Raw genomic sequence first — 224,032 nt, 5'->3', positions numbered from 1 at the left:
CTCACTCACAGGTTGCCGCATCCTGTGCACAGGATCCGATGACTTCTCCACACCGTTGTCCACTGTTCGGCAAACAGGACCCCCGCGTCACCGTCCCGAGTGAAAGCGGTCACATGGATGTAGATGTTTGGTCTGTGGAGTACTGGGGAAAAGCTGGGGACACACCTGTGGAGTAGTGGGGGTCGCCTGGGGACGGCCTGTGCAGAAGTTTTCGTTCTCCACAGAGACACCGTGTTGTCCACCGGCGTCACCCACAGGGTGTGGGGATAAAAAACGGGGTCTGACCTGCGAGGACGGGCTTATCCACCGTTTCCACAGGCCCTACTACTACCCCCATAGAGATTTAGGCCGGATTCGGTTTTCAAGCAGGTCCTGTGCACAACTCGTCGTCCGGCCGCCCCGACGCCGCCCTCCCGGCTTGACCGCCGACAGCACCGACTGTCGGCGCCGTACGTCAGACTGGTCCCCGGCACCGAGGCCTCGGTCCGTCGAGACCCTGGGCCAGGAGCCGACGACGAAGGCCGGCAGACGAGCGAGAAACAGCAGGAGGCGGTTCCGGTGAAGATCCGGGTGGAGCGCGACGTACTCGCGGAGGCGGTGGCCTGGGCTGCCCGTAGCCTCCCGGCCCGGCCGCCGGTGCCCGTTCTCGCGGGCCTGCTGCTCAAGGCGGAGGACGGCACGCTGTCCCTCTCCGGCTTCGACTACGAGGTCTCGGCCCGCGTCTCCGTCGAGGCCGACGTCGAGGAGGACGGCACCGTCCTGGTCTCCGGCCGGCTCCTCGCCGACATCTGCCGTGCCCTGCCCAACCGGCCGGTGGAGATTTCCACAGACGGTGTACGGGCGACCGTGGTCTGCGGCTCCTCCCGGTTCACCCTCCACACCCTGCCTGTGGAGGAGTACCCGGCGCTGCCGCAGATGCCGACCGCGACCGGCACCGTTCCCGGTGAGGTCTTCGCCTCCGCCGCCGCCCAGGTCGCCATCGCCGCCGGCCGCGACGACACGCTGCCCGTGCTGACCGGTGTCCGCATCGAGATCGAGGGCGACCGGGTCACCCTCGCCTCCACCGACCGCTACCGCTTCGCGGTCCGCGAGTTCCTGTGGAAGCCGGAGAACCCCGACGCCTCCGCGGTGGCCCTGGTGCCCGCGAAGACGCTCCTGGACACCGCCAAGTCCCTGACCAGCGGTGACACCGTCACCCTCGCCCTCTCGGGCTCCGGTGCGGGCGAGGGCCTGATCGGTTTCGAGGGCGCGGGCCGCCGCACCACCACGCGCCTGCTCGAAGGCGACCTGCCGAAGTACCGCACGCTCTTCCCGACGGAGTTCAACTCCATCGCGGTGATCGAGACCGCCCCGTTCGTCGAGGCCGTCAAGCGCGTGGCTCTCGTCGCCGAGCGCAACACCCCGGTCCGGCTGAGCTTCGAGCAGGGCGTGCTGATCCTGGAGGCGGGCTCCAGCGACGATGCACAGGCTGTGGAACGCGTCGACGCGAACCTGGAGGGCGACGACATCTCGATCGCCTTCAACCCGACGTTCCTGCTGGACGGCCTGAGCGCGATCGACTCGCCCGCCGCCCAGCTGAGCTTCACCACCTCCACCAAGCCCGCGCTGCTCAGCGGCCGCCCCGCGGTCGACGCCGAGGCGGACGAGGCGTACAAGTACCTGATCATGCCGGTGCGCCTGTCCGGCTGAGTCCGCCCCGTCGGGCCCGGTCTCGCGACTGCGCGGACCGGGCCCGACGGCGTACCCGGCACGTTGGGTGGGGTACCGCCCGACGGCCCGGCGTAGGCTCGGATCCGGGGACGGCCCCGGATCCCGGGGAGCCCGGCACAGACGGCCACAACGCTTAAGGAAGCACCTGATGGAGCTTGGTCTCATCGGTCTCGGCAAGATGGGCGGCAACATGCGCGAGCGCATCCGCCGCGCAGGCCACACCGTCATCGGATACGACCGCAACCCGGACCTCGCGGATGTCCACAGCCTGCGGGAACTTGTGGACGGCCTCCAGGCCCCCCGCGTGGTGTGGGTGATGGTTCCGGCCGGTGCGGCGACGCAGTCCACCGTCGACGAGCTGGGAGAGCTGCTCTCGCCCGGCGACATCGTCGTCGACGGCGGCAACTCGCGCTGGACCGATGACGAGAAGCACGCCGAGGAACTGGCCGCCAAGGGCATCGGCTTCGTCGACTGCGGTGTCTCGGGCGGCGTGTGGGGCCTGGAGAACGGCTACGCGCTGATGTACGGCGGCGAGAAGGAGCACGTCGCGGCCGTGCAGCCGGTCTTCGACGCCCTCAAGCCCGAGGGTGAGTTCGGCGCCGTGCACGCGGGCAAGGTCGGCGCCGGCCACTTCGCGAAGATGGTCCACAACGGCATCGAGTACGCCATGATGCAGGCCTACGCCGAGGGCTGGGAACTGCTGGAGAAGGTGGACTCGGTCACCGACGTGCGCGAGGTGTTCCGGTCCTGGCAGGAGGGCACGGTCATCCGTTCCTGGCTGCTGGACCTCGCCGTGAACGCGCTGGACGAGGACGAGCACCTGGAGAAGCTGCGCGGCTTCGCGCAGGACTCGGGCGAGGGCCGCTGGACGGTCGAGGCGGCGATCGACAACGCCGTTCCGCTGCCGGCCATCACCGCCTCGCTGTTCGCCCGGTTCGCGTCCCGCCAGGACGACTCCCCGCAGATGAAGATGATCGCCGCGCTGCGCAACCAGTTCGGCGGTCACGCGGTGGAGAAGAAGTAGTCCGCGCGGCGCACCACCCGTACCACTCGTAAGACAGCACCACAGCAAGCAGCAGGAAGCCGGGGGAGGTCGGCGCCGAATGCACGTCTCGCATCTCTCACTGGCCGACTTCCGCTCGTACGCCCGGGCCGAGGTCCCCCTCGGTCCGGGCGTCACCGCGTTCGTGGGCCCCAACGGCCAGGGCAAGACCAACCTCGTCGAGGCGATCGGCTACCTGGCGACCCTGGGCAGCCACCGGGTGTCCTCGGACGCCCCCCTGGTCCGGATGGGCGCGGACCGGGCGATCATCCGCGCGGCCCTGGCGCAGGGCGAGCGCCGCCAGCTGGTCGAGCTGGAGCTCAATCCGGGGCGGGCGAACCGGGCCCGTATCAACCGGTCCTCGCAGGTCAGGCCGCGGGACGTGCTGGGGATCGTCCGTACGGTGCTGTTCGCGCCGGAGGACCTGGCCCTGGTGAAGGGCGACCCCGGAGAGCGGCGCCGCTTCCTGGACGAACTCGTCACGGCCCGCTCCCCGCGGATGGCCGCGGTCCGATCGGACTACGAGCGGGTGCTCAAGCAGCGCAACACCCTGCTGAAATCGGCGGCGATGGCCCGTCGGCACGGCGGCCGTGCCATGGACCTGTCGACCCTCGACGTCTGGGACCAGCACCTCGCCCGGGCGGGCGCGGAGCTGCTGGCGCAGCGGCTGGACCTGATCGCGACCCTGCTGCCGCTGGCGGACAAGGCGTACGAGCAGCTCGCGCCCGGCGGCGGCCCGCTGGGGCTGGCGTACCGGTCCTCGGCCGGCGAGGCCGTGGACAGCGGGGCGGCGCGCACCCGGGAGGCGCTGTACGAGGTGCTGCTGACGGCCCTGGCGGAGGTGCGCAAGCAGGAGATCGAGCGGGGCGTGACGCTGGTGGGCCCGCACCGCGACGACGTGCTGCTGCGGCTCGGGGAGCTGCCGGCGAAGGGGTATGCCAGCCACGGCGAGTCCTGGTCGTACGCGCTGGCGCTGCGGCTGGCCTCGTACGAGCTGCTGCGTTCGGAGGGCGACGAGCCGGTGCTGATCCTGGACGACGTGTTCGCCGAGCTGGACGCGCGGCGCCGGGAGCGGCTGGCGGAGCTGGTGGCCCCGGGCGAGCAGGTGCTGGTGACGGCGGCTGTGGACGATGACGTTCCGGACGTGTTGGCGGGGGTGCGCTTCGGGGTGTCCGGCGGTGAGGTGACCCTGCTGTGAGCGACCGCGAGGAGCACCCGGAGCGCAAGGCCCCGCCGTTGTCGGGGGTGGACCTGGCGCGGCAGGCGCTGGCGGCGGCCCGCGAGCAGGCGCGGGCGCGCGGCAACGCGGCTCCGGGGAAGAAGCGGCAGCAGCCGGGGCTGCGGTCGGGTGCGCGCGCGGACGGCCGGGATCCGATGCCGTTGATGGCGGCGCTGGCCCGGCTGCGGACGGAGCACGGCTGGGAGATGCCGATGGCGGTGGCCGGTGTGATGGAGCGGTGGCCGGAGATCGTCGGTCCGGACATCGCCACGCACTGCGTGCCGGAGCGGTACGAGGACCGCGAGCTGGTGGTCCGGTGCGACTCCTCGGCGTGGGCGGCGCAGCTGAAACTGCTGGCGCCGCAGCTGGTGGCGCGGCTGAACGCGGAGCTGGGGCAGGGCACCGTACGGATGATCAAGGTGCACGGCCCGGGCGGCCGGCCGAAGCAGTACGGGCCGTGGCGGGTGCCGGGCGGCACCGGCCCGGGCGATACGTACGGCTGAGCCCCCGCACTCCCCTCTTCCTGACTTCGCGGTGCCCTCGGGCGCCCGCTGAGCGGTGCTCCGCGCCCGCCCTGCGGCATGTTGATCACGGGCCGGCGACGGCACGGTTTCGGCCAGGTCGCGGCCCTGCTCCGGTGCCCTCCCGCGGGTGGTGTCCCTCACGGTAGTGAGAGGTTGACAGGCCGAAGCGCTCAATGCCCGTGTGAGCCTCTTTGAGCCCCTCCCCGGATATGGGGAGTCGGAGAGAGGAGGTTCAGGGCGGCACATGCGGACTCAGGTACCGGCAAACCCCCATTCATGTCCGTGGTACCGGTAGACTGAAGCGAATCCCGCCCGCTTGCGGGATCCGCTGACAAACGCTGACAACGCAGATCGACGCAGCCGCTCCTGCTTGCATGCCTGCTGGCCCGGAGTACGGCCTGTGCTGTGCCAGAAAGGGCGCTTCGTGGCCGATTCCGGCAACCCCAACGAGAAGAACGAGTCCACCGCCGGCGGCGAGGCCGGTGAGTCCTCTTACACCGGCAGCAACATCCAGGTCCTCGAGGGTCTGGACGCGGTCCGCAAGCGGCCCGGCATGTACATCGGCTCGACCGGTGAGCGCGGCCTGCACCACCTCGTCTACGAGGTCGTCGACAACTCCGTCGACGAGGCCCTGGCCGGGCACGCGGACACCATCGACGTCACGATCCTCGCCGACGGCGGCGTGCGCGTGATCGACAACGGCCGCGGCATCCCCGTCGACATCGTGCCCTCCGAGGGCAAGCCGGCGCTGGAGGTCGTGCTGACGGTGCTGCACGCGGGCGGCAAGTTCGGCGGCGGCGGCTACGCCGTCTCCGGCGGTCTGCACGGCGTGGGCGTCTCCGTCGTGAACGCGCTGTCGACCAAGGTCGCGGTCGAGGTCAAGCGGGACGGCTTCCGCTGGAGCCAGGACTACAAGCTCGGCGCCCCGACGGCTCCCCTCGCCAAGAACGAGGAGACCGACGAGCACGGCACGTCGGTCACCTTCTGGGCCGACCCGGACATCTTCGAGACCACCGAGTACTCCTTCGAGACGCTGTCGCGGCGCTTCCAGGAGATGGCCTTCCTCAACAAGGGCCTGACCCTGACGCTGACCGACGAGCGCGACTCCGCCAAGGCGACGGTGGGCGCGGACAACCCGGACGCGGACGCGGCCGAGCCGGCGGCGCGCACGGTGAAGTACTACTACGAGGGCGGCATCGTCGACTTCGTGAAGTACCTCAACTCGCGCAAGGGCGAGCTGATCCACCCGACCGTCATCGACGTCGAGGCCGAGGACAAGGAGCGCATGCTCTCGGTCGAGATCGCGATGCAGTGGAACTCGCAGTACACCGAGGGTGTCTACTCCTTCGCGAACACGATCCACACGCACGAGGGCGGTACGCACGAAGAGGGCTTCCGCGCCGCGCTGACGGGCCTGGTCAACCGCTACGCCCGCGACAAGAAGCTGCTGCGCGAGAAGGACGACAACCTCGCCGGCGAGGACATCCGCGAGGGTCTGACGGCGATCATCTCGGTCAAGCTGGGCGAGCCCCAGTTCGAGGGCCAGACGAAGACCAAGCTGGGCAACACCGAGGCGAAGACCTTCGTGCAGAAGGTCGTGCACGAGCACCTCAACGACTGGTTCGACCGCAATCCGGTCGAGGCCGCGGACATCGTCCGCAAGGCGATCCAGGCCGCCACGGCGCGCGTCGCGGCCCGCAAGGCCCGTGACCTGACCCGCCGCAAGGGCCTGCTGGAGAGCGCCTCGCTGCCGGGCAAGCTGTCCGACTGCCAGTCGAACGACCCGACGAAGTGCGAGATCTTCATCGTCGAGGGCGACTCGGCCGGCGGCTCCGCGAAGTCCGGCCGCAACCCGATGTACCAGGCCATCCTGCCGATCCGCGGCAAGATCCTGAACGTCGAGAAGGCCCGGATCGACAAGATCCTCCAGAACACCGAGGTCCAGGCGCTGATCAGTGCCTTCGGCACCGGTGTGCACGAGGACTTCGACATCGACAAGCTCCGCTATCACAAGATCATCTTGATGGCGGACGCCGACGTCGACGGCCAGCACATCAACACCCTGCTGCTGACCTTCCTCTTCCGCTTCATGCGTCCGCTGGTCGAGGCCGGGCACGTCTACCTCTCCCGCCCCCCGCTGTACAAGATCAAGTGGGGTCGGGACGACTTCGAGTACGCGTACTCGGACCGCGAGCGCGACGCCCTGGTCGAGCACGGCAAGGCCCAGGGCAAGCGGATCAAGGAAGACTCCATCCAGCGCTTCAAGGGTCTGGGCGAGATGAACGCCGAGGAACTGCGCGTCACCACCATGGACGTGGACCACCGCGTGCTCGGCCAGGTCACCCTGGACGACGCCGCACAGGCCGACGACCTGTTCTCGGTGCTGATGGGTGAGGACGTCGAAGCCCGGCGCTCCTTCATCCAGCGCAACGCCAAGGACGTCCGCTTCCTCGACATCTGAGTCGGCTCAGCTGACTGCCTGAAAGGACTTCTGACCAGCAATGGCCGACGAAACCACCCCGACCGCCGAGAACACCGAAGAGGAAGGCCAGCAGCTGCGCATCGAGCCCGTCGGGCTCGAGACGGAGATGCAGCGCTCCTACCTCGACTACGCGATGTCCGTCATCGTCTCCCGCGCGCTGCCCGACGTACGGGACGGCCTCAAGCCCGTCCACCGGCGTGTGCTGTACGCGATGTACGACGGCGGCTACCGGCCCGAGAAGGGCTTCTACAAGTGCGCCCGCGTCGTCGGTGACGTCATGGGCACCTACCACCCGCACGGCGACTCCTCGATCTACGACGCCCTGGTCCGCCTGGCCCAGCCGTGGTCGATGCGGATGCCGCTGGTGGACAGCAACGGCAACTTCGGCTCGCCGGGCAACGACCCGGCGGCGGCCATGCGCTACACCGAGTGCAAGCTGATGCCGCAGGCCATGGAGATGCTCCGGGACATCGACGAGGAGACCGTCGACTTCACGGACAACTACGACGGCCGTAACCAGGAGCCGACGGTCCTGCCGGCGCGCTTCCCGAACCTGCTGGTCAACGGCAGCGCCGGAATCGCGGTCGGCATGGCCACCAACATCCCGCCGCACAACCTGCGCGAGGTCGCGGCCGGTGCGCAGTGGGCGCTGGAGCACCCGGAGGCCTCCCACGAGGAACTCCAGGACGCGCTCATCGAGCGGATCAAGGGCCCCGACTTCCCGTCCGGCGCCCTCGTCGTCGGCCGCAAGGGCATCGAGGAGGCGTACCGGACCGGTCGCGGCTCCATCACGATGCGCGCGGTGGTGGAGGTCGAGGAGATCCAGAACCGCCAGTGCCTGGTGGTCACCGAACTCCCGTACCAGACCAACCCCGACAACCTCGCGCAGAAGATCGCCGACCTGGTCAAGGACGGCAAGATCGGCGGCATCGCCGACGTCCGCGACGAGACCTCCTCGCGGACCGGCCAGCGTCTGGTCATCGTCCTCAAGCGGGACGCCGTCGCCAAGGTCGTGCTGAACAACCTGTACAAGCACACCGACCTGCAGACGAACTTCGGCGCGAACATGCTGGCGCTGGTGGACGGGGTGCCGCGCACCCTGTCGATCGACGCGTTCATCCGCCACTGGGTGCAGCACCAGATCGAGGTCATCGTCCGGCGCACCCGCTTCCGCCTGCGCAAGGCGGAGGAACGCGCGCACATCCTGCGCGGTCTGCTCAAGGCGCTGGACGCGATCGACGAGGTCATCGCGCTGATCCGGCGCAGCAACACCGTCGAGATCGCGCGCGAGGGCCTGATGGGCCTGCTGGAGATCGACGAGATCCAGGCGAACGCGATCCTGGAGATGCAGCTGCGCCGCCTCGCCGCGCTGGAGCGGCAGAAGATCGTCGCCGAGCACGACGAGCTCCAGGCGAAGATCAACGAGTACAACGCGATCCTCGCCTCCGAGGCGCGTCAGCGCACCATCGTCAGCGAGGAGCTGGCGGCCATCGTCGAGAAGTTCGGCGACGACCGGCGCTCCAAGCTGGTGCCCTTCGACGGTGACATGTCCATCGAGGACCTGATCGCCGAAGAGGACATCGTCGTCACGATCACCCACGGCGGTTACGTCAAGCGCACCAAGACCGAGGACTACCGCTCGCAGAAGCGCGGCGGCAAGGGCGTCCGCGGCACGAAGCTCAAGCAGGACGACCTCGTCGACCACTTCTTCGTGTCCACCACGCACCACTGGCTGCTGTTCTTCACCAACAAGGGCCGCGTCTACCGGTCCAAGGCGTACGAGCTCCCGGACGCCGGGCGCGATGCGCGCGGTCAGCACGTCGCGAACCTGCTGGCCTTCCAGCCGGACGAGAAGATCGCCCAGATCCTCGCGATCCGCGACTACGACGCCGCGCCGTACCTGATCCTGGCCACCAAGGGCGGTCTGGTGAAGAAGACGGCGCTCAAGGACTACGACTCCCCCCGTTCGGGTGGTGTCATCGCGATCAACCTCCGGGAGACGGAGGACGGCAGCGATGACGAGCTGATCGGTGCCGAGCTGGTGTCGGCCGAGGACGACCTGCTGCTCATCAGCAAGAAGGCGCAGTCGATCCGCTTCACGGCGACCGACGAGGCGCTGCGCCCGATGGGCCGCGCCACCTCCGGCGTGAAGGGCATGAGTTTCCGCGGCGGGGACGAACTGCTCTCCATGAGCGTGGTCCGGCCCGGTACCTTCGTCTTCACCGCGACCGACGGCGGCTACGCCAAGCGGACGCCGGTGGACGAGTACCGCGTCCAGGGCCGCGGTGGTCTGGGCATCAAGGCAGCGAAGATCGTGGAGGACCGCGGTTCGCTCGTCGGCGCGCTGGTGGTCGACGAAACGGACGAGATTCTCGCGATCACCCTCAGCGGTGGTGTGATTCGTACGCGCGTCAATGAAGTCAGGGAGACCGGCCGTGACACCATGGGCGTTCAGCTGATCAACCTGGGCAAGCGGGACGCCGTGGTGGGCATCGCGCGGAACGCCGAGGCCGGTCAGGATGCCGACGAGGTCGATGACGAGAACGCGTCGGAGACCGAGGAAGCCGATGGACAGGCCGTTGAGGCCGCCGAGGGCACGCAGCCTTCGGCTGGGGAGCACGAGGAGTAAGTCGTGAGTGGATCCACGGGCGCCGGACCGGCCAAGACTGGAGCGAACGGTGCCCGTGGCCCCGCCGCGGATTCTCAAGGCGGGGGCACCCCCGCAAAGGGCAGGGGGAGCACCGTGACGGACACCCGAGGGCCGAAGCCGAAGGCGGGCGCGGCCCAGGAGCCGGGCGCGCAGCCGTACAAGCCGCCGCAGGCCTACGCCGCGCCCACGGGCCCTGCCGCGCCGCGGCAGGCGCGTCCGGGGGTGCGTACGGCGCCGCGGACGCGCAAGGCGCGGCTGCGGGTGGCGAAGGCCGACCCTTGGTCGGTGATGAAGGTCAGCTTCCTGCTGTCGATCGCGCTCGGCATCTGCACGGTCGTGGCGGCCGTGGTGCTGTGGATGGTCATGGACGCGATGGGCGTCTTCTCGACCGTCGGCGGCACCATCAGCGAGGCGACCGGCTCCAACGAGAGCAACGGCTTCGACCTCCAGTCGTTCCTGTCGCTGCCGCGGGTACTGATCTTCACCTCGGTGATCGCGGTGATCGACGTCGTACTGGCGACGGCGCTGGCGACGCTGGGCGCGTTCATCTACAACGTCTCGGCCGGCTTCGTGGGCGGTGTGGAGCTCACGCTCGCCGAGGACGAGTGACCTGACTGACCTGCGGGGACGCCCCCGCGGAACGGATTTGGGACCTGCCGGGTCTGTGCGCTAACCTTCAGGAGTCAGCGCGCAGCGCGGATGGGGCTATAGCTCAGTTGGTTAGAGCGCATCCCTGATAAGGATGAGGCCACAGGTTCAAATCCTGTTAGCCCCACAGTGCCGAAGACCCCCAGCCGATCGTGGTTGGGGGTCTTCGCGTTGGGTGACCCCGGGGCTGTGGGCGTGCCCGTTTAGGGTGCTGTGCATGGACAATGAACCGCAGCCGCAGGCCTTGCACTTCCACCAGGACTATCTCGACGCCGTCCGCACGGGACGGAAGACGACGACCGTGCGCTTTCGGGACCCGGTCGCCGAGGGTCCGGTCGACATGGTCTTCGAGCTGGACGAGGAACTGGTGCTCCCGGGTGTCGTCACGGGGCTCGCTCCGAAGACGGTCGGCGAGCTGACCGAGGAGGACGCCGTCGCCGACGGGTTCCGGGACCTCGCGGAGTTGCACGACCGGCTGCGGTACCACTATCCCGACCTCGCTCCTACGGATGAGGTCACCGTCGTCCATTTCCGCGTGGCGGCGGACGACCGGTGAGGTCCGGGGCCTCCGCGTTGGGCCGGTCGAGTGGCGCCGGAGGGGGGCCCGCAGATAACCGATCGGTATCGGTCGGTGTGTATTGTGGGCCGTCAGAAGTCCCCAACGTCAACGAAAGACGAGGTCGCGCGGTGAAGAAGCTGCTCCTGGTCGCACTGGCCGCCATCGGCGGGCTCCTCGTGTACCGCCAGATCCAGGCGGACCGCGCCGAGCAGGACCTGTGGACGGAGGCAACCGACTCCGTGCCTTCTGGTTCCGGCGTGTGAGACCCACCGTTTCCCATAGGGCCCCGGCTGCCGCTGCTGCCGGGGCTTTGTGCTGTTCCGGTACGGAATCTTGCGGTACGCAAAGTTCGGGCTTGCGGGAGTGAATCCGGGGTGTGGGTGCGCGTGATGGGGCGGGTACGCAGGACGGTGCTGGCCGGGACGGTCGCCGTGGGGCTCGCCGTGGGGCTGGCCGTCGGGGCGCCGGGGGCCGCGGTCGCGGCCGGACCCGCGCCCGGGCCGCCGCCGGAGTACCGCGCGGCCGACGGGGCCCGCACGGTCCGGGGCAAGCCCTCCAGCGCCGACGCCCCGCTGCTGGAACCCGGGGCGGTCTACGAGGACACCCTCTTGCCCGGTGAGCGCTTCTACCGGCTCGCCCTCGACGACACCTCCGACGTCTACGTCTCCGCCGTGGTGCGGCCCGCCCGGGGCGCCAAGGTGGGCTTCAGCGACGGCATCGAGGTCGAGGTCATGACCAAGGAGGGGCGGCGCTGCCCCGACCCGGGGCGGGCGGGCTTCGCTTACGACCCCGTGCCGATCGGCGCGGCGGCGGTCCGGCGGGTCCGGGAGGACGCCGAATGCCAAGCGGCCGGCATCTACTACGCCAAGGTGACGCGGACAGCGGCCAAGGACTCCGCCCAGGGGCCGTGGCCGGTGGAACTGCTGGTCCGGCGCGAGCCCGGGCTGGGCGGTGCCGTGCCGACGGAGGCGCCCCGGGCGCGGCCCTCGGCCTCGCCGACGCTGCCGGGTACGGAACCGGTGGCCCGGAGCGGCGGGACCGGCTTCAACGACGCGCGGGCCCTGGGCAGCGGGGTGTGGCGCGACGAGCTGCGGCCCGGGCAGACCCGGTTCTACCGCGTCCCGCTGGACTGGGGGCAGCAGTTGGGGATCGGCGCGGAGATCGCGGCCGCCGAGATGACCAAGCCGTACGGCTCCGCCGCCGGCGGGCTCACCGTCGCGCTGTACAGCCCCTACCGGGGCCCGGTCGACTCCGAGGACACCTCGTACGACGGCAAGCAGGCGGCCGTCACCCTCCCGAAGACGGCGCCGGTGGCGTACGGGAACCGCTTCTCGGCCGACGCCGGGGTGCGCGGGACGGCGGTGGCCGGCTGGTACTACCTCGCGGTCACGCTGGGCGGGAAGGTCGCGGAGTTCACCCGGGACGCGACGCCGGTGCCGCTGACGCTGCGGATGGACGTCGGCGGCAGCCCCGGCACGGCGCCCGCGTACCGGGAGAGCCTGAGCGCGGCCGGGTTCGGGGTGGGCACCGCCGACCGGACGGCCGCGAAGGAGGGACTCACCGGACCGGAGGCCGCCGCGGCCGAGGACGACCGCGCGGTGCTTCGGGTGGTGGCCGGCGCGGGCTTCGGCACCGGGGCGGTGCTGCTGCTCGGGCTCGGGGGCTGGTTCCTGCTGGCGCGGCGGAGCGGCGCCCGCAGCGGCGGCTAGAGCCGTGTCCGGCTCGCGCCGCCCCGCCCCGCCCCACTAGATCCGGGTCAGCGCCCAGGCGCCGACCGCGAAGCAGAGCAGGGCGGCGGCGAGGACGGCGGCCGTGACCCGGTGCGGGGGCGGGGAGATGCCGGAGCGCACCGGGGGCGGCGGGGGCGGCGGGGGCACGGCCGGCGGGGCGAGGCGGAAGCTACCGGTATCCGAGGGGCCGTAGCCCACCGGGGGCGGACCGTACGAAGGGGGCGGTGGGGCCCCGGCGGCCTCGGGGGTGGCAGCGACGGCGGGCGCGGGGGGCGGGGCGGCGTCGGGGGTGACGGCGTCCGCGGGCGGCGGCGCCAGAGGTCCCTGGGGGCCGAAACCGGCGGGAAGCGGGCCGAGTTGGTCGAACACTTCCACGGGTTCTTCGTCCGGCGGGACCGGCGCCAGCAGCTCGACGGCCTCGGCAAGGGCCTTGCGCGCCCCTGTGGCGGTCCGGAACCGGTGCTCGGGGTTCGGGTGCAAGAGCCCCGCGATGACGCTCCACAGGGCCGCGGGGACGCCCTCGGGTGCGTCGGGTGCGCCCCGGCTCAGGAAGTGCTCCACCAGCTTCTGGGAGTCGGGCTTGCTCCCTTGCAGCAGGTACAGCGCTACCAGCCCGACGGCGAAGAGATCGGCCGGGAAATCCGGCTCCGCGCCCAGCATTTGCTCGGGGGCGAAGTACCCCGGCGTGCCGACCACGACGTGGGTGTCGGTGAGCCGGGGCTCACCCTTGCGCATCGAGATCCCGAAGTCGGACAGCCGCAGGTGCGGGCGGCCCGTTCCGGTCGCCTCCAGCAGGATGTTGGCCGGTTTGATGTCGCGGTGGACCACGCCCTCCGCGTGCACGGCCGCCAGCCCCGAGAGGAGCTGGTCGAGCAACGTGCACACGAAGCGGGGTGGCAGCGGTCCGTAGTCCCCGATCACGTGGGCGAGGGAACCGCCGCCGACGAGGTCCATGGTGAACAGGACCTTGTCGTCGTCCGCCGCCCAGCTGGCCGGGGCCAGCACGTGCGGGTGATCGATCCGCAGGGCCTGCTCGCGCACGAAGCGCAGCAGGGTGTGGGCGTCGCCTTGGAGGAGGACCTTCGCGGCGACGTACCGGCGACGGCGGTGATCCCAGGCCCGCCACACGGCGCCCGAACCACCGCGTCCGATCGGGTCGACCAGCTCGTACCGGCCGGCGAAGACCTCACCCATCGCCCTGTCCGCCCCCCGTCTTCGCGCGTCGGTCAGTTCTGGTGGGCCTCGTAGTGGGCGACCGCGTCGGAGGTGCGGCCGGCCCCGTAGACCCGGAGGAACTCGGCGAGTTCCGGATGGCTGGCGGCGAGCGTGTCCGCCGCGTCGATGATGTCGCCTGCGGCGGAGACCGAGCGCAGCAGGGACTGGATCTCGCGGACGACCCGCTTGACCGTGGGTGCGCCCGAACCGGTGGTCGTCTGACCGCTGTTGCTGAGCACGGAGCCGCCCTGGGTCCGCTTGATCTCGTCCATGCGGTCGGTGGCCTCCGCCGCGCTGACGCTGCCGTCGGCGACCTGGCCGGCGAGGTCCTGGAGTGCCTGGACCCGCTGGACGACGGCCGGGTTACCGATCTTGGCGCGCTGGCCGCTCATCAGCTGGGACAGCATCGGGGCCGACAGTCCGAGGACGGCAGCGAGCCGGGCCTGGTTCAGCCCCAGGTCGTCTATGAGCCGGCGGAAGAGCGCTCCCAACGGCTCGCCGTACCAACTGCGCTGGAGCTCTCTGGCTCTGGCCGTGGCCTCTTGCTGTACTGCGTCCACGCTGACAACTCCCCTTCGCTGGTGCGAACCTCGCGAGCATCTTACGGAGAGTGGTCGCGGGGCGGGAGTCCCTATCATTTTGCGGGATGAGGGGGTACACCCGGTACTCTGTTCTGCGGAACGACCACTCCTTCACCGGGGACGGGCGTATCCGTTTTCGGGGCCTTAGCTCAGTTGGTAGAGCGCTGCCTTTGCAAGGCAGATGTCAGGAGTTCGAATCTCCTAGGCTCCACACTCCGAAAGACCCTCCTGACCTGCACGAACGCAGGCCGGGAGGGTCTTTTCGCGTCCGGTGCGGCGGCCGTCGCGCAGCGGCGGCGCGGTGTTTCACGTGAAACCTCGGCCTCGACGTCGCCCCGGAGGAGTGCCGCGGCCGGCGGGACGGCTGCCTCGGCAGGGGGATCGCCCGGACGGGTCAGCCACGGGGCCGGGGCGGGGATGGTGGCCGAGAGTGGGGTGAGGCACTGTGGCCAGGGGGGCGACATCACGCCGGAGGCGCACACACCATGGGAATCTTCGACTTCCTGAAGTCCGACAAGAAGAGGCAGGAAGAGGCCGCCGAGAAGGCGAAGGAGCAGGTCGAGCAGCAGGCCCCGGCCAGGCCTGCGGGGCCCAACGACATGGGCGGGAAGTACACCGACCCCGCTTCGGCCGCCAGGGCGGCCGCCGCCCCGGCGCCGCCCAAACCGGCGGCCGGGCACGTGCAGCACAAGACGCCGACCCCCGCCTCGGCCGCCCACAAGGCGGTGCCCGCCGCGCCGAAGCCGCCGTCCGAGGCGCAGCGTACGTACATCGTCAAGGCAGGTGACTCGCTCTCCGCGATCGCCCGCCGCGAGCTGGGCAACGAGGGGCGCTGGCGCGAGCTCTACGCCATGAACAAGTCGGTCGTCGGCCCGAACCCCGACCTGATCCGGCCGGGCATGGTGCTCATGCTCCCGAGCTGACGCCGCAGGCATGGTGGAGGGGCCCGGATCCACCGGATCCGGGCCCCTCCACCATGCCTTGCGTGCGGTCCGTTACGGCTGCGCGTCGCCGTTCGGGTCCGCCTCGTTCTCCTTCGCCGCCAGCTCGTCTTCGAAGCTCGCGGATCCGGCGTCGCGGCCCGGCACTTCGGTGGCGGCCGGCGGTTCCACCAGCCAGTCCGGGTTGGACTGCTGGTCCCACCACTTCCACACCACGAAGGCGGCGGCCGCCACCGCACCGATCACCGCGACGCCCTTGAGCAGCCGGCCCGCGCGGGCCCGCCGCTCGTGCCTGCGCACCAGCCGCTGCACTTCCTTGGCCGACACCTGGCCGCGCAGCGCCGCGAAGGCCGCCGTGGACCGTGACGCGGCCTCCTCCGCCATGGGCTGGGCCGCGGCGAGGGCGCTTTCGATCCGGGGCTGCGTGTAGTCGGCTGCCTGGCGCGCCGCCCGGCGCGTCTGGTGCACGGCGGTCGTGGCGGCGCGGTCCACGGGCGGCGGCACGTGCGCCCGCGCGGCCTTCAGCCGTGGGTGCAGGTGGCTGTCGTAGGTCGTGCGGGCCTGGCGGGCGGCCTCCGAGGCCGCGTACGAGACCTTCGGCGCCAGCCGCTCGTTCGCCTCGTGCGCGTAGTGCACAGCCGCGTCCTTGGCGGTTTCTGCGTACGGCGCCACCACTTCCGCTGCGTGCCGCATGCTTTCCCTGGCACTCTCGGCTGCCAGGCGCACGCTGTCCTTGCGGGTCACGGGATCCTCCTCCTCGGTGGCGGACACAGTTCACCTTTCCACCCTTTGACGGATCATGCCTGTCCCCACGCCAACGGGCATGCGCGACAAGGCATACGGGTGGAGGATTTCCCCGGGCCGGGCCGCACCGTGGGAGGATCGGACACCACAGTGAGCACGAGGAAGGCAGATCCCGTTGGCCGAGAAGCTCTACGCCACCTTGAAGACGAACCACGGCGACATCGAGATGGAGCTGCTGGCGAACTTCGCTCCGAAGACCGTACGGAACTTCGTGGAGCTGGCCACCGGCGAACGCGAGTGGACGAGGCCGACGGACGGTCAGAAGACCACGGACCCGCTGTACGACGGCACGGTCTTCCACCGCATCATCAGCGGTTTCATGATCCAGGGCGGCGACCCGCTCGGCAACGGCACCGGCGGCCCGGGGTACCAGTTCGCCGACGAGTTCCACCCGGACCTGGCCTTCACCAAGCCGTACCTCGTCGCCATGGCCAACGCCGGCCCCGGCACCAACGGCTCCCAGTTCTTCATCACCGTCGCGCCCACCGCCTGGCTGACCCGCAAGCACACCATCTTCGGCGAGGTCACCGACAAGGTCAGCCAGAAGATCGTGGACGACATCGCGGCCCTGCCGACCAATCCGCGCACCGAGCGGCCGTTGGACGACGTGATCATCCAGAGCGTGGTCGTAGAGAAGCGCTGAGCCCCCGCGGCGCCGTACGGGAACCTTTCCGCCCCGCCCGTCCGTCCTCGGTACGTACCGTGACCGGACCGGTGGGGCGGCGTCCCGCGCCGGCCCCGCCGTAGACCGAGGGGACCGATGGACACCGACCGTCTGCCGGGCTGTTACCGCCACCCGGACCGCGACACGGGGATTCGCTGCGTCCGCTGCGAGCGCCCGATCTGCCCCGAGTGCATGATCAGCGCCTCGGTCGGCTTCCAGTGCCCCGAGTGCGTCCGTGAGGGCTCCGGCACTGGCCACGGCCCCGCCGCGAACGCGCCGCGGACCCTGGCCGGCGGTGTGGTCGCCGCCGACCCGCACCTGGTCACCAAGATCCTCATCGGCCTCAACGTCGCGCTCTTCCTCGTCGCGCAGCTGGTGCCCGGCCTGCCCGTACGGCTGGAGCTGCTCGGCCGCTACGTGGAGTACTACGGAGGCCCTCTGGAGGGGGTGTCCACCGGCGAGTACCACCGCCTGCTGACCTCGGTGTTCCTGCACACCGAGTGGTGGCACCTGATCGGCAACATGATCGGCCTGTGGGTGCTCGGTGGCCCGCTGGAGGCCGCGCTGGGCCGGGTCCGCTACCTCGCGGTGTACCTGTTGTCGGGCCTGGGCGGCAGCGTCCTCGTCTATCTGCTGACCGCGCCGAACACGGCGACCCTCGGTGCGTCGGGCGCCATCTTCGGCCTGCTCGGCTCCACGGCCGTCCTCGCGCGCCGGATGCGGTACGAGATGCGCCCGGTGATCATCATGCTCGCCCTGATGCTGGGGCTGACCTTCGTCCAGGTCGGCGGCATCAGCGTGTCATGGCAGGCGCACGTCGGCGGCCTGGTCACCGGGGCGCTGGTCACGCTGGGGCTGCTGCTGCCCGCCTCCGGCAGGAAGCGGGCCCTGGTCCAGTGGGGGAGCTGCGCGGCGGTGTTCCTGCTGGCAGTCGTGCTGATCATGGTCAGAACGGCCGGGCTGTCCGCACTCACCTGATCACACCGGCGTCAACTCTCCACAGAGTTATCCACAGATCTTCTGCCTTTTCCTCAGGTGTGGATGACGCTGTGGATAACTCATGGGGAGAGCTTCCGTCGACGGTGGGATTGCGCTATGCCGGCCGGGCTACTTCCACTGCGTGGAGACGCCGAACCCCGCCGCGATGAAGCCGAAACCGACCACGATGTTCCAATTGCCCAGTGATTCGATGGGCAGCTGGGTGTCGGTCACATAGAAGACGACGATCCAGGCCAGGCCGATCAGGAAGAACGCCAGCATGACCGGGGCGACCCAGCTGCGGTTCGTCAACCTGATCGCCTGCGGCTGCCGCGTCGGCGGCGGCGTGTAGTCGTCCTTCTTGCGGATACGTGACTTCGGCACGAGGGGCTCTCCTGTCGATGCGCTGGGGACCTTGCCTGCCCCGGGCGTCCGTTAGCGTAGTGGACCTGTGGCGTTGAAGGAGAAGGGTACGTTGAGCGATTCCGACGACTCCTCCGCGGGTCCCCGCCGCCGGCTCCGCCCGGTCCGGCTGCTGACCGCCGCCGTTTTCGCCCTCGCGGGCCTCATCTTCGTCACCAGTTTCAACACGTCCAAGGGTACGAACATCCGCACGGACGCCTCGCTCCTCAAGCTCTCCGACCTGATCCACGAACGCAGCCAGAACAACGCGGAGCTGGAACAGACCACCGCTGCCGTACGCGGCCAGGTGGACGCCCTCGCCGAGCGCGACGACGGCAGCAGCAAGGCCGAGGACGCCAGGCTGGCGGCCCTGCGCGCGGCCTCGGGCACCGAGGAGATCTCCGGCAAGGGGCTCACGGTCACCCTCAACGACGCTCCGCCGAACGCCACGCCCCGCATCCCCAACGTGCCCGACCCCCAGCCCAACGACCTGGTCATCCACCAGCAGGACCTCCAGGCCGTGGTGAACGCGCTGTGGCAGGGCGGCGCCACCGGCATCCAGATCATGGACCAGCGCCTGATCTCCACCAGCGCCGTGCGCTGCGTCGGCAACACCCTGATCCTCCAGGGCCGGGTCTACTCGCCCCCCTACAAGGTCTCCGCGGTCGGCGACCCGGGCGCGTTGCGCAAGGCGCTGGCGGCCTCCCCGGCCCTGCAGAACTACCAGCTGTACGTCACCGCGTACGGCCTCGGCTGGAAAGTGGACGAGCACAAGGCGCTGACACTGCCCGGCTACTCCGGCACAGTGGACCTCCACTATGCGAAGCCGGTGGAACCCGCCACGCCCACGCCCACGCCCTGACGTCGTACTGCGCCTGCTGGTACGGACGTTCAGCGAACTGTGCCTGACGGCCGGGACGCTGATCGTGCTGTTCGTGGCGTACCTGCTGCTGTGGACGGGGGTCCGGGCCGACCGGGCCATGGACGGCGAGGTGGCCCGGCTGCGCGAGAGCTGGGCGGCGGCCCCCGAGCGGCCCGCGGGGCACGCCGCCCCCGCGCCTACCGCCCCCGCCCCCGCGCCCGCCGCCCGGCCGCCGCTGGCCGACGGGCAGGCCTTCGCCGAGATGTACGTCCCACGCTTCGGCGCCGACTGGAACAAGCCGCTGCTGGAGGGCACCGGCCCCGAGCCGCTCAAGCGCGGCCTCGGCCACTACCCGGGCTCGGCCCGCCCCGGGGAGAGCGGGAACGTCGCCGTGGCCGGGCACCGGCGGACGTACGGGGACCCCTTCAAGGACGTGCCGGAGCTGCGTCCCGGGGACGCCGTGATCATCAAGGACGCCGCGGCCTGGTACACGTACACCGTCCGGTCGGAGCCCCTGCGCATCCTGCCCACCGAGACCGGGGTGGTCGATCCGGTGCCGCGGCGCTCGCCCTTCGCCACCCCGGGCCGGTACCTGACGCTGACCACCTGCGAGCCCGAATGGGGCCACAGCCACCGCCTGGTGGTGTGGGCGGAGCTCACCGGAACCCGCCCGGCCGCCCAGGGACCGCCGGAGGGATTGCCGAGGTGACCCCCCTCTTACGGCCGCTGGCTTTAGTCTGTTGCGGTACCGCTCCCGCGGTGCGTGGGAGGAACGTGGAACGAGAGGGGAGCAGGCGCGATGTACGGCTGGATCTGGCGGCACCTGCCCGGCACCGCATGGGTACGCGCACTGATCTCGCTCGCACTGGTCCTGGCGGTGGTGTTCGTGCTGTTCCAGTACGTCTTCCCGTGGGCCGAGCCGCTCCTTCCGTTCAACGACGTGACGGTGGACGAGGGATCGGGAGCTGCTCCGTGAGCGCGCGCATTCTGGTTGTCGACAACTACGACAGCTTTGTCTTCAATCTGGTCCAGTACCTCTACCAGCTCGGCGCCGAGTGCGAGGTGCTGCGCAACGACGAGGTGGAGCTCGCCCACGCCCAGGACGGTTTCGACGGCGTACTGCTCTCCCCCGGCCCGGGCACCCCGGAGGAGGCCGGCGTCTGCGTCGACATGGTCCGGCACTGCGCCGGGACGGGCGTCCCGGTCTTCGGCGTCTGCCTCGGCATGCAGTCGATGGCCGTCGCCTACGGGGGCGTCGTCGGTCGGGCGCCGGAGCTGCTGCACGGCAAGACCTCGCCGGTGGTGCACGAGGGGCTCGGCGTGTTCGCCGGACTGCCGTCGCCGTTCACCGCGACCCGCTACCACTCGCTCGCGGCGGAGCCGGGGACCCTGCCCGACGCGCTGGAGGTCACCGCGCGCACCGAGGACGGGATCATCATGGGGCTCCGGCACCGGGAGCACGACGTCGAGGGCGTGCAGTTCCACCCCGAGTCCGTGCTGACGCAGTGGGGCCACCGGATGCTCGCGAACTGGCTCGTGCGCTGCGGTGACGCCGGGGCCGTCGAGCGGTCGGTGGGCCTGGCCCCGGTGGTGGGCAAGGCCGTCGCGTGACAGCCGTCGCGCCGTCCGCCCCCACGGGGGGCCGGGCCGCGCGGCGCAGGGCGGCACAGGAGGCCGCGAAGCGTACGCACGCGCGGGCGCGCAAGGGGGGCGGCGGACGCCGCCGCAGGCGTCCGCGCCCGGGCGGCCCGCTGGTGGTGCTGAGCCGGGCCCTCGGGGAGCTGTTCATCACCGTCGGCGTGGTGCTGCTGCTGTTCGTCACCTACCAGCTCTGGTACACCAACGTGCTGGCGGAGCGGACGGCGGACGGGGCCGCGGGCTCGCTCCGGCAGAACTGGGAACGGGCCCCCGGCGGGCCGGCCGCGCCGCCCGTGGCGGCGTTCGAGCCCGGCCAGGGTTTCGCGATCCTGTACATCCCGAAACTGGACGTGAAGGTGCCGGTGGCGGAGGGCGTCAGCAAGACGCAGGTGCTCGACAAGGGGATGGTCGGGCACTACGGCGAGGGGCCGCTGAAGACGGCGATGCCGTCCGACGCGCAGGGGAACTTCGCGCTGGCCGGCCACCGGAACACCCATGGGGAACCGTTCCGCTTCATCAACCGGCTGGTCCCGGGCGACCCGATCGTGGTGGAGACCCGGGACGCGTACTACACCTACGAGATGACCTCCGCGCTGCCGCAGACCTCACCGGCCAACGTGTCGGTGATCAAGCCGGTTCCCCAGGGCTCCGGATTCACCGGCCCCGGCCGGTACATCACGCTGACCACCTGCACACCTGAGTTCACCAGCACCTACCGGATGATCGTATGGGGCAGGATGACCGGGGAACGCCCCCGCAGTCAGGGTGCCCCGCCCGCGTTGAACAGCCCGTAAGCCGACCGTACGTACGCCACAGAGGACGAATCCGCAGTGTCTCGTGCCCGCCGCCGCCGTTCCGCACCGCCGCCCCGGAGCCGCAGTGTGCTCGCCGGGTTCCTGAGCCTGCTGGGCGAGCTCCTGATCACCGTGGGCCTGGTCCTCGGCCTGTTCGTCGCGTACTCCCTGTGGTGGACGAACGTGCTCGCGGACCGGCAGGCGTCGGCGCGCGGCGACGAGGTCCGCCGGCAGTGGCAGACCGCCCCGGGGACGAACGCGCCCCAGCCGCCGGGGGCGCTGGACACTCAGGGCGGCATCGGGTTCCTGCACGTACCGGCGATGGACAACGGCGAGGTGCTGGTCAAGCCGGGCACGTCGCCGGAGGTGCTCAACGACGGGGTCGCCGGGTACTACACGGAGCCGGTCAAGGCGGCGCTGCCGTGGGAGGAGAAGGGCAACTTCACGCTCGCGGCGCACCGCGACGGGCACGGGGCGAAGTTCCACGACATCGACAAGGTGAAGACCGGCGACGCGGTCGTCTTCGAGACGCGCGACACCTGGTACGTGTACAAGGTCTTCGCCGAGCTGCGCCAGACCTCGAAGTACGACGTGGACGTGATCAACCCGGTCCCCAAGGAGTCGGGCAGGACGGCCCCGGGCCGCTACATCACGCTGACGACCTGCACGCCCGTGTACACCTCGAAGTACCGGTACGTGGTGTGGGGCGAGCTGGTGCGCACGGAGAAGGTGGACGCCGAGCGCACCCCGCCCGCGGAACTGCGCTGACGGGAACGGCCCGGCCCCGTCCCGGAGCGGGGAGGGGCCGGGCCGTTGCCGTGGCGCCGGGTTCAGCGGCGCGTGCCGCCGGTGAGGCCGCCGAAGAAGCCGCCGCCGTCCTGGCCCTTGACGGTGCGGACGTTGATCACCGTGCCGGCGGGCTGCGGAGTGCCGACCGCCGGGTTCGAGTCGAGGACCACTGCGTTGTCGTCCGTCGGACCGGCGAGGACCGAGCCGAAGACCAGGCCGCTCGCCTGGAGGGTCAGCTTGGCCTGGGCCACGGTCTGACCGGTCAGCGGCGGCACCGCCGTCGGCGTCGCGGCTGCGGCCTTGGCGATGCTGACGTTGACCGCCGTGCCCTTGGCGAGTTCCTGGCCCGGCGCGTACTGCTGCGCCACGATCGTCTTCGGCGCCGGCGTGGTGCCGGCCGGCGGGTCGACCTCGGTGACGCTGCCGAGCTTGAGCTTGGCGTCGGAGAGCAGCTTGGCCGCCGCGTCCTGGGTCTTGCCGGTGAGGTCCGGGACGGTGCCCTTCGCGATCTCCTTGGAGACGGTCAGGGTGATGACCGAGCCCTTCTCCGCCTCGACGCCGGACTTCGGGTCCTGGTCCAGGACGATGCCGGGCGACTGGTCGGACTCCACGAGCTTCTTCTCGACCTGGAAGTTCTTCGCCGTCAGCGCGGATTCGGCCGCCTCGTACTTCATCCTGATCACGTCGATGACCGCGACCTTGGGCGCGCCCGAGGAGATCTTCACCTTGACCGGGGAGTTCTTGTCGGCCTTGATGTCGGGTGCCGGGGTCTGCTGGCAGACGCGGCCCTTGGGCTGGTCGTCGCAGGGCATCTCGCCGTCCTGGACCACCGAGAGGCCGACGTTCTTGCCCCGCTCCTGGGCCGAGGCCAGGGTCTCGCCGATCAGCTTCGGGACGGAGGGCCGGTTGTCGGCGCCGCCGGTGAAGATGGTGCGGCCGATGAGGATGGCGCCGACCAGGACGAGGACGGCGGCGACGGCCAGCAGGACCGTCGAGGCGCGGCTCTTCTTCTGCGGCCGGCGGCCGTGGCCGCCCTGGTCGTAGCCGCCGTGGCCCTGGTCGCCGTACCCGTAGCCGCCGTCGCCCGGGGCGGCCGGGGGCATCATCGAGGTCTGGCCGGGGTCGGGGCTGCGCAGGGCGGTGGTGGGCGCGTCGTAGCCCTGGTGGCCGTAGCCGTGGCCCTGGTCGCCGTAGCCGTATCCGGCGGCGCCCATGGCGGCGGTCGCGGCGACGGGCTGGCCGTCGAGGCAGGCCTCGATGTCGGCGCGCATCTCGTCGGCGGACTGGTAGCGGTAGTCGGGGTCCTTGACCAGCGCCTTGAGGACGATGGCGTCCATCACCGGCGTGATCTCGGGGTCGAAGTTCGACGGCGGCTGCGGTTCCTCGCGTACGTGCTGGTAGGCGACGGCCACCGGGGAGTCGCCGACGAACGGCGGCCGGACGCAGAGGAGCTCGTAGAGCAGGCAGCCGGCGGAGTAGAGGTCGGAGCGCGCGTCGACCTGTTCGCCCTTGGCCTGCTCCGGGGAGAGGTACTGGGCGGTGCCGATCACGGCGGCGGTCTGCGTCATGGTCATGCCGGAGTCGCCCATGGCGCGGGCGATGCCGAAGTCCATGACCTTGACCTGGCCGGTGCGGGTCAGCATCACGTTGGCGGGCTTGATGTCGCGGTGCACGATGCCGGCGCGGTGCGAGTATTCGAGCGCCTGGAGGATGCCGATGGTCATTTCCAGGGTGCGCTCGGGCAGCAGCTTGCGGCCGGAGTGCAGCAGCTCGCGCAGGGTGGACCCGTCGACGTACTCCATCACGATGTACGGGATGGAGATGTTGTCTACGTAGTCCTCGCCGGTGTCGTAGACGGCGACGATCGCCGGGTGGTTGAGCGATGCGGCCGACTGGGCCTCGCGGCGGAACCGGGCCTGGAAGGACGGGTCGCGGGCGAGGTCGGCGCGCAGGGTCTTGACGGCGACGGTACGGCCGAGCCGGGTGTCGTGACCGAGGTAGACCTCGGCCATGCCACCACGGCCGAGCACGTGGCTCAGCTCGTACCGGCCGCCGAGGCGACGCGGCTCTTCCATACTTGCAGCCCTCTCCGTCAGTCCCGACCGCACCGGTGTGTGGTCCGGCGGTGTGCTGTTCGCGCAAAGGCTACCGGCCGATCGGAGGTGATCGTCTCGTGACCACAGGCTGATACGAGACCGGTACCGAGCGCTCGGATCCTGTCTCCGCTTCTCACCCCTTGCTCTTCACGACGGCTTCCATGACCGCCTTGGCGACCGGCGCCGCCAGGCCGCCGCCGGTGATGTCCTCGCGGTCGGCGGCGCTGTCCTCGATGACGACGGCGACGGCGACGGGGGAGGAACCGTCCGGGAGCTTGGCGTAGGAGATGAACCAGGCGTAGGGGCGCTTGGCGTTCTTCTCGCCGTGCTGGGCGGTACCGGTCTTGCCGCCGACCGTCACGCCCTTGATCTTGGCCGGGGTGCCGGTGCCGTTCTCGACGACGTTGACCATCATCTGCTGGACCTTCTGCGCGTTGGCGGCGGAGAGGGGCCGGCTCATCTCCTGCGGCTCGTGCTTCTCGATCACGTCGAGGTTGGGCGCGGTCAGCTGGTCGACCATGAAGGGCTTCATCAGCTTGCCGTCGTTGGCGATGGCCGCGGTGACCATGGCCATCTGGAGCGGGGTGGCGGCCGTGTTGAACTGGCCGATGGAGCTCTGCGCGTTGCCGTCCCGGCCCATGGTCTTGTCGTAGACGCTGGCGAAGGCGCGGACGGGGGTGTCGATGGTGCTGTTGAAGCCGAACTTCTGGGCCATGTCGACCATCTTGTCGCGGCCGACCTTGTCGCCCATGTTCGCGAAGACCGAGTTGCAGGAGACCCGCAGCGCGTTGTTCAGGCTCGACTTCTCGCAGCCGCTGGCGTGGTTGACCATCGGGGTCTTGGTGCCCGGCAGGATGTACGGCTCGGGGGTGTCCGTGGCCGCGTCGATGTCCGTGACGACGCCGTTCTCCAGCGCCGCGGCGGCCGTGACGACCTTGAAGGTGGAGCCCGGCGGGTAGGTCTCGCGCAGAGCGCGGTTGACGAGGTTCTTGTCCTCGCTGTCGTTGAGCTCGCGCCAGGCCTTGCCGTCGTCCTTGGAGAACCCGGCGAACTTGGACGGGTCGTAGGACGGCGTGCTGACCAGGGCCAGGATGGCGCCGGTCCGCGGGTCGATCGCCGCGACGGCGCCCTTCTTGGTGCCGAGCTGCTGGTAGGCGGCCTTCTGGGCGGCGGCGTTCAGCGTGGTGACCACGTTGCCGCCCTGCTTCTTCTCGCCCGTGAACATGCCGATGGTGCGGTCGAAGAAGAGCCGGTCGTCGTTGCCGGTGAGGATGCCGTCGTCGATGTTCTCCAGCTGAGTGGAGCCGAAGGCCTGCGAGGCGTAGCCGGTGACGGGCGCCCACAGCGGGCCGTCGAGGTACGTCCGCTTGAACTTGAAGTCGCTGCCGTCGGTGACCGCGGAGCCCGTGATGGGCTGGCCCTCGACGATGATGTTGCCGCGCTCGGTGGCGTACTGGGCGATCTGGACCCGGCGGTTCTCCTTGCGGGTGCTGAGTTCCTCGGCCTGGACGTACTGCAGCCAGTTCGTACGGATCAGCAGCGCGAGGACGAGCAGCCCGCAGAACAGCGAGATGCGGCGCAGGGGCTTGTTCATGACGGGCGGACCACCTGGGTCATCTCGGAGTCGGGGGACGGGGCGGGGGCCGGGGCCGGGCGGCGGGCGGTGTCGCTGATCCGGATGAGGATGGCGATGAGCACCCAGTTCGCGAGGACGGAGGAACCGCCCGAGGCGAGGAAGGGCATGGTCATGCCGGTGAGGGGGATGAGGCCCATGACTCCGCCGGCGACGACGAAGATCTGCAGCGAGAACGCGCCGGAGAGGCCGATGGCGAAGAGCTTGCCGAACGGGTCGCGGGCGGCGAGGGCGGTGCGGACGCCGCGCTCGATGATCAGGCCGTAGAGCAGGAGGAAGGCCATGACGCCGGAGAGGCCGAGTTCCTCGCCGACGGTGGAGAAGATGAAGTCGGAGTTGGCCGCGAAGCCGATCAGGTCGGAGTTGCCCTGTCCCCAGCCGGTGCCGAGGACCCCGCCGGAACCGAAGCTCATGATCGACTGGCCGACCTGCTCGCACGCGCCGGACTTGCTGTAGCAGGCGAAGGGGTCGAGCCAGGCGGTGACGCGGACCTTGACGTGGCTGGCGGTGGTGCCGACGACGACGGCGCCGCCGACCGACATGAGCAGGCCGATCACGATCCAGCTGGTGCGCTCGGTGGCCACGTACAGCATGATCACGAACATGCCGAAGAAGAGCAGCGAGGTGCCGAGGTCGTTCTCGAAGACGAGGACGAGCAGGCTCATCGCCCAGATCATCAGGATCGGGCCGAGGTCACGGCCGCGCGGCAGGTAGAGCCCCATGAACCGGCGGCTGGCCAGGGCCAGGGCGTCGCGCTTCACCATCAGGTAGCCGGCGAAGAAGATCGCGATCACGATCTTCGCGAACTCGCCGGGCTGGATGGAGAAGCCGCCGACGCTGATCCAGATCTTGGCGCCGAAGACGTCGGCGCCCAGGCCCGGGACGACGGGCAGGATCAGCAGGACCAGGGAGGCGGCCATGGAGATGTACGTGAACCGCTGGAGCACGCGGTGGTCCTTGAGGACCAGCAGCACCACCGCGAACAGGGCGAGGGCGAGCGCGGTGTACATCATCTGGCGCGGGGCGGACTCGGTGAACGTGCCGAACTGGCGCTTGGCGAGGTTCTGGAGCCGCTCGGACTGGTCGAGCCGGTAGATGATCACGAGCCCGAGCCCGTTGAGCAGCGTGGCGATCGGCAGCAGCAACGGGTCGGCGTACTTGGCGTAGCGGCGTACGACGAGGTGCGCGAGGCCGGCGAGCACGCCGAGGCCGAGCCCGTAGGTGAGCATGCCCGGGGGCAGCTTCCCGTGGACCGACAGGCCTACGTTGGCGTAGGCGAAGATCGGGATGACCACGGCGAACGCGAGCAGCAGGAGCTCGGTGTTCCGCCGGCTCGGCAGCTCGATCGCGCCGATGGTGGTCGTGTTGGTGACAACGCTCATGGTGTGGCAGGCCCCCTGTGCCCGCGTGTGGCTACGGCTTTTCGCACTGGGCGGCCAGCTGCTGCTCCGCGGGAGTCAGGCTGGGGCCGGGTGTCGGGCTGTTCTGCGCCTCGGCGGCGCGGCGGGCTTCGTCCTTCTTGCAGGCGGACACCTGGGCGCCGAGCTCGTCGATCTTCTTGCGGGCTCCGTCGAGGCTGCCTTCGCCGATATTGCCCTCGACCTGCTTGCGCTTGAAGGACGGCAGGTACTTCAGTTCGATGTCGGGGTGGTCCGTCTCCACCTGAGAGAGGTGGATCCAGGCGAGGTTCTGGCTGATGCCGCGGTACAGCGCGACGTGCTCGTCCTTGACGCCCACGTAGAACTGGGTCTGGGTCCAGCGGTGCCCGGCGTACACGCCGCCGCCGACCACACCCGCGACGAGCAGCAGCATCAGGGTCCGGGTGGTCCACTTGCGCCCTTTGCCGCGGCGCCTGCGGGGCTTGTCGTACGTGTCCTCGTAGCCGGAATCTGAGTCGTACGCGCTGCTGTCGGCGTCGCCGAAGCTGCCGTACCCACCGCCGCCCTGGCCCTGGTCGGGGTATCCGTAGCCGGGGTGGTCGCCGCTGCCGGGCGGGCCGAAGGCCCCCGCCGGCGGGGCGGCCGGGCGGCCGAGCCCGGAGGCGCGGCCGGCCGGGGTCTGCATGGCGTTGCCGTCGAAGAGCTGGTGCTGGTTCTCGGCGACCGCGCCGACGACCACGGGGGTGTCGTTCAGCTGGGCGGCGAGGGTGTCGCCGCTGTCGGTGTCGAGGACGTCGGCCACGATGCAGGTGATGTTGTCGGGGCCGCCGCCGCGCAGGGCGAGCTGGATCAGGGACTGCACGGTCTCGTGCGGGCCGTGGTAGTCGGCGAGGGTCTCCTCCAGGGTCTGGTGGGAGACGACGCCGGAGAGACCGTCGGAGCAGATGAGGTAGCGGTCACCGGGCCGGACCTCGCGGATGGACAGGTCCGGTTCGACGATGTCGCCGCTGCCGAGGGCCCGCATCAGCAGCGAGCGCTGCGGGTGGGTGGTGGCTTCCTCTTCGGTGATGCGGCCCTCGTCGACGAGGCGCTGCACCCAGGTGTGGTCCTGGGTGATCTGCGTGAGGACGCCGTCGCGCAGGAGGTAGGCGCGGGAGTCGCCGACGTGGACGAGGCCGAGGCGCTGGCCGGTCCACAGGAGGGCGGTCAGGGTGGTGCCCATGCCCTCCAGCTGCGGGTCCTCCTCGACCATGACGCGCAACTGGTCGTTGGCGCGCTGCACGGCGACGCTGAGGGCGGTGAGGATGTCGGAGCCCGGGACGTCGTCGTCGAGCTGCACGAGGGTGGAGATCACCTCGGAGCTGGCGACTTCGCCGGCGGCCTGGCCGCCCATGCCGTCGGCGATCGCGAGGAGGCGGGGGCCGGCGTAACCGGAGTCCTCGTTGCCCTCGCGGATCATGCCCTTGTGCGATCCGGCGGCGAACCGCAGGGACAGACTCATGCGCACCTGCCCTGTCGACGCTGCCTCCGGGTACAACCGGTCTCGAGCCACACTGCCCACCCTCCGGTCGGGAGCGCGCTCGGGTCCGTGTCCCCGCTGGGACGGACCGCCGCGGCTCGCTCGCTCCGCTCGCTCATTCTCGTACTACTTCCGCAGCTCGATGACGGTCTTGCCGATGCGGATCGGGGCGCCCGGCGGGATGGGCGTCGGGGTGGTCAGCCGGGTCCGGTCGAGATAGGTGCCGTTGGTGGACCCGAGATCCTCGACGATCCACTGGCCGTCGGTATCGGGGTAGATCCTGGCATGGCGGCTGGACGCGTAGTCGTCGTCCAGCACGATCGTGGAGTCGTGGGCGCGGCCCAAGGTGATCGTCTGCCCGGACAGGGCGACCGTGGTGCCCGTGAGGGTGCCCTCGGACACGACGAGTTTGGTGGGCGCCCCACGGCGCTGCCGCTGCTGCGGGGGCGCGCTGGCGCGCCCCGTCTGCTGCGGGGCACCGCCTGCGCCGCCGCCGCGGCGGGAGCCGCGTTGCGTGACTCTCGTTCCGAAGAGGTCGCTGCGGATGACCTGAACGGCCACGATGACGAACAGCCACAGAACGGCCAGGAAACCCAACCGCATGACCGTCAGGGTCAGCTCTGACATTGCCCCCGCTTCACCCTTCGGCTTGCCGGTAAATGATGGTGGTGCTGCCCACGACGATCCGCGAGCCGTCGCGGAGCGTAGCGCGGGTGGTGTGCTGCCCGTCCACCACGATGCCGTTGGTGGACCCGAGATCCTGGATCGTCGGGGGCGTTCCGGTCCGGATCTCACAGTGCCGGCGCGATACGCCGGGGTCGTCGATCCGCACATCGGCCTCGGTGCTTCGGCCGAGTACGAGCGTGGGGCGCGAGATCTGGTGGCGGGTGCCGTTGATCTCGATCCAGCGGCGCGTGCTGCCCGGGGCGCCCGGTCCCGGGCCGGGGGCGGCACCGGGGCTGCCCCTGCGCGCTGCGGGGCCGCCGGGCGGCGGCGCGCTCGGCATGGGCGGGGCGTCGACCGGGGGGTACCCGTAGCCGCCCTGCTGCGGAGCCTGGCCCTGCCCCTGGGGGGCGCCCTGCTGGGAGGTGCTGGAGGCGAGGGTGCGACTGCGCACGCGGTAGAGACCGGTGTCCAGGTCGTCGGCCTTCTCCAGGTGCACCTTGATCGGGCCCATGAAGCTGTAGCGCTGCTGCTTGGCGTAGTCGCGGACGAGGCCCGCGAGCTCGTCGCCGAGCTGGCCGGAGTACGGGCTCAGGCGGTCGTAGTCGCCGGTGCTGAGCTCCACGATGAAGTCGTTGGGTACGACGGTCCGCTCGCGGTTCCAGATGGTGGCGTTGTTGTCGCACTCGCGCTGGAGGGCGCCGGCGATCTCCACCGGCTGGACTTCGGACTTGAAGACCTTGGCGAAGGTGCCGTTCACCAGACCTTCGAGTCGCTGCTCGAACCGCTTCAGAACTCCCATGGGGCACCTCCTCCGTCGTTGTCGCCCTGTACTGCTTACTGATCGTATCCACGCGTGGCGGATTCGGGTGGTTCCCCTCCGGTCCCGTGCGCAGGAGTGTTGGTCCTCACAGGGATCGTAGGGGCGCTCCAGGGACAGTGTCCCGCACCGGGAGCGGAGTGCGGGAGGGGACCGTCGTGGCGGTGGTGGCGGGTGGACGGAAAGCGATGTGATTCCACCCCGTCCGACGTGCTAATGTTTCGACGTCGCCAGGGGAACGGCCCGAAAGGGAAGAACCGCTGGGGAGCTGCTCGGGCGAGTGGCGGAACGGCAGACGCGCTGGCTTCAGGTGCCAGTGTCCTTCGGGACGTGGGGGTTCAAATCCCCCCTCGCCCACTGAGGACGCCGATGAAACGGTGTTCTTGGCAACGACGAAACGGTCGTCATCGCGAAAGCGGTGGCGGCCGTTTTGCTTTGTCCCGCGGAGGGTTCGTGGGCGGGGCGTGGGTGGGGTGGTCGGGCGGCCGCCTTCGTGATCGCGGCGCTGAGGCTGCGTCAGGCGCGTGGGCGCCGGTGACGTACGTCATGACCGGACCGTGGGTTGTGCACGGAAGCCGGTGACATCCGTCCCGCTGGACCGCCGGCCGCCGCGAGCAGAGTGGGGGCATGGGGACGGTCCACGGGGAAACGACGGGAAGGCCGGCCGTGGTGTGGCTGGTGACCCTGCTGAGGGACTTGGCCGGTTGGCTGCGGCGCGAGCCGGTGGCGGTGCCCGAGGGGGTTCGGGCGATCTCGCATTCCGCGGACGCGCGGCTGGTGCTCTGGGCGGTGGCCGGGGCGGACCTGGTCGTCGAGGTCGTCGTCGACGCGATGGTCCCGCCCGCGCTGCGGGTGTGGCACCTGCTGTGGGTCGGGGGCACGCTCGTGCTCTGCGCCGGGGTCTGCGCGATGACCGTCCGGACGCCGCATCTGCTGGACGGTGGGGTGCTGTGGCTGCGGACCGGGCCCTTGCGCGGGCTGTGCCTGCCGCTGTCGCAGGTGGTGGGCGTGCGGGCCGAGCACGGGCTGACGGTCGGGCACGGGCTGCGGAGGGCACCGGACGACGGGGAGGCGGTGGCGTGCTCCGTCACCAGTGCCACCACCGTCGTCCTCGTCCTGTCGGAGCCGGTGGCGGTGCGGTTCCGGCGGGGCGGCCCCGTCATGGCCCGCCGGGTCCGGTTCGCTGCGGACCGGCCGGCCGAGGCCGCACGGCTGATCAGGGAGGCGACGTTGCGGGCCGGCGGGGGGTCAGAGGAGGGCGCTGCAGGGCCACTTCGGCCAGCTCGGGAACGCACCGACCGCGCCGACGCCTTGCGCGAGGCCGGGGACACCTGAGGGCCGCTCGCCGTCCTCGTCGTCCCGCCCGGCGACTTTCGTCGCGCAACGCGCGACGAAGGAGGACGGCCGACGGCGTGTCCCGGTGTCTAGGGTCGGGCTCGTGGATGCGACGGCGAGGATGCGAGCGGGCTGGGACTGGTTGAAGGGTCCCGAGCCGTGGACCCGGCGCACCCTGGCGGTGGACCTGGCGCTCGTCGGAGTGCTGGTGGTGCTCGGGCTCGGTGTGGAGGAGCTCGACCACGGCTCCGAGCAGCGGATGCTGGCCAGTGCGGTCGCCGTGGCCCTGCTGGTGCTGCTGCGGCGACGGCTGCCGGTGGCGACGCTGGTCGTGGCGGCGGCCGTGTCCCCGTTCCTGCCCGGAACCCTGCTGGTCACGAGTCTGCTGGGCTGGTCGGCGGGGCGCCGGATCGTCGGGGTGGGGCGGGCGCTGGGCGCCTTCACGGTGGCCTTCGTCGCCGAGGTCGGCCTGAGCGTGGTGGAGCAGGGGTCGTACATGCGGCCGCTACTGGTGATCGTCTTCTCGGCGCTGATGTTCCTGGCGACCACGGTGATGCCGGGGCTGGCCAGCCGCTACTGGTCCCAGCGCCGCACCCTGCTGCGTGCCCTCCAGGAGCGCAACGGGCAGCTGATGCGCGAGCGGGCCATGGTCGCCGGCCAGGCCCGGCTGCGGGAACGGCAGCGGATCGCCCAGGACATGCACGACAGCCTGGGCCACCAGCTGGCGCTCATCTCCGTGCACACGGGTGCGCTGGAGGTGGATCCGAAGCTCACCGACCACCAGCGCGAGGCGGTGGGCGTGCTGCGGCAGGCCTCGGTCGCGGCCATGCACGAGCTGCGCGAGGTCGTCGGGATCCTCCGCGACGGGGTCGAGGCCCCGGTCCCGGCCGAAGAGGCGGCGCAGCCCGCGGCGCGCGGCGTGGCGGGCATCGCCGCGATCGTGGAGGCGGCCCGGAGCGTCGGGACCGACGTAGGGCTGACCACCTCGGGGCAGCCGAGGCCGTTGGCCGCGGCCTGTGACCACGCGGCCTACCGGATCGTGCAGGAGGCGCTGACGAATGCCTACAAGCACGCCCCCGGCGCGCGGATCACTGTGGAGCTGCGGTACGAGGACGACTCGCTGGTGGTGGAGATCGCCAACGGTCCCGCGGCCGGAGCGGGCGACGCCGACGTGGTGTCGGGCGGACAGGGGCTGACCGGGCTGCGGGAGCGGGCCCGGCTGGTGGGCGGGATGGTGTACGCGGGCGCGGCCGAGGGCGGCGGGTTCCGGGTGGCCGGTGTGCTGCCGTACGGAGCGGAGCCGGCGGGGGCGGAGGAGGTGGCCGACGACTTCGGCCAGCAGGCACGGCCGCCGGTGCTGAAGGACGCGCCGCCGATGGACTGGGCGGCGGTCGACCGTGAGCTGGAGGTGCCCGGGCGCACCCGGACCGGGGGCGTCGCTCTGGGGTGCGGTATCGCCTTCGCGGCGGTGGTGCTGCTGGTGATCGTGGTCGGGGCGGGACTGGCGCTGGTGGTGAGTTCGGCGACGGACGCGATGATCAGCCGTGCCGACTTCGACGCCGTGCGCGTGGGTGAGCCGGAGAAGGCGGTCCGCGACCGGTTGCCGGACGGGGGAAGCATCCTGACCTCGGGTATGGAGCGGAAGGGGCCGCCGCGGCCGGAGGGCGCCGACTGTCTGGTGCTCCTGTCCGAGGAGGACTCCCGAATGGCCACCGACACGGTTTTCCGGTTCTGCTTCAAGGACGGCAAGCTCGTCGACAAGCAGGCGTACGAGGTCCAACAGTAGGAGCGCGGGTGACAGCCGGAGTGATCCGAGTGGTGATCGCTGATGACGAGCCGCTGATCCGGGCCGGGATCAGGATGATCCTGACCTCGGCGCCGGCCATCGAGGTCGTGGCCGAGGCGGCGAACGGCCGGGAGGCGGTGGAGCTGGCCCGCGCCCACGTCCCCGACGTGCTGCTGCTGGACATCCAGATGCCCGTCATGGACGGGCTGACGGCCCTCGGTGAGCTGGGCCGCGCGGTTCCCGACGTGCGGGCGCTGGTCCTGACCACCTTCGGCGAGAAGGAGAACGTCCTGCGGGCACTGAGCCAGGGCGGTGCGGGATTCCTGCTCAAGGACTCGGCACCGGGCGAGTTGATCGGAGCGGTAAGGGCGGCCGCGGCCGGGGACGCGTACCTCTCGCCCGGGGCGGCCCGGCACGTGGTCGACCAACTGGCTTCGGGGCGGGCCGCCGGGCGCGGCGAGGCGGCCCGGCGGTTGGTCGCGGAGCTGAGCGAGCGCGAACGCGGGGTTCTGGCCCTCCTGGGCGAGGGACTGTCCAATGCGGACGCCGGGCGGCGGCTGCACATGAGCGAGGCGACGGTGAAGACGTACGTGAGCCGGATCCTGGCCAAGCTGGAGTGCGAGAACCGGGTCCAGGCCGCCCTGCTGGCCAGGGACGCCGGGCTGTAGATACGGTCAGGCCGAATCATTGATGTTGGCCGATAAGTACGGCAGTTACGGGTGGGGGGCGGCACGCATGGTGGCGGTACCGGCGGAGCAGGCAGTGGCGGCGGAACCGGCGACGGGGGCCGGGCGGATACCGCGGGTGGCCGGGTTCGCGCCACGGGTCGTGGCGGGCTCGGCCAAGGAGACCGGCAGGGCGCTGCGGGCCCGCGTACCGCGCTCGGCGCACGCACGGTTCGAGGCTCCGGCCGGACGGCCGGACGCCGTCCGCGCGGTCGAGGAGTCCAACGTCGGGCGGGTAGCGGAACTCACCCCGATCCGAGTCGGCCGGATGGCCGCGAACCCCTTCGCGTTCCTGCGCGGCGCGGCCGGCCTGATGGCGCACGACCTGTCCGGCGGCCCGGTGACCGGCGTCGGCGCGCAGATCTGCGGGGACGCGCACGCGGCGAACTTCGGCCTCTACGGGGACGCGCGCGGCCGGCTCGTCATCGACCTGAACGACTTCGACGAGACCGTGTTCGGTCCCTGGGAGTGGGACGTGAAGCGGCTGGCGACCTCGCTGGTGCTGGCCGGCCGGGTGGCGGGGGCGGACGAGGACACCTGCCGGGCGGCCGCGCTCGATGCGGTCGGCGCCTACCGGCGGACCATGCGGCTGCTGGCCAAGCTGCCCGCGCTCGACGCGTGGAACGCCATCGCGGACGAGGAACTGGTCTCGCACACCGATGCCCGGGACCTGCTGGGCACCCTCGAACGGGTCTCGGAGAAGGCCCGCAACAACACCTCGGCCCGGTTCGCCGCCAAGTCGACGGAGGCCTGCCCCGACGGGTTCCGCCGCTTCGTGGACGCCCTCCCGGTCCTGCGGCGGGTCGGGGACGACGAGGCGGCCGCCGTGGCGGCCTCGCTGGGCCCGTACCTCAACACCCTCCAGGGCGACCGGCTGCCGCTGCTGGCCCGGTACGCCATCCATGACGTGGCGTTCCGCGTGGTGGGCACCGGCAGCGTCGGCACCCGCTCGTACGTGGTGCTGCTGCTGGACCACCGCGGGGAGCCGCTCGTGCTCCAGGTGAAGGAGGCGCGGCCGTCGGTGCTGCTGCCGCACCTGCCCGCGCTGGGCTTCCACGCGCCGGAGGAGGAGCACGAGGGCCGCCGGGTGGTGGCCGGGCAGCAGCGGATGCAGGTGGTCTCGGACATCCTGCTGGGCTGGACCACCGTGGAGGGGCGGCCCTACCAGGTCCGCCAGTTCCGCAACCGCAAGGGCAGTGTGGACCCGGCGGCGCTCGCCCCCGAGCAGATCGACGACTACGGCCGGATGACCGGCGCCCTGCTGGCCCGGGCCCACGCGCACAGCGCCGATCCGCGGGTGCTCGCCGGCTACTGCGGCAAGAACGAGGAGCTGGACGAGGCGATGGCCGACTTCGCCGTGGCCTATGCGGACCGCAGCGAGGCCGACCACGCCTATCTGGTGGCGGCGGTCCGGTCGGGCCGGATCGCGGCCGAGTTCGGCGTCTGAGCCGTCCGGCCCTCCGGAGACGGCCGGCGGGTCCGGATACTGGTGGGTGTTTCACGTGAAACGCCGATCCGACACCGGTGGGTGTTTCACGTGAAACACGAAACATCCACCGGGGCGGGCGGGCCTTAGGCTGGCCGGGTGAGCGAGCACACGGAGCAGACAGTCCCCCAAGAGCCCGCCGACTCCGGCGACGAGCGGCCCGAGGCCCGGCTCGACCGGGCGGTGCGCGCCGCCGAGCAGGCGCTGATCGAGTTCGAGATCGCGGTGGAGACCTTCCGGGTCGAGGTGGAGAACTTCTCCAGGCTGCACCACCAGAAGCTCGGCCCGATGTACTCGCGGCTGGACGAGCTGGACGCGCTGATCGCGGAGGCGAAAGCGGCGCGCACCGGCGACCCCGAGGACCTGCGGCGGGCCCGCGACGCGCGGTCGCTGGTGATGCCGATGCCCGGGGTCGACGAGCTGTTCCACGACTGGATGGACTCCGACGGGATCTCCGACGACGCGTCCGCGATGCTCACCGACCGGACGGTGCGGCCGCCGGAGCGGGTGCGTCCGACGGAGGAGGTACGCAGGCTGTACCGGGAGCTGGTGCGCAAGGCGCATCCGGACCTCGCCCAGGACGAGGCCGAGCGGACGCGGCGCGACGCGTTCATCGCCCGGGTCAATGCGGCCTACGGGCGGGGTGAGGAAGCCCTGCTCCGTGAGCTGGCCGAGGAGTGGGCGGCGGGCCCGGCGCCGGAGGCGGCACGCCCGAGCGAGAGCGAGGAGCTGTACGCCCGGCTGGAGTGGCTGGCGCGGCGCAAGGAGCTCTTGGCGGCGGTCGCCCGGGAGCTGGAGGAGAGCGCGATCGGGTCGATGCTGCGGATGGCCCCGGACGACCCGGACCGGCTGCTGGAGGAGATCGCGGAGCAGCTGCTGGCCCAGGTCTCCGAGCGGGAGTCGGAGCTGGCGGGTCTGACCGCGGAGCAGTGACGGCGCGGAGCAGTGACGGCGCGGAGCAGTGACGGCGCGGAGCAGTGACGGCGGTGAGCCGCGCGGCGCACGGCCGGGTGGGCGGCCGCCCGCGTCGGACTCGACGGGATCCGGGCCGGTATAGGTTGGGGTCCGGATCTGTGACGAGAGAAGGCGACGTATGAACTTCGGACCGCTTCCCTCGGTGGGTGCCGCCGAGGTGCCCTCCGAAGGCTTTGTCCTGGACGTCCGCGAGGACGACGAATGGGCGGCCGGGCATGTCGAGGGCGCACTGCACATCCCGATGAGCGACTTCGTGGCCCGCTTCGGCGAGCTCACCGAGGCCGTCGAGGACGGCGGCCGGGTACACGTGATGTGCCGGGTGGGCGGACGTTCCGCGCAGGTCACCCAGTACCTCGTGCGTCAGGGCATGGACGCCGTGAACATCGACGGCGGCATGCAGGCCTGGGAGGGCGCAGGCCGCCCGATGGTCAGCGAGAGCAGCAACCCGCCCTTCGTGCTGTAAGGCGCGGCCGGCCGCCGCGGACCCACCGGTGAGGACCGGCCGGGGCGGGTCAGCCGAGCGGATGGGCCGCCAGCAGGTCTCCCAGCGCCTCCTCGTGCGCGGCGGCCGGTCCGAGCTGGAGTTCCAGCTGCTTGGCCCAGGCGTGGTAGCGGTGCAGTGCGTAGTCGGTGTCGGCGCCGAAGCCGCCGTGCAGGTGCTGGGCGGTCTGCACGACCCGGCGTACGCCCTCTGAGGCCCAGATCTTGGCCACCGCGACATCACCGGCGACCGGCAGCGGGCCCCCCGCGCCCGCTGCCGCGCTCTCCAGCCGCCAGGCCGCCTGCCAGAGGGTGACCTCCATCGCGCGCAGGTCGATGTACCGGTCCGCTGCCTGCACGGCGACGGCCTGGAAGGTGGCGACGGGGAAACCGAACTGCTCCCGTTTGCCGGTGTACTGGCTGGTCATGCCCAGGACGGCTTCGCCGAGGCCGAGCGCGAGGGCGCAGGTGCCGGTCGTCAGCAACCGGTGGAGCAGCTGCCATGCCTCCGGGTCGTCGATGACGTGCGTGGAGGGCACCCGGGCGCCGTCCAGGGTGAGGTGGGCGAGCCGCTCCCCGCTGGTGGAGTACTGGTCCGCGAAGGTCAGCCCCTCGGTGCCCGGGGGAACCAGTGCGAGGACCGCCGCCCCTTCCCCGGTGTGGGCGGGTACGGCGATCCAGTCGGCGCTCTGCGCCCAGGGGACGGAGGTCTGTACCCCGGTCAGGACCCAGCGTGCTCCGTCGGGGCGGGCGGTGACGGCGAGTTCGGCCGGATCGTGGCCGGTGCGGCCGTGGGCGGCGGCGGTGAGGACGAGGGCCCCGCGCCCGGCTCCGGGAAGCAGGGCGGAGGCCAGTGCCGGGCTGCCGTGGGCCTGGACCGCCATGGCGGTGGCGCAGTGCTCCAGCAGCGGTACCCGGGCCAGCACCTTCGCCGCCTCGCGCAGCACCAGGCAGAGGGTGATGGCGTCGAGCCCGGCCCCGCCGTGTTCCTCGGCGAGGACCAGGCTCAGCAGGTCGGACCCGGCCAGCCGAGCCCACAACGGCCGGTCGAAGTCGTCGGCCACCGCTCCCGGGGTGAGCGCGGGACTCGGAACGCTGTCGGGCGAGACACCCGCGAACACGGCCCTGGCCGCTTCGACGGCGGCCTGCTGCTCCTCGGTGAAGGTGAAGTCCACTGCCTGTCCTCCCGGGTGTCCACCGGACCCTGTCGGTTCGAAGCGGTGCTCTGATCTGACGGAGCGTCAAGATAGAGCAGCCGCTGCGAAAAGCACAGCCTTCGAGGCCTCCACCCGTGCGGGACGGCCGGCCTGTGCACACCTACCGGGAGGACCCCCGGTCAGCGGTCGAAGTCGATCTCCACTTCCTCCGTCACCGCGTGGGACTGGCAGGCGAGCACGAAACCGGCCTCCGTCTCCTCCTCCTCCAGCGCGAAGTTCCGCTCCATCCGCACCTCGCCCGACACGAGGAACGCCCGGCAGGTCCCGCAGACCCCGCCCTTGCAGGCGTACGGAGCGTCCGCGCGGTTGCGCAGGACGGCGTCCAGCAGCGACTCCCCGTCCTGGACCGGCCAGGTGCCCGAGCGGCCGTCGAGGCGGGCGGTGACCCGGCCTCTGGAGGCGGCGGCCGAGCCGGCCCGCCCGATGGCAGGCGGGGCGGTGTCCTCGACGTGGAAGATCTCCTCGTGCACCCGCGTCCGTACCACCCCCAGGGCGTGCAGCGCCCGCTCCGCGCCCTGCACCAGCCCGTACGGGCCGCACAGGAACCAGCCCGTCACCTCCGCGACCGGCAGCAGCGCCGGCAGCAGGGCGGTCAGCCGCTGCTCGTCCAGCCGCCCGGAGGGCAGCCCGGCCTCCTGCTCCTCCCGGGACAGCACGGTGACGAGCTGGAACCGGTCGGGATAGCGGTCCTTGAGGTCGGCGACCTCCTCCAGGAACATCGTCGAAGCCGCCGTACGGTCACTGCGCACCAGGCAGAAACGGGCATCGGGACGGGCCGCCAGCAGGGAGGCGGCGATCGACAGCACCGGGGTGATCCCGCTGCCGCCGACGATCGCCGCGTAGTGCGCGGCGGCGGGCGCCGCGGCCGGGTCCAGCACGAACCGTCCGGCCGGGACCATCACGTCCAGGACGTCCCCGGCGGCGATCTCCTTGTGCGCGAACGTGGAGAACTCGCCGCCCTCCACGAGCCGTACGCCGACCCGCAGCAGTGCGGGGCCCGTCTCGCCCGGGGCGGGGGAGCAGATCGAGTAGGTGCGGCGGACCTCGGATCCCTCCGGGGTGCTGCGGCGCAGCGTCAGGTGCTGGCCCGGCGCATGCCGGTACTCGGCCCGCAGTTCCTGCGGGACCCGCAGGGTCAGGGCCACGGAGTCGTCGGTGAGCCGGTCGACCGCCGCCACCGTGAGGGAGTGGAAGGCGCCGTGGCGCGCGGGACGCGGCGACCCCGGCGTGGGCGACGGCGGCGGCACGGCCATTTACAGCTCCTTGAAGTGGTCGAACGGTTCACGGCAGGCGACGCAGCGGCGCAGCGCCTTGCACGCGGTGGAGGAGAACCGGCTGAGCAGTTCGGTGTCGGTCGATCCGCAGTGCGGGCAGCGGACCGACAGCGTGAGCGGGACCGGGCCGTCCGCGGCGTGCGGGCGGGGCGGAGCTATGCCGAACTCGGCGAGCTTGCGCCGCCCCTCGGCGCTGATGTCGTCGGTCGACCAGGCGGGGGCCAGCACCGTGGTCACCCGCACCTCGGGGATGCCGTGCCCGGTCAGGATCCGCTGGATGTCGGCGGACATGGCCTCGATCGCCGGGCAGCCGGTGTAGGTGGGGGTGAGCATGACCTCGGCATGGCCGTCCTCGTGCATCCGCACCCCGCGCATGACACCGAGCTCGGCGAGGGTGAGGACGGGCAGCTCCGGGTCGGGGACGGAGCCGGCGAGTTCGGCCAGCTCCGCCTCCAGGCGGGTCGTCCCCCCGGCGCCCGTACCCGCGCCGGGGGCGGCGTCGGTCACCATGACGCCCCCGGATGGCTGCGGTGCAGGTGCTGCATCTCCGCGAGCATCCGGCCGAACGGCTCGGTGTGCAGCCCCTGCCGGCCGGCCCCGGCGGCCCAGGCCCCCGTACGCGGTCCTTCGGGCAGGGTGAGCCCGGCGCGCTCCAGGACCGCGCCGAGCGCGGCCAGCCAGCGCTCCTCCAGGGCGGCCCATTCGACGCCTTCGAGCCCGTCCACCGGCTGGAACATCTCGCCGGTGTACTTCCACAGCGCGTCCAGCGCGGCCCGGATCCGGGCGTTGCTCTCCTGCGTGCCGTCGCCGAGCCGCAGCGTCCACTGCTCGGCGTGGTCGCGGTGGTACGCGGTCTCCTTGACGGCCTTGGCCGCCAGGGGCGAGAACGGACCGTCGCCGACGGCCAGTTCCGCGTACAGCTCGTGCTGGTAGAGCGAGAAGTAGAGCTGCCGGGCGATGGTGTGGGCGAAGTCGCCGTTCGGCTGTTCGACCAGCTGCAGGTTGCGGAAGGAGCGCTCCTCGCGGAGGAACGCCAGCTCGTCCTCGTCGCCGGCCATGGACAGCAGGAGGCGGGCCTGGCCGAGCAGGTCGAGGGCGATGTTGGCGAGGGCCACCTCTTCCTCCAGGACGGGCGCGTGGCCCGCCCATTGACCGAGGCGGTGTGAGAGGACCAGCGCGTCGTCCCCGAGGGCGAGGGCGGCGGACCGGACCCGATCGGTACCGGTCACCTCGCCCGTCACAGCGCCGGTCGCCCGGGTGTTCTCAGGGCTGTTCACAGGTGGCGCACCCCCTCGGGGATCTCGTAGAAGGTGGGGTGGCGGTACGGCTTGTCGGCGGCCGGGGCGAAGAACGGGTCCCGCTCGTCCGGCGAGGAGGCGGTGATCTCGGTGGAGGGCACCACCCAGATCGAGACGCCTTCGCTCCGCCGCGTGTAGAGGTCGCGGGCGTTGCGCAGGGCCATCTCCGCGTCCGGGGCGTGCAGGCTTCCCGCGTGCGTGTGCGAAAGGCCGCGCCGCGAGCGGACGAACACCTCCCACAGCGGCCAGTTCTGCGTCATGCCTGGATCTCCTCGTGGTTCGTCGCCGGGGCCCCGGCGTGTGCTGCGGTGGTGTCGTCCGCCGGGCGGCCGGCCTGCCGCGCCGCCTGCTTCGCCGCGTACGCCGCGGCCGCGTCCCGGACCCAGGCGCCTTCCTCGTGGGCCGTGCGCCGCTGGCTGAGGCGCTGCTCGTTGCACGGGCCGTTGCCCTTGAGCACGTTCCAGAACTCGGCCCAGTCGATCGCGCCGAAGTCGTAGTGCCCGCGCTCCTCGTTCCACTTGAGGTCCGGGTCGGGCAGGGTCAGCCCGAGTGACTCGGCCTGGGGCACGGCGATGTCGACGAAACGCTGGCGCAGCTCGTCGTTCGAGTGGCGCTTGATCCGCCAGGCCATCGACTGGGCCGAATGCGCCGACTCGCCGTCCGGCGGGCCGAACATCATCAGTGACGGCCACCACCACCGGTCGACGGCGTCCTGGGCCATGGCGTGCTGGGCCTCGGTGCCCTTCGACAGGGCCAGGAGCAGCTCGTACCCCTGGCGCTGGTGGAAGGACTCCTCCTTGCAGATGCGGACCATGGCGCGCGCGTACGGACCGTACGAACAGCGGCAGATGGGCACCTGGTTGGTGATCGCCGCCCCGTCCACGAGCCAGCCGATCGCACCGACATCGGCCCAGGTCAGGGTGGGGTAGTTGAAGATCGAGGAGTACTTCTGCTTCCCCGAGTGGAGCTTGTCGAGCAGTTCGTCACGACTGGTGCCGAGGGTCTCCGCGGCGCTGTACAGGTAGAGGCCGTGGCCCGCCTCGTCCTGGACCTTGGCCATCAGGATCGCCTTGCGGCGCAGCGAGGGCGCGCGGGTGATCCAGTTGGCCTCGGGCTGCATGCCGATGATCTCGGAGTGGGCGTGCTGGGCCATCTGGCGGACCAGGGAGGCGCGGTATTCGTCGGGCATCCAGTCGCGGGGCTCGACCCGCTCGTCCGCCGCCACGGCGGCGTCGAACGCGGCGGCGAGCTGCGCGCCGAGATCGCCGATCCCACCCTCGGCACCGGGCCCCGACTGCGCGGGGCCTGCGCCCAGGCCTGCTTCCTGCCCAGATTCCGGGGTCACTGTGACCATCCCGGCCCCCTGTCAGAGTCTGCTTTCCGCCCGACCGACCGATCGTTCGGTTCATCCTCTTCAATGGTGGGACGACGGCCCGTAGGGTGTCAACCTCTGTGGGCAACCCTGTGGACGCCGGACGATCGGGACGCGATGGATTCGAACGGGCGAAAGCTCGCTGGACAGGCCGCTCCGGCGCCCGTCACGGCGCCGCGCTCCCCCGGCATCGCCGGCCTGTCCACCCCGTACCGAGTGCTCGCGGCGGTGGCCCTGGGCGCGATCGCCGTGGCGGCCTGCGCGCACCTGGCGCTCGTCTTCCTGCACGTCGCACCGTCCAACACGGTGAGCAAGCGGCACGCGGCGACCGTGGACGGCTGGATCTACCCCGAGTTCGAACAGAACTGGAAGCTCTTCGCCCCCAACCCGCTCCAGCAGAACATCGCGGTCCAGGTACGGGCGCAGCTGCGGACGGCCGGCGGCGGGCTGACCACCAGCGAATGGCGCGACCTGTCCGCCGAGGACGGCGCGGCCATCCGGCACGGCCTGCTGCCGAGCCACACCCGGCAGAACGAGCTCCGGCGGGCCTGGGACTTCTTCACCGGCTCCCACGACGACGACAACAAGCCGAACGGCGAGCGCGGCGAACTGTCGGAGGCGTACCTGCGGCGGATCGCCCTGGACCGGCTGGCGGGGTGGCAGCGCGGCGGCGACCGCATCGTACGGATCCAGCTGCGCTCGGCGACGGCGGCGGTCGCGGCCCCGAAGTGGAGCCAGGAACACACCGACACCCAGACGTACTACCGGGAGCTGCCGTGGTGGACGGTCTGAGCCGGGCGCGGGCCGCCGCCGGCCGGGGGCTGGCGAGGGTCACCGGGGAGGCGTTGGGTCCGTACCAGAGCGCGGTCGTCCGCATCGGCTTCGCCGGGACGTGGCTCTTCTTCCTGCTGCGCGAGTTCCCGAACCGGCACGAGCTGTACGGGCCGGACGGGCCCTGGAGCTGGGCGCTGGCGAAACGGCTGATCGCCTCGAACCACGCGTTCACGATCCTGATGTGGACGGACGCGACGTGGTGGTTCGAGACCGTCTACGTGGTTTCCGTGCTCGCGAGCGCGCTGCTGCTACTGGGCTGGCGGACGCGGGCGACGTCCGTGGTGTTCATGGTGGGGGTGCTCTCGCTCCAGAACCGCAGTGTGTTCATGGGGGACGGCGGGGACAACGTCATCCACCTGATGGCGATCTACCTGGTGCTGACGCGGTGCGCGCGGGTGTGGTCGCTGGACGCCCGGCGGGCGCGGCGGGGCGGGGGCGGCCCGTGGGGGCCGGTGCTGTGGGGCGTGCTGGGGGCGGTGTTCGCGTACGGGGCGCTGGCCGGGCGGTTCGGCGTGCTGTGGGCGGCGGTGTTCGGGGCGCTGTGGGTGACGGCGGGGGTGTGGTGGCTGGCCGAGCGGTACGCCCCGGAGGGGGAGGGGCGGGCGCTCCTGGACGTCCTGGCGAATCTGCTGCACAACGCGGGGATGCTGGTGATCATGGCGGAGGTGTGCCTGATCTACGCGACGGCGGGCTGGTACAAGATCCAGGGGTCGCGGTGGCAGGACGGGACGGCGCTGTACTACCCGCTGCGGCTGGACTACTTCACGCCGTGGCCGGGGCTGTCGGCGCTGCTGGCGGGGAGCGGGACGGTGGTGATGCTGCTGACCTACGGGACGGTGGCGGTGCAGGTGGCGTTTCCGTTCACGCTGTTCAACCGGCGGATCAAGAACGTGCTGCTGGGGTTGATGATGCTGGAACACGTCGGGATCGCGGTGGTGCTGGGGTTGCCGTTCTTCTCGTTGGCGATGATCGCGGCGGATGCGGTGTTCTTGCCGACGGGGTTCTTGGTGTGGGTGGGGGCCGTGGGGGTAGCCCGGGTGCGGGGGCGGCGAGGGCCGGTACGGGAGACCGGAGCGGTGGCGGTGGCCGAGGCCGGCGCCGGCGCGGTGGGTCGCTGACGGCGCGGTGCCCCTGGGGGACCGGCTGCCGGGGCTCCGCCCCGGACCCCGCGCCTCACCCCCCCCACGGGGCTGAACCCGTCCGCGGGTGGGCCGTAGGGTCGGCGGTATGGATGAGCAGCGTGGTGGGGGCGATGAGGTTGTGCGGGCATGGCGGGAGGCCGTCGGGCGGGATGACCTCGTACTCCTCGACGGGTTCCACGCGCTGAAGCACGCCCTGCGCTTCGGCGCCGATGTCCGGGCCGTCGTCGCGGACGACCCCGACGCGGTGCGGGCGCTCGCCGCCGAGCTTGCTCCGGACGTGGAGGCGCAGGTGGCGCGGCTGACCGGCCGGGCGGAGCTGCGCACGCTGCTGGACCGCGTACACCCCACCCGGGTCGCCGCCCTGGCGGTCAGGCCCGACGCCGGCGAAGGGCGGGCCCGGCTCGAGCGGATGCCCCGGCCCGCGCCCGTCGTCGTACTGGACAACCCGCGCAACCTCGGCAACGTCGGAGCCGTCGTCCGTCTCGCCGCCGGCTTCGGCGCCACCGGCGTCGTCACCCGCGGCGACCTCGACCCCTGGCACCCCAACGTGGTCCGCGCCGGGGCCGGACTGCACTACGCCACCACCGTCGCGAGGGTGGAGCTCGACACCCTGCCCCCCGGGCCGGTGTACGCGCTCGACCCGGAGGGCGAGGACATCCGCGCCCTCACCCTCCCCGACGACGCCCTGCTCGCCTTCGGCTCCGAACGCCACGGCATCTCGCCCGAACTGCGCGCCCGCGCCGACCACCTGGTGTCCCTGCCGATGCGGCCGCAGGTGTCCAGCTACAACCTGGCCACCAGCGTGGCCATGACCCTCTTCCACTGGGGAGGGCCACGGCCCGCCTAGGGCGGTCAGCCCGCGGTCAGCCCTGGCGGCGGACCTCCACCACGCGGAAGCGGTTCGCGACGAACGCGCCGTCGCACAGGGCCGCGTTGGCCGCCGGGTTGCCGCCCGAGCCGTGGAAGTCGGAGAACGCCGCGGTCTGGTTCACGAAGACGCCGCCGGTCAGGTTGAGCGACAGCTGCGCCGACTCCTCCAGACAGACCTCCTCGACGGCCCGCTCGGTGTCCGGGGACGTCGTGTACGCGCCGACGGTCATCGCGCCCTTCTCCCGGACCGTGCGCCGCAGCAGCTCCAGCGCATCCGCCGTGGAGTCGACCGCCACCGCGAACGACACCGGGCCGAAGCACTCCGACAGGTACGGCGCGGAGTCGTCCGGCTTGGCGCCGTCCAGCTTCACCAGCACCGGGGTGCGGACCACCGCGCCCGGGAACTCCGGGTTCGCCACCTCCCGGGAGGCCAGCGCGACCTCGCCCAGGCCGGCCGCCGCCTCCAGCCGGGCCTTGACGTCCGGGTTGACCAGCGCGCCGAGCAGGGCGTTGGCCCGGGCGTCGTCGCCGAGCAGGCCGCCGACGGCAGCCGCGAGGTCGGCGACGACCTCGTCGTACGACTTGGGGCCGGCGTCCGTCTCGATGCCGTTCCGGGGGATCAGCAGGTTCTGCGGGGTGGTGCACATCTGGCCGCTGTACAGGGACAGCGAGAACGCGAGGTTCGACAGCATGCCCTTGTAGTTGTCGGTGGAGTCCACGACGACGGTGTTGACGCCCGCCTTCTCCGTGTACACCTGCGCCTGGCGGGCGTTGGTCTCCAGCCACTCGCCGAAGGACGTCGACCCGGTGTAGTCGATCAGCTTGATCTCGGGGCGCAGCGCGAGCGTCTTGGCGATGCCCTCGCCCGGACGCTCGACCGCCAGCGCGACCAGGTTCGGGTCGAAGCCGGCCTCGGCGAGGACCTCGCGCGCCACCCGCACCGTCAGCGCCAGCGGGAGCACGGCGCGCGGGTGCGGCTTGACCAGCACCGGGTTGCCCGTGGCCAGGGAGGCGAAGAGCCCTGGGTAGCCGTTCCAGGTCGGGAAGGTGTTGCAGCCGATCATCAGCGAGATGCCGCGGGGTACGGCGGTGAAGGTCTTGCCGAGCTCCAGCGGGTCCTTCTTGCCCTGCGGCTTCGACCAGGCCGCCTGCGCAGGAACGCGGGTCTGCTCCTCGTAGGCGTACGCGATCGCCTCCAGGCCGCGGTCCTGGGCGTGCGGGCCGCCCGCCTGGAACGCCATCATGAAGGCCTGGCCGCTGGTGTGCATGACCGCGTGCGCGAACTCGTGGGTCCGGGCGGAGATCCGGGACAGGATCTCGATGCAGACCAGCGCGCGGGTCTCGGGGCCCGCGTCACGCCAGGCGCCCATGCCGGCCCGCATCGCGGGCAGCAGCACGTCCGGGTCGGCGTGCGGGTACTCGACGCCGAGGTCCAGCCCGTACGGGGACACCTCCCCGCCGGTCCAGCCGTCGGTGCCGGGCTGCCCGAGGTCGAACCGGGTGCCGCGGACGGCTTCGAACGCCGCGAGGCCGTCGGCCGGGGCGGTCTCCCCGTAGGCCTTGGGGTGCTCGGGATGCGGGGACCAGTACGCGCGGCTGCGGATGGCCGCGAGCGCCTGGTCCAGGGTGGACCGGTGCTTGTCGGACAGCTGGGGGACGGTGAGCGCGGCGGCCATCAGGGACCAACTCCTCGTTGAGCCGGGCGGGATCAGGCTGGTTCACCCGATCACCGGAGTGCGGATCGGGGGAACCGGATCGGGCAAGGGCGGGTGAAGAAGAGCAGACTGGAGTTAGAGTAACCGAACGATCGGTCGGGACAAGAGGGCCCGGCAAGCCTGTGGATAAGTCGGTGCGGGAGGATCGGGTCATGACAGCAATCGAGCGGTCCCGCACAGTGGCGGTCATCGGCGCCGGCACGATGGGGCAGGGCATCGCCCAGGTCGCCCTTCTCGCAGGTCACCGCGTGCTGATCCACGACATCGACGCCGACGCGGCCCGCGCCGGCGTGGCCCAGGTCCGCGACCGCGTCGAGCGGCTGGCCGCCAAGGGCCGGCTGGACCGGGCCGCCGCGGACGGGGCGAACGGCCGGATCAATGCGGCCCAGGCCCTCTCCGAGCTGGCGGACGCCGCTCTCGTCATCGAGGCGGTGGTCGAGGACGCCACCGTCAAGCGGGGTCTCTTCGCCGCCCTCGAAGGGGTGGTTTCGCCGGACACCCTGCTGGCGACCAACACCTCGTCCCTCTCCGTCACCGAGCTCGCCGCCGGCCTCGCCCACCCCGGCCGCTTCCTCGGCCTGCACTTCTTCAACCCGGCACCGTTGCTCCCGCTCGTCGAGGTGGTCAGCGGCTTCGCGACCGGCCCGGCCGCCGCCGAGCGCGCGTACGAGACCGTCCTGGGCTGGGGCAAGACGCCGGTCCGCTGCGCCGATACGCCCGGCTTCATCGTCAACCGGATCGCCCGCCCCTTCTACGCCGAGGCCTTCGCGGTGTACGAGGAGCAGGGCGCGGACCCGGCCACCATCGACGCCGTGCTCCGCGAGAGCGGCGGCTTCAAGATGGGCCCGTTCGAGCTGACCGACCTGATCGGCCAGGACGTCAACGAGGCCGTCACCCGCTCCGTCTGGGACTCCTTCTTCCGCAGCCCCAAGTTCACCCCCTCGCTCGCGCAGCGCCGGCTCGTCCAGTCCGGCCGCCTCGGCCGCAAGTCGGGACACGGCTGGTTCCCGTACGGTCCGGACGCCCCGCTCCCGCAGCCGCACACCGCCGGTCCCGAGGAGGCCCCGGCCAAGGTCACCGTCGTCGGCGAGCTGGGCCCGGCGGCCGGTCTGGTGGACCTCTTGGAGGAGGCGGGGATCGCGGTCACCGCCACCGCGCACGGAGGTCCGTACATCCAGCTGCCCGGCGAGGGCCAGCTCGTGCTCGCGGACGGCAAGACCTCGGTCGAGTTCGCGGACGTCGTCTACTTCGACCTCGCGCTCGACTACCGCGACGCCACCCGCATCGCGCTCTCCGCCGGCCCCGACACCAGCGAGCGCACCCTCGCGGAGGCCGTCGGCCTCTTCCAGAAGCTCGGCAAGGACGTCTCCGTCATCGGCGACGTCCCCGGCATGATCGTCGCCCGGACCGTCGCGATGCTGATCGACCTGACCGCCGACGCCGTCGCCCGCGGCGTGGCCACCGCCGAGGACATCGACACGGCGATGCGGCTCGGCGTCAACTACCCGCTGGGCCCGTCCGCGTGGCACGAGCGCCTCGGCCGCGACTGGGCGTACGACCTGCTGCACCATCTCGACGAGCGCTGCCCGGGCGGCCGGTACGCGCCCTCCCTCGCGCTGTTCAAGCTCGGCTACGCGGAGGACGAAGCAGGCTTCCACGCGGAGGGCGAGGAAGACTTCGAGGACGGGCGCGAGGACGACGGCCAGGACGCCCGGGGGGCCGCCCAGTGACCACCGCCAGGCGTGACACGTACACCCCCGAGACGCTGCTCTCGGTGGCGGTCCAGGTCTTCAACGAGCGCGGCTACGACGGCACCTCGATGGAACACCTCTCCAAGGCCGCGGGCATCTCCAAGTCCTCGATCTACCACCACGTCGCGGGCAAGGAGGAGCTGCTCAGGCGGGCGGTGAGCCGCGCCCTGGACGGCCTCTTCGCGGTCCTGGAGGAGCCCGGCGCGCTGCGCGGCCGCGCCGTGGAGCGGGTCGAGTACGTCACCCGGCGCACGGTGGAGGTGCTGCTGGCCGAACTGCCGTACGTGACGCTGCTGCTGCGCGTGCGGGGCAACACGCGCACCGAGCGCTGGGCGCTGGAGCGCCGCCGCGAGTTCGACCACGCGGTGGCCGACCTCCTGAAGGCCGCCGCGGCCGAGGGCGACCTGCGCACGGACGTCGACAGCCGGCTCGCCACCCGCCTGCTGTTCGGCATGGTGAACTCCCTCGTCGAGTGGTACCGCCCGTACCCGGGCGCCGACCACGCGCAGCTCGCGGACGCCGTCGTCCACATGGCCTTCGACGGACTGCGCACGAGCACCGCCTGAACGGCCGCCGTCCGGGCCCGGCCACCTGAACGGCTCCGCCCGTGCGGCGGCCGCCGCACGCCGCGGTGACGATGGCGGCATGGCCCTGGACCCGGACATCGCCGCCCTCATGCACCGTCTCGGCGCCGACGGGCCGCCGCCCGTCCCGCTGCCGGACGTGGCGGAGAGGCGGGCCGGCAACCGACAGCTCTCACTGGCCGTCGCCCCCGAGCCGCCGATCGCCGTGGGCTCCGTCGCGGACGACACCCTCGTCGGGGTCCCCGTGCGGATCTACCGGCCGCGGCCCGCGGGCCCCGCGCCGGCCGTGGTCTTCTGCCACGGCGGCGGCTTCGTCGCCGGCGACCTGGGCACCCACGACGCGGTCTGCCGCCGCCTGTGCCGGGACGTGGCGGCGGTCGTGGTCGCCGTCGGCTACCGGCTCGCGCCCGAGCACCCCTTCCCGGCCGCCTACGAGGACTGCCTCGCGGTCGCCCGGGACGTCGCCGGCCATCCCGAGCGCTTCGGCGGCGGCAGCGGCGTGTTCGCGCTCGCCGGGGACAGCGCGGGCGCCAATCTCGCGGCCGCCGTGGCCCTGGCCCTGCGCGACGGGGGCACCCCGGTCGCCGCGCAGCTGCTGGCGTACCCGGTGACCGACCTGACCGGCCGCGGCGGCTACCCGTCGATGGCGGAGAACGCCACCGGTTACGGGCTGACCGCCGCCGAGATCGAGGACGACATCCTGCTCTACCTCGGGAACGACCCGGCGACCGCCGCCGACGGCCGGGCCTCGCCGCTGCTCGCCGAGGACCACCGGGGGCTGGCGCCGGCGGTGATCGGCGTCGGCGAGTTCGACCCGCTGCGCGACCAGGGACTGGCCTACGCCCGGGCGCTGGCGGACGCCGGGGTTGCGGTGTCGTCGTACCGGTACCCCGGACTCGTCCACGGCTTCCTGGGCTACGACGCCCAGGTGCCCGCGGCGGACGCCGCCGTCGCGGAACTCCTCGGGGCGCTGCGCGCACTCGTACGGCCTACGGCTGCTCCTCGGTGAGCGGGGTGAGGGAGGTACCGCCGAGCGGACCCGGGTCCAGTAGATCCGTTTCCTCGAACACCAGCAGCGTCCGGGTGGAGAGCACCTCCGGGATCGACTGGAGGCGGGTGAGGACCAGCTCGCGCAGGGTCCGGTTGTCCGGGGTGTGCACCAGGAGCAGCACGTCGAAGTCACCGCTCACGAGGGCGATGTGAGCCGCGCCCGGCAGCTCGCGCAGCTTCTCGCGCACCGTCCGCCACGAGTTCTGGACGATCTTCAACGTGATGTATGCCGATGCGCCCTGACCTGCGCGTTCGTGGTTCACCCGGGCGGTGAAGCCCTGGATCACGCCGTCGTCGATCAGCCGGTTGATCCGTGCGTAGGCGTTGGCCCGGGACACGTGGACCTGTTCCGCGACGGACCGTATCGACGCCCGGCCGTCCGCCTGGAGCAGTCGCAGGATCGAGCGGTCGATCGGGTCCAGCGGCCGGGGCGGGACGGGCGCCGCGGCGGCGGAGCCGGGCGGTGGTCCGGAAGGAGCGGGCGGTGCGGGCGGTGCCGCCCTGGTGCCTCCGGGCGGGACCGGTGCGGATCCCCCGGCGGAGCCCGCCGCGGCCATTTGTTCATCCGGCATTGCCCACTGCCTCCCTCTCCTGGACGTCCTGCACCCATCCCAGGGCCCCGGCGCCACTTTGTCCACAGCCTGGAGGCGCCTGTAGCCAAATTGCGCAGACAACCGAACAATCGGTAGGTGAGGCGCCTCACACCCGGGGCTCTCCTGCCCGCTTCCTACGAGGAGGTGTACGCCGCCATGACGGTCCAAGAGCTGCCCGGTGCCGGGGCGTCCCACCGTTCGACCCCGCCGCCCGCCTGGAGGCCGCGTACGGACGCCGCCCCGCTGCTCCCGGACCCCGAGCCCTACCGGGTGCTGGGCACCCCGGCGGCGGACAAGCTCGATGCCGAGCTGATGCGCCGCTACTACGCCGAGCTGGTGCGCGGCCGCCGCTACAACGCCCAGGCCACCGCGCTCACCCGGCAGGGGCGGCTCGCCGTCTACCCGTCGACCGTCGGCCAGGAGGCCTGCGAGATAGCCGCCGCGCTGGTCCTCGAAGACCGCGACTGGCTCTTCCCCAGCTACCGGGACACCCTGGCGGCCGTGGCGCGCGGTCTGGACCCCGTACAGGCGCTGACCCTGCTGCGCGGCGACTGGCACACCGGCTACGACCCGCGCGAGCTCCGGATCGCCCCGCTGAGCACCCCGCTCGCCACCCAGCTGCCGCACGCGGTGGGGCTGGCGCACGCGGCCCGGCTGCGCGGGGACGACGTGGTCGCGCTCGCCATGGTGGGCGACGGCGGCACCAGCGAGGGCGACTTCCACGAGGCGCTGAACTTCGCCGCCGTGTGGCAGGCCCCGGTGGTCTTCCTGGTCCAGAACAACGGCTTCGCGATATCCGTCCCGCTCGCCAAGCAGAGCGCCGCCCCGACCCTGGCCCACAAGGCCGTCGGGTACGGGATGCCCGGCCGGCTGGTCGACGGCAACGACATCGCCGCGATGCACGAGGTGCTGACCGAGGCCGTCGATCGGGCGCGCTCGGGCGGCGGTCCGACGCTGATCGAGGCGGTCACGTACCGGATCGAGGCGCACACCAACGCCGATGACGCGACCCGCTACCGCACGGACTCCGAGGTGGAGGCCTGGAAGGCGCACGACCCGGTGGAACTGCTGGAGCGCGAGCTGACCTCGCGCGGGCTGCTGGACGCGGAGGGCATACGGGCGGCCAAGGACGCGGCCGAGTCGATGGCGGCGGCCCTGCGGGACGCGATGAACGCCGAGCCGGTGCTCGACCCGATGGACCTCTTCGCGCACGTCTACGCGGAGCAGACCGGGCGGCTGCGCGAGCAGGCGGAGCTGCTGCGCGCCGAGCTGGAAGCGGAGAACGAGTGATGGCGACGGTGGCGGTGCAGCCGGAGACGAAGCCGGCGACCATGGCGCAGGCCCTCGGCAGGGCGATGCGCGACGCGATGGCGGAGGACCCGACGGTCCACGTGATGGGTGAGGACGTCGGCACGCTGGGCGGGGTCTTCCGGATCACCGACGGCCTGGCGAAGGAGTTCGGCGAGGACCGCTGTACGGACACCCCGCTCGCGGAGGCCGGGATCCTGGGCGCCGCGGTGGGCATGGCCATGTACGGGCTGAGGCCGGTCGTGGAGATGCAGTTCGACGCGTTCGCCTACCCGGCCTTCGAGCAGCTCATCTCGCACGTGGCGAAGATGCGCAACCGGACGCGCGGCGCGATGCCGCTGCCGATCACCATCCGTGTGCCGTACGGCGGCGGGATCGGCGGGGTGGAGCACCACAGCGACTCCTCCGAGGCGTACTACGTGGCGACGCCCGGGCTGACCGTGGTCACCCCGGCGACCGTCGAGGACGCGTACGGGCTGCTGCGCGCGTCGATCGCGAGCGACGACCCGGTGGTCTTCCTGGAACCGAAGCGGCTGTACTGGTCGAAGGCGCCGTGGTCGCCGGAGGCCCCGGCGGAGGTGCCGGGCATCGGCAAGGCGCTGGTGCGGCGGGCGGGCACGAGCGCGACGCTGATCACCTACGGGCCGTCGCTGCCGGTGTGCCTGGAGGCGGCCGAGGCGGCGCGCGAGGAGGGCTGGGACCTGGAGGTCGTGGACCTGCGCTCGCTGGTCCCGTTCGACGAGGAGACGGTCGTCGCCTCGGTACGCCGGACAGGGCGCGCGGTGGTGGTCCACGAAGCCGGGGGCTTCGGCGGGCCGGGTGCGGAGATCGCCGCTCGGGTGACGGAGCGGTGCTTCCACCACCTGGAGGCGCCGGTGCTGCGGGTGACGGGGTTCGACATCCCGTACCCGCCGCCGATGCTGGAGAAGCACCACCTGCCGGGCGTGGACCGGATCCTGGACACCGTGGGACGCCTGCAGTGGGAGAACTGATGCCGCAGGTGATGGAGTTCAAGCTGCCCGACCTCGGGGAGGGGCTGACCGAGGCGGAGATCGTGCGCTGGCTGGTGGCGGTCGGCGACGTCGTCGAGATCGACCAGCCGGTGGTCGAGGTCGAGACGGCGAAGGCGATGGTGGAGGTGCCGTGTCCCTACGGGGGCGTGGTCACCGCCCGGTTCGGCGAGGAGGGAACCGAACTGCCGGTCGGCGCACCGCTGATCACGGTGGCGGTGGGTCCGGCGGAACCGTCGGGGCCGGCGGAGTCCGGGGAGTCCGGGGAGTCGGCGGGTTCGGGGAACGTGCTGGTCGGGTACGGCACGGACCACTCGCGGCCGGCGCGCAGGCGGCGGATCCGGCCGGGGGCGCCGGGTGCAGCTCCGGTTGCGGCTGTGGCTCCGGTCGTGGCTCCCGTTGTGGCGGGGCCGGTTCCGGTGATTTCGCCGCTCGTACGGAAGCTGGCCCGGGACAACGGGGTCGACTTGCGGGCGCTGCGGGGGTCGGGTCCCGAGGGGCTGATCCTGCGGGCGGACGTGGAGGCGGTGCTGCGGGCGGAGGTCGCGCAGGCGCCGGTGGCCGAGCCGGTGGCTGCGCCGGCGGTTGCGCCGGCGGGCGAGCGGATTCCGCTCAAGGGGCTGCGGGGGGCGGTGGCGGAGAAGCTGTCGCGGAGCCGTCGCGAAATCCCTGAGGCCACCTGCTGGGTGGACGCGGACGCCACCGAACTGATGGCGGCCCGGGCGGCGATGAACGCCGTGGGCGGCCCGAAGATCTCGGTACTGGCGCTGCTGGCCCGGATCTGCACGGCCGCGCTCGCGAAGTACCCGGAGCTCAACTCCACGGTGGACCTGGCGGCGAAGGAGATCGTCCGGCTCCCGGCCGTGCACCTCGGTTTCGCCGCGCAGACCGAGCGGGGGCTGATGGTCCCGGTGGTCCGGGACGCCCAGACGCGCAGCCCGGAGTCCCTGTCGGCGGAGTTCGCCCGGCTCACGGAGCTGGCGCGGGCCGGGAAGCTGGCGCCGTCGGACCTGACGGGCGGGACGTTCACCCTGAACAACTACGGGGTGTTCGGGGTCGACGGCTCCACGCCGATCATCAACCACCCGGAGGCGGCCATGCTGGGGGTGGGCCGGATCATCCCGAAGCCGTGGGTCCACCGGGGCGAGCTGGCGGTGCGGCAGGTGGTCCAGCTGTCGCTGACGTTCGACCACCGGGTCTGCGACGGTGGCACGGCGGGGGGCTTCCTGCGGTACGTGGCGGACTGCGTGGAATCCCCGGCGGTGCTGCTGCGCTCGCTGTAGCGCCCACCGGCCCGGATCCCACCCCAGCGGGGCCGCCGGGCGGCTGCGCGGGTGGGGGCCCGGTTTCGGGCCTGCCGGGTCGGCCCCGCTGCGCGGGCGGGCTCGGCTCCCCACGGAGCCGGGCCGCCGCGCAGCTGGGGCGCGCTCCCGGCGGCTGGGCCGTGGCCTGCTGTCCGAGCCACGGCGGCCCTGCGGCCGCCGTGAGGGTCTTGCCTCCGCCCCGCCCTCTCCCCGTCTCTGGGGCTCCGCCCCAGACCCGGCGGGGCCCACTGCCGCTGCGCGGTGGCCGCCAGCCCTGCTGACCGCCCTCGTGCGCCGTCTCGTGGTCCGCGACCAGGCCGAACTCCAGGCCGTCGGCGAACGCGCCGCGCACCCCCGCCCGCCCAACTCGCCGACGGGCTCGCCGCCCTGACGGCGGCCCGGCTCGCGCCGGGCGAAGGCCGCCGGCGCTCTCTGGCCCGCTCTGCCTGCGCCCTGGAGAGCGGCCGGGACCTGAGTTGCGCGAGATTCTGCTGCCGCGCGAGAACGCCGGGCGATTCGCCGTAAGGGCCTTCCTCGCTGCCCACGGCGTCCCCGACCCGGGAGCCCGCACCCTGGCCCTGCTGGCCTCGGTGGACGGGCTCGTGCTCGACCAGTTGCCGAAGGGCGGGGAGGTGTCCCGCGACGCCCTGGAGGGACTCGTCGCGGCCGCCCTCAGACAACCCCCGTCACACGGTCAGCAGCAGCTTGCCGACATGCGCGCTGGACTCCATCACCCGGTGCGCCTCGGCCGCCTCCCTCATCGGGTACGTGGCGTGCACCACCGGCCGTACCCGGCCCGTGGACACGAGCGGCCAGACGTGCTCCCGCACCGCCGCCACGATCGCCGCCTTCTCCTCCAGCGGCCGGGACCGCAGCGAGGTCGCGGTGACCGCCGCCCGCTTGGCCATCAGCGCGCCCAGGTTCAGCTCCGCCTTCACCCCGCCCTGTAGCCCGATCACCGCGAGCCGGCCGTTCACGGCCAGCGCGTCCAGGTTCCGCGCCAGGTACTTCGCCCCCACGATGTCCAGGATCACGTCCGCCCCGGCCCCGTCCGTCGCGGCCCGCAGCTCTTCCACGAAGTCCTGCTCGCGGTAGTCGATCAGGATGTCGGCGCCCAGTTCCGCACAGCGCGCCAGCTTCTCCTTGCCGCCCGCCGTCACCGCCACCCGGGCGCCCACCGCCTTGCCCAGCTGGATCGCCATCGTGCCGATGCCGCTGGACCCGCCGTGCACCAGCAGGGTCTCTCCGGGACGCAGCCCGGCCACCATGAACACGTTCGACCAGACCGTGGTCACGACCTCCGGCAGTGCGGCCGCCGTCACCAGGTCCACCCCCGCCGGCACCGGCAGCAGCTGCCCCGCGGGAACCGCGACGAGCTCCGCGTAGCCGCCGCCGGCCAGCAGCGCGCACACCTCGTCGCCCACCGACCAGCCGGACACGCCCTGCCCCACCGCGACGATCCGTCCGGAACACTCCAGACCGGGATAACGGGAGGCGCCGGGCGGCGGGTCGTAGAAGCCCTGCCGCTGGAGGACGTCGGCGCGGTTCACGGCGCTCGCCGCGACCTCGACGAGTACCTCGCCCTGGCCTGCCACCGGATCGGGTGCTTCGGCCCACACCAGGGCCTCGGGTCCGCCGGGCTGCTCGATGGTGATCGCATGCATGGCCCGGAGGCTACGCGAACCGAGCCCCGACCGCACCGGTGACGGCCCTCTCCCGGACGCGCGGCAACCCGCCCCGTCGCTAACCGACGGGCCCCGGCACCGCCGCCGGACCGGCGCGGACGATGGTGATCAGACGGTCCGTCGACTGGAGCGGACTCGCGTGCGGATCGTCGTAGCCGAGCAGCCGGTGCCCCCGCAGCACGCTCACCACCAGGTCCTCCGTCTCCCGAACCCCCTTGCCGACCTCGGGCTTGGTGACGGGCCGTTCGATCAGGTCCAGACCGCTGCCCTGCTGGATCAGGTCCTCCATCACCGTGCCCGCACTCGGGCTGAGCACCGACAGGCCCAGCAGTCGCCCGGCCGCGCTGGCGCTCGTGATCACCGCGTCCGCGCCCGACTGCCGCAGCAGGGGCGCGTTCTCCTCTTCCCGCACCGCGGCGACGATCTTCGCGCCACGGTTGAGCTGGCGCGCCGTCAGCGTCACCAGCACCGCCGTATCGTCGCGCTGCGTGGCGATGACGATCTGCCGGGCCCGGGGCAGTTCGGCCCGCAGCAGCACCTCCGAGCGGGTGGCGTCGCCGACGACACCCGTGAAACCCTCGGCCGCCGCCACGTCGATCACCTTGGCGCTCGGGTCGACGATCACGATCTGGTCCTTGCGCAGGCCGGTGGCCAGCAGCGTGTGGAGGGCTGAGCGGCCCTTCGTGCCGAACCCGACGACGACCGTGTGGTCACGCACGTTCTTCCTCCAGCGGTTCAGCCGCCACTCTTCCCGGGTCCGCTCCGTCAGGACCTCCAGGGTGGTCCCGACCAGGATGATCAGGAACAGCACGCGCAACGGCGTGATCAGCAGGACGTTGGTCAGCCGTGCGCTGGCGCTGTACGGGACGATATCGCCGTAGCCGGTCGTCGAGAGGGTCACGGTCGCGTAGTAGACGCAGTCGAGGAAGTCGACCGTCTCGTTGGCGTTGTCGTGATAGCCGTCGCGGTCGAGCCACACGATCAGCACCGTCAGGCACATCACGAAGAAGGCCACCAGGAGCCGCCGGGCCACCTGCCGCAACGGCTTCTGCACGACGCGTTTGGGCAGGGTGACCTGGCGCGCCACGAGCGCCTCGTCCGCGCGCCGGGCCATCGCGTCCTGGCCGGGCTGTTTCACGTGAAACATCCTCCCGAGGCCCAGGGCAGGTCGAGCATTTCCAGCTCCTGCCCCGACCGCGCGCCGTGCGGCGGTACGACGGCCAGCGCGTCGGCGGCCGCCACACCACGGAGCATCGCCGGGCCGTGGTAGCGCAACGGCACCGCGTGTTCCTCGGTCAGGAGTACCGGCACGAGCCGGGTGTCGTACGGGTGACCGGGTACGTCCCCCTGGACCGGAACCGCGTACCTCGGGCGCCGACGTCGGCCCGCGAGCGCGCGCAGCAGCGGTTCGGCCAGCGTCAGCAGCCCCGATACCGCGGCCAGCGGATTGCCGGGCAACCCCACCACGTGGCGGCCGTCGACGCGGTCGCCGATCCGGGCCAGCAGCATGGGATGCCCGGGGCGTACGGCGACCCCGTCAATGAGAAGCTCCGCCCCGGCCCGGCTCAGGACGGGGTGGACGTGGTCGACGGGGCCCGAGGCGGTTCCGCCGGTGGTGACGATCAGATCGGCGGTGGACGTGGTGACGGCCTCGAACAGGGCCTCGGCGCCGGCCGGGTCGTCGCCGAGCCGTCGCGTGCCGGTGACTTCGGCGCCGAGCCGGCCGAGCCAGGGTCCGAGCATGGGGCTGAGGGCGTCGCGGACGAGGCCGTCGTGGGGGCGGCCCTCGGTGAGCAACTCGTCCCCCAGCACCAGGATTTCCACCGTGGGGCGGGGCCGGGTCTCCAGTTCGTCGTACCCGGCGGCGGCGGCCAGGCCGAGCAGGGCCGGGGTGACCAGCGAGCCGGCCGGCAGCAGCAACTCGCCCGAGCGGCACTCCTGACCGCGCGGCCGGATGTCCTGGCCGGTGACGACGGACCGCTGCGCGTACAACTGGCCGCCGTCCTCGCGGGCGTGCTCGTTGCGGATCACGGCGGTGGTGTCCGCGGGGATCCGGGCGCCGGTGGCGATCGGCACGGCCTCGCCGTCGGCGAGGGGCTCGGACCGGTCGGAGCCGGCCAGTATCCCGTCGCCGGGCCGGACGGACCAGGGGCCGGGGCCGGCAACGGCCCAGCCGTCCATCGCGGAGGTGTCGAAGGAGGGCAGGTCCGTGAGCGCTTCGAGGGGAGCGGCCAGCACCTCGCCGAGGGTGTCGGCGAGCGGGACGCGATGGCTGCGGGCGCGCACGCCCGAGCCGGCCCGAACGGCGGTTTCCCTGGCCCGGAGCCAGGGCGTGGCACGGTGGCCGCCGGCGGCACGGACCGGGTCGGACGCGTCGAGGGGGCCGGAAGCGCCCGGAGCGCCCGAGGCGGGTGGCGAGGGATCGCGGCTGACCAGGGCGAGGGCCTCGTCCAGGGCGCGGTCGGCGTCGGTGCGGGTCATCCGGTGCCGTCTCCCGTACCGGCCGCGGGGGCCTCCTCGGCCCAGCGCAGGGCCAGGGAGGCTGCCTTGCGGGACGCTTCGGCGACGGCCTGGGCGGGATCCTCCCCGGTCGTCTCGGCTCGGGCTGCGGCGTAGCCCACGAGGAAGGTGGTCAGCGGGGCCGCGGGCCGGTCGACGCCGTGGGCGGCGTCACGGGCGAGGTCGAGGAGGGCCTTGGTGTCGACGGGGACGTCGATGCCCAGCTCGTTCTTCACGGCGGTGATCCATTGCTCCAGCACGGTCCCATGCTCTCTGATCCGGGCGCGGGCCGTCGCGAGATCGTCCCAGGTGTCGCAGTCGAAGGAGGCGAGTGGCGCAGCGCCGGTGACGGTGGTGAGGTCCAGTTCGGTGGTGACGGCGCGCAGCGGGAGCCCGGTGAGGGTGCCGTGTTCGGTGGCCAGCAGGGCGATTTCCCGGCGCAGGGGTTCGGTGCGGTAGGCGGCGACGAGGGGCTGGTCGCGGCCGTCGGGGTCGCGGAGCATGACCCCGTCGGGGCCGGGCGCGTCGAGCAGGGTGCGGACGGTGGCCCGGTCCAGGAAGGGCAGGTCGGCGGAGAGTACGAGGACCCGCGCGGCCGAGGTGTGGCGCAGCCCGGCGTCGAGCGCGGCCACGGGGCCGCCGCCGGGCGGGTCCTCGCGGGCCCAGTGGACGGGGCGGGTGGTGGGGCGGCGGTCGCCGACGACGACGGTGGTGCCGGCGTCGGGGCAGGCGTCGAGGACGCGGTCGAGGAGGGTGCGGCCGCCGACGTGCAGGCCGGGTTTGTCGGCCCCGCCGAGTCGCTGCGCGGCGCCGCCGGCGAGGACGATCGCGTCGTAGCTCATACCGATGAGTATGCGGGGGGTGTGTTGCGGGCGGGGTTCCGCCCTGTGCCGGGGCCCTGCCGGGCGGGTGCGGGTCACTGACCGGGGCTCCGCCCCGGACCCCACGCCTCAATCTCCCCCAGCTACCGCTGGGGGTACCCCCACGGGGCTGGAAGTGGCCCCGCGCCTCACTACCCCCAGCTACCGCTGGGGGTACCCCCCCCACGGGGCTGGTCTTCCTGGGTGTGGGGCGCCCCGGACCGGCTGTCGGGAGGGGCGGCCCCCACACCGGGGGGTTACAGGTACGGGCCCGAGCGGATGGCGCCGTGGGGGCCTTCTTCGTCGTCCTCGTGGGACGCGCCCGCGGGGAGGGCGCGGCGCATCTGTTCGAGCTGGGCCCGCGCCGCCATCTGCTGCGCGAACAGGGCGGTCTGGATCCCGTGGAAGAGGCCCTCCAGCCAGCCCACCAACTGCGCCTGCGCGATCCGCAGTTCCGCCTCCGACGGAATCGCCTCCTCCGTGAACGGCAGGGACAGGCGCTCCAGTTCCTCGACCAGCTCCGGGGCGAGGCCGTCTTCCAGTTCCTTCACCGACGCGGCATGGATGTCCTTGAGCCGGACCCGGCTCGCCTCGTCGAGGGGTGCGGCGCGCACCTCTTCCAGGAGTTGCTTGATCATGCTGCCGATCCGCATGACCTTGGCGGGCTGTTCGACCATCTCCGTCACCGGGACCTCGCGCGACTCGTCATCGGCGTCGCCGACCGCCGACCCGTCTTGTCCCACGATCAGAACGTTCGGGGGGCTGTCCTGCGACCGTTCACTCCTCGGCATCTCCATGCCGATATTCTCTCGCACACCTCCGTACGCACACGATGTGCCCCCGCACAGGCGTGATCCACCCTGTGCGAGGGCTCGTAATCAAACGGTGAGCATCGTGTGGTCAGCCCGTCGCGCGCCGCGCCAGCGCGCCGCTCGACTTCGTCACCAGCGCCGCGAGTACCGCCGCACCGAGCGGGACCAGGATCAGCAGCCCCCCGAGCGTCTCCCACGGCACGGCGAACGGCACGAAGACGGCTTCGTCCGCCCCGGAGCGGGAGATCAGCGCCTCCGCCGCCCGCCGCTCGGTCAGCCGCAGTCCCGCCGCCGGCAGCAGCCCGGCGGCGGTGCCGAGGGCGACGCCCATCAGGGCCACCACCCCGCACTGGAACCCGCTCAGTGTCCGCCGCACCCGTGGCGGGGCCCCGACGGCGGCCAGCGTCTTGAGGTCGGCCTCGGCATCCGCCTGCGCCAGTCCGGTGGCGATGCCCGCAGCCCCGATGGTGACCAGGCCCGCGAAGATCGTCAGGGCGAGGATCTCCAGGCTGTCCCGGCCCTGGTAGCCCTCTTCGATCTTGACGGGGGCGTCGATGCCGATTTGGTCGATCTGGCCTGCCAGCGCCTGGCGTTGCGTGCTCGTGGGCTTCTCGGCGAGGGTGAAGAAGGTGCCGTACGGGGCCGTACCCAGGCCCGCCGCCTTCACCGCGGCGGGGGGCAGGACCACCTCCAGCCCGTAGCCGGTGACCGTGTCGGGCGCCTGGTAGACCGGGAAGACCTTGTCGACGCCCTTCGGCTCGGCGCCGGCCCGCGGCGTGCCCTGACCCTGGGCGTCGTCGGTGACGATCCGTAGGGTGATCTTGCCGGCCTTGAAGTTGCGCCGGTCGAAGGAGACGGCCTGCCCGGACTTCAGCGCGGCGACCGCGCCCGGGTCGCTGACGCCCAGCACCGTCAGCAGCTTCTCGTCGGCCACGACCGTCTCGCGCGGCTGCACGGACTGCCGGTCCTTGCAGCGCCAGTCCCGGCGCAGGGCGCGCACCTGGTCCCGGCTGAAGTCGGACGACCCGTTCTTCGACTCGTAGAGCGGACAGCGGTTCTCCTGCGGCGTGATGATCTCCAGCCGTCCGCAGCCCGGTTCGGTGGAGTACGAGTCACAAGACGGCTTGCCGACCACCACCCGGTCCACGTCGGCCCGCACCGCCAGGGAGAACTCCTTCGCGAGGGCTTGGCGTGCGGCGGGCACGTCCTTGTACCGGTCGTCCTCCTGGTTCGTCAGCATTCCCGCGCCGGCGGGCAAGGAGGCCACGTACTCGTGCCGCGCCTGGAGCTCCGTGCTGTGCTGGTACGTCGCCACGGCCACCGTGCCGGCCACGGCGGCCAGTACCGCCGCCACCGCCGGAGCGGTACGCCCCCGGTTGCGCACGGCGTCCCGCAGCGCGAGCCGCGGCGACAGCGGGAGCCACCGCCCCGCCCGCCCGAACAGCCCGACCAGCGTCGGGGTCAGGGCGACGACGCCCAGCTCGGCCAGGGCGCTGCCGCCGGCCACCACCAGCGTCCCCGTCTGCGACACTGCCCCGTACAGCGCGAGCGCCGCGCCCGACGCGACGCCGACGAGCCCGATGACGGGCAGGATCCGGTTGGCGCGCCGGACTCCGCGACGGCCCGTCAGCGAGGCCAGCACGGTCTGCCGGGACGCGGTGACGGCGGGGACGACCGCGGCGAGCAGCCCCGTCAATACGGCGACCAGGGCGACGGCGAGGAGTTCCAGGGGGCGGACCTCGAACCCGCCCCAGCGCAGCCCCAGGTACTGCTCCAGCACCGGCCGCAGGCCCAGGGTGAGCGCCACGCCGAGGGCGGTGCCGACGACGGCCGAGGCCGCGCCGATGACGAGACCGCCGGACAGGACGATGGCCCGGATGTGCCGGCGGTCGCCGCCGTTGGCGCCGACCAGGCCGAGCTGGCGCGCCGAGCGCCGGGCGCCGACGGCGAAGGCCGGACCGGCCAGCAGGCAGATCTCCAGCATGGCGAGGCCCACGACGGTGGCCAGAACGGTCAGTTCGACCGCTCTGATCGACGTTCCCTGGTATTCGTCGGACCTTCCCTGCTCGCGCAGTTGCGCGTACAACGGGACTTCGGCGTCGGCCGGCGGGTGCAGGGTGACGGCGCGCGAGAGGGCGAGGAGCCCCTTGGCGTTGGCCGCCCGCACCATGTTCCACGTGAAACCATCACCGCCGACCTCGACGAGGAAGTTGTCGTCGACGCTCAGCCCCTGGCCGCCGGCCCGGGTCAGGGCCTGGTCCAGCGGGGCGAGCAGGGTGCGGGGCGGCGCGGTGATCTGCACCGCCTTCAGCGAGGACGGAAGCTCGTACGCGCCCACGATCCGGTAGGACCGGGCCGCACCACGGGGGGTCAGCTCGGAGCCGACGAAGAAGCCGGATTCCTTGAGGAAGGAGTCGGTGGCGATGACCTCGCCCGCCGCCGCGGGCAGCCGGCCCCGCTTGAGGGTGATCATCCCCGCCACCAGCGGGCTGGCCGTGTCCACCTCGCGCAGCTCGGTGTCGAGCAGTCCGTGCGTGGTGCGGACCTTCGCACTGGCGTGGCTGTCCTGCACGATCCGGGCGCCCGGCGGCAGCGCGGACGGGACCGGCACGTCCTCCTGCTTCGCCTTCGAGGAGTCGAAGTCCCGGTAGCCGCCGACGGGCTCGTACCGGTCGCCCGACGGGTCCTGGTAGACGGCCGAGCCGAAGGAGAGGCGGCTCAGCCTCGCGTCGGCCGCGCCGATCTGCCGGGACAGCGTCTGTTCGGGGGAGAGCTCGGAGCTGCGCCAGGTGAGGTCCACGGCGCTCACGCCGACGATCGGCAGGGCGATCATCGCGAGGACGAGTGCGCTGCGCCCCTTGGCGCGCCAGGCGTCACGGCGGGCGATACGGACCGCCGCGACCCACGAGTGGTACCAGGACGAGGGAAAGGACGGAGATCCGTGCGACGAGCGGGACGACGAGCTCACAGGCCGGCCGCCCGCCCGGAGAGCAGCGAGTCGGCCCCGCTGCGCAGCGTCTCGTCCACGACGGTGCCATCGCGCAGGAACACGACCCGGTCGGCCCAGGCGGCGAACCGCGGCTCGTGCGTGACCAGGATCCCGGCCGCCCCCGCGTCGCAGCGCGAGCGCAGCAGGGCGAGTACGGACTCACCGGTCTCGGAGTCGAGTGCGCCGGTGGGTTCGTCGGCCAGGACCAGGCGGCGGTCCCCGACCAGGGCGCGGGCGATGGCGACGCGCTGCTGCTGGCCGCCGGACATCTCGTCGGGGAAGCGGTCGGCCAGCTGCCCGAGGTTCATCTCCTCCAGCGCGGCCAGGGCGGACGCGCGCGCCTTGCGGGCCGAGACCCCGTCGAGTTCCCGGGGCAGCGCCACGTTCTCGGCGGCGGTGAGGGCGGGGATCAGGTTGTAGTCCTGGAAGACGTAGCCGATGCTGCGCCGGCGCAGCGCGGCCAACTGCTTGCGGCTCGCGGTGGTGAGGTCGGTGCCCTCGACGATGACGCGTCCGGAGCTGGGGGTGTCGAGTCCCCCGGCGAGGGTGAGCAGCGTGGACTTGCCGGAGCCGGAGGGGCCCATGACGGCGACGAGTTCGCCGGGATGGACGGCGAGGTCGATTCCGCGCAGGGCGTGTACCTCGGTGGCGCCGCTGCCGTGTGTGCGGACGAGTTTCTCCAACTGGAGTACGGGGCGCTGCGTGTGCTGGTCGGGCATGTGGGTCCCCCCTGGGACGGTGGTTCAGTGCCGCCGCGTGCGTGCGGTGCGGGGCGCTTCGGTGGTCGCGGCGACGGCGAGGCCGCTCGCGGGAGTGGCGGCCGGCGGTGGTCCCGGTTCTCCGGCCGCGCTGTCGGCCGAGTGGGAGAGCCGTACGAGCCGTGCTTCGCAGTGGTCGAGCCAGCGGGCTTCGGCCTCGGTCTGGAAGATCAGCTGTTCGAGGACCAGCAGCCAGGCCAGGTCGTCGCGTTCGCGGGTCTTGCCGCTCTCGATCGCCATGAGGGCCTGGGCCTTGAGCCGGGTGTAGTCCTGCATCGCCTGGACGGTGGCGTGCCGCTGGGACTGGATGACCGCGCGGATGTCGACGCCGGGTGCGCCGACGGCCATGGCGAGCTTGATGGACAGCTCGTCGCGCGGTGGGTTGGTGCGGTCGACGGGGCGCTCGTACCACTCGCGCAGTTCGCCGCGCCCGGTGTCGGTGATGGCGTAGAGCGTGTGGCCGGCCGGGTCCTCGCCGTCGGGGGCGACGAGGCCGTCGCGCTCCAGGCGGGCGAGTGTCGTGTAGACCTGGCCGACATTGAGCGGCCAGGTGGAGCCGGTGCGGGATTCGAACTCGGTACGCAGCTGAGAGCCGTACCGAGGGCCCCTTTCGAGCAGGGCGAGGAGGCCGTGGCGGATGGACATACTCAGTATGTATACCGAGTATGTCCTGGGCGGCAACCCTCCCGTGGCGTACACCGCAAGGAGGACGGAGCGCCACCGGACGCCGCGCCGGCCGCTACGGACCGCGCCGCAGCCGCACGCCGATGAACCCCAGGCCCAGCCCCATCAGGGCGAGTCCGGTCCCCAGGGGCAGCATGTGCGCGGCCAGGTCGGCGGCCCGGTCGTTCGCCCCGGTGCCCAGCGCGTTGACCCCGGCAGTGGGACTCGGCGCCCCGCTCGGCGCCCCGCTCGGGGCCGGGCTCGCCGCGGACGGCGCCGGGGTCGGTCCACCGGTCGGTCCACCGGTCGGCCCGACGGACGGCCCCCCGGTCGGCGCCGTGCCGGGGGGGACCGCGGGTGGCCGCGCGGGCCGTTGCCGGGGCCGGGAGGCCACCATCGCCTCGGGGTCGGCGGGCTCGCCCACGGGCCGCCCGGGCCGCTCCCGCCCGACCCCCGCGGCACTGCCGGCCAGCTCCTCGTAAGCCTCCTGGGGTACGTCGGCCACCGCATCGGCGCTCGCGGAGGCGACCGGGACCCGGCCGGACGCGGGGCCCCCGCCCTGCGCGGGCGCGGCGCCCAGCAGCGCGGCGGCGGCCAGCGCGGCCCAGGCCACCCACACCGGCGCGCGGAGGCGTTGAGTCACCGGGAAGCCCCTCCCGTCCGAGCGGCGCGGGCGGCGCGAGCGCGCCGGACGGCGGTCGCTCGGGCCTGTACAGGGCTCACCCTCGCACGGTGGGACAAAAGCGGCATCCCGGGCCGCCCGTCAGGGTGGCCCGGGATGCCGGAGCGCCGTAGCGGTGGCCAGCGTCAGCGCGGCCGCCGCACCCGCCTACTGGGGGTCGCCGGTGGAGACGGTCAGCGTGTACTCCTGGTCCTTCGTCACCCCGGTCCCGGCGGGCGGGAATTGCGCCAGCACGGTGTCCTGCCCGAAGACCGCCTCGTCCTTGTTTTCGATCTTGTACTTGCCGCCCGCGGCCTGGATGCAGCTCTTGACCGAGAGCAGGTTCTTGTACGTGAAGTCGGGGGCCGACACCTTGGAGGCGTCGTTCCAGTCCTTTGACGGGTTCTTGCACTTCTCCGCGTCGATCGTGCGCGAGGTGTCCGGGCCCTTGTGGCCCGGCTTCGCGGAGCCCGACGCCGATGCCGATGCCGACGCCGAGGCGGCCCCGCCGCCCTTCGCGTCGTTCTTGTCGTCGCCGCCGTTGAGCACCGCGATCAGGCCGCCGATGGTCAGCAGCGCCACCACGATGGCGCCGACGATCACCGGGGTGTTCGACTTCGGCGCCGCCACCTGCGAGCCGCCGCCACCCGGGTTCGGCGAGATGGTGAAGGGCGGCGGGGTCTGCGGGGCGTACTGGTGCTGGGCGTGCTGCGGAACCGGCTGCTGCCCGTGCTGCTGGGGCGGGTACGCGTACCCGCCCTGCGCCGGGGTGTGCGGCGCGTACGGGGACGGCGTCTGCGGAGCCTGGTACGGCTGCTGCACCGACTGCGGCGGCGCCTGGAAGGCGGCGGAGTCCACCGGCGGGAACACGGCCGAACTCACCCCGGCCCCGCTGCCGCCCGCCGCCGCGCCCGGCACGATGACCGGCGCACCCGGGTGACCCGCCGACAGGATCCGCGCGATCTCGTCCCCCATGGCCGCGGCCGTCGGGAAACGCTCGTTCGGGTTCTTCTTCAGGGCCCGCGCCACCAGCGCGTCCATCGCCGGGGTCAGGGCACGGTTGACGGAGGACGGGGCGACCGGCTCCTCCTGCACGTGCGCGTACGCGATGGCCAGCGGCGAGTCCGCATCGAACGGCAGTCGGCCGGTCAGCAGCTGGAACAGCATGATGCCGACCGAGTACAGGTCGGAGCGGGCGTCCACCTGCCGCCCCAGCGCCTGCTCGGGCGACAGGTACTGCGGGGTGCCCACGACCATGCCGGTCTGCGTCATCGAGGTGACCCCGGACTGCATGGCCCGCGCGATGCCGAAGTCCATGACCTTGACCACGCCGCGCTTGGTCATCATCACGTTGCCGGGCTTGATGTCGCGGTGGACCAGACCCATCTCGTGGCTGGTCTCCAGTGCGGCCAGTACGTCGGCCGTCACCTTCAGCGCCCGGTCGGCGGGCATCGCGCCGTACTGCGCGACGTCGGCCTGGAGCGCGGAGCCGAGCGGCTGCCCCTCCACGTACTCCATCACGATGTACGGCATCGGGGCGCCGTCGTCCGCGACGGAGCCGCCGAACGTCACCGTGCCCTCGCCCGTATCGAATACCGAGACGATGTTGGTGTGCGACAGTTTGGCAACAGCCTGCGCCTCGCGGCGGAACCGCTCGCGGAAGGACGCCTCCCGGCCCAGTTCGCTGTGCAGGGTCTTGATGGCGACCTGTCGGTCGAGCGCCGAGTCGTACGCGAGATAGACGGACGCCATGCCGCCCTCGCCCAGCAAGTCCCTTAGCTGGTAACGGCCAGCGGCCAGGGAACCGCCTGCGTACCGGCCCCGTGTGCCGTCCTGGCTCATGACTGTTGCTTCCCCTCGGGCTGTGTCCGAACGCGTCTGGCAGAGCGCATGTCGCGCCCAGTCTGCCGGAGGGCAAGCACCAGTCAAGCCAGGTGCCCGTTCCGTGACCGGGGGGCCACAGGGTGCCATTGCCCGAACGGTGACCGGTTCCGAGGCTGTAGCGTTCATCGGAGCACCCGAAGAGCACCCGCAGAAGTTACGGACGAGAGAGACGACGGCGAGGACTGATGGCACCCGAACCCGACGGAACCGGCGCCGGGATGGCCGAGGATCCTGAGCATTGGGGCGCAGGCGGCCTGGTGGGCGACGGCCGCTACCGCCTCACCCACCGCCTGGGACGAGGCGGCATGGCGGAGGTGTTCGCCGCCGAGGACGTCCGGCTGGGCCGCACCGTCGCCGTGAAGCTGCTGCGCGCGGACCTCGCCGAGGACCCGGTCTCCAAGGCCCGCTTCACCCGCGAGGCACAGTCGGTCGCCGGGCTCAACCACCACGCCGTCGTCGCGGTATACGACTCGGGCGAGGACCGGGTCGGCCCGAACGTCGTCCCGTACATCGTCATGGAGCTGGTCGAGGGCCGCACCATCCGCGAGCTCCTGATCAGCGCCGAGGCGCCGGGTCCGGAGCAGGCGCTGATCATCGTCTCGGGCGTGCTGGAAGCGCTCGCGTACTCCCACCAGCACGGCATCGTGCACCGCGACATCAAGCCCGCGAACGTCATCATCACCAACACCGGTGCGGTGAAGGTGATGGACTTCGGCATCGCCCGCGCCCTGCACGGCGCCCAGTCGACGATGACCCAGACCGGCATGGTCATGGGCACGCCGCAGTACCTGTCGCCCGAACAGGCCCTCGGCAAGGCCGTGGACCACCGCTCCGACCTGTACGCGACCGGCTGCCTGCTGTACGAACTCCTCGCGCTGCGGCCCCCCTTCACCGGTGAGACGCCGCTTTCGGTCGTCTACCAGCACGTCCAGGACATGCCGGTGCCGCCCTCGCAGCTGCCCGACGGCCACCACATCCCGCAGGAGCTCGACGGCCTGGTCATGCGCTCCCTGGCGAAGGACCCGGACGACCGGTTCCAGAGCGCCGAGGAGATGCGCGGGCTGGTCCAGTACGCGCTCCAGATGCTCCAGGAGCAGGGGCCCAACTCCGGTACCTGGAACACCGGTCCGGTCACCATGGCGCTGCCGCACGGACAGCCCGGCGCGGGCGCCCCGACGGCGCAGATGCACGGGCCCGGCGGACCGCGCCCGCCGTACGGCCAGAACGCCACGACCTCGCAGTTCCAGCGGCCGATGGTGCCTGCGCTGAACCCGGACGACGGCTCGGCCTTCCCGGGCGGCGGCGGCAACGGCGGCAACGGCAACGGGGGTTACAACAACGGCGGCTACGACGGTTATGACGACCGCCGGGGCGGCGGCCGTTGGAAGATGTGGGTGTTCGCCGTGCTCGCGGTCCTGGCGATCGCCGGCGGCATCGCGTACGCGGTCAAGACGGTGGGCGGCGCCGGCGGGGGCAACAAGCCGAGCACCACCACCAGCAGTTCCCCGAACGCCTCGCAGAGCTCCTCCTCCTCGGAGACCACCCCCTCCGCGCAGCCGTCGGATTCCTCGGATTCGAACGAGGAGCAGACCTACAAGCCGTCCCCGGGCCGCACCAAGTACACGCCGAGCACCACCCCGACGCCGTCGACGGAGCCGACGGTCTCGGAGAAGCCGACGCTCTCGGAGAAGCCGACGGTCTCGGAGAAGCCCTCGACGCCGGAGAAGTCGCCGACGAAGTCGACCGGCGGTGGCGGCCCCACCGGCGCGGCGGACAACGCAGGAGCCGAATAGGACCGCTTACGCGAACGGGCCCGGCGGAATCCCTTCCGCCGGGCCCGTCCGTCTCCAGCCGCCCCGCCTAGTGCGCCGCTCGTGCGCCGCTCGCGCGCCGGCGGTGCGTCGACGGCTCCGCGCTCAGACGCGCTTCTCCGCCTGGAGACGCGCCACGTACGCGGCCGCCTGTGAGCGCCGCTCCATGCCCAGCTTCGACAGCAGGCTGGAGACGTAGTTCTTGATGGTCTTCTCGGCCAGGTGCAGCCGCTCGCCGATGACCCGGTTCGTCAGGCCCTCGCCGATCAGGTCGAGGATCTTGCGCTCCTGCTCGGTGAGGTGCGACAGCCGGTCGTCGCCCTTGCCCTTCTTGCCGTCGCGCAGCCGCTCCAGTACCCGGGCGGTGGCCACCGGGTCCAGCAGCGACTTGCCCGCAGCGACGTCCCGCACCGCGCTGAGCAGCTCGTTTCCGCGGATGGCCTTCAGTACGTACCCGGAGGCGCCGGCCATGATCGCGTCGAACAGAGCCTCGTCGTCCGCGAACGAGGTCAGCATCAGGCACTTGATGCCCTCGTCCTGCGAACGCACCTCCCGGCACACCTCGACCCCGCTGCCGTCCGGAAGCCGTACGTCCAGGACCGCGACATCGGGGCGGGTCGCGGGGATCCGCACCAGCGCGTCGGCCGCCGAACCGGCCTCGCCCACGATTTCGATGTCGTCTTCCACGGACAACAGCTCATGCACTCCCCGGCGTACCACTTCGTGGTCGTCCAGGAGGAATACCTTGATTTTTCCGTTTTCGGGCACGGAGTCAGTTTCACACACTCACCCCTTCCCTGGCGCTGTTACCCGGGATAACGTGCCGTTGTTCCGGCCCCCTGCAAGGCTGTGACCAGTGGTTGTTCCCGCAACCGCCGATTTACTTGGATATCCAAGCAAAATCGCAGGTCAAACGGGGTTTCGCAGTTATGCGAGGCACTGGGTAACGTGCATTGCGCAGGGCACTCGCCGGGGCACCTGTCACGCCTGAATCCCGTACCTTCCTCGCACCCACCCCGTGCGCGGGTACGCATACAGGTGAGCCGCACTGGACCCCGGAGAACCCGGGTGCCGGACCGACGGAGGAGCACACGTGACCGTGGAGAGCACTGCCGCGCGCAAGCCGCGACGCAGCAGCGGCACCAAGCGGACGGCCGGCGCCGATAGCGCCCGCAAGACCGCCGCTGCCACCGCACAGCCGCACGACGCCGAGCCTCAGCTCGTACAACTGCTGACGCCCGAGGGAGAACGGGTCGAGAGCGCCGACAGCGCGCGGTTCGCCCCTTACGTCGCCGACATCACCACCGAGGACCTGCGCGGGCTCTACCGCGACATGGTCCTGACCCGCCGGTTCGACGGCGAGGCGACCGCCCTGCAGCGTCAGGGCGAGCTGGGCCTGTGGGCCTCGCTCCTCGGTCAGGAAGCGGCCCAGATCGGCTCCGGCCGGGCGCTGCGCGACGACGACTACGTCTTCCCCACCTACCGTGAGCACGGTGTGGCCTGGTGCCGCGGGGTCGACCCGACCAATCTGCTCGGCATGTTCCGCGGCGTGAACCACGGCGGCTGGGACCCGAACACGAACAATTTCCACCTCTACACGATCGTCATCGGCTCCCAGACGCTGCACGCGACCGGGTACGCGATGGGCGTGGCGAAGGACGGTGCGGACTCCGCGGTCATCGCCTATTTCGGTGATGGTGCGTCCAGCCAGGGTGACGTGGCCGAGGCATTCACCTTCTCGGCGGTGTACAACTCCCCCGTCGTGTTCTTCTGCCAGAACAACCAGTGGGCGATCTCCGAGCCCACCGAGCGCCAAATGCGCGTGCCGCTTTACCAGCGGGCCCAGGGCTTCGGTTTCCCGGGCGTCCGCGTCGACGGCAACGACGTGCTGGCCTGCCTGGCGGTCACCCGCTGGGCGCTGGAGCGGGCGCGCAACGGCGAGGGTCCGACGCTGGTCGAGGCGTTCACGTACCGCATGGGCGCGCACACCACCTCCGACGACCCGACGAAGTACCGGCGCGACGAGGAGACGGCGGCCTGGGAGGCCAAGGACCCGATCCTGCGCCTGAAGGCCCACCTGCTGGCGACGGGCGGCGCCGACGAGGCGTTCTTCGCGCAGCTGGAGGAGGAGAGCGAGACGCTGGGCAAGCGGGTGCGCGAGGTCGTGCGCGCCATGCCCGACCCGGACACCATGGCGATCTTCGAGAACGTCTACGCGGACGGGCACGCGCTCGTCGACGAGGAGCGCGCCCAGTTCGCCGCGTACCTCGCGTCCTTCGAAGGCGGGGAGTGACCACCATGGCCGTACAGAAGCTGACCATCGCGAAGGCGCTCAACGACTCGCTGCGCAAGGCCCTGGAGACCGACCCCAAGGTCCTGATCATGGGCGAGGACGTCGGCAAGCTCGGCGGCGTCTTCCGCATCACCGACGGCCTGCAGAAGGACTTCGGCGAGGAACGGGTCATCGACACCCCGCTGGCCGAATCCGGCATCGTCGGCACGGCGATCGGCCTGGCCCTGCGCGGGTACCGGCCGGTCGTGGAGATCCAGTTCGACGGGTTCGTCTTCCCCGCCTACGACCAGATCGTCACGCAGCTCGCGAAGATGCACGCGCGCTCGCTCGGCAAGATCAAGATGCCGGTCGTCATCCGCATCCCGTACGCGGGCGGCATCGGCGCGGTCGAGCACCACAGCGAGTCCCCGGAGACGCTGTTCGCGCACGTCCCGGGCCTGAAGGTGGTCTCGCCGTCGAACGCGAGCGACGCCTACTGGATGCTCCAGCAGGCGATCCTCAGCGACGACCCGGTGATCTTCTTCGAGCCGAAGCGGCGCTACTGGGACAAGGGCGAGGTCGATGTCGACGCGATCCCGGACGCCCTGCACGCCGCCCGCGTGGCGCGTTCCGGTACCGACCTCACCCTGGCCGCGTACGGCCCGATGGTGAAGGTGTGCCTGGAGGCGGCGGCCGCGGCGGCCGAGGAGGGCAAGTCGGTGGAGGTCGTCGACCTGCGGTCGATGTCCCCGATCGACTTCGACGGGCTGCAGGCCTCGGTGGAGCGCACCCGTCGGCTGGTGATCGTCCACGAGGCGCCGGTGTTCCTGGGCATGGGTTCGGAGATCGCCGCCCGCATCACGGAGCGGTGCTTCTACCACCTGGAGGCGCCGGTGCTGCGGGTGGGCGGGTTCCACGCGCCGTACCCGCCGGCCCGCCTGGAGGACGAGTATCTGCCGGGCCTGGACAGGGTGCTCGACGCCGTCGACCGCTCGCTGGCGTACTGAGGAGAGCCCTGTGACGATCCGCGAATTCAAGATGCCCGACGTGGGCGAGGGCCTCACCGAGGCCGAGATCCTCAAGTGGTACGTCCAGCCGGGTGACACGGTCACCGACGGGCAGGTCGTCTGCGAGGTGGAGACGGCGAAGGCGGCCGTGGAGCTGCCGATCCCGTTCGACGGCACCGTGCACGCGCTCCTCTTCGAGGAGGGCACCACGGTCGACGTCGGCCAGGTGATCATCTCGGTACGGACCGAGGGTGCGGCCGCCGAGGCCCCGGCGCAGGAGGCGGCCGCCCCGGCCGAGGCCCCGGCCGCCGCCGCGGAGCCGGCCGCCGAGGCGCGCCAGCCCGTCCTGGTCGGCTACGGCGTGTCCACGGCCTCCACCAAGCGCCGGCCGCGCAAGGCCGTGGCGGAGGCGGGAGCCGTCCCGGCCGTCCCGGCCGCGCCCGTTCCCGCCGCTGCCGCGGTTCCCACGCAGAACGGGACCGCGACCGCCGCGCTGAACGGCAACGGCACCGGCAGCAACGGCAACGGCACCGCGCTCGGCACCACCGAGCGGCCCCTGGCCAAGCCGCCGGTCCGCAAGCTCGCCAAGGACCTCGGCATCGACCTGGCCGCGGTGGTCCCCACCGGCGAGGGCGGCGTCGTGACCCGCGAGGACGTGCACGCCGCCGCGGCGGCCGCCGTCGCCCCGCAGGCCGCTCCGGCCGCCACCCCGGTCCAGGCCCCGGCCGCCGTGGAGGCGCCCGCCACGGCACCCGTAACCGCCCCGGCCGAGGCGACGGCGCGCGAGACCCGTATTCCGGTCAAGGGCGTCCGCAAGGTCACCGCCCAGGCGATGGTCAACTCCGCCTTCACCGCCCCGCACGTCACCGAGTTCATCACCCTCGACGTGACGCGCACGATGAAGCTGGTCCAGCAGCTCAAGGAGGACCCGGACCTCGCCGGTCTGCGGATCAACCCGCTGCTCCTCATCGCCAAGGCCGTCCTGGTGGCCATCCGCCGCAACCCGGACGTCAACGCGTCCTGGGACGAGGCGGCCCAGGAGATCGTGCTCAAGCACTACGTCAACCTCGGCATCGCGGCGGCCACCCCGCGCGGCCTGATCGTCCCGAACATCAAGGACGCCCACGCCAAGACGCTGCCGGAGCTTTCCGAGGCCCTGTCCTCGCTGGTCGCCACGGCCCGCGACGGCAAGACCTCCCCCGCCGACATGCAGAACGGCACCATCACCATCACCAACGTCGGCGTCTTCGGCGTCGACACCGGTACGCCCATCCTGAACCCCGGCGAGTCCGCGATCCTCGCGGTCGGCGCGATCAAGCTCCAGCCGTGGGTCCACAAGGGCAAGGTCAAGCCGCGCCAGGTCACCACCCTGGCGCTGTCCTTCGACCACCGGCTGATCGACGGCGAACTCGGGTCCCGCTTCCTGGCCGACATCGCGGCGGTCCTGGAACACCCCCGCCGCCTCATCACCTGGTCGTAACAGGACGAACGCGGCGCCGGCGGCCGGGTCTCCCCCACGGGAGCCCGGCCGCCGGCCGCTGCGGGCCGCAAAACCCGATGGCCCGGCGGCGCGGGCCGGGTGATCATCGGCGGATGCCCTTCCGCGCCACGACCGCAGCCCCGGCCGACATCGACCGCGCCCTCGGCTACCCCGCCGACGGCCCCGTCGCAGCCCTGCCCGCCGACCGCATCCGCGAGGAACTGGCCGTCGGCCGGTGCCGCCCCGAGTGGATCTGGTTCGCCGAGGACGAGGACGGCGGGATCCTCGCCCGCGCCGTCTGGTGGGGCCGCGCGGACAGCGAGCGGCCCGTCGCGCTCGACTGCCTCCAGGTCCGGGCCGGCGTCGCCGATCCGGCCGCCCTCGCCGCCGGGCTGCTCACCGCCGGACACGCGGCGTTCGGAAACCTCCCCGGCTACCACGCCTGCCTGCCCCGCGACTGGCGCTCCCGGCCCGAGTTCGCCGAGGCCGTCGCCTGGCGCCGGGAGGCGGCGCACCGGGCCGGGCTGACCAGCGGGATCGAGCGGCTGCGCTACGAGTGGACGCCGACCGCCGGGACCGCGGAGCCCACCGGACGGCTGGTGTTCCGCGAGGGGACCGACGAGGAGTTCCTCGAAGCGTTCGCCCGCGTCTCGGCGGGCAGCCTGGACCTGCACACCCGGGCGGAGCTGCGCACCATGGACGCCGCGCAACTGGCGCACGCGGACATCGCGTTCTACCGGGACTGCCCCGGCGAACGCTCCTGGTGGCGCCTCGCGGAGCTGCCGGACGGCACCCTCGCCGGCCTGGCCGTTCCCTCCGCGACCCCCTACCACCGCAACGTCGGCTACCTCGGGGTCGTCCCCGAACAGCGCGGCAAGGGCCTGATCGACGAGATCCTGGCGGAGATCACCCGCTTCCACGCGGGCCAGGGCGCCGCGCGCATCACCGCGACGACCGACACCGGCAACGCCCCGATGGCCGCCGCGTTCGACCGCGCCGGTTACCAGGTGACGGAGATCCGGCTGGTCCTGGAAGGGCCGTCGCGGGCCTGACCGGCGGGCGGTAGCCTCCGGCCCGTAGGAAGGCCCGGAAGAAGGGGGGACGGGTGCCGATCGCCGAGTTGCAGGTGTACTCCGTCGAGCAGGCCGACGTCACGGGCGGGGTGTGCGTCGTCCGCGTCATCGGCGGGATCGCGCGGGCCGGCCAGGTGTACACCGCCGGGGGCCTCAGGCTCGGCCTCGCCCGCATCGAGGCGTGCGGCGGGCCCCGGCAGTTCGCCGGCCCCCCGCACGCGGCGCGGGTCCACCTCACCGGGCCCATGGTCGCGCTCCTGTCCCGGGGGCAGGTGCTGACCTGCGTACCGCCCGCCGGGCACCCGCTGGCCGACCTGGAGGCCTGGCTGGCCACCGATCCGCCGCTGCGCGAGGAGCCGCACCCGGCGCCCCTGCGCGCTCTGGCCGTGGCGCGGATGCACGACGAAACGCTGCCCGACGCGGAACGGCTGCGCTGGGGCCGGGTGGCGCTCGTCGCCGTGGCCCGGGGAGAGTACCCGGACGACGCGGCCCGCGGGGTCGAGCGGGCGGCCGTACGGGGCTACCTCATCGAGCGGTTCGGGCCAGGCCGCGGCGGCGACCCCGCCGAGCTGTGCCGGGAGGTGCTGGCGCTGATCGACCTGACCCCGGCCCGGGCGGCGGCCGAGGCCGAGGTCTGGCGGGACCTCCCCCGGGACCGCATCCTCGGCCTGCGCCGGATCAAGAACCTGCTGCCCTGGATGACCCTGGTCCGGGCCCACCTGGCGGCCGACGACCCCCTCCGGGCGGCCGTCGACGCCTGGACGGCCCTCGCGCCGCGGCTGCCCTGAGCCCCGCCGGCCCGCGTTTCCCTAACCGGCCTTGGCGGCGTTGCCGAGCACGTTCGTCGGGGTGATGCGCACGACCACCCGTACGTTCTCGGCGGGAGCCTGCGCGTACTCCTGGCCGGCGCCCGGCCCCATGTACTCCTCGGCGATCCGCACGGCCACCGCCCGCCCGGTGTCCTCGGTGACCGAGGCGGTGCCGCGGATCTCCGCGTAGAGGAAGGGGTTGGTCAGGTCGAAGACGGTCAGGCCGACCCGCGCGTCCCGGGCGATGTTCCGCTCCTTGCGGCGCCCCTGCTCGGTGGAGACCAGCAGTTCGTCGCCGTCCCGGGTCACCCAGACCACCGAACTCTGCGGCCCGCCGTCGGGGTTGATCGTCGTCAGCACGGCCGGGTGCGGTGCGTCCAGCAACTTGCGTACGGTGTCGTTCAGCTCAACAGTCATGCGGCAGAGGCTAGTCGGGGCCGTGCGGCGGCGCGCCGGGTTTGCGCCGCCTGCGCCGCGACTACCCGAGGTCCGCGGCTCAGCTCCAGGCGAGGTTGCGCCACGGGCTTCCCGCGTCGCCCGTCAGCTCCCAGTGCGCCGTCGCCATCTCCTCGTACCAGGGCCCGAATTCCTCCTCGTCGAACTGCATGCAGCGGCCCAGCACGAACCCGGACGACAGCTCCTCCCAGGACCGGTACGCGAGCCGGCACGCCTTTCCGGCCCGCACCACGGCGTCCTCGGCCTCGGCCAGCGTCCCGAAGCGGGCGCCGACGCCCCAGCGGGCCATCTGGGAGGCCCGGCCGTAGTCCCACGCCTCCACCGACCGCACGTACTTGCCCTCGCCGAGCAACCCGTCCGCCCGGAACCGCTGCTCGTAGCGGGTGATCCGGCCGATGACCCGCTGTACGCCCGCGATCTCGCCCTCCACCTCGGCGGTCGGGCGCGGCTGCGCGACCGTGACCCCGTCGGGGGTCAGCCGGGGCTCGGCGGCCCGCTCGGCGTTGGCGCGCAAGGTCGCCTCGGTGGCGTGCCGCCAGTGCTCGATGTCCACCGGCCCGGCGAACTCCTGCGCCAGCGCCTGGCGTACGCGCAGGGCGAACTCCCAGACCGGGCTGACCATGTCGGCCCGCAGCAGCCGCTCGGTCGTGACGAGCCACTCCTCGCGGGTGGTGACGCCCCAGCTCTCGCGCAGCTTCTCGCGCTCCTTGGTGTAGCCCTGGCCGTGGTAGGCGAGGGCGTTCCAGAACATGCCGTTGCGTACGGACAGGTGTGCCCCGCAGGCCAGTCCGAAGGCGACCGGGCCGTGCAGCGGCCCGCCGACGTGGAGGGCGTGCACCTTGCCCTGCTCCAGGCCCACGTACCGCGGGCGGCGGCCGTCGTGCAGGGCCCAGGTGGCGCGGTGCGCGGGGGACGCGGGAAGGAGGGTCTCGAAGGGCGTTCCCGGGTTGACCGCCAGGTACGCGGGCCCGTCGGCCGGGAAACTCGCGCAGAACCAGCCGAGGTCGACGCTCTCGAAGACCAGATCGGCCGTGGGCGCGGGGAGCATGCCCTCCGTGAAGACGACGTACGCATCGGCGCGCGCCCGGGGCAGGTGGACCCGCTCACGTCGTACCCGGGTGGGATGGGCGTCCTGGAAAGACCGTTCCTGCGGGACGAAGAGGTCGGCGAGCGCGAGGGCGTCGAAGAACGCCGGCCAGTTCCCGGCGGCCTTGGCCTCTTCCAGCTCTCGTTCCACGGCGCTCGGTGCGGTCCAGGTCCCCATGGGGGAACCCTATCCGGGCGTATCGGACGGCAGTTCACCCCGTGCCGCCCAGTCGAACGCCCGGTCTACCGTGGGCCGTGCCGCGGGGTACGCGGCAGACACCGAAAGGCGGCTCACTTCGTGAAACGGTCCTCCTCCGGGCATCCGGCGACTTCCGCGATCACCGTCTACTGGCGGCCCGGCTGCGTCTTCTGCATGAAGCTGTGGCTCAAGCTCCGGCTGACCCGCACGCCGTACCGGCCGGTCAACATATGGCGCGATCCCGAGGCGGCGGCATTCGTCCGGAGCGTCGCGGACGGCAACGAGACCGTCCCCACCGTCGTGGTCGGGGACCGGCCGGCCATGGTGAACCCGACCCTCCGGCAGATCCGTAACGCGGTGTGACGGGGGCGCGTCCGTCTGGGTCGTGCCCGAGGGTGATGGGGTTTGGGCAGGTCAGGCCCCGGTTTTCGGCCGTTGCGCGGCGTGTCGGCGGTGTTGGAGGGGTGGCTCCGGTTGCGGGCGGTGACCGGCTGTCGGTGAGTGGTATGGGGCAGCTCCACCGCCCCGCGACATCCAGAGCCACCATCACTGACATCTCTGAACAGGAGAGAGCCGTTGCACCGCATCACCCGCTACTCCGTTCCCGCCGCCCTCTGCGTGACCCTGCTGACCGCCTCCCCGGGCATCGCGGCAGCCGTCTCCGCTCCCGAGGGAAAGCCCGTCGCCGCCGCCGGGCAGGCCGTTCCCGGCAGTGACGCACTGCTCGCGCAGGTACAGTCGCTCGGCGCCGCCGCCGACGTGCTCGAACCCGTCACCGACCTGGTGTCGGCGGTGCTGAAGTCGCCGAACGGGAAGGTGTCGGAGGCCGACCTGGCCGCCGTCAAGCAGCAGCTGGAGCCCGCCTTCGCGGAGCTGCGGCAGACGCTGCCCGCTTCGGCGGCGCCGCTGCCGGCGCCCGTACCGGCGAACCCGGCGGTCGCGAACCAGGCGGCGGCGAAGCCGGCCGACCCGCCCGCCGACCCGGTGGCGAAGCCGCCGGTCGCCCAGCCGGCGAAGCCGCCGGTTGCGGAGCCGGTCAAGCCGCCGGTCGCCCAGCCCGCGCAGCCCCCGGTTGCCCAGCCGGCGAAGCCGCCGGTCGCCGAGCCGGTCAAGCCGCCGGTCGCGGAGCCGGTCAAGCCGCCGGTCGCCCAGCCGCCGGTCGCCCAGCCCGCGAAGCCGCCGGTCGCCGAGCCGGTCAAGCCCCCGGTTGCCGAGCCGGTCAAGCCGCCGGCCGCCCAGCCCGCCATGCCGCCGGCCGCCGAGCCGGTGAAGCCGGCCCAGCCGGCCGCGCCCGCTGCGCCCGCCGCGCAGCTGCCCGCGAAGCCCGCCGCGGTTCCGGCCGTCGCGCCCAAGTCCGCTCCGGTGGACAAGGCCGCCGCCGCCGTCGACAAGCTCAAGGCCTCCGTCGACGGCCTCCTCAAGGTCGCCGCGACCGGCAGCACCTCGGCCGATGCCAAGGCCAAGGCCGACATGGTCGTGACCGACCTCGGCGCCGTCCTGGTCGCCCTGGTCAACGGTGCGGGTCAGCAGAAGGCGCCCGCCGCCTAAGGGCTGAGCACTTCCCCAGTACCCTGCGTCCCCGGCGACCTCTGCGCGCCGGGGACGCAGCGGCTCCCGCTCCCGCCCAGCCCGCCCCGTTCCCGCACGCCGGACCGTACGACCCCCGTGCCACCGCGCGACCGCGGCACCCCTCTTGACGCCCCCTCGCGCCGGGGAGAAGCTCCCGGGTCTCGCCCGTATCGGAACGGGCGACCGCACACTGGGGGGCCGGTATGCCGCAGGAGTCCGTGCGGACGGCGGGGGAGCTACGGGCACGGCTCGCGGAGCTGGGGGCACGCTGGTCCGTCAGCGAGCACCTCGCCGACGGGGAGCCGCTCCCGCGCCCCTCCCTCGGCCTCGACCCGGCGGCGCACCCGACGACCGCGGCCGAGGCGGGAACCGTCGATCTGCGGGCGCCGGCCGGCTACCCGAGCGGCAATCCGCACCTCACCCGGCGCAGGGCGGCGCACGGCCTGCTGCCCGGCACCCGGGAGTCGGCCACGGCGCTGCCCGCCGCCGTGGACTGGCGCGAGCGGTGGGGATGGCGCTGGCTCGGCCGGGTGAAGGACCAGAACCCGTGCGAGTCCGGCTGGGCCTTCGCGGCGGCCGGCCTGGTGGAGTCGATGGCCCGGATCGAGCACCACGTATGGGCGGCGCGGTCCGAGGGTGACGTACGCGACGGGCTGCGGCTGACCTGCGGACAGGGCTCGGACCCGGAGAGCGCGCTCGACTGGATCCGGGACAACGGCGGCCTCGCCGACCCCGGTTGCCGGCCCTACACCACCCCGCCGCCCGGCCTGCCCGCCGAGCGCCGCGCCGCCTGGGGCTCGGAGTACACGCCGAGCTGGGACCGGTCGGGCCGGACCGTACGGATCACCGACTACGTGCGGCTCGGCGACGTCGGACAGCAGAAGGTCTGGCTGGACACGGTCGGCCCGCTGACCGCCTGCCTCGACGTGTACGACGACTTCTTCGGGCTCGGATCCGGCGTGTACCACCGTACGAGCGACCGACTGGCGGGCGGCCACTGCGTGCTCATCGTCGGCTACGACGACGCGGCCGGCTGCTGGCTCTTCCGGAACTCCTGGGGCACCGGCCACCACGTCGGCGGCTACGGGCGGATCGCGTACGGCGAGGCCCGCATCGACCACTGGGCCAAGTGCGGACTGACCGGCACCAACATCGACCCCTGGAGCAAGCGCCGGCTGCACGCGGGCAACGTGTACGAGAGCGGGAACGGCCGCGCCCACCGCAACTTCGAGCTGGCGGCGGCCACGGGAGACGGCAGCCTGCGGCACTGGTGGCGCGAAGGCGAGGCGCCCTACGCGTGGACCCCGGCCAAGACCTTCGCGCACGACGCCTCGGGCCAGCCGGCCTTCACCGGCACCACCTACAACCGGAACATGGAGTCCTTGCACGTCACCACCGGCGGCCGACTGCGCCACTGGTACTACGAGCAGTCCGGCGGCGCCTGGCGCGACGGCGGCGCCTTCGGTCCGGGCGACGCGGCGATCGGCTCGACCCCGGCCTTCATCCAGAGCGACTACGGCCAGCCCGGCAACTTCGAGGTGGTGGTCCGCACCGCCGACGGACGGCTGAACCACTGGTGGCGCATCAACGGCGCGCCCTGGACCTGGAACGACGGCGGCCGTTTCGCCTCCGGCATCGCCCATTTCGGGCCCGCCCTGGTGCAGACCCGCTCCCGCCACCTCGACCTCGTCGCGACGCGCACGGACGGCCGGATGCAGCTGTGGTGGCGCGACGACCGCGACCGCTTCGCCTGGCACCCGGGCGAGGTCTTCGGCAGCGCGATCACCTCCGCGCCGTGCCTGATCGAGGCCCAGTACGGGGCCGCCGACGAGGAGACCGCCGGGAACTACGAGCTGTGCGTGGTCGGGGCGGGCGGCCGGGTCGAGCACTGGTGGCGCGGCCACGCGGGCGACGGTGCCTGGACCCGGGGCGCGGTCTTCGGGCGGGACGCGCTCGCCGTCACGGGGATGCTCCAGGGCAGTTTCGGGTTCGGCCTGGAGGTGATCGTCCTGCGGACCGACCAGCTGCTCCAGCACTACCGGCGGGACGGCGCGGGCTGGCACGCCGGACCGGTGATCGGCCCGGCGTGAGCCGGCCGCGCCGGGGGGCCCGGCGGCCCGGCGGTCCGCATCCTGGACGGGCGAAACCCTTGTACCGTCCATGTATCTATCCTGTGCGCATGACTTCCGCGCCCCCCGTCGTGACCGCTGCCGACCGCGTCTACCAGCACGTCAAACAGGGGGTACTGGGCCGCCGCTACGAGGGCGGCGCCCTCCTCACCGAGGGCGAGGTCGCCGAAGCCGTCGGGGTGTCCCGGACCCCGGTGCGCGAAGCGCTGCTGCGCCTGGAGACCGAGGGACTGCTGAAGCTGTACCCGAAGAAGGGCGCGCTGGTGCTGCCGGTCTCCGCGCAGGAGATCGCCGACGTCATCGAAACCCGGCTGCTGGTCGAGGAGTTCACCGTCCGCAAGGCGGTGCCCGCCCCGCCCGCCCTGCTGGAGCGGCTCGCCGCACTCATCGACGAGCAGCGCCGGCACGCCGCCGAGGAGGACCTGGTCGCGCTGATGGCCGCCGACCGGGCCTTCCACGCCGAGATCGTGCGCCACGCCGGCAACCAGATCCTCAGCCGGCTCTACGACCAGCTCCGCGACCGGCAGCTGCGGATGGGCGTGGCCCTCCTGCACGCCCACCCCGACCGGGTGGAGCGGACCCTGGCCGAGCACACCGAGATCCTGGACGCCCTGCGCGCCGGGGAGCCGGAGCCGGCCGCCACCGCCGTACGGGCGCACGTGGGCCGGGTCGCGGCGCTGGTGCGCGGGGCCGGCCGATGAGCCGGCCGACGCCGTCGCCGCGGCTCCCCCTGGACCCGCCCGGCGGGCGCCGGGCCCTCGCCGTCTGGGGGATCGGCGTCGCCGTGTACTTCGTCGCGGTGATCTTCCGTACCAGCCTGGGCGTGGCCGGACTGGACGCCGCCGACCGCTTCCACGTCAACGCGTCGGCGCTCGCCACCTTCTCCCTCCTCCAGCTGCTGGTCTACGCGGGCATGCAGATACCCGTCGGGCTGATGGTGGACCGGCTCGGCACCAAGCGGGTGCTGATGCTGGGGGCGCTGCTGTTCACCGTCGGCCAGCTCGGTTTCGCGCTGGCGCCCTCGTACGGGACGGCGCTGGCCGCGCGCGCCCTGCTGGGCTGCGGCGACGCGATGACCTTCATCTCCGTGCTGCGGCTCGGCACGCGCTGGTTCCCGGCGCGGCGCGGGCCGCTGATGGCCCAGCTGGCCGGGCTGGTGGGCATGGCGGGCAACCTCGTCTCCACGCTGGTGCTGGCGCCGGTGCTGCACGGGGTCGGCTGGGTACCGGCCTTCGCGGGGAGTTCGGCGGCGGGTCTGCTCGTCCTCGTGCCGCTGGTGCTGTTCCTGCGCGACCACCCGGAGGGGCACGCGCCGCCGCCCGTGGCGCGCGCCGCCGGGGGCGGGTTCGTACGCCGGCAGATCGCCGAGTCCTGGCGGGAGCCCGGCACCCGGCTCGGACTGTGGGTGCACTTCACCACGCAGTTCCCGGCGATGGTGTTCCTGCTGCTGTGGGGGATGCCGTTCCTGGTCGAGGCGCAGGGGCTGTCGCGGACCACTGCGGGCGGGCTGATGACGCTGATCGTCGTGGCGAACATGGGCTTCGGGCTGCTGTACGGACAGCTCGTCGGCCGCCGCCAGGGCGCGCGGATCCCGCTCGCGCTGGGCACGGTCGCCGCCACCGCCGCGCTGTGGGGCGCGGTGCTGGCCTACCCGGGTGGGCGGGCGCCGATGTGGCTGCTGACCGCGCTGTGCGTGGTGCTGGGGACCTGCGGGCCGGCCTCGATGATCGGCTTCGACTTCGCCCGTCCGGCCAATCCGGCGGAGCGTCAGGGGACCGCCTCGGGAATCACCAACATGGGCGGTTTCCTCGCGTCGATGACGACGCTGCTGGCCGTGGGCGTCCTGCTCGACGCCACCAGCGACGACTACCGGATCGCCTTCTCGTCGGTCTTCTTCCTGGAAGCGCTCGGCCTCACCCAGATCCTGCGCCTGCGCCCGGCCGCCCTGGCCCGCGAACGCCTCCCGCTCGCGGCGGCGCCGGACCCCGGCCCCGTCACCCCGGCCCGCGCCCGTACGTAGCGGCGGGCGCGGGCCGGGGAGCCGGGCGGCCGGCTACGGGGTCACGGCGAAGTGCGCCAGGATCGCGTCCGCCAGGGCGGCGTCGCCCTCGGCCTTCACCCGGTCCGCGACCACGTGCGGCCGGACCCGCCCCGCCGCGAGCCGCACGTACGTCTCCCAGTCCATGGCCAGCGTCACGGCCGGGCCCAGCGAGGGAGCCTTGTCCAGCGTCCCGCGGCCCTGCGCGTCCACCCGCACGGTCCGCATGAACTCCAGCTCCCCGTGCACATCGAGCACCACGGCCGAGTTCGGGGGCGCGCCCGCCTCCTTCGCGACCACCTTCGGCAGTCCGGCCAGCAGGATGTCCCGGGCCACGTACGCGCCCGGCGAGTCCAGGTTCCCGGGTACGCCCAGCGCCGCCCGCAGGTCCTGCTCGTGGATCCACACGTCGAACGCCCGCAGCCGCAGCGCGAACTCCAGCGTCACCTGGTCGCCCAGCGGACCGCGCACCATCGTGGCCGGATCCCGCTTCTCGTTGCGCAGCTGCCGCTGCCGCCGGATGACCGTGTACTCCAGCTCGGAGGTCATCTCCGGGGCGGTGTGGTGACGCCGGACGTCAACCTGCACCTCCATGTACCGGGTGAACTCGTCCACCACGTGGCGCAGGTCGCGCGGCAGCGTGTGGATCGGCCGCGGATCGCCGAGCTGCTCGCACTCGATGCCGATGATGTGTGACACCACGTCACGTACCGACCAGCCGGGGCAGGGGGTCGCCCGGTTCCACTCGCCCTCGGTCAGGGGGAGGACCAGCTCGGATATCGCCTCGATGGAATGTGTCCACGCATCGGCATAGGGCTGAAGGCTGGGATGGACGGTCAACGGGACCCCTCGCGTGCTGTTCAGTGGCGCGTTGTGGACTGTGCCCAAAACTACGCTGCCGGTGAGTGCCCCGGCAGTGCTTTCGTGTGACGATCGTAGGCCCGAGCTGACGGACACAATGCAAGGACGGTGGTAGTGTGCGCGCCTCTCTGATCCAAGTCGCGGTCAACGAGGGTGAATCGGTCGCCTCCCGGCGGGCCCGGGTGGCCGATCTCGTACGCGAGCAGTCCGCCGCCGACCTCGTCGTGCTGCCGGAGCTGTGGACGGTCGGGGCGTTCGCCTACGAGCAGTTCGAGACCGAGGCGGAACCACTGGACGGCCCGACGTTCGGGGCGATGTCCAAGGCCGCGGCCGACGCCGGGGTCTGGCTGCACGCCGGTTCGGTCGTGGAGCGGGCCGGCGACGGCTCGCTCTACAACACCGCGCTGGTCATCTCCCCGGCCGGTGAGCTCGCCGCCAGCTACCGCAAGATCCACCGCTTCGGCTTCGACCAGGGCGAGGCGGTGCTGATGGCGGCCGGGGACACGCTGACCACGGTCACCCTGCCGGAACAGACGCTCGGCATCGCCACCTGCTACGACCTGCGGTTCCCCGAGATGTTCCGCGGCCTGGTCGACGCCGGGGCGACGACGATGGTCGTGGCCGCGGGCTGGCCGGCCCGGCGGCGGGCCCACTGGACGCTGCTGAACCGGGCCCGCGCCGTGGAGGACCAGGCGTACGTGCTGGCCTGCGGGCTGGCCGGCACCCACGCGGGCGTCGAGCAGGCCGGCCACAGCCTGGTGGTGGACCCGTGGGGCGAGGTGCTGGCGGAGGCCGGCCCGGGCGAGGACGTGCTCACGGTCGAGCTGGACCCGGCGAAGGTCACGGACACCCGCGAGCAGTTCCCGGCGCTCAAGGACCGCCGCCTCGGCCGCTGAACCGACGGCCGGGGCGGCGGTTGGCCGCCCGGCCGCCGGGTACACGGGTCGCGACGGAAGCAGCGGAACAGGGGGGAGGGCGCCATGTCCGAGGAGACCGAGGCGGCGATCGAGGCGGCTCTGGAGCCGCACGAACCGTCCCCGGGCGAGGTCGCGGCCCGCGACCGGGTACGGGCCGAGGCCACCGGCATGACCCACCACCAGGCGGCGGCCGCCCTGGAGCGCGCCCTGGACGCCGCCGGCGACGCGGCCGGCGCCGACGCACCTGCCCGGGCCGCCCTGGCCGAGTGGCAGCGGATCACCGACCTGCTCGTGGACCACGGCGGCCCGTACGCACCGGAAGCCGACCCCTACGCCCAGGGCCAGTTGACGGCGCGCCGCCGCTGACCGCGCCGCCCCGGGCCGCGCCACCGACCCGGCTACCGCTCCTCCCGTTCCTTCTCGGCCATCCGGATCACGCACACGGCGACGGCGATGAGCAGCGCCGCGTCCGCGTCCTCCCGCACCACGTCCACCGCGTACGTCTCGCGGATCCGGTACCACTGGCGGGAGACCAGCGCGAGCAGCTCGCCGTCGTACTCGACCTTGAACTCGCGGTCCAGGATCCGCCCGCTCACGTCCAGTTCGGTGCCCTCGGCCAGGGTGACGAGGTAGTGGTTGCGCAGCAGGGACAGCCGCTTGCGGCGGATCACCGCGAGCCGGCGGTCGTCCCGCTCCAGGGTCATCGCGTCGCGGAAGGCGAGCCACTTCTCCCGCAGGGTGATCAGGATCCGGCCGTCGCGGTCCTTGAGCTCCAAGGTGTCGCGCAGCCGCAGGGCCTTGCCGTCGACGAGGAAGGCGGGGCGGCCGTCCTCGTCCTCGATCCAGTAGTCGTCCCCGATGGCCAGCACTTTGTCCCGTACGAGGTATTTCATGGCCTGATCCGTGCCCGCGATAGGTTGCCGCCATGCCTCTGCTCTATGTCACCGACCTGACGTACCCCGCGCGCGGCCGCCGCTACTGCGACGAGGACATATTCCTCACCGGGCGGCTGCGCGGGCACTTCCCGCTGGCCCTGTGCCACCCGCGCGACGCCGAAGCCCTGATGGGCGGCTTCGACGCGGTCGTGGTCCGCAACAGCGGCCCGGTGCTGCACCACCAGGAGGCCCACGACGCCTTCCGCGCCGCCGCCCTCGCCGCGGGCACCCGGGTCTACAACCCGCTGACGGGGCGCGGCGACATGGCGGGGAAGCAGTACCTCGTGGACCTGACGGCGGCCGGCTACCCGGTGATCCCGACGGTCGACGACCCGGCGCACCTGCACCTGCTGCCGCGGGCCGCGCAGTACGCGGTCAAGCCGAAGCAGGGAGCGGACTCCATCGGCCTCACCTTCACCGCGGACCCCGCCACCGCCGAGCCGGGGTCCTCCCTGATCCAGCCGCGGATCGACTTCGCGTACGAGGTGTCGTTCTACTTCGTGGACGACGCCTTCCAGTACGCCCTCTACGCCCCGGACCCGGAGCGCCGCTGGGAGCTGGAGCCGTACGCCCCGACCTCGGCGGACCTGGCCTTCGCCCGCGCCTTCGTGGAGTGGAACACCCTCGCGCACGGCATCCAGCGCGTGGACGCCTGCCGCGCCCCCTCCGGCGACCTCCTCCTGGTGGAGCTGGAGGACCTGAACCCGTACCTCTCCCTCCACCTCGTCCCGACGGACGTCCAGGACGCCTTCGTCACGTCCCTCACCCGCTCGCTGGACGCCTTCCTGTCCTAGAGCTCGCTGGTGTCGAGCACGATCCCGAACGGCTCCGGCAACCGCACGGCCGTCCCGAACGGATGCGGCCCGTCGACCTTCGCGTAACCGAGCCGCGCCGGCTCGGAGAACAGGGTGACGTTCTTGTCCAGCCGGTCGACCAGCAGGTAGAGCGGCGCGCCGTACTCGGCGTACCGCTTGCGCTTGACGACGCGGTCGGTCTCGGCGTTGGACTCCGAGGGCACTTCGACGATCAGCAGGGTCTGGTCGGGGAGCAGGGCGCCGCCCCCCTTCGTCAATTCCTCGGGGGCGACCGCGAGGTCCGGGACATACCAGTTCGCCGAGCCGGGCAGGTCCAGATTGCCCGACCCGGTGACACAGCCCAGTTCCTTGACCCGCGGTTTGATCTGATCGCGGATCTCCTCAGCCGCGTTCTCGTGATCCCAGTCCGGCGTCACGTTGCCGATGACCCCTTCAACGATCTCGGTGCGGTCGCCGCCGTGGTGCTGGACGGCGTACTTCAGGGCACGCTCGGGATCGATGCCCTCGCCGTAGTCGTACGCGGCCGTCATGCCGGACGCCTCCTTCGATGCCTGCGGCCAGCCTGCCACGGCGGCCCGCCGAGCGCCGTCACCCCCGGGGGTGCACCTGGACGGGGATGGCAAGCTTGAAGCATGAACGATGCCGCCCCGGTGCCCACCCCCGCGCCCGCGCCCCGACGACGTGCCCGTGTCCGTGCCCCCGAGCTGATCGGTAAGGGCGGCTGGCTGAACACCGGCGGGAAAGAGCTGACCCTCGCCGACTTCCGAGGTCGCGTATTGATCTTGGATTTTTGGACCTTCTGCTGCATCAACTGTCTGCACGTCCTCGACGAGCTGCGCGAGCTGGAGGAGAAGCACCGCGACACCGTGGTGATCGTCGGCGTGCACTCGCCGAAGTTCGCGCACGAGGCCGAGCACGCGGCCGTGGTCGACGCCGTCGAGCGGTACGAGGTGCACCACCCCGTGCTCGACGACCCCGAGCTGGCCACCTGGAAGCAGTACGCCGTGCGCGCCTGGCCCACGCTCGTGGTGATCGACCCCGAGGGGTACGTCGTCGCCCAGCACGCCGGTGAGGGGCATGCGCACGCCATCGAGCGGCTCGTGCAGGAACTGGAGGCCGAGCACGCCGCCAAGGGGACCCTGCGGCGTGGGGACGGGCCGTACGTGGCGCCCGAGCCGGTGGCGACCGACCTGCGGTTCCCCGGGAAGGCGCTGCTGCTCGACAGCGGGAACCTCCTCGTGTCCGACTCGACGCGGCACCAGCTCGTGGAGATGGCGCCGGACGGGGAGAGCGTCGTACGCCGCGTCGGCAGCGGCGAGCGCGGCTTCGGGCCGGACGCGTTCAGCGAGCCGCAGGGCCTCGCGCTGCTGCCCGACGGCAGGGTCGTCGTCGCCGACACCGTCAACCACGCGCTGCGTACCTACGACCCCGCCACCGGGGCGGTCGAGACCGTGGCCGGGACCGGCCGCCAGTGGTGGCAGGGCTCGGCCACCGCCGGGCCCGCCCTGGAGGTCGACCTGTCCTCGCCCTGGGACGTGGCGTGGTGGCAGGGCAAGGTGTGGATCGCCATGGCGGGCGCGCACCAGCTGTGGACCTGGGACCCGGAGGCGGGGACGGTCGCCGTCGCCGCCGGTACGACCAACGAGGGGCTGGTGGACGGGCCCGCGGCCGAGGCCTGGTTCGCGCAGCCGTCCGGGCTCGCCGCCACCGAGGACCGGCTGTGGGTCGCAGACTCCGAGACCAGTGCGCTGAGGTACCTGGAACGCGAGGGCGAGGAGTACGTCGTACGGACCGCCGTCGGCACCGGCCTCTTCGACTTCGGGCACCGCGACGGCGACGCCGCCCAGGCCCTGCTCCAGCACCCGCTCGGGGTGACCGCCCTGCCGGACGGCTCGGTCGCGGTCTGTGACACGTACAACCATGCGCTGCGCCGCTTCGACCCGGCGACGGGCGAGGTCTCCACCCTGGCCACCGACCTGCGCGAGCCCAGCGACGCCGTCCTCGTCGGCGGGGACATCGTCGTGGTGGAGTCGGCCCGGCACCGGCTGACCCGGCTGCGGCTGCCCGAGGAGGCGGTACGGGTCGACGCGGTCGCCCACCGTACGCAGCGCGCCGCCACCGAGGTCGCGCCCGGTACGCTCCGGCTCGACGTGGTCTTCCAGGCGCCGAGCGGGCAGAAGCTCGACACCCGCTACGGTCCCTCGACCCGCCTGCTGGTCTCCTCGACCCCGCCCGAACTGCTGGTGGCGGGCGAGGGCCCGGGCACGGACCTGTTCCGCGACCTGGCGCTGAACCCGGCGGTCACCGAGGGCGTACTGCACGTCTCGGCGATGGCCGCGTCCTGCGACGACGACCCCGCCAACGAATACCCGGCCTGCCACGTCCACCAGCAGGACTGGGGCGTGCCGGTGACCGTCACCGCCGACGGGACGGCCCGCCTGCCCCTCGTCCTCGCCGGGATGGACGCTTAGGAGACACGCGGCCCCCGCCCCGCGGGGCGGGGGCCGGCGCTCAGCCCTCCAGGAACGCCACCAGGGCGTTCGCCAGCAGGAACGGGTCGTCCGCGCCGCACAGTTCGCGGGCGCTGTGCATCGACAGGATCGCCACGCCGATGTCGACGGTCTGGATGCCGTGCCGGGCTGCCGTGATGGGGCCGATCGTCGTGCCGCAGGGCATGGAGTTGTTGGAGACGAAGGTCTGCCACGGCACCCCGGCCCGTTCGCAGGCGGCCGCGAACACCGCGCGCCCGCTGCCGTCGGTGGCGTACCGCTGGTTGACGTTGACCTTGAGGATCGGGCCGCCGTTGGCACGCGGGTGGTGCGTCGGGTCGTGCCGCTCACCGTAGTTGGGGTGCACCGCGTGGCCGGTGTCCGAGGACAGGCAGACGGTGCCCGCGAAGGCGCGCGCCCGGTCCTCGTACGAGCCGCCGCGCGAGAAGACAGAACGTTCCAGCACGTTGCCCAGCAGCGGGCCGTCCGCGCCGGTGTCGGACTGCGAGCCGTTCTCCTCGTGGTCGAAGGCGGCCAGCACCGGGATGTGGTCGAGCCCGGCCGCGCCCGAGACGGCCGCCAGCGCCGCGACCCCCGCGTGCACCGACAGCAGGTTGTCCATGCGCGGGCCGGCCAGCAGCTCGCGGTCGCGGCCCAGGTACGCGGGCGCCTCGATCGAGTGGACCATCAGGTCCCACCCGGCCACCGCGCCCTGGGGCAGGCCCTCTTCCTCTTCCAGGAACGCGATCAGGTCGCCCTCCTGCACCTCGCCCAGGCCCCAGATCGGCTGCATGTGACGCTGCTTGTCGAGCTTGAGCCCGTCGGTGTTCACCGACCGGTCCAGGTGCACGGCGAGTTGGGGTACGCGCAGCAGCGCCCGGTCCACGTTCACCAGCCGCTCGCTGCCGTCCCGCAGCGTCAGTCGGCCGGCCAGGCCGAGGTCGCGGTCCAGCCAGGTGTTGAGCAGCGTCCCGCCGTAGATCTCGACCGCGATCTGCCGCCAGCCCTGCGAGCCCGTGTCGGGGACCGGCTTGACGCGCAGGTTGGGGGAGTCGGTGTGGGCGCCGATGATGCGGAACGGGGTGTGTGCGGTGGCGCCTTCCGGTACGTACCAGGCGATGATCGCCCCGCCGCGGAGTACGAACCTGCCCCCCGTTCCCGAGTCCCAGGCATCCGTTTCCGACAACTGCCTGAAGCCTGCCTTTTCCAGCCGCTCGGCCGCGTTGGCCACGGCATGGTACGGCGACGGACTGGCCGTCAGGAAGGCCATCAGATCGTCGGTGTGGCCGCGGTCGAAGTGGGCGGGAGAGCTCATGTGGTTCACCTTAACGACGGTCGTGTTCGCCATGGCCGGACTGCGGCGGATAGCGGAAAGGTCAGGGTGGCGCGGGATGTGTGGCCCGCGGTCCCGTCGTTTTCAGCCCGGCGGACGCTCGAATCTGCGCTGTAGTTGCCGCCGCTCGCCCCGGCGGATGCGCGGGAGCATCTCGGGGGTCTGCGGCGGGCGCTGCGCGCGTCTTTTGCGTCCGGCGCAGAAGATACAGGCCTCACCCGGCGGGGCATCGGGGTCGATCGGTGCTCCGGGGTGTTCGGAGCATCCGGAGGCGTTGCGGGGGCGGGACAGTTCCCGGGCGACGATGAAGGCGCGGTGCAGGTCGTCCGCGATCCGTACGAAGTCGCCGGCGGCGGAGGAGATGGCGAGGTGGAAGCGCTGGTCCTCGATCGTACGGAGGTACCCGCGCAGCAGTTCGTGGGTGTACGGGGGCTCGGGCACCGGGTAGCCCAGCCGGCGCTGCTCCCCGGCGGCCGGGGCGGCGGGGCCGGGGCGCCCGCCGTGCCGGCGCAGGCCGAGCCGGCGCCGGTCGTTGCAGATCAGGCAGCGGCCCCAGCCGTCCGGCGCCTCGGGGTCGAGGGCGCCGTTGGGGTGTTCGGGGCAGCCGGTGTAGCTCTTGGCGGGGGCCAGCCCGGCGGCGGTCTGGAACGCGGTGTAGAGCGCGTCGGCGAGGCCCTCGTACTCGGCGGGGTGGGAGCCGTCGTACAGCTCCCGGGCGTGGTCGCCGAGGCTGCCCAGGGTCGCTTGCAGCTCCTTGAGGGCGTACGGCCGCCCGGTGGGGACGGAGTACCCCCTGCCGTTGCCGTGCTGATCCTGTGGAGTCATGCCTAGAGCGTCCCACGGCCGACTGACAAGGGAGGAATGCGCAGGTGGCGGCCGCGTGCGAAGGGGCTCCCGGCCCCTTGCCCCGCGGCCGGGCCCCGCCCCGTACGCCAGCGGCCGGACCCCCCTGCGGAGGTCCGGCCGCTGTGTACGGCACCGTGCGGCGGCGCAGCCTAGAAGGCGGCCTCGTCGAGCTCCATGAGGCTGTTGTCGACGCTCTCGGCCAGCGCGCGCTGGACCGAGACGCCCGGCAGGACCTCCGCGGCGAAGAACTTCGCGGCGGCGATCTTGCCGGTGTAGAAGGCGACGTCCTTGGCGGAGGCGCTCGCCAGCTTCTCGGCGGCCACGGCGGCGCCCTTGAGCAGCAGGTACCCGACGACCACGTCACCGGAGGCCATCAGCAGGCGGGTGGTGTTCTGGCCGACCTTGTAGATGTTCTTGACGTCCTCGCCGGTGGCGGTGAGGTCGACGATCATCTGGCCGACGATGGCCTCCAGGTCCACGGCGGCCTTGGCGAGCGCGTCGCGGGCCGGGGCGAGGTCGTCGCCGCCGACGGCCTCGGCCAGGAACTTCTTGATCGTCTCGGAGAGGACGTTCAGGGAGGCGCCCTGGTCGCGGACGATCTTCCGGAAGAAGAAGTCCTGGCCCTGGATCGCCGTGGTGCCCTCGTAGAGGGTGTCGATCTTGGCGTCCCGGATGTACTGCTCGATCGGGTATTCCTGGAGGTAACCGGAACCGCCGAAGGTCTGCAGCGACTGTGCGAGCTGCTCGTACGACTTCTCCGAGCCGTAGCCCTTCACGATCGGCAGGAGCAGGTCGTTCAGGCCGACGAGGGCGGAGGCGTCCTCGCCCGCCGCCTGCTTGACCTGGATCTCGTCCTGGATCGAGGCGGTGTACAGCACCAGGGCGCGCATGCCCTCGGCGTACGCCTTCTGCGTCATGAGCGAGCGGCGCACGTCGGGGTGGTGCGTGATGGTGACCTTGGGGGCCGTCTTGTCCATGAAGTTGGCCAGGTCCGGGCCCTGCACGCGCTCCTTGGCGTACTCCAGCGCGTTCAGGTAGCCGGTCGACAGGGTGGCGATGGCCTTCGTGCCGACCATCATCCGGGCGAACTCGATGATCATGAACATCTGGCGGATGCCGTCGTGCTTGTCGCCGATCAGCCAGCCCTTGGCGGGGTGCTGGTCGCCGAAGGTCATCTCGCAGGTGTTGGAGGCCTTGAGGCCCATCTTGTGCTCGACGTTCGTCGCGTAGACGCCGTTGCGCTCGCCCAGCTCGCCGGTCTCCCAGTCGAAGTGGAACTTCGGGACGAGGAAGAGGGACAGGCCCTTGGTGCCCGGGCCGTGGCCCTCGGGGCGGGCGAGGACGTAGTGGAGGATGTTCTCCGACATGTCGTGCTCACCGGACGTGATGAAGCGCTTCACGCCCTCGATGTGCCAGGAGCCGTCGGCCTGCTGGACCGCCTTGGTGCGGCCGGCGCCGACGTCCGAGCCGGCGTCCGGCTCGGTGAGGACCATGGTCGAGCCCCACTGCTTCTCGACGGCGATCTCGGCGATCTTCTTCTGTGCCTCGTTGCCCTCTTCGAAGAGCACCCCGGCGAAGGCCGGGCCGGAGGAGTACATCCACACGGCCGGGTTGGCGCCGAGCAGCAGCTCCGCGTAGGCCCAGATGAGGGAGCGGGGCGAGGTGGTGCCGCCGATCTCCTCGGGCAGGCCCAGGCGCCAGTACTCGGAGTCCATGAAGGCCTGGTAGCTCTTCTTGAAGGAGGCCGGGACGGGCGCGGTGTTGGTGGCCGGGTCGAAGACCGGCGGGTTGCGGTCGGCGTCCTCGAAGGAGGCGGCCAGGTCGTTCTCGGCGAGCTTGGTCAGCTCGGCCAGGATGCTCTTGGCGGTCTCGGTGTCCATCTCGCCGAACGGGCCGGTGCCGTACAGCTTGTCGCGGCCGAGCACCTCGAAGAGGTTGAACTCGATGTCGCGGAGATTCGACTTGTAGTGCCCCATGGCGACGGCTCCGTTAAGGCTCGGTGAGACGGGTTCCTCGTACATACCAATCGGTAACAACATGATGCTACCCACCGGTAATAAGGGCAACCCTCCTGCCCGGACTGTGACCAGGGTCAAGCTCGCACCACACCGTCTTGCATCCCGGCCCCTGTGTCACCCCCCAGCGCAGCGCCACCGCGTCGAGCAGGGCCAGCCCGCGCCCGCACTCGTCGGCCTCGGTCGCCCGGCGCAGTACGGGCCAGGCGCGCGGATCGGGATCGGTGAGCTCGACCCGCGTGCGGGTTGCCCTTCCGGTGATCCGCAGGGTGACGGGGGTGCCCTCGCCGAGGTGGGTGATCACGTTGGCCAGCAGCTCGCTGACGCAGAGCTGTACGTCGGCGCACGGCTCCCCGAGATGCTCCCGCACGGCCCGCCGTACGTCGGCCACCGCCTGCGGTACGGCGAGCAGCCGGAGCGTGAGGCCGCTCACCGGCCGGCCAGTACGGCGGCCAGGCGCTGTGCGGTGGCGGTGTTGCAGTTGCCGAGGGTGATCAGGGGCGGGTTGCCGTAGCCGCTGGCGTAGGAGGCGAGGTGGAGGTCGAGCGAGGGCAACGTGATCCCGTGCGCGGTGAGTGCGGCGCGGAGCTGTGCCAGGGCCTCGATTGCTTCGCGGTCGGCGGGGTGGGTGCTCATGGGGGGGCCTCTTCTGTGCGGAGTGTGACGAACCGCTCACAGCGTGGCGCCGCCGGGCGTAGCGTGGGAAGGGTTTCGGCTCCACAGTGCGAGGTGTGGAAGGCAGGCGATTGTGGCCGCGGGTAAGGACATTGACGGCTCGGCGAGCGTGCCGGCCTTCTACGGCAAGGAGCTGCGCTGGCGGAGGGAGGCGGCAGGCCTCACGCTTCAGCAAACTGTTGAGGACAGCTTCTACGGGGCCACCTACTTGAGCGAGATCGAGCGGGCCCAGCGGCGGATGCCGGAGGATCTCGCGCGCCACGTCGACCAGGTGCTAAATACGGACGGGTTCTTCTCGCGGCGCTGCGAGGACGTCCGGAAGGCCAAGCGGGGCGCGCACGCCGAGTACTTCGCGCCGGTCGCGGAGGCGATGGCGCGGGCACGGACCATCGAGGAGTGGAGCAATGCGCTCATCCCTGGGCTGCTCCAGACGGAGCCGTACGCACGGGCGGTCATCCACTCCACGCATCCGCTGGACCTCCCCGAAGAGGTGGATGCGAAGGTCCGGGCCCGCATGCAGCGGGCCGCTCTGTTCGAGGACCCGAAGCGGCCGGAGTACTGGACGATCCTGCATGAGTGCCTGGTGCGCCAGCCGCTGTTGCCGCCAAGTGAGATGGCCGATCAGCTCGACCGCATCGCCGCCTTGGCGCGACGCCGCCGGATCGTTCCACAAGTCCTGCTGTGGAGTCCTGCCATCCAGCCGTTCCTGGGGCTCCCATTGATGTTCATGGAATTCGAGGACGAGCCGCCGCTCGCGTACACGGAGGGCCCGTATCACGGGCAGCTGGTGGACGATCCGGCCCTCGTGAAGCGGTACCGCACGTCATACGATCGGCTCAGGGCCGCCGCACTGTCGCCGGAGGCATCCCTCGCCATGATTGAGCAAGCCGCTGAGGAGTACAGAAATGGCAAGCAACGGGAGTGAGTTCGGTACCGTGCTCTGGCGCAAGAGCAGCTACAGCAACGGCGACGGCGGCAACTGTGTCGAGGTGGCCGACGGGCTGGCCGGACTCGTACCCGTCCGGGACTCGAAGCGGCCGAGCGGGCCCATGATCGTCGTCACCGCGTCGGCGTGGGCCCCCTTCGTGGACACCCTCAAGGGGGCCTGACCGGAACTCGGCGGCCCGGCGGGTCACCGCCTCGGTAGGCTTCGGCCCATGTACGGCTATGACCAGACCCCGGGCGCCCAGCAGGGCTACGCGCAGCCCCCGCCCCAGCAGGGCTACGCGCAGCAGCCGCCGCTGTACCCCGAGCCGTCTCCCCCCTCCCTCGCGGACGCGGTACGGGCCTTCACCACCGGCCAGCTCGCCGCCGAGGACTTCCAGCAGATCTTCGCGACCTCGAAGGTCTACTGCCCGCGCGGGGAGACCCCCGGCTTCCTCGCACTGCACAACACGCAGCAGCCGGTGATCCCGATGTTCACCACGCTCAAGGAGCTGCGCCGGTACGCCGGCAAGGAGTCCAAGTACTTCGTCATCACCGGCGCCGAGGTCATCGACCTGCTCCCGACCGGGTACGGCTTCGTCCTCGACATGGAGGGCGACCACCGGATGGTGTTCGACGCGAAGGCGGTCGAGCAGATGGTCGACTACGCCATGCGCCGCATGTACGGCTAGCCGACGCCCGGGGTCGGGACCGCCGGCGGGTTGAGCCGCGCGAAGCCCTCCTGGCGTTCGTACGGGAAGTAGGGGTACGGGGCCGGGCGGTGGCTCGCCGCGTCCAGCCTCGCCATCTGCTCGGGGGTGAGCGTCCAGCCCACCGCGCCCAGGTTCTGGCGCAGTTGCTCCTCGTTGCGGGCGCCGATGATGACCGAGGAAACGGTGGGCCGCTGGAGCAGCCACCGCAGGGCGATCTGCGGGACGGCCCTGCCGGTCTCGTCCGCGATCTCGTCCAGCGCGTCTACCACGCGGTACAGGTGCTCGTCCTCCACCGGCGGACCGTAGTCGGCGGTGTCGTGCAGCCTGCTTCCGGTGGGCAGCGGCCGGCCGCGGCGGATCCTGCCGGTGAGCCGGCCCCAGCCGAGCGGGCTCCATACGATCGCGCCGAGTCCCTGGTCGAGTCCGAGCGGCATCAACTCCCACTCGTAGTCGCGGCCGATGAGGGAGTAGTAGACCTGGTGGGCGACGTAGCGATGCCGGCCGTGCCGGTCGGCGGCGGCCAGCGACTTCATCGTCTGCCAGCCGGAGAAGTTGGAGACGCCGACGTAACGGATCTTCCCGGCCCGGACCAGGTCGTCCAGGGTGGACACCACCTCCTCGACCGGGGTCCCGGCGTCGAAGGCGTGCAGCTGGAAGAGGTCGATGTGGTCGGTGCCGAGGCGGCGCAGGGCGGCGTCCACCGAACCGATCAGCCGTGAACGTGAGGTACCCGCGTCGGCGGGGCCGTCGCCCGTGGGCAGGCCGGCCTTGGTGGAGATGAGCACCCGGTCGCGACGGCCCTTGAGGGCGGCCCCGAGCACTTCTTCCGAGGCGCCGGCGGAGTAGACGTCGGCGGTGTCGAACATCGTGATTCCGGCGTCCAGGCAGATGTCGACGAGGCGGCGGGCCTCCTCGACGCCGGTGGTGCCCCAGGCGCCGAAGAGCGGTCCCTGTCCGCCGAAGGTGCCGGCACCGAAGCTCAGCGCCGGGACCTGGAGCCCGGACGTACCCAGCCGCCTGTATTCCATGACGTATCCCCTCTCCCCTGCGGCACCTAATGGATCCACAGTCCCGTTAAGATGTGCTCACCGTAGCAAGTCCTCGCTATAAATGGAACAGGAGTCCCGTTATGGAGCTACCGGAGGGACGCCCCCAGGTGGAGCCGGGGGCCGTACGGCCCGGTGGGCGCACGGCGCGGGTGCGGGCCGCCGTGCTGCGGGCCGCCGGAGACGTACTGGCGGAGGAGGGGTTCGCCCACCTCGACCTGGCCGACGTCGCGCGCCGTGCGGAGGTCGGGAAGACGACCGTGTACCGCCGCTGGGGCACGGTCACCGGCCTCGTGGCCGACCTGCTGTCGGACATGGCGCAGCAGTCCGTGCCGCGTACGGAGACCGGCTCGCTGCTGGGGGACCTGACGGCCAACGCCCGTCTGGTGGCGCGGACGCTCGCCGACCCCCGGCAAGGGGCCCTGTTCAAGGCGGTGATCGCGGCCGCCACCTGTGACCCGAAGGCGGCGGAGGCGTTGCACGGCTTCTACGCCGTCCGCGTCGCCGAGTGGGCGCCCTGCGTCGAGCAGGCGGCCGCCCGGGGTGAGGTGCCCGCGGACACCGACCCGCACGAGGTGATCCGCGCGGTGTCGGCCCCCCTCTATTACCGGCTGCTGACCACGGCCGCCCTGCTGGACGAGGCGGCCGCCGACCGTGCCGCGGTTGCCGCGGCGGTGGCCGCGCGCGCGGGGGCGTACGTACGCCGCTGAGCCGTCGGGAGGCCTGGTGGGCCGCGCATCCGGGGCCGGGAATGGCGGCGGGGGGCGCACTGTTCAGTCAGGTGTGGCAGAAAGTTCGAGATTCAACTAAACTCGACGCCAGAAGGAGGTTCCGACCATGCCTGCAGTGACTGTGGAGAACCCGTTGACGCTCCCCCGCGTCGCGGAACCGGCCCAGGAGACCGCCGCCCGTAAGGTGCTGGCCGTCACGACCGCCCCCGGTGGTTTCGAGGGCGAGGGATTCCCGGTGCGCCGCGCGTTCGCCGGGATCAACTACCAGTACCTCGACCCGTTCATCATGATGGACCAGATGGGCGAGGTGGAGTACGCGCCGGGCGAGCCGAAGGGCACCCCCTGGCACCCCCACCGCGGCTTCGAGACCGTCACCTACCTGATCGACGGAACCTTCGTCCACCAGGACAGCAACGGCGGCGGCGGCGTCATCAACGGCGGCGACACGCAGTGGATGACCGCCGGTTCCGGCCTCCTGCACATCGAGGCCCCGCCGGAGTCGCTCGTCGTCAGCGGCGGGCTCTTCCACGGCCTCCAGCTGTGGGTGAACCTCCCCGCCTCCGACAAGATGATGCCCCCGCGCTACCAGGACATCGGCGGCGGTCAGGTGCAGCTGCTGACCACCCCGGACGGCGGCGCGCTGCTCCGGGTGATCGCCGGTGAGCTCGACGGGCACCAGGGCCCGGGCATCACCCACACCCCGATCACGATGATCCACGCGACCGTCACCCCGGGCGCGCAGATCACCCTCCCGTGGCGCGCGGACTTCAACGCCCTCGCCTACGTCATGGCCGGACGCGGCTCGGTCGGCGAGGACCGGCGGCCGGTCCAGACCGGGCAGACGGCGGTGTTCGGCGAAGGCGGCTCGCTCACGGTGCGGGCGGACGCGTCGCAGGACTCCAACGCCCCGGCGCTGGAGATCATCCTGCTCGGCGGCCGGCCGATCCGGGAACCCATGGCGCACTACGGGCCGTTCGTGATGAACAGCAAGCACGAACTCCAGCAGGCGTTCGACGACTTCCAGGCCGGCCGACTGGGAACCGTCCCCACCACGCCGCGGACCCGCTAGTCAGTCCCCCGCCGGCCCTCCCGGGGCGTCAGCCCTGGGAGTCGTCGGCCTTCGCCTGCTCCGACAGCTCGAACCAGATCGACTTGCCCTCGCCGCGCGGGTCCACCCCCCACGCGTCGGCCAGCATCTCCATCAGCAGGACCCCGCGGCCGCTGGACGCCATCTCGCCCGGGTGCCGTTTGTGCGGGAGCTCGTCGCTGGAGTCCGCGACCTCCACCCGCAGCCGCCGGGTCCCCAACTCGCCGACCGCCTCCGCGACCAGCAGCGCGTCGCCGTCGGTGTGCGTCAGTACGTTCGTCACCATCTCGGAGACCATCAGCTCCGCCGAGTCCACCTGGTCCGGGTCCGCCCAGTCGTGCAGCAGCTCCCGGATCTGCCGCCGCACGCCGGAGATCCGTTCCGGCTCGGCCTGGGCCACGGTCAGCATGGTGCGCCGCGCCGGGCGCGTGAGGTGCGGGGCCGATGCGCCGCAGCCGCAGCCCGCGCCCTCGCGGCACAGCAGCACCACGGCTATGTCGTCCTCGCGCCGGTCGGCCAGCGGACCGGTGGTGTGGTGCGAGTACGGGCCGTGGACGGCCTGGACCAGCAGGTCCGCCAGCTTTTCCAGGTGCCCGGAGTCCGGGCCGCCGGCGTCCGGGTCCTCGGCTTCGAGGACGGCCCGCAGCCGCGCCCAGCCCGTCTCCAGGTCGTGTCCGCCCGTCTCGATGAGCCCGTCGGTGCACAGCATCAGCGTCTCGCCCGGTTCGAGGGTGAAGCGGGTGGTGGGGTAGTCGGTGTCCGGGACGATGCCGAGCGGGAGGCCGCCCGCCGTCGGCCGCATCATGACCGTGCCGTCCGTCATCCGGACCACCGGATCGGGGTGGCCCGCGCGGGCCACTTCCAGCAGGCCGGTGCGCGGGTCGCACTCCATGTAGAGGCAGGTCGCGAAGCGCGGGCTGGTGTGGTCCGGGTCGGGGCCGCCCTCGGCGTAGCCGTCCGCGTACCCGTCGGGGCCGCCGTCCTTCTCCTGCGACGAGCACAGCCCGGAGAGGAAGCGGGAGGCGCGGGAGAGCACCGCGTCCGGCCGGTGTCCCTCCGAGGCGTAGGCCCGGACCGCGATCCGCAGCTGTCCCATCAGGCCCGCCGCGCGTACGTCGTGCCCCTGGACGTCCCCGATGACCAGCGCGAACCGGCCCGAGGGGAGCGGGATCATGTCGTACCAGTCGCCGCCGACCTGGAGTCCGCCGCCGGTCGGAACGTACCGGGCGGCGATCCGCATGCCGGGGATCTCGGGGCCGAGCTGCGGCATCATCGACCGTTGGAGACCGGTGGTGAGTTCCCGCTCGGACTCCGTCACCCCGGCCCGCTGGAGGGCCTGGGCCAGCATCCGCGCCACCGTGGTCAGTACCGACCGCTCGTCCGGCGAGAAGGACACCGGGTGCTTGAAGGCCGCCATCCACGCCCCCATGGTCCGCCCGGCCACGATCAGCGGGACGAACGCCCAGGAGGACCGGCCGAAGGGTGCGGCCAGCGGCCAGGTGGCCGGGAAGCGCCGTTTGTACTCCTCGGACGTCGGCAGGTAGACCGCCCGTCCGGTACGGACCACCTCCGCGGCGGGGTAGGCCGTGTCCAGCCGCATCTCCGTGAAGGGGCTCTCGTCCCCCGGGCCGTGCCCGTGGTGGCCGATGACCGACAGCCGGTCGCCGTCGACGCCGAAGACGGCCAGCCCGTCGGGGCTGAACCCGGGCATCGAGAGGGAGGCGGCCACCCGCAGCACCTCAGCCGTCGACCGGGCCTCGGCCAGCGCCCGGCCCGCGTCCAGCAGGAACGCCTCGCGGGAGCGCCGCCAGTCGCCGGTGATCGGGGTGTGCGCGGCGGTCGTGCCCGGCTGGGGCTCGGCGATCTCCTGGACCGTGCCGATCAGCTCGTAGTCGATCCGGCCGCGCGTCGTGGGCGCCGGCACCGGCTTGGAGCGGCTGCGTACGGTGCGCAGCACCCGCCCCTCCGGGTCGACGATCCGCAGCCGCGCCTCGGCGAGGGTGCCCTCGGCGACGGCCAGGTCCACGATCGCGTTGATCTCGTTCCAGTCCACCGGGTGGAACCGCGACCGTACGGCCACCTCCGGCAGGACCACGGGCTCGGCGGGCAGCCCGAGCAGCCGGGCGGCCTCGCCGTCGAGGGTGACCGTCCCGGAGGCGTTGTCCCATCGCCACAGGCCCGTCGCGATGGCGGCCAGGACGTCCTCGGTGCGCACCCGGTCATCTTTACAGGTGATCAGGCCCGGCTGCCTGTCCAGGGCGCCCCGGCCACCCGATCCGGGGCCCTCCGCGGCCGCGCCAGCACGGCACCCGTCCCGGACGGTAACCTTGTGAGGGTTGAATCCACCCTGGTATCGCGAAGAACTGGATGACTGATGCATCGGTACAGGTCCCACACGTGCGGCGAGCTTCGTGCCTCCGACGTCAACGCTGACGTCCGGCTGAGCGGCTGGGTGCACAATCGTCGAGACCTGGGCGGCATCCTCTTCATCGATCTGCGTGACCACTACGGCATCACGCAGCTGGTCGCCCGTCCCGGCACCGCCGCGAACGAGGCGCTGAGCAGCGTCAGCAAGGAGACCGTCGTCCGGATCGACGGCAAGGTCGTCTCGCGCGGCGCGGACAACGTCAACCCCGAGCTGCCCACCGGCGAGATCGAGATCGAGGTCTCCGAGGTCGAGGTGCTCGGCGCGGCCGGCCCGCTGCCCTTCACCATCAACACCGACGACGGGGTGAACGAGGAGCGGCGCCTGGAGTACCGCTTCCTCGACCTGCGCCGCGAGCGCATGCACCGCAACATCATGCTGCGCTCGGCCGTGATCGCCTCCATCCGCTCCAAGATGGTGGCCCTCGGCTTCAACGAGATGGCGACCCCGATCCTCACCGCGACCTCCCCCGAGGGCGCCCGTGACTTCGTCGTCCCGTCCCGCCTGAACCCGGGCAAGTTCTACGCCCTGCCGCAGGCGCCGCAGCAGTTCAAGCAGCTGCTGATGATCTCCGGCTTCGACCGGTACTTCCAGATCGCGCCCTGCTTCCGCGACGAGGACGCCCGCGCCGACCGCTCGCCGGGCGAGTTCTACCAGCTCGACGTCGAGATGTCCTTCGTGGAGCAGGAGGACGTCTTCCAGCCCATCGAGCGGCTGATGACCGAGCTCTTCACCGAGTTCGGCGGCGGCCGCGCCGTCACCTCGCCGTTCCCGCGCATCCCGTTCCGCGAGTCGATGCTCAAGTACGGCAACGACAAGCCCGACCTGCGCGCCAAGCTGGAGCTCGTCGACATCTCCGACGTCTTCGAGGGCTCGGAGTTCAAGGCGTTCGCCGGCAAGCACGTGCGTGCGCTGGCCGTCCCGGACACCGCCGGGCAGCCGCGCAAGTTCTTCGACGGCCTGGGCGAGTACGCGATCTCGCTGGGCGCCAAGGGCCTGGCCTGGGTGCGCGTGGGCGAGGACGGCGCCCTGACGGGCCCCATCGCCAAGTTCCTCACCGAGGAGAACGTCAAGGTCCTCACCGAGCGTCTCGGCCTCGCCGCCGGGCACGCGGTGTTCTTCGGCGCGGGCGAGTTCGACGAGGTCTCCAAGATCATGGGCCCGGTCCGGGTCGAGGCCGCCAAGCGCGCCGGCCAGTTCGAGGAGAACGTCTTCCGCTTCTGCTGGATCGTCGACTTCCCGATGTACGAGAAGGACGAGGAGACCGGCAAGATCGACTTCTCGCACAACCCCTTCTCCATGCCGCAGGGCGGCATGAAGGACCTGGAGGAGAAGGACCCGCTCGACATCCTGGCGTGGCAGTACGACATCGTCTGCAACGGCATCGAGCTGTCCTCCGGCGCCATCCGCAACCACGAGCCCGAGGTCATGCTCAAGGCCTTCGAGATCGCCGGCTACGACGCCGAGACCGTCGAGCGGGAGTTCGCCGGCATGCTGCGCGCGTTCCGTCTCGGCGCCCCGCCGCACGGTGGCATCGCCCCCGGCGTCGACCGCATCGTGATGCTCCTGGCCGACGAGCCGAACATCCGCGAGACGATCGCCTTCCCGCTCAACGGCAACGCGCAGGACCTGATGATGGGCGCGCCGACCGTGCTGGAGGAGTCCCGCCTGCGCGAGCTGAACATCGCGCTGCGCAAGCCGGTGGAGACCAAGAGCTCCGAGCCGGTCGAGAAGTCGGTCAAGCCGCACCAGTAGGCCGCGGCGGTCCGGCAGGACCCGTCGTACCCAGCGCGCAGGGCCCGGGATCGGTGATCCCGGGCCCTGCGCGTTGTGCGGGTCGGCTCAGAAGCGGTCGAGGACGCCCTTGAGGAGGGCCGCCGAGGTCAGCTCCTGCGGGGCGGGCCCGGCGTGGAAGAAGCCGGCGTTCTCGGCGTCCAGCTTGCGCAGGAAGTCGAAGGCCTTGGAGTCGTGGTCGCCGAAGGCGACGAACTGCCAGTGGATGTCGTGCCCGGCCGCGTCGGCGAGGGCCTGCTTGGCGGGCTGACGGTTGTCGGGGGCCCCGTCGGTCTGGAAGACCACCAGCGCGCGGTGGTCGCCGCCGTCCTTCTGGTACCGCTCGACGACCGCCTCGACGGCCACGTGGTAGCTGGTGCGGCCCATGCGGCCGAGCTCGGCGTGGCGGGACTCGACCCAGGTGGCGTCGTGGGCGTCGAGGGTGAGGTCGGCGGTGCCGTCCACCTCCGTGGAGAAGAAGACGGTGTGCACGGTCGCCTCTTCGTCCAGGTGCGCGGCGAGGGCGAGGGCGTGGTCCGCGAGGTACTGGGCGCTGCCGTCCTTGTAGAACCCGCGCATGGAGCCGGAGCGGTCCAGGACGAGGTACACCTTGGCGCGCGCCCCGGCCTTGCCCTTGCCGCGCAGCACCTGACCGGCGGCCTTGTAGGCGGCGGCCACCTCGGGCGCCTGCCGCTTGACGGCGGCGAGCACGACGGCGGGCCCGGCCTCGGCCGCATCCGCGGCGGCGACGGGCTCCGGGGCCGTCTCCGGCTCCGCCTCGGGTGCGGCGGCGGTCACCGGCTCGGGCTCCGCCGCAGGTGCGGCCTCGGCCTTCGGCCCGGCGGCGACCGGCGCGGATGCGGTTTCCGGCTCGGCAGCAGCGGACACCGGCTCGGACACGGCCTTGGCCTTGGTCTCGGCGACCGGCTCCGGTGCGGTTTCCGGCTCCGCCTCAGGCGCGGCCTCGGCCTCCGGCTCGGTGGCAGCCGCCTCGGGCGCATCCGGTGCGGCGGCGGCCCCGGCTTCGGTCTCCGCCTCGGGTGCGGCGGCGGCCTCGGCCTGGTTCTCGGCCTCCGGCTCGGCGGCGATCGGCTCTGCCTCAGGTGCGGCGGCGGTCACCGGCGCGGGCTCCGCCTCGGGTCCGGTTTCGGCCTTCGGCTCGGTGGCGGCCGGCTCCGGGGCGGTCTCGGCGTCGGCCTCGGGCTTCGCGGCCGGCTCGGCTTCCGCTTCGGCCTGCGGGGCGGGTTCCGCTTCGGCGGCCGGTTCCGTGGCGGGCGTGGCTTCCGCTTCGGCCTTCGCCGCCGGTTGGGCCGGGTGGGGAACCGGGGCGGGGGAGGCGCCGGTTGGGGTTTCCGAGGTGACCGTCGGAGACGGACGGCGGGCCTCCGGGACCGTCGGGTCCGTCGTCTGGGGCGGCGCCGTCAGAACCGTGCCCGGCTCGCGGTCACGCGGCGCGGACTGCGGCGGGACCGTCGGGTTGTCGAAGGACGCCGCCACCAGCTCGGCCGCCACGTCCAGCGGCGTGCGTTCGGCCTGGTTCGGGACGGCCGCCGACGGGGCGTCCGACGAATCCGGAACCGGTTCGGGAGACCGTCCGAACACCTTGCGCAACAAGCTCCGAATACCCATGGGCCAGGCCTTTCGCATGTGTGCGTGCGTCATTTGTCCGTGCTGCGCGGTAGATCCCTACCCAGAGTGGACACGTAAGGTTATCGGCCCCTTGGCTGGAACGTCGGCAGGGGCGCCAATCGTGGCGTTCCTGTCACCTGCGCACCCTGAGGGGCCTGCGAGAACTCCTACTTCACCGCCTCCGGTTCACGAAGCGTTCACTCCCGTGTCATGGCATCCGCGCGATCCGGGGATCGGTTTCACGTGAAACAACCCGCCCCCGGCAGGAGTTCGGCCCCGCCGTGGCCGCGAGCCGTCAGTGCTCGGTGGCGATGGCCCGTGCGGCCGCCACCTCCTGGTGCACCGGGGCCAGTACGGACTCCTCCGCCCCCGCCGGCAGCGGGGCTACCCGGACCTTCTCCGGGGTCCTGCTGTTCCGTACCCCCTCCGCCAGGCCGCGCAGCTCGGCGGTGACGGTGGCCACCTCCTCGGGAGCGGGCGGCTCGGCCCCGTGGTTGACCCGCACCCGGGCGGCGGTCGTGGCGTCCACGATCCGCTCGACGGCCACGACCAGGGGCCACCACGCGGCGGCCCGCGCCCCAGTGGGCGGCGGCTCGGTCAGCGCCCGTTGGAACTCGCTCCGTACGCCCGACAGCTCGCGGTAGATCCGCCGCCGGGCATGGAGCCGGGCGGTCCGCGCGGCCGCCCGGTCGGCCTCCGTCGCGTCGGCGGCGGCGAACGCCCGCTCCACGTACCGGGCCGAGTCCTCGACGGCGTCGGCCAGCCGGTCCCCGATCCGGGTGTGCCAGCTCTCGGGCCACAGCAGGTACCCCGCGACCAGGGTGATGGCGCAGCCGATCAGGCTGTCCAGCAGCCGGGGCAGGATCAGATCGAAGCCCTGGTGGTTGAGCTGGTCCGACAGCAGCAGGATCACCGGGGTGATCGTGGCGGTCTGGAAGGCGTACCCCTTCACGGAGAACGCCGGGATCAGCGCGGCCAGCGCCGCCATGACCGGTACGTCCCACCACCCGCGCGGTACCTCGGAGAGCACGGCAGCGGCCAGGACCAGCCCGGCCGCGGTGCCCAGTGCCCGCAGCACCGCGCGCGAGAACACCGAACCGAAGTCCGGCTTGAGGACGAAGGTGACCGTCAGGGCGACCCAGTACGAGCGCTCGACCGGCACCAGCGAGACCAGCGACTGGGCGAGCCCGATGCACAGGGCGAGCCGCAGGCCGTAGCGCCAGGAGGCCCCCGACAGCGCCATGTCGCGCACCACCCGCCCGGCCCGGACGCGCAGGGCGGCCGGCCTGCCGAGCCGGTCGTCGATGTTGTACGGGTCGGGCTCCTCCTCGTGCACCAGGACCGTCGCGTAGCGCAGCGCCTTGTCGACGGCCCGCTGGGACGGTCCGTGCGGCGGGGGGAGTTCCAGTACCGGTGCCCCGGTGCGGCCCCCTTCCACGACCCGGCCCAGCTCCCGCACGGCCGCCGGCACCTCCGGCGGCAGGGGGCGGCCGCTCAGGTGCACGGCGGGCGCCGCGTCCACGAGCGGGACCAGCACGTTCAGCTGGACCAGCAACCGCACGAGGGAGGGGTTGCGGCCGTGGACCCGGGCCCGGCGGCCCAGTACGAGGTCGTAGGCGTGGTTCAGGGAGTGGGTGACCCCCAGTCGCCGCTCCTCGTAGTCGGGGCCGCCCGCTGCCTCCAGGGCGTCGGCGAGGGCCCGGTAGCAGGCCCCGACGGCGGCCCGTTCGGGTTGCCGTCCGCGCAGCGGCCAGCCCAACAGGGTCAGCACCAGTACGAACAGCCCGCCGGCGGCGAGCAGCAGCGGCGCGGTCCACCAGGGCTTGGGGAGCGGCAGTCCGGCCCCCACCACGGCGTTGAGCAGGAGCAGCAGCCCGGAGACGGACGCGACCGTGCCGATCGAGGAGATCATCCCGGAGACGAGGGCGATCAGGGTGAGGGCGCCCACCGCCAGCCAGCCGTGCCCGAACACGAGCGTTCCGAGCGCTACGCCGACGGCGCCGAACACCTGGGGGACGGCGATGTTCAGAATCCGCATCCGGTAGGCGTCGGCGGTGTCCCCGATCACCCCGGACAGCGCACCCATCGAGACGAGCGCACCGTATTCGGGCTCGCCGAGGGCGAAGCCGACGGCGAGCGGGGCGGACAGGGCGATCCCGGCGCGCACGACGGCGGCCCACGGCACCGGTGCTTTGCTCGGCCGTAGACCCTTGAGCAGCCAGGCGGGCGGCGTCAGTGGGAGCTGCCGGGCTGCGGGCCGGGCCCGTGGCTGCCCGGGCGGTATGTGCTCGGTGCGTCGTTCGCTGGTCATTCCCGCTTCCGTGGCGCCGCTCGCGAATCGGTTCTGCTGGGGTTCTGCCGGGAGGGTTCTACGGGGTTCTGTGGAGTTCTGGGCCTGTTGCGTACGTTCAGAGCTTATGGGGTGCGGCGCAGTCGCCCGGTCAGCCATGCGGCCAGGGCGGCGGCGAGTCCGATGGCCAGCACCAGCCATGCGGTGGTGCGCAGGAACGAGGTGAGCGCGTCGTACACCGCTCCGGCGGCCGGGCGGTCGACGTCGGGCGGCAGATCGTCCAGGGTGAGGCGGCGGCAGACTTCGACGCTGATCCACAGCAGCACCGCCCCCACGGCGAGCCCGATGCCGGTGGCCAGGACGGCGCGCCGGCGCCGCACGGCGACGGCGACCGCCGCGACGGCGAGGACGAGGGTCAGCAGGGGAAGCCAGACGCCGGCGACCTGGAGCATGCGGAATCCTCTCCGGAGCGCGCCGAGATCGTCGTACTCCATGACCTTGACGGACAGGTGCGTGACGGGGATGCGGTCCGCGAACGGCACCCCGTCCCCGACGAGTTCCCCCTTGACCTCGGCGAGCACCGGCGCCAGATCGATGGTCACGGCGTCGCCGTGCCCCGTCGTGAGCGCGCGGAAGAACGCGGCGTGCGCGGCGCGGTTGGCTGCGTCCCACGCCGTCCGGTACGCGGGCGTCCCGACGAAGGAGCGCAGGGCCTCGCCGAGCAGGGTGTCGACGCCGCCCTGGAACGGGCCGGCGTCGATCTGCCCGGCCAGCGCCCGGGTGCTCTCCGTGACGACCACGTTCTGCACGGCCGGGTTCCGGGCCAGCGGGGACATGGCCGCGGTGTAGTGGTCGGCGTCGCCCAGCTCCCGGTCGGCCCAGTACGCGACGGCGCTCGCCGGCACCAGCAGGGCCACGAGCACGATCAGAACCGCCGACAACGAGGTGCGCACGTCACCAGGGAACGCCCTGGGGGCCCCGCCGGGCCAGCTCTGTTGCTGCGTCCGGGTGACGTCGGACCCGGCGCGTCGCCCGGGTGGCCGGGTTGATCCACTTGCCGCCCCGGGGCGGCGGGTGTGCCCTGGAGGGTGGACAGAGAGGAGCTGGCCATGGCACATGCGGCACCCACCGCTCCCCGGCGGCCCCAGCGGATGGCAGGGGCGGACATGCGGCACGTCAGCAGGACCGCACTGGTGGTCCCCCTGCTGCTCGGCCTCGTCTACGGGGTCTGGGCGGCCTTCATCCAGCGTCAGATGGGCCCGGTCGACGCCGGCAACGTCTTCTACGGGATCCTGTGCGGCGTCGTCTTCGCCGGCTGCGTGTTCGCTCTCTCCCGGTTCGGCCCACGGCTCGCGCGCGAACTGCACGCCGCCTCGTGGGGCGCCTTCGGGGGCATCGCCATCGGCTACCTGTTCAGCCTCACGAACGAATCGGTGCTCCGCTCCGTGGCGCTCGGCCTGGCGGTGGCCGTGGGCACCGCACTCACCACGTTCTACTGGTACTACACGCACGAGGACTGATTCCGGGCGTGGCACGCGTCGGCGCCGGTGCCACACGGGACCGGCGCCGACGTCAGCTCACTCCGCCGGTGCGGTCCCGGCCGGGCGCGGGGACGGGTCGCCCTGTCCGGTGTCCTCGGCCTCGGGGCGGCGGGTCGGCGGCGGGGTGGAGCGGAGGGCTTCGGCGCGGATCATGGCGTTCAGCGCCGCGTACGGGTCGATGGGCATGACGGAACCTCACGGTGTCGCAGGAGTGTGGGCAGGACGCGCTGCGTACGGGCGCCTCGACCCCGCGGGACCGGGCCGGCGGGGCGAAACGCCCGGGCCCGCTCAGCAGCGGAGGACCACACTCCGTACCGCCTGCCGCGCCGATTCCGCCCCGACCGGGGTGGCGCTGGGCGGGTGAGCGGCACGTTTCACGTGAAACACCAACGGCGGCCGCCGTACCTCGGGCGTCTCGCGCGTGAACGTCCGCAGGGCCGGCCGTGCCTCGACATCCGGGGCCGGATCCGACGAGGATCCGTCGGAGGGCTCCGCGGGGGCGGTGGCAGCCGGACGGGACTCGGCGGCCATGGCCGCCGCAGGACCGGCGCCGAATACGCACAGCAGTACGACGCAGGCCACCGTCAGGGCCTTCGCCAGCACCGCCCGCGCATACCGCGCACCGTTCATGCCCTGCTGTGTGCCCCGACGCGCCGGAGACCGTGCCGCAGCTGCGCGAGAAACGCCCGATGGGGGGACGAAGACACCCCTGTCGGCTGACCCGCGTCCCGTCGGCTGACAGACGGCCGCGGTTCAGCGGGTGTGGTGGCGGCCCGTCAGCCGGGCCGTGACGACGGCGTCGCCGCCGACCAGCCTCAGTCCCGCCCGCTCCGGCCGCTCGGCCCGCTCTCCCCGCTCCCGGCGCCGGGTCCGCTCCCGCCGGACCGGCCCTCCGTCGCCGTCCACCGGCACGACCCGCTCGACGGTGAACACGGCCGTACGGTGATCCGCGCGGGCGATCTCGATGACGCGCCCGCGCCGCAGACCGGCGAGCCGCAGCTCCTTGCCGGTGACGACGGCGGTACCGGCCGATCCCGGGGCCGGGCTGTCCGGGTCCCAGCGGGCCCCGCCTTCCGGGTTCCGGGAGGACAGCCGGACGTCCGTCCCCGCGCTCGGGATCCGCAGGCGCACCGGCCGCGCCACCCGCATCGGCTGGACGGCGCTGCCCGAAGAACCCCGCACGGGCCGGGAGCCGCCGGGAGCGTGCGGACCGGCCTGGCCGGGGTACTCGCCGCCGTGCTCCAGCTCCCGCACGAGACGCCGGTGACCGGTCAGCCCCAGCGCCCGCGACGGCAGCGCGTCACTCACGGCGACGGCCTCGGGCTCGGCGCCCTGGGTACTGTGCAACATCGCTACGCCGGTGCCGAGCAGAGTGACCGTCAGCGCACCGACGGCCCACTGGGCGCGGGCCATGGCATTCCCTCCTGGTCCGGCTCGGGCGGCCGGATCCTGTCAGCAGTGGACCGCTCCCGGCCCCCGCACACATCGGCAGGCGCCGGACACTGCCGACATGTCACCGGTGTGTCGTAACAGCCCGGGCGCGTCTTCGCAGCTGGAGGCGGTTGTGCCCGCTGTATTTCGGCCGCCGCGGCCGGTGCACCCGTACGGGTGAGGAGAGGAGGGCGGGAGTGGTCACCGCCGGGTTCAGACCACCACCAGGGCCGCCGCCGCGGCGCCCATCAGCGCGGCGGCCACATGGATGGCGGGGTGCCCGTAGTCACCGAACCAGAGCTGCCGGGCCAGCCCACCGAGGCCGGCCAGCGCCACGATGACGCCGATCTGTGCCAGCAGGGTGATGGCGGTGAAGGGGGCCAGGAGCAGCAGGACGGAGCTCAGCCAGAACGGTGCAGCACCCGTCCAGCCTCGCCATTCCCAGATCGCCGTCTGCATGTGCCACTGGCCCCTTCCCTGTCAACTTGTCGGCTGCACAGCCTCCTTGGGTGCGGTGGCGGGCGCAAGGGCGCGTTCGGCTAGATATCCGAAGGACAGGCCGAAAGTCGTCCACAGCGCTGCCTGGATGGTGAGGGACGCGAGCCGGAACTGCCAGATCAGCACGGCCGGGAAGTCCGCCGGTACCTCGTTGATGCCGGGCAGCAGGGCGTACGCGAGGGCGACGGCCACGACGAACGCGAGACCGGCGACGACCGAGGCGTTCCAGTTGCCCATGCGCGGAGCGAGCCGCCGCCCCAGGATGAGCGCACCCGACGCGAGGAGCACGCTCAAGGCGATCATCAGCACGAACAGCGTCGTGCGGTGGACGACCGTCTCGGGGTCGCCGACGGCCGGGGGGTTGGAGGGGTACTTGAAGAACGGCACCAGGTTGACGGTGACGAACAGGCCCCCGGCGACCAGCGCCGCCGTGGCCCGCGGGCCGAAGCGGCCGATGCGGCCCAGGGCGTAGCAGAAGACGAGCGCGGCGATGCCGCCGAGCGCGACCCCGTAGAGCAGGGTGCCGGTGCCCAGTCCGGCCGTCGCCTGGAGGGCCCGGCTCACCGGGGCGGCGGCTTCGTCACCGTGGTCGTGACCGGCGGAGGCCGCCTCCTCAAGGGCGATCGCAGCGTCGACCTTCGACTCGCCCAGGACGTAGGCGACGAGGAAGGCGGCCACCCCGGCCAGCAGCCCGGACAGCATGCCCCGGACGAGGAACACGCGGGGGGACACGGAGTTCATGTGGTTCGTACTCCGGATCAGTGGCAGGGGAAGCCGAGGAGGTGACGGCCGTCGTGCATCCACTCGTGGACGGTGTTGCCCTCGAAGAGCGCGGTCGCGCCCTGCTCGGCGCCGACGAGGTAGAGCAGGAAGAGCGTCACGATGCCCGCGAAGACGGCCCAAGGGGCCAGGGCGGAAAGGGAAATCGGGGCGATGGCGGCGGGCGCCGTCGTGGGCGCGGCAGAGTGAGCCATGGCAGAACCTCCAGAGGGAACACGCGTCCCGGTCAGTGGTGCTCTTTGACGAAGGTGGCGGGTCTGACTTCCCTCCCCCACTCCTGCGGGAGGATTCACAGTGGCGCGACCGTGCCGGAATCTCACCGGTACTTCCGTCATACCTTCGTCATGTCGTCCGTGACGGTACCGCGCGCGTGGCTTGAACACCACGGCGTGTGCTCGTCGTCTCACGCCCCGGGCGCGCGCCCCAGCCGCCGGCCCTACCCTCTTGGCATGCCCGTCGTACGCCTGCGTCTGGTGACGCCACCCCTCGGACCGGCCGCCCGCCAAGGGCGGTTCGGGTACGGAGCACCCTGCCCCGGACACGACGGCCTGCGCGGCCCCGACATGGGGGAGTGGGCGGGCCGGACCCTGGACGAGGTCGCCGCCGTGGACCCGGAGGCGGTCGGGCAGTGGCTCACCGACCCGTCGTACGCGCCCCCGGGCGGCGGGGAGCCGGTGGCGGCGCTGATCGCGCGTACGGGCGCCCACCTCGCCGGACTCGCGCCCGGCACGTACCGCGCGGTGGTGGAGCAGGCCGTCGTACGGGCGGCCGTGGTGTACGCCCTGGAGCTGCCCGCGGCGGCCTTCTGGCGGCTCGACGTCCGGCCGCAGACCGTCACCACGCTCACCGGACGCTCGGGGCGCTGGAACCTGCTCGTGGGACAGCCGGACGGCCCGGACCCCGCGACGCGGTCCGGGCCGAACTGACCGGTGTGCGCTGCCCGAACGGTCCGCGCGGGCTGACCGCTGTGCGCGAACCGGCCGGCCGCGCGGGCGTTACGCGACGATCCAGTCGCTGGTCGCGATGACCGGCCGCACCCCGTCGCGGTGGATGGTGCCCTCGATCAGGCCGTACATCCGGTCCGCCGCGAAGTAGACCTCGTTGTCGTTCTTGAGGCCGAAGGGCTCCAGGTCGACCAGGAAGTGGTGCTTGTTGGGCAGGTTCAGCCGGACCTCGTTGACCCGCGGGCAGTGGTCCAGCACCCGCTCGGCCATCTGGTTCAGGGTCTGCTGGAGCGAGTACGAGTACGTCTCCGCGAACGCGTCGAGCAGGTGCTTGCGGACCTTCTTGTACGACCGGTCCCAGTCGTACCTGGCGTCGTCGGCGGCCAGCGCCGAGTGCGCCCAGCGGGCCGTGACCTTGGTCGCCAGGATGCGGTCGTACGCCTCCTGGAGCGTCGTGTACTTGTCCTTGATGTAGCCGTGGAACTCGGAGTTCGTCGAGTTCATCACCGTCAGGTCCGTCAAGCCCGAGATGACCTGGAGCCCGGTCGTCTCGCTGTACGTGATCTGCGCGGTGCGCACCTCCTGCCCCTTGCGGACGAAGGAGTGCTGCTCCTTGCGCGTCGGCACCGGGATCCGGTCCCAGGCGTACTCCTCGATGCGGATCTGTGCCTCGCGGATCGGCTGCTGTGAGGAGACGAAGTGCTTGGCGAGGAGGATGCCGAAGGCCTCGGGCGAGTCGATGCCGTGTTCCTTGGCGAAGGCGTACACCGTGTTCTTCGTGGTGTCCGTCGGCAGGCAGTTGGCGTTGTCGCCGGTCAGGTGGACGTCGCGGAACTCACCGCGGAGCGCGACCGAGACGTTGAGGTCACGGATCTCGTGCCAAGACCCTTCGCTGCCCTTGCGGGTGACCTTGACGATGCGGTTCTCGGCCTTGCCGTACTGGTTCTGGGCCAGGACGTGCTTGCTCATGCTGTCTTCCTTCGGGTCTCGGGAACACGGAGTCCGGTGGTCTGGATCCCGTACGCCCGGCGTCCAGCGTCCGCCCGAAAGAAGGCGTGCCGCTCCCCGCCGTTCGGCCCGCGCGGGGCCGCCCCGGGACTGACGTGCATCCCGGTCCGTAGGTGCTGGGTGGTGCGCGGTGGGTGCTTCGTACCGCTCACCGGATTGCAACACGCGCACGGCGCGATCTCCACCGCACGGATCATCCGAACACCCGCACCCACGGATTGGGCGACCCCACAGCAGCGGGGCGGTACGCGCAGGTCAGGCCATGTGCGCGTCCGCGACCGACAGGGCCTCGTCGAGGATCGCCAGGCCCTTGGCCACGTCCTGCTCCGAGATGTTGCACGGCGGCGCGACGTGGATCCGGTTGCCGGCGGTCAGCGGCCACAGGCCGCCCTTCTTGCAGGCCGCCCCGAACGCGGCCATCGGCGCGTTGTCGGCGCCCGAGGCGTTGTACGGGACGAGCGGCTCGCCCGTCTCCGCGTCCCGTACGAGTTCCAGCGCCCAGAAGGTGCCCAGGCCCCGCACCTCGCCGACCGAGGGGTGCCGCTCGGCGAGCGCGCGCAGGCCCGGCCCCAGCAGCTCGGCGCCGGTGCGGGCGGATTGCTCGACGACGCCCTCCTCCTCCATCGTGTTGATGGTGGCGACCGCGGCGGCGCAGGCCAGCACGTGGCCGGAGTACGTCAGCCCGCCCGGGTAGGGCCGGCGGGCGAAGGTCTCGGCGATCGCGGCGGAGATGGCGACGCCGCCGAGCGGCACGTACCCGCTGGTGACGCCCTTGGCGAAGCACAGCAGGTCGGGGGTGACGTCCCAGTGCTCGCAGGCGAACCACTTGCCGGTGCGGCCGAAGCCGACCATGACCTCGTCCAGGATGAAGACGATGCCGTAGCGGTCGCAGAGCTCGCGCACCCCGGCCAGGTAGCCGGGCGGCGGCACGAGCACGCCCGGGGCGCCGCCGACCGTCTCCAGGATGACCGCGGCGATCGACTGGGGGCCTTCGAAGACGATGGTGTCCTCGAGGTGGCGCAGGGCGCGGGCGCTCTCCTCGGCGTCGGTGGCGGCGTGGAAGGGCGAGCGGTAGCGGAACGGGCCCCAGAAGTGCACGACGCCGGCGGTCGCCGAGTCGTTGCCGAAGCGCCGGGCGTCGCCGGTCAGGTTGATCGCGGCGGACGTGGCGCCGTGGTACGAGCGGTACGCGGCCAGCACCTTCGGCCGGCCGGTGTGCACGCGGGCCATCCGGACGGCGTTCTCGACGGCCTCGGCGCCGGCGTTGGTGAAGAAGACCTTGTCGAGGTCGCCGGGGGTGCGCTCGGCGATGAGGCGGGCGGCCTCGGAGCGGGCGTCCACGGCGAAACCGGGGGCGACGGTGCAGAGCTTCCCGGCTTGCTCCGCGATGGCGGCGGCGACCTTGGGGTGCTGGTAGCCGACGTTCGTGTAGACGAGCGCGCTGGAGAAGTCGAGGTAGCGGTTGCCCTCGTAGTCCCAGAAGTACGAACCCTCGGCCCCCGCGACGGCGAGCGGGTCGATGAGTTCCTGCGCCGACCAGGAGTGGAAGACGTGCTTCCGGTCGGCGTCTTTGACGGCTGCGTGGGCGTCGGCGGCTGCGTTCATAATCCGAGGGTAGTTGTCCAGAATGTGGACAACAGCCCCGCCGGACCTGACGGATCCGGCGGAGGGGCTTCGCCGCGGCCCCGCGGCCGCACTAGCGTCGGCCGCCGGTCACCGGAGCGGGCTCGTCGGGGCGGCCGGGAGGCGGCGGTACGGGAGGTTTCCGCACGGGGGTGGGAAACGTCCCGGCCGAAGCGGCCGCGCACACCCGACGAGCCCGTGCCGGTGAGGCGGCTCACATTCTGGAATCGGATTCCCGTCATACGGAAGTTGCCCGCAGTGGCCCCGTGGCGTTCCCGGGGCTGGTCGAGAAGGGGTGCATAAAGGAATATCGGGATTGGTCGCCCCGGGTGGGGGTAGGTGCGGCGCGCAGGAGTGCGCGCGGAGACGGGCGTGCGGACGCGTGCGCGCGAAGACGGGAGGCCCTGTGGCCGAGCAGACTCGGAGGCTGGTCCTGGGCGGCGCGACGACCGGTGTCGTCACCCGTTGCCGGGACTTCACGAGGCAGGCGCTCACGGACTGGCAGTGGCCCCGTGACCCCGAGGCGATGGACGACGTGCTCCTGCTGGTCTCGGAGGTCGTCACCAATGCCTGCCTGCACGCCGGAGGCCCCCGGGAGCTGGTCCTGCGGCACAGCCCTGAGGGCCTGCGGGTGGAGGTCAGCGACGACAGCCCCGACCCGCCCCGCCGCCGCCCGCCGGGCGACCGCAGCCGCCCGGGCGGGCACGGCCTCATCGTGCTGGAACGGCTCGCGACGAAGTGGGGCGCCGAACCGTCCGGCGGTGCGTTTCCCGGGAAGACGGTCTGGCTGGAAGTTCCGCCTCCCGCTCTTGCCCGCGATCCGCGCCCCGCTCCGTTCCCCGGTCCGAGCCGGCCGCCGCTGACCGACGGGACCCCGGGGCCCGGGGGCGGTCCTCAGGGCAGTTCTCGGGACGGCTCTGCGCCTCCTCCGCGTCCGTGAGGAACTCCTCGCGCAGCCGGGTCAGGGTCCGGTTCAGCAGCCGCGAGACGTGCATCTGCGACAGTCCCAGCAGCCCGCCGATCTCGGACTGCGTCAGTTCCTGCCCGAAGCGCAGCTCCAGCAGCGTCCGCTCGCGCGGGGAGAGTCCGGCCAGCATCGGCTTGAGCGACTCCAGGCACTCGATCAGGTCGTACGCGGGCTCCTCCTCGCCCAGCGCCGTCGGCGCCGCGTACGGGTCGTGGTCGTTCTCCTCCTGCGCGGGGGCGTCCAGGGAGCGCGCGGAGTAGGCGCGGGCGGCCTTGCGGCCCTCGACCAGTTCCTCCGGCGTCACGTGCAGCTGCTCGGCGAGTTCCGTGTCGGTAGGCTCGCGGCCCAGGTCCTGTTCCAGGGTGTCGTGGGCCTTGGCCGTGTCGATGCGCAGCTCCTGGAGCCGGCGGGGCACCTTGACGGCCCAGCTGGTGTCGCGGAAGAACCGCTTGATCTCGCCGGTGATGGTGGGCATGGCGAACGAGGTGAACTCGACACCGCGGTCCGGGTCGAACCGGTTGATGGCCTTGATCAGGCCGATCGTGCCGACCTGGACGATGTCCTCCATCGGCTCGCTGCGGCCCCGGAAGCGCCGGGCGGCGTACCGCACCAGGCTGATGTTCAGCTCGACCAGGGTGTTGCGGACGTACGAGTACTCGGCGGTGCCTTCCTCCAGCCCGGCCAGCCTGCGGAACAGGGCCACCGAGAGGGCCCTGGCCTCGTGGGTCGCGACGTCTGTGAGCTCTGTACGTTCCATCAGTCTGCGCTCCTGCGACGGAGGGGTCCCTGGTAGGGGCCGTCGTTGCGCTGTCCAGGGGGATATACCCGCCCGAACCCTTCCGTACCCGGAAGTTTTTCCCGGTCTTCCGGTTCACTGCCCGGGTTGCGGCGGCACGGCTTTGTGCAGGGTCGTCACCGCCCCGAGGCCCAGTACCTCCCGGGGCCAGGACGTCCTCGGCACCAGGACCGCCCGGAAGCCGAGCCCCTCGTAGCGGGCCCGGGCAGCCGGATCACCGGCGGCCACCTCCAGCCGGATCCGGCGGCACCCCTGCTCGGCGGCGACCGCCTCGACGCCCGCCAGCAGCAGTGCCTCCACGCCCCGCCCGTGTGCGGCCGGGTCCACGGCGACGCCGTCCACGACGAGCTCGCCGCGGCCCGGCGCGGGCTCCAGCAGGGCCCGCAGGTATGCCCGCCACAAGCCCCTGACCTGCCCGTACTCCGCCCTCAGCGCGGCCGTGTCACCGCCCACCAGACCGCGCCCGGCGAGCCGGTACCCGGCCACGCCCAGCAACCGGCCGTCCTCCGCGACGGCGGTCAGCGCCCGGTCCGGGGCCAGCTGCGCGGCGATGAACCGCCGCCCGGCCGGGGCGGGGCCCAGCGCGGCGCCGAGCCGGTGCCCGAAGGCCTGCCAGTACAGCTCGGCGACCCGCTCCCGGACCCCGGCCCCCTCGGGCACCCCGCGCAGCAGCGTCGTCATGGCCGTCAGCGTAGGCACGCGGGCCGCGCACGGGGGCTCCCCCGGCCGGACCCCGGGGGGGCCAGCCCCCGTACGGCCGTCCCGGCAGCCGGATGGGGCGGCGCCGCGCGGTCGAGAAGCATGGGGCCATGCCCACACACCGCCGCCGCAAGGCCGCCGCCGTCGCCCTGTCCACCCTGGCCGTCGCCACCGCCCTGACCGGCGCCGCCGCCCCGCGGGCCACCGTCCCGGCCGGGCCCGCCGCCGTGGCCGCCCTGGAGTGGAAGGACTGCACCCACCCGGGCGCCCTGGCCGGGCAGCAGTGCGCGACGCTGCCCGTCCCGCTCGACTACCGCGCCCCGGGCGGCCGGCAGCTCGGCCTCGCCGTGTCCCGGCTGCGCAGCGACCGCCCGCAGGCCCGGCGCGGAACCCTGCTGGTGATCCCCGGCGGCCCGGGCAGCTCCGGCGTCAAGCGGCTGACGGCGAAGGGCCCGGACCTGGCCCGGGAGACGGCCGGCGCGTACGACCTCGTCTCCCTGGACCCGCGCGGCGTCGGCGGCAGCACCACCGCCTCCTGCGGGCTGGCCGAGGCGGACCGGCACCTGGTCACCCTGCGCTCCTGGCCCGGCCCCGACGGCTCCGTCGCCGAGAACGTGGCGCGCTCGCGCCGGGTCGCCGAGGCCTGCGCCGAGCACGGCGGGCCCGAGCTGCGCAGCTTCACCACCGCCAACGAGGTGCGCGACATCGACCGCCTGCGCCAGGCGCTGGGCGAGCGGAAACTGTCGGCGTGGGGCACCTCGTACGGGAGCTACGTGGGCGCGGTGTACGCGCAGCGGTTCCCGCAGCACACCGACCGCTGGGTGCTGGACAGCAGCGGCGACCCCGATCCGTCCCGTCTGGCGCGCGGCTGGCTCGCGAACATGTCGGCCGGCGCCGACGACCGCTTCCCCGACTTCGCGGCCTGGGCGGCCGACCCGGCCCGGGACGCCGAAGGCCTGCGGCTCGCCGCCCGGCCCGAGGACGTGCGGCCCCTGTTCCTGGCGGTCGCGGCGGAGCTGGACCGGGAGCCCCGGCAGTCGAACGTCCCGGGCGTGCCGCTGACCGGCGTCCGGCTGCGCCAGGCGCTCCAGACCAGCCTCTACGGCAACTCCTTCGCCCCCGTCGCCCGGCTGCTGCTGGCCGCCCAGGACCCGGCCGCCGAACCCGTGCTGACGCCCGACGTCTCCGGGCCCATGCCGGACGCGGACGCGGCGGTGACGGTCGGGGTCATCTGCAACGACGTGAGCTGGCCCGGGGACGTCGCCGGGTACGAACGCGCCGTCACCGCCGACCGCGCCGCGCACCCGCTCACGGACGGGATGCCGGCGAACATCACCCCCTGCGCCTTCTGGCAGGACCGCCCGGCGGAGCAGCCCACCCGGATCACCGCGCAGGGGCCGTCCAACGTCCTGATGATCCAGAACCTGCGGGACCCCTCCACCCCGTACTCCGGCGCCCTCAAGATGCGCGAGGCGCTCGGCGGGCGGGCCCGGCTGGTCACCGTCGACGCGGGCGGCCACGGCTCCTACCTGGGCACCGGCAACGCCTGCGGCGACCGGGCGGTGACCCGGTTCCTCACCACGGGGCAGCGGCCGCAGGGTGACACGTACTGCGGGAGCTGACCCCCGCACCTACCCTGAGGGCAGGACAGGGTGCGTGACAGGGAGAACCGGTCGTCCAGAGGGAGCGGTCCATGACCCGGCGTCGTTCCCCACGGCCGGCGAGCGCGGACGACCTCCTGACCACGCTCGGACGGCTCACCGCCCAGGCGCGGCTGGGGGCCGAGTTCCAGCAGGCCCGGGTCGAGCTGGCCGAGGCCCTGCAGCGCGAGATGCTGCCCGCGTCGCTGCCCGACGTGCCGGGACTTCGCACCGCGGCCCGCTACGCGCCGGCCCGGCACGGACTGGACATCGGCGGCGACTGGTACGACGGCTTCCGGCTGCCGGACGGGTCGCTGGCGTTCTCCATCGGCGACGTACAGGGCCACGACGTGGAGGCGGCGGCCTTCATGGGCCAGATCCGGATAGCCCTGCGAGCGGTGGCCGCCGCCGCGGCCGACCCCGGCGACGTACTGGGACGGGCCAACGACCTGCTGCTGTCGGTCGGCCGGGACCTCTTCGCGACCTGCAGCTTCCTCCGCTTCGACCCCCGGACCTGGCGGCTCGAAGGCGCCCGCGCCGGGCACATCCCGGCGGTGTGGGCCACGGTGGACGGCGCGTACGGCATCGCGGAGGACGACGGCGGGCTGCCGCTGGGCGTGCTGGCCGGGGGCGACTACCCCGTGACGGCCCGGCCGCTCGCGCGGGCGGGCGCGTACGTCCTGCTCACCGACGGGGTGGTCGAGGGGCCGTCGTTCCCGATCGAGACGGGACTGGGGCAGGTGGCCCGGGTGGTCCGGGACGGCGCCGCGGCCGATCCGGAGGAGCTGGCCGCGGAGGTGCTGCGGGTGGCCGACTCCACGGGGCACGCCGACGACGCGGCGGTCCTGGTGCTGCGGCACGACGCGCCGCCGCCCGCATAGCGCGTGTCAGGAACCCGCGCGGGGCCGGCGCCGTTGTCTCATACGTGGGGTGAGCACCGAGCGAGGGCAGCGGCGGCGAGGTCTCTCCCCCGTCCTGTCGCCACTGGGTCCCCTCCCCCTCGCCCTGCGGCAGGCGGCGTGGATCCTCGCGGTCGCGGCCGCCTACTACGCGACCGGCCGGCTGGGCCTGCTCCAGCGGCTGGTCGTCGCGGGCGCGCAGGTCACGCCGTTGTGGCTGCCGACCGGGATCGCGGTCGCCGCGCTGCTGTGGCGGGGCGCGGGCATCTGGCCCGGCATCACCCTGGGTACGTACCTGGTCATGCGGACGCTCGGCCCCGTGGCCCCGAGCGGGCTCGTCATCATCGCCGGGAACACCCTCGCCCCGCTGTGCGCGTACGTGCTGCTCCGCCGGGCGGGCTTCCGCACCGAGCTGGACCGGCTGCGCGACGGGCTGGCGCTGGTGTTCCTGGGCGGCCTGCTCCCGATGCTGCTCAGCGCGACCGTCGGCGCCGGGGTGCTGGCGGTCACCGGGAGCCTGCCGTGGAGCGGGTTCTGGCCGGTGTGGGCGGCCTGGTGGGCCGGGGACGCGATGGGGGTGCTCGTGGGGACGCCGCTGCTGCTGGCGCTGCCGCTGATGGGGCTGCCGCGCGACCTGTTCCGCGCGGCCGAGGCGGTGGCGCTGCTGGTCGTGACCGTGCTGGTCACGCTACTGGTGACGCGCAGCCCGCTCTCGCTGCTCTTCCTCGTCTTCCCGCTGCTGATCTGGGCCGCCGTCCGGTTCCAGCTGGTGGGGGCGGCGCCGTGCGCCCTGCTGATCTCGGTCGCGACGGTGTCGGCGGCCAGCCAGCGGGCGGGGCCGTTCGCGCACCACGGCACCCTGGAGGTGATGGCCAACCTGATGGCCCTCAACGGCTCGGTGGCGCTGACGGCGCTGCTGCTGTCGGCGCTGGTCACCGAGCAGAACAACGTCCGCTCGAAGATCCAGCAGGCCTGCGAGGACCTGGCCGAGCTGGTGAACCGGCTGTCCCCGCCCGCGCGCGGCTGAGCGCCGGGCGGCGGCCGGCCGCCCCGGGCGGCTACTCGCTGACCAGCACCGGGATGGTCAGTACGGCACTGGCCGGGGCGCCGGACAGCTGTCCCGGCGACACGGTGAAGTCGATGCCGTCGCCCGCCGCGCGGGGGCCGTCGTGGTGCTCGGTGCCGTGCGCGTCCTCGCCCTCCTCCTGGTAGTGGAACGCCCCGGTCCCCACGAGGTGGCCGGCGGCGTCGTAGTAGGCCACCGCGAATTCCAGGGCCAGGGTGTCGCTGACGTCCGCCGTGATGGCCACGTGCCCGGTCACCGTCTGCCGGTCGGTGAGGGCGAGCCGCTCCAGCCGCACCCGGTCGGTGAACGGGCCCTGCTCCACGCGGACTTCACCCTGCCGGGCGGGCTGCGCGAGGACGGCGGCCGGTGCGGGCGCGCTGCGCGGCGCGGGCAGGACCACCGGCGAGGCGGCGCCGGCCGGCTCCCCCGCGGGGGCGGCGTGCTGCGCGCCGCCGGAGCAGCCGGTGGCGAGGGCGAGTACGGCCAGGGCCGGGACCAGCGCGGCCGCGGTGCGGCGCAGGGGGTGTCTCATCGAACGCTCCTGAAAAGGGGCCGGGGCCGGGGGGAGTGCGCCCCCCGGCCCCGAGACCGTGCGAAGGGTCAGTGCTGCTGGGGCGAGCGGCCGAACAGCGAGCGGTACATCTTCGAGTAGAGCTCGGTGTTGTTCTGGCTCGCGGCGAAGGCGCTGCCGTTCGGGCCGTACGCGAAGATCGGCACGTCGGCGCCGGTGTGGTTGCCGGACAGGTAGGTCAGCCACAGGCTGGCCTCGGGGCTGCCGTCCTGCACGCCCGGCGCGTCGTCCGGGGTGCGGAACGTGGCCGGCGCGAAGTTCTTCGCGTCACCCGAGCCCGCGCCGTTGACGATGCCGGTCGAGCGGGTGGCGTCCTTCGCGCCCGAAGTGGCACGCGACGGGACGCTGTTGTTCGCGGGGTTGCCCGCGTCGGTGTTGGCCGGGGGCGCGACGGCCTCGGCGTTGGTGTAGGTGCCGTGCTCGATGATGTTGAAGCCGGCGCACTCGTGGTCGGCCGTGACGATCACCAGCGTGTGGCCGTCCTTCTTCGCGAAGTCGTACGCCGCCTTCACCGCGTCGTCGAACGCCTTGACCTCGCCGAGCGTCTGCGCGGCGTCGTTGGCGTGCGAGCGCTTGTCGATCTGGGCGCCCTCGATCTGGAGGAAGAAGCCCTTGCCCTTGCCGCGCTCCTGCTGCTTGCGGTCGGAGAGCAGCGAGATCGACTTGCGGGCCATGTCGGCCAGCGTCGGCTCCTGCTTCTGCGGGGCGTCGGCGGGCAGGCCGGCCTTGGCCTGCTCGACCGTCAGGTTGCCGCGGTTGAAGAGGCCGACGACCTTCTTGCCGTTGGCCTTGTCGAGGTCGGCCTTGGTGGCGACCTTCTGGCTGGCGGCGGTCTGGGCGGGCAGCGAGGCATCGCCGAAGCTGCCGAGCACCTGGTAGCCCTGGGCCTGGAGGGCCTTCTGGTCGTCCGGCTCGAAGCGGGCGAGACCGCCGCCGAAGACGACGTCGGCGGTGCCGTTGCGGGCGATCTGCTCGGCGATCGGCGTGATCAGCGTCTTGTCGGCGGGCGCGGCCTCGTACGTACCGTCCTCCTTCTTGGGGAGGCAGGCGGCGTCCGAGTAGACCGGGCCCTGGCAGCCGCGCAGCAGCGCGTGGCTGAACTGCGCCGCCGGGGTGGCGTCGGTGACCTCGGCGGTGGAGACGTTGCCCGTGGCGAAGCCGGCCGCCTTGGCCTGCTCCATCAGCGTGGTGACCTTCTTCTCGTACGAGTCCACGCTGATCGCGGCGTTGTACGTCTTGACGCCCGTCGACCACGCGGTGGCGGAGCTGGCCGAGTCGGTGACCAGGGAGGGCTTGGCGGTGCCCTTCTCGACGGCGTAGGTGGCGACCGCGCCCGTGAAGGGGAGGGTCTCCATGGTGAGCTTCCCGCCCGCCCCGTAGTACCGGTCGCGGGCGGCCGTGACGTGGGTGCGGCCCATTCCGTCACCGAGCAGGTAGATGACGTTCCGGATTTCCTTGCCGCGCTCGCTGTTCTGCGGCGCGGAGTTGGCGGTGACCGCGGTCCCGGCGGCCACGGCCCCCGCGAGGGCCAGAACGGTCAACGTCTTCACTGGTCTGCGGCGCATGTGTGTGGGAGATCCCCTCGGGAAGGACGACGCGGTCCCCCCGAAGCTATGAGCGCCATATGAACGGACCCTTCTCAACGCGTAACCACCACCCGAACGCGGGAAACCGTCCCCCCGCCCGGCCCCCGCCCCGCGGCACCTGCCCTGGAAGGTCATCGGCGAGCGGCGCGGGGTCTCAGGCCTCGTACCGGCGGAATCCCGGTGTGCGCCATTCCCGGCCGTCGGGCAGGACCGCGAGGGCCTCGTAGCCGTCCAGTGCCGCCAGCCACGCGCGGGCGCCGTCGCCGCGCGCGAAGGCGGCGGTGGCGTAGGTGTCGGTCAGGGTGAGCGCGGGTCCGACGAGGGTGAGGGAGGCGAACGCGGTGACCGGCGTGCCGGTGTGCGGGTCGAGGACGTGGGCACCGCGTTCGGCCGTGCCGGACGTGGCGACGGCGAAGTCGTGGCCGGCGGTGACGACGGTGGCCAGCCTGCCGGGGTCCAGCGGGTGGGCGATGCCGATGCGCCAGGGCGTGCCGGGACCGGCCTGGCCGCGGAGCTGGAGGTCGCCGCCGCCGTTGACGCAGGTGTGGTGCGCGCCCGCGTCGTGCAGGAGCCGGGACGCGGCTTCGACGGCCCAGCCTTTGACGAGTCCCGAGGGGTCGAGGGTGCCCGCGGGGACGATGCTGAACCAGCCGTCCGTGTCGTGGGCGGCCCGGGCGCAGAGCGACAGCACCTCGTGGACCTCGGGCGGGCAGTCGTCGAGGCGGAGCTCCCCGCGGTCGAGACGGCTGATGTGGCTGTCGGGACGGTAGGTGGAGAACACGGCGTCGACCTGGTGCAGTTGCCGTACCGCTTCGGCGAGGGCGCGGTGGATGGCCGGGGTCGGCTCGTCCCGGATGTCGAAGGAGAAGACGGTGCCCATGACGTGCTCGACGTGGCGCAGTCCGGGCGCGGTGTCAGGCACGGGCCCGGTCCAGGGCGCTCTGCAGGGACTCGGCGTAGCCCTGGCTGGTGTAGCTGGCGCCGGAGACGGCGTCGATGTGCGCGCTCTGCGCGCCGATGGCCTCCTGGGTGAGGCGGGGCAGGGCGTAGGAGGAGATCTCCCGGTCGCGGCCGCCGCGGTCCGGGGCCTGGAGCACCTCGACCGAGGTGATCCTTCCCCGGCTGAGGGTGGCGGCGACCTGCACGGTGCCGTACCGGGTGTCGACGGGATCGCCGGTGAACCTGCCCGTTCCGGCGGGTGCACCCGGCGTGGCGGCGGCCCCGGGCGCGGGGGGCGATGGCGGGACCGGGGCGGAACGGGCCGGCATTGCGGCCAGGGCCGGGGACTGGTGGGGCTTGAGGGCGAGCAGCGCGACGACGAGGGCGCTGATCCCGGTGGTGGTGAGGACGGCTCGGCGCATGGTGGTTCTCCTCAGAACGCGAACGACTCGTGGTGGATGCGCCGGGCCGGAACGCCGGCTTCGCGCAGGGCCCGGATGGCGGCCTCCGTCATACCGGGGGGTCCGCAGAGGTAGACGTCGTGGGCGGCGAGGTCCGGCACCAGAGCGGTCAGCCCGCGGGCGGTGAGCGGCGCGGCGTAGGCGGCCGGTTCGTCCACGGCGTAGTGCACGGCGGCCCCCCGGCGGGCGGCGATCGCGTCGAGTTCACCGCGCAGGGCGAGGTCGGCCGGACGCCGGGCCCGGTAGACCAGGGTGACCTGGCCCGGCAGCGTCTCGAAGAGCGCGCGCAGCGGGGTGATGCCGACGCCGCCCGCCAGGAGCAGGACTTTGGCGGCGGTGCGGCGGTGCTCGGTGAGGCTTCCGTACGGTCCCTCGGCCCAGACCCGGGTGCCGGGTGTCAGGCGGGCGAGCGCGCCGCTGTGACCGCCGGCGGCCTTGACCGTGATCCGCAGGTGCGGCGGGTGCGCGGGTGCGGAGAGCGAGTAGGGGTTGGCGGTCCACCACAGTCCGCGGGTCAGGAACCGCCAGCGCAGGAACTGCCCCGGCCGGCCGGCCAGCTCGTCCAGGTGCTCGCCGGTGAGATGGACGGAGACCACGCCGGGCGCCTCGGGGTGGACGGCGGTGACGCGCAGGCGGTGCCGCAGTCCGCGCCGCAGCGGGACGGCGAACCGGTACCAGGCGACCAGGGCGGCGACGCCGAGGAAGAGCGCGTACCAGGCCGCCTGCGCGGGGCGGTTGCCGACGAAATCGGCGCCGTTGGAGAGCTGGTGGCCGAAGGTGAGGAAGATCGCCAGGTAGGTGGCGAAGTGCAGGTAGTGCCAGGTCTCGTAACTCAGCCTGCGGCGGGCCGCGCGGGCCGAGAGGACTCCGGTGGCGAGGAACAGCAGGAACCCGGCCGTGCCCTTGAGCAGGTCGGGGTAGTGCAGGACCAGCGTGGCGGTCTGGCCCACCACGCCCGTGTGCGAGGTCAGCGAGTATCCCCAGATGGTCAGCAGCGTGTGGGCGAGGGCCAGCGATACGGTGCAGCGGCCGCCCCAGGCGTGCCAGCGGGCGAGCCGGTCGGTGCCGACGGTGTGGTCCAGGAGGGGCACGCGGGCCATCAGGGCGAGCAGGACCGCGCAGGCGTAGCCGGCCAGCAGTCCGGTGATGCGCCCGGCACCGGTGAGCCAGCCCGCCGGGCCGACGACCGCGCTCGTATCGGCCCACCACAGGGCGAGCACACCGGCGCCCCCGCCCCAGACCGCCGCCTGGGCCAGGACGGGGACGGCGCTGCGGTACGGGCGCCGGTGGCGCATCCGGCGGCCCGCACGGGTGCGGGTGGACGTGCCGGTCAGGGGCTCGGACGTCCCGGTCATGGACTCGGACGTGGCGGTCATGGGCTCCTCCGGATGGGCGCTCGCCCCGGCGGCATTCGCTCCGGCGAGGGGCGGCCAGCCTCACAGCCCAACCTTTGAGTACCTTCTGAAACGGCCCGTCCGGTCCCTCCCGGCGCGGATTCAGAGGAAACTCAAAGACACGGCGCCACCTGCCCCGACCCCGGGCCGGGGGATGCTGAAGGAACCATGACCGAGCCCCGTACCACCCCGCTCCTGCACCGCCCCGACGGAGAGCCCGTGCGGATCCTCGTCGTGGACGACGAACCCGACGTCACCGAGGTGCTGGCCGGGGTCATGACCGGCGAGGGCTGGCAGGTCCGCACCGCCGCCGACGGCGCGAGCGCGGTCGCGACGGCCCGCGCCTTCCGGCCCGACGCGGTGGTCCTGGACTGGATGCTGCCCGACTTCGACGGCCTGCAGGTCCTGCGCAGCCTGCGGCGTGCCGAACCCCGCGTGTGCGTGCTCTTCCTGACGGCCCGCGACGCGGTCGAGGACCGGATCGCCGGCATCACCGCCGGCGGCGACGACTACGTCACCAAGCCCTACAGCCTGGAAGAAGTCCTGGCCCGGCTGCGCGGGCTGCTCCGGCGCGCCGGAATGACCGCCGAGCCGAGCACGAACGTGCTCGCCGTCGGAGAGCTCACCATGGACGAGGAAGCCCGCGAGGTCAGCCGCGGCGGAGTCACCGTCGAGCTGTCCCGGACCGAGTTCGAACTCCTGCGGTTCCTCATGCGCAACCCGCGCCGGGTCCTGTCCAAGGCCCAGATCCTCGACCGGGTGTGGGCCTACGACTTCGGGGGGCGCGCCCACGTCGTGGAGCTCTACATCAGCTACCTGCGCAAGAAGATCGACGCCGGCCGCACCCCGATGATCCACACCGTGCGCGGCGTCGGCTACGTCCTCAAGCCGGACGCGCCGTGAGGCGCCCGGTCCCCCGCACCCTGCGCGGCCAGCTCACCGCCGGGCTCGTCACCCTCCTCGCCCTCGCCTGCCTCGCCGTCGGCCTCACCACCGCCCTCGCCCTGCGCGGGTTCCTCCTGGACCGGCTGGACGAACAGCTCTCCGCATCCGGAGGCCGGTTCGCCGCCAGCCTGGAGCACGAGGCCACGCCCGATGCCGACAACCGCCCCGACACCCGGGGTCAGGCCGAGGCGACCTTCGGCGCCCGGCTCCTGAACGGAACGGTCACCCAGGCAGCCGTCGTGGACCAGGCCACCGACCGCTCCCTCCCGCTCACCGCCGGGGACCGGCGCGCGCTGGCCGGGGTCCCCGCCGACGGCCACGGACACAGCGTCCGGCTCTCCGCGCTGGGCGAGTACCGCGTCACGGCCGTCGCGGGCGACGACCAGGACGTCCTGATCACCGGGCTGCCCCTGCACCCGGTGGAGGAGACCCTGCACCGCCTCGGAGCCTTCGAAGCCGTCCTGTTCGGCGCTGCCCTGGTGGCCACCGGCACGGCCGGAGCCCTGTGGGTACGCATCTCCCTGCGCCCCCTCCAGCAGGTCACCGCCAAGGCCGCGGAGGTGGCGGGGCTGCCGCTCGCCAGCGGCGAGGCCGCCATGCCGGGACCGCTGCCCGACACCGACCCCCGCACCGAGGTCGGCCGGGTCGGCGCCGCCCTGAACCACATGCTCGGCCACGTCGAGGACGCCCTCACCCGGCGCCAGGCGAGCGAGGAACGGCTGCGTCACTTCGCCGCCGATGCCAGCCACGAACTGCGCACGCCCGTCGCCAACATCCGCGGCCACGCCGAGCTCGCCCTGCGCCACCACGGCCCCGTACCGGCCGAGGTCCGCCACGCCCTGGAGCGCATCGACGGCGAGTCGCGGCGCATGACCCGCCTCGTGGACGACCTGCTGCTCCTCGCGCGCCTGGATGCCGGGCGTCCGCTCGAACACGAGCCCGTCGACCTGACCCTGCTGATCCTGAACGCGACGGACGACGCCCGCGTCGCGGGCCCCGGCCACCGCTGGATCCTGGACCTCCCCGAAGAGCCGGTCATCGTCACCGGCGACGCCCACCGCCTCCAGCAGGCAGTCGGCAACCTCCTCGCGAACGCCCGCACCCACACGCCGCCCGGCACCGAAGTGACCGTCACCCTCACCACCGGTCGGACCGGCGTCGCCGTCAACGTCAGCGACAACGGGCCGGGCATCCCGGAAGCTCTCCAGTCCGAGGTCTTCGGTCGCTTCGTCCGCGCCGACCACGCCCGTTCGCGCGGCACGGGCAACACCGGTCTCGGTCTCGCCATCGTCCACGCCGTCATCACCGCGCACGGGGGAACCGCGACGGTCACCAGCAGCCCGGGACGGACGACCTTCCGCCTCACGTTCCCCGGCTGACGGAGCGCCCCCGGCGGCGGGCAGCGGCAAGGGCGGCGCCGGCGCGCCGACAGCCCTCAGCGCAGCCGGGCCGCGACCTCGTCACGCAGCCGGGGGAGCAGCGCGTACAGCCGGTCCCCGGGACAGGCGGTGGAGTTGAAGTCCCGGTGCCCCCAGATCTCGGCGGGATCCAGCCCGTACTGCCCGCAGACGTACGCACACAGCTCCGCCAGGGCCTCGAACTGCCGCGGCGGCGGCTCGACGCCCGTATAGGTGCCCTCGGTCTCGATGCCCACGGCCACGTCGTTCTGCCCGACGCAATGGGCCGAACGCACCTGCCGCAGGCCCTCGTTCAGCTCGGCGAGACTGCGGTGCCGCCCCTCGGTGACGTACGCCCCCCGGCTGACGGTGAAGTGCTGGCCCGTGTCGATCCAGCCGCGGGTGTCCATGTGGAGGTTCTGGACCGCCCGGGCGAGGGCGAGGGCCCGGCCGAGCGAGAAGTCCGCCAGGTTCCGCGTCGCGGTGTGATGGACCACGATCCGGCGCGGCGGCGAAGCCAGTACGACCACGTCCTCGGCGGGCGGCCGCGCCCCCCACTCCTCGCAGCTGATGATCCCCGCTACCGAGCGGCCCCGCTCGGAGGCCCGTGCCGCCGGTGCCCACACGGCGGGCGCGAGCCCCAGCACGGAGCCGAGGGCGAGCCGCCTGCTGATGGGGCGCGAGGGCGCTGTCTCCAGGGATGCCTGTTCCGGATGAATTCCCACGGCTGCGCAACGATCAGATGATCAAGAGGAAACGTATGTTCACCCGTGTGCCGGGCCGAGCCCCGAACGGCTGGCTGAGTGGGGGCGTTCCGCCACGGGCGATGAGCGGCACCGAGGTGACAGTCCCTTTGGTGCCGACCGAAACCGGAACGGCGCGGGCGAGAGTCCCCGACTCGGGCCAGAGCCGCAAGGACGATCCGGTGCAGCGCGCAGCAGCGACCAACCCGAACCGCTTCCCGACTTCCGACTGCCGACCCAGGGCAACAGTTCGGTGGCGGTGGCCCGGAAGCTGGGCAATCCGGACGATGTTCCGGTGGTGGGTGACTGGAACGGTGACGGCACCGACAAGGCCGGTGTCTACCGGTCCGCGACGTCCGACTTCATCGGCGCCGCGAAGGACTCCAACGCGGTCATCTGCAACGTCCGCTTCGGCAACCCGGGCGACATCCCCGTCACCGGCGCCTGGTAGAGCCCCCTCCGAGGGTCATCCCGCCCCGGACCACACGGTTCGCCCGGCGTGCGCCTCCCGCACACATCGACCGATGATGGGAGTACTGCCGAACACGCGGAGCTGACCATGACGGGTTGGCATGTCAGGGACTACACCCCGGACGATCTCGAAGCAGTGATCCGGGTCGATGCGGAGAGCAGTACGGCGGAGGGGCCACCCCTCTTTCCGCTCTCGGACGCGGTGGCGGCCCTCCAGGCCCGTCATCCGGCGGTTGTGGCCACCGCTGACGAGGTGGTGGTCGGCGCCGTGGTGAGCAGGGTGGAGGGTGAGCGGGCGTGGATCCTGCGCATCTGCATGGCGCCCGCCTGGCGGCACCAGGGGTTGGGCAGCGACCTGATCACCGCACTGGAGGACCGGCTGTTCGCCGGTGGCGTCCGAACGGTGCACGCGGCCCTGCCCGACGGCGAAACCGGTGCCGCCGCCCTGCACGACTGCGGCTTCGGAGCCCGTCCGGGCCTGGTCTTCTTCGCGAAGCGCGGGCGGGTGACCCCGCAGTCGGTCAGCATGCTTGCGTCGCTGGGCGCGGAGCTGCCGCCCGGAGGACTGTGGCAGAAGGTCGCGGGCATGCAGCGGGAGAAGGAGCTCATCGAGCGGCGCCTGGTCCTGCCGCTGGCCCATCCCGAACTGGCCGCCCAGCACGGGGTGGAGCTGCCGCGGGCGGTGATGCTGTTCGGCCCGCCGGGGACCGGGAAGAGCACGTTCGCGCACGCGGTCGCCAGCCGTCTGGGATGGCCCTTCCTCGAACTCTTCCCCGCCAGGCTGGCCGCCGAGTACGGGCTGGCGAGCGGGCTGAACCGGCGCTTCGACGAGATCGCCCGCCTCGATCACGTCCTGGTCTTCATCGACGAGGTGGAGGAGATCGCCGGGACCCGGAGCGGCGCGGACGCGACCGCCGTCGGCGTCGTCAACGAACTGCTCAAGGCGATCGTCCGGTTCCGGGGCCAGGACGGGCGGCTGCTCGTCTGCGCCACCAACGACGTGACCACGCTCGACCCCGCGTTCCTGCGGCACGGCCGTTTCGACTACGTGCTGCCGATCGGCCCGCCCGACGACCGCGCGAGGACCGCGCTGTGGGAAAGCTATCTGGCCCGTGCGGGCGCGGAAGCCGACAGCGCGGCGCTGGCTTCCGCCAGTGCGGGGTTCACCCCCGCCGACATCGCACATGTCGCGCGCACCGTCTCCCAGATCCAGTTCGAGCGCACCTTCGACACCGGAACCCGGGCGCGCCCCACTACCGAGGACTATCTGCGCACCATCGGCGGGACCAGGCCCACGGTCAGCGCGCCCATGGCCCAGGAGTTCGCCTGGCAGACCGAGAAGTTCGCCCGCATCTGACCTCTGTCCCGGATCAGGCCGGGCCCGTGGCCGTCCCTTCCTCCTCGGCCTCCATGTGCCGGATTCCCTCGTGGGTGAGCGTGACCATCGCGGGAGTGTTGCCGGGTTCCCAGTCGACGGTGATCAGACCTTCGCTCGCCAGATAGGTGCAGGCGGCGGCCAGGTCCTGCTCCGGTACGTGGAGGTCGCGCCGCAGCTGTGCTCCGGTGATGCCGAGGAGCCGGTTGCCTTCGACGGCTTCGTACAGGACATGGAGCACCTGTTCGCGGTAGGTCTGGCGTTCCCGGAGTGTGGCCATGACCGCGTCCTTTCGTGGGCGGAAGCGGGTTCCGGGGCCCGTGGGGGCCCGTGCGTGTGGGCTCAGGTCTCGTCGGAGTGGGCGCCGGTGCCGACGGGGGTCCTGCTGGTGGCCAGCCAGGAGCGGGCGGGGCCTGCGGGTGTCGCCGTGTCCACGGTGAGGTGGAGGCGGGTGCCGCCGTCGAGGCCGGGATAGCTGCGCTGTTCCGTGCCCGCGAAGCAGTGGCGAAGTGCCTCCGCGACGGCTCGTGCGGCTTCGGGCGTGTGCGCGATGATCCGTACCTCGGCGTGCCCGACCGAGGGCAGTGTCTGGGTCTCGATGTACTTCACGTGGGCGTGGTTCCCTTCGGGGTTGGCGCGGGGCCGGCGCGGCGGGGCGCCGTGGCGCCCCGCCCGCTGCCCCGGTCGGAGGAACGTCTGTTCCTCACCGGTCGGCATCCGTGGGGCGGGCTCGACGACCGGTGTCGTCCGGCAGGCCGGGAGGCCTCGGCCGGGGAGTGCTGAAGCGGTAGGCCTCGATCCGCGCCTCGTGCCGGGCGTTCAGCAGGTGGATCCAGCGCATTCCGACGGCGATCGCGAGGATGATCACTGCGAGCAGGACGATGGTCTCCACTGGGCTCACCTCCAACCGCTAGAGGGCGGGGGGAGGGCGCTTCGGCCCATCGGGCTTCCGAAGGGGGACATGCAGGCCCCGCCTTCGCTCTCCCAGCTGGCTTCCCGGCGGCGGGTGTCGCGGATGCCGCGTCCGATGACGGTCTCGTTGGCCATCAGGACGCCTGCGGTCAGGACGCTGCCGGGGGTCGCCGCGGCGGCCATCAGACGGGCCGCAGCCGCGGGCGGTGTCTCGGGCGGGATGACGAGGAGGTCCCAGCGGCCGACGGTGTAGGAGAGCAGGATCAGCTTGTCGGGGTCCTGTTCGGTGAACCAGCCCACGTGCAGCACCCGCCCGGCCACGGCAACCGTGCGCGGTACGACGGGCCAGCGGGTGGGATTCACGGTGACGCGGGTGACGCGTCCCCACGGTTCTTCCAGGGCCGCCGCGAGTGGTGGGAGCTCGGCTTCGAGGTCGCGGGAGTGCGGCCACCAGGCCCCGTCCAGCTGGCTGGCGAGCGTGGTCTTCGGGGTGAGGGACAAGCGGACCGGGACTCCTGCGGCGAGGTCGCGGGGCGCGGTCCGGTCGAGGGTGGTGGTCATGGAGTGGACCTGCCCCCGGACTGCCCGTCGGCAGCCCGGTTTTTAGGCGATCGCCGGAAATGACACCCGCGTGAAAGCCGGTGTGCGAAGTATTCCCGGTTCTTCAACTGTACGCTCGTTCGGCCGACCATGGCCGATCTGACCAGGTATTTCTCCAGCGGGCGGCGGAGAGGGCGGCGGGAGTACCGTAAAAGGACGACAGGCCCGCGCACGCCCGACCGGCACCGGCACCGGTGCCCACCTGCGACGCGGTACGGCCGCATCCGTAGACGGGCGAACCCACATGGCTGACTCCGACACCCCGCATACGCCCCCACTGCTCCTGCCGGATGCGATCCACCGGGCGATCCAGCCGGGCACGGCCCTGCTGCGGCTGGAGACCACTCAGTCCCGGGAGGGGCTCCTGGACGGCGCGTGGTGGCCGCGTACCCGCGACATCGGAACCGAGCTGCCGGCGCTGATCAGCGTGTTGACCGGGCATCTCGGGCCGATCACCCGGGTGGGCTTGGACGCGGCCGCCTGGAACGGGCTCCCGACCCGACTGGTCATCGACGGCCAGGTCGTACACCTCGTCTCCGACCCGGTCGGAGACGACACCGTCCTCATCACCCGCGGCCACAACGACCACTTCGCCCTGCTGGTCGTCCCCCCGGACACCACCGCGGACGCCGCCCGCCAAGCGATGGCCCGCGCCGTCCGCGCCGACAACATCACGCAGGCCGCTCAGCTCCTCGTCGCCACCACACCTGAACCCGGGGAGGGCCCCGCCGACGCGGCAGGCTGATCCCCGGGCCACTGGGGACCGGCCGGCTCCGGGCATGTGACGGGCCCGGTCAGAGGCCCTCGTCGTGCAGGTCCTCTTCGCGCAGCAGGTCGTCCTCGCGACCGCGCGAGGTCCCCTTCTGGCCGGACTGCCGGCCCTTCTCGCGGGACTGCTTGCCCGGCTGGGGCTGCGCGGGGTCTCCGGGGCGCCGATGGTGTTCCTGCCCCCCGTGGCCCTTGCTCGGATCCTGACGCTTGTCCTGCGTACCGTCCATGACGGCGACTCCTCTTTGGTGCGCGGGTTCGGGTACGGATTCCTCTCGGATCACGCTGACACGCACGGCGACGGCCCGCATCACGTCGAGCGGAGGTGCGCGTCCTGTGGGCGTCAAGGTCAATCCCACCGTCAGCAGGCGTCGGCTGGGGTCGGAGCTGCGCCGGCTCAGGGAAATCAGCGGCATGACGACGCAGCAGGTGGCGGAGCGCCTGTTGATCTCCCAGCCCGAGCCGCGCGACGCGCGCGATCTCTGCGGGCTGTACGGAGTCCAGGATCAGCGGCGGGTTGACCATCTGATGCAGCTGGCAGGGAATCGGGTCAGCAGGGCTGGTGGAACTCCTGCGGCGACATCCCGTACGGCGCCTATATCGGTCTGGAGGCCGAGGCGGCCGCGATCCGGCTCTACGAGCCTCTGGTGGTCCCCGGCCCGATGCAGACCCCGGCCTATGCCCGGGCGGTCATCGCAGGAACGATTCCTCATGTCGTGGCCGAACAGGCCGCCGCACGCCTCCAGGTGCGGCTACGGCGTCAGGACCGGCTGCGAGCCCCGGGACCGGGTGTCTCCGGACAGTTCTCGCTGCTGGAGTTCGCCGACGCCGGCGACGTGAGCGTGGTGTAATCCGACGTACGGCTATGCAGTGATATGTACGCGCACTTGCAGGCTCGGGCGCTGAACCCGGAAAATACCCGGAATTTCATCAACGAAGTCATCGCGGCGTACGCGGCCCGGGACGACGTGAGGGCCGATCTCGGATCTGATCACTCGCGGGTGCTACTGAGCCCCTGGACGATGTGGCCAGGGGCTCAGCCGCCGAACGGCGTACGCGACTTCCCGCATGCTTGACCGGGCTCCAGTCCCTGCCGCCGACCCGTACGCAGCAGCCGGTGACGGGAGGCAAGGACGTGGGCCGATCCGGCCGAGTGCTCGTGACCGAAAGGTCAGGGGCGCGAGGCGGTCACGTCCGCGATGGGCTAGTCGGCTAGTCCTGTCGAGTCGCCGTACCTCGCCGGTTCTTCTTCCGGGCGAAGAGGACGGAGCCTCCGACGAATGCCAGCACTGCCGCAGAGGCTGCCATGATGCCGGTCCCGCCGCTTGAGCCGGTCCCCTCAGGCTGCTGACCGGTAGCGGCGCTCACGTGCGCGAAGTTGACGCTCCTGGCCGCGTGGCCGGGACCCGGTTGGCCGAGGGCATTGCCTTGGCCGTTCGGCAGGAAATCGGCCCACGGCGGCTTGCCGAAGTCGTGGTCGTCCTGACCGTTCTCGTCCTTGCCGTGGTCGTGGTCGCCGTGCTCGCCGTCGCCCTCGTCCTTGCCGTGGTCGTGGTCGCCGTGGTCGCCGTGCTCGCCGTCGCCCTCGTCCTTGCCGTGGTCGTGGTCGTGGCGACCGTGCTCGCCCTTGTCGTGGTCGTGGTCGTGGTCGTGGCCGTGATCGTGGCCGTGGCCATGGCCGTGGTGATCCTTCCCGCCCTTGTCACCTCGAGGCCCCTTGGGTCCAGCGGGTCCGGTGGGTCCAGCCGGTCCGGTGGGCCCGACAGGTCCGGTGGGCCCGACAGGTCCGGCAGGTCCGGCGGGTCCGGTCGGGCCAGGGCTGCCGGTCGGGCCAGGGCTGCCGGTCGGGCCAGGGCTGCCGGTCGGGCCAGGGCTGCCAGGTGCGCCGGGTGCGCCGGGTGCGCCTGCGGGGCCGGTCGGACCGGGGCTGCCGGTCGGTCCGGGTGCACCGGGTGCGCCTGCGGGGCCGGTCGGGCCAGGGCTGCCGGGTGCGCCGGGGCTGCCGGTCGGGCCGGGTGCGCCGGGTGCGCCAGCGGGGCCGGTCGGGCCGGTCGGGCCGGGGCTGCCAGGTGCGCCGGGTGCGCCGGGGCTGCCGGTCGGTCCGGGGGAACCAGTCGGTCCGGGAGGACCACTCGGTCCGGGAGGTCCGCTCGGTCCGGGAGGTCCGGGCGGTCCGGCGGCGCAGGCCGGCCTCGTAATGGTGTTGTTGTCCATCGTGACCGCGGCCACACGCGCCAGGGCGCGGCCTTCGATCACGGCGCTGTTGTTCAGCGTGATCGACTGCATGGCCAGGATGGTGCCCTTGAACTGGGTGGTCGTGCCGAGAGTGGCGGAGCTGCCCACCTGCCAGAACACGTTGCAGGCATTTGCTCCGTTGATGAAGGCCACGGAACTCGACGAAGCCGTGGTCAGGGTCGTGGGGATCCGGAAGATGAAGACGGCGTTGGGGTCGTTCTGGCCGTCGAGGGTGACCGTCCCGGTGAGTTGCAGGGACGGCGGGGACGCCGGGGCCGTATAGACGCCGGGTGTCAGCGTCAGTCCGCCGATCTCGTCCGAAGCGAGAATGGTCCCGGGCCCCCGGCCTGCCGCGTCGTCGTAGGCGACGACGAGGTCGGACTTCGCCTGAGCGGCGGCGGCGTTGGGGGCTACGCGCGTCACTCCGTTGACGATTCCGGGGGGGAAGCCGGTCACGGACGTGCCCGGATAGAGGCCCAGGTCGCCGTTGATGACGGTGGGGTTCGTGTTGGTGACCGTCGAACCGGCCAGGACCCCGTAACTGGCGGTGGTCCCCAGCAAAACGGGGGCTTCTGCGGCGTGGGCGAGAGTCGGGAACAGGGCGGCCGACGCCAGGAGCGTCGCGGGGAGCAGGGTGAAGGCTCCCCGTTTGAGCAGACTGCGTTGAAGGCTTGTGTGAGGTGGAGCCGACCGGATGACATCCGATGCCATGGCAGGACCTTTCTTGTTACTTCGATCCGTCGTCCTCCCGAAGGGAGGATTCCGAGCGCCCGCGACAGTGACTGCTCAGGGCCGCAAGCTCCCTACCTGCGCCGACGCACAGGCTCACCCTGAGCGGGGGACCGCAGGGCAACTCCCCGCCAGTGGTGGTGATGCGACGTCACCCGGCAGTATTGACGCATATTTCAGGGCGATAGACCACAAATAGGAAAAGAGGGGCTACACGAGTGACGAGGTGTCAGTGCGGCAGATGAGTCGCACGTTCGTGCTAAACGGTTGTGTGGTCGCAGTGGGGCGCGCGCGGACGGGCTGGAGCCGATCCGATCCGTTTGGCGTGCGGGATCAGCGGCGCGGGTCACGAAGCCGTCGACGCGGGCGGACGTGGCGCGGTGGTCGCGCCGCGCCCCGAAGTCCCGTGCGAGCACCGTGCATTGGCGTCTGCATCGTGGACTTCGACGGCTTCAGGACCGACCTGTTTGCACCGGGCCCGGACGCCTTCCTGTAGGTCGGCGAAGGCCGCACAAGCCAGTCCGCAACGCCAGCCTGCAGTTCGGGGTCACTGGCGGCTCCGGGACCAGGCTGATGGCGAACCTCCCCACCGCCCGCCACATGATCGCCAACGCCTGCGAGGCGTACGCGGACCACGTCGAAACCGCCTCGAAGCGCATCCCCGAAGAGTCGAACCCCATCACAGCTGACACCCTGCTCGCGTGGGACCGTCCGCGCTTCGGCGGTGACGGTCACGATGGCGGCTGCACCGCGCCGCAGCAGAAGAACTTCCAGACCTGGCTGAGCTCGCTCCGGCAGGGAGACGTCTCGGGTGGCACAGGGGGGCCTGTGGCCTATCAGCTACGGGTGTCCGGGTACCCCGAGTACGAAGTTCCCATCCCGACAGGGCTCAGTGCCAATAGCACGCTGATGGTCGACGGCTTCCGCGACAACGACGGCATGGCAGTCGAGGCGAAGTACGTCAACAAGCCGAACAAGCCGTGCTATCGGTCGTTGGATGAGCTCCGTGAAAACCACCAGACAGGCAAGAAGGACTTTCTCTACATCGGGGACCGCGAGGAGCTGACCAAGTACGCGGCGGCCCTGAGCGACCCCCGCAACACGGAGATGCGTGGAGTCGAAGTTGCCACGAACAACGGCGACTCCGTCTCCTACTGGCGCGTGCTGGTGGCCGCCTACGGGGTCAAAGGCTATGCCCGCCACGTTCTCTGATCCACATCCGCACGTCACAGGAGAAGTAATTGGACCCGTCCGACCTGGCCGAGCTCCGGACTATGTACCTCTTCAGTCCCGTCGACGGGGAGACCTGGGGGCTCACGTTCGAGGGGTTCCGGTCGCACCTGCTCGTACGAAACCCCGACGAGATTCTTCGCCCCGATGAAGGCCGCACGGGTCCGGTCCGCAGAGCCTCCCTGCACTTCGGGTTCACGTTTGATGACGAGGTGCTGGAGGGCTTTGCAGCCCTGACGCCCGAGGGGGTGGCGATCAGGGACTGCACCGCTCTTGACGCCGCGAACTTCGTCGTCTGGCTCCGGGACGAGGTGGTGCCACACGACAAGGCCATCACCTTCAACACCGAGTGGGGTATCGAAGGGCAGGTCCCGGACGCTCCGGTCCTGAGGTCACGCGTCCCCGGCTTGTCGCGGCCTTCATCGCTCACCTCGAAGCCATCGGCCTCGACTGACCAGACCAATGCGCCTCGGCCATCGCCGCTGTGCGCGAGAAGGCGACGGTGCTGCCGGAGCTCGTGGGGAAGCTTGCTGCCCCGGCGGGGCCGGGTGCAGCGGCATGCTGCGCCTGGCCCCATCTGAGTGTCCGCGCGCAAATGCCGGAAGTGGGACCGTCCGTGCCCCAGGTCACATGAAATGCGTCTCGCGATACGAGACGCTCACATTCCCAGGCGGGGCGAGCGGTGCCCGCAAGGCCCTCTGGGCAGGGCATTCCTGAGAGTTGGGGCAGGCGGAGGGCACGGCGAGGTGCAAGAGGTCTAGACAATGAAGAAGGCCCAGGTCGCTGACCTGGGCCTTCTTTCAAGAGCGGATGACGGGATTCGAACCCGCGCTATAAGCCTGGGAATCACTCGGCGCTTGGGTCTTCGTATGGCAACTGACCTGTGGAAATGGGCGTCGGCGGCCCCGTCTGGGTGGGGCTGACGAGCCCTTGCTGACCGCTGGTTACCGCCCCTACTGGCACGTTGTGGCACGGCCTCCCGTAGGGCTGCGTCGCGCTCGGGCCGTCCTGGTGGCCGCGGTACTGGAGGACTGCGGCCCGGCGGCCCTTGTCTTTCGGTGTCGGCGGTACCTCTTCTTGCCGCGATCGCTCTTCCGAGCGGCGGCATAGCGTCAAATGCGGGCGACGGTTTATGTTCGAGCTGTGCGAGCTACAAGCGACCCCCTGACCGACGCCGAGAATACCGACCTGGACGAGGCTCTCCAGGCTGTCCGCCGAGCCGAGCAGGCCCTCGTGCGGGCGCAGGCACACCTCAACCGCACGGCGGGCCGCATCGGCTCCGCCGACCGCTACGGCCAGAAGGCCGCGGTGGGCCGCCGCGTCGGCTGGTCCCGCCAGCACGTCACCACCCTCGCCAACGCCTATCGGGCGGGCGAACTGGACCAGGAGGAGAGGACCGAAGCCGCATGAGCACCGCTCCCGAGCAGTCCGCCGTCCCGCAGCCCCCCGTCCAGCCCGAGGCCATCCGCGCCGCTCTCGCCCAGGTAGCCCCGCAGTTGCTCGCCGACTTCGACCGCGACCGCGCGGCCAGCACCGCCCGGGCGCGCGCCGAGGTTTCCGCCATTCCCCTCCGCACCTTCACGGAGGCGTGGGCCGTTGAGGTGGCCATTGCCCGACACCCGGAGACCGCCGCCCGGCTCCACGCGCTTGAGGCCCGTGCCGGAGAGGTCACCGATCTTGGCGAGGCCCGAGATATCGTCGGCGAGATCGGCCGCATTCGCAGCGCCGCCGCCTCCGAGGCCGGCCTCCGAACCGCCGGCGAGGCCGCCCGGTGACCGAGACCGTTGGGTGTGGGAGTACGCCTTCCACGCCGAGGACGAGGCCGGCTACCCGAAAGTCGTGCGTGACGAGGTGAAGGCCGTCGCCGACCAGATCGTCGAACTGGCCAACCTCGGCATCGACCCGTCCGGACTCGGCGACCCCACCCCCGGTACGGCTCGCCGTCACGTGCTCCCCTCCGGTGGATGGTTCGAGACCCAGGCGCTCCCCCGGATGAGGCCACGCCTTCTCGCAGTGGTCCTGGTCGTGCCGCCACCGCACCTGCTGTGACATTCGTTCGTTGGCGGTGGGCGAGCTAGCGCGGATCGACCGGCGGAGCTCGCGGGCGATCGACCTGGGCATGCCGGGTCGCGCCGCCGGTCCTGGCCTGTCCACAGCGCCATGCCGGGTCAGCGCCGCACATGACCGGCGGGCCGTCCAGGAGCCGCCATGACACTGACGCTGTGACGCGGTTCAAGCCATGAGCAGGCGGAGGCCGAGATCTGCCGCGTCAAGGTCGGCGAGGTGGCTGTTGCGCTCGGCCCAACGGCCGGAGGCGAGGTCGTCGCTGAGGCTTCGTACCGCCCGTTGCTCGGCCTCCGGTCCGACCCTCGTCCATACCGACACCGCACGGCGCACGTGATCCTCCAGATACGCGTCCGGTCGGCGCCAGTACGCCTCGAACAGGCCGTCAGCGCAGTCCCACGGGATGGGCACCGGCTCGGCGCGGGCGCCGATCGCGTCAGCCATCCCGGCAAGCGAGGGAAATTCTGCGAGGACGGTGGCGAACTCGGGCAGATAGTCGCGGGTAAGCCAGAACCGGTCCTGCCATCCGGGCTCGTCGGTGTCGAACGTGAGCACCACCACGCGCCGGGCCACGCGCCGCATCTCGCGCAACCCCGCTATCGGGTCCCCCCAGTGGTGAACGGTGGAGACGGCCATCGCCACGTCGAAGGAGTGGTCCTCGAACGGCAGGCTCTCCGCGGCGGCGGCCACGCACGGCGCCGAGCCGGCAGGCCGCTGACGCCGCATGACCTCCGACGGCTCCACCGCGGTCACCTCGCGATCGGCAGGTTCATAGGAGCCGGTGCCGGCCCCGACGTTCAGCACCGTCCGCGCGTCCCCGAGCGCGTCCAAGATCTGCGCGGCAATACGCGGCTCGGTACGCCGCGTCGCCGTGTAAGCGCCGCCGATCGCGTCGTACAGCCGTGCACCGAGCATTCCCAGTTGCTCCTCCGGTGTCACCTTCAGCCCCTTCGCCCGTGCCTCAAGTTCCCTGTCGATGGCCGCCACCATGCCGTCAGTACGTTCACGCCGCTCCAGCAGCAGGCCGCGCAGTCGGCGCAGGTGCGCGACCGCGTCGGTGGACGAGTCGCCCACCAACTCCGCGACCTCCCGCAGACCGAAGCCCAGCCGCCGGTAGGCAAGCACCTCCCGCAGCCGCTCCACGTCGCCCGCCGAATAGGCCCGGTACCCGGCCGCGGTCCGCGCCGACGGACGCACGAGCCCGATCTCGTCATAGTGATGCAGCGTGCGGACGCTCACGCCGGCCAGCTCGGCCACGCGTCCCACGGTCCAGTGATCCTTCACGGCACCGACTATGCGGCCTGACGTCACGTGAGGGTCAAGAGCCCGACACATGGCAGCAAGAGCCGAACGCAAAGCAGCGGTCCGAGCCGACTCCTGCAAGCCAGAGCGATGGCCCGGTTCAGAGAACCAGGCGTGCTCGTGCTGGCAGGGGTGCCGTAGGAATGAGCCCAGTTGCCCGTGGGTGGTTGCGGTCTCCGCTTTGCGGAGCCGAATTCGCGCAGGATCGGCAGCTTGTGGTGCAGGTCGCGTGAAAAATGCATCTCGCGATCCGGGACGCCTCTGTGTTCATGTGGTGCAAGTGGTGCGCGGAGGGCCCGCTGGCCGCGGCTTCCGCGCTTTGGGGTATGCGGAGGGCACGGCGAGGTGCGAGAGGTCTAGACAACGACGAAGGCCCAGGTCGCTGACCTGGGCCTTCGTATCTGAGCGGATGACGGGAATCGAACCCGCGCTATAAGCTTGGGAAGCTCATGTTCTACCATTAAACTACATCCGCATAGGTTTCCAGTTGCCTGGATCCTCAGCTTCGCCCACTCTACCTCATGATCGACCCCCGGTGAATCCGCCGCGGGGTCGTTGTCGTTTCGGCGGTACAGGAGGGGGCGTGGGGGCGGGAGTTGGGGCGTAGCTTAAGGTTCGGAGCGGCGGCTGGAGTGGGTCTGAGTCATCCCCTAATGTGGCGATTCGTCGCAGTACGGCTCGTTGGGGAAAGGGACTCGATGGAGCACACCGTCGTCCGTTGTGCCGAAGGGCACGTTTTCAGCACCGCTTCGTTCCCGTTGCGGCAGCTCGGTGCCGCCCGGATCGGGCCGGGGCGGCTGCTGCGGTGTCCGCGGTGCGCGCGGCTGAGGCACGCCGTGCCCGTGGGCGGCGCGAAGCGGTAGCCGTCGGGGCGTAGTGATCAGGGCGCGCGGGCGCTGCTCTCGATTGGGGGTGGCCCGCGCGCTCTGCGTATCCTCGGGACGTGCTTCTCTCTGACAAAGACATCCGGGCCGAGATCGACAGCGGACGGGTTCGCATCGACCCGTTCGACGAGTCGATGGTGCAGCCCTCCAGCATCGATGTGCGTCTCGACCGGTTCTTCCGGGTCTTCGAGAACCACCGCTACGCCCACATCGACCCCGCCACCGAGCAGCCGGACCTGACCCGGATGGTCGAGCCGGAGGGGGACGAGGCGTTCATCCTGCACCCGGGCGAGTTCGTCCTCGCCTCGACCTACGAGGTCATCTCGCTGCCCGAGGACATCGCCTCCCGGCTGGAGGGGAAGTCCAGCCTGGGCCGCCTGGGGCTGGTCACGCATTCGACCGCCGGCTTCATCGACCCGGGTTTCTCGGGCCACGTGACCTTGGAGCTGTCGAACCTCGCCACGCTGCCGATCAAGCTGTGGCCGGGTATGAAGATCGGCCAGCTGTGCCTGTTCCGGCTCAGCTCGCCCGCGGAGTTCCCGTACGGCAGCGAGCGGTACGGGTCGCGCTACCAGGGCCAGCGCGGCCCGACGGCGTCGCGCTCCTTCCAGAACTTCCACCGCACCCAGGTGAGGCACGAGGCATGAGCGAAGTACGCGAGAACCTGACGTACGACGGGTTCGGGCGCGCCGTGCGCGAGCTGGCGCAGACCATCGCCGACGACGGCTACGAGCCCGACATCATCCTGAGCATCGCCCGCGGCGGCGTGTTCGTGGCGGGCGGTCTGGCGTACGCGCTCGACTGCAAGAACATCCACCTCGTGAACGTCGAGTTCTACACCGGAGTGGGCACCACCCTGGAGATGCCGGTCATGCTGGCGCCGGTGCCCGAGGCGATCGACTTCACCGACAAGAAGGTGCTGATCGCCGACGACGTCGCCGACACCGGCAAGACGCTGAAGCTGGTGCACGACTTCTGCCTGGGCACGGTGGCGGAGGTCCGGTCGGCCGTCATCTACGAGAAGTCGCACTCGCTCGTGAAGTGCGAGTACGTGTGGAAGAAGACCGACGAGTGGATCAACTTCCCGTGGTCGGTCGAGCCGCCCGTCGTCAAGCGCGAGGGCCAGGTCCTCGACGCCTGACGGCGAGGGACGTACGAGGGGTACAGCGAAGGGGACCGGCGCCGCATCCGTGCGCCGGTCCCCTTCGTGCGTGTTCGGCGTGAGCGCTCAGATCGTGCCGAGCTTGATGATCGACAGCAGCGCGATCAGCTGGATCGCGGACGCGCCCAGCGCCTTCGGCCAGGGCAGGTCGTGCGACTTGCTCACCAGCGACGTGAACAGCGCGCCGGCCGCCAGCCAGGTGGCCCAGCCCAGGACCTGCACGACCATGTTGTCGCCGCCGAGGAAGACCGCGAACAGCAGGCGCGGCGCGTCGGTGATCGACATGACCAGCATCGACAGGCCGACGGTCGGCTGCCACGCGCCGTCGCCGCCCAGCTGGCGGGCCAGGGTGTGGGTGACGCCGCCCAGGATGAGGCCGCAGATGACGAAGGCGACGCCGGTGCTGAGGACGATGGGGACGGCCTGGGCGAGGGTGGCCTTGATGGCGTCCTCGCGGGCCTTGTCGAAGCCGAAGACCGCGAGCATGCCGTAGAGGAAGGTCACGATCAGCGCCGGGCCCCAGACGGGGTAGTCGCGCATCCGGAAGAACGTCGGGCCCGGCCGCATCACGATGCCGCGCAGGAGTTCCTTCCAGGGCAGCCGCGGACCCGCCGGGGCGGCCGGGGCCGAGCCGGCCTGGTACGTCGCCCCCTGGTAGGGCGCGGCCTGGCCGTACGGGTCCTCGCCGATGGAGAAGGCCTGGGTGTAGCCGGGATTGTCGGCGTACGAGGCCTCGTGCGCGGGCTGCTGGTACGCCTGGGGGTGCGGTTGACCGTAGGGGTCGAAGTACTCGGGCTCGCCGTGGTCCCGGGCGCCGCCGGTGGCCTGCTGGGGCCACTGCTGCTGCGGAGGGGGGCCGGCGGGCGGGTAGGGCTGACGGCCGTACGGCGCCTGCGGCGCGCCTGGCGCCTGCTGCTGACCGTACGGCTGCTGCCGCGGGGGTTGCGGGGGTTGTTGCGGGGTGCGGTTGTTGTCCCGGCCGCGTCCGATCCTGAATCCAGCCACGTGATCGAAAGTACCTGGTCCGGCGGCCGGGGGTGGACGGGCGGCCGGAACCGGTGTCCTTTGCGGCTGACCTGTGACATCCCCTAGGGGAACTCCCGGGGGGTGTGTTCGGTACGGGCCGGGGGGGTGGGCGGGAAGCCGGAACGGCCGGCCCCCTGGTCGGGGACCGGCCGTTCCGATGCCGATGTCCGTGCGGAGCTGCGCGGGCCTACTTGGCGCCCTCGGGCGCGTCAGCCTTCGCGTCGGCCTCGGGGGCCTGGGATTCCGGCTCCGCGTCGGCCGCGGGGGCCTCCGCGCCGGCGTCGGCCTTCGGCGCGGGCGCCTCTGCCTCGGGCTCGGTGTCCGCCTTCGGCGCGGGCACCTCCGCCACGGGCTGGGCGTCGGTCTTCGGCGCCTCCGCCTCCGCCTTGGCGTCGGCCTCGACGGCCTCGGCCGGTGCAGCTGCGTCCGCTTCCGCCTCGGCCTTCGGCTGGGCAGCTGCGTCCGCTTCGGCCTCCGCCTTGGCGTCCGCTTCGGCCTTCGCCGCCGCCGCCGTAGCAGCCGCAGCTTCCGCCTCCGCCTTCGCCTTGGCGTCGGCCTCTGCCTTCGCCTTGGCCTCCGCAGCGGCAGCCGCAGCTTCCGCCTCGGCAGCAGCCGCAGCTTCCGCCTCGGCCAGCGCCAGCGCCTCCGCGTCCGGGCCCGGGGTCTTCACCGACTCCAGCAGCAGCTGCGCCACGTCCACCACCTGGACGGACTCCTTGGCCTGGCCGTCGTTCTTCTTGCCGTTCACCGAGTCGGTCAGCATCACCAGGCAGAACGGGCACGCCGTCGACACGATGTCCGGGTTCAGGGACAGGGCCTCGTCGACGCGCTCGTTGTTGATGCGCTTGCCGATCCGCTCCTCCATCCACATCCGCGCGCCGCCCGCGCCACAGCAGAAGCCCCGCTCCTTGTGGCGGTGCATCTCCTGCTGCCGCAGCCCCGGCACGGCCGACATGATCTCGCGCGGCGGCGTGTAGACCTTGTTGTGCCGGCCCAGGTAGCACGGGTCGTGGTACGTGATCAGCCCGTCGACCGGCGTCACCGGCGTCAGCCGGCCCTCGTCGATCAGGTGCTGGAGCAGCTGCGTGTGGTGGATGACCTCGTACTCGCCGCCCAGCTGCGGGTACTCGTTCGCGATGGTGTTGAAGCAGTGCGGGCAGGTCGAGACGATCCGCTTCGCCGACTTCGGCTTGCGCGTCTCGGGGTCCTCGTCGTCCTCGCCGAAGGCCATGTTCAGCATGGCCACGTTCTCCTGCGCCAGCTGCTGGAACAGCGGCTCGTTGCCCAGGCGGCGCGGCGAGTCACCGGTGCACTTCTCGTCCCCGCCCATGATCGCGAACTTGACGCCCGCGATGTTCAGCAGCTCCGCGAAGGCCTTCGTGGTCTTCTTCGCCCGGTCCTCCAACGCGCCGGCGCAGCCGACCCAGTAGAGGTAGTCGAACTCGGAGAGGTCCTCCGCGTCCTTGCCGACGATCGGGACCTCGAAGTCGACCTCCTTGGTCCACTCCACCCGCTGCTTCTTGGCCAGGCCCCAGGGGTTGCCCTTCTTCTCCAGGTTCTTGAGCATCGTGCCCGCCTCCGACGGGAACGCGCTCTCGATCATCACCTGGTAGCGCCGCATGTCGACGATGTGGTCGATGTGCTCGATGTCGACCGGGCACTGCTCGACGCACGCGCCGCAGGTGGTGCAGGACCACAGCACGTCGGGGTCGATGACGCCGTTCTCCTCGACCGTGCCGATCAGCGGACGCTCCGCCTCGGCCAGGGCGGAGGCGGGAACGTCCTTCAACTGCTCGGCGGTCGCCTTCTCGTTGCCCTCCATGTCCTTGCCGCCGCCCGCGAGCAGGTACGGCGCCTTGGCGTGCGCGTGGTCGCGCAGCGACATGATCAGGAGCTTCGGGGACAGCGGCTTGCCGGTGTTCCAGGCGGGGCACTGCGACTGGCAGCGGCCGCACTCGGTGCAGGTGGAGAAGTCGAGGATGCCCTTCCAGGAGAACTGCTCGACCTGGGAGACGCCGAAGACGTCGTCCTCGCCCGGCTCCTCGAAGTCGATCTCCTTGCCGCCGCTGGTCATCGGCTGGAGCGCGCCCAGCGCGGTCGCGCCGTCCGCGTTCCGCTTGAACCAGATGTTCGGGAAGGCGAGGAAGCGGTGCCAGGCGACACCCATGTTGGTGTTGAGGCCGACCGTGATGGCCCAGGTCATGGTGACGCCGAGCTTGATCATGGCGGTCAGGTAGACCAGGTTCTGCAGGGTGCCGTAGGAGAGGCCCTTGAACGCGAGCACAAGCGGGTACGAGGCCCAGTACGAGGCCTCGTAGTGCCCGACGCCGTGGATCGCGCCCTCAAGCCCGCGAAGGGTCATGATCGCGAGGCCGATGGTGAGGATGACGTACTCGACGAAGTACGCCTGGCCCGCCTTGGAGCCCGCGAAGCGGGACTTGCGGCCCGCCCGCGAGGGCAGGCTCGCCAGGCGGACGCCGATCAGGGTCAGGATGCCGAGGGTCGTGAACAGCGCGATGAACTCGGTGTAGAGCTCGTAGGGCAGCCAACCGCCGATGATCGGCAGCACCCAGTCGGCCTTGAAGAGCTGGCCGTAGGCCGTGACGATCGTCAGGCCGAGCGTCAGGAAGCCCACGGCGACGAACCAGTGGGCGACGCCGATGACGCCCCACCGGTTCATCCGGGTGTGGCCGACGAACTCCTTGGCCAGCGTGAGGCTGCGGGCCGTCGGCTCGTCCGTGCGGCTGCCCGCCGGCACCGGCTGGCCCAGCTTCACGAAGCGGTAGATCTGCGCCACGGCTCGGGCGATGAGCGCGACGCCGATCACGGTCAGGACCAGCGACACGATGATCGCGGCGAGTTGCATGGGACGGCTCCTCGGGCGGGACTTACTAAGCGGTAACTTATTGAGTCAAGGCTTGAGGTTACCCAGTTCCCGCGCCGCAATGTAGGTGGGCGTGCGGTGATCTGTGTCGCTCAGGCATGCCTCTGTCGGTAGGCGGCCCGGGGGGTCTGCGCGAGGATCGCCAGATCCATCCCCAGCCAGTGACTCTCCACATAGTGCCGGTCCAGCAGGGCCATCTCTTCCCAGGGCAGGTCGGAGCGGGCGCTCACTTGCCACAATCCGGTCATACCGGGCCGTACGAGCAGCCTATCGGCCCTGTCCACGCACGCTTCGGGGCGCGGGCCGACCAGTGACATCTCGCCCCGTAGCACATTGAGCAGCTGCGGCAGCGCGTCCAGGGCGCACCGCTCGACGAGCGCGCCCGCCCGGCCCGCGCCCTCCGTGCGCAGCCGCCAGGTCCGGAACGTCCGTCCGCCCGCCCCGGCCGCCGGCTGTCGTACGAGGACACGCGCGCCCGGCGTCCCGCGCCGCCCGGCCCCGGCCACGTACAGCAGTGCGGCCGCCGCGAGCAGCGGGACGGCGAACGCGACGGCCAGGAGCAGCGCTCCGAGGAGGTCGAGCACCCGCTTCGCCGAAAGGTCCGGCCGCGGGGGCGTCCAGGCGGGGCGCCGGATCGCGGTGAGCGTGAGGGGCGGCAGCGGCATGCAGGCACCGTGCCGCAAGGCCGCCCCGGGTCCGGGTCGGCGCGCGGCGGGCGTCGCCCGCTCGGCCCCGCCGAGCAGGGGCGCAGGTGCTGGTTGAGCGTAAGGCTGGCGTAAGAGTTGAGTCGACTCGGCTCACCTCTGTTGACGAAGGCGGAGGGTTCCTGCATCCTTGAGTCTGTTCCACTCAAGTCAGCTGGAGGAATCAAAATGGCACGTGCGGTCGGCATCGACCTGGGCACCACTAACTCCGTCGTCAGCGTTCTGGAAGGCGGCGAGCCCACCGTCATCACCAACGCCGAGGGCGCCAGGACCACGCCGTCCGTCGTCGCCTTCGCCAAGAACGGCGAGGTCCTCGTCGGCGAGGTCGCCAAGCGCCAGGCGGTCACGAACGTGGACCGTACGATCCGCTCGGTCAAGCGCCACATGGGCACTGACTGGAAGATCAACCTGGACGGCAAGGACTTCAACCCGCAGCAGATGAGCGCCTTCATCCTGCAGAAGCTGAAGCGCGACGCCGAGGCGTACCTGGGGGAGAAGGTCACGGACGCGGTCATCACCGTCCCGGCCTACTTCAACGACTCCGAGCGCCAGGCGACGAAGGAGGCCGGCGAGATCGCGGGCCTGAACGTCCTGCGCATCGTCAACGAGCCGACGGCCGCCGCCCTGGCCTACGGCCTCGACAAGGACGACCAGACGATCCTCGTCTTCGACCTCGGTGGCGGCACCTTCGACGTGTCCCTCCTGGAGATCGGCGACGGCGTCGTCGAGGTGAAGGCCACCAACGGCGACAACCACCTCGGTGGCGACGACTGGGACCAGCGCGTCGTCGACTACCTCGTGAAGCAGTTCGCCAACGGCCACGGCGTCGACCTGTCCAAGGACAAGATGGCGCTCCAGCGGCTGCGCGAGGCCGCCGAGAAGGCGAAGATCGAGCTGTCCTCCTCCACGGAGACCTCGATCAACCTGCCCTACATCACGGCTTCCGCCGAGGGCCCGCTGCACCTGGACGAGAAGCTCACCCGCGCCCAGTTCCAGCAGCTGACCGCGGACCTGCTCGACCGCTGCAAGACCCCGTTCCACAACGTCATCAAGGACGCCGGCATCCAGCTGTCCGAGATCGACCACGTGGTCCTGGTCGGCGGCTCCACCCGCATGCCGGCCGTCGCCGAGCTCGTCAAGGAGCTCACCGGCGGTCAGGACGCCAACAAGGGCGTCAACCCGGACGAGGTCGTCGCCATCGGCGCCACCCTCCAGGCCGGTGTGCTCAAGGGTGAGGTCAAGGACGTCCTGCTGCTCGACGTGACCCCGCTGTCCCTCGGTATCGAGACCAAGGGCGGCATCATGACCAAGCTCATCGAGCGCAACACGACCATCCCGACCAAGCGGTCGGAGATCTTCACGACGGCCGAGGACAACCAGCCGTCGGTGCAGATCCAGGTCTACCAGGGCGAGCGCGAGATCGCGGCGTACAACAAGAAGCTCGGCATGTTCGAGCTGACCGGTCTGCCGCCGGCCCCGCGCGGCGTCCCGCAGATCGAGGTCTCCTTCGACATCGACGCCAACGGCATCATGCACGTCACGGCCAAGGACCTCGGCACGGGCAAGGAGCAGAAGATGACCGTCACCGGCGGCTCTTCGCTCGGCAAGGACGAGGTCGACCGCATGCGCCAGGAGGCGGAGCAGTACGCGGACGAGGACCTGCGCCGCAAGGAGGCCGCGGAGACCCGCAACCAGGCCGAGCAGCTCGTGTACCAGACGGAGAAGTTCGTCAAGGACAACGAGGACAAGGTCCCGGCCGACGTCAAGTCCGAGGTCGAGGCGGCCGTCGCCGAGCTGAAGGAGAAGCTCAAGGGCGAGGACACCACCGAGATCCGTACCGCGACGGAGAAGGTCGCGGCGGTCAGCCAGAAGCTCGGCCAGGCGATCTACGCCGACGCCCAGGCGGCCCAGGCCGCCGGTGGCGCGGGCGACGCCGGCCAGGCCAAGGCCGACGACGACGTGGTCGACGCCGAGATCGTGGACGACGAGAAGCCGAAGGGTGGCGCTGCCTGATGTCGGAGGAGACCCCGGGTTTCGACGAGAAGCCTGATGTCCCCACCGGCGCCGGCGCGGACGACGCGGCAGCCGAGCCGAAGGCCGCCGACTCCTCCAAGGAGGACGAGGCGGCCCCGGCCGGGGACGCAGCAGCCGAGACCCTCGGCAAGGAGACGGCCCTCGTGGCGCAGCTGGACCAGGCCCGCACCGCGCTCGGCGAGCGCACCGCGGACCTCCAGCGGCTCCAGGCGGAGTACCAGAACTACCGCCGTCGGGTGGAGCGGGACCGGATCGCCGTCAAGGAGATCGCGGTCGCGTCCCTCCTGACGGAACTGCTCCCGACCCTGGACGACATCGGCCGGGCGCGGGAGCACGGCGAACTGGTCGGCGGCTTCAAGTCGGTGGCCGAATCGCTGGAGACCGCCGCCGCCAAGATGGGGCTGCAGCAGTTCGGCAAGGAGGGCGAGCCCTTCGACCCGACGGTCCACGAGGCCCTGATGCACTCGTACGCGCCGGACGTCACCGAGACGACCTGCGTGGCGATCCTGCAGCCGGGCTACCGGATCGGCGAGCGCACCATCCGTCCCGCCCGGGTCGCGGTGGCCGAGCCCCAGCCGGGCGCGGCTCCCGCCGCGAAGTCCGAGTCCGCGGACGGCGACAAGCCGTCTGACAAGGACACGGATGCCCCGGACAAGGGCTGACGTCGAACATGTAGGTGTACGAGAGGAGGGCCACCGGGGATGAGCACGAAGGACTTCGTCGAGAAGGACTACTACAAGGTCCTCGGTGTCCCCAAGGACGCCACCGAGGCCGAGATCAAGAAGGCGTACCGGAAGCTCGCCCGCGAGTTCCACCCGGACGCCAACAAGGGTGACGCCTCGGCCGAGGAGCGCTTCAAGGAGATCTCCGAGGCGAACGACATCCTCGGGGACGCCAAGAAGCGCAAGGAGTACGACGAGGCCCGCGCGCTGTTCGGGAACGGTGGCTTCCGCCCCGGCCCGGGCGGCGCCGGCGGCTCGTTCAACTTCGACCTCGGCGACCTCTTCGGCGGTACCCAGCCGGGCGGCGCGGGCGGCGGCTTCGGCGGCGGCCTCGGGGACGTCTTCGGCGGCCTGTTCAACCGCGGCGGCGCGGGCCCCGGTGCGGGCACCCGCACCCAGCCCCGCCGCGGCCAGGACATCGAGTCGGAGGTCACCCTCTCCTTCACGGAGGCGGTGGACGGGGCCACGGTCCCGCTCCGGATGTCCTCGCAGGCGCCCTGCAAGGCCTGTTCGGGCACCGGCGACAAGAACGGCACCCCCAGGGTGTGCCCGACCTGCGTCGGTACCGGCCAGGTGTCGCGGGGCAGCGGCGGCGGCTTCTCGCTGACGGACCCCTGCGCGGACTGCAAGGGCCGCGGCCTGATCGCCGAGACCCCCTGTGACGTCTGCAAGGGCAGCGGCCGGGCCCGCAGTTCCCGCACCATGCAGGTCCGGATCCCGGCGGGCGTCTCCGACGGCCAGCGGATCCGGCTGCGCGGCAAGGGCGCTCCGGGCGAGCGCGGCGGTCCCGCCGGCGACCTGTACGTGGTGGTCCACGTCGGCAGCCACCCCGTGTTCGGGCGCAAGGACGACAACCTGACGGTGACCGTCCCGGTGACGTTCGCGGAGGCGGCCCTCGGCGCCGAGATCAAGGTGCCGACGCTGAACGGTCCTTCGGTCACGCTGAAACTGCCCCCCGGCACGCCGGGCGGCCGTACGATGCGCGCCCGGGGCAAGGGCGCGGTCCGCAAGGACGGCACCCGCGGCGACCTGCTGGTGACGGTCGAGGTGGCCGTCCCGGCGGAGCTGTCGGACAAGGCCCGCGAGGCGCTGGAGATGTACCGCGACGCGACCGGGTCCGAGGACCCGCGTGCCGCGCTGTTCGAGTCCGCGAAGGGAGCATGAGATGGACGGCCGCCGCAAGAACCCGTACCAACTGACCGATGAGACACCGGTCTATGTGATCTCGGTGGCCGCCCAGCTCTCGGGCCTGCATCCGCAGACCCTGCGCCAGTACGACCGCCTCGGGCTGGTCTCACCGGGCCGGACGGCCGGGCGCGGACGGCGATATTCGGCCAGGGACATCGAGCTGCTCCGTACGGTGCAGGCGCTGTCCCAGGACGAGGGCATCAACCTCGCGGGGATCAAGCGGATCATCGAGCTGGAGAACCAGGTCGCGGCCCTGCAGCAGCGCGTGGCCGAACTGTCCACCGCTGTGGACGGCGCGGCCGCCGCCCTCCAGGCCAGGGAAGCGCAGGTGCACGCCTCGTACCGGCGCGACCTGGTCCCGTACCAGCCGCCGCAGGCAGGCAGTGCGCTGGTCGTGTGGCGCCCCAAGCGGCCGCAGGGCTGACCGGGGCGACGGAGGGCCTGTCGGCCCGCTTCGCAGGACATCTGGACCCCGCCCGGGGAAACCGGGCGGGGTCCTCTGCGTTCCGGCATCGGACGGCCTCGTGCGTCGGACGGCCTCGTGCGTCGGACGGCCTCGCGCGTCAGACGTGCCCCGGCGGCAGCGGCGGGGCCGCGCTGTGCAGGATCCCCGACTGCGCGATGAGGAAGCCGAGCTGGGCGCGGCTGCCGCTGCCCAGAGCGGTCGCCAGCTTCGCGATGTGCGCGCGGCAGGTGCGTACGTTCATCCCCAGCCGGCGCGCGATCGCCTCGTCCACGTGCCCCTCGATGAGGAGTTGGGCGATGGACCGCTGGACACCGGAGATACCATCCGGCGTGTGCGTGTACGTCACCTCGTCGCCCAACGGCACGGCCCGGCGCCAGAGTTGCTCGAAGACCTTGATGAGGTAGTCGACCAGTCCCGGGTGCCGCAGTTCCAGCGCCACCCGGCGGTCGTCGCTCGCGGGGATGAACGCCACCGTACGGTCGAAGATCATGAGGCGCTCGATGAGCTCCTCCAGCGTGCGGATCTCCACCTTTCCCGTGGAGATGCGGTCCACGTAGGCGAGCGTGCCCTGGCTGTGCCGCACGGTGTGCTGGTAGAGCGTACGGATGCTCACCCCGCGGTCGATCAGCGGCGCGGCGCGCTCCAGGGCCTCGCTGAGGATGAACGTGGGCCGGGCGCCGCCCGGCTGGACGGTCAGGGCCTCGGTGTGGCACTCGGCGGTGGCCAGGTCGAGCGCGGCGTTGATCTGGTCGATTCCCTCCAGCACCGTGATGGCGTGGGTGTTGGCGGGACTCTGGGCGCTGATGGTGAGGAACGGCTCGAATGCATCGGTGAGATCTACAGCGGTGCGTCTGCGGTCCTGGATCTCACGTTCGATGGGGTGGAGCCGTTGGGCGAGTGCGACCGACGGGGGAACCGCGCGGAGTTGGTTCGCGTCATCCGGGTCGGGTCGTAGCAGAGCGAATTCGAGCAGGCAGGGGGCGTTCCTGACCTCACCGCGGGCGACGCGGCCGCTGCTCAGCGCGGCCGCGTAAAGCCGTGCTCCCTCCGCGCACATCGCCGTGACGGGGTGGGGATGTGTCGGGTTTGTCTCGCTTCTTGTCAAATCTCCACCCCCCAGGGTCCTGAACATGTAAGAACATGATGCATCGTCCCTGTGGCACTGACGTGCCTGAATAAGCCATCGTCTGTCACTGCGGGGGAGAGGATTCCATCAAGTGAGGACGAAGCCGACCATGTATAAGAGAATGCTTCGCTCGGCGCTTGCCGTTGTTTTCTCCGCCGTTGCGGTCTTCGGGGCAGTCGTCGCCGTCAACGGGGACGCGGGAAGCGTTCAGGCCAGTGCTGCCGGTGCGCCCGTCGAGTCGGCAGGCAAGCACGATCTCGGCTGGAACGCGGCTCCCCTAGACCTCGGCTGGGACACTGCCCCTGCGCAGGTCTCCCAGTGACCCCCGACGACCGGGACTTCCGACGCGAGATGGCTTCGGCGTACCGGTCCGGATGGCAGTTCATCGACCTCGCCACGGCGATCCCCCACGCCGGCGATTCGTTGATGGTCACCTTGTTCGGCCAGCCGATCGTCGTAGTACGAGAAGAGGACGAAGACGTCCGCGCCTACCGCTGTCTGCGCCGCCCCCGGGGCGCACCGCAGCCCGTCCGCTGCGAGGTGCGGTACGGAATGGTCTTCGTCAACCTCGACCAGCGTGACCACCAGCTGTTCGAGCCCGATATCACCGCCGCCACCCCCCGAAGTGCCTGAAGCGATTCCCCCTCGTTGCACATCGCTCAGGCGCTACCCCCACACAACGGCGCCATCGTGGACCTGACCACGATGGCGCCGTTGTGATGTCTGCGGGCGGCAGCGGAGGCGCCTGACGCCCCGTGCGCCTCAGGCGCGGCCCATCGCCCGGTCCAGGGCGATCTCCAGGACGACCCGGTCCGGGTTCGGCGAGGGCGTGCGCCCGTACCGCCGCGCGTAGCGCTCCACCGCGTCGGCCACCGACGCCTCGTCCGTGCGGACCGTGGCGCGCCCCTCCAGGGTGGCCCAGCGCCGCCCCGCCATCTGGCACACCGCCACCCTCGCGACGCCGTCCGGCGCCGCCAGTACGTTGCGGACCTTCTTGCTGTGCTTGTTGCTGATCACCCGGGCCAGTCCGGCCGCGGGGTCGTACGTCACCCCCACCGGCACCACGTGCGGGCTGCCGTCCGGGCGGTGGGTGGTGAGGGTGCAGACGTGCCGTTCCTGCCAGAAGGCGAGGTATTCGGGCGTCGGGTGGAGTACGTCGTGGGCCATGGGGCGAAGCGTACGTCCGGGGCCCGCCGAGCCTTGAAAACGTCCTTGAGTGGAATAGACTCAACTTTGTGCACGCTGTATCTGTCACATCGGGTGCCATGCCGTACGTGACGGCGTGACGACCCCAACCTGCCACGGAGAGGAGAGCGGCGGTGGAAGCCGAGCTGACGAACAAGAGCCGCGACGCCCTGAACGCGGCCACCAGCAGGGCCGTGAAGGACGGCCACCCGGACCTGACCCCCGCGCACCTGCTGCTGGCCCTGCTCACCGGCGATGAGAACGAGAACCTCATCGACCTGCTCGCCGCGACCGAGGCCGACCAGGCCGCCGTACGCACGGGCGCCGAGCGGCTGCTGGCCGCCCTGCCCAGCGTCACCGGGTCCACGGTGGCGCCGCCGCAGCCCACGCGCGAGCTGCTCGCCGTGCTCGCCGAGGCCGACGAACGGGCGGGCGAGCTCGGCGACGAGTACCTCTCCACCGAACACCTCCTCATCGCCCTCGCCGCCAAGGGCGGCGCGGCCGGCGAGGTCCTGACCGCCCAGGGGGCGACGGCGCGCAAGCTGCTGGACGCCTTCGAGAACTCACGAGGAGGGCGGCGGGTGACCACTCCCGACCCCGAGGGCCAGTACAAGGCCCTGGAGAAGTTCGGCACCGACTTCACGGCGGCCGCCCGCGAGGGCAAGCTCGACCCCGTCATCGGCCGCGACCAGGAGATCCGGCGCGTCGTCCAGGTGCTCTCCCGCCGTACGAAGAACAACCCGGTCCTCATCGGCGAACCCGGCGTCGGCAAGACGGCCGTGGTCGAGGGCCTGGCGCAGCGGATCGTCAAGGGCGACGTCCCCGAGTCCCTGAAGAACAAGCGGCTCGTCGCCCTCGACCTCGGCGCCATGGTGGCCGGCGCGAAGTACCGCGGCGAGTTCGAGGAACGGCTCAAGACGGTCCTCGCCGAGATCAAGTCCAGTGACGGCCAGATCATCACCTTCATCGACGAGCTGCACACCGTCGTCGGCGCGGGCGCCGGCGGCGATTCGGCCATGGACGCGGGCAACATGCTCAAGCCCATGCTCGCCCGCGGCGAACTGCGCATGGTCGGCGCGACCACGCTCGACGAGTACCGCGAGCGGATCGAGAAGGACCCGGCGCTGGAGCGCCGCTTCCAGCAGGTGCTGGTGGCGGAGCCGACGGTCGAGGACACCATCGCCATCCTGCGCGGCCTCAAGGGCCGCTACGAGGCCCACCACAAGGTCGTCATCAACGACAGCGCGCTCGTCGCCGCGGCCACCCTCTCGGACCGCTACATCACCTCCCGGTTCCTCCCGGACAAGGCCATCGACCTGGTGGACGAGGCCGCGTCCCGGCTCCGGATGGAGATCGACTCCTCCCCCGTCGAGATCGACGAGCTCCAGCGCTCCGTCGACCGGCTGCGCATGGAGGAGCTGGCGCTGAAGAACGAGTCCGACCCGGCCTCCATCGAGCGCCTGGAGAAGATCCGCAAGGACCTGGCGGACAAGGAGGAGGAGCTGCGCGGCCTGACCGCGCGCTGGGAGAAGGAGAAGCAGTCCCTCAACCGGGTCGGCGAGCTCAAGGAGCGCCTGGACGACCTGCGCGGGCAGGCCGAGCGCGCCCAGCGCGACGGCGACTTCGACGCGGCGTCCAAGCTGCTCTACGGGGAGATCCCGGCCCTGGAGCGCGAGCTGGCCGAGGCCACCGAAGCCGAGGCCGAGGCCTCGCAGGCCGGCCCGGCCAAGGACGCCATGGTCAAGGACGAGGTCGGGCCGGACGACATCGCGGACGTGGTCGGCGCCTGGACGGGCATCCCCTCGGGCCGCCTCCTCGAAGGCGAGACGCAGAAGCTGCTGCGCATGGAGGCCGAGCTGGGCCGCCGGCTGATCGGCCAGGAGGAGGCCGTACGGGCCGTTTCCGACGCCGTGCGCCGCACCCGGGCGGGCATCGCGGACCCGGACCGGCCCACGGGCTCGTTCCTCTTCCTGGGCCCCACGGGCGTGGGCAAGACCGAGCTCGCCAAGGCCCTCGCGGACTTCCTCTTCGACGACGAGCGGGCCATGGTCCGCATCGACATGTCGGAGTACGGCGAGAAGCACTCGGTGGCCCGGCTGGTCGGCGCGCCGCCCGGCTACGTCGGCTACGAGGAGGGCGGCCAGCTCACCGAGGCCGTGCGCCGGCGCCCCTACTCGGTCGTCCTGCTGGACGAGGTGGAGAAGGCCCACCCCGAGGTCTTCGACATCCTGCTCCAGGTCCTGGACGACGGCCGCCTCACGGACGGCCAGGGCCGCACGGTGGACTTCCGCAACACCATCCTGATCCTGACCTCGAACCTGGGGTCCCAGTTCCTGATGGACCCCCTGGCCTCACCGGAGGACAAGAAGACCAAGGTCCTCGAGGTGGTGCGGGCCTCGTTCAAGCCGGAGTTCCTCAACCGCCTGGACGACCTGGTGGTCTTCTCCGCGCTGAGCCGCGACGAGCTGGCCCACATCGCAGAGCTCCAGATCGGCCGGCTCGCCAAGCGGCTGGCCGACCGCCGGCTGACCCTGGACGTGACGCCGGAGGCCCTGGCCTGGCTGGCGGACAAGGGCAACGACCCGGCGTACGGCGCCCGGCCCCTGCGCCGCCTGATCCAGACGGCCGTCGGGGACCGCCTGGCCAAGGAGATCCTGGCGGGCGAGGTCCGCGAGGGCGACACCGTACGCGTGGACGTGGCGGGGGAGGGCCTGCTGGTCGGCAAGGCGCTGTGAGGCCGGCCGGGGCCCCGGGAACCGGGCCCCGGCCCGCCGCCGGCCTTACCTGGGCCCTACTCGTGTCCGCCCGGAGCGGATCGGACGTGCGGGGCTGGACACGGGGTAGGACCGATGGGGGAGGATGACACCCATCCGCACGAAGGGAAGTACACGGTGAGCATCGACCCGGCCTCGATTCCGAACTTCGGAGGGCAGCAGCCCGATCCGCAGGCCACAGGACCGGCGGGCCCCGTCGTCCCCGACCAGGATCTGGTCAAGCAGCTGCTGGAGCAGATGGAGCTCAAGTACGTCGTCGACGACGAGGGTGACCTCGCGGCGCCGTGGGAGGAGTTCCGTACGTACTTCATGTTCCGCGGCGACGGCGAGCAGCAGGTCTTCTCGGTGCGGACCTTCTACGACCGTCCGCACGGCATCGAAGACAAGCCGCAGCTCCTGGAGACGATCGACGACTGGAACCGCCGCACCCTGTGGCCGAAGGTCTACAGCCACACGCACGACGACGGCTCCGTCCGCCTGATCGGCGAAGCGCAGATGCTGGTCGGCACCGGCGTCAGCCTGGAGCACTTCGTGTCCTCCACCGTCAGCTGGGTCCGGGCCTCGATCGAGTTCGACAAGTGGCTCATCGAGCAGCTCGGCCTGGAACAGGACGCCGACTCCGCCGACGGCGGGGACGACAAGGGCGACGAGGAGCAGTAACCCGTCACAGCGGTACCGGCGCCACCAGGAGCAGGTACACCCCGTAGCCGTACGAGAGCCCGGCCAGCACCGCGGTCACCGCGACCGCGGTGCGGGGCCGGGCTCTGGCCATGACCGCGGCGGGCGCGAGCAGCAGGGGGAACGCGGGCAGCAGGAAGCGCGGCTTCGACTCGAAGAAGCCGCCCCCGCCGTAGGTGATCAGCATCAGCACCCCGGTGTACGCGAGCAGCGCCAGCGGTGCCCGGTCCAGCACCAGCGGGACCGCCAGCAGCGCCGCCACGACGAGCACCGCCACGGTGACGGTCGTGGCGAACGGCACGGGGCCGCCGGTCAGCACCTTCTCGGCGTCGCGCAGCGTGCCCACGCCGAAGTCGAAGCGGGATCCCCAGCGCCGCTGGACGGTGAAGTACCCGCTGACCGGATGCCCCGTGCGCACCCCCACCGCCAGGACGTACGCGGCCCAGCCCGCCGGGGCCAGCAGCGCGGCCGCCCACACCTCGGGCGCGCGCCGGCCCCGTACCGCCAGCGCGTGCAGGGCCGTCAGCGACACGGCGGCGGCCACGGCGATCCCCGTGGGCCGGGTCAGCCCGGCGAGCACCGCCAGGGCGGTGGCCCACAGCCAGCGCTCCCGCAGCAGCGCGTACAGGGCCCAGGCGGCGAGCGCGGCCAGCAGTGCCTCGGTGTAGCCGGCGCTCAGCACCACGGCGTGCGGCAGCACGGCCCACAGGGCGACCAGCAACACCCCGCCCCGGGGCCCCAGCAGCCGTTCCCCGACCCGCAGGACCCCGACGGCGGCCCCGGCCGCGGCGGCCCACGCCACGCCCAGCGCGGCGAGCGCGCCGCCGCCCGCGAGGCGCACCAGTACCGGGTAGAGCGGGAAGAAGGCGTAGTCGCTCTGTACGGAGCCGTTCGCCCACATCTGGGTCCGCCCGTACCCGTGGGCGGCGATGCCGAGGTACCAGACGGAGTCCCAGGAGCCGCCGAGCACCCGGACCGGGTCCCGGCCCGCCCACCAGGCGCCGATCGCGATGACCAGCACCCCGGCCCCGCGGACGGCGGCGAACACGCCGAGCGCGAGGAGGGCCGGCGACGGGCCGTCCGTCTGTGCCCGCGGCGGCCGCAGCGAGACCGTCGGACCCGTCGAAACCGCAGCCATGTCTCCCGGTCCTCCCGCCGGCGCTCCCGGCGCGTTCGCGTTCGTCAGCCTCGCTCCGGCGCCGGTCGTTCCGGAGCCCGCGCTGGAAGGGGCCCCCGACCGGCTTCCCCACGCTGGGAAGACCCTACGAGGCCGACCCCCGCGCCGATTCCCCGCCGACACGCGCCACACCACCGTTCGCCCAGGTGACGGGCGCGCACGGCGCTCCCGCGTCGAAAGTCTTTCGGGGGACCCGAACGCGCCCGTTCGGGTGCCCGCGGCATCTTCGCACTAAAGCCGGCCGAGCCGGGCGACCGCCTCCCGGAGAACCTCCGTCCGCTTGCAGAACGCCCAGCGGACCTGGGTGGCGCCGGCCGCCCGGTCGTCGTAGAAGACCTGGTTCGGGATGGCGACCACGCCGCAGCGCGCGGGCAGGGCGCGGCAGAAGGCGAGGCCGTCCTTCTCGCCGAGCGGGGTGATGTCGGTGGTGACGAAGTAGGTGCCCTGCGGGCGGAACACCTCGAAGCCCGCCGCCGCGAGCCCGTCGGCGAGCAGGTCGCGCTTGGCGAGGTGGTCGGCGCGGAAGGTCTCGTAGAACGCGTCGGGCAGGGCCAGGGCTTCGGCAATCGCGTGCTGGAAGGGGCCCGAGGAGACGTAGGTGAGGAACTGCTTCACCGAGCGGACCGCCGCGACCAGGGCGGGCGAGGCGGTGATCCAGCCGACCTTCCAGCCCGTGAAGGAGAACGTCTTGCCGGCCGAGGAGATGGTGACCGTGCGCTCGCGCATGCCGGGCAGCGAGGCGAGCGGGGTGTGCGAGCCCTCGAAGACCAGGTGCTCGTAGACCTCGTCGGTGACGACCAGCAGGTCCCGCTCGACCGCCAGCTCGGCGACGGCCGCCAGCTCCGCCGGGGTCAGGACCGTGCCCGTGGGGTTGTGCGGGGTGTTCAGCAGGAGCAGCCGGGTGCGGGGGGTGACGGCGGCGCGCAGCGCGTCCACGTCGAGGCGGAAGCCGGGGGCGCGCAGCGTCAGCGGTACGCGGACGGCGCCGGCCATGGCGATGCAGGCGGCGTAGGAGTCGTAGTACGGCTCCAGGGCGATGACCTCGTCGCCCGGTTCCAGCAGGGCGAGCAGGGCGGCCGCGATGGCCTCCGTGGCGCCCGCCGTGACCAGCACCTCGGTGTCGGGGTCGTACGTCAGCCCGTAGAACCGCCGCTGGTGCTCGCTGATCGCGAGCCGCAGTTCCGGGACGCCGGGGCCCGGCGGGTACTGGTTGCCCCGGCCGTCCCGGATCGCGCGTACGGCCGCCTCGGCGATCTCGGCCGGGCCGTCGGTGTCGGGGAAACCCTGGCCCAGGTTGATCGACCCGGTGGCGGTGGCCAGGGCCGACATCTCCGCGAAGATCGTCGTGCCGAAGGCCGCCAGTCGGCGGTTCAGGAAGGGGCGGCTGCCGCCCGCGGGTGCGCTCATGGCGGCCATCCTGCGGGGAACCTCTGGAGTTGCTCAAGTGTGCTTTGGCGCGAGTGGCCTGCGGGCATCTCCCCCGCACACGGGACACGGGGGTCCCGCACCCCGGGACTCCGGGGGTTCAGAGAGGGGCGAGGAGATGGTTCTTGCCGTAGTGCTCTTGGGTGCCGTCGTCGTCGGGATCGTCATCGTGGCCGTCAAGGCCGCGGGCGGCGGGAGCGGCAGTGGTGGTGGCAGTGGCAGCAGCTGGTGGGCCGGAAGCGGCTCCGACGGTTCCTCGGGCGGCTGCTCCGGCGGCTCCTCCTGTGGGTCCTCGTCCTCGTGCGGTTCCTCCTGCGGTGGCGGCGGCTGCGGATCCAGTTGAGGATCGGTACGGCCGGTACCGCGTAAACGGGACGCCCAGCGGGGACAACTTCCCTTGGGCGTCTCCTCGTTCGCACCCCGGCAGCACCTTGTCGGCACGCGTGTCCGGCTGCGCGTTACGACGTACGGGCGGCATGCGGTTGAACACGTGAACCGGGTGGCCCCCGGGGGGATGTAAACCCTTTCAAGTTGGGTAAAAACGCTGTGAGTGCCGTGCCTTTCATGATTCCCTCGGTTGAGTAGACCAGTCCTCGGACCTCCCTGGACTTCCTGTGGACCCGTGCCGGTGTCCCCCCACCCGTTGACCAACCGCTGGCGGTCCCCGGCCCACCTCCCTCGCGCGTTTGCGGAGCCGACTCATGCTCACGACCCTCCAGACCACCTACACCGACACGCGTGCCGCCGACCTCGCCTGGGCCCTGGGACGGGACCGGCTGCCCGCCCTCGCCGTACTGAACCTCCAGCTCGCGGGCGCGAAGGTGGAGTTGCGCCTGCTCGGCGCCTCCCACCAGGTGCTCCTGGAGGAAGGGGAGGTGCTCTGTTCGGAGACGGTCGCCTGCATGCCCGGCAGTAGCACCCCGCTGCCGCTGGGGGTGGCCGAGCGGCTGGGCGACTGGGAGTACGAGTTCGCCGCCCGCGTCGAGACCCTCTCGCGCGGCTCGTTCGCCGGGCGCGCCCAGGAACTGCTCGCACTGGTCGCGGATCACCCGAACGGACTCGCCGGCACCTTCCCGGGAAGCCCGCACGCCTTCACCGCCCTGCTGGCCCAGCGCCACGAGGGCCAGGTGCGGTGGCGGACCTGGCACGCGTACCCGCAGGAAGGCCAGTTGGTCGCCACCCGTACCCGGGTGGGGGTGTGGATGGGCGCGGGTGCGGGGGCGCCGGAGACGGTGGCCGTGGCATCGCTGTGAGGGTGGTGCGGGGCGGGTCCGTGGTTACTCCAACTGGCTGGACCGGTGCACCACTTGCACCCATGTGAGTGACGGGGTGCGAGTGGGTGGTGACGTACGGTTCGCTGCATGATCGACCGTTCCGTACCGCGCCGGGCGCTGCCGGCTCCGGGGCCGCGGGGCGTGGCGACCGTCCCGGCCGCCCTGCCCGTACGGCCCCGGACCGGCCGGCTCCTCGTCCTGGCCACCGTCTTCGTCTGCGCCGCCTGCGGCCTGGTCTACGAACTGGAGCTGCTCGCCCTCGGCTCGTACCTCATCGGCGACTCCGTCACCCAGGCGTCGGTGGTGCTGTCCGTCATGGTCTTCGCCATGGGCGTCGGCTCGCTGCTCGCCAAGCGGCTGCGCAGCCGGCCCGCGCTCGGTTTCGGGGCGGTCGAAGCGGCCCTCGCCCTGCTCGGCGGGCTCTCCGCCATGGCCCTGTACGCGAGTTTCGCCTGGCTGGGGGAGTCGCGGCCCGCGCTCGTCGCCTTCTCGTTCTCCATCGGAGTGCTCATCGGCGCCGAAATCCCGCTGCTGATGGTGCTGATCCAGCGGATCCACCGGCAGGACGCGGGCGGCGCCGTGGCGGACCTGTTCGCCGCCGACTACGTGGGCGCCCTCGTCGGCGGGCTCGCCTTCCCGTTCCTGCTCCTGCCGGTGCTCGGCCAGCTCACCGGCGCGATGCTCACCGGCACCGTCAACGCCGCTGTCGGCGGCGGGCTCGTGCTGTGGCTGTTCCGCCGCGACCTCAGCCGCCGCTGCCGCTGGCTGCTGATCACCGCGAACGTGACCGTCCTCGCCGTGCTCGGCTCCGCGACCCTGCTGGCCGGCGACTTCGAGCGGACCGCCCGCAGCGCCGTCTACGGCGGGGACGTGCGCGTCGCCGTACAGACCGACGTGCAGGAACTGGTGCTGACCGGGCCGGCGGACGGCTCGCCGCGTTCGCTCGACCTCTACCTCGACGGGCGGCTGCGGGTCAGCGGCTACGACGAGTACCGCTACCACGAAGCCCTCGTCCACCCCGCGATGGCCGGCCCGCACGCCCGGGTCCTGGTCCTCGGCGGCGGTGACGGGCTCGCCGCCCGCGAGGTGCTGCGCTATCCGGACGTCGCCTCCGTCACCGTCGTCGAGCTCGACCCGGGAGTGGTCCGGCTCGCCCGCACCGACCCGATGCTGTCCGAGCTGAACGGCGCGGCGTACGAGGACCGCCGCCTCGGCGTCGTCACGCAGGACGCCTTCAACTGGCTGCGGGGCCCGGGCTCCCGGGACCGCTTCGACGTCATCGTCTCCGACCTGCCCGATCCGGGCATCACGCCCAGCACGAAGCTGTACTCGCAGGAGTTCTACGGGCTGGCCGCGCGGGCCCTGCTGCCCGGCGGCCGGATCGCGGTGCACGCGGGGCCGCTGGCCACCCGGCCGCGCACGTACTGGACGGTCGAGGCCACCCTCCGGGCGGCCGGCCTGCGGACCGTGGCCTACAGCGCGGGCGGCCGGCTCTCCGGCTTCGCCGCCGGGCCCGACCGCGGCCAGGGCGGCGCCGGCACCCGGCCGCAGGACTGGGGCTTCGTACTCGCCGGCCGGGACGCCGTGCCGCAGCTGCGGGTCGAGCGCGACGCGCCGGGGCTGCGCTCGGTGTCCACCCTGGCCCTCCAGGACGCGGCCCGGGAGGCGGAACGCACCCGCCTGCCCGGCCTGCCGCCGTCGACGCTCCCGCACCCGAGGTACACGTAGGGCCCGGGTCGGCGCCGGACCGGGTACAGGAAGCGGTCTCGTCGGTAGGCTCGTCCGCATGGAGCATCAGGTGTTCGTTCCGGTACCGGCAGACGACCTCCGCGCAGTGCTGCGCGATCCCGCCCGGGTGGCCCGCTGCGTACCCGGGCTCCAGCAGGACGCCGACACCGCGTCCGGGCCGCTGGCGGGCCGGCTCAGGGTGCGGGTGGGCGGGCACACCGTGACCTACCGGGGGGCGCTGTCCGTCACCGAGCGGGACCCGGAGCACTTCGCCGTGGAGGGGGAGGGCACCGAGGTGCGGGGCACCGGGACGGTCGAGCTCGCGCTGACGCTGCGGCTCACCCCGCAGGGGGACGGCACCCGGCTGGAGATCTCCGGCAAGGGGTCGGCCGCCGGGCGCGCCGCGGGCTTCGCGCCGGAGGCCACCGCCGCGGCCGTGCAGCGGCTGCTGGACCGCACCGCCGCGAACCTCGCCGCGGCGGCGGAGCCGGAGGCCGAGCCGGTCGCGGACCCCGTCGCGGACGCCGAGGACGCGGTGCTCGACTCCGCGGACCGCGACGGGGACGGGGAGGGCGTCACCGGGATCACCGAGTCGGTGTTCGACGCCGAGGTCCCGCCCCCGTCCCTCGACCCCTTCGCCGAAACCGGCTTCGAGGACCTCGGCGGACCGGGCCCGCTCGACGGACCCGCGCGGCCCCCGGCCGAAGCCGCCCACGCCCGCCGCACGATGATCGGCCGCAGCGCCGAGGAGGTCGACCACGCACCCCCGCGCGGCCGCTACGCCCCCGTCCCGGCCCCGTCCTCCGCCGCCTCCGGGGCCGGCCTCCGCTGGATCGCCCCGGCCGCGGCCCTGGCCGTCGCCTCGGCCGTGGTGGTGGGCCGCGTCCTGCGCCGCCGGCGCTAAGGGCTGCCCCGTCATCCCCGGCGGGCGCGCGGCGCCGGCTACGGCACCTCGCCACGTTGTCGGGATCGCCCGAATACGCCCAGTACGAGGACGACCCTCCGCCTGGCGATGCATCGCATCTGACGCCGCGCTCTGACCCGCCGCGGATGACGGGACAGCCCTTAGGGGGTGCCTGACGGATCATGGCCGGGCCCGGCCCGCGTGGCACCCCCTAGACCTGCGGAGCTTGAACGCGGCGGGCGCCCGCGCCGTTTAGGGTCGGCCGTATGAGTACGCGACTGAGCGCCGGCGGCGCCGAGCTGACGATCGACCAGGAGAACGGCTGCCGGATCAGCAGTCTGCGCGTCGACGGGACCGAGCTCCTGCGACAGGGCCGCAAGTACGGCGCCTTTCCGATGGTCCCGTGGTGCGGGCGCACCGCCGACGGGCGGTTCCGCGACGGGGCGACCGTCCACCAGCTGCCGCTCAACCACCCCCCGCACGCCATCCACGGCTTCGGCCGTGACGCGGCCTGGCGCCCGGCCCGCAGCACCGGCACCGAGGCCGTGTTCACGTACGACCTCGCCGACCCGTGGCCGTACCCGGGCCGGGTGACCCAGGTCTTCCGGCTGGCCGAGGACGCGCTGACGCTCACGATGGGCGTGGAGACGTACGGGGACTCCTTCCCGGCCCAGGCGGGCTGGCATCCCTGGTTCAACCGCAGCCTCGTGCCGGGCGGCGCGGAGGCCGAGCTCGACTTCGCCCCCGCCTGGCAGGAGGAACGCGGCGCCGACCACCTCCCCACCGGTCACCGCATCGACCCGAAGCCGGGGCCGTGGGACGACTGCTTCGGGATGCCCGACGGGGTGGACGTCACCCTCACCTGGCCCGGCGCGCTGGAACTGAAGATCACCAGCCGGGCGGAGTGGGTGGTCGTCTACGACGAGGAGTCGGAGGCGATCTGCGTCGAGCCCCAGTCCGGCCCGCCGAACGGTCTGAACACCATGCCGCGGCTGGTCACCCCGGTGGACCCGCTGGAGATCTCCACCACCTGGACCTGGCGGCGCCTGCCGTAGGCGCTGTCGTCGAGGCGGGGCCCGGCCTCCCTTTAAGCTCGGAGCCATGAGTGACGTACGCGATGAGCTTCTGCAGCAGATCAAGGACAAGGCCGTCGTGCACGGCAAGGTGACCCTGTCCTCCGGGCGGGAGGCCGACTACTACATCGACCTCCGCCGGATCACCCTCGACGGCGAGGCCGCCCCCCTGGTCGGCCAGGTCATGCTCGACCTGACCGCCGACCTCGACTACGACTGCGTCGGCGGTCTGACCCTGGGCGCCGACCCGGTGGCGACCTCGATGCTGCACGCCTCCGCCGCCCGCGGCGGCCGCCTGGACGCCTTCGTCGTCCGCAAGGCGCAGAAGGCGCACGGCATGCAGCGCCGGATCGAGGGCACCGACGTGCAGGGCAAGCGCTGCCTGGTGGTCGAGGACACCTCGACGACCGGCGGATCCCCGCTGACCGCAGTCGAGGCGGTCCGGGAGGCCGGCGGCGAGGTCGTGGCCGTGGCGACGATCGTGGACCGCGGCGCGGCCGACGCGATCGCCGCGGCGGGCCTGCCCTACCTCACCGGCTACCAGCTCTCGGACCTGGGTCTCTCCTAGGGCCTGTCGTCAAAGTCCCGCCTGGCCCGCGACGCCCGGCACCGCACCCCGCCGCGTTGTCGGAGCTCCCAAGTACGTCCAGTACGAGGGCGCCCCTCCACCTTGCGTTGCACGGCACCGGACGCCGCGGGCCTTACCGGCGCTATTTTGACGACAGGCCCTAGGGCGTGACCGGTGGACCCGGGCCCGGCCATGATCCGCCGGACACCCCGTAGCCCCGGTCCGGTGCTTCCGGAGGCCGGGCGTCCACGGGCCGAGATGCCCGCGGAACCCGGCCGTCAGCCGGCCGCAGCCGCTGACCTGCTGTTTTCTCCCGGCCCTCCGGGCCCGGCCGAATGTTTCACGTGAAACGTCCACTGGGCCCGGGTAGAGGCGGGTACCGAGTCTGGAAAGATAGGCGCGACGGCAACGTCGCCCCCAGGTCAGGGCCAGCAATCGCACACTCCCCGCACATCCAAGGAGCGGACAGATGCCCATCGCAACCCCCGAGGTCTACAACGAGATGCTGGACCGGGCGAAGGCAGGCAAGTTCGCCTACCCCGCCATCAACGTGACCTCGTCCCAGACCCTGCACGCTGCGCTTCGCGGCTTCGCGGAGGCCGAGAGCGACGGCATCATCCAGATCTCCACCGGTGGTGCCGAGTTCCTGGGTGGCCAGTACAAGAAGGACATGGTCACCGGCGCCGTCGCCCTGGCGGAGTTCGCGCACATCGTCGCCGCCAAGTACGACATCACGGTCGCGCTGCACACGGACCACTGCCCGAAGGACAAGCTGGACGGCTACGTGCGTCCGCTCCTGGACATCTCGGCGGAGCGGGTGAGCCGTGGTCTGAACCCGCTCTTCCAGTCGCACATGTGGGACGGCTCTGCCGAGACCCTGGCGGACAACCTCGCCATCGGCCAGGAGCTGCTCGCCAAGGCCGCCGCCGCCAAGATCATCCTTGAGGTCGAGATCACCCCGACCGGTGGCGAGGAGGACGGCGTCAGCCACGAGATCAACGACGAGCTGTACACCACCGTCGACGACGCGATCCGCACCGCCGAGGCCCTCGGCCTGGGCGAGAAGGGCCGCTACCTGCTGGCCGCCTCCTTCGGAAACGTGCACGGCGTCTACAAGCCGGGCAACGTCGTCCTGCGCCCCGAGCTCCTCAAGGACCTCCAGGCCGGTGTCGGCGAGAAGTACGGCAAGGCCTCTCCGTTCGACTTCGTCTTCCACGGCGGCTCGGGCTCCACGGCGCAGGAGATCGCCACCGCGCTGGAGAACGGCGTCGTGAAGATGAACCTGGACACCGACACCCAGTACGCCTTCACCCGCCCGGTCGTGGACCACATGTTCCGCAACTACGACGGCGTGCTCAAGGTCGACGGCGAGGTCGGCACGAAGTCCAAGTACGACCCCCGCACCTGGGGCAAGGCCGCCGAGGCCGGCATGGCCGCGCGGGTCGCCGAGGCCTGCGCGAACCTGCGCTCCACGGGCACCAAGCTGAAGTAGCCCCTCCGTCACGGCCGCGTCCGTGACCGGGCCCAGAACAGGGGCCTGCCCGTCCACCAGGGACGGGCAGGCCCCTGTGCCATGTCCGAAACCCTGACGGGATGGCCGGAGGTGACGGACGGCGGTGGACTGCGGCCGCGCGATGGTGTGGAATCACCTCACAAGAACGTACTCCCGGGGATGTAAATCCGGGGGGCAGGAGAGGCCCACCCATGAGAACAGAGCGCCCGCCGGTGAAGCAGGACCGGGCGGTACGCACCCGGCAGGCCATATTGGTGGCGGCCGCGACTGTGTTCGAGGAGTACGGGTACGAGACCGCCAAGCTGTCCGACATCGTCAACATCGCCAAGGTCACCAAGGGCGCCCTGTACTTCCACTTCGGCTCGAAGGAAGCCCTGGCGCAGGCCGTCATCGACGCGCAGAACCAGGGGCAGCCGCAGGCCCTGCCGCAGGAGTACAAGGCGCAGGAGTTCCTGGACATGGGCATGGTCTTCTGCCACCAGTTGCGGCACGACGTGCTCATGCGGGCCAGTGCCCGGCTCACCTTGGACCGGGCCGGTCAAACCCTCGACAAGGCGGCCCCCTACGAGGCGTGGATCGCCCTGCACACCGAGGTGCTGGCGGAGGCGAAGCGGCGCGGGGAGCTGCTGCCGGGCGTCGACCCCGCGGTTCCCTCGCAGTTGATCGTGGGCGCTTACGCCGGTCTCAACACGATGTCCCACACGCTCGGCCTCGACATGGACCGGCAGGTCTCGGAGCTGTACGCGCACGTCATGCCGAGCGTGGTCGTCCCGGCCGTGGCGATCCGGCTGGACACCGCTCCGGGGCGGGGTGCGCGGGCGCTCTTCGGCGGCCAGGGCGCGCACGAGTGCCGGGAGGGCTGCGCGGTGGGCGTGGCACCGCGCGAGCACGGCTCGGCGGCCGGACCGGCCGGCAACGCGCCGGAAGGGCCGGGCGCCTGACGGTCCCTCCTTTCCACGAGTCCCACGCGCCACTCGGTTTTCCCTTCCCCCTTCCCAAGAAGATGCTTCTGGGTATTATTTTTTGGGGGCGCTGCCTCCTGGGCCAGGGGGAGAAGACTGTGGACATACAGGTGCTCGGAGTGCCGCGCGTCACCGAGAACGGCGTGCCCATCACGGCGCCCACGCCCGAGGCGCAGCACCTGCTGGCGGCGCTGGCCGCCTCTCCCGACCGCGTCGTACCGGAGACCGTCCTCGCGGACGAACTGGCCCACCGCACTTCGTCCCCCTACCACCACGCCGTCCTGCACACCGCCGTCCGCCGGCTGCGCGAACGGCTGGCGGAGGCGCTGCGGGCCGGTTCGGTACGGACTCCCGAGGCCGTGCTGTCCGTCAGGGCCGGCGGGTATGTTCTCGACACCGGCGGCGGCCGCTCCGACGTCCGGGAATTCGAACGCGAGGCGGGCGCCGGGTACCGGGCCATGGGCCGGGGCGACTTCGAGCAGGCCGCCCGCCGACTGCGCCGCGCCCTCGCCCTGTGGACCGGCCCGGCACTGGACGGCATCGACGTCGGCCCTTGGCTCGGCGCCCGCGTCGCGGTGCTCGACGCCGACCGGCGCTCGGTGCTGGAGCAGTGGGTCGAAGCCGAACTGGCGCTGGGCCGCAGCCGCGAACTGCGGCTGGAACTGGCCGGCCTGCGCGGGGCCGGCGGGGAACGGGCCGGCGGCGCCTTCCCGGCAGCTGTGCGCCGGGCCGAGGAACGCGTCGAGGCCCTCGGCTGCGCCCGCTTCCTTACCGGTACGCCCGTGGCGTGTGGTGCTTGACCCTCCGCCGCACGGAACCTAGGTTCAAGATCCGGGCTGAAAACAGCAGGCCGGACGGGGGAAGCGCGGTATGGGGGACAGCGGGACACGGGGCGGGGGCGCCGGCGCGGGCGTGCTCGCCGTGCTGGAACTGCTCGCGGGGGAAGCACCGCAGAGCGCCTACGACGCCCTGCTGGAGGAAGCCCGCACGGGGCGGTCGGACCCCGCCGAACTCGACTGTCTGACCCGCGCGGTGGCGCTGGCCCGCTCGGTCCGGGCGAGCGCGAGCCGCAGCAAGCAGCGCGAGGCGGCGCTGACCGCCCTCGTCGACACCGCGCACGACCTGACCTCCCCCTACGACATCGACGGCCTGCTGCGCCTGATCACCCGGCGGGCCCGGCGGCTCCTCGGCTTCGACATGGCGTGGCTGTCCCTGGGCCGCCCGGACGGGTCCGCATACGTGCGGACCTCCGAGGGCGAGACCACCGCCCTCAACATCGGGCTCGAACTCGGCAGCGGCACCGGCCTGGGCAGCATCGCCCAGCAGCGCCGGTCCCCCGTCTGGACCGCCGACTACCTCAACGACGACTCCATAGCGCACGCGCCCGGCATCGACGCCGTCGTCCGGGCGGAGGGGCTGCACGCGATCATCGCGGTACCGCTGCGGCGCGGGGACTCCACCCTCGGCGCGCTCTACGGGGCCGACCGCTGCGTGCGCCGGTTCACCCCCGACGAGATCGGGCTGCTGCTCTCCCTCGCCGACCTGGCCGCCGTCGCCCTGGAAAAGGCCCGGCTGCTGGAGCAGACCCGCGACGAGGTCACCGAGCTGGCGGCCTTCGGCACGCGGACCAACACCGCCCTCACCCGGGTCCGCTACCTGTGGGAGTGCCACGCCCGGCTGGCCGGACTGGTCCTGGACGGAGCCGGGCTGGTGACCCTGGCCCGGGCCACCGCCGACGCGCTGGACGGCGTGCTCCAGGTCCGGGACCCCGGCGGCCGGGTGCTGGCCGTCACGGGGGAACTCCCGCCGCTGGACGGGGAGTCGGTGACCAAGGCCGCGCTCCAGGCGCTGACCGGGCGGCGCCCAGTGAAGCTGCCCGGGGAGGAGGTGTGGCTGGCGCCGGTGCTGGCGGGCGCCGAGGACCTCGGGGTGCTGCTGCTGAGCGCGTCCGCGCCGCTCGCGGAGGAGGACGTACGGCTGCTCCGGCTGGCGGCGCAGTCGGTGGCCTCGCTGATGCTGATCCAGCGGGGCACGGCGGCCGCGGAAGGGCCCGTGCACGACGAACTGCTGGCCGATCTGCTGGAGCGGCCGCACTCGTTCGACCTGCGCCTCGCGGAGCGCACCCGGCGGCTCGGCGTCGACCTCGACCGGCCGCACGTGGTGGTCGTGGCCCGGCCGGAGGGCGGCGAGCTGGGCCGGGCGGTGGCGTGGGCGTCCTCGTACGCCTACCGGATGGGCGGCCTCAAGGGGGTCCGCCGGGGTTGCATCGTGCTGCTGCTGCCGGGTACGGACGCCTCGGCCGCCGCCCACCGGGCCTCGGGGGAGCTGTCGCCGCTGCTGGGCCACGCGGTGTCGACGGGCGCCGCCGGGCCCGCCGAGGGGCCGGGGGAGGTGGCCCGGGTGTACGCGGAGGCGGTGCGCTGCCTGGACGCGCTGACCGCGCTCGACGGGGCGGGCGGCACGGCTTCGCTGCGCGAGCTGGGGTTCGTGGGGCTGCTGCTGTCCGCCGATCACGACGTGGAGGCGTACATCGCGTCCACGATCGGCCCGGTGCTGGAGTACGACGCCGACCGGCTGACGGAGCTGACGCGGACGCTGGACGCGTACTTCGCCTCGGGCGGCAGCCCCACGCACGCGGCAGAGGCCCTGCACGTCCACCCGAACACGGTGTCGCGCAGGCTGGAGCGGATCACGGAACTGCTGGGCGAGGGCTGGCAGAAGCCGGGGCAGGCCCTGGAGATCCAGATGGCGCTCCGGCTGCGCAAGACCCGCGCGGTCCTGCGCGCCCGCCGCTCGACGGAGCGCAGCGACGCAAACACCCCCTGACGCGCCCCCCGGCCGGCCGGGTCAGCAGTGCGCCAGCGCGGCGCGGGGCCGGGGCGCGCGCGGGCCGGGGCCGGGGTCGGGGTCGGGGTCCGGCGCGGCCACCGGCAGCCGGCCGCCCAGCCACAGCCCCGCATGCGCCACCGACGCCAGCGTCACGTGCCGGTGCCACCCCGACAGGGACCGCCCCGCGAAGTCCCGCAGCCCCACCCGGTCCATGCTCGCCCCCGCCGCCCGGGACACCGTCCCGGCCTCCTTCGTCAGCCGCACCAGCGCCCCCGGCGCCACCCGCGTCATGTCCGTGACCCACATCCGCCCCGGCAGCCGCCGCGCATCGGACCACTCCCCGAACAGCAGCAGCTCCCGTCCCGCGAGCAGCACCCGGACCGCCGCCACGAGTGAGCTGCGCCGGGTCCCGGGCCGGTCCGGGTCCGTCCACTCCACCGGCATCCGCATCCCCCGCACGTTCTGCAGGATGTCCCGCGCCGCCATCGGCAACGCCCCGTAGTTCGGCAGCCGCTGGTCCGCCACCCCCAGCCGCGCACCGGGGCTGATGCGCGCCACCACCGGCACCCGGGCCTGCGCGAAGCGGCCCAGCGCGGCCCGGGTCGCGATGCCGGGGACGTCGAGCACGACGGGCCGGACGCCCGCGGCGGACCCCCGGGCGAGGTCCGGCACCCCCTCGACCGCGCAGGCCGCGTACGAATCCGCCGGCTCCGCGGACCGGGCCGGTTCCGTCGGCCCCTCGCCGCCGAGGAACAGCCGCCAGGCCACCGGCGTCGCCACCCCGCCCGAGGTGAACCACGTGGCGAAGGCCTGCTGGCCGCGGAACATCTGCCCCTGGTACGGGTCGAAGCGGTTCCCGACGCCCACCGAGTGCTCCCCGCCGCGCGGGATCGCCACCGGCTGCACCACCCACGCGCCGAGCGGCGCCGACCGGGCGAGGTGGTGCGCCAGCGCGGTACGGATCGGCTGCCAGTCCCAGGTGGAGCCGGCGATGAAGTGGTGCAGCGCCTGCTCCTCGGCGGCGCCGCCGGAGCCGGTCTGCAGCGCCATGTTGCGGATCGACTTGCGCCCCTCGGCGGCGAGCAGCCCCCGTACGTACTGACGTCCCCGTTCGCGCTGGTCGCGGCGGCGCAGCGGCGCGAACACCGCGGCGCACAACTCCTCGACGACCTCGTCCATCCGCTCGGGCCGGCCGGGCCCCGTGCCGGTGCCGGTGTTCACGCGCTACCCCCTCCGTCGGCTACCCCTACGTTCCGCCCCCGGGCCGCCCCGCGGGGAGGTGTGCCGGGCACACCCCTGCCGCCGTCGGTGGTGGGGCGCCCACCACCGGGCGGCGTGGAACGGGTCCGATACCCCAGACTGGGCGCATGTCGATTCACCAGAACCTGCTCGGGGGCCCCGCCCCCACCCACCTGCCCGACGAGCCCGGCCGCGAGGCCCTCGCGGCCGGGACCCCGGCCGCCGAGGTGGCCGCCGCCCACCCGACGTCTTCGCTCGCCTGGGCCACCCTGGCCGACGAGGCCTTCGCCGCCGGCCGCACCGTCGAGTCGTACGCGTACGCCCGTACGGGCTACCACCGCGGCCTGGACGCCCTGCGCCGGGCCGGCTGGAAGGGCCACGGCCCGGTGCCGTGGGAGCACGAGCCGAACCGCGGCTTCCTGCGCGCCCTGCACGCCCTGGCGCGCGCCGCCGAGGCGATCGGCGAGAAGGACGAGTACGAGCGCTGCTCGACCTTCCTGCGCGACTCCTCGCAGACGGCGGCGGACACGCTCGCGTAACGCCCTGGCCTGCTGGCCTAGAGGGGCCCCGGAACTCCTGTTTATGATGCGAGCAGGGGACCGGGGCTCCACTTGCCTCACCGGAAGGAGCGGACCGCTACCCGGAAGCACGTGTCGAGGAGACAGAGATGTCGCACGCCCTTGATGCCTCCGGAGCCGGTTCGGACACCCCGAACCTCGACTTCGCCGGCACCACCCCCTACGAGGACTACGTCCAGGCGGACGTCCTCACCCACCTCCAGCACCTGCGCTCGGACGATCCCGGCGAGATGGTCTTCCTGGTGACGACCCAGGTCATGGAGCTGTGGTTCACGGTGATCGTCCACGAGTGGGAGACGGCCGCCAAGGCCCTCCGCGAGGACCGGATCCCGGCCGCGATGGACGCGCTGAAACGTTCCCTCCGCGAGCTGGAGGCGCTCAACGCCTCCTGGCGCCCGCTGGCGCAGCTGACCCCCGCCCAGTTCAACTCCTACCGCTCCGCGCTCGGCGAGGGCTCCGGCTTCCAGTCGGCGATGTACCGCCGGATGGAGTTCCTGCTCGGCGACAAGTCCGCGTCGATGCTGGTGCCGCACCGGGGCGCGCCGCGCGTGCACGCGGAGCTGGAGAAGGCCCTCCAGGAGCCGAGCCTCTACGACGAGGTGCTGCGGCTGCTCGCGCGCCGCGGCCTGCCGGTGCCCGCGTCCGTCCTGGACCGCGACCTGGCGCAGCGCTACGAGCCGTCGCCGCAGGTCGAGGCCGTCTGGACGGAGTTGTACGCCGACCCGGACGGGCAGCCCGACCTGCACCGGCTCGGCGAGGTGCTGACGGACGTGGCGGAGCTGGTGTGGCGCTGGCGCAACGACCACCTGGTGGCCACCCGCCGGGCGATGGGCGCGAAGACGGGCACGGGCGGCTCCGCGGGCGTGACCTGGCTGGAGAAGCGCGCGCAGAAGAACGTGTTCCCCGAGCTGTGGACGGCGCGCAGCCATGTCTGAGCCGACGACGACCGAAACCCGTTCCGCCCCGGGGGACCTCGCCGCTCGCGCCGCCGCGCTGGACGCTGCCGACGGGCTCGGCACGCTGCGCGAGCGCTTCATCCTGCCGGAGGGCGTCGTCTACCTCGACGGCAACTCGCTGGGCGCCCTGCCGGCCGGCGTCGCCGCCGCCACGGCCGACGTGGTGAACCGCCAGTGGGGCGAGCTGCTCATCCGCTCGTGGGACGAGTCCGGGTGGTGGACCGCGCCCGAGCGCGTCGGGAACAAGATCGCCCCGCTGATCGGCGCGGCGCCCGGCCAGGTGACCGTCGGCGACTCCACCAGCGTCAACCTGTTCAAGGCGCTGGTCGGCGCGGCCCGGCTGGCGGACCCGGCCCGCACCCGGCTGCTGGTCGACGCCTCCACCTTCCCCACCGACGGCTACATCGCCGCGTCGGCCGCCCGGATGACCGGTCTGACGGTCGTCCCGGTCGACCCCGCGCAGGCCGCGGCGGCGATGGGGGCGGACACCGCCGTCGTCCTGCTCAACCACGTCGACTACCGCACCGGGCGGCTGCACGACCTGCCGGCCCTCACCCGCGCGACCCGGGCCGCCGGGGCCGTGACGGTCTGGGACCTGTGCCACTCGGCCGGGGCGCTGCCCGTGGGCCTGGACGAGAACGCGGTCGACCTCGCGGTGGGCTGTACGTACAAGTACCTCAACGGCGGCCCCGGTTCACCCGCGTACCTGTACATCGCCGAACGGCACCAGGCCGCCTTCGACTCCCCGCTGCCCGGCTGGAACGGGCACGCGGACCCGTTCGCGATGACACCGGACTACGTCCCGGCGGCGGGCGCGGCCCGGGCCCGGGTGGGAACCCCGGACATCCTGTCGATGCTGGCGCTGGAGTCGGCCCTCGACGCCTGGGACGGGGTGCCGGTCGAGGCGGTGCGGGCGAAGTCCCTCGCCCTGACGGACTTCTTCCTGGAGTGCGTGGCCGCGTACGTCCCGGCGGGCGCCGTGGAATCGGTGACTCCCGAGGAGCACGCCCGGCGCGGCAGCCAGGTCTCGCTGCGGTCCGAGAACGCCCGCGCGGTCATGGCCGAACTCATCGCCCGGGGCGTGATCGGGGACTTCCGGGCCCCCGATGTCCTGCGTTTCGGGTTCACCCCGCTGTACGTCGGATTCGCCGATGTGGAGCGCGCGGCCCGGACGCTGGGTCACATTTTCGGGTGATGTAGCGGAGAAACGTCACATCACGAGGCACATCACAGCGCGGGCGGAGCTTCGGCTCCGCCCGCGTCCTCATTGCCCCGGCCCGCCACCTGACGGCGTGTTCAGGCCTGATACGGTCCCGCTCTGCCGGAACACCGGAACACGTGTCCCCGCCGTAACTCCCGCTGCTCCTGCTGCTCCTGTTCACCTTTGCCCCATGCGTTACCGAGAGGTTGAGCCGATGACGGACCCCGCAGTCGAACGGGACGCCGCCGAGTCCGCTTCGGCCTTCTCCCATCCGCCGGTCGCGCCGGACGCGAGCGCCGCGTACGGGGAACACCCGGACCAGGTCGTCGACTTCTACGCCCCGCGCGGCGCCGCCCCGGGCCCGGCCCCGCTGGTCGTGGTCCTGCACGGGGGCGCCTGGCGGGCCCCCTACGACCGGCACCATGTGACCCCGCTGGCGGACTTCCTGGCCCGGCGCGGTTTCGCCGTCGCCAATGTCGAGTACCGGCGTGGGAGTGCGCTGCCGCACCAGGGCGCCGAGGCTCCCGTCGCGGGGCGCTGGCCGGAGACCTTCGACGACGTCGCCGCCGCCATGGACGCGCTGCCGGGGCTCGCGGCCCGGGCGCTGCCGCAGGCCGATGTGCGCCGGACCGTGGTGACGGGCCACTCCGCCGGCGGCCACCTCGCCCTGTGGGCCGCGGCCCGGCACGTCCTGCCGGAGGGCAGCCCCTGGCGGCTGCCGTCCCCGCCGCAGCTGCGCGGGGTGGTGGCGCTGGCGCCCATCGCGGACTTCGCGGTGGCGGAGCGGATGGGCGTCTGCGGCGGCGCGTCGGCGCAGCTGCTGGGCGGCGAACGCCACTGGGACGAGCGGCTGCCGCACGCGGACCCGGCCGCCCTGCTGCCGACGGGCATCGCGACGGCCGTGGTGCAGGGCCGGGACGACATCGTGGTCCCGGAAGAGGTGGCGGAGGCGTACGTCGCCGCGGCGGCCAGGGCGGGCGAGCTGGTCGGGCTGACCCTGCTGGACGGGGTCGGCCACTTCCCGCTCATCGACCCGGCCGCCGACGCCTGCGCGGTGGTCGCCGAGGAGATCTCCCAGCTGGCCTGGTGACGGGACAAAAGCACCCCAAGGGGCCTGGTTCTGGCCTTGTTGATCTTCTGGCGTGGCCGGTATCCCACAGGTGGGTTGGCTGACGATGCCCGCCTGACTACGGTCGTTCGCGGCGCGGGACACCCGCCGTTGCCCTCTGGACGGTCCCGGTTTCCCGTCCGGTCGAGCGAAGGGGAGCATGCATGGCCGAGGACGAGCGGAAGCTCTGGCTTTCCGTCTACAGCACGGCGGGCGGCTGGCAGGCCGACCAGGTCTTCGCCGACCGGACCAGCGCGGCGGCGCCCGCGATCGCCGTCCACGAGGGCAAGCTGTACTGCGCTCACCGGGGCGCGCGGCAGCAGGACGGGCGGTACCTGCCGCTGCGGGTGACCACCTACGCGCCGGAACTGCTGGACGTACTGCGGGGTGAGGTCACCCGGGAACGGCTGCTCGGCGAGGCGGTCGACACGCCGGCCCTGACCGTCCACGACGGCGGACTCCACTGCGCGTACACCCTCGGCGAGCCGTCGGGCCGCCGGTGCGTCGCCGTCACCCCGCTCGCCGGGGACGGACCGCAGGCGCCCGCCCCGACGGTGGCCCTGGAGGACGGGATCGCCCCGGCGCTGGTCTCGTACGGGGACGCGCTGCACCTGCTCGCCGTCGCACCGCTGCACGGGAAGATCATCCACCGGGTGGCGCGGACGGCGGGCGGACCGTGGGAGAGGCCGGCCGGGGGCGACGGCGCGTACGGGATGCTGCGCGTCTGGAGCAAGAACGGCTGCCCGGCGAACCTGTCCGCCACCGTCCACGAGGGCGCGATCCACCTCGTCTACCGCTTCGGCACGGACGACGCCCGCCTGATGCACGCGGTCTACGACGGCACCGGCTGGCACAAGCCCGCCCCGCTGGGCGAGGGCCACACCAGCCGCCGCGGGGCGGCCGTGGCCTCGTACGACGGCAGGCTGCACGCGGTGTACCCGTCGTCCCGCGCGGACCGGCTCCGGCACGCGGTCTTCGACGGCCGGAGCTGGGACGAGGGCACGGACCTGGACGAGCACGACAGCCGCAACACGCCGGCGCTGACCCCGGTGCACGACACGGTCACGGGCACGTACACCCTGCTGCTGGTCCACCGCTCCGCCTGACCGGCCGAGGGGGCCGGGTGCGCGGTGGCACCCGGCCCCCTCGGCGGGCGGATCGACCAGTGGTCCTAGGGGAACGTGGTCCTACGGGAACGCGGTCCTACGGGAACGCGGTCCTATGGCAACAGCGGTCCCACAGGACGGGTGGCCCTACAGGAACGAGTTGATCTCGATCGTCTCGGTCCGGCCCGGGCCGACGCCGATCGCCGAGATCGGGGCGCCCGACATCTCCTCCAGCGCCTTGACGTACGCCTGGGCGTTCTTCGGGAGGTCCGCGAAGGTCTTGGCCTTGGTGATGTCCTCGGACCAGCCGGGGAGGTTCTCGTAGATCGGCTTCGCGTGGTGGAAGTCAGACTGCGAGTACGGCAGCTCCTCGACGCGCTTGCCGTCGATCTCGTACGCGACGCAGACCGGGATCTGCTCCCAGCCGGTCAGCACGTCCAGCTTGGTGAGGAAGAAGTCCGTCAGGCCGTTCACCCGCGTGGCGTAGCGGGCGATCGGGGCGTCGAACCAGCCGCAGCGGCGGTCACGGCCGGTGGTCACACCGCGCTCGCCGCCGATGCGGCGCAGGTCCTCGCCGTCCTGGTCGAACAGCTCGGTCGGGAACGGGCCCGCGCCGACGCGGGTCGTGTAGGCCTTGAGGATGCCGATGACGCGGCTGATCTTCGTCGGGCCGACACCGGTACCGGTGCAGGCGCCGCCCGCGGTCGGGTTGGACGACGTCACGAAGGGGTACGTGCCGTGGTCGACGTCGAGCAGCGTGCCCTGGCCGCCCTCGAACAGCACGACCTTGTCCTCGTCCAGCGCGTTGTTGAGGATCAGGGTGGTGTCGGCGACGTACGGCTTGATCTGCTCCGCGTACTGGAGCATCTCCTCCACGATCGCGGCGGCGTCGATCGCGCGGCGGTTGTAGAGCTTGGCGAGGAGCTGGTTCTTGCCCTCCAGCGCCGCTTCGACCTTCTGCTGGAGGATCGACTCGTCGTAGAGGTCCTGGACGCGGATGCCGATGCGGTTGATCTTGTCGGCGTACGTCGGGCCGATGCCGCGGCCGGTCGTACCGATCTTGCGCTTGCCGAGGAAACGCTCGCCGACCTTGTCGAGGGTGACGTTGTACGGCGTGATCAGGTGCGCGTTGCCGCTGATGAGCAGCTTGGAGGTGTCGATGCCGCGCTCGTTCAGGCCGCGCAGCTCGGAGAGCAGGACGGCCGGGTCGACGACGACACCGTTGCCGATGACCGGCGTGCATCCGGGGGAGAGGATGCCGGAAGGGAGAAGGTGCAGCGCGTACTTCTGGTCGCCTACGACAACCGTGTGGCCGGCGTTGTTGCCGCCCTGGTAGCGCACCACATAGTCAACGGATCCACCGAGCAGGTCGGTGGCCTTTCCCTTGCCCTCGTCACCCCACTGAGCTCCGAGCAGCACAAGAGCGGGCACAGGCGTACACCTCTTCCGGATGGGGCATGTCCAAGGTCAGGGGGCGTACGACGATGTACACCGCAGGCTGAGCCGTCGGACCGGTACCCCGGAATAGACGAAGGCCCTGGCGCAATAGCGCAAGGGCCTCTTGCACAAAGATGCTACCCGAGGAAGGACCGAGGTGTCGGCTCCAGAGCCCACCATGAGCCATGCGGGCGCGCCGGTAGGCGGCCTGCTCGTGCTCGTCGACCCGGTCGCCCGCCGTCTTGACGGCGAGTCCGTGCGGATCGCGAAAGATGTGTTGTGCGCCGGTGCCGCGGCGAAAGTTTCTCTGCCCGACTCGCCGGAGGAGTTCGCGCGGGCACTCGCCCGCCGGGGCCATCGACGGCCGGTGATCGTCGGCGACGACGGGGCGCTGCTACGGGCGGTGACCCTCTTGCACCGCTCGCGTGACCTGTCGGGGGAGCCCCTGTCGCTGATCCCGGTGGGGCCGGTGGGCTCCCTCACCCTGGCGGGGTCGCTGGGCGTGCCGCTGTCGGCGGTGATGGCGGCGCGGGCGGCGCTGGACGGGGCGGTCCAAGCGCGGGACCTGCTGGTGGACGACAGCGACGGGGTGGTGCTGGGTGGCCTGCGGATCCCGCCGCCGGCCCGGAAGCAGGTTCCACCCGTACGGAGCTACCGGTCGTTGCTCCGGATGCTGCTGCCGGGCCCGCCGGGGGCCGGGCAGCCGGAGGCGGGGCCGGTGCACCGGCTGCGGGTGGAGGCGGACGGGACGGTGCTGGCGGATGTGGACCACCCCGTGCAGGACGTCGCGGTGGTCACCCGGGAGCCGGGCGGCCCGGCGGAGGTGGTGGTCCGGCTCGCGGGGTGCGCGGCGCTTACCCGGCGGGCCGCGACGGTGACGGTGTCGGGCGCGGACTTCCGCTACCGCGCCGACCACGCCGCCGTGACCGGCCCGCTGCGCCGGCGCACGTGGACCCTGCGCCCGGCTGCCTGGTCCCTCACCGTGCCGCGCTGACGCCGTCGGCCGCGGGGCCCGCCGCTAGCAGGTGACCAGCAGCTCCCGCAGCCCCCGGATGACGTACCCGTCCCGCCACTGCGGCTCCGCCGCCAGCCGCAGCGGCGGTGCCCCGGGGGCCAGCAGGGCGCCGAACGAGGCCGTGAGCTCCAGTCGGGCCAGCGGAGCGCCCAGGCAGTAGTGGATCCCCGCCCCGAAGGTCAGGTGGGGGTTGTCGGTGCGTACGAGGTCCAGCGCGTCGGGGTTCTCGAAGCGCGCCGGGTCCCGGTTGGCGGAACCGAAGAGCAGTGCGACCTCGGCGCCGCGCGGGATGACTGTGTCGCCGATCCGGATCTCGTCCAGCACCCAGCGTTCGAACATTTGTAGGGGTGTGTCGTACCGCATGAGTTCATCCACAGCTGTGGACAACTTTTCGGGACGGCGGCGGAGGTCGTCCAGCTGTGCGGGATTGCGGAACAGTGCCCACCAGCCGTTGACGGTGGTGTTGACCGTCGCCTCGTGGCCCGCGTTGAGCAGCAGCACACAGGTGGAGATCATCTCCTGCTCGCTGAGCCGGCCCTCCTCGTCGTGGGCGGCGATCAGGGCGGAGATCAGGTCCGCCCCGGGGCGCCCCCGCCGCTCGGCGATCAGACCGCGCAGGTAGTCGCTGAACTCGACGCTCGCCCGGACGGCCCGCCGCGCCGTCTCCTCGTCGGGCCGGAGCTCGAACATCCCGCAGATGTCCGCTGACCAGGGCCGCAGCAGTGCGCGGTCGGACTCCGGGATCCCGAGCAGTTCCGCGATCACCGCGACCGGGAGCGGCTCCGCCACGGCGGTCAGCAGGTCGCCGCCCCCGTCGGCCAGCAGGGCGCCGGCCAGCTCCCCGGCCAGCCGCTCGACGGCGGGCGCGAGACGCTCCACGGTGCGCGGGGTGAAGGCCTTCGCCACCAGCCGCCGCACCCGCGCGTGCGCGGGGTCCTCCAGGTCCAACAGCCCGTTGCCGTTGAGGACATGGAACGGCTCGTGCTCCGGCGGCGGAGCCTGCCGCCCGAACTCCTCGTGCGTGAACCGGTGCAGGTAGGTGCGCCCCAGCCGCCGGTCCCGCAGCAACGCGCTCACATCGGCGTAGTGCGGCACCAGCCACTGGCCGGTCGCCTCCGACCACACCGCCCGCCCCTGCTCGCGCAGCTCCCGGTAGGCGGGATACGGGTCGGCTACGAACGCGGCATCCCACGGATCAAAGCGCATCCCCGCAGCCTAGATCGAGATCACGCCTCTTCCTCCCTTCCGCCGCCGGCTGCCTGCCGACCGGCCTGATTTCCCCTCACCCCGGGGTCACCAGACGGGTCTCGTACGCGAACACCGCCGCCTGGGTACGGTCGCGCAAGCCCAACTTGACCAGGATCCGGCTCACATGGGTCTTGATCGTGGACTCCGCCACGACCAGCCGGTCCGCTATCTCCGCGTTCGCCAGGCCCTGGGCGATCAGGATCAGGACCTCCGTCTCCCGCTCCGTCAGCTGCACGACCCCGGCCGGGTCCGCGAGCTTCGGCGCCTCCGCGAGCTTCGAGAACTCGGAGATCAGCCGCTTGGTCACCGAGGGGGCCAGCAGCGCCTCACCACCCGCCACCACCCGCACCCCTTCAGCCAGCTGCCGCGCGGACGCGTCCTTGAGCAGGAACCCCGACGCGCCCGCCCGCAGGGCCTGGTACACGTACTCGTCCAGGTCGAAGGTCGTCAGCACCAGCACCTTCGCGTTCGTGTCGGCGGCCACGATCCGCCGCGTCGCCTCCAGCCCGTTCATCTCCGGCATCCGGATGTCCATGAGCACCACATCCGGCCGCAGGGCGCTCACCTGCGCGATGGCCTGACGGCCGTCGACCGCTTCGCCGACCACCTCGATCCCTTCCATCGCGTTCAGCAGGACGGAGAAGCCCTCGCGGACCATCATCTGGTCATCGACGATCAGCACCTTGATCGTCATGCCGAGCGCTCCCGCGGTGAGGGTGGCAGCGCGGCCGGGGACGCGCTCGTCGCCGAGGGCGACGACTCCGGAGCCCGGCGCACCGGTATGAACACGGCCACTTCGTACCCGCCCGCCGCCGTCTCCCCGGCCGTCATCTCTCCGTCCAGCATGGCCACCCGCTCCCGCATCCCGGTGATCCCGTGCCCCGCGCCCGGCGAAGGCGGGACCTTCTCCGTCGGCGGCCCGTTGACGACCCGTACCCCCAGACCGCCGAGCACGTACGACACCTCCACCCCGGCCGCCGCCCCCGGCGCGTGCCGCAACGAGTTGCTCAGCGCCTCCTGGATGATCCGGTACGCCGACAGCTCCACGCCCTGCGGCAGCTCCCGGACCGCCCCCGTGACCGTCTTCTCCACGCTCAGCCCGGCCTCCCGCACATTGGCCAGCAGCCCGTCCAGCGAGGCCAGCGTCGGCTGCGGCGCGTCCGGCGCCTCGTAGTCCGCGGAGCGCACCACCCCCAGCACCCGCCGCAGCTCCGTCAGTGCCGCCACCGCGTTCTCCCGGATGGTGACGAACGCCGCCTCCAACTCCGCCGGCGGATTCTTCACCCGGTACGGCGCGGCCTCCGCCTGGATCGCCACCACGGACATGTGGTGCGCGACCACGTCGTGCAGCTCGCGCGCGATGGTCGTCCGCTCCTCCAGGAGCGTGCGCCGGTCCCGCTCGACGGCCGTCACCTGCTGTTGTGCGGTGACCTCCCGCTCGGCCTGGCGACGGGTGTTGCGGACCGTGACCGTCAGCAGGGTGAGGGCGGAGACGAACGCCATGGGAGCCGCGTTGACCGACTCGTAGGTGCTCGTGAGCACGGGCATCGCCGTCCCGAACACCACGGTGATCACCCACAGCCAGCAGGCCACCCGGGGCCGGCTCCGCATGGCCACGATGGTCAGCACCGCGAGGTAGGCGACGAAACTCGTCGGCGACCACGGCCAGGCGACGTTCCGGTCCTCGACGAGCGAGAGGAAGGCCGTCGTACCCAGCGCCACCCAGAACGCCCCCATGGGACGCACCAGGGTCATCACGACCGGGGCCGCCGCTATCAGGCCCGTGAACAGGCGCAGGGAATGCGGCACACCGTAGGAGTTGACGCTGCTGGACACCAGGATGATCACCACGATCAGTCCCACCAGCGCGTGCGGAAGGTAGCCGGCCCTCGCGCGTATCCCCGCGGGCAGCAGCCGCAGCAGCGGGCCGCGCGCCCGCACCGGCCGCAGGGGACGGTAGGCGAACGCATCGCTGATCAGGTCCTGGCGCAGGATCTTCAGCAGCCCCGAAGCCATTGTCAGTTCCGGTGTCCGGGCTGTCCCCCCGGCGGTCGTCTCGGTCATGTCTGAACCGTAGGTCCACGCCCCCCTCATCCGCGTCGCCGCTGGTGGGGATATCCGCGGCTCCCCCTCAAGTACTACGGCGGTGCGTCAGTAGCCCGTCGGACGGACCAGGCCCGTCTCGTACGCGAACACCGCGGCCTGCGTCCGGTCGCGCAGGCCCAGCTTCACCAGGACGCGGCTCACATGCGTCTTGACGGTCTGTTCTGCCAGGACCAGGTGCCGGGCGATCTCCGCGTTGGACAGGCCCTGCGCGATCAGCGACAGCACCTCCGTCTCCCGCTCCGTCAGCTCGTCGATCCGCGCCCGGGACGGCGCCCGGGGTGCCCCCAGCCGGGAGAACTCGGTGATCAGCCGTTTGGTGATGTTCGGCGACAGCAATGCCTCACCGGCCGCCACCACGCGCACGGCTTCGGCGAGCTGGTCCGCCGACGCGTCCTTGAGGAGGAAGCCGGAGGCCCCGGCGCGCAAGGCCTCGTACACGTACTCGTCCAGGTCGAAGGTGGTCAGGACGAGCACCTTCACGGCGGCGGCGTGGTCGGCGGTGATGACGGACGTCGCCTCGATGCCGCCCATACCGGGCATGCGGATGTCCATCAGCACCACATCGGGGCGGAGTTCGGCGACCTTCGTCACCGCCTCGGCGCCGTCCACGGCCTGGCCGACGACCTCTATGTCGGGCTGAGCGTTCAACAGCACGGTGAACCCCTGCCGGACCATCATCTGGTCGTCGGCGATCATCACCTTGATCGGGGCGCTCATGAGGCCTTCTCCGTCTCGTCGGTCCCGGGCGCGGCGCCCCCGGGCAGATCCATGGGCAGCACGGCGCTCACCTCGTACCCGCCGCCGGGGCGGGGGCCGGCGGCCAGTTCGCCACCCAGCATGCCCGCCCGCTCGCGCATCCCCAGCAGCCCGTGCCCGGCGCCGGGGGACGGCGCGGCCACCCGGGTCGGAGCGCTGTTGGCGACGCACAGGTGCAACTCGCGCGGCCCGTACGCGATCCCCACCTCGACCCGGGAGCCCGGCGCGTGGCGCAGGCAGTTGCTCAGCGCCTCCTGCACGATCCGGTACGCGGTGAGCTCGGTGCCCGGGGTCAGGGGCCGCCGGACACCCGCTGTCTGCGTGGTGACCTCCAGCCCGGCCGCCCGCACGTTGTCCACGAGGGCGTCGAGTTCGGCGAGGGTGGGCTGCGGATGGTGCGGGTTCGCCGGGTCGTCGGGATGCTCGGAGCGCAGCACACCGAGGACGCGGCGCAGTTCGGTGAGGGCCTCCAGCGCGTTCTCCCGGATGCCCGCCAGGTTCTCCTTGAGTTCCTCGGACGGGTTCTCCACCAAGTGCGGGGCGACCTGAGCCTGGATGGAGATCACCGACATGTGGTGTGCGACGACGTCGTGCAGCTCGCGGGCGATCCGGCTGCGCTCCTCCAGCAGGGTCCGCCGCGCCCGCTCCTCCTCGGTCAGGGTCTCCTGTGCGACGAGCTGGCCGCGGGCAAGGCGCATCGCCCGCAGCGCATAGCCGAGGAGCCCGGCGAAACCGAAGACGAGGAGGGCCACGACGAAGCTGCTCTGGGCCTTCTCCGGCCGGAAGAACCCTTCGGCCGCGGCGGTGGCGGCGAGCGAGACGCCGATGACGGCGATGGTCACCCGGGGCGGTACGCGCAGGGCCACCAGCAGGACCAGCGGGGCGAAGGAGAACGGTCCGATGGCCGTCCACGGCCAGAGCTGGCCCGGCCCGACCTGGCCGTGGATCGTCCAGGCGATGAAGGCGGCGGTCAGCAGGCCCAGCCACCAGGCCGCGACCGGCCGGAACATCGCGATCACGAGGGAGAAGCCGGTGAAGATCGACAACAGGACGCTGCCGGGGCCGTGGGCGTCGTAGTGGTCCTGGAGCTGCACCAAGGTGAGGAAGCCGAAGAACAGGGCCGCGTAGCCGACCAGGGCGTGGGGCAGCCGGGCCAGCCAGCGGGGCCGCGCCATCGGTGGAAGCGGATCCTTCCGCAACGTGAACAACTCCCCTGCCAGACCGCGCCGGTCGCGGCCAGGCGTCAGGAGGGCCGGGAACGGGGACTCGCTCTGCACATTCACATCGGTCAGCCTAGGCACGGGTGACCTCGCTGATCGGAGCCCCCCGGAGGCCGGGGGGAGCCGGAGAGGGCCGGGTGACGGGGGCGCGGCGCGGGGAAGCGGCCTGCTCGTACGCGTGGAACGCGGCCCAGCAGACGGCCAGCGCGGCGGCGAACAGGGGCAGCCACAGCAGTCGGCTCGCTATCCACTCCGCAGAGCCGGGCACGGTGTGCAGCCCGGGCAGATCCGGTGAGACGAGGAGCCCGAGGGCGGTGACGGCCATCATCGCGGTCTGGTGCCAGAGGAAGACCGTCATCGCGGACAGGTTCAGCAGGGCCACCTTCGCCCAGGCCCGGGGCCGCCGCATGGCCCGGGCGAGCGGTTCCCGGACCAGCAGGGCCAGGCCGCACTGGGCCAGAGCGAAGCTCACGGCGGCGAGGGTGGGCGGATTGAGGTTGGAAACCGGGGCGCCCGGGACCCCCACCATCGACGCGGGATACCCACCCCACAGGACGAGCCCGGCGGTGGCGACGGCGCCCGCCGCGAACAGGGCCACTGCCGGGGCGCGGCGGGCGAACGCGCCGCGGGACCAGGCGGCGCCCAGCGTGAAGGGGACGAGCCAGCCGGCGGCGACATTGACCCAGCCGACCCACTCGGGGCCCCCGAGGCCGAACCGCCAGGCATCCACGCCGGCGACCACGGCCAGCGGCCACACCGGATGGAGCCGGGCCACCAGCGGCGTCGCGGCGGTCAGCGCCGCGAAGACCAGCAGGAACCACAGCGGGGACAGGACGAGCCGCAGCAGGGTGCGGAGGGTGTCCGGTGCCACCCCGCCGAGCAGCATCCCGACGGACGCGACGCCCCACAGCGTGAGCACCGCGGCCACCGGCCGGAACAGCCGGCCCAGCCGCTGCCCGGCCCACGTGCGGTACGCAGCTCCGCGCGCCCGGGCCGAGGCGTACCCCTGGGCCGCGACATGGCCGCCGACCAGGAAGAACACGGCCAGCGTCTGGAACACCCACGAGACGGGCGCCAGCCACGGCATGTGCGCCAGCGGGCTCGTGCTGCTCAGGCCGCCGTCGCCCGCCGTCAGGGCGGTGACGAGCCAGTGGCCCAGCACCACGCCGAGGATGGCCAGGGCGCGCAAGGCGTCCACGCTGCGGTCTCGGGAGGCCGGGGTCCCGGCGTGGACGCGGTCCGCGAGCCGGGACCAGCGGGCGTGGACCCTACGCATGGGAGACCTCCGGCGACGTGGTGGCGGGCCCGGGCCCGATGACGATGCGGGCCAGGCCGTCGAGGGATGTGGTGCCGGGTTTGAGGTAGTCGCTGTGCCCTGCGCTCCCGGCGGCGAACGCGCGGGCGCCGAAGGCCGGGTCGACGGGATCGGTACCGAACCCGACGCCGCCGAACCGGACATGGGGGACGCTGCCGATCCAGTCGCGGCTGCCGCGCCCCGCCCACACCTGGGCCGGGGTGTGCAGCGCGGCCGCGGAGTCGGCGCCCGTACCCGGACTGCCGTACAGCACGAGGTCGGTGACCTTGGGGCCGGTACGGGTCCGGGCGCAGACCACGGAGCCGTAGGAGTGGCAGAGCAGCGAGATCCGGGTCCCGGGGCGGGTGAGGTCCTCCAAGCCGGACAGGAAGGGGGCCAGTTCGGCGGCGGCCGTATCGGCGCGGGAGGCCGTCAGGACCGTGGTACTGACCGTGCCGGGGGTGTCGTAGCCGAGCCAGGCGACCACGGCGGAGCTCGGGTGCTCCGCCTGGAGGCGCTGCGCAAGGGCGACCGCCCCGGCACGGAATCTCTGGTAGGTGTCCAGCGTGGTGTCGGAGCCGGGCACCAGGACGGTGACCCGGTCGGCGCCCTCCAGGTCACCGAACACCTCGACGGCCCGGCCCTGCCCCCGGCCGTCGAAGGCGAGGAAACGGGCGGGAACCCCGTCGCCGCCCGAACCCTGCGCCATCGCCCGCAACTTCGCCGCCCGCCCGATGCGGCCGGCTTCCTGCGCCTTCCGGGCCGCTTCGGTGATGTTGCCGAGGTTCGCGGCGTACCGGCTGTGCGGGGCGGTGGTCGCGGCGAACGCGACGGGCTTCGGTGCCGGCACGTCGGGGGAGGCCGCGGCGGAGACGGGAAGCACCACGGCCGCCGCGACGAGCCCGGCCAGCAGGGTGCGTTTCAGGCGGCTGCCAGTGGCGTTCATGAGGGTGTCCTTCGGTCCGGAGAGCGGGCGTTCGTCTCTGGTACCGAAGTTAGGAATCAGCCCCTCTCGTCGGCGTCCCGCTGGGGAGCGGCCTTCGCAGGTAGCTCTCAGGTATGAGGCGGGCTACTCCAGTCCCATGCGCGGCTTTGAGCAGGCACATTGACGGGGCGTTATCCAGCGGCCCAAGAGCCCGGGCGGCCTTCGGCGAGGAGCGGTCTGCGGCCGGTCCGGGTGGCCGGACCGGGTAGCCGGGAGGCCCCGCCGGCCGGTGGGTCGGCGGCCGGGTGCGTCCGGCCCGGTACGCCCTGCGCCGCCGCTGGCTGGGGTGGCTCGCCCAGCCGGCTCTGCCGGCCGGGGTGGGGGCCCTGGTCGCGCCGGTTGCCGTGGCGTGGCCTCAGGGCGCCGGGCCTGCGCGGTGCGCCGGGGTGGGGGCCCGGATCCTGGCGTCGGGGTCGCGGCGTCCGATGTATCCGTGGGCGGGGATGTCCTGCCCGGCATACCGAGAGCCGGCGGTGTGGCCGGGCGGCTGGTCCGTCGGCAGCGCACCGCGGCCCGGCCGGGCCGCAGGGCGCCGGGGGCGGGTGGCCCGGTGGATCGGCGGACGGGCGTGTCCGGCCCGGTACACCCTGTGCCGTCGGTGTGGCTGGTCGCGTTCGCCGCAGGGCGCCGGGGCTGCGCGGTGCGCCGGAGGTGGGGGCCAGGGCGCCCGGACCGTGGCGCCGCCATCACGGCCGGGGCGGCACACGTGGTCGGGGGCCGGGCCGGCCCGCAGACGGGCACGTCCGGCCCGGCACGCCCCGCGCCCGTCACCGCCCCGTCGCCGGCGGCGCTGGCACACGTCGTCGTGAAGCGGGCCGGCACCCGGGCCGTGTCGCGGCGGGCGCGACACCCCGGCCGCCCCGCCGCAGGTCGGCGGCCGTCTTCGGCGCCCGCGCCGAGCAGGGACCGGGAGCAGAGCACCGGAAGCACCGGAAGGAGCACGGCCATGGGTGACGGCGACTGGCGGGAAGACCGCATCGGCAACGCGCACCGGGGCCGGAACCCCACCGTCATGCGCCGGCTCGACGCCGGGTTCGCGGTGATCGGAGACCGGCAGTTCCTGCCCGGCTACTCCGTCCTGCTGACGGACGACCCCGCCGCGACCCGGCTCTCCGACCTGGCCCGCCCCCGTCGGACCGCATACCTCACCGACCTGGAACGGCTCGCCGAAGCCGTCGAACGCGCCTGCACGCGGCTCGATCCGGCGTTCCGCCGCGTCAACATCGAGATCCTCGGCAATACCGATCCGTACCTCCACGCCCACATCTGGCCCCGCTACGACTGGGAGCCCGCCGACCTCCTCCGGCAGCCCGTCTGGCGGTACCCGGACCCACAGTTCTGGCGCGGCGAGCGCTACGCGCTGGCACCCCGCCACGACAGGCTGCGGCTCGCCATCGGCGAGGAACTCGACCGGCTCACCCTGAGGTAGGGGCCGATGGGCTACGAGGCCGCCGTCGCCACCCGCACGCCGAAGGCGATCAGGACCGCGCCCGTCACCCGGTCCAGGGCCCGGCGGACGCGCGGGCGCGCGAAGAAGCGCCGGGCGCGGGAGAGGACGTACACGTACGTGCCCAGCCAGAGCAGGGTCAGCAGTACGTGGACCCCCACGAGCAGTGCCATGCCCGCCGCCGGGCGCAGGCCGGCCGGGGCGAGGGTGGGCAGCAGGCCCGTGTAGAAGACGGCGATCTTCGGGTTCAGCGCGTTGCTGACCAAACCGGTGCGCCAGGCGCTTCCCCCGCGGCCGCCCGGTGCGGCCGCCACGGCCGGCTCGGCGCCCGCGTGGCGCAGCGACCGCACGCCGAGGAAGCAGAGGTATCCCGCGCCCGCGAGCTTGACCACCAGGTACACCTCGGCGGAGGCGGCGAGCAGCGCGGCGAGCCCGGCGACCGTCAGGGCGCCCCAGAGGAGCAGCCCGGCGGCGATCCCGCCGACCGTGCGCAGCCCGTCGGCGCGCCCGCGCGAAACGGCCTGCTTCGTCACGATCGCCATGTCCGGCCCGGGAACGAGCGTCAGCAGGGCCAGGACACCGGTGGCGGTGAGGAGTTGGGGGTACACGCCCCCACTCTGGCACCTCCGCCTCGAATCGCGGCTCAGTCCGCGACCAGCGGCTCGACGTACCCCGCCCGCCAGCGCGGCGCCGGGTCCTGGCCCGGGCTGGTCCAGTACTCCCTGGCGCCGACGATCTCCCCGTCCCGCACCGTCCACAGCGAGACGGCCCGGTAGACCACGTGGTCCTCGGGTATCTCCACCTCGGTGACGACGAGTTCCCCGTCGGCGAGGACGCGCAGGACTTCCACGGACGCCCCGCCCGCGTCCCCGTAAGCGTCTCCGTAGGCATCCTCGTAAGCGTCACCGCCCGCGTCGCCGTCCTCGGCGAGGACGGCGATGAAATTGGCCCGGCCCACGATGCGTTCGCCGCTGACCGGCCACTCGATCACGGCGTCCTCGGCGACCAGCTTGGCGACGCCGTCCCAGTCGCGCGCCCCGATCCGCTCCCACAGTCGTGCCACTACGTCCAACGGCTCCATGTGCGGCAGTCTGCGACGCTCCCGCGACGCGCAACAAGCTTTGCTTGCAGGCTTATTGACTTCGACACAATTGGCGTGGCGCGGCGCTACTCCCCGGACGCGTCCAGCGCGTCCAGCGCGTCCAGCGCTTCCAGTGCCGCGGACAGCCGTTCCAAGGTGCGGACCGTCTCCGCGAAGGCCTCCTCCCCGAGTTCCTCGGCCAGCCGCCCGGCCAACGCCGCGTGACCGGGCGCGATACGGGCGTTCGCCGCGCGCCCTTCCTCCGTCGGCCGCAGGAGCTTCGCCCGCCGGTGGGCGGGGTTCGGTACGTACTCGGCCAGACCCTGCGCGGTCAGCAGATCGGCGACGCGCTGGACGCTCTGGCGGGTGATGCCCATGGCCCGGGCGATGCCGGCGACGGGCAGGGGTTCGCGGAGCACCGCGCCCAGCACCTGCCAGCGCGCCGCCGTCAGCCCGGCGGGCCGGGCCAGTTCCTCGGAGACGGCCAGGAACTGGCCGTTCAACCGGAAGACGCCGAGGGCCGTCCGGCTCAGCAGCTCCTGGCGGCCCCGTACGGAGAGCGGCACGGGCGGCCCGGACTCCGTCCCGGACCCGGGCCCCGGCTCAGGCATCGCCGGATTCCGCTTCCGCCGCGGCCATCAGCACCGGGTACGCGGTGGCGTCCGAGTCGTGGAAGAGGCGGTACCAGGCGTCCAGCACGACCGGCTCGTACACGTCGAGCCGGGCGAAGACCTCGCGCGCGAACGCCACCGGCTCGGTCGGCCCCGCCGTGACGAGGTCGCCGTCCGTGACCGCGTCGGCCTCGACGTAGTGCGGGCCGCCCGCGTAGCCGGGCTGCGCCGCCAGGTACGCGGCGGCGGCGCTCGTGTGCCGGCGCCCGTCCAGCAGCCCCTCCCGGGCCAGGCCGGCCGTGGCGCCGCAGATCGCCGCGACCGGAACCCCCGCCGCCAGGAACTCGCGCGCCTTCGCCGCGAACGGCGCCAGGGTGTCCCCGGCGTCCCACAGTCCGGCGCCCGTGAGGATCAGCAGGGAGGAGTCCTCGGGGCGCAGACCGGCCAGCGCGAGGTCGGGCTGGATCCGGAGCCCGCCCATGGTGGTGACGGGGGCCCCGGTGGCGAAGCCGACCGTACGGACCCGGTGGCCGCGCCGGGTGAGGTGCGCCGTGGTGTGGCCGGTCTCCCAGTCCGCGTACGTGTCGTACACCGCGAGGTGGACCGGCTTGCGGGGGGCTTCCCGGGACGTGTCGCTCATGGTGCTCGCCTCCTCGAAGGGCAACGCCCCAGGCCACGCCCAAGGCGCCATAGGACAGCAGGCTGTCGTATCGGCAGCAAGCTGTCAATGCCCGGCCCCCGCCCCCACCCGCAGACAGACTGCCGAGGGCGGGCCGCCACCCCCATACAGTCCGCCGATGTCCCGCCCTCCCTGGGAACTCCTAGCGTGACCGTATGACCCCTCATGTCACCGGCGCGGCAGTCAAGGCCGCCGATCGCGCCCATGTCTTCCACTCCTGGTCCGCCCAGGCCCTGATCGACCCCATGGCCGTCGCCGGCGCCGAGGGGTCGTACTTCTGGGACTACGACGGGAACCGCTTCCTCGACTTCGCCTCCCAGCTGGTCAACACCAACATCGGCCACCAGCACCCCAAGGTCGTCGCCGCGATCCAGGAGCAGGCCGGGAAGCTCTGCACCCTGGCCCCCGGTTTCGCCGTGGACGTCCGCTCCGAGGCCGCACGCCTCATCGCCGAGCGCACCCCGGGCGACCTCGACAAGGTCTTCTTCACCAACGGTGGCGCCGAGGCCGTCGAGAACGCCGTACGGATGGCCCGGCTGCACACCGGCCGGCCGAAGGTGCTGTCCACCTACCGCTCGTACCACGGCGCCACCGCCGCCGCGATCAACCTCACCGGTGACCCGCGCCGCTGGCCCTCCGACACGGCCGCCGCCGGCGTCGTGCACTTCTGGGGCCCCTACCTCTACCGCTCGCCCTTCCACGCGGCCAACGAGGCCGAGGAGTGCGCCCGCGCCCTCACCCACCTCGCCGACACCATCGCCTTCGAGGGGCCGCAGACCATCGCGGCGGTCATCCTGGAGACCGTGCCGGGCACGGCCGGGATCATGACCCCGCCGCCCGGCTACCTCGCGGGCGTCCGCGAGCTCTGCGACCGGTACGGCATCGTCTTCATCCTGGACGAGGTCATGTCCGGATTCGGCCGCACCGGCAAGTGGTTCGCCGCCGACCACTGGGACGTCACCCCCGACCTGATCACCTTCGCCAAGGGCGTCAACAGCGGATACGTGCCGCTCGGCGGCGTGGCCATCTCCGGCGCGATCGCCGAGACCTTCGCCACCCGCCCCTACCCGGGCGGCCTGACGTACTCCGGCCACCCCCTGGCCTGCGCCGCCGCCGTCGCGACGATCAACGCGATGGAGGAGGAGGGCGTCGTGGAGAACGCCGCCCGCATCGGCGCGGACGTGATCGGCCCCGAGCTCGCCGACATCGCCCGGCGGCACCCGTCGGTCGGGGAGGTCCGCGGCCTGGGTGCCTTCTGGGCCGTGGAACTCGTACGGGACAAGGAGACGCGCGAGCCGCTCGTCCCGTACAACGCGGCGGGCGCCGACAACGCGCCGATGGCCGAGTTCGCGGCGGCCTGCAAGGCCTCCGGCCTGTGGCCCTTCGTCAACATGAACCGGACCCACGTCGTCCCGCCCTGCACCGTCTCGGAGGCGGAGGCCAAGGAGGGCCTGGCCCTGCTGGACGCGGCGCTCGACGTGGCCGACCGCCACACGACGGCCGGCTGACCGGCCGCCACCAACCGCCACCGGCCGCCACCGGCCGGTGGCGGTTCGGCACGCCACCGGCCGGTCGGCCGATCGGCCCGCGGTCGGCCGGCAGCACGCGCAGCATGGCGCACGGGCGCCCAAGTATCAGGCGCTATGTCCGCTATCTCCCTGTATACCGATCAGTTTCGGCCGTATCGGCTGGCCTAAGGTGTCCGAAGTCCTACCGAGGAGACGGACCCCTATGCCAGGCAGCGGAGCTGTCACCCGCACCACACTTCGCCAGCAGATAGCGGACGCGCTGCGCGACGAGGTGCTCGCGGCGCGCCTGCCTCCCGGCACCGAGTTCACGGTCAAGCAGATCGCCGAGCAGTACGAGGTCTCCGCGACGCCCGTGCGCGAGGCGCTGGTGGACCTCGCGGCACAGGGCCTGCTGGAGTCGGTGCAGCACCGCGGGTTCCGGGTGCGCACCTACAGCGTCGAGGACTTCCGCGGCATGGTCGAGGCCCGCATCCTCGTCGTCGACGGGATCTTCCGCCGGCTCGTCGAACGCGGCACCGCGGTCGGTTCGGCCGAGCTGCTGGTCTCCGTGCGCCGTCGCGCCGAGGAGGCCCGGCGGGCCGCGCAGAGCGGCTCCCTCGACGTGCTGATCGGCTACGACCTGCGGTTCTGGCGCGAGCTGAGCGGGCTGGTCGGCAACACGTACATCGCCGAGTTCCTGCACCGGATCCGGGTCCAGTGCTGGGTCTTCTCGGTACCCCACCTCCAGCGGGCCACGGCGCAGGAGATGCGGCGGGCCCTGTGGGACGGCCACCGCGAGCTGGTGGAGGCGGTGACGCGGGCCGATGCCGCGGAGGTACGCCGCATCGTGCACGCGTACAACCAGCACGGGCTGGACTGGGCCGCCGGGTTGCGGCCGATCCCCGGGCCGGTCGCGGGCCGGTAGCCGCCGACCCCTTCGCGGAGCGTGTCCGGCGCACTACGCTGGCCCGATCGGCGGCAACGACTGATCGGAGGCCGCGTGGCCTGTGACCTGTGGCTGGTCCCCCTTGTCGACGTGCTGTGCCACAGCCCCGACAACCCCTTCGCGGAAGAGATCGCCTCGTACGACAAGGCGCTGGGCGCGGCGGGCCTTCCGTCCGTCCCGGTGTTCGCCTACATGCCGGGCCTGAGCGGCGACGTCGCTCCGGTGGCCGGCTTCGACTACGACGCCCTGCACTTCCTGCGCCGGGCGTACCTGCTCCAGATCTGCGGGCTGCCGGTGACGCCGGTCGACGAGCTGGGCGGTGACTACGAGCAGTTGCTGGAGATGTTCGAGTCCACGGCCCAGCAGTCGCACCTCGTCTGGCACTACGACCACGCGGGGGCGTACGTCCCGGTGGACTTCCCCGCTCCGCTGGCCAACGAGGAGCTGCTGGCCGGGGGCGGACCGCTGGGCTCCGCGCAGGGGCTGCTGCGGGAGCTGGCCTTCGTGGCGCCCGCGATCGGGATAGACCCCGGCAATCCGCCGGCCGCGCCCGCGCCGCCGGGCCGGCCGACCTCGCTGGAGGAACCGGCGGGGCCGATCCCGTACGACGACAGCCCCTTCGCTCGGGAGCGGCACGTGTGGCTGGGACTCCACGCGGCGGCGACCCGCAGCCTCGGCCAGGGTTCGATGATCATCTTCAGCTGAGCGCGCCGCGCGCCCCCCGGTCCAGCCTCAGCGGGGCTGTTCCGGGGGCCGCTGGCGCGGCATGTTCGGGCGGGTGCCCGGGGGGAGGGCGAAGCGGGCCGGGGGGACGCCGGGATCCGGCCGGGCGGCCGCGGCGCCCAGCGACTGCATGACCAGCGGGGCCGGGCCGGCCCGGAACTCGACCATCCAGTCCGCCGTCTCGGAGCGCACGAGTTCCGTGATGTCCTCGGAGAACCGGCGCAGGACGGTCAGGCAGCGCTCCGCCGCCTCGCTCGCCGTGCCCTCGGTCGGGCCCAGGACCTCCCGTACGTTCTCCGAGGCCCAGTCGAACTGGAGGGTCTGCAGCCGGCGCTGTACGGCCTGCGCCGTGGCCACGTCCCGCATCCAGCCGGAGGTCAGCCCGAAGAACCGGTCGCAGGCCAGGCAGGCCGCACCGAGCAGCAGGCACAGGTAGCCGTACGAGGACGCTCCCGGGGCGGAGCCCGTCAGCTCCAGCAGCGGCATCGAGGCGCCCGCCACGGCCCCCGCGGCGGCACCGGCCCGCAGGGTGCGCGCCCCGAGCCGCTTGCGCGCCCGGTCGGCCAGGTACCACTCGGCGGTGCGCAGGGCGTCGGCCTCGACCCGCCGGTAGAGCTCGTCGAGCCGCTCGGCGGGCTCGCCCCAGTCCCCGAGAGGAAACGGCCGGCCGGTCAGGTCGCCGTCCTCTGCGGGATCCCGGGGTGGCCCCTCGGGCTGCATCTCCGGCTGACTCACCGGCACTCCCTCTGCCTGCGCTGACGTGTGGTGGTGCGCGTGTGCGCAATGGTGCGCATGCACTTCCTACCTTCGAATGACGCGCGATGGGCGGCGAATCCCGCGATTTCCGCTCACAAGGAGGGCTCCAGCAGGTGCGCGCACTCCCGCTCTCTCACTCGAAAGAGTTGGTCCTCACGGCGTAGGGCGCTGCGCGCGGGGAGCACGTAGGCTCGGATTGACCAAGCGTTGAGAAGCGTCCCCAGCTACGGAGTGAGTGCCCAGTGATTCCCGGTGGTGGCCAGCCCGACATGCAGCAGCTGCTCCAGCAGGCCCAGAAGATGCAGCAGGATCTCGCCGCGGCGCAGGAGGCGCTGGCGCAGGCCGAGGTCGAGGGACAGGCCGGCGGCGGTCTGGTGAAGGCGACGGTCACCGGTTCCGGTGAGCTGCGCGCCCTCGTGATCGACCCGAAGGCGGTGGACCCCGCGGACACCGAGACCCTCGCGGACCTGGTGGTCGCGGCGGTCCAGGCGGCCAACGAGAACGCCCAGGCGCTCCAGCAGGAGAAGCTGGGCCCCCTGGCGCAGGGCTTCGGCGGCGGCAGCGGGATCCCCGGCCTCCCGTTCTGACCCCGCGATCCCTCCCCGGAGCCTGTGCACCCAGGCTGCGGCCCTGACAAGCGCAGATGAGCGCAGACATCGAAAGAAGGCAGTCCGTTGTACGAAGGCGTGGTCCAGGACCTGATCGACGAACTGGGCAGGCTGCCCGGCGTCGGGCCCAAGAGCGCGCAGCGGATCGCCTTCCACATCCTGCAGGCCGAGCCCGCCGACGTCCGCCGCCTCGCGCACGCGCTGCTCGAAGTGAAGGACAAGGTCAGGTTCTGCGCGGTGTGCGGGAACGTGGCGCAGGAGGAGCGGTGCGCGATCTGCCGCGATCCGCGCCGCGACCCCTCGGTGATCTGCGTCGTGGAGGAGCCCAAGGACGTGGTCGCGATCGAGCGCACGCGTGAGTTCCGGGGGAAGTACCACGTCCTCGGCGGCGCGATCAGCCCGATCGAGGGCGTCGGTCCGGACGACCTGCGCATCCGCGAGCTGCTGGCGCGCCTCGCGGACGGCACGGTCACCGAACTGATCCTCGCCACCGACCCGAACCTGGAGGGCGAGGCGACCGCCACCTACCTCGCCCGCATGATCAAGCCCATGGGCCTGAAGGTCACCCGCCTGGCCAGCGGCCTCCCCGTCGGGGGAGATCTGGAGTACGCGGACGAGGTCACGCTGGGGCGGGCCTTTGAAGGAAGGCGACTTCTCGATGTCTGACGCAACGCTGCACGCCCTGGGCCAGGATCCGGACGACTTCGCCGTCCAGATCGCGGACCAGATCGACTCCTTCATCGTCGCGGTCACCGAGGTGGCCAAGGGCGAGGACCCGGACAGCGCGGTGCCCTTCCTCCTGCTGGAGGTCTCGCAGCTGCTGCTGGCGGGCGGCCGGCTGGGCGCGTACCAGGACGTCCTGCCGGACGAGCGCTACGAGCCCGACCTGGGCCCGGAGCCCGACGTGGACGAGCTGCGCGAGCGGTTCGCGTACATGCTCGACCCGGTCGACGTGTACTCGGAGGTCTTCGACCCCTACGAGCCGCGCAAGGCTCCGGTCGCGCACCGGATCTCCGACGACCTCGCCGACGTCGTCGCCGACCTGCGGCACGGGCTGGCGCACTACCGGGCGGGCCGGACCACCGAGGCGCTGTGGTGGTGGCAGTTCTCCTACTTCTCCAACTGGGGCTCGACGGCCTCGGCCACCCTGCGCGCGCTCCAGTCGCTGGTGGCGCACGTCCGCCTCGACCAGCCGCTGGACGCCCTCGACGGCCTGGACACGGACGAGGACCTCGCCGAGGACGACCTCGCGGAGCAGGCGGGCGAGGTCATGGCGCAGGAACTGGGCGGCATGGGCCGCGTCTAGCCGTGCGCGTCGCCCGCACGGGCCGGTGACACGGTGATCCTGGGATGAACGCAACATCTCATGATGTGGTACGTGGCGGTCGTAATCCGGTCGCTCGTTAGACTGCGTCACTGACCGCAGTACTGGATTGAGCGAGGAGCGCACGTGGGCCTTGTCGTGCAGAAGTACGGAGGCTCCTCCGTAGCCGATGCCGAGGGCATCAAGCGCGTCGCCAAGCGGATCGTGGATGCCAAGAAGAACGGCCACCAGGTGGTCGTCGTGGTTTCCGCGATGGGCGACACGACGGACGAGCTGATCGATCTCGCCGAGCAGGTATCCCCGATGCCCGCCGGTCGTGAGTTCGACATGCTGCTGACGGCGGGAGAGCGGATCTCCATGGCCCTGCTGGCCATGGCGATCAAAAACCTGGGCCACGAGGCCCAGTCGTTCACCGGCAGCCAGGCAGGAGTCATCACCGACTCGGTCCACAACAAAGCGCGCATCATCGATGTCACGCCGGGCCGGATCCGCACCGCGCTGGACCAGGGCAACATCGCCATCGTCGCCGGCTTCCAGGGTGTGTCGGCCGACAGCAAGGACATCACCACGCTCGGCCGCGGCGGCTCGGACACCACCGCCGTCGCGCTGGCCGCGGCGCTGGACGCCGAGGTCTGCGAGATCTACACCGATGTCGACGGCGTCTTCACCGCGGACCCCCGCGTCGTGAAGAAGGCCCGGAAGATCGACTGGATCTCCTCCGAGGACATGCTGGAGCTCGCGGCCTCCGGCTCCAAGGTGCTGCTGCACCGCTGCGTCGAGTACGCGCGCCGCTACAACATCCCGATCCACGTCCGCTCGTCCTTCTCCGGACTGCCGGGCACCTGGGTCAGCAACGAGAATCCGCAAGGGGACGAGCCGGTGGAGCACGCCATCATCTCCGGAGTCGCGCACGACGTCTCCGAAGCCAAGATCACGGTCGTCGGCGTCCCGGACAAGCCGGGCGAGGCCGCGGCGATCTTCCGCGCGATCGCGGACGCCGAGATCAACATCGACATGATCGTGCAGAACGTGTCGGCCGCCTCGACCGGGCTGACGGACATCTCCTTCACCCTCCCCAAGGCCGAGGGCCACAAGGCCATCGAGGCCCTGGAGAAGGCGAAGGGCGCGATCGGTTTCGACTCGCTGCGCTACGACGACCAGATCGGCAAGATCTCCCTGGTCGGCGCGGGCATGAAGACGAACCCCGGCGTCACCGCTTCGTTCTTCCAGGCGTTGTCCGACGCGGGCGTCAACATCGAGCTGATCTCGACCTCCGAGATCCGGATCTCGGTCGTGACCCGCCAGGACGACGTCAACGAGGCCGTCCGCGCCGTGCACACGGCCTTCGGCCTCGACTCCGACAGCGACGAGGCCGTCGTCTACGGAGGCACCGGACGATGACCGGCACCCGGTCGGCCCCGGCCCCGGCGCTCGCCGTGGTCGGGGCGACCGGAGCGGTCGGCTCCGTCGTCCTGCGGATACTGTCCCAGCGCGCCGACGTCTGGGGTGACATCCGCCTGATCGCCTCGCCGCGCTCGGCCGGCCGCGTACTGGCCGTGCGCGGGCGGGAGACCGAGGTGCTCGCCCTCAACGAGGACGCCTTCGACGGCTTGGGCGAGGGCGACGTGGTGCTGTTCCTGACCCCGGCCGAGGTCTCCGCGCAGTGGGCGCCCGCCGTGACGGCGCGCGGAGCCGTGGCCGTGGACCAATCGGCTGCCTTCCGGGAGGATCCTCAGGTGCCGGTGGTGGTGCCCGAGGTGAACGGGCATGCCGTACGGGTCCGGCCGCGCGGCATCGTCGCGGGCCCCGACTGCGTGACCGCCACCATGATCGCCGCGCTGGGCGCGCTGCACGCCGAGTACGGGCTGGCCGACCTGGCCGTGTCCTCGTACCAGGCCGCCAGCGCCGCGGGCCGGGCCGGTACGGAGGCGCTGCGCCGCCAGCTGACCCTGGTCGCCGGGACGTCCCTCGGGGAGCAGCCCGGGGACGTGCGGCGGGTCGTGGGCGAGGACACCGGGCCCTTCGCGGCCCCGCTCGCGCTGAACGTCGTGCCCTGGTCCGGTGAGCTGCGCGAGGGCGGCTGGTCCTCGCACGAGCTGGCCGTGCGGTCGCAGACCCGGCGGATCCTGGAACTGGCGGAGCTGCCGATCGCGGTGACCTGCGTACAGGTTCCCGTGCTGGAGGGGCACTCGCTGACCGTGCGGGCCAGGTTCGAGCGCGAGGTGGACGCCGCGCAGGCCCGCAAGACCCTGGAGACGGCGCCCGGAGTGGTCCTCGTGGACGATCCGGCCGCGGGGGAGTTCCCGACGCCGGTGGACGCGGCCGGGACGGATCCGGCCTGGGTGGGCCGGGTGCGGGGCTCGCTCGACGACAGCCGCTCCCTGGAGTTCTTCGTCTGCGCCGACAATCTGCGCAAGGGCGCGGCCCTGAACGCGACGCAGATCTCGGAACTGATCGCGGGTGAATTCGCGCAATTCGCTTTGTAGGATCAATGCCGATCCCTTGATCAAGGTGATGGCCCGACTGCCGCCTGGACAAACGGGGCGAACGGGAAGATCGGTGCGCATGACGGGGACGAGGGCGACGGGGACGAGGGCGAGGGAGACGAGCCCGGCGGAGACGAGCCCGGCGGGAAAGACGCCGACCACTCTGCCCGGCGCGTACAACCCCGGCGGGACGACGCGAGTCCAACGGGCGTGGCAGAGGCATTGCTCGACTTCACCATCGTTCCGGCGCGCATCGCCCCGGCGCGCTGGCGGCCCCCCGCGCCCGGCGGGCCCCCGATGATCCTTCCCGTCCCGCCGGGCGGCGTTCCGACGGCCGCGGCCCGGCCGGCCCGCGGCGGCCGCGTCCCCGCGCCCCGCGACAGCGCGGAGACCGCCGGGAGTGCGCCGGCGCGGGCCGCCGACGAGGCCGCCGGAATGCCCGCGGGGGTGCCCGCCGGGGTGTCCGTCGAGCAGGCCGTCGTCGCTGGTACCACCGTCGACCACCTCACCCAGACCTACCAGGCCCACTACCGCTCCCTCCTCGGGCTGGCCGCGCTGCTCCTCGACGACACGGCGTCCTGCGAGGACGTGGTCCAGGAGGCCTTCATCCGCGTCCACTCCGCCCGCAACCGGGTACGGGACCGCGACAAGACGCTGGCCTACCTCCGCCAGACCGTCGTCAACCTGTCGCGCTCCGCGCTGCGCCGCCGCATCCTCGGCCTGAAACTCCTCTCGAAGCCCATGCCGGACATGGCGAGCGCGGAGGAGGGCGCGTACGACCAGCTGGAGCGCGACGACCTGATCAAGGCGATGCGGGGACTCCAGCGACGGCAGCGCGAGGTACTGGTACTGCGGTACTTCGCGGACATGACCGAGGCCCAGGTCGCCGAGACGCTCGGCGTATCGCTCGGCTCGGTGAAGGCGTACGGTTCGCGGGGCATTGCCGCGCTGCGGGTGGCGATGGAGGCTGCGCAGTCATGAAGGACGACCACACCACCCGGCCGGCCGGCCCGGATCCCCTGGACGCGCAGCGGCTGCGGGCCCTGCTGGGCGGCGCCGTGCAAGGTCTGGAACCCGCCGAGGACGCACTGGAGCGGCTGCGGTACGCGGTCCCCGCCCGCCGGACCCGCAAGCGCCGGGTCCTGGTCGGCGCCGCCGCGGCCGTACTGCTGGCCGGGGCCGCGATCCCGACGGCCCTGCGGATGACCGGCACCGCGGGCGGCGGCGCCGCCGGGCACTCCACGATGGCCGGGCACGGGCAGCCGCAGGGCGGCAAGGCGGGCAGCTCGTCCCACCCGCACCAGAACGGCGTCGGGGCCCACCCCGGGCCGGCGACCCCCGCCGACGGCGACGGGCAGCCCGGCGGCACCGGCGGCAGCCCCGCCCCGCACCCGAGCGGTTCGTCCCCGGGCGGCGCGGTCGCGGGCCCGACGGCCGGCGGGGCCTCGACCTCGGCCCCCGGCACCCGCCACCCCCAGCTCCCGCCGGTCGGGGCGGCGCAGGGCCTCCCCGAGTGCACCGCAGGGCAGCTCGGCGTCCTGGGCAGCGCCCGCCCGCCCGGGGCCGACGGCTCGGTGTACGGCAGCTTCAAGGTCACCAACGTCTCGGACCGGGGCTGTGTCGCCGCGGGCCCGGACACCGTGACCGCCGCCCCCGCGGCCGGTCCCCCGCCGCCCACCCGGAGCCCCGCGGTCGCCGTGGTCGGCCACACCGCGGGGGACCCGGCGAGCGGGCTGCTGCCCGACCCGTCCGTGGACTCCCCGGTGGTCGTGCTCCAGCCGAACGCGGCGTACGAGGTCCGGTTCGCCTGGGTGCCCTCGAAACGGTCCTGCCCGGCGGGGACCGCCGACCCGTCGGCGAAGCCCGTTCAGGGCGGCGGGAGCGGCGCGGCCGGTACGGCGGATGCCACCGACCCGGCCCCGACGGCCGCCGGCCCGCTGGGCGCCGCCACCGACCGGGCCCCGACCGGGGTCGAGGTGTCCCACACCCCGTCGGCGGGCGCCCCGATGACGCAGGCCACGATCCCGGCGGCCTGCGGCGGCACCGTCTACCGGACCGGCGTCATTCCGCTGGCGCCGCCGCAGCCGTAGCGGCCGCCCGGGGCTGCTCCGGCAGCAGGCCGGCCTGCGCGTCGCGCAGGGTCTCCACCTCGCGCCGGTAGAAGCGGAACCACATGAACAGCACGAAGGCGGCGAAGACGAACCACTCGCCCGTGTAGCCCAGGTTCTGGAAGGCCTTGAGGTCGAGCCCGGTGTTGTCCGGCGCCTTCGCGGGCACCGCAAGCATCCCGTCCGACGGGGTCTGCACGGTCAGCCACGCGTCGTACAGCGGCTCGGGGACCAGGTTCACCAGCGTCGCCGCGCCGATCACACCGAGCTGCCCGGCGGGCAGCCCGCCCTGCGCGTGCACGCCCTTCGTGCCCGAGTTCTCGGAGGCCTGGAGCGCCCCGGTGACCTCCACCCGGCCGCCCGGCGCGGCCGGGGCCTTGGCCGGGTCCGCGGCGCCCGGCAGCCAGCCCCGGACCACCGGGACGGCCTTGCCGGAGTCGGTCCGGAGCAGGTTCAGGACGTAGAAGCCGCTCTTGCCGTCCAGGTCGCGCTCGGGAACCAGCAGCTGCTCCCCGTACACCCCGGCCGCGGAGGCCAGCCGTCCGGAGGTCTTCTTGTCCACCGGGAGCAGCGAGTCCAGCGGTGCGGCGGCCTGCTCGTCGGGCCGCCGGTCCGTGGCCTCCCGGTGGTCACCGACGCGGTCCTCGAAGCGGCCGAGCTGCCAGGTGCCCATGAACAGGCAGAAGGGGATCGCGAGCGCGACGAAGACGTTGATCCCCCACCAGCGCGGGGTCAGGAGAAACCGGTGCACCCCACCACCGTACGGGGGGCGCACCGGATCACCGGTGCCGGGTCAGGCGGGGAGGTGCTTGAGGGCGAACTCCAGATCCATCCGGACCTGCTTGATCCGCTCCTCCACGACGAGCGAGCCGTGTCCGGCGTCGTACCGGTACACCTCGTGCACCGCCCCGCGCGCCGCGAGCCGCTCCACGTAGTTGTCGATCTGCCGGATCGGGCAGCGCGGGTCGTTCACCCCCGCCGCGATGTGGACGGGAGCCTTCACCGCGTCCACGTAGGTCAGCGGCGAGGACGCCTCGAACCGTTCCGGGACCTCCTCCGGTGTGCCGCCGAAGAGGGTGCGGTCCAGGGACTTCAGCGCCTCCATCTCGTCGTGGTACGCCGTCACGTAGTCCGCGACCGGCACGGCGGCCAGGCCCACCGCCCAGGCGTCCGGCTGCGTGCCCAGGCCCAGCAGCGTCAGGTACCCGCCCCAGGAGCCGCCCGACAGCACGAGCCGCGCCGGGTCGGCGAGGCCGCAGCCGACCGCCCATTCCCGGACCGCCGCGATGTCCTCCAGCTCGATCAGCCCGACGCGGTGTTTGAGGGCGTCGGTCCACTCCCGCCCGTACCCCGTCGAGCCGCGGTAGTTGACGCGGACGACCGCGAAGCCGTGGTCCAGCCAGGCCGCCGGGGTGGCGGCGAAGGCGTCGCTGTCGTGCCAGGTGGGGCCGCCGTGGATCTCGAAGATCGTCGGGAAGGGGCCGTCGCCGTGGCCGACGGGCCGCTGCGCCAGCGCGTGGATGCGCCCGCCCGGGCCGTCCACCCAGGCGTCCTCCACGGGGACCGAGCCCGGGGGCCGGATACCCGGCGGGTCGAGCACGATCCCGCCCGCCGTGGAGCGGATCGCCGACGGCTCGGCGGCCGAGGACCACTGGTACTCCACCGTCCCGTCCGGCCGGGCCGTCGCACCGGACACCGACCCCGGCGGCGTGTCCACGCGTACGAGTTCCCGTGCGGCCAGGTCGTACCGCCACAGCTCGCTGCGCGCCTCGAAGCCGTGGTGGATCAGCAGCGCAGACCCGTCCGGGTACCACTCGGCGCCCACGTCGCCCGGCAGGTCGATGGCCAGCTCCTCCTCGGTGCCGGCCGCCACGTCCCACACCATCGGCTCCCAGCGGCCGCGCCGCTGGTGCCCGACGAGCAGCCGGGTGTCGCCGGCGACCGGGGCGAAGCCGAGCACGCCGAGGCCAAGCTCCTCGGTACCGCCCTTGGAGTCGTCCAGCTCGGCGACGGTGGCGCCGTCGAGGGTGACCACGCGCAGCGCCGAGTGCATCGCGTCGCCGTGCTCGGTGTGCTCGATCGCGATCAGGGTCCCGTCCCGGGACAGGTCGCCGACGCCCGCCGACTCGCGGTGCCGGTAGATCACGGCGGGCTCGCCCCCGCCGGGCCGTACCACGTGGATGCTGGTGCCCTCCTCGTCGGTGGACCGGCCCACGACGGCCGTGCCGTCCCGGCCGATGGCCAGCCCCGCCGGGTACGAGGGCGCCAGGCCGGGGGTCGCCGGTTCGTCGGGGCCGCCCGCGAAGGGCTGGCGCACCCAGGTGCCGAACTCGTCGCCGTCGGTGTCGGAGAACCACCAGATCCACTCCCCGTCGGGGGAGACGGTGCCGTCGGTGGTGCCGTTGGGGCGGTCCGTGGCCTGCCGCTGGACGCCGGTGGCGCGGTCCCACGCGTAGAGCTCGTAGGTGCCGGTCGCGTTGGAGACGAAGAGCGAGCGGTCCGGGGCGTCCTCGGCCCACTCGGGCAGCCCGACGCGCGGCGCCCGGAAGCGCTTCTCCCAGTCGGGCATCTCGGAGGACGGTACGGAGGTCACATCGGTGTCGCTGGTCATGGCCCCCACCTTGCCGTACCGGGCGCCGGGATGCCGAGTACGCCGAACGGGCGCATCGCGGGTGCCGTACCCGGACCGCCCCTAGGCTGGCCCCATGCGGATGATCGTCCGGGGCGCCCGGCTGCTGAACGCACCCGGCCTGTCCGACGTGGAGGTGGCCGAGGACGGGCGGATCGCGCGCGTCGTCCCGTACGACGACCAGAAGGAACCACCGGCGACCGGCGTGCTGATCGAGGCGCACGGCGCGCTGCTCACGCCCCCCTTCGTCGAGCCGCACATCCACCTGGACACCGCCCTGACCGCCGGCGAGCCGCGCCCCAACGCGTCCGGCACCCTCTGGGAGGGCATCGCCTGCTGGAGCGAGCGAAAGCGGACCCTGACCCGCGAGGACGTGATCGCCCGCGCCACGGAGGTGCTGCGCTGGCAGGCGGCCCAGGGCGTGCTGCACGTGCGGACCCACTGCGATGTCACCGATCCGGCGCTCACCGCGCTCGACGCGCTGCTGGAGGTCCGCGACCGGGTGCGGGACGTCATGACGCTCCAGATCGTGGCCTTCCCGCAGGAGGGCATCGTCTCCTTCCCGGACGGCGCGGCGCTGCTGCGCGAGGCGGTCCGGCGCGGCGCGGACGTCGTCGGCGCGATCCCGCACTTCGAGGACACCCGGGAGGACGGCGTCGCCTCGCTCGGCACCGCCTTCGCGCTGGCCGAGGAGTACGGGCTGCGCGTCGACGCGCACTGTGACGAGATCGACGACGAGCAGTCCCGGTTCGTGGAGGTGCTGGCCACGCTCGCGCTGCGCTCGGGCCTGCGGGAGCGCGCGACGGCCTCCCACACGACGGCGATGGGTTCCTACGGCGGCGGGTACAGCTTCAAACTCCAGCGGCTGCTCTCGCGTTCCGGGATCAACCTCGTCGCGAACCCGTTCGCCAACCTCAACCTCCAGGGCCGCTTCGACGGCTACCCCAAGCGGCGCGGCCTCACCCAGGTCAAGGAGATGCTGGCGGCCGGCGTGAACGTGGCCTTCGGCCATGACGACGTGATGGACCCCTGGAACGCGCTCGGGACGGCGAACCCGCTGCAGACCGCCCTGGTCGGCCTGTACGCGGCCCAGCTGACCGGCGCGGACGAGATTCCGGTGGCGTTCTCGATGGTGACGGACCGTGCGGCGCGGGTGCTCGGCCTGTCCGAGGCGGAGTACGGCATCGCGGCGGGCGCTCCGGCCTCGTTCCTGCTGCTCCCGGCGGATTCGCCGCAGGAGGCGATCCGCCGCCAGGTCCGCCCCCGGTACGTCGTCTCGCGCGGCGGCGTCCTCGCCGAGAGCCCGCCCGCGGTGACGCGGCTGCTGGCCTGGCCCGGGCAGGACGGCCCGGCGGAAGTGGACTTCACCCGGAAGTAGTACGGCAGTTCGACGGCAGGGGCCTACGCTGCGCCCATGACATGGACCTTTGACACCGATGCCGGGCGCGCCGCGCTGGAGATCGCGTCCGAGTACGCGGACGCGACCCTGCTGAACCACTCCATCCGCTCGTACGCCTTCGGTGCGTGGTACGCGCGGCAGCACGATCTGGCCCATGACGCCGAGCTCTTCTACGTCAGCGCGCTGCTGCACGACCTGGGGCTGACCGCCCCGTTCGACAGCCACACGCTGCCGTTCGAGGAGGCGGGCGGCCATGTCGCGCGCGTCCTGACGGCGGGGCTGGGCTGGCCGCCGGCCCGGCGGGCGCGGGCGCAGGAGGTGATCGTCCTGCACATGCGGGACGACGTCACGGCGGCGCAGGACGTGGAGAGCCACCTCCTTCAGGTGGGGACGAGCGCGGACGTGTCGGGGCTGCGGGTGGGGGACTTCCCCGAGCCGTTCCTCGCCGAACTCCTCGCGGAGTACCCGCGGCTCGGCTTCGGCAAGGCGTTCCTGACGCTGGTCGAGGACCAGGCGGTGCGCAAGCCGGACTGCGCGGCGGCGGCCTACGTGGCGGGCGGCGCGGAGGCCCGCATCACGGCGAACCCGCTGGACCACCGCGGCTGAGCCGGGTGAGGGGCTCAGATCCCGCGCTCCGGCGTCACCCGCGCTGCGGCCCGCCGATGTCCGGGACCGCCGGCCCGGCGAGGAACTCCGCCCCGGGCCGGCGTCCGGCAGGCAGGCGCCCGTCTCCACGAGGGCGTCCGGCGCGGTCCCGAGCAGCTCGAAGGGGGTGAGCCCGGCGGCCGTGGTGTCGGTGGCGCGGGCCATGCCGGCCGGGACGTGCAAGGCCGTACGGAACCAGCCCGGCCCGGCGACGGCGAAGCGGATGTACCCCGTCCCCACGGCGCGGAACCGGGCCCGGGCCCGTACGACGGGGTCCTCCGCCGGCGGCAGGCCGTCGATCTCGGCCTCCATGGCGAAGGCCACCCGCGCCATGGCCGCCTGCGAGACCCCGTGGACCAGGGCCCCGCGGTCGGCGAAGTGCCGGTAGGCGGCGGGCTCGGGAGCGTCCCACTCCGTGGCTTCCGCTGCTCCTCTACCGCCGCGCGCTCTTCGGCCGCATGTCCGTCCACGTCTGCTCGACGTACTCAAGGCACGCCGCCCGGCTGCTCTCGTCGCGGGCTACGGACCAGCCGGCCGGGACGGCGACGGAGGCCGGCCACAGGGACCGCTGGTCCTCCTCGTTCACGAGGACCAGGTAGCTGCCGCCGCTGTTCTCGAACGGGTTCGACATGAAGTGGGTGCTCCTTGACTGAAGGGAGGAAGAGGTCGGTGGCCCTGTCAGGGCCGGTCCAGGGGTGGCCGCGGTATGCCGAGGTGGCGCAGGGCCGAGCCGGCGGCGTGGTAGCCGCACATGCCGTGGACTCCGGGGCCCGGTGGGGTCGCCGCGGAGCACAGGAAGACCCCCGGTATTCCGGTGCGGTAGGGGTCCAGCGCGGCGCGCGGGCGCAGCACCATCTGGGTGAGGGTGTTGGCACCGGTGAGGATGTCGCCCCCTATGTAGTTGGCGTTGTACGTCTCCAGTTGCGCGGCGGACGTGGCCACGCGGGCGATCACGCGCTCCCGCAACCCCGGTGCGAAGCGCTCCAGCTGGCCGAGCACGGCTTCGGTGGCATCGCCGGTGTAACCGTGCGGAACGTGCGCGTAGGCCCAGACGGGATGGACGTCGCCTGCGGAGCGGACGGGGTCGGCGAGGTGCTGCTGGGAGACGAGGACGAAGGGTCGCTCCGGCATGCGGCCGCGCGCGATGGCCCGCTCGGCGTGGGCGACTTCCTCCAGAGTGCCGCCCAGGTGCACGGTCCCGGCTCGCCGGCAGGCTTCGTCGCGCCATGGCACTCCGCCCTCGACGGCCATATCGACTTTGAACGCCGCCGGCCCGTGCGCCCAGCGTGCGTAGGCGCGCCGGGTACGGGCGGGGAGGCGGTCGCCGCACAGTACCGCGGCGGCGCGCGGTGCCACGTCCAGCAAGGTGACACGACTGGGCGGCAGTTGCGCGAGGGAGCGCACCCGGACGCCGGTCTCCACAGTGCCCCCGAGTTCGGTCAGACGCGCCGCCAGGGCGTTGGTGACGGCCTGGGACCCGCCATGTGCGACGGGCCATCCGTGCCGGTGTCCGGCCGCGACGAGCATGAGGGCGATTGCGGCGCTGCCGGGCGCGGCCAGGGGGCGCAGCGCGTGCGCGGCCACGCCGGCGAACAGGGCGCGGGCCTGGGGAGTCTGCCAGCGGCTCGCGACGGCGGTGGCGGTGCGGGGGGCGAGGAGGCCGAAACGGGCCAGGGGAAGGGGATGCCGGGGCAGGTGGAGCGGGGGCGCCATCAGCTCGGTGGCCAGGGAATCGTAGTGGTGCGACAGCGGTGCGAAGAGCCTGCGCCACGCGTTTCCGTCCGCGCCGAGGCCGCCCACCGTCCGGTCCAGCGAACGCCGCAGCACCGCCGCGGGGCCCCGGTCGAGCGGATGGGCGAGGTCGATTTCGGGCCACCGCCACTCCAGGCCGTGCCGCTCCAGCCCGAGTGAGCGCAGGAAGGGCGAGGCGAGGGCCATGGGGTGGACGGCCGCGCAGTGGTCGTGGAGCAGTCCCGGCAGGGTGAGTTCGCTGGTACGAGTGCCGCCCCCGATGGTGTCGGCCGCCTCCAGCACGGTGACCGAGAGGCCCTGCTGGGCCAGGGCGACGGCGGCGGCCAGCCCGTTCGGGCCGGCCCCCACCACGATCGCGTCCAAGGTCACCGCAGACGTCCCCCGGTGCGCCGGAACCACTGGAGGTAGGCCGGCGAGGGCGAACCGAGCCCGGTGGCGTAGTCGTAGCCGGGGCCGGCGTGCAGGCCGTAGTCGCGGCCGAGGGCGTACAGGACGTAGCGCTGCTTTTCGTCCTCGGAAGGCCCGTAGTCGCGCACGGCGGTGAGGGGCCCGGGTCCCGCGGCCGCGGGCTGGTCCGTGACGTCGCGGAAGGCGGTCGAGCCGCCGAGGGCGTACAGCAAGGGGTTGGCGAAGCCGAGGGGATGGCCGGTCACCTGCTGGGCGTCGGCCTGCAGGGCGGCGAAGGCGGGGGTGGCGGCGGAGGTGCCGCCGAAGCCCACGAGCTGGAACTGTCCGCTGTCGGTCAGCCCGACCAGGACGGGCAGGGCGCCGTCACCCTCCATGGCCACGTCCGGGGTCGCCCTGCGGGCGGACGTGCCGGCCGCAGGGGCGGGGACGTGACCGTGCTGGTACCACGGCTCGGGGAAGTCGCTGAGCCCTCCTCCTCCGCCGAAGGCGAAGACCCCGGGGACGGGTCCCCAGGCCCGCTGGGTGCCGGTGCCGGTGAGGACCGACAGCTCATCGCCCATGCTGGTCTCCCAGGCGTAGTCGCCCTGCCGGTCCAGGGCCAGGGTGGTGCCTCCCACGGAGGTCACCCACGGGGAGCCGCTGGGGAAGTCGGCCTGGGCGGTGGTGGTCTTCATGTCGCAGTTGACTCCGGTCTCGGCCGCACCGGGGGAGGAGTCGCCGCAGTCACCAGCCGCGAAGTACACTCCGATGCCTTCGGCGGCGGCCTGCTGGAACAGCAGGTTCCACGCGTTGACCAGGTCCGGAGTCAGATGCCCGGGGTCGGAGTGGACGATCTCGGCCCAGGAGTTCGAGATGGAGTCGGCCAGGCGACGGTCGATGACGGTGGCCTCGGCGTCCATGAGGTCGTCGTCCAGGCAAGAGTCGGCGCCGATGTAGAGCACGTCTGCGTCGGGCGCGAGCCCGTGGGCCATGTCCACGTCCAGGGCCTGCTCCCCGGCCCATGCCTCGGGCGGTGCGCAGGCGGCCCCCACGTTCCATTCCTTGGGCGTGACCTGCTGGCGGTACTGGCCCGGGCGGAAGGGACGGTCCCCGGTGGCCTGGGCGAACCGGTCGGCGTCAGCGGGCATGGTGGGGGACCCGTAGGCGTCAACGATCGCGATGGTGGCGCCCTTGCCGGTCGCGCCGGGGCCTCCCGCGCCGTACGCGCGACGCAGTTGCGCGGGGAGGTAGGGGCAGGAGGAGAAGGCGGGCGTCTTGTCGTACGCGGGGGGCAGTCCGGTGGCGGGCTTCTCCCCGAAGTGGTCCGAACAGACGGCGGGCGTACCGGTGGGGGCGGTGGCGCGCGAGGACTGCGGTCGGGCCGCTGCGGGTGCGGACAGTCCGGACACGGCGACGATGTCGGCGCCGAGGGCTTCCGGAACACTGACGTCGCCGGTGGGGGCGGTGACCGTCCCCCGGGCGGTCCGGTAGCGGTGGACGGGACTCTTGAGCGCCTCCTGCACGGCCTTCGCCGGGCCGGAGATCTCCAGGTAGTGCGGGGTGTCCCGGGTGACGGTGAGCCCGGCGCCGGTGAGCCAGTGGGCGATGGCCCGGTGTTCCTGTGCGCTGAGGGCGAAGCGCCGGCGGTACTGGTCGGGAGTGAGGAAGTGGCGGTAGGCCGGGTCGTGGGGGTCGGTGACGGTCTTGAGGAACGCCGCCAGGCCGGCCGGGTCGCGCGAGCCGAGGTACAGGCGGGCGGTGAGGTGCTCCTCGGCGGGGACCGGGCCGGTGTCGGCCGCGGCGGTGGCATAGCCGGGGTGCGAGCCCGGCACGACGTGGCGCTGCGCCGAGGGGGCTTCGGCCTGGGCGGCCGGGGCGGCGAGCGCGGTGCCCAGGAGCGCGGCGCAGGCCACGGCCGCGAGGGTGCGGGGTCGTATGCGTCGGAGCGGAGACGACGGGGACACGGATTTCCCTTCGGGCAAGGAGGCATGGCGAAAGGGGGCATGACGAAAGGGGGCATGGCGAAGACGCGCCGGACTGCCGGAGGTGACGTGCGGGTCGGTGAGGGAGCCGATTCGAGGGGTCGGTCAGGTGCGTAGGGTGCGCCCGCGGTGCAGCGTTCCGGAGATGCCGGTGAACCTGAGGTCGAGTCCCACACCTTCGCGTTCGGCGTGGATGTGCAGGTGCGGCTCACTGGTGTTACCGGAGTTGCCGACCTCGCCGAGCAGCTGACCGGTGTGCACCCGGTCGCCGTCGGACACCGTCACGCTGCCCGGCCGCAGATGCGCGAGCTTGACGATCTCGCGGCCCGTGTCGATGAACACGTGGTTGCCGTAAGGCGGTTCGTAGCGGATCGTGCCGGGCGTCTGGTCGGCGTACCCGTCGGCGGCGGACACGACGTGGCCGTCGCAGGGGGCGTACAGCTTCGCGCCGTAGATCCGGAACGCGTCCGGGACGGTGCCGCCCCGGAGCCGGACCCCCCGTGCCCCGATGCCGACGACGTCGAGAGCCCCTCGCTGCTCGGGCTGGGGCAGATGGTGGTTGAGGCCGCGGCCGCCGCCCTGGGCGATGAGCCAGGTCCCGTCCCGCAGCGGGAAGTGCAGGGGGACGGACAGTGGCGCGCCCCACCGGTGGCGCCGCGCCCACGCCAGGTACCCGGCGCAGCCCGCCAGAAGGGCGAGGCCGGCCGCGAGCTCCACATCGTCGTGCCCCGTGGGGAGGCGGGACAGCTGCCAGGCGGAGGCCAGCGCCACGAGCGCGCCCGCCTCCACGGACCGGCGCAACCAACGGGGGAGCCGGGCCGGGCTGAAGAAGCCTTCCATGACGACATAGGAGGCACCCACCACGCACACATCGGCGCACCAGGCGGTCACGGATGGCGCGTTCCAGCACGCTGCGACGCGCACGGCGAGCAGCATGCACCACACGAGCCAAGCCGCGCCGCCGCGCCCGGCTGCCGGGATGCGCAGCCGGGCGGCCCGGTAGCGGCCGGGGGAGATGCGGAGATGGACGAGGTTCCCGTCGGCATCCGCCTGGGCGTAGGCGAGGACCTGACCGGCGGTACCCCCGATCACCAGTCCGTCGCGCCCGTCGGTGACACCGGTGACGTCTCCGACGTGCTCCCGGGTCGCCGCGACGATCTCGCGCAGCCGCTGGTGGCCGACGGCGGCCACGACGCGGGGCGCCAGCCCGGGCCACCGGTCGGGGTCGGCCAGGAGGAACCGTTCGAGCGCGCGGGCCCCCTCGGTGTGGTCCGGCCTACGCATCGGCTCCGCTGCCCTGGGTTTCGAGCAGGCTCACCGGGGCCTTGCCGAGCGGGGCCCCGGTCGGCACGGGGGGCCGCACACGAGCCGTGAAGCGCGACGCGAGGTCCGCGGCACGGTTTTTGAGCGACCGGTAGTCATCGTCGCGCAAACAGGTGCAGTCCGCACCGATCATCAACAGACCGAAACACACCAGTCCCATGAAAGCCATGATGCCCAGGTGCATGCCCTCCAGGGCCAAGGTGTTGGCCTTCCGCACCCAGCCGCGCGCGGACAGGATCGCGAAGGGCAGGGCCAGCTCGGCGAAGATGGTGAAGTAGCTGACGGCGGTAGTGACGTACGCGTTGCCCATCAGGTGCGCATAGGCCGGCCAGATCTGGAATCCGGTGAGCCGGCTGATGTAGTACATGGCGACGCCGTCCTGCCACATCTTCCCGGCGATCTTCCAGTAGCCGGCGGCGAAATAGAGGATCGCCGTCTGGAAGACGATCAGGTAGGCGGCCAGGTTGTGCACGACCGTCGGCAGGGAAGGCCCCTCGTCCTCCCGCAGGCGAGCACGGCGCTGTTTCGCACCGGGTGCGAAATAGGCGTTGGACACCGTGAAGACCATGAAGATGATGAGGATCTGGGCGAGGTTGTCACCGCCTTCGAGCACATCTTGGTTCCGGTTGTGCAGGGACCACATGAGTACCGCCTGGACCAGGGTCAGTGCCCTGCCGCCGTACACCATGTAAACGGCGGACACCAGAATGGTGGCGTGGAACACGATCTCGAACCACACGGTGGAATGGCTGAAGAAGTAGACGGAGAAGCTGCCCGGTGACAGGGCGGCCTTCGCGGTTTCGATCGAGTTGTACGAGTCGGGCCCCCACAGGAATCGCCGGTTTCCGTAGTCGGAGAGGCAGTACATGACTGTCGCGAGGCCGATCACGATCCGCAGCAGCGCTATCCCGATCAGACGGTGCTTCCGGCTCGCCATTCGCAGCAGTCCGGCGTCAAGCCGGGCCAGGCCGGACGTTGCCCATGCGCGCATCAGCCGGCCACCCCCGGAACGTAGTCCATCCACGAGGTCTCAAGAATGGACTTGACCGGCTGGTCGGGCCTGGGACTCGCATACCGTTCGGAGAAAGGAATCATGGGTTTGTTCTTGAAGGTGGCCTGCACGGATATGATCTGCGCCTTCGGGTACATCGAGTCGGCCTGGGCGGACAGGAAGCGCTGGATCTCCTCGAATTCCGACGCGTACTGCTTGTCCAGGAGGTCCTGCGCCGGTTTGCGATCCGTCTCGGGCAGGTTCTTGAAGTTCGTCACCGCGCTGGCGTATCGATTGGCCGCCGCATCGAAGGCCAGCGGCAGACCCGGGAGCTTCGTCGGATTGAGCGGAAACTCGCGCGGGGTCCGGTCGATGGCGTCCTCGATTTCCACGGGTCTCGTCTCCACCACTTCGTCCGACCCGGCGGGCTTCATGCGTACGGTCATGTAGATCAGGTCGTTGTTGCTGCCCGGGGTGGGTCCGAAGAGCTGCCAGTCCTGCCAGAAATAGGGCTGCATGGCTTTGGTGGCCAGCCCTTGGACGCGGCTTTTGACGGGTGAGTCGGGCGCGTTGTAGGCGAGGCAGGCGGCCGTGTACAGCGCCACCGGCGCCAGCGCCAGCGCGGTGCAGACACGCAGTCGGGCCGTGATCGCGCGCTCGGGTGCCGGCGTCGGGCCGCCACCGGTGCTCTTGGGGGCTCGCCCGAAGGCTTTCATGGTGGGACACCTCCGTTGCGTGTAAGGGTTCTTCCTGGGGTGCCCGGCGGCGGAGGGGGCGCCGCCGGGCACGTATTCAGGTGGTGCCGGGCCGGGTGCCGGGGCCGGTCCTACGGACGGCCCCGGCACACCGGTCAGTTGGCGTCGTACTGGGCGTCGCCCGGGATGACCCCGTGCGCGCCCTTCGGGCTGATGGCGGGACCGCCACTGGAGGAGGACGAGGACTCGCTGGACGAGGACCTGACCTTCGTCGTGGCCTTCACGGCGGCCTCGGTGGCCTTGACCGCGGTGGCGGCGACCACGCTCTGGGCGACGGCGTGCCAGAACTGCGGCTGTACGCCGTCGTTGACGACGGTCGCGGTGGCGACCGACTGCTGGGCCGCTGCCTTCTGCTCGGGCAGCGAGGTGGCCGACGCGCTGGCCGAACCGAGGCCGACGGCCCCGGTGGCGGCAATTGCGGTGACGACGGCCCCTGCGATGAAACGCTTGGCGTTCACTGTGCTCGCCTTCTGTATGGAATTCACGTGTGTTGGGTTTCCGGGCATGAGGGCCCCCGGCCCGGAAAATGAAAGGACCACTCGAATCGACTCGCTCGCGAAATGGTCGCTTTGCACGGAGCTGCGAGGCTGAGGTGCAAGCGGTGAGATGAAATCCGGAAGATTGGTCAGATCGCCCGATGGAAAGTCGCGCCCGGTCCCCCTCGCGGATGCCACGGGGAGGTCGGGAATCTGCAGGGTTCCCTTCCCCTGTTACGCGGTCACCTCGGGCTGGGCCCGATCAATGCGGCTGGGGCGTCTTTCCTCGTAGGTAACTTAGCAGGATGATCAATAGCGATTCAATCGACTTCCCGGTCACGCAGAGCGATGACTGCCCGGATCCTCAGGGGAACCTCAGATCCATGGAATTCCTTTTACCTGGCCATAGCGTCCTGAAATGAGACGATATGACCGGTTCCCTGTCGGGTGGGCTCTGGCTGACCAGCGGGATCCCGGCTGGGCGGAGGGAGTTCGAACGGTGCTCGAATGCAGGCTTTCGGTCGCCGGGAATGAAGCGGAACCTTTGCATCCAGCATCGATTCTTTACCGGTGGAAAGGGTTCTGGGCCGCCGTCCCCGCGGTTGGGGCGAACCGATATCACGATGCGTCATCTTCTCTCGAACTCGTTCTGCTTTGAAGCATCGCAAGGCGGCTGGCGCCGACCTGAACCGACCGCCACGAGCGCCTATCGCAGGGGCAGAAATGGCCCATCGGGTGCGTGATAGTGTCCAAAATCGTGATCCGGCGCAGACCAAGCCGGGCCGTCCTGGGGGGAATCCAGGCGGTCTGGTGTCGTCGGATCGTCAGCGGAAATTCCAGCGTGCCGGCGACCGGCGCACGCCTGTAGGTGTGCAGTCGCCAACCTGTGTCGTCAGCTGTCGGCGCGGCTTCCGTTTTCATCGCACACCATGCTCGGACTCACCGGACCGTCGGTTCCGCGAACTCCGGGCCCTTTGACCACGGGGGATGAGAAGGATCGTGTATTTTCGCGTTCTCGGAGCACTGGCGGTGGAGACGGCCGACGGCACGTCGCGTACCCCGCAAGCCTTGAAACTCCGGGCCCTGCTGGCCCTGTTGGGGTTGAACGAGGGCCGTCCGCTGTCCGCGCCGCAGCTCATCGAGGCCCTCTGGTCGGGTACGCCGCCGCGCACCGCGTCCACCGCCCTGCAGGTTTACGTCTCCCGGCTGCGCAAACACCTGACGGATGCGGGCTTCGACGCGTCCCGGCTGCTGACCCGGCCGCCCGGCTACATGCTGGAGCTTGCTCCGTTCAGCTTGGACCTGCACCGCTTCGAATCGCTGTGCCTGCGGGCCGGGGAACTGCGGGCGGCCGGTCGGCTGGAGGAGTCTTCGATGCTGCTGTCCCAGGCGCTCGGGCTGTGGGCCGGGCCGGCCCTGGCGGACCTGCGCACGGTGCCGGCACTGCAGAGCCTGGGCCACCAACTGGACGAGAAGCGGTCGGCCGCCCTGGAGGAGCGGGCCGAGACGGAACTGCTTCTGGGCCGGCACAAGCCGCTGATCGGCGAGCTCTACGGGTTGATCGACGAACAACCGATGCGGGAGACCTTCTCCGGCCTTCTGATGCTCGCGCTCTACCGCAACGGCCGCCCGGCCGAAGCCCTCATGATCTACAACCGCATCCGGCGCGTGTTGATCGATGAGCTGGGCATCGAACCGGGTCCCCGGCTCCGGCAGTTGCAGCAGGCCGTCCTGGCGCGGGACGCCCACCTCGAAGAGCGCACCCTCGCCCATCTCGCCTGCTGAACGGGCCCCGGTGCCCGACCGGCAGCACGCTCTACGGTTCGTCCGGCCCCGCGGCGCGCTCCGCGCGCGGGGCCGGAGGCTTCGTCCGCGCGACCGCGAGCCCGTGTTGCAGCGGCTTGCGGACCCACTTCGGCAGGCCGAGGGTGAGGAAGGCCTCCGCCTGCATCGCCGCGAGTCCGATCCGGGGCAGATCGCGGCTGTGCGGGAAGACCACGTACCGCGGTACCCACTCCGGCTGGAACTTCGCGTTGAATTTGTAGAGCGACTCGATCTGGAACCAGCGCGAGAGCAGGACGAGGAGCCACCGCCAGGCCCGCAACACCGGCCCCGCGCCCAGCCGTTCCCCCCGGGCCAGGGCCGAGCGGAACATCGCGAAGTTGAGTGACACCCGGCGGATCCCGAGCGCGGGCGCCGCCTGCAAAACGGCCACGATCAGCAACTCGTTGAGGCCGGGGTCGGCGGCGCGGTCCCGACGCATCAGCTCCAGGGAGATCCCCTCGGGCCCCCACGGTACGAAGTGCAGCACGGCCTTCAGGTCGTCGGTTTCCGGCATCTTTCCCCCTTCTCCCGCCTCCCCCGGCTCTCCTGCCCCGTCGGCCGCGACCTGGTGCGCGGTGACCACCACACAGCCGGTGTCCTGCGCGTCGCCGAAGCGGCCGAGGGCGGTGGAGAAGCCGCGCTCGATGTCCGTGCCGCGCCAGCGGGCAGCGGCAGCCGCGATCCGCGCCCGCTCCGCGTCCTCGAGATCGCAGACTCGGCGGACCTTGCAGGAGTAGCCATTGCGCTCGACGCGCTTGACCATCTGCCGCACATTGCGCATGGCCCGCCCGCCGAGCGAGAAGTCCGCGGTGTGTACGACCGCTTCGTCGCCCAGCTCCAGGGCGTCCAGCCCCGCTTCACGGGTCCACACCTCGCCGCCGGTCTCGCCGCACCCGATCACGGCGGGCACCCAGGCGTGCCGCCTGGCCTCGTCCATGAACACTTTGACTGCCCCCGGCCATGCCTCGACGTCGCCGATGGGGTCGCCGGAGGCGAGCATCACGCCGGACTCGACGCGATAGGCGATGGCGGCCTTGCCGGTCGGCGAGAACAGCACGCTCTTGTCGCGTCGCAGGGCGAAGTACCCCAGCGAGTCGCGCGCCCCGTGCCGCTCGAGCAGCTCCCGCACCCGTGCCTCATCGCCCGCGGAGAGCTCCGCCCTCGGCTTCTCGGGCCGCAGGAACAGGTAGGAGGTGGTCAGCAGGGTGATCAGACCGAGCGCGCCGAGTGAGTAGCCGACCAGGTCCCCGATCCGCTCGGAGGTGTAGCGAACCGGTCCCTCGACCCCGAACAGGCCGTACGCGGTGTGTCGCAGCCGCTCCTCCAGGGAGGGCGAGCGGGCCTCGAAGTCCGGGTGCGCATTGGTGATCAGCATGCCCAATGCCAGGGAGACGCCGCCCACCGTGACGAAGTTCAGGAGCGCTCGCCAGCGCGTGCGCGGGTCGGACAGCGCGTAGAACTCCCTGCGGTAGGCCAACATCACCAGGAGCAGTGCGAACGACACCACGGCGGCGGCCGTGGTGTGCCACCGCAGCAGGTGCAGCAGGCCGCCCACCGGGAGCAGCACCGTGACAGCCCGCCAGGCGCGCCGCTTGCGGCGGCGCAGCCCGTGCGCCAGCAGTACGAGCAGCACGCCGACCATCAGCGAGCCGACCGAGGCCACGGTCGTGGTTCCACCCGGTAGCTGACCGGCCAGCAGCCGCACCCGGTTGTGGCGGAAGCCGGGGAAGACGGCGGCTGCCAGGTCGATCAGTCCGATCAACAGGCAGGCGTATGCGGCGAGGGTGGGAACGCGCGGCCGGGACGCGGGGGTCGCCCGGTCACGGAGCGTGCGCGGCGCCGGGCGCGGCGGCGCAGGAGGAGGAGCCGGCCCCGGCCGGGGAGGCGCAGAAATGTTCATAGAGCGCGAATCTAGAGCCTGTTCCGCGGATTTCCGTCCTCCTGGAGCATGACACCCCGCTCCGTTTATAAGCGCTTTAGCGGCATGAAATGTCAGTGGTGCGCATGCGCCGGTTTAGCGACCCGGTCTAGCGTTCTTCTTGCAGGTGGGGGCGGGTGGTGCTGCACTGGCCCGGGGGGTTCGCGGCGCTATGCGTATTGGCGTCCCGGCTTTCCGTGCGCCATCCACATTCCGTCCTTGCATTCGGCGACAAGCCGCCGATCGGCGCGCGATATGAGGAGTGTGGGACAAGTGTCACGGTCCGGACCCGGCGGCATGCACCTTCCCGTGTCGACGGCACAGCGCGAGATGTGGCTGGCCGAGCAGGTCGATCCGGCCGCCCCGCAGCAGCGCATCGGGGAGTACCTGGAACTCCAGGGGCCCATCGACCGGCGGGACTTCGAAGCGGCCGTGCGGCAGGCGGTCGCGGAGGCCGTCCCGTTGCACGCCCGGTTCGTCGAGGAGGACGGTGAGCCCCGGCAGTACGTGAGCGTCTTCCGCGACTGGGAGTTCCCGGTCCACGACGTCAGCGGTGAACCGGACCCGGCCGCCGCCGCCGAGGCGTGGATGCAGGCCGACCTCGCCCGCCGGATGGACCTCTCCCGAGGGCCGCTCTTCTCCTACGCGCTGTTCACCCTGGGACCGGAGCGTGCCTTCTGGTACCTCAGCGCCCACCACGCCGTCGCGGACGGGCACACGGGTGCGCTCATCGCCCAGCGGGTGTCCGAGCTCTACACCGCGACGACCGCCGGCCTTCCCATGCCTGCGGGCCGGTTCGGGTCCGTCCGGGACATGCTGGTGGACGACGCGGACTACCAGACCTCCGACCGGGGCGCGGCCGACCGGGCGTACTGGACGACCCGGTTCGCCGACGGGCCGGAGGTCCCGACCCTCGCCGTCCGGTCGGCGGGCGGGTCGGCCGGGCAAGGGCAGATCAGCCACAGCGGCCGCCTCTCCGAGGCCGAGACCGAGGCACTCAAAGCGGCGGCCCGGACGGCACGCACCCACTGGTCCGTCCTCGTGATCGCCGCCGCGGCCGCCCAGGTGCACCGGCTCTCTGGTGAACAGGACGTCATTCTCAGCCTGCCGATGGCCGCCCGCACCGACACCGCGGCGCGCACCATGCCGGGGATGTACTCCAACGTCCTGCCCCTGCGCGTCACGGTCCGCCCCGACCTCACGGTGTACGAGCTGGTCCGCGAAGTCGCCGGCGCGTTCCGGGGGATGATCCGGCACCAGCGCCACCGGGGCGAGCATCTGGCGCGCGACCTCGGCCTGCCGGACACGGGGCGCTACCGGTCCGGGCCGATGGTCAACATCATGGCCTTCGACTACGACCTGTACTTCGCCGGGCAGCCCGCCACCGCACACCACCTGACCCAGGGGCTCGTGGAGGACCTGTCGTTCACGGCCTTCGACCGGGCGGACGGCCGGGGGCTGCGCATCGATCTCGTCGCCAACTCAGCCCGCTACGACGCCGACGAACTCGCTGCGCACCACGAGCGCTTCCTGCGCTTCCTGCGCGCCTTCATCGCCGACCGCGACACCCCGGTCGGCGCCGTGGAGCTGCTCACCGAGAGCGAGGAGGTCCGACTGCTCACCGAGCTCGGCGGCCCCGAACGGAAGTACCGCGAAGCCACCCTGCCCGAGCTGTTCGCCCGGCAAGCCGCGAAGGCTCCGGACCTGCCGGCCGTCGTCTCGGCGGAGGCGACGTTGACCTACCAGGAGCTGGATACCGCCTCGAACCGGCTCGCCCGGCTCCTCATCGCCCGGGGTGTCGGCCCCGAGCGGATCGTCGCCCTCGCGCTGCCCCGCTCTGCCGGGCTCGCCGTCGCGGTCCTCGCCGTCCTCAAGGCCGGCGGCTGCTACTTGCCGGTCGACCCCGAATACCCCGCGGAGCGGTTGTCGTTCATGCTGGGCGACACCGCCCCGGCGGTCGTGGTGACCACCGCCGACACGGCCTCGCTGGTACCGCGCACGGACGCCCCGCAGCTCATCCTCGACGCGCCCGGCACCCTGGCCGAGCTGGAAGGCCAAGACGGCACGGAGATCGAGGACAGCCGGCGGGACCGGCTCGACCCGGCGCATCCGGTGTACGTCATCTACACCTCCGGTACGACCGGCCGGCCCAAGGGCGTGGTGATGCCGGGACAGGCGGTGGTCAACCTTCTGACATGGCACGACGAGGCATTCCCGTCGGCCCCTGGGACCAGGATCGCCCAGTTCACCGCGCTCAGCTTCGACGTGTCGGTACAGGAGATCCTGTCCGCGCTGCTGTTCGGCAAGACCTTGGTGGTACCGGCCGACGAGGTCCGGCGCGACCCCGAGCTGCTGGCCGCCTGGCTGGACGAGGAGGGCGTGAACGAATTCTTCGCCCCCAACCTCGTCCTGGAGGCCCTGTGCGAGGCGGCCCTCGCTCAGGGGCGGACCATTCCGTCGCTGCGGGTCCTGGCGCAGGGCGGCGAGGCCCTCACGCCGAGCCGCCAGGTGCGGGAGTTCGTGGGCAGCCAGGCCGGGCGCCGGCTGCACAACCACTACGGCCCGAGCGAGACGCACCTGGTGACGTCCCACACCATGGCGGCGGACGTGGCCGGGTGGCCGGCGGCGGCGCCGATCGGCCGGCCGATCCCCAACATCCGGGCGTACGTCCTGGACGCCGGGCTGCGCCTGGTGCCGGAGGGCGTACGAGGAGAGCTGTACCTCGCCGGGGCCGGGGTGGCCCGGGGCTATCTGAACCGCCCGGGGCTGACGGCGGAACGGTTCGTCGCGGACCCGTACGGGGCGCCGGGAAGCCGTATGTACCGTACCGGCGACGTGGTCCGCTGGCTGCCCGACGGCCAGTTGGAGTACCACGGCCGCTCCGACGAGCAGATCAAGATCCGTGGCTTCCGGATCGAGCCCGGTGAGATCAAGGCGGCCCTCGCAGCCTGCCCCGGAATCGCCCACGCCGAGGTGGTGGCCCGCGAGGTGAGGCCCGGGGACCGGCGGCTCGTCGGATACGTCGTGTCGCAGACGCCGGGCTGCGACACGGCTGCGGTGCGCGACTTCGTACGGGGGATATTGCCGGCCCACATGGTGCCCTCGGCCGTCGTGGAGCTGGCGGAGCTTCCGCTGACCCCGAACGGGAAGCTGGACCGCCGGGCACTTCCCGACCCCCGGCTCACCGGGGCCGCCCCGGCCCGCGAACCGGCCACCGAGCACGAGCGCGTCCTGTGCTCCCTGTTCGCCCAGGTACTGGAGTTGGACTCGGTCGGCGTCGACGAGAACTTCTTCGACCTCGGTGGGCACTCCCTCCTCGCCGCCCGCCTCGTCGCGCGGATCCGGACCGCCCTCCGGACGCCGCTGGAGGTGCACGCCCTGTTCGAGTCCCCGACCGCGGCCGGGCTCGCCCTAAGAGTCGCCGACCCCTCGTCCGGCAGCGCGCCCCGCACCCTGCTGCCGTTGCGCGCGCAGGGCTCCCGTCCGCCGCTGTTCTGCGTCCATCCGGCCGCCGGAATGGGCTGGCCGTACGCGGGGCTCGTGCCGTACCTCGACCACGACCAGCCCGTCTACGCGCTCCAGGCGCGCGGGCCCGGGGAAGCGCCCGGCCTTCCGGCCACTGTCGACGAGATGGCCGCGGACTACGTGGCACAGATCCGCGCGGTGCGGCCCGAAGGCCCCTACCGGCTGCTCGGCTGGTCCTTCGGCGGTCTCGTGGCGCACGCCATGGCCACCCTCCTAGAGCGGGGCGGCGCGACGGTCGACCTGCTCGTGATGGTGGACTCGTATCCCGTCGACGACCGGCTCCGTCCCGACCTGCCCGAGGTCAGCGAGGAGGAGTTCGACCGCTCGCTCCTCCAGTCGGCGGGCGATGAGGCGTTCTCCTTCGGGGACGACACGGCCCGCGCCGCACTCCTCGACGTCTATCGCAACAACATCGACCTGATGGCCGCTTTCAGGCCGGGCGTGTTCCGTGGCGACCTGCTGTTCTTCCGTGCCGCGGAGACCGACCCCGACGATCCGTACGAAGCGGGCCGCAGCACGGCGCTGGCCTGGGCGGCGCACATCGAGGGAGCCATCGCGTCGCACGACGTGCCCGCCACCCACCACCGGATGATGCGCCCGCGTGCCTTGGCGGATATCGGGCTGACCCTGGCCGCTCGGCTGCGGTCCACCAGCGCGTAACGACAGCCCGGGGCGGCAGCCCCACCACCGCGGCGCACCCGCGCCACGAGGACCAGGAGGTTCATCCGCATGACGATCATCCCGACCCACCCCGAGACGGAGGCCGTCGGCGCCGAGCTGGCAGCCGTACGGTCACTGGCCCGCCGCGGCATCGAGGGCCGGACGGACTACCACGGTCCCCGGCTGCTGCGCCGGCTCGCCGAGGGACAGCAGGGCGGGCCGTACGAGCACTTCGAGGTGCGCCCGTCGGGACCGCTGATCGGCGCCGAGATCCACGGCATCGACCTGTGCGCCCCGTTGAGCGACGAGGTGTTCGCCGAGCTCGACCGGGCCCTGCTCGAATGGAAGGTGTTGTTCTTCCGCGAGCAGGACGTGACCGCCGACCAGCAGCGGGCCTTCGCCTGCCGGTGGGGCCGGATCGAGGGTCACCCGTTCCTGCCGGCGGGCACGGGCGAGGACGTCGTGCGGCTGGAGAAGGGCAAGCGGAACCCCGGCTTCGAGAACGTTTGGCACTATGACTTCCCCTGGGTCGAGCGCCCCCCGATGGGCGCCGTCCTGCGCATGGTGGAACTTCCCGGAGGGGGCGGCGGCGACACGCTGTTCACCGATGCGGCGGCGGCCTACGACAACCTCCCCGTCGAGGTGAAGGTGCGCATCGACGGGCTGAAGACGGTCAACGACTTCACGCCGTCGGCGAACTACCGCGAGCTGATGACCGACGAGCAGCGGGCGCACTTCCAAGCGGTCTACCCGCCGGTGGAGCACCCGCTGGTGCGCACCCACCCGAGGACCGGTCGCAAGACCCTGTTCCTGACGTCGATCTTCACCACGCACGTCGCGGGACTTCCGGCCGACGAGAGCGAGGAGCTGCTGGCCTACCTCTTCCGTCAGCTGGAGTACCCCGAATACCAGGTGCGTTTCCGCTGGGAGGCGAAGTCCATCGCCTTCTGGGACAACCGGGCCGTACAGCACTACGCCACCTCGGACTATCATCCGCACCGCCGGGTCGCGGACCGCACCGCCATCGCCGGCGACCGGCCGTTCTGACATGCCCGGATCCCTGGCCGTGGTGAGCGGCGGCACCCGGGGCATCGGCCTCGCTCTCAGCCTGCGGCTGGCGCGCCTCGGTCACCGGGTGGCCGCCCTTTACCGAGGCGACCACCAGGCCGCTCACGAGGCGGCTGCTCTCGGAGCAGGCCGGATCGACACCCACCAGGTCGACGTGGCTCGCCCGGACGAGGTACGTGACGTGTGCGAACGGCTCCTGGCCGAGCACGGCGCTCCCGAGGTGCTGGTGAACAACGCCGGCATCAACCGGGACCGGCCGTTCCTGGAACTCAGTGATCAGGACTGGGACCAGGTCGTTGCCACCAACCTGTCCGGACCGTTCCGCCTGACCCGGGCCCTCGCCCCGGCGATGGTGGCGGCGGGCCGGGGCACGATCGTCAACGTCGGTGCGACCACGGGCATCCGCCCGCGGGCCAACGGGGTGAACTACTGCGCCAGCAAAGCGGGACTCCTGCACTTCACCCGCTGCCTGGCGCTGGAGCTCGCGCCCGCGATCCGGGTCAATTCGCTCATTCCCGGGTTCACCGACACTCCTGAGGTGGTCGAGCGGTACGGCTTGGAAGACCCCGCCCGGCGGGCCCGGGTGCTCGCGCAGATCCCGTTGCGCTCCATAGGCACCGTCGAGCACGTCGCCGATTCCCTGGAGTTTCTCGTCGGCCGATCGGGCCGCTATGTGACGGGGCAGCAACTGGTCGTCGACGGCGGCAATTTCATGGGCTGAGCGCCCCGCCGCTCGCGCCCGGTCCGCACCGATCACGTCGGCACCGATCACGCCCCGCGCCGATACACACCGTCATACGGAGGAAACCCATGCATCTCAGTGAAGAACAGATCGCCCGGTACCGCGAGGACGGATTCCTCCTCGTGGAGTCCGCCCTGGACGAGCGGGAGGTGGATCGGCTGCGAGCCGCGTTCCTGCGCGATTGTGACGTCCGCGGCCCGCAGGTGATCAGGGAGGAGTCCCGCGACGAGGTGCGCGCGGTGTACGCCTCGCACCAGCGGCAGCCCGAGTACGCCGGGCTGATCCGGGACCCTAGGGTGCTCGGGCCGGTGCGGCAGCTCCTCACGGACGACGTCTACGTCTACCAGTTCAAGATCAACGCCAAGCCGGCGTTCGGCGGCGAGAAGTGGTCCTGGCACCAGGATTACGTCGCCTGGCGCATCGCAGACCGGTTGCCTGCCCCGCTCCAGGTCAACGTCGGGGTCTTCCTCGACGCGGTCGACGAATTCAACGGCCCCGTCATCTTCCTGCCCGGCTCGCACCGCTCCGGCCTGGTGCGCGACAGCCGTGCTGCCGAGGCCAAGTCCGCGCAGCACCTGGACCCGGACGACATCGCACTCACCCCCGACCAGCTCTCCGTCCTGGTCGCCGGGCGCGGCATGGTCAGTCCCAAGGGCCCGGCCGGATCCCTCGTCTTCTTCTCACCCGAGATCGTGCACGGCTCCGCACCCAACATGTCGCCCTTCCCGCGCCGCCTGCTCATCGCCACCTACAACGACACCGCCAACCTGCCGAGCTACCCCGGTGAACCGCGGCCCGACTACGTCGTGTGCCGCGACACCGAGCCGCTGCGGAC

Annotated in this window: 209 protein-coding genes, 4 tRNA genes and 5 pseudogenes (1 of these 218 running past the window's edge); 120 read left to right on the top strand and 98 right to left on the bottom strand. The window is 72.2% G+C overall.

Features of this window, described 5'->3' with window-relative positions; genetic code table 11:
- Positions 1-558 precede the first annotated feature (558 nt).
- The 11 genes from dnaN (at position 559) to ACZ4M3_RS10160 (ending at position 12,543) form a co-directional block, all read left to right on the top strand.
- Entirely contained in the window at positions 559-1,689 is a 1,131-nt protein-coding gene (gene dnaN / locus ACZ4M3_RS10210) for a DNA polymerase III subunit beta (RefSeq protein WP_388014638.1), read from the top strand.
- 169 nt (positions 1,690-1,858) lie between these two features.
- Positions 1,859-2,734: a phosphogluconate dehydrogenase (NAD(+)-dependent, decarboxylating) gene (gene gnd / locus ACZ4M3_RS10205; protein ID WP_190185583.1), complete on the top strand. Its 876-nt coding sequence runs from the start codon at positions 1,859-1,861 to the stop codon at positions 2,732-2,734.
- Between the two features lie 79 nt (positions 2,735-2,813).
- On the top strand, positions 2,814-3,950 hold the full coding sequence (gene recF, locus ACZ4M3_RS10200) for a DNA replication/repair protein RecF (protein ID WP_467731147.1): 1,137 nt from the start codon (positions 2,814-2,816) through the stop codon (positions 3,948-3,950).
- Positions 3,947-4,474 carry a DciA family protein gene (locus ACZ4M3_RS10195; RefSeq protein WP_467731146.1) on the top strand — a complete coding sequence of 176 codons (528 nt, stop codon included), beginning with the start codon at positions 3,947-3,949 and terminating at the stop codon, positions 4,472-4,474. The genes recF and ACZ4M3_RS10195 overlap by 4 nt, the downstream gene beginning before the upstream one ends.
- 421 nt (positions 4,475-4,895) lie before the next feature.
- The gene (gene gyrB / locus ACZ4M3_RS10190) at positions 4,896-6,956 is read left to right on the top strand and encodes a DNA topoisomerase (ATP-hydrolyzing) subunit B (protein WP_467731145.1); all 2,061 of its coding nucleotides are present in this window, start codon (positions 4,896-4,898) and stop codon (positions 6,954-6,956) included.
- Between the two features lie 40 nt (positions 6,957-6,996).
- A complete protein-coding gene (gene gyrA, locus ACZ4M3_RS10185) occupies positions 6,997-9,606 on the top strand; it encodes a DNA gyrase subunit A (RefSeq protein WP_467731144.1) in 2,610 nt (869 codons plus the stop codon).
- 3 nt (positions 9,607-9,609) lie between these two features.
- A complete protein-coding gene (locus ACZ4M3_RS10180) occupies positions 9,610-10,236 on the top strand; it encodes a DUF3566 domain-containing protein (protein ID WP_467731143.1) in 627 nt (208 codons plus the stop codon).
- A gap of 92 nt (positions 10,237-10,328) precedes the next feature.
- A tRNA-Ile gene (locus ACZ4M3_RS10175) sits at positions 10,329-10,402 on the top strand.
- Between the two features lie 90 nt (positions 10,403-10,492).
- Positions 10,493-10,831 (top strand): ASCH domain-containing protein, encoded by a 339-nt coding sequence (locus tag ACZ4M3_RS10170; RefSeq protein WP_467731142.1) that lies wholly within the window; start codon positions 10,493-10,495, stop codon positions 10,829-10,831.
- A 131-nt stretch (positions 10,832-10,962) separates the two neighbouring features.
- Positions 10,963-11,097: a DLW-39 family protein gene (locus tag ACZ4M3_RS10165; RefSeq protein WP_208809277.1), complete on the top strand. Its 135-nt coding sequence runs from the start codon at positions 10,963-10,965 to the stop codon at positions 11,095-11,097.
- A 126-nt stretch (positions 11,098-11,223) separates the two neighbouring features.
- Positions 11,224-12,543, top strand: a complete 1,320-nt coding sequence (locus ACZ4M3_RS10160) for a hypothetical protein (protein WP_467731141.1) — start codon at positions 11,224-11,226, stop codon at positions 12,541-12,543.
- Between the two features lie 36 nt (positions 12,544-12,579).
- Here the strand turns inward: ACZ4M3_RS10160 and ACZ4M3_RS10155 are convergent, their stop codons facing one another.
- Together ACZ4M3_RS10155 and ACZ4M3_RS10150 are read right to left on the bottom strand one after the other, a co-directional pair.
- Entirely contained in the window at positions 12,580-13,758 is a 1,179-nt protein-coding gene (locus ACZ4M3_RS10155) for a serine/threonine-protein kinase (protein ID WP_467731140.1), read from the bottom strand.
- A 32-nt stretch (positions 13,759-13,790) separates the two neighbouring features.
- Complete coding sequence (locus ACZ4M3_RS10150; RefSeq protein ID WP_389661403.1) at positions 13,791-14,339, bottom strand: helix-turn-helix domain-containing protein; 549 nt, start codon at positions 14,337-14,339, stop codon at positions 13,791-13,793.
- A 159-nt stretch (positions 14,340-14,498) separates the two neighbouring features.
- Between ACZ4M3_RS10150 and ACZ4M3_RS10145 the strand changes: the two genes are divergently transcribed.
- Positions 14,499-14,571 (top strand) — tRNA-Ala (locus tag ACZ4M3_RS10145).
- 274 nt (positions 14,572-14,845) lie between these two features.
- The gene (locus tag ACZ4M3_RS10140) at positions 14,846-15,283 is read left to right on the top strand and encodes a LysM peptidoglycan-binding domain-containing protein (protein WP_467731139.1); all 438 of its coding nucleotides are present in this window, start codon (positions 14,846-14,848) and stop codon (positions 15,281-15,283) included.
- A 72-nt stretch (positions 15,284-15,355) separates the two neighbouring features.
- Here ACZ4M3_RS10140 and ACZ4M3_RS10135 read toward each other — a convergent pair whose 3' ends face one another.
- The gene (locus tag ACZ4M3_RS10135; RefSeq protein ID WP_467731345.1) at positions 15,356-16,045 is read right to left on the bottom strand and encodes a DUF5324 family protein; all 690 of its coding nucleotides are present in this window, start codon (positions 16,043-16,045) and stop codon (positions 15,356-15,358) included.
- Between the two features lie 175 nt (positions 16,046-16,220).
- Between ACZ4M3_RS10135 and ACZ4M3_RS10130 the strand changes: the two genes are divergently transcribed.
- Positions 16,221-16,748, top strand: a complete 528-nt coding sequence (locus ACZ4M3_RS10130; protein ID WP_467731138.1) for a peptidylprolyl isomerase — start codon at positions 16,221-16,223, stop codon at positions 16,746-16,748.
- A 117-nt stretch (positions 16,749-16,865) separates the two neighbouring features.
- Positions 16,866-17,747, top strand: coding sequence for a rhomboid family intramembrane serine protease (locus ACZ4M3_RS10125; RefSeq protein ID WP_467731137.1), 882 nt, complete (start codon positions 16,866-16,868; stop codon positions 17,745-17,747).
- A 129-nt stretch (positions 17,748-17,876) separates the two neighbouring features.
- Here the strand turns inward: ACZ4M3_RS10125 and crgA are convergent, their stop codons facing one another.
- Entirely contained in the window at positions 17,877-18,131 is a 255-nt protein-coding gene (gene crgA / locus ACZ4M3_RS10120) for a cell division protein CrgA (protein ID WP_190185596.1), read from the bottom strand.
- A gap of 91 nt (positions 18,132-18,222) precedes the next feature.
- Between crgA and ACZ4M3_RS10115 the strand changes: the two genes are divergently transcribed.
- The 6 genes and pseudogenes from ACZ4M3_RS10115 (at position 18,223) to ACZ4M3_RS10090 (ending at position 22,211) form a co-directional block, all read left to right on the top strand.
- Positions 18,223-19,011, top strand: coding sequence for a DUF881 domain-containing protein (locus ACZ4M3_RS10115; protein ID WP_467731136.1), 789 nt, complete (start codon positions 18,223-18,225; stop codon positions 19,009-19,011).
- Positions 18,968-19,720 (top strand): class E sortase, encoded by a 753-nt coding sequence (locus ACZ4M3_RS10110; RefSeq protein ID WP_467731135.1) that lies wholly within the window; start codon positions 18,968-18,970, stop codon positions 19,718-19,720. The genes ACZ4M3_RS10115 and ACZ4M3_RS10110 overlap by 44 nt, the downstream gene beginning before the upstream one ends.
- Positions 19,721-19,810: 90 nt before the next feature.
- A complete protein-coding gene (locus ACZ4M3_RS10105; protein ID WP_453355894.1) occupies positions 19,811-19,987 on the top strand; it encodes a hypothetical protein in 177 nt (58 codons plus the stop codon).
- Positions 19,984-20,622: an aminodeoxychorismate/anthranilate synthase component II gene (locus ACZ4M3_RS10100; RefSeq protein WP_453409200.1), complete on the top strand. Its 639-nt coding sequence runs from the start codon at positions 19,984-19,986 to the stop codon at positions 20,620-20,622. The genes ACZ4M3_RS10105 and ACZ4M3_RS10100 overlap by 4 nt, the downstream gene beginning before the upstream one ends.
- A gap of 143 nt (positions 20,623-20,765) precedes the next feature.
- Positions 20,766-21,443: pseudogene (locus ACZ4M3_RS10095) on the top strand (class E sortase); the annotation flags it as partial.
- Between the two features lie 36 nt (positions 21,444-21,479).
- A complete protein-coding gene (locus tag ACZ4M3_RS10090) occupies positions 21,480-22,211 on the top strand; it encodes a class E sortase (RefSeq protein WP_467731134.1) in 732 nt (243 codons plus the stop codon).
- A 62-nt stretch (positions 22,212-22,273) separates the two neighbouring features.
- Here the strand turns inward: ACZ4M3_RS10090 and pknB are convergent, their stop codons facing one another.
- The 6 genes from pknB to ACZ4M3_RS10060 form a co-directional block, all read right to left on the bottom strand.
- On the bottom strand, positions 22,274-24,307 hold the full coding sequence (gene pknB, locus ACZ4M3_RS10085; protein ID WP_467731133.1) for a Stk1 family PASTA domain-containing Ser/Thr kinase: 2,034 nt from the start codon (positions 24,305-24,307) through the stop codon (positions 22,274-22,276).
- Positions 24,308-24,461: 154 nt separating this feature from the next.
- Positions 24,462-25,922 (bottom strand): peptidoglycan D,D-transpeptidase FtsI family protein, encoded by a 1,461-nt coding sequence (locus tag ACZ4M3_RS10080; RefSeq protein ID WP_467731132.1) that lies wholly within the window; start codon positions 25,920-25,922, stop codon positions 24,462-24,464.
- The gene (locus ACZ4M3_RS10075) at positions 25,919-27,343 is read right to left on the bottom strand and encodes an FtsW/RodA/SpoVE family cell cycle protein (protein ID WP_467731131.1); all 1,425 of its coding nucleotides are present in this window, start codon (positions 27,341-27,343) and stop codon (positions 25,919-25,921) included. The genes ACZ4M3_RS10080 and ACZ4M3_RS10075 overlap by 4 nt, the downstream gene beginning before the upstream one ends.
- Positions 27,344-27,374: 31 nt before the next feature.
- Entirely contained in the window at positions 27,375-28,841 is a 1,467-nt protein-coding gene (locus ACZ4M3_RS10070; RefSeq protein ID WP_467731130.1) for a PP2C family protein-serine/threonine phosphatase, read from the bottom strand.
- A 144-nt stretch (positions 28,842-28,985) separates the two neighbouring features.
- The gene (locus ACZ4M3_RS10065) at positions 28,986-29,486 is read right to left on the bottom strand and encodes an FHA domain-containing protein FhaB/FipA (protein WP_467731129.1); all 501 of its coding nucleotides are present in this window, start codon (positions 29,484-29,486) and stop codon (positions 28,986-28,988) included.
- Between the two features lie 10 nt (positions 29,487-29,496).
- Positions 29,497-30,324, bottom strand: coding sequence for an FhaA domain-containing protein (locus ACZ4M3_RS10060; RefSeq protein ID WP_467731128.1), 828 nt, complete (start codon positions 30,322-30,324; stop codon positions 29,497-29,499).
- 292 nt (positions 30,325-30,616) lie between these two features.
- Here ACZ4M3_RS10060 and ACZ4M3_RS10055 point away from each other — a divergent pair.
- From ACZ4M3_RS10055 to ACZ4M3_RS10025, 7 genes are all read left to right on the top strand, one after another.
- Positions 30,617-30,699 (top strand) — tRNA-Leu (locus tag ACZ4M3_RS10055).
- 270 nt (positions 30,700-30,969) lie between these two features.
- Complete coding sequence (locus tag ACZ4M3_RS10050) at positions 30,970-31,677, top strand: hypothetical protein (RefSeq protein ID WP_467731127.1); 708 nt, start codon at positions 30,970-30,972, stop codon at positions 31,675-31,677.
- Positions 31,678-31,798: 121 nt separating this feature from the next.
- On the top strand, positions 31,799-33,463 hold the full coding sequence (locus ACZ4M3_RS10045) for a sensor histidine kinase (protein WP_467731344.1): 1,665 nt from the start codon (positions 31,799-31,801) through the stop codon (positions 33,461-33,463).
- Between the two features lie 8 nt (positions 33,464-33,471).
- On the top strand, positions 33,472-34,131 hold the full coding sequence (locus tag ACZ4M3_RS10040) for a response regulator (RefSeq protein ID WP_467731126.1): 660 nt from the start codon (positions 33,472-33,474) through the stop codon (positions 34,129-34,131).
- 67 nt (positions 34,132-34,198) lie between these two features.
- The gene (locus ACZ4M3_RS10035; RefSeq protein ID WP_467731125.1) at positions 34,199-35,635 is read left to right on the top strand and encodes a DUF2252 domain-containing protein; all 1,437 of its coding nucleotides are present in this window, start codon (positions 34,199-34,201) and stop codon (positions 35,633-35,635) included.
- A gap of 138 nt (positions 35,636-35,773) precedes the next feature.
- The gene (locus ACZ4M3_RS10030; RefSeq protein ID WP_467731124.1) at positions 35,774-36,607 is read left to right on the top strand and encodes a J domain-containing protein; all 834 of its coding nucleotides are present in this window, start codon (positions 35,774-35,776) and stop codon (positions 36,605-36,607) included.
- A 160-nt stretch (positions 36,608-36,767) separates the two neighbouring features.
- Entirely contained in the window at positions 36,768-37,112 is a 345-nt protein-coding gene (locus tag ACZ4M3_RS10025) for a rhodanese-like domain-containing protein (protein ID WP_467731123.1), read from the top strand.
- Positions 37,113-37,161: 49 nt separating this feature from the next.
- On the opposite strand, the gene ACZ4M3_RS10020 is transcribed toward ACZ4M3_RS10025, so the two are convergent.
- From ACZ4M3_RS10020 to paaA, 6 genes are all read right to left on the bottom strand, one after another.
- Entirely contained in the window at positions 37,162-38,304 is a 1,143-nt protein-coding gene (locus ACZ4M3_RS10020) for an acyl-CoA dehydrogenase family protein (RefSeq protein WP_467731122.1), read from the bottom strand.
- Positions 38,305-38,465: 161 nt separating this feature from the next.
- Positions 38,466-39,599 carry a 2Fe-2S iron-sulfur cluster-binding protein gene (locus ACZ4M3_RS10015; RefSeq protein ID WP_467731121.1) on the bottom strand — a complete coding sequence of 378 codons (1,134 nt, stop codon included), beginning with the start codon at positions 39,597-39,599 and terminating at the stop codon, positions 38,466-38,468.
- The gene (gene paaD / locus ACZ4M3_RS10010; protein WP_467731120.1) at positions 39,600-40,130 is read right to left on the bottom strand and encodes a 1,2-phenylacetyl-CoA epoxidase subunit PaaD; all 531 of its coding nucleotides are present in this window, start codon (positions 40,128-40,130) and stop codon (positions 39,600-39,602) included.
- Positions 40,124-40,861 (bottom strand): 1,2-phenylacetyl-CoA epoxidase subunit PaaC, encoded by a 738-nt coding sequence (gene paaC, locus ACZ4M3_RS10005; protein ID WP_467731343.1) that lies wholly within the window; start codon positions 40,859-40,861, stop codon positions 40,124-40,126. The genes paaD and paaC overlap by 7 nt, the downstream gene beginning before the upstream one ends.
- A 32-nt stretch (positions 40,862-40,893) precedes the next feature.
- Positions 40,894-41,178 carry a 1,2-phenylacetyl-CoA epoxidase subunit PaaB gene (gene paaB, locus ACZ4M3_RS10000; RefSeq protein WP_136210255.1) on the bottom strand — a complete coding sequence of 95 codons (285 nt, stop codon included), beginning with the start codon at positions 41,176-41,178 and terminating at the stop codon, positions 40,894-40,896.
- The gene (gene paaA, locus ACZ4M3_RS09995) at positions 41,175-42,272 is read right to left on the bottom strand and encodes a 1,2-phenylacetyl-CoA epoxidase subunit PaaA (RefSeq protein WP_467731119.1); all 1,098 of its coding nucleotides are present in this window, start codon (positions 42,270-42,272) and stop codon (positions 41,175-41,177) included. Before paaA ends, paaB begins: the two co-directional genes overlap by 4 nt.
- Before the next feature lie 135 nt (positions 42,273-42,407).
- On the opposite strand from paaA, the gene ACZ4M3_RS09990 reads away from it, so the two are divergent.
- The 3 genes from ACZ4M3_RS09990 (at position 42,408) to ACZ4M3_RS09980 (ending at position 45,113) form a co-directional block, all read left to right on the top strand.
- The gene (locus tag ACZ4M3_RS09990; protein WP_467731118.1) at positions 42,408-43,082 is read left to right on the top strand and encodes a DUF5819 family protein; all 675 of its coding nucleotides are present in this window, start codon (positions 42,408-42,410) and stop codon (positions 43,080-43,082) included.
- The gene (locus ACZ4M3_RS09985) at positions 43,067-44,242 is read left to right on the top strand and encodes an HTTM domain-containing protein (protein ID WP_467731117.1); all 1,176 of its coding nucleotides are present in this window, start codon (positions 43,067-43,069) and stop codon (positions 44,240-44,242) included. The genes ACZ4M3_RS09990 and ACZ4M3_RS09985 overlap by 16 nt, the downstream gene beginning before the upstream one ends.
- Before the next feature lie 109 nt (positions 44,243-44,351).
- Positions 44,352-45,113 (top strand): TrmH family RNA methyltransferase, encoded by a 762-nt coding sequence (locus ACZ4M3_RS09980; RefSeq protein WP_467731116.1) that lies wholly within the window; start codon positions 44,352-44,354, stop codon positions 45,111-45,113.
- A 16-nt stretch (positions 45,114-45,129) separates the two neighbouring features.
- Here ACZ4M3_RS09980 and paaN read toward each other — a convergent pair whose 3' ends face one another.
- Positions 45,130-46,812 (bottom strand): phenylacetic acid degradation protein PaaN, encoded by a 1,683-nt coding sequence (gene paaN, locus ACZ4M3_RS09975; RefSeq protein ID WP_467731115.1) that lies wholly within the window; start codon positions 46,810-46,812, stop codon positions 45,130-45,132.
- 191 nt (positions 46,813-47,003) lie between these two features.
- Between paaN and ACZ4M3_RS09970 the strand changes: the two genes are divergently transcribed.
- The 3 genes from ACZ4M3_RS09970 (at position 47,004) to ACZ4M3_RS09960 (ending at position 50,195) form a co-directional block, all read left to right on the top strand.
- A complete protein-coding gene (locus tag ACZ4M3_RS09970; protein ID WP_467731114.1) occupies positions 47,004-48,581 on the top strand; it encodes a 3-hydroxyacyl-CoA dehydrogenase in 1,578 nt (525 codons plus the stop codon).
- Entirely contained in the window at positions 48,578-49,168 is a 591-nt protein-coding gene (locus ACZ4M3_RS09965; protein ID WP_467731113.1) for a TetR/AcrR family transcriptional regulator, read from the top strand. The genes ACZ4M3_RS09970 and ACZ4M3_RS09965 overlap by 4 nt, the downstream gene beginning before the upstream one ends.
- A gap of 79 nt (positions 49,169-49,247) precedes the next feature.
- Positions 49,248-50,195, top strand: coding sequence for an alpha/beta hydrolase (locus ACZ4M3_RS09960; RefSeq protein WP_467731112.1), 948 nt, complete (start codon positions 49,248-49,250; stop codon positions 50,193-50,195).
- On the opposite strand, the gene ACZ4M3_RS09955 is transcribed toward ACZ4M3_RS09960, so the two are convergent.
- Positions 50,176-50,808 carry an Lrp/AsnC family transcriptional regulator gene (locus ACZ4M3_RS09955; protein ID WP_467731111.1) on the bottom strand — a complete coding sequence of 211 codons (633 nt, stop codon included), beginning with the start codon at positions 50,806-50,808 and terminating at the stop codon, positions 50,176-50,178. The genes ACZ4M3_RS09960 and ACZ4M3_RS09955 overlap by 20 nt on opposite strands.
- Positions 50,809-50,985: 177 nt before the next feature.
- Here ACZ4M3_RS09955 and pdhA (ACZ4M3_RS09950) point away from each other — a divergent pair, with 177 nt between their 5' ends.
- The 4 genes and pseudogenes from pdhA (ACZ4M3_RS09950) to ACZ4M3_RS09935 form a co-directional block, all read left to right on the top strand.
- A complete protein-coding gene (pdhA, locus tag ACZ4M3_RS09950) occupies positions 50,986-52,119 on the top strand; it encodes a pyruvate dehydrogenase (acetyl-transferring) E1 component subunit alpha (RefSeq protein ID WP_467731342.1) in 1,134 nt (377 codons plus the stop codon).
- On the top strand, positions 52,119-53,129 hold the full coding sequence (locus ACZ4M3_RS09945; protein WP_467731110.1) for an alpha-ketoacid dehydrogenase subunit beta: 1,011 nt from the start codon (positions 52,119-52,121) through the stop codon (positions 53,127-53,129). The genes pdhA (ACZ4M3_RS09950) and ACZ4M3_RS09945 overlap by 1 nt, the downstream gene beginning before the upstream one ends.
- Positions 53,129-54,430, top strand: a complete 1,302-nt coding sequence (locus tag ACZ4M3_RS09940; protein ID WP_467731109.1) for a dihydrolipoamide acetyltransferase family protein — start codon at positions 53,129-53,131, stop codon at positions 54,428-54,430. Before ACZ4M3_RS09945 ends, ACZ4M3_RS09940 begins: the two co-directional genes overlap by 1 nt.
- Before the next feature lie 256 nt (positions 54,431-54,686).
- Positions 54,687-55,128 (top strand): annotated as a pseudogene (locus ACZ4M3_RS09935) (TetR family transcriptional regulator); the annotation flags it as partial.
- A gap of 9 nt (positions 55,129-55,137) precedes the next feature.
- On the opposite strand, the gene ACZ4M3_RS09930 reads toward ACZ4M3_RS09935, so the two are convergent.
- The 10 genes from ACZ4M3_RS09930 to ACZ4M3_RS09885 form a co-directional block, all read right to left on the bottom strand.
- Positions 55,138-56,115 (bottom strand): NAD(P)H-quinone oxidoreductase, encoded by a 978-nt coding sequence (locus tag ACZ4M3_RS09930; RefSeq protein WP_467731108.1) that lies wholly within the window; start codon positions 56,113-56,115, stop codon positions 55,138-55,140.
- A gap of 79 nt (positions 56,116-56,194) precedes the next feature.
- Positions 56,195-57,283, bottom strand: coding sequence for a potassium channel family protein (locus ACZ4M3_RS09925; protein ID WP_467731107.1), 1,089 nt, complete (start codon positions 57,281-57,283; stop codon positions 56,195-56,197).
- Positions 57,271-58,617 (bottom strand): molybdopterin molybdotransferase MoeA, encoded by a 1,347-nt coding sequence (locus ACZ4M3_RS09920; protein ID WP_467731106.1) that lies wholly within the window; start codon positions 58,615-58,617, stop codon positions 57,271-57,273. Before ACZ4M3_RS09920 ends, ACZ4M3_RS09925 begins: the two co-directional genes overlap by 13 nt.
- A complete protein-coding gene (locus ACZ4M3_RS09915; RefSeq protein WP_467731105.1) occupies positions 58,614-59,477 on the bottom strand; it encodes an NTP transferase domain-containing protein in 864 nt (287 codons plus the stop codon). The genes ACZ4M3_RS09920 and ACZ4M3_RS09915 overlap by 4 nt, the downstream gene beginning before the upstream one ends.
- Positions 59,478-59,752: 275 nt before the next feature.
- Positions 59,753-60,292 (bottom strand): bacterial proteasome activator family protein, encoded by a 540-nt coding sequence (locus ACZ4M3_RS09910; RefSeq protein WP_467731104.1) that lies wholly within the window; start codon positions 60,290-60,292, stop codon positions 59,753-59,755.
- A 103-nt stretch (positions 60,293-60,395) separates the two neighbouring features.
- Positions 60,396-63,140, bottom strand: a complete 2,745-nt coding sequence (locus ACZ4M3_RS09905; protein WP_467731341.1) for an ABC transporter permease family protein — start codon at positions 63,138-63,140, stop codon at positions 60,396-60,398.
- A gap of 131 nt (positions 63,141-63,271) precedes the next feature.
- Complete coding sequence (locus tag ACZ4M3_RS09900; protein WP_453356073.1) at positions 63,272-64,015, bottom strand: ABC transporter ATP-binding protein; 744 nt, start codon at positions 64,013-64,015, stop codon at positions 63,272-63,274.
- Positions 64,016-64,039: 24 nt separating this feature from the next.
- On the bottom strand, positions 64,040-64,699 hold the full coding sequence (locus ACZ4M3_RS09895; protein WP_467731103.1) for a PadR family transcriptional regulator: 660 nt from the start codon (positions 64,697-64,699) through the stop codon (positions 64,040-64,042).
- Between the two features lie 94 nt (positions 64,700-64,793).
- On the bottom strand, positions 64,794-65,360 hold the full coding sequence (locus ACZ4M3_RS09890) for a hypothetical protein (RefSeq protein ID WP_467731102.1): 567 nt from the start codon (positions 65,358-65,360) through the stop codon (positions 64,794-64,796).
- 186 nt (positions 65,361-65,546) lie between these two features.
- Positions 65,547-67,220, bottom strand: coding sequence for a protein kinase domain-containing protein (locus tag ACZ4M3_RS09885; protein ID WP_467731101.1), 1,674 nt, complete (start codon positions 67,218-67,220; stop codon positions 65,547-65,549).
- 227 nt (positions 67,221-67,447) lie between these two features.
- Here ACZ4M3_RS09885 and ACZ4M3_RS09880 point away from each other — a divergent pair, with 227 nt between their 5' ends.
- Complete coding sequence (locus ACZ4M3_RS09880) at positions 67,448-69,055, top strand: protein kinase domain-containing protein (protein ID WP_467731100.1); 1,608 nt, start codon at positions 67,448-67,450, stop codon at positions 69,053-69,055.
- Positions 69,056-69,178: 123 nt separating this feature from the next.
- On the opposite strand, the gene ACZ4M3_RS09875 is transcribed toward ACZ4M3_RS09880, so the two are convergent.
- Positions 69,179-69,841, bottom strand: a complete 663-nt coding sequence (locus ACZ4M3_RS09875) for a response regulator (RefSeq protein WP_467731099.1) — start codon at positions 69,839-69,841, stop codon at positions 69,179-69,181.
- 325 nt (positions 69,842-70,166) lie between these two features.
- Here ACZ4M3_RS09875 and pdhA (ACZ4M3_RS09870) point away from each other — a divergent pair, with 325 nt between their 5' ends.
- From pdhA (ACZ4M3_RS09870) to ACZ4M3_RS09850, 5 genes are all read left to right on the top strand, one after another.
- Entirely contained in the window at positions 70,167-71,366 is a 1,200-nt protein-coding gene (gene pdhA / locus ACZ4M3_RS09870) for a pyruvate dehydrogenase (acetyl-transferring) E1 component subunit alpha (RefSeq protein WP_453356675.1), read from the top strand.
- Between the two features lie 5 nt (positions 71,367-71,371).
- Complete coding sequence (locus ACZ4M3_RS09865) at positions 71,372-72,352, top strand: alpha-ketoacid dehydrogenase subunit beta (protein WP_467731098.1); 981 nt, start codon at positions 71,372-71,374, stop codon at positions 72,350-72,352.
- Between the two features lie 31 nt (positions 72,353-72,383).
- A complete protein-coding gene (locus ACZ4M3_RS09860) occupies positions 72,384-73,832 on the top strand; it encodes a dihydrolipoamide acetyltransferase family protein (protein ID WP_467731340.1) in 1,449 nt (482 codons plus the stop codon).
- Positions 73,833-73,945: 113 nt separating this feature from the next.
- The gene (locus ACZ4M3_RS09855; RefSeq protein WP_467731097.1) at positions 73,946-74,884 is read left to right on the top strand and encodes a GNAT family N-acetyltransferase; all 939 of its coding nucleotides are present in this window, start codon (positions 73,946-73,948) and stop codon (positions 74,882-74,884) included.
- A gap of 53 nt (positions 74,885-74,937) precedes the next feature.
- Positions 74,938-75,693, top strand: coding sequence for a hypothetical protein (locus tag ACZ4M3_RS09850; protein WP_467731096.1), 756 nt, complete (start codon positions 74,938-74,940; stop codon positions 75,691-75,693).
- Between the two features lie 21 nt (positions 75,694-75,714).
- Here ACZ4M3_RS09850 and ACZ4M3_RS09845 read toward each other — a convergent pair whose 3' ends face one another.
- Positions 75,715-76,131 (bottom strand): PPOX class F420-dependent oxidoreductase, encoded by a 417-nt coding sequence (locus tag ACZ4M3_RS09845; RefSeq protein ID WP_467731095.1) that lies wholly within the window; start codon positions 76,129-76,131, stop codon positions 75,715-75,717.
- 79 nt (positions 76,132-76,210) lie between these two features.
- A complete protein-coding gene (locus tag ACZ4M3_RS09840) occupies positions 76,211-77,434 on the bottom strand; it encodes a DUF1266 domain-containing protein (protein ID WP_467731094.1) in 1,224 nt (407 codons plus the stop codon).
- Between the two features lie 120 nt (positions 77,435-77,554).
- Here ACZ4M3_RS09840 and ACZ4M3_RS09835 point away from each other — a divergent pair, with 120 nt between their 5' ends.
- From ACZ4M3_RS09835 to ACZ4M3_RS09815, 5 genes are all read left to right on the top strand, one after another.
- Positions 77,555-77,818 (top strand): glutaredoxin domain-containing protein, encoded by a 264-nt coding sequence (locus tag ACZ4M3_RS09835; protein WP_467731093.1) that lies wholly within the window; start codon positions 77,555-77,557, stop codon positions 77,816-77,818.
- Positions 77,819-78,031: 213 nt separating this feature from the next.
- The gene (locus ACZ4M3_RS09830; RefSeq protein WP_467731092.1) at positions 78,032-79,003 is read left to right on the top strand and encodes a hypothetical protein; all 972 of its coding nucleotides are present in this window, start codon (positions 78,032-78,034) and stop codon (positions 79,001-79,003) included.
- 224 nt (positions 79,004-79,227) lie between these two features.
- Entirely contained in the window at positions 79,228-81,114 is a 1,887-nt protein-coding gene (locus ACZ4M3_RS09825) for a C1 family peptidase (RefSeq protein WP_467731091.1), read from the top strand.
- An 89-nt stretch (positions 81,115-81,203) separates the two neighbouring features.
- On the top strand, positions 81,204-81,854 hold the full coding sequence (locus tag ACZ4M3_RS09820) for a GntR family transcriptional regulator (protein WP_467731090.1): 651 nt from the start codon (positions 81,204-81,206) through the stop codon (positions 81,852-81,854).
- Positions 81,851-83,173 (top strand): MFS transporter, encoded by a 1,323-nt coding sequence (locus tag ACZ4M3_RS09815; RefSeq protein ID WP_467731089.1) that lies wholly within the window; start codon positions 81,851-81,853, stop codon positions 83,171-83,173. Before ACZ4M3_RS09820 ends, ACZ4M3_RS09815 begins: the two co-directional genes overlap by 4 nt.
- 33 nt (positions 83,174-83,206) lie before the next feature.
- On the opposite strand, the gene ACZ4M3_RS09810 is transcribed toward ACZ4M3_RS09815, so the two are convergent.
- Positions 83,207-84,031 (bottom strand): maleylpyruvate isomerase family mycothiol-dependent enzyme, encoded by an 825-nt coding sequence (locus ACZ4M3_RS09810; protein WP_467731088.1) that lies wholly within the window; start codon positions 84,029-84,031, stop codon positions 83,207-83,209.
- 137 nt (positions 84,032-84,168) lie between these two features.
- On the opposite strand from ACZ4M3_RS09810, the gene ACZ4M3_RS09805 reads away from it, so the two are divergent.
- Positions 84,169-84,948: a carbon-nitrogen family hydrolase gene (locus ACZ4M3_RS09805; protein WP_467731087.1), complete on the top strand. Its 780-nt coding sequence runs from the start codon at positions 84,169-84,171 to the stop codon at positions 84,946-84,948.
- An 84-nt stretch (positions 84,949-85,032) separates the two neighbouring features.
- Entirely contained in the window at positions 85,033-85,335 is a 303-nt protein-coding gene (locus ACZ4M3_RS09800; protein WP_467731086.1) for a hypothetical protein, read from the top strand.
- Between the two features lie 32 nt (positions 85,336-85,367).
- Here ACZ4M3_RS09800 and ACZ4M3_RS09795 read toward each other — a convergent pair whose 3' ends face one another.
- Positions 85,368-85,862 carry an LURP-one-related/scramblase family protein gene (locus ACZ4M3_RS09795; RefSeq protein WP_467731085.1) on the bottom strand — a complete coding sequence of 165 codons (495 nt, stop codon included), beginning with the start codon at positions 85,860-85,862 and terminating at the stop codon, positions 85,368-85,370.
- Between the two features lie 32 nt (positions 85,863-85,894).
- Between ACZ4M3_RS09795 and ACZ4M3_RS09790 the strand changes: the two genes are divergently transcribed.
- A complete protein-coding gene (locus ACZ4M3_RS09790; RefSeq protein WP_467731084.1) occupies positions 85,895-86,698 on the top strand; it encodes a hypothetical protein in 804 nt (267 codons plus the stop codon).
- Here the strand turns inward: ACZ4M3_RS09790 and ACZ4M3_RS09785 are convergent.
- Positions 86,695-87,249: a Uma2 family endonuclease gene (locus ACZ4M3_RS09785; RefSeq protein WP_467731083.1), complete on the bottom strand. Its 555-nt coding sequence runs from the start codon at positions 87,247-87,249 to the stop codon at positions 86,695-86,697. The two genes, ACZ4M3_RS09790 and ACZ4M3_RS09785, sit on opposite strands and share 4 nt — an antisense overlap.
- 102 nt (positions 87,250-87,351) lie before the next feature.
- On the opposite strand from ACZ4M3_RS09785, the gene ACZ4M3_RS09780 reads away from it, so the two are divergent.
- Positions 87,352-89,190, top strand: coding sequence for an NHL domain-containing thioredoxin family protein (locus ACZ4M3_RS09780; RefSeq protein ID WP_467731082.1), 1,839 nt, complete (start codon positions 87,352-87,354; stop codon positions 89,188-89,190).
- 40 nt (positions 89,191-89,230) lie between these two features.
- Here the strand turns inward: ACZ4M3_RS09780 and ACZ4M3_RS09775 are convergent, their stop codons facing one another.
- From ACZ4M3_RS09775 to ACZ4M3_RS09755, 5 genes are all read right to left on the bottom strand, one after another.
- A complete protein-coding gene (locus ACZ4M3_RS09775; protein ID WP_467731081.1) occupies positions 89,231-90,523 on the bottom strand; it encodes a M18 family aminopeptidase in 1,293 nt (430 codons plus the stop codon).
- A 102-nt stretch (positions 90,524-90,625) separates the two neighbouring features.
- Positions 90,626-91,366, bottom strand: a complete 741-nt coding sequence (locus tag ACZ4M3_RS09770; RefSeq protein WP_467731080.1) for a hypothetical protein — start codon at positions 91,364-91,366, stop codon at positions 90,626-90,628.
- Positions 91,367-91,536: 170 nt separating this feature from the next.
- Positions 91,537-93,363, bottom strand: a complete 1,827-nt coding sequence (locus ACZ4M3_RS09765; RefSeq protein WP_467731079.1) for an acyl-CoA dehydrogenase — start codon at positions 93,361-93,363, stop codon at positions 91,537-91,539.
- A 67-nt stretch (positions 93,364-93,430) separates the two neighbouring features.
- Positions 93,431-93,835: an ATP-binding protein gene (locus tag ACZ4M3_RS09760; protein ID WP_467731078.1), complete on the bottom strand. Its 405-nt coding sequence runs from the start codon at positions 93,833-93,835 to the stop codon at positions 93,431-93,433.
- Complete coding sequence (locus tag ACZ4M3_RS09755) at positions 93,832-94,038, bottom strand: hypothetical protein (RefSeq protein WP_467731077.1); 207 nt, start codon at positions 94,036-94,038, stop codon at positions 93,832-93,834. The genes ACZ4M3_RS09760 and ACZ4M3_RS09755 overlap by 4 nt, the downstream gene beginning before the upstream one ends.
- Before the next feature lie 112 nt (positions 94,039-94,150).
- Between ACZ4M3_RS09755 and ACZ4M3_RS09750 the strand changes: the two genes are divergently transcribed.
- The 3 genes from ACZ4M3_RS09750 to ACZ4M3_RS09740 are packed head-to-tail and all read left to right on the top strand — an operon-like array spanning position 94,151 to position 95,693.
- Positions 94,151-95,002 (top strand): helix-turn-helix domain-containing protein, encoded by an 852-nt coding sequence (locus tag ACZ4M3_RS09750; RefSeq protein ID WP_361130541.1) that lies wholly within the window; start codon positions 94,151-94,153, stop codon positions 95,000-95,002.
- Positions 94,983-95,186: a DUF397 domain-containing protein gene (locus ACZ4M3_RS09745; protein WP_467731076.1), complete on the top strand. Its 204-nt coding sequence runs from the start codon at positions 94,983-94,985 to the stop codon at positions 95,184-95,186. Before ACZ4M3_RS09750 ends, ACZ4M3_RS09745 begins: the two co-directional genes overlap by 20 nt.
- A 48-nt stretch (positions 95,187-95,234) precedes the next feature.
- Positions 95,235-95,693 carry an SseB family protein gene (locus ACZ4M3_RS09740; protein WP_467731075.1) on the top strand — a complete coding sequence of 153 codons (459 nt, stop codon included), beginning with the start codon at positions 95,235-95,237 and terminating at the stop codon, positions 95,691-95,693.
- On the opposite strand, the gene ACZ4M3_RS09735 is transcribed toward ACZ4M3_RS09740, so the two are convergent.
- On the bottom strand, positions 95,690-96,742 hold the full coding sequence (locus ACZ4M3_RS09735; RefSeq protein WP_467731074.1) for an aldo/keto reductase: 1,053 nt from the start codon (positions 96,740-96,742) through the stop codon (positions 95,690-95,692). The genes ACZ4M3_RS09740 and ACZ4M3_RS09735 overlap by 4 nt on opposite strands.
- 101 nt (positions 96,743-96,843) lie before the next feature.
- On the opposite strand from ACZ4M3_RS09735, the gene ACZ4M3_RS09730 reads away from it, so the two are divergent.
- Complete coding sequence (locus tag ACZ4M3_RS09730) at positions 96,844-97,470, top strand: TetR/AcrR family transcriptional regulator (protein ID WP_467731073.1); 627 nt, start codon at positions 96,844-96,846, stop codon at positions 97,468-97,470.
- 127 nt (positions 97,471-97,597) lie between these two features.
- Complete coding sequence (locus ACZ4M3_RS09725; protein WP_467731072.1) at positions 97,598-98,560, top strand: pirin family protein; 963 nt, start codon at positions 97,598-97,600, stop codon at positions 98,558-98,560.
- 28 nt (positions 98,561-98,588) lie between these two features.
- On the opposite strand, the gene ACZ4M3_RS09720 is transcribed toward ACZ4M3_RS09725, so the two are convergent.
- Positions 98,589-100,793 carry a SpoIIE family protein phosphatase gene (locus ACZ4M3_RS09720; protein WP_467731071.1) on the bottom strand — a complete coding sequence of 735 codons (2,205 nt, stop codon included), beginning with the start codon at positions 100,791-100,793 and terminating at the stop codon, positions 98,589-98,591.
- A 159-nt stretch (positions 100,794-100,952) separates the two neighbouring features.
- Between ACZ4M3_RS09720 and aspS the strand changes: the two genes are divergently transcribed.
- A complete protein-coding gene (gene aspS, locus ACZ4M3_RS09715) occupies positions 100,953-102,758 on the top strand; it encodes an aspartate--tRNA ligase (protein WP_467731070.1) in 1,806 nt (601 codons plus the stop codon).
- Between the two features lie 87 nt (positions 102,759-102,845).
- Here aspS and ACZ4M3_RS09710 read toward each other — a convergent pair whose 3' ends face one another.
- The 3 genes from ACZ4M3_RS09710 to ACZ4M3_RS09700 form a co-directional block, all read right to left on the bottom strand.
- Positions 102,846-104,405, bottom strand: a complete 1,560-nt coding sequence (locus tag ACZ4M3_RS09710) for a VWA domain-containing protein (protein WP_467731069.1) — start codon at positions 104,403-104,405, stop codon at positions 102,846-102,848.
- 295 nt (positions 104,406-104,700) lie between these two features.
- The gene (locus ACZ4M3_RS09705) at positions 104,701-106,716 is read right to left on the bottom strand and encodes an FUSC family protein (protein ID WP_467731068.1); all 2,016 of its coding nucleotides are present in this window, start codon (positions 106,714-106,716) and stop codon (positions 104,701-104,703) included.
- Between the two features lie 104 nt (positions 106,717-106,820).
- Positions 106,821-107,648: a hypothetical protein gene (locus ACZ4M3_RS09700; RefSeq protein WP_467731067.1), complete on the bottom strand. Its 828-nt coding sequence runs from the start codon at positions 107,646-107,648 to the stop codon at positions 106,821-106,823.
- A 156-nt stretch (positions 107,649-107,804) separates the two neighbouring features.
- Between ACZ4M3_RS09700 and ACZ4M3_RS09695 the strand changes: the two genes are divergently transcribed.
- A complete protein-coding gene (locus tag ACZ4M3_RS09695) occupies positions 107,805-108,215 on the top strand; it encodes a hypothetical protein (RefSeq protein WP_467731066.1) in 411 nt (136 codons plus the stop codon).
- 57 nt (positions 108,216-108,272) lie between these two features.
- Here the strand turns inward: ACZ4M3_RS09695 and ACZ4M3_RS09690 are convergent, their stop codons facing one another.
- From ACZ4M3_RS09690 to ACZ4M3_RS09670, 5 genes are all read right to left on the bottom strand, one after another.
- Positions 108,273-108,422: a hypothetical protein gene (locus ACZ4M3_RS09690; protein WP_467731065.1), complete on the bottom strand. Its 150-nt coding sequence runs from the start codon at positions 108,420-108,422 to the stop codon at positions 108,273-108,275.
- 567 nt (positions 108,423-108,989) lie between these two features.
- The gene (locus ACZ4M3_RS09685; RefSeq protein WP_467731064.1) at positions 108,990-109,649 is read right to left on the bottom strand and encodes a class F sortase; all 660 of its coding nucleotides are present in this window, start codon (positions 109,647-109,649) and stop codon (positions 108,990-108,992) included.
- 231 nt (positions 109,650-109,880) lie between these two features.
- Positions 109,881-110,126 (bottom strand): hypothetical protein, encoded by a 246-nt coding sequence (locus tag ACZ4M3_RS09680; RefSeq protein ID WP_467731063.1) that lies wholly within the window; start codon positions 110,124-110,126, stop codon positions 109,881-109,883.
- A 21-nt stretch (positions 110,127-110,147) separates the two neighbouring features.
- Positions 110,148-110,906: a CbtA family protein gene (locus ACZ4M3_RS09675; protein WP_467731062.1), complete on the bottom strand. Its 759-nt coding sequence runs from the start codon at positions 110,904-110,906 to the stop codon at positions 110,148-110,150.
- 17 nt (positions 110,907-110,923) lie between these two features.
- On the bottom strand, positions 110,924-111,139 hold the full coding sequence (locus tag ACZ4M3_RS09670) for a CbtB domain-containing protein (protein WP_453356710.1): 216 nt from the start codon (positions 111,137-111,139) through the stop codon (positions 110,924-110,926).
- Positions 111,140-111,394: 255 nt separating this feature from the next.
- Here ACZ4M3_RS09670 and ACZ4M3_RS09665 point away from each other — a divergent pair, with 255 nt between their 5' ends.
- Entirely contained in the window at positions 111,395-111,871 is a 477-nt protein-coding gene (locus ACZ4M3_RS09665) for a histidine phosphatase family protein (RefSeq protein WP_467731061.1), read from the top strand.
- Between the two features lie 69 nt (positions 111,872-111,940).
- Here the strand turns inward: ACZ4M3_RS09665 and pucL are convergent, their stop codons facing one another.
- Together pucL and ACZ4M3_RS09655 are read right to left on the bottom strand one after the other, a co-directional pair.
- Complete coding sequence (gene pucL, locus ACZ4M3_RS09660) at positions 111,941-112,858, bottom strand: factor-independent urate hydroxylase (RefSeq protein WP_467731060.1); 918 nt, start codon at positions 112,856-112,858, stop codon at positions 111,941-111,943.
- Positions 112,859-113,152: 294 nt separating this feature from the next.
- A complete protein-coding gene (locus tag ACZ4M3_RS09655) occupies positions 113,153-114,502 on the bottom strand; it encodes an aminotransferase class III-fold pyridoxal phosphate-dependent enzyme (RefSeq protein WP_467731059.1) in 1,350 nt (449 codons plus the stop codon).
- Positions 114,503-115,046: 544 nt separating this feature from the next.
- On the opposite strand from ACZ4M3_RS09655, the pseudogene ACZ4M3_RS09650 reads away from it, so the two are divergent.
- Positions 115,047-115,202, top strand: a pseudogene (locus tag ACZ4M3_RS09650) (ATP-binding protein); the annotation flags it as partial.
- Positions 115,203-115,230: 28 nt separating this feature from the next.
- Here the strand turns inward: ACZ4M3_RS09650 and ACZ4M3_RS09645 are convergent.
- Both ACZ4M3_RS09645 and ACZ4M3_RS09640 read right to left on the bottom strand, forming a co-directional pair.
- Positions 115,231-116,244, bottom strand: coding sequence for a SigB/SigF/SigG family RNA polymerase sigma factor (locus ACZ4M3_RS09645; protein ID WP_467731058.1), 1,014 nt, complete (start codon positions 116,242-116,244; stop codon positions 115,231-115,233).
- A 114-nt stretch (positions 116,245-116,358) separates the two neighbouring features.
- Entirely contained in the window at positions 116,359-116,964 is a 606-nt protein-coding gene (locus ACZ4M3_RS09640) for a GNAT family N-acetyltransferase (RefSeq protein ID WP_467731057.1), read from the bottom strand.
- 128 nt (positions 116,965-117,092) lie between these two features.
- Here ACZ4M3_RS09640 and ACZ4M3_RS09635 point away from each other — a divergent pair, with 128 nt between their 5' ends.
- The 3 genes from ACZ4M3_RS09635 to ACZ4M3_RS09625 all read left to right on the top strand — a co-directional run bounded on the left by ACZ4M3_RS09635 (position 117,093) and on the right by ACZ4M3_RS09625 (position 120,548).
- Positions 117,093-118,604 carry an alpha/beta hydrolase gene (locus ACZ4M3_RS09635; protein ID WP_467731056.1) on the top strand — a complete coding sequence of 504 codons (1,512 nt, stop codon included), beginning with the start codon at positions 117,093-117,095 and terminating at the stop codon, positions 118,602-118,604.
- 71 nt (positions 118,605-118,675) lie between these two features.
- Positions 118,676-119,503: a PP2C family protein-serine/threonine phosphatase gene (locus ACZ4M3_RS09630; protein WP_467731055.1), complete on the top strand. Its 828-nt coding sequence runs from the start codon at positions 118,676-118,678 to the stop codon at positions 119,501-119,503.
- A 94-nt stretch (positions 119,504-119,597) separates the two neighbouring features.
- Positions 119,598-120,548: an MASE1 domain-containing protein gene (locus ACZ4M3_RS09625; RefSeq protein ID WP_467731339.1), complete on the top strand. Its 951-nt coding sequence runs from the start codon at positions 119,598-119,600 to the stop codon at positions 120,546-120,548.
- Positions 120,549-120,579: 31 nt separating this feature from the next.
- Here the strand turns inward: ACZ4M3_RS09625 and ACZ4M3_RS09620 are convergent, their stop codons facing one another.
- The 5 genes from ACZ4M3_RS09620 to ACZ4M3_RS09600 form a co-directional block, all read right to left on the bottom strand.
- Entirely contained in the window at positions 120,580-121,119 is a 540-nt protein-coding gene (locus ACZ4M3_RS09620) for a hypothetical protein (RefSeq protein WP_467731054.1), read from the bottom strand.
- A 68-nt stretch (positions 121,120-121,187) separates the two neighbouring features.
- On the bottom strand, positions 121,188-122,723 hold the full coding sequence (locus tag ACZ4M3_RS09615; protein ID WP_467731053.1) for an alkaline phosphatase: 1,536 nt from the start codon (positions 122,721-122,723) through the stop codon (positions 121,188-121,190).
- Positions 122,724-122,898: 175 nt separating this feature from the next.
- Positions 122,899-123,624 carry an FAD:protein FMN transferase gene (locus tag ACZ4M3_RS09610; protein ID WP_467731338.1) on the bottom strand — a complete coding sequence of 242 codons (726 nt, stop codon included), beginning with the start codon at positions 123,622-123,624 and terminating at the stop codon, positions 122,899-122,901.
- A gap of 34 nt (positions 123,625-123,658) precedes the next feature.
- Complete coding sequence (locus tag ACZ4M3_RS09605; protein WP_467731052.1) at positions 123,659-124,105, bottom strand: FMN-binding protein; 447 nt, start codon at positions 124,103-124,105, stop codon at positions 123,659-123,661.
- Between the two features lie 11 nt (positions 124,106-124,116).
- On the bottom strand, positions 124,117-125,499 hold the full coding sequence (locus ACZ4M3_RS09600) for a ferredoxin reductase family protein (RefSeq protein ID WP_467731337.1): 1,383 nt from the start codon (positions 125,497-125,499) through the stop codon (positions 124,117-124,119).
- A 207-nt stretch (positions 125,500-125,706) separates the two neighbouring features.
- Between ACZ4M3_RS09600 and ACZ4M3_RS09595 the strand changes: the two genes are divergently transcribed.
- Positions 125,707-126,441, top strand: coding sequence for a response regulator transcription factor (locus ACZ4M3_RS09595; protein ID WP_467731051.1), 735 nt, complete (start codon positions 125,707-125,709; stop codon positions 126,439-126,441).
- The gene (locus tag ACZ4M3_RS09590; protein ID WP_467731050.1) at positions 126,438-127,862 is read left to right on the top strand and encodes a sensor histidine kinase; all 1,425 of its coding nucleotides are present in this window, start codon (positions 126,438-126,440) and stop codon (positions 127,860-127,862) included. Before ACZ4M3_RS09595 ends, ACZ4M3_RS09590 begins: the two co-directional genes overlap by 4 nt.
- Before the next feature lie 56 nt (positions 127,863-127,918).
- Here the strand turns inward: ACZ4M3_RS09590 and ACZ4M3_RS09585 are convergent, their stop codons facing one another.
- Positions 127,919-128,605 (bottom strand): peptidoglycan recognition protein family protein, encoded by a 687-nt coding sequence (locus ACZ4M3_RS09585; protein WP_467731049.1) that lies wholly within the window; start codon positions 128,603-128,605, stop codon positions 127,919-127,921.
- A gap of 316 nt (positions 128,606-128,921) precedes the next feature.
- On the opposite strand from ACZ4M3_RS09585, the gene ACZ4M3_RS09580 reads away from it, so the two are divergent.
- Both ACZ4M3_RS09580 and ACZ4M3_RS09575 read left to right on the top strand, forming a co-directional pair.
- Positions 128,922-129,074, top strand: a complete 153-nt coding sequence (locus tag ACZ4M3_RS09580) for a hypothetical protein (RefSeq protein WP_467731048.1) — start codon at positions 128,922-128,924, stop codon at positions 129,072-129,074.
- A 108-nt stretch (positions 129,075-129,182) separates the two neighbouring features.
- The gene (locus ACZ4M3_RS09575) at positions 129,183-130,451 is read left to right on the top strand and encodes an ATP-binding protein (RefSeq protein ID WP_467731047.1); all 1,269 of its coding nucleotides are present in this window, start codon (positions 129,183-129,185) and stop codon (positions 130,449-130,451) included.
- Between the two features lie 13 nt (positions 130,452-130,464).
- On the opposite strand, the gene ACZ4M3_RS09570 is transcribed toward ACZ4M3_RS09575, so the two are convergent.
- From ACZ4M3_RS09570 to ACZ4M3_RS09555, 4 genes are all read right to left on the bottom strand, one after another.
- Positions 130,465-130,749 (bottom strand): hypothetical protein, encoded by a 285-nt coding sequence (locus ACZ4M3_RS09570; protein ID WP_467731046.1) that lies wholly within the window; start codon positions 130,747-130,749, stop codon positions 130,465-130,467.
- A 62-nt stretch (positions 130,750-130,811) separates the two neighbouring features.
- Positions 130,812-131,078, bottom strand: a complete 267-nt coding sequence (locus ACZ4M3_RS09565) for a hypothetical protein (protein ID WP_467731045.1) — start codon at positions 131,076-131,078, stop codon at positions 130,812-130,814.
- A gap of 94 nt (positions 131,079-131,172) precedes the next feature.
- Positions 131,173-131,361, bottom strand: coding sequence for a hypothetical protein (locus ACZ4M3_RS09560; protein ID WP_467731044.1), 189 nt, complete (start codon positions 131,359-131,361; stop codon positions 131,173-131,175).
- A 5-nt stretch (positions 131,362-131,366) separates the two neighbouring features.
- Positions 131,367-131,942, bottom strand: a complete 576-nt coding sequence (locus ACZ4M3_RS09555; RefSeq protein ID WP_467731043.1) for a DUF5994 family protein — start codon at positions 131,940-131,942, stop codon at positions 131,367-131,369.
- Positions 131,943-132,225: 283 nt separating this feature from the next.
- Between ACZ4M3_RS09555 and ACZ4M3_RS09550 the strand changes: the two genes are divergently transcribed.
- Positions 132,226-132,726, top strand: a complete 501-nt coding sequence (locus ACZ4M3_RS09550; RefSeq protein ID WP_467731042.1) for a DUF5994 family protein — start codon at positions 132,226-132,228, stop codon at positions 132,724-132,726.
- Positions 132,727-132,775: 49 nt separating this feature from the next.
- On the opposite strand, the gene ACZ4M3_RS09545 is transcribed toward ACZ4M3_RS09550, so the two are convergent.
- Entirely contained in the window at positions 132,776-132,979 is a 204-nt protein-coding gene (locus tag ACZ4M3_RS09545) for a hypothetical protein (protein WP_467731041.1), read from the bottom strand.
- Between the two features lie 106 nt (positions 132,980-133,085).
- On the opposite strand from ACZ4M3_RS09545, the pseudogene ACZ4M3_RS09540 reads away from it, so the two are divergent.
- A pseudogene (locus ACZ4M3_RS09540) lies at positions 133,086-133,825 on the top strand (Scr1 family TA system antitoxin-like transcriptional regulator).
- Between the two features lie 136 nt (positions 133,826-133,961).
- Here ACZ4M3_RS09540 and ACZ4M3_RS09535 read toward each other — a convergent pair.
- On the bottom strand, positions 133,962-135,545 hold the full coding sequence (locus ACZ4M3_RS09535) for an ice-binding family protein (RefSeq protein WP_467731040.1): 1,584 nt from the start codon (positions 135,543-135,545) through the stop codon (positions 133,962-133,964).
- A gap of 741 nt (positions 135,546-136,286) precedes the next feature.
- Between ACZ4M3_RS09535 and ACZ4M3_RS09530 the strand changes: the two genes are divergently transcribed.
- From ACZ4M3_RS09530 to ACZ4M3_RS09515, 4 genes are all read left to right on the top strand, one after another.
- Complete coding sequence (locus tag ACZ4M3_RS09530) at positions 136,287-136,925, top strand: restriction endonuclease fold toxin-2 domain-containing protein (protein ID WP_467731039.1); 639 nt, start codon at positions 136,287-136,289, stop codon at positions 136,923-136,925.
- Between the two features lie 1,251 nt (positions 136,926-138,176).
- Positions 138,177-138,353, top strand: coding sequence for a hypothetical protein (locus ACZ4M3_RS09525; protein ID WP_467731038.1), 177 nt, complete (start codon positions 138,177-138,179; stop codon positions 138,351-138,353).
- Positions 138,350-138,718: a hypothetical protein gene (locus ACZ4M3_RS09520; protein WP_467731037.1), complete on the top strand. Its 369-nt coding sequence runs from the start codon at positions 138,350-138,352 to the stop codon at positions 138,716-138,718. Before ACZ4M3_RS09525 ends, ACZ4M3_RS09520 begins: the two co-directional genes overlap by 4 nt.
- 13 nt (positions 138,719-138,731) lie before the next feature.
- Positions 138,732-138,992: a hypothetical protein gene (locus ACZ4M3_RS09515; protein WP_467731036.1), complete on the top strand. Its 261-nt coding sequence runs from the start codon at positions 138,732-138,734 to the stop codon at positions 138,990-138,992.
- A 183-nt stretch (positions 138,993-139,175) separates the two neighbouring features.
- On the opposite strand, the gene ACZ4M3_RS09510 is transcribed toward ACZ4M3_RS09515, so the two are convergent.
- Both ACZ4M3_RS09510 and ACZ4M3_RS09505 read right to left on the bottom strand, forming a co-directional pair.
- On the bottom strand, positions 139,176-140,273 hold the full coding sequence (locus ACZ4M3_RS09510) for a MerR family transcriptional regulator (protein ID WP_467731336.1): 1,098 nt from the start codon (positions 140,271-140,273) through the stop codon (positions 139,176-139,178).
- Between the two features lie 440 nt (positions 140,274-140,713).
- Positions 140,714-140,784: transfer RNA gene (locus tag ACZ4M3_RS09505), tRNA-Gly, on the bottom strand.
- 468 nt (positions 140,785-141,252) lie between these two features.
- On the opposite strand from ACZ4M3_RS09505, the gene dcd reads away from it, so the two are divergent.
- Both dcd and ACZ4M3_RS09495 read left to right on the top strand, forming a co-directional pair.
- A complete protein-coding gene (gene dcd, locus ACZ4M3_RS09500) occupies positions 141,253-141,840 on the top strand; it encodes a dCTP deaminase (protein ID WP_136210083.1) in 588 nt (195 codons plus the stop codon).
- Complete coding sequence (locus ACZ4M3_RS09495; RefSeq protein WP_190186079.1) at positions 141,837-142,334, top strand: phosphoribosyltransferase; 498 nt, start codon at positions 141,837-141,839, stop codon at positions 142,332-142,334. The genes dcd and ACZ4M3_RS09495 overlap by 4 nt, the downstream gene beginning before the upstream one ends.
- Before the next feature lie 87 nt (positions 142,335-142,421).
- Here ACZ4M3_RS09495 and ACZ4M3_RS09490 read toward each other — a convergent pair whose 3' ends face one another.
- The 3 genes and pseudogenes from ACZ4M3_RS09490 to ACZ4M3_RS09480 all read right to left on the bottom strand — a co-directional run bounded on the left by ACZ4M3_RS09490 (position 142,422) and on the right by ACZ4M3_RS09480 (position 146,930).
- On the bottom strand, positions 142,422-143,360 hold the full coding sequence (locus ACZ4M3_RS09490; RefSeq protein WP_467731035.1) for a Yip1 family protein: 939 nt from the start codon (positions 143,358-143,360) through the stop codon (positions 142,422-142,424).
- A 616-nt stretch (positions 143,361-143,976) separates the two neighbouring features.
- A pseudogene (locus ACZ4M3_RS09485) lies at positions 143,977-146,247 on the bottom strand ((Fe-S)-binding protein); the annotation flags it as partial.
- A 110-nt stretch (positions 146,248-146,357) separates the two neighbouring features.
- Complete coding sequence (locus ACZ4M3_RS09480) at positions 146,358-146,930, bottom strand: sugar transferase (protein ID WP_467731034.1); 573 nt, start codon at positions 146,928-146,930, stop codon at positions 146,358-146,360.
- Between the two features lie 207 nt (positions 146,931-147,137).
- Here ACZ4M3_RS09480 and dnaK point away from each other — a divergent pair, with 207 nt between their 5' ends.
- The 4 genes from dnaK to ACZ4M3_RS09460 are packed head-to-tail and all read left to right on the top strand — an operon-like array spanning position 147,138 to position 151,337.
- Positions 147,138-148,982, top strand: a complete 1,845-nt coding sequence (gene dnaK / locus ACZ4M3_RS09475; protein ID WP_467731033.1) for a molecular chaperone DnaK — start codon at positions 147,138-147,140, stop codon at positions 148,980-148,982.
- A complete protein-coding gene (gene grpE / locus ACZ4M3_RS09470) occupies positions 148,982-149,665 on the top strand; it encodes a nucleotide exchange factor GrpE (RefSeq protein WP_467731032.1) in 684 nt (227 codons plus the stop codon). The genes dnaK and grpE overlap by 1 nt, the downstream gene beginning before the upstream one ends.
- 39 nt (positions 149,666-149,704) lie before the next feature.
- Positions 149,705-150,889 (top strand): molecular chaperone DnaJ, encoded by a 1,185-nt coding sequence (gene dnaJ, locus ACZ4M3_RS09465; RefSeq protein WP_467731031.1) that lies wholly within the window; start codon positions 149,705-149,707, stop codon positions 150,887-150,889.
- Between the two features lies 1 nt (position 150,890).
- A complete protein-coding gene (locus ACZ4M3_RS09460; RefSeq protein ID WP_453354748.1) occupies positions 150,891-151,337 on the top strand; it encodes a heat shock protein transcriptional repressor HspR in 447 nt (148 codons plus the stop codon).
- A 139-nt stretch (positions 151,338-151,476) separates the two neighbouring features.
- Here the strand turns inward: ACZ4M3_RS09460 and ACZ4M3_RS09455 are convergent, their stop codons facing one another.
- Complete coding sequence (locus ACZ4M3_RS09455) at positions 151,477-152,511, bottom strand: helix-turn-helix transcriptional regulator (protein WP_467731030.1); 1,035 nt, start codon at positions 152,509-152,511, stop codon at positions 151,477-151,479.
- A gap of 85 nt (positions 152,512-152,596) precedes the next feature.
- Here ACZ4M3_RS09455 and ACZ4M3_RS09450 point away from each other — a divergent pair, with 85 nt between their 5' ends.
- Positions 152,597-152,827, top strand: a complete 231-nt coding sequence (locus ACZ4M3_RS09450; RefSeq protein WP_467731029.1) for a hypothetical protein — start codon at positions 152,597-152,599, stop codon at positions 152,825-152,827.
- Positions 152,828-152,856: 29 nt separating this feature from the next.
- Entirely contained in the window at positions 152,857-153,138 is a 282-nt protein-coding gene (locus ACZ4M3_RS09445) for a Rieske (2Fe-2S) protein (protein ID WP_136210630.1), read from the top strand.
- A gap of 129 nt (positions 153,139-153,267) precedes the next feature.
- Here ACZ4M3_RS09445 and ACZ4M3_RS09440 read toward each other — a convergent pair whose 3' ends face one another.
- On the bottom strand, positions 153,268-153,672 hold the full coding sequence (locus ACZ4M3_RS09440; protein WP_467731028.1) for a pyridoxamine 5'-phosphate oxidase family protein: 405 nt from the start codon (positions 153,670-153,672) through the stop codon (positions 153,268-153,270).
- A 152-nt stretch (positions 153,673-153,824) separates the two neighbouring features.
- Here ACZ4M3_RS09440 and clpB point away from each other — a divergent pair, with 152 nt between their 5' ends.
- Together clpB and ACZ4M3_RS09430 are read left to right on the top strand one after the other, a co-directional pair.
- Positions 153,825-156,425, top strand: a complete 2,601-nt coding sequence (clpB, locus tag ACZ4M3_RS09435; RefSeq protein WP_467731027.1) for an ATP-dependent chaperone ClpB — start codon at positions 153,825-153,827, stop codon at positions 156,423-156,425.
- Positions 156,426-156,581: 156 nt separating this feature from the next.
- Positions 156,582-157,124, top strand: a complete 543-nt coding sequence (locus ACZ4M3_RS09430; RefSeq protein WP_453353953.1) for a type III secretion system chaperone family protein — start codon at positions 156,582-156,584, stop codon at positions 157,122-157,124.
- 4 nt (positions 157,125-157,128) lie between these two features.
- Here the strand turns inward: ACZ4M3_RS09430 and ACZ4M3_RS09425 are convergent, their stop codons facing one another.
- A complete protein-coding gene (locus ACZ4M3_RS09425) occupies positions 157,129-158,280 on the bottom strand; it encodes a hypothetical protein (RefSeq protein ID WP_467731026.1) in 1,152 nt (383 codons plus the stop codon).
- Between the two features lie 270 nt (positions 158,281-158,550).
- Positions 158,551-159,735, bottom strand: a complete 1,185-nt coding sequence (locus ACZ4M3_RS09420; RefSeq protein WP_467731025.1) for a pyridoxal phosphate-dependent aminotransferase — start codon at positions 159,733-159,735, stop codon at positions 158,551-158,553.
- A gap of 127 nt (positions 159,736-159,862) precedes the next feature.
- Between ACZ4M3_RS09420 and ACZ4M3_RS09415 the strand changes: the two genes are divergently transcribed.
- The 10 genes from ACZ4M3_RS09415 to ACZ4M3_RS09370 all read left to right on the top strand — a co-directional run bounded on the left by ACZ4M3_RS09415 (position 159,863) and on the right by ACZ4M3_RS09370 (position 170,592).
- Positions 159,863-160,087, top strand: coding sequence for a hypothetical protein (locus tag ACZ4M3_RS09415; RefSeq protein ID WP_467731024.1), 225 nt, complete (start codon positions 159,863-159,865; stop codon positions 160,085-160,087).
- Between the two features lie 358 nt (positions 160,088-160,445).
- Entirely contained in the window at positions 160,446-160,997 is a 552-nt protein-coding gene (locus ACZ4M3_RS09410) for a DUF2617 family protein (protein ID WP_467731023.1), read from the top strand.
- A gap of 108 nt (positions 160,998-161,105) precedes the next feature.
- The gene (locus ACZ4M3_RS09405; protein WP_467731022.1) at positions 161,106-162,746 is read left to right on the top strand and encodes a polyamine aminopropyltransferase; all 1,641 of its coding nucleotides are present in this window, start codon (positions 161,106-161,108) and stop codon (positions 162,744-162,746) included.
- Positions 162,747-162,804: 58 nt separating this feature from the next.
- Positions 162,805-163,650, top strand: coding sequence for an SRPBCC family protein (locus ACZ4M3_RS09400; RefSeq protein WP_467731021.1), 846 nt, complete (start codon positions 162,805-162,807; stop codon positions 163,648-163,650).
- A gap of 266 nt (positions 163,651-163,916) precedes the next feature.
- Positions 163,917-164,705 (top strand): aldose epimerase family protein, encoded by a 789-nt coding sequence (locus ACZ4M3_RS09395; protein WP_467731020.1) that lies wholly within the window; start codon positions 163,917-163,919, stop codon positions 164,703-164,705.
- 46 nt (positions 164,706-164,751) lie between these two features.
- On the top strand, positions 164,752-165,291 hold the full coding sequence (gene pyrE, locus ACZ4M3_RS09390) for an orotate phosphoribosyltransferase (protein ID WP_467731019.1): 540 nt from the start codon (positions 164,752-164,754) through the stop codon (positions 165,289-165,291).
- A gap of 469 nt (positions 165,292-165,760) precedes the next feature.
- Positions 165,761-166,783, top strand: a complete 1,023-nt coding sequence (gene fbaA / locus ACZ4M3_RS09385) for a class II fructose-bisphosphate aldolase (protein ID WP_467731018.1) — start codon at positions 165,761-165,763, stop codon at positions 166,781-166,783.
- Between the two features lie 212 nt (positions 166,784-166,995).
- Entirely contained in the window at positions 166,996-167,745 is a 750-nt protein-coding gene (locus ACZ4M3_RS09380) for a ScbR family autoregulator-binding transcription factor (RefSeq protein ID WP_467731017.1), read from the top strand.
- A gap of 119 nt (positions 167,746-167,864) precedes the next feature.
- Positions 167,865-168,566, top strand: a complete 702-nt coding sequence (locus ACZ4M3_RS09375; RefSeq protein ID WP_467731016.1) for an AfsR/SARP family transcriptional regulator — start codon at positions 167,865-167,867, stop codon at positions 168,564-168,566.
- A gap of 70 nt (positions 168,567-168,636) precedes the next feature.
- Positions 168,637-170,592, top strand: a complete 1,956-nt coding sequence (locus ACZ4M3_RS09370; RefSeq protein WP_467731015.1) for a helix-turn-helix domain-containing protein — start codon at positions 168,637-168,639, stop codon at positions 170,590-170,592.
- Positions 170,593-170,613: 21 nt separating this feature from the next.
- Here ACZ4M3_RS09370 and ACZ4M3_RS09365 read toward each other — a convergent pair whose 3' ends face one another.
- On the bottom strand, positions 170,614-171,774 hold the full coding sequence (locus ACZ4M3_RS09365) for an IS701 family transposase (protein WP_467731335.1): 1,161 nt from the start codon (positions 171,772-171,774) through the stop codon (positions 170,614-170,616).
- 188 nt (positions 171,775-171,962) lie between these two features.
- On the opposite strand from ACZ4M3_RS09365, the gene ACZ4M3_RS09360 reads away from it, so the two are divergent.
- From ACZ4M3_RS09360 to ACZ4M3_RS09340, 5 genes are all read left to right on the top strand, one after another.
- Complete coding sequence (locus tag ACZ4M3_RS09360; protein WP_467731014.1) at positions 171,963-172,373, top strand: DUF3151 domain-containing protein; 411 nt, start codon at positions 171,963-171,965, stop codon at positions 172,371-172,373.
- A 128-nt stretch (positions 172,374-172,501) separates the two neighbouring features.
- The gene (locus ACZ4M3_RS09355) at positions 172,502-173,347 is read left to right on the top strand and encodes a tryptophan 2,3-dioxygenase family protein (protein WP_467731013.1); all 846 of its coding nucleotides are present in this window, start codon (positions 172,502-172,504) and stop codon (positions 173,345-173,347) included.
- Positions 173,340-174,563 (top strand): kynureninase, encoded by a 1,224-nt coding sequence (kynU, locus tag ACZ4M3_RS09350; protein WP_467731012.1) that lies wholly within the window; start codon positions 173,340-173,342, stop codon positions 174,561-174,563. The genes ACZ4M3_RS09355 and kynU overlap by 8 nt, the downstream gene beginning before the upstream one ends.
- A gap of 220 nt (positions 174,564-174,783) precedes the next feature.
- Entirely contained in the window at positions 174,784-175,659 is an 876-nt protein-coding gene (locus ACZ4M3_RS09345; RefSeq protein ID WP_467731011.1) for an alpha/beta hydrolase family protein, read from the top strand.
- 182 nt (positions 175,660-175,841) lie between these two features.
- Positions 175,842-176,783, top strand: a complete 942-nt coding sequence (locus ACZ4M3_RS09340; protein ID WP_467731010.1) for a hypothetical protein — start codon at positions 175,842-175,844, stop codon at positions 176,781-176,783.
- Between the two features lie 147 nt (positions 176,784-176,930).
- On the opposite strand, the gene ACZ4M3_RS09335 is transcribed toward ACZ4M3_RS09340, so the two are convergent.
- Positions 176,931-178,214: an adenylosuccinate synthase gene (locus tag ACZ4M3_RS09335; protein WP_190186053.1), complete on the bottom strand. Its 1,284-nt coding sequence runs from the start codon at positions 178,212-178,214 to the stop codon at positions 176,931-176,933.
- Positions 178,215-178,398: 184 nt separating this feature from the next.
- Here ACZ4M3_RS09335 and ACZ4M3_RS09330 point away from each other — a divergent pair, with 184 nt between their 5' ends.
- Entirely contained in the window at positions 178,399-179,214 is an 816-nt protein-coding gene (locus tag ACZ4M3_RS09330; protein ID WP_467731334.1) for a diacylglycerol kinase family protein, read from the top strand.
- Between the two features lie 24 nt (positions 179,215-179,238).
- Here the strand turns inward: ACZ4M3_RS09330 and ACZ4M3_RS09325 are convergent, their stop codons facing one another.
- From ACZ4M3_RS09325 to ACZ4M3_RS09295, 7 genes are all read right to left on the bottom strand, one after another.
- The gene (locus tag ACZ4M3_RS09325) at positions 179,239-180,441 is read right to left on the bottom strand and encodes a cytochrome P450 (protein WP_467731009.1); all 1,203 of its coding nucleotides are present in this window, start codon (positions 180,439-180,441) and stop codon (positions 179,239-179,241) included.
- A 76-nt stretch (positions 180,442-180,517) separates the two neighbouring features.
- The gene (locus tag ACZ4M3_RS09320; protein ID WP_467731008.1) at positions 180,518-181,177 is read right to left on the bottom strand and encodes a response regulator; all 660 of its coding nucleotides are present in this window, start codon (positions 181,175-181,177) and stop codon (positions 180,518-180,520) included.
- The gene (locus ACZ4M3_RS09315) at positions 181,174-182,547 is read right to left on the bottom strand and encodes a sensor histidine kinase (RefSeq protein WP_467731007.1); all 1,374 of its coding nucleotides are present in this window, start codon (positions 182,545-182,547) and stop codon (positions 181,174-181,176) included. Before ACZ4M3_RS09315 ends, ACZ4M3_RS09320 begins: the two co-directional genes overlap by 4 nt.
- Positions 182,548-182,634: 87 nt before the next feature.
- Positions 182,635-183,306, bottom strand: coding sequence for a response regulator (locus ACZ4M3_RS09310; RefSeq protein WP_467731006.1), 672 nt, complete (start codon positions 183,304-183,306; stop codon positions 182,635-182,637).
- Positions 183,303-184,520, bottom strand: coding sequence for a sensor histidine kinase (locus tag ACZ4M3_RS09305; protein ID WP_467731005.1), 1,218 nt, complete (start codon positions 184,518-184,520; stop codon positions 183,303-183,305). The genes ACZ4M3_RS09310 and ACZ4M3_RS09305 overlap by 4 nt, the downstream gene beginning before the upstream one ends.
- 118 nt (positions 184,521-184,638) lie before the next feature.
- Positions 184,639-185,841 (bottom strand): acyltransferase family protein, encoded by a 1,203-nt coding sequence (locus tag ACZ4M3_RS09300; RefSeq protein WP_467731004.1) that lies wholly within the window; start codon positions 185,839-185,841, stop codon positions 184,639-184,641.
- The gene (locus tag ACZ4M3_RS09295; protein WP_467731003.1) at positions 185,834-186,805 is read right to left on the bottom strand and encodes an alpha/beta hydrolase; all 972 of its coding nucleotides are present in this window, start codon (positions 186,803-186,805) and stop codon (positions 185,834-185,836) included. The genes ACZ4M3_RS09300 and ACZ4M3_RS09295 overlap by 8 nt, the downstream gene beginning before the upstream one ends.
- 985 nt (positions 186,806-187,790) lie before the next feature.
- Here ACZ4M3_RS09295 and ACZ4M3_RS09290 point away from each other — a divergent pair.
- The gene (locus ACZ4M3_RS09290) at positions 187,791-188,273 is read left to right on the top strand and encodes an HIT family protein (RefSeq protein ID WP_467731002.1); all 483 of its coding nucleotides are present in this window, start codon (positions 187,791-187,793) and stop codon (positions 188,271-188,273) included.
- Between the two features lie 11 nt (positions 188,274-188,284).
- Here the strand turns inward: ACZ4M3_RS09290 and ACZ4M3_RS09285 are convergent, their stop codons facing one another.
- The 4 genes from ACZ4M3_RS09285 to ACZ4M3_RS09270 form a co-directional block, all read right to left on the bottom strand.
- The gene (locus ACZ4M3_RS09285; RefSeq protein ID WP_467731001.1) at positions 188,285-188,899 is read right to left on the bottom strand and encodes a LysE family translocator; all 615 of its coding nucleotides are present in this window, start codon (positions 188,897-188,899) and stop codon (positions 188,285-188,287) included.
- 35 nt (positions 188,900-188,934) lie between these two features.
- Complete coding sequence (locus ACZ4M3_RS09280; RefSeq protein WP_467731000.1) at positions 188,935-189,372, bottom strand: nuclear transport factor 2 family protein; 438 nt, start codon at positions 189,370-189,372, stop codon at positions 188,935-188,937.
- An 86-nt stretch (positions 189,373-189,458) separates the two neighbouring features.
- Positions 189,459-189,983, bottom strand: a complete 525-nt coding sequence (locus ACZ4M3_RS09275; RefSeq protein WP_467730999.1) for a MarR family winged helix-turn-helix transcriptional regulator — start codon at positions 189,981-189,983, stop codon at positions 189,459-189,461.
- Positions 189,976-190,623, bottom strand: a complete 648-nt coding sequence (locus tag ACZ4M3_RS09270) for a DJ-1/PfpI family protein (protein ID WP_467730998.1) — start codon at positions 190,621-190,623, stop codon at positions 189,976-189,978. Before ACZ4M3_RS09270 ends, ACZ4M3_RS09275 begins: the two co-directional genes overlap by 8 nt.
- A gap of 194 nt (positions 190,624-190,817) precedes the next feature.
- On the opposite strand from ACZ4M3_RS09270, the gene ACZ4M3_RS09265 reads away from it, so the two are divergent.
- The 3 genes from ACZ4M3_RS09265 to ACZ4M3_RS09255 all read left to right on the top strand — a co-directional run bounded on the left by ACZ4M3_RS09265 (position 190,818) and on the right by ACZ4M3_RS09255 (position 193,821).
- Positions 190,818-192,170 carry an aminotransferase class III-fold pyridoxal phosphate-dependent enzyme gene (locus tag ACZ4M3_RS09265; protein ID WP_467730997.1) on the top strand — a complete coding sequence of 451 codons (1,353 nt, stop codon included), beginning with the start codon at positions 190,818-190,820 and terminating at the stop codon, positions 192,168-192,170.
- Between the two features lie 223 nt (positions 192,171-192,393).
- Entirely contained in the window at positions 192,394-193,095 is a 702-nt protein-coding gene (locus ACZ4M3_RS09260; RefSeq protein ID WP_467730996.1) for a GntR family transcriptional regulator, read from the top strand.
- Positions 193,096-193,170: 75 nt separating this feature from the next.
- A complete protein-coding gene (locus ACZ4M3_RS09255) occupies positions 193,171-193,821 on the top strand; it encodes a hypothetical protein (RefSeq protein WP_467730995.1) in 651 nt (216 codons plus the stop codon).
- Between the two features lie 27 nt (positions 193,822-193,848).
- On the opposite strand, the gene ACZ4M3_RS09250 is transcribed toward ACZ4M3_RS09255, so the two are convergent.
- Complete coding sequence (locus tag ACZ4M3_RS09250; protein ID WP_453351817.1) at positions 193,849-194,574, bottom strand: SLATT domain-containing protein; 726 nt, start codon at positions 194,572-194,574, stop codon at positions 193,849-193,851.
- 263 nt (positions 194,575-194,837) lie between these two features.
- Between ACZ4M3_RS09250 and ACZ4M3_RS09245 the strand changes: the two genes are divergently transcribed.
- From ACZ4M3_RS09245 to ACZ4M3_RS09215, 7 genes are all read left to right on the top strand, one after another.
- Positions 194,838-195,182, top strand: coding sequence for a YbaB/EbfC family nucleoid-associated protein (locus ACZ4M3_RS09245; protein ID WP_467730994.1), 345 nt, complete (start codon positions 194,838-194,840; stop codon positions 195,180-195,182).
- A gap of 87 nt (positions 195,183-195,269) precedes the next feature.
- Positions 195,270-195,869 (top strand): recombination mediator RecR, encoded by a 600-nt coding sequence (recR, locus tag ACZ4M3_RS09240; protein WP_467730993.1) that lies wholly within the window; start codon positions 195,270-195,272, stop codon positions 195,867-195,869.
- Positions 195,862-196,509, top strand: coding sequence for a DUF5063 domain-containing protein (locus ACZ4M3_RS09235; protein ID WP_467730992.1), 648 nt, complete (start codon positions 195,862-195,864; stop codon positions 196,507-196,509). Before recR ends, ACZ4M3_RS09235 begins: the two co-directional genes overlap by 8 nt.
- A gap of 144 nt (positions 196,510-196,653) precedes the next feature.
- Entirely contained in the window at positions 196,654-197,928 is a 1,275-nt protein-coding gene (locus ACZ4M3_RS09230) for an aspartate kinase (RefSeq protein WP_467730991.1), read from the top strand.
- Positions 197,925-199,013, top strand: a complete 1,089-nt coding sequence (locus ACZ4M3_RS09225) for an aspartate-semialdehyde dehydrogenase (protein WP_467730990.1) — start codon at positions 197,925-197,927, stop codon at positions 199,011-199,013. Before ACZ4M3_RS09230 ends, ACZ4M3_RS09225 begins: the two co-directional genes overlap by 4 nt.
- 297 nt (positions 199,014-199,310) lie before the next feature.
- Entirely contained in the window at positions 199,311-199,994 is a 684-nt protein-coding gene (locus ACZ4M3_RS09220; protein WP_467731333.1) for a SigE family RNA polymerase sigma factor, read from the top strand.
- Positions 199,991-201,103: a hypothetical protein gene (locus ACZ4M3_RS09215; protein WP_467730989.1), complete on the top strand. Its 1,113-nt coding sequence runs from the start codon at positions 199,991-199,993 to the stop codon at positions 201,101-201,103. The genes ACZ4M3_RS09220 and ACZ4M3_RS09215 overlap by 4 nt, the downstream gene beginning before the upstream one ends.
- On the opposite strand, the gene ACZ4M3_RS09210 is transcribed toward ACZ4M3_RS09215, so the two are convergent.
- Together ACZ4M3_RS09210 and ACZ4M3_RS09205 are read right to left on the bottom strand one after the other, a co-directional pair.
- On the bottom strand, positions 201,075-201,872 hold the full coding sequence (locus tag ACZ4M3_RS09210; RefSeq protein ID WP_467730988.1) for an SURF1 family protein: 798 nt from the start codon (positions 201,870-201,872) through the stop codon (positions 201,075-201,077). The two genes, ACZ4M3_RS09215 and ACZ4M3_RS09210, sit on opposite strands and share 29 nt — an antisense overlap.
- A 42-nt stretch (positions 201,873-201,914) precedes the next feature.
- Positions 201,915-203,732 (bottom strand): S9 family peptidase, encoded by a 1,818-nt coding sequence (locus ACZ4M3_RS09205; protein ID WP_467730987.1) that lies wholly within the window; start codon positions 203,730-203,732, stop codon positions 201,915-201,917.
- Positions 203,733-203,826: 94 nt separating this feature from the next.
- On the opposite strand from ACZ4M3_RS09205, the gene codA reads away from it, so the two are divergent.
- The 3 genes from codA to ACZ4M3_RS09190 all read left to right on the top strand — a co-directional run bounded on the left by codA (position 203,827) and on the right by ACZ4M3_RS09190 (position 206,182).
- Positions 203,827-205,128 carry a cytosine deaminase gene (gene codA, locus ACZ4M3_RS09200; RefSeq protein WP_467730986.1) on the top strand — a complete coding sequence of 434 codons (1,302 nt, stop codon included), beginning with the start codon at positions 203,827-203,829 and terminating at the stop codon, positions 205,126-205,128.
- 36 nt (positions 205,129-205,164) lie between these two features.
- On the top strand, positions 205,165-205,755 hold the full coding sequence (locus tag ACZ4M3_RS09195; protein ID WP_467730985.1) for an HD domain-containing protein: 591 nt from the start codon (positions 205,165-205,167) through the stop codon (positions 205,753-205,755).
- Between the two features lie 166 nt (positions 205,756-205,921).
- Positions 205,922-206,182 (top strand): hypothetical protein, encoded by a 261-nt coding sequence (locus tag ACZ4M3_RS09190; protein ID WP_467730984.1) that lies wholly within the window; start codon positions 205,922-205,924, stop codon positions 206,180-206,182.
- A 45-nt stretch (positions 206,183-206,227) separates the two neighbouring features.
- Here the strand turns inward: ACZ4M3_RS09190 and ACZ4M3_RS09185 are convergent, their stop codons facing one another.
- The 7 genes from ACZ4M3_RS09185 to ACZ4M3_RS09155 form a co-directional block, all read right to left on the bottom strand.
- The gene (locus tag ACZ4M3_RS09185) at positions 206,228-206,425 is read right to left on the bottom strand and encodes an MbtH family protein (RefSeq protein ID WP_467730983.1); all 198 of its coding nucleotides are present in this window, start codon (positions 206,423-206,425) and stop codon (positions 206,228-206,230) included.
- 47 nt (positions 206,426-206,472) lie between these two features.
- Complete coding sequence (locus ACZ4M3_RS09180) at positions 206,473-207,915, bottom strand: phytoene desaturase family protein (RefSeq protein WP_467730982.1); 1,443 nt, start codon at positions 207,913-207,915, stop codon at positions 206,473-206,475.
- Entirely contained in the window at positions 207,912-209,846 is a 1,935-nt protein-coding gene (locus ACZ4M3_RS09175; protein WP_467730981.1) for a S53 family peptidase, read from the bottom strand. Before ACZ4M3_RS09175 ends, ACZ4M3_RS09180 begins: the two co-directional genes overlap by 4 nt.
- Positions 209,847-210,020: 174 nt before the next feature.
- Positions 210,021-211,199 (bottom strand): M23 family metallopeptidase, encoded by a 1,179-nt coding sequence (locus ACZ4M3_RS09170; protein WP_467730980.1) that lies wholly within the window; start codon positions 211,197-211,199, stop codon positions 210,021-210,023.
- Complete coding sequence (locus ACZ4M3_RS09165) at positions 211,192-212,229, bottom strand: hypothetical protein (protein WP_467730979.1); 1,038 nt, start codon at positions 212,227-212,229, stop codon at positions 211,192-211,194. The genes ACZ4M3_RS09170 and ACZ4M3_RS09165 overlap by 8 nt, the downstream gene beginning before the upstream one ends.
- Positions 212,229-212,945: a DUF5819 family protein gene (locus ACZ4M3_RS09160; protein WP_467730978.1), complete on the bottom strand. Its 717-nt coding sequence runs from the start codon at positions 212,943-212,945 to the stop codon at positions 212,229-212,231. Before ACZ4M3_RS09160 ends, ACZ4M3_RS09165 begins: the two co-directional genes overlap by 1 nt.
- A 134-nt stretch (positions 212,946-213,079) precedes the next feature.
- Positions 213,080-213,442, bottom strand: a complete 363-nt coding sequence (locus tag ACZ4M3_RS09155) for a hypothetical protein (protein WP_467730977.1) — start codon at positions 213,440-213,442, stop codon at positions 213,080-213,082.
- Between the two features lie 1,017 nt (positions 213,443-214,459).
- On the opposite strand from ACZ4M3_RS09155, the gene ACZ4M3_RS09150 reads away from it, so the two are divergent.
- Positions 214,460-215,245, top strand: coding sequence for an AfsR/SARP family transcriptional regulator (locus ACZ4M3_RS09150; RefSeq protein WP_467730976.1), 786 nt, complete (start codon positions 214,460-214,462; stop codon positions 215,243-215,245).
- A 31-nt stretch (positions 215,246-215,276) separates the two neighbouring features.
- Here the strand turns inward: ACZ4M3_RS09150 and ACZ4M3_RS09145 are convergent, their stop codons facing one another.
- Entirely contained in the window at positions 215,277-217,184 is a 1,908-nt protein-coding gene (locus tag ACZ4M3_RS09145; RefSeq protein ID WP_467730975.1) for a phosphatidylglycerol lysyltransferase domain-containing protein, read from the bottom strand.
- Positions 217,185-217,511: 327 nt separating this feature from the next.
- Between ACZ4M3_RS09145 and ACZ4M3_RS09140 the strand changes: the two genes are divergently transcribed.
- The 4 genes from ACZ4M3_RS09140 to ACZ4M3_RS09125 all read left to right on the top strand — a co-directional run.
- On the top strand, positions 217,512-221,387 hold the full coding sequence (locus tag ACZ4M3_RS09140) for an amino acid adenylation domain-containing protein (RefSeq protein ID WP_467730974.1): 3,876 nt from the start codon (positions 217,512-217,514) through the stop codon (positions 221,385-221,387).
- Positions 221,388-221,456: 69 nt separating this feature from the next.
- Positions 221,457-222,434, top strand: coding sequence for a TauD/TfdA dioxygenase family protein (locus ACZ4M3_RS09135; RefSeq protein WP_467730973.1), 978 nt, complete (start codon positions 221,457-221,459; stop codon positions 222,432-222,434).
- Between the two features lies 1 nt (position 222,435).
- Positions 222,436-223,176 (top strand): SDR family NAD(P)-dependent oxidoreductase, encoded by a 741-nt coding sequence (locus ACZ4M3_RS09130; RefSeq protein WP_467730972.1) that lies wholly within the window; start codon positions 222,436-222,438, stop codon positions 223,174-223,176.
- An 89-nt stretch (positions 223,177-223,265) separates the two neighbouring features.
- Positions 223,266-224,032 carry the 5' portion of a phytanoyl-CoA dioxygenase family protein gene (locus ACZ4M3_RS09125; protein ID WP_467730971.1) on the top strand. It continues 46 nt past the right edge of the window, so only the first 767 of its 813 coding nucleotides appear in the window; it begins with the start codon at positions 223,266-223,268; its stop codon lies beyond the right edge, outside the window.

Source organism: Streptomyces sp. NPDC026522, assembly GCF_055567555.1.
This window is presented reverse-complemented; position numbering and strand designations above follow the sequence as displayed.

Bases quoted from the DNA above. Each gene is read 5' to 3' on its own strand.
- gnd (WP_190185583.1), top strand. From the start codon at position 1,859: ATGGAGCTTGGTCTCATCGGTCTCGGCAAGATGGGCGGCAACATGCGC.
- recF (WP_467731147.1), top strand. From the start codon at position 2,814: ATGCACGTCTCGCATCTCTCACTGGCCGACTTCCGCTCGTACGCCCGG.
- gyrA (WP_467731144.1), top strand. From the start codon at position 6,997: ATGGCCGACGAAACCACCCCGACCGCCGAGAACACCGAAGAGGAAGGC.
- ACZ4M3_RS10170 (WP_467731142.1), top strand. From the start codon at position 10,493: ATGGACAATGAACCGCAGCCGCAGGCCTTGCACTTCCACCAGGACTAT.
- ACZ4M3_RS10160 (WP_467731141.1), top strand. From the start codon at position 11,224: ATGGGGCGGGTACGCAGGACGGTGCTGGCCGGGACGGTCGCCGTGGGG.
- ACZ4M3_RS10155 (WP_467731140.1), bottom strand. From the start codon at position 13,758: ATGGGTGAGGTCTTCGCCGGCCGGTACGAGCTGGTCGACCCGATCGGA.
- ACZ4M3_RS10140 (WP_467731139.1), top strand. From the start codon at position 14,846: ATGGGAATCTTCGACTTCCTGAAGTCCGACAAGAAGAGGCAGGAAGAG.
- ACZ4M3_RS10125 (WP_467731137.1), top strand. From the start codon at position 16,866: ATGGACACCGACCGTCTGCCGGGCTGTTACCGCCACCCGGACCGCGAC.
- ACZ4M3_RS10110 (WP_467731135.1), top strand. From the start codon at position 18,968: ATGCGAAGCCGGTGGAACCCGCCACGCCCACGCCCACGCCCTGACGTC.
- ACZ4M3_RS10105 (WP_453355894.1), top strand. From the start codon at position 19,811: ATGTACGGCTGGATCTGGCGGCACCTGCCCGGCACCGCATGGGTACGC.
- pknB (WP_467731133.1), bottom strand. From the start codon at position 24,307: ATGGAAGAGCCGCGTCGCCTCGGCGGCCGGTACGAGCTGAGCCACGTG.
- ACZ4M3_RS10080 (WP_467731132.1), bottom strand. From the start codon at position 25,922: ATGAACAAGCCCCTGCGCCGCATCTCGCTGTTCTGCGGGCTGCTCGTC.
- ACZ4M3_RS10075 (WP_467731131.1), bottom strand. From the start codon at position 27,343: ATGAGCGTTGTCACCAACACGACCACCATCGGCGCGATCGAGCTGCCG.
- ACZ4M3_RS10070 (WP_467731130.1), bottom strand. From the start codon at position 28,841: ATGAGTCTGTCCCTGCGGTTCGCCGCCGGATCGCACAAGGGCATGATC.
- ACZ4M3_RS10065 (WP_467731129.1), bottom strand. From the start codon at position 29,486: ATGTCAGAGCTGACCCTGACGGTCATGCGGTTGGGTTTCCTGGCCGTT.
- ACZ4M3_RS10060 (WP_467731128.1), bottom strand. From the start codon at position 30,324: ATGGGAGTTCTGAAGCGGTTCGAGCAGCGACTCGAAGGTCTGGTGAAC.
- ACZ4M3_RS10050 (WP_467731127.1), top strand. From the start codon at position 30,970: ATGGGGACGGTCCACGGGGAAACGACGGGAAGGCCGGCCGTGGTGTGG.
- ACZ4M3_RS10045 (WP_467731344.1), top strand. From the start codon at position 31,799: ATGCGAGCGGGCTGGGACTGGTTGAAGGGTCCCGAGCCGTGGACCCGG.
- ACZ4M3_RS10035 (WP_467731125.1), top strand. From the start codon at position 34,199: ATGGTGGCGGTACCGGCGGAGCAGGCAGTGGCGGCGGAACCGGCGACG.
- ACZ4M3_RS10025 (WP_467731123.1), top strand. From the start codon at position 36,768: ATGAACTTCGGACCGCTTCCCTCGGTGGGTGCCGCCGAGGTGCCCTCC.
- ACZ4M3_RS10015 (WP_467731121.1), bottom strand. From the start codon at position 39,599: ATGGCCGTGCCGCCGCCGTCGCCCACGCCGGGGTCGCCGCGTCCCGCG.
- paaD (WP_467731120.1), bottom strand. From the start codon at position 40,130: ATGGTGACCGACGCCGCCCCCGGCGCGGGTACGGGCGCCGGGGGGACG.
- paaB (WP_136210255.1), bottom strand. From the start codon at position 41,178: ATGACGCAGAACTGGCCGCTGTGGGAGGTGTTCGTCCGCTCGCGGCGC.
- paaA (WP_467731119.1), bottom strand. From the start codon at position 42,272: ATGGTCACAGTGACCCCGGAATCTGGGCAGGAAGCAGGCCTGGGCGCA.
- ACZ4M3_RS09990 (WP_467731118.1), top strand. From the start codon at position 42,408: ATGGATTCGAACGGGCGAAAGCTCGCTGGACAGGCCGCTCCGGCGCCC.
- ACZ4M3_RS09980 (WP_467731116.1), top strand. From the start codon at position 44,352: ATGGATGAGCAGCGTGGTGGGGGCGATGAGGTTGTGCGGGCATGGCGG.
- paaN (WP_467731115.1), bottom strand. From the start codon at position 46,812: ATGGCCGCCGCGCTCACCGTCCCCCAGCTGTCCGACAAGCACCGGTCC.
- ACZ4M3_RS09970 (WP_467731114.1), top strand. From the start codon at position 47,004: ATGACAGCAATCGAGCGGTCCCGCACAGTGGCGGTCATCGGCGCCGGC.
- ACZ4M3_RS09960 (WP_467731112.1), top strand. From the start codon at position 49,248: ATGGCCCTGGACCCGGACATCGCCGCCCTCATGCACCGTCTCGGCGCC.
- ACZ4M3_RS09955 (WP_467731111.1), bottom strand. From the start codon at position 50,808: ATGCCGGATGAACAAATGGCCGCGGCGGGCTCCGCCGGGGGATCCGCA.
- pdhA (WP_467731342.1), top strand. From the start codon at position 50,986: ATGACGGTCCAAGAGCTGCCCGGTGCCGGGGCGTCCCACCGTTCGACC.
- ACZ4M3_RS09945 (WP_467731110.1), top strand. From the start codon at position 52,119: ATGGCGACGGTGGCGGTGCAGCCGGAGACGAAGCCGGCGACCATGGCG.
- ACZ4M3_RS09940 (WP_467731109.1), top strand. From the start codon at position 53,129: ATGCCGCAGGTGATGGAGTTCAAGCTGCCCGACCTCGGGGAGGGGCTG.
- ACZ4M3_RS09930 (WP_467731108.1), bottom strand. From the start codon at position 56,115: ATGCATGCGATCACCATCGAGCAGCCCGGCGGACCCGAGGCCCTGGTG.
- ACZ4M3_RS09925 (WP_467731107.1), bottom strand. From the start codon at position 57,283: ATGTTTCACGTGAAACAGCCCGGCCAGGACGCGATGGCCCGGCGCGCG.
- ACZ4M3_RS09920 (WP_467731106.1), bottom strand. From the start codon at position 58,617: ATGACCCGCACCGACGCCGACCGCGCCCTGGACGAGGCCCTCGCCCTG.
- ACZ4M3_RS09915 (WP_467731105.1), bottom strand. From the start codon at position 59,477: ATGAGCTACGACGCGATCGTCCTCGCCGGCGGCGCCGCGCAGCGACTC.
- ACZ4M3_RS09910 (WP_467731104.1), bottom strand. From the start codon at position 60,292: ATGGAGATGCCGAGGAGTGAACGGTCGCAGGACAGCCCCCCGAACGTT.
- ACZ4M3_RS09905 (WP_467731341.1), bottom strand. From the start codon at position 63,140: ATGATCGCCCTGCCGATCGTCGGCGTGAGCGCCGTGGACCTCACCTGG.
- ACZ4M3_RS09900 (WP_453356073.1), bottom strand. From the start codon at position 64,015: ATGCCCGACCAGCACACGCAGCGCCCCGTACTCCAGTTGGAGAAACTC.
- ACZ4M3_RS09895 (WP_467731103.1), bottom strand. From the start codon at position 64,699: ATGTCCATCCGCCACGGCCTCCTCGCCCTGCTCGAAAGGGGCCCTCGG.
- ACZ4M3_RS09885 (WP_467731101.1), bottom strand. From the start codon at position 67,220: ATGAGCCAGGACGGCACACGGGGCCGGTACGCAGGCGGTTCCCTGGCC.
- ACZ4M3_RS09880 (WP_467731100.1), top strand. From the start codon at position 67,448: ATGGCACCCGAACCCGACGGAACCGGCGCCGGGATGGCCGAGGATCCT.
- ACZ4M3_RS09865 (WP_467731098.1), top strand. From the start codon at position 71,372: ATGGCCGTACAGAAGCTGACCATCGCGAAGGCGCTCAACGACTCGCTG.
- ACZ4M3_RS09860 (WP_467731340.1), top strand. From the start codon at position 72,384: ATGCCCGACGTGGGCGAGGGCCTCACCGAGGCCGAGATCCTCAAGTGG.
- ACZ4M3_RS09855 (WP_467731097.1), top strand. From the start codon at position 73,946: ATGCCCTTCCGCGCCACGACCGCAGCCCCGGCCGACATCGACCGCGCC.
- ACZ4M3_RS09845 (WP_467731095.1), bottom strand. From the start codon at position 76,131: ATGACTGTTGAGCTGAACGACACCGTACGCAAGTTGCTGGACGCACCG.
- ACZ4M3_RS09840 (WP_467731094.1), bottom strand. From the start codon at position 77,434: ATGGGGACCTGGACCGCACCGAGCGCCGTGGAACGAGAGCTGGAAGAG.
- ACZ4M3_RS09825 (WP_467731091.1), top strand. From the start codon at position 79,228: ATGCCGCAGGAGTCCGTGCGGACGGCGGGGGAGCTACGGGCACGGCTC.
- ACZ4M3_RS09820 (WP_467731090.1), top strand. From the start codon at position 81,204: ATGACTTCCGCGCCCCCCGTCGTGACCGCTGCCGACCGCGTCTACCAG.
- ACZ4M3_RS09815 (WP_467731089.1), top strand. From the start codon at position 81,851: ATGAGCCGGCCGACGCCGTCGCCGCGGCTCCCCCTGGACCCGCCCGGC.
- ACZ4M3_RS09800 (WP_467731086.1), top strand. From the start codon at position 85,033: ATGTCCGAGGAGACCGAGGCGGCGATCGAGGCGGCTCTGGAGCCGCAC.
- ACZ4M3_RS09795 (WP_467731085.1), bottom strand. From the start codon at position 85,862: ATGAAATACCTCGTACGGGACAAAGTGCTGGCCATCGGGGACGACTAC.
- ACZ4M3_RS09790 (WP_467731084.1), top strand. From the start codon at position 85,895: ATGCCTCTGCTCTATGTCACCGACCTGACGTACCCCGCGCGCGGCCGC.
- ACZ4M3_RS09785 (WP_467731083.1), bottom strand. From the start codon at position 87,249: ATGACGGCCGCGTACGACTACGGCGAGGGCATCGATCCCGAGCGTGCC.
- ACZ4M3_RS09780 (WP_467731082.1), top strand. From the start codon at position 87,352: ATGAACGATGCCGCCCCGGTGCCCACCCCCGCGCCCGCGCCCCGACGA.
- ACZ4M3_RS09775 (WP_467731081.1), bottom strand. From the start codon at position 90,523: ATGAGCTCTCCCGCCCACTTCGACCGCGGCCACACCGACGATCTGATG.
- ACZ4M3_RS09770 (WP_467731080.1), bottom strand. From the start codon at position 91,366: ATGACTCCACAGGATCAGCACGGCAACGGCAGGGGGTACTCCGTCCCC.
- ACZ4M3_RS09765 (WP_467731079.1), bottom strand. From the start codon at position 93,363: ATGGGGCACTACAAGTCGAATCTCCGCGACATCGAGTTCAACCTCTTC.
- ACZ4M3_RS09755 (WP_467731077.1), bottom strand. From the start codon at position 94,038: ATGAGCACCCACCCCGCCGACCGCGAAGCAATCGAGGCCCTGGCACAG.
- ACZ4M3_RS09745 (WP_467731076.1), top strand. From the start codon at position 94,983: ATGGCAAGCAACGGGAGTGAGTTCGGTACCGTGCTCTGGCGCAAGAGC.
- ACZ4M3_RS09740 (WP_467731075.1), top strand. From the start codon at position 95,235: ATGTACGGCTATGACCAGACCCCGGGCGCCCAGCAGGGCTACGCGCAG.
- ACZ4M3_RS09735 (WP_467731074.1), bottom strand. From the start codon at position 96,742: ATGGAATACAGGCGGCTGGGTACGTCCGGGCTCCAGGTCCCGGCGCTG.
- ACZ4M3_RS09730 (WP_467731073.1), top strand. From the start codon at position 96,844: ATGGAGCTACCGGAGGGACGCCCCCAGGTGGAGCCGGGGGCCGTACGG.
- ACZ4M3_RS09725 (WP_467731072.1), top strand. From the start codon at position 97,598: ATGCCTGCAGTGACTGTGGAGAACCCGTTGACGCTCCCCCGCGTCGCG.
- aspS (WP_467731070.1), top strand. From the start codon at position 100,953: ATGCATCGGTACAGGTCCCACACGTGCGGCGAGCTTCGTGCCTCCGAC.
- ACZ4M3_RS09710 (WP_467731069.1), bottom strand. From the start codon at position 104,405: ATGGGTATTCGGAGCTTGTTGCGCAAGGTGTTCGGACGGTCTCCCGAA.
- ACZ4M3_RS09705 (WP_467731068.1), bottom strand. From the start codon at position 106,716: ATGACCAGCGAACGACGCACCGAGCACATACCGCCCGGGCAGCCACGG.
- ACZ4M3_RS09695 (WP_467731066.1), top strand. From the start codon at position 107,805: ATGGCACATGCGGCACCCACCGCTCCCCGGCGGCCCCAGCGGATGGCA.
- ACZ4M3_RS09690 (WP_467731065.1), bottom strand. From the start codon at position 108,422: ATGCCCATCGACCCGTACGCGGCGCTGAACGCCATGATCCGCGCCGAA.
- ACZ4M3_RS09685 (WP_467731064.1), bottom strand. From the start codon at position 109,649: ATGGCCCGCGCCCAGTGGGCCGTCGGTGCGCTGACGGTCACTCTGCTC.
- ACZ4M3_RS09680 (WP_467731063.1), bottom strand. From the start codon at position 110,126: ATGCAGACGGCGATCTGGGAATGGCGAGGCTGGACGGGTGCTGCACCG.
- ACZ4M3_RS09675 (WP_467731062.1), bottom strand. From the start codon at position 110,906: ATGAACTCCGTGTCCCCCCGCGTGTTCCTCGTCCGGGGCATGCTGTCC.
- ACZ4M3_RS09670 (WP_453356710.1), bottom strand. From the start codon at position 111,139: ATGGCTCACTCTGCCGCGCCCACGACGGCGCCCGCCGCCATCGCCCCG.
- ACZ4M3_RS09665 (WP_467731061.1), top strand. From the start codon at position 111,395: ATGCCCGTCGTACGCCTGCGTCTGGTGACGCCACCCCTCGGACCGGCC.
- pucL (WP_467731060.1), bottom strand. From the start codon at position 112,858: ATGAGCAAGCACGTCCTGGCCCAGAACCAGTACGGCAAGGCCGAGAAC.
- ACZ4M3_RS09655 (WP_467731059.1), bottom strand. From the start codon at position 114,502: ATGAACGCAGCCGCCGACGCCCACGCAGCCGTCAAAGACGCCGACCGG.
- ACZ4M3_RS09645 (WP_467731058.1), bottom strand. From the start codon at position 116,244: ATGGAACGTACAGAGCTCACAGACGTCGCGACCCACGAGGCCAGGGCC.
- ACZ4M3_RS09640 (WP_467731057.1), bottom strand. From the start codon at position 116,964: ATGACGACGCTGCTGCGCGGGGTGCCCGAGGGGGCCGGGGTCCGGGAG.
- ACZ4M3_RS09635 (WP_467731056.1), top strand. From the start codon at position 117,093: ATGCCCACACACCGCCGCCGCAAGGCCGCCGCCGTCGCCCTGTCCACC.
- ACZ4M3_RS09630 (WP_467731055.1), top strand. From the start codon at position 118,676: ATGACCCGGCGTCGTTCCCCACGGCCGGCGAGCGCGGACGACCTCCTG.
- ACZ4M3_RS09620 (WP_467731054.1), bottom strand. From the start codon at position 121,119: ATGAGACACCCCCTGCGCCGCACCGCGGCCGCGCTGGTCCCGGCCCTG.
- ACZ4M3_RS09615 (WP_467731053.1), bottom strand. From the start codon at position 122,723: ATGCGCCGCAGACCAGTGAAGACGTTGACCGTTCTGGCCCTCGCGGGG.
- ACZ4M3_RS09610 (WP_467731338.1), bottom strand. From the start codon at position 123,624: ATGGGCACCGTCTTCTCCTTCGACATCCGGGACGAGCCGACCCCGGCC.
- ACZ4M3_RS09605 (WP_467731052.1), bottom strand. From the start codon at position 124,105: ATGCGCCGAGCCGTCCTCACCACCACCGGGATCAGCGCCCTCGTCGTC.
- ACZ4M3_RS09600 (WP_467731337.1), bottom strand. From the start codon at position 125,499: ATGACCGGGACGTCCGAGCCCCTGACCGGCACGTCCACCCGCACCCGT.
- ACZ4M3_RS09595 (WP_467731051.1), top strand. From the start codon at position 125,707: ATGACCGAGCCCCGTACCACCCCGCTCCTGCACCGCCCCGACGGAGAG.
- ACZ4M3_RS09575 (WP_467731047.1), top strand. From the start codon at position 129,183: ATGACGGGTTGGCATGTCAGGGACTACACCCCGGACGATCTCGAAGCA.
- ACZ4M3_RS09570 (WP_467731046.1), bottom strand. From the start codon at position 130,749: ATGGCCACACTCCGGGAACGCCAGACCTACCGCGAACAGGTGCTCCAT.
- ACZ4M3_RS09555 (WP_467731043.1), bottom strand. From the start codon at position 131,942: ATGACCACCACCCTCGACCGGACCGCGCCCCGCGACCTCGCCGCAGGA.
- ACZ4M3_RS09550 (WP_467731042.1), top strand. From the start codon at position 132,226: ATGGCTGACTCCGACACCCCGCATACGCCCCCACTGCTCCTGCCGGAT.
- ACZ4M3_RS09545 (WP_467731041.1), bottom strand. From the start codon at position 132,979: ATGGACGGTACGCAGGACAAGCGTCAGGATCCGAGCAAGGGCCACGGG.
- ACZ4M3_RS09530 (WP_467731039.1), top strand. From the start codon at position 136,287: ATGGCGAACCTCCCCACCGCCCGCCACATGATCGCCAACGCCTGCGAG.
- ACZ4M3_RS09520 (WP_467731037.1), top strand. From the start codon at position 138,350: ATGAGCACCGCTCCCGAGCAGTCCGCCGTCCCGCAGCCCCCCGTCCAG.
- ACZ4M3_RS09495 (WP_190186079.1), top strand. From the start codon at position 141,837: ATGAGCGAAGTACGCGAGAACCTGACGTACGACGGGTTCGGGCGCGCC.
- ACZ4M3_RS09480 (WP_467731034.1), bottom strand. From the start codon at position 146,930: ATGCCGCTGCCGCCCCTCACGCTCACCGCGATCCGGCGCCCCGCCTGG.
- dnaK (WP_467731033.1), top strand. From the start codon at position 147,138: ATGGCACGTGCGGTCGGCATCGACCTGGGCACCACTAACTCCGTCGTC.
- grpE (WP_467731032.1), top strand. From the start codon at position 148,982: ATGTCGGAGGAGACCCCGGGTTTCGACGAGAAGCCTGATGTCCCCACC.
- dnaJ (WP_467731031.1), top strand. From the start codon at position 149,705: ATGAGCACGAAGGACTTCGTCGAGAAGGACTACTACAAGGTCCTCGGT.
- ACZ4M3_RS09460 (WP_453354748.1), top strand. From the start codon at position 150,891: ATGGACGGCCGCCGCAAGAACCCGTACCAACTGACCGATGAGACACCG.
- ACZ4M3_RS09455 (WP_467731030.1), bottom strand. From the start codon at position 152,511: ATGTTCAGGACCCTGGGGGGTGGAGATTTGACAAGAAGCGAGACAAAC.
- ACZ4M3_RS09445 (WP_136210630.1), top strand. From the start codon at position 152,857: ATGGCTTCGGCGTACCGGTCCGGATGGCAGTTCATCGACCTCGCCACG.
- ACZ4M3_RS09440 (WP_467731028.1), bottom strand. From the start codon at position 153,672: ATGGCCCACGACGTACTCCACCCGACGCCCGAATACCTCGCCTTCTGG.
- ACZ4M3_RS09425 (WP_467731026.1), bottom strand. From the start codon at position 158,280: ATGGCTGCGGTTTCGACGGGTCCGACGGTCTCGCTGCGGCCGCCGCGG.
- ACZ4M3_RS09420 (WP_467731025.1), bottom strand. From the start codon at position 159,735: ATGGCCGCCATGAGCGCACCCGCGGGCGGCAGCCGCCCCTTCCTGAAC.
- ACZ4M3_RS09415 (WP_467731024.1), top strand. From the start codon at position 159,863: ATGGTTCTTGCCGTAGTGCTCTTGGGTGCCGTCGTCGTCGGGATCGTC.
- ACZ4M3_RS09410 (WP_467731023.1), top strand. From the start codon at position 160,446: ATGCTCACGACCCTCCAGACCACCTACACCGACACGCGTGCCGCCGAC.
- ACZ4M3_RS09405 (WP_467731022.1), top strand. From the start codon at position 161,106: ATGATCGACCGTTCCGTACCGCGCCGGGCGCTGCCGGCTCCGGGGCCG.
- ACZ4M3_RS09400 (WP_467731021.1), top strand. From the start codon at position 162,805: ATGGAGCATCAGGTGTTCGTTCCGGTACCGGCAGACGACCTCCGCGCA.
- ACZ4M3_RS09395 (WP_467731020.1), top strand. From the start codon at position 163,917: ATGAGTACGCGACTGAGCGCCGGCGGCGCCGAGCTGACGATCGACCAG.
- pyrE (WP_467731019.1), top strand. From the start codon at position 164,752: ATGAGTGACGTACGCGATGAGCTTCTGCAGCAGATCAAGGACAAGGCC.
- fbaA (WP_467731018.1), top strand. From the start codon at position 165,761: ATGCCCATCGCAACCCCCGAGGTCTACAACGAGATGCTGGACCGGGCG.
- ACZ4M3_RS09380 (WP_467731017.1), top strand. From the start codon at position 166,996: ATGAGAACAGAGCGCCCGCCGGTGAAGCAGGACCGGGCGGTACGCACC.
- ACZ4M3_RS09370 (WP_467731015.1), top strand. From the start codon at position 168,637: ATGGGGGACAGCGGGACACGGGGCGGGGGCGCCGGCGCGGGCGTGCTC.
- ACZ4M3_RS09365 (WP_467731335.1), bottom strand. From the start codon at position 171,774: ATGGACGAGGTCGTCGAGGAGTTGTGCGCCGCGGTGTTCGCGCCGCTG.
- ACZ4M3_RS09360 (WP_467731014.1), top strand. From the start codon at position 171,963: ATGTCGATTCACCAGAACCTGCTCGGGGGCCCCGCCCCCACCCACCTG.
- ACZ4M3_RS09355 (WP_467731013.1), top strand. From the start codon at position 172,502: ATGTCGCACGCCCTTGATGCCTCCGGAGCCGGTTCGGACACCCCGAAC.
- kynU (WP_467731012.1), top strand. From the start codon at position 173,340: ATGTCTGAGCCGACGACGACCGAAACCCGTTCCGCCCCGGGGGACCTC.
- ACZ4M3_RS09345 (WP_467731011.1), top strand. From the start codon at position 174,784: ATGACGGACCCCGCAGTCGAACGGGACGCCGCCGAGTCCGCTTCGGCC.
- ACZ4M3_RS09340 (WP_467731010.1), top strand. From the start codon at position 175,842: ATGGCCGAGGACGAGCGGAAGCTCTGGCTTTCCGTCTACAGCACGGCG.
- ACZ4M3_RS09330 (WP_467731334.1), top strand. From the start codon at position 178,399: ATGAGCCATGCGGGCGCGCCGGTAGGCGGCCTGCTCGTGCTCGTCGAC.
- ACZ4M3_RS09325 (WP_467731009.1), bottom strand. From the start codon at position 180,441: ATGCGCTTTGATCCGTGGGATGCCGCGTTCGTAGCCGACCCGTATCCC.
- ACZ4M3_RS09320 (WP_467731008.1), bottom strand. From the start codon at position 181,177: ATGACGATCAAGGTGCTGATCGTCGATGACCAGATGATGGTCCGCGAG.
- ACZ4M3_RS09315 (WP_467731007.1), bottom strand. From the start codon at position 182,547: ATGACCGAGACGACCGCCGGGGGGACAGCCCGGACACCGGAACTGACA.
- ACZ4M3_RS09310 (WP_467731006.1), bottom strand. From the start codon at position 183,306: ATGAGCGCCCCGATCAAGGTGATGATCGCCGACGACCAGATGATGGTC.
- ACZ4M3_RS09305 (WP_467731005.1), bottom strand. From the start codon at position 184,520: ATGGCGCGGCCCCGCTGGCTGGCCCGGCTGCCCCACGCCCTGGTCGGC.
- ACZ4M3_RS09300 (WP_467731004.1), bottom strand. From the start codon at position 185,841: ATGCGTAGGGTCCACGCCCGCTGGTCCCGGCTCGCGGACCGCGTCCAC.
- ACZ4M3_RS09295 (WP_467731003.1), bottom strand. From the start codon at position 186,805: ATGAACGCCACTGGCAGCCGCCTGAAACGCACCCTGCTGGCCGGGCTC.
- ACZ4M3_RS09290 (WP_467731002.1), top strand. From the start codon at position 187,791: ATGGGTGACGGCGACTGGCGGGAAGACCGCATCGGCAACGCGCACCGG.
- ACZ4M3_RS09280 (WP_467731000.1), bottom strand. From the start codon at position 189,372: ATGGAGCCGTTGGACGTAGTGGCACGACTGTGGGAGCGGATCGGGGCG.
- ACZ4M3_RS09275 (WP_467730999.1), bottom strand. From the start codon at position 189,983: ATGCCTGAGCCGGGGCCCGGGTCCGGGACGGAGTCCGGGCCGCCCGTG.
- ACZ4M3_RS09270 (WP_467730998.1), bottom strand. From the start codon at position 190,623: ATGAGCGACACGTCCCGGGAAGCCCCCCGCAAGCCGGTCCACCTCGCG.
- ACZ4M3_RS09265 (WP_467730997.1), top strand. From the start codon at position 190,818: ATGACCCCTCATGTCACCGGCGCGGCAGTCAAGGCCGCCGATCGCGCC.
- ACZ4M3_RS09260 (WP_467730996.1), top strand. From the start codon at position 192,394: ATGCCAGGCAGCGGAGCTGTCACCCGCACCACACTTCGCCAGCAGATA.
- ACZ4M3_RS09235 (WP_467730992.1), top strand. From the start codon at position 195,862: ATGTCTGACGCAACGCTGCACGCCCTGGGCCAGGATCCGGACGACTTC.
- ACZ4M3_RS09225 (WP_467730990.1), top strand. From the start codon at position 197,925: ATGACCGGCACCCGGTCGGCCCCGGCCCCGGCGCTCGCCGTGGTCGGG.
- ACZ4M3_RS09220 (WP_467731333.1), top strand. From the start codon at position 199,311: ATGATCCTTCCCGTCCCGCCGGGCGGCGTTCCGACGGCCGCGGCCCGG.
- ACZ4M3_RS09215 (WP_467730989.1), top strand. From the start codon at position 199,991: ATGAAGGACGACCACACCACCCGGCCGGCCGGCCCGGATCCCCTGGAC.
- ACZ4M3_RS09205 (WP_467730987.1), bottom strand. From the start codon at position 203,732: ATGACCAGCGACACCGATGTGACCTCCGTACCGTCCTCCGAGATGCCC.
- codA (WP_467730986.1), top strand. From the start codon at position 203,827: ATGCGGATGATCGTCCGGGGCGCCCGGCTGCTGAACGCACCCGGCCTG.
- ACZ4M3_RS09195 (WP_467730985.1), top strand. From the start codon at position 205,165: ATGACATGGACCTTTGACACCGATGCCGGGCGCGCCGCGCTGGAGATC.
- ACZ4M3_RS09185 (WP_467730983.1), bottom strand. From the start codon at position 206,425: ATGTCGAACCCGTTCGAGAACAGCGGCGGCAGCTACCTGGTCCTCGTG.
- ACZ4M3_RS09170 (WP_467730980.1), bottom strand. From the start codon at position 211,199: ATGCGTAGGCCGGACCACACCGAGGGGGCCCGCGCGCTCGAACGGTTC.
- ACZ4M3_RS09165 (WP_467730979.1), bottom strand. From the start codon at position 212,229: ATGCGCGCATGGGCAACGTCCGGCCTGGCCCGGCTTGACGCCGGACTG.
- ACZ4M3_RS09160 (WP_467730978.1), bottom strand. From the start codon at position 212,945: ATGAAAGCCTTCGGGCGAGCCCCCAAGAGCACCGGTGGCGGCCCGACG.
- ACZ4M3_RS09145 (WP_467730975.1), bottom strand. From the start codon at position 217,184: ATGAACATTTCTGCGCCTCCCCGGCCGGGGCCGGCTCCTCCTCCTGCG.
- ACZ4M3_RS09135 (WP_467730973.1), top strand. From the start codon at position 221,457: ATGACGATCATCCCGACCCACCCCGAGACGGAGGCCGTCGGCGCCGAG.
- ACZ4M3_RS09130 (WP_467730972.1), top strand. From the start codon at position 222,436: ATGCCCGGATCCCTGGCCGTGGTGAGCGGCGGCACCCGGGGCATCGGC.